Source organism: Pseudomonas sp. S5D5 (assembly GCF_003013355.1).
Taxonomy (GTDB): domain Bacteria; phylum Pseudomonadota; class Gammaproteobacteria; order Pseudomonadales; family Pseudomonadaceae; genus Aquipseudomonas; species Aquipseudomonas aylmerensis.
Map to the genome: position 1 here is coordinate 1,342,397 of NZ_PTEO01000001.1, position 222,672 is coordinate 1,565,068.

Below are 222,672 nucleotides of genomic sequence, written 5' to 3' on the forward strand. Positions count from 1 at the left end.
GGCGGTGATCGAGCCGCGTACCCACCTGATTCCCGGCGGCGGTATCAACGGCCACTTCAACGTACTGCGCGGTGTACTCGGCGGCGATATCGGCTACGCCGGCGTCAAGGTGGTGGGCGATTTTGTCGACAACTACCGCAAGGGCCTGCCCTCGGAATTGGCGATCCTCAACCTGCTGGACCCGGCCACCGGCATCCCCAGGGCGATCCTCGACGCTTCGGCGATTACCGACATGCGCACCGGCGCGGTCACCGCCATTGGCGCCAAATACCTGGCCCGGCCCGACAGCAAGGTGCTGGCGCATATCGGTGCGCGCGGCACTGCATACTGGAACGTGCGCCTGCTCGATCACCTGTTCGACTTCGATGAAATCCGCGTGCATTCGCGCCGCAGCGAAAGCCGCGAAGCCTTCGCCGAGCGCCTGCGCCGCGACCTCGGCAAACCGGTGATTGTCGCCGACGACTGGGAGTCCACCGTGCGCGGCGCCGACATCGTGGTCGAAGCCTCGCGCCTGGAGCAACCCGAGCCGTTGCTGCGCACCGACTGGATCAAGCCCGGCGCCTTTGTCGTGCCCTACGGCACCATGAGCGCGGTGGAGCTGTCGCTCACCGACATCATGAGCAAGCTGGTGGTGGATGATTGGGGCCAGTGCAAGGGCGGCATGTTTGGCGCGTTGCGTGCGCATGTGGACGCCGGAAAACTCAGCGCCGAGACCTTGCACGCCGAGTTGGGGCAGATCGTTGCCGGCTTGAAAAGCGGCCGTGACAACCCCGAGGAAACCATCCTGTTCTGGCACCGCGGCTTGAGCCTCAGCGACATCGCCCTGGGCCATGCGTTGCTGGAAAAAGCCAAGCGCCTGGGGATTGGCCAGCAGCTGCGCTGGGCATGATTCACTTCGATCCCCAAGGGTTGGCGCTCGCCGATTTGCTGGCGATTGCCCGGCAGGATGCCCCGGCGGATTTCACCGTCCAGGCGCGACAACGTATCGACGCAGGCCATCGGTTGCTGCTCGAGTTGGCGGCCGCAGGCACACCGATCTATGGCGTGACCACCGGCCTCGGTGCGGCCGTGGATACGCAGGTGGCGCCGCTGCAGGCGAACATTCCCCTGGGGCGTGCGGTGGGCGTCGGACGCCTGGCCAATCGACAGGAAGTGCGCGCGATCACGGCGGCGCGCCTGGCCGGATTGGCTCAGGGCCGCGCGGGGATTTCACCGGCGGCAGCGGACGCCTTGCTGGCGTTGCTCAACTCGGGTGTCGAGCCCGAGGTGCCGCTGCTCGGATCGCTGGGCGAAAGCGACCTGGCGCCCCTGGCACACCTGAGCCTGGCGCTGGACGTGCCGTTGACCGGCAAGGATGGCCTGGCGCTGGTGTCGGCGAATGCGGCGAGTGTCGGGCTGGGCGCCTTGCTGGTCTTCGAGGCGCGGCAGGCGTTGGAGGCCTTGATGGCGGCGCTGGCGTTGGCGTGCGAAGGCTACCGCGCCAACCTCAGCCCGTTCCAGCCGTGGGCGTCACGCCTGCGCCCGGCGCCAGGGCAGACTGAACAGTCGGCCGCGTTGTTGCAGTTGCTGGCCGGCGGCGAGCTGGCAGACCAGCCCCGCCGCCTGCAGGACCCGCTGAGCTTTCGCTGTGCCACGGTGGTCCAGGGCGCGGCGCAGCAGGCGCTGCAGCAATTGCATGCACTGGTCGAACTGGAACTGCGCAGTGGTGCGGATAACCCGGCGTTGATCAGCGAAGACGCGTTGGTCTTGGCCACCGCCAATTTCGACAGCACTCACTTGGCGCTGGCCGCCGAAGGCTTGGGCCTGGCGCTGAGTCGCGTCGCCGCGTGCAGCGCCGAACGGATTGCCAAGCTGCTTTCGCCGACGTCCAGCGATTTACCGCGTTTTCTGATCACCCAGCCTGGGCACGTGGGGATGGCGGCGTTGCAGCGCACCAGCTCGGCACTGGTCGCCGAGATCGGGCATTTGGCCAATCCGTTGCCCGCCGTGAGCGTGCCGGTGGCGGACCGCGTGGAAGACTACGCCGGGCAGGCACTGGCGGTGGTCGACAAGACCCGCCGCCTGACCGAGCGCGTGTTGTGGCTGGCAAGTATCGAGCTGATCGTGGCGGCACAGGCGGTGGACCTGCGCGGCCCCTTGCGACTGGGGCAGGGCGTGCGGCAGATTCATGCCGCGGTGCGCAGCCGCGTGGCGCACCTGGATCAGGATCGCTCGGGCTCGGTGGATGTACTGGCGCTCGCCACTTTCCTCGAATCCAGCCCCTTCCCCCTGTAGGCACCGGCAAGCCGGCGCCTACAGGGTGCGTGTGTGTTTATGGATTTTCGGCGGCCAGGGCGGCAATCACCGCCGGCCGCTCACCCACGCGCTGTTGAAACGCTGTCAGCGCCGGCCACTCGCCCAGGTCGATAGCGTGAAATGCCGCCCAACGCAGCACCACGAACAGGTACGCATCCGCCACCGAGTACTCGCCCAGCAGGTAATCCTTGTGCTCCAAGGTCTTTACCAGCACCGCGAAACGCTTGAACAGGGTGGCCTGGAACAGGCTACGCACCTCGCCCTGGATCGCGCTGTTGAAAAACACCGCCAGCCCGCCATGAATTTCGGTGGCGATAAAATTCAGCCATTCCTGCAGACGCACACGCTCCCAGCTGCCGTTGGCGGGGGCGAGGTGGGCGGCGGGCTTCAGGTCCGCCAGGTACTGCAGGATCGCGCTGGCTTCGGTCAGTACCTGGCCGTTGTCCAACTGCAGCGCGGCGACGTAGCCCTTGGGGTTGATCTGCAGGAAATCCTGACCGTCGGCGGTGATTTTGGCCTGGTTGTCGACCTGCACCAGCTCGAACGGCAGCGCCAATTCGCGCAACACGATATGCGGGGCGAGTGAACAGGCGTTGGGGAAGAAATACAGTTTCATCTGCGGCAGCTCCGTTGAATTTGCGCCAGTCTCACGGGCATGGCACCGTGCGTAAAATTAAACCTTCAGACCCCTGCCATAAGGACAGCTACTGCCATGATGAACCTGATGCACTGGCGCCTGCTGGTGGCCGTGGCTGATCGCGGCAGCATCACCGCCGCCGCCGAAGCGGTGGGCATGACTCAGTCTGCCGCCAGCCAGGCCATGGCCAGCATGGAGGCGACCCTGGGTGCGCAGCTGTTTACCCGTGAACCGCGCAAGACCTTGCCCACTGCTTTGGGCCTGAGTGTGATCGAGCAGGCGCGAGTGATGCTCGGGGCCTTGCAGACGATTCGCAGTACCGTGGATGAAGCACGCCCGATGCTGCGTGGGACGATTCGCATCGCCAGTTTCCCGATGGTGCTCGCGACCTTTCTGACACCGCTGCTGCAACGCTTCGCGCAGTTGTACCCGGGCATCGAGGTCACCACCCTGGATGTCACCGACAACGAAGTGCTGACCCTGCTCGACGCCAACCTGATCGACCTGGGCGTGGTGCTCAACCCCAAGCCCGAGCGCAATGCCACGGTGCTGGGGCGCGATTTGTGGATGGCGGTGCTGCCGGTCAACCATGCACTGGCGCAGCGCCCGGCCGAGGCCAGCGTGTCGCTGGCGGAGCTGCTCGAACAACCGTTCGTGCTCGCCACCGGCGGTTGCACCGCCAACGCCCGCAGCCTGGGGGCCGCCGCGGGGCTGACGGTCAGCGATATCCGCGTGGAAGTGCGCGAATGGAACAGTGCCTTCAGCCTGGTGCGTGAAGGCGTCGGTGTGACGCTGGTGCCGGAAATGGCCCTGCCGGCCCAGCGCACCGGCCTGCGCGTCATGCCGCTGACGGTGCCGCTGCACCGCGAATTCGCGCTGGTGGGTTCCTCTGCCCGTGTGCCTTCGGCCGCTACCAACGCATTGTTGAAAATGCTTGCTGACTAGTGGGCTTGCATAGCGCCAAGCCCTGTCTATGCTCACCCAGAACCGTTGATGACGCTTGGCATATAAAGCGTTTCGGATGGTTATTTCCCCATGAAGGTGTGGCTGCACTGTCCAACAAATGAATGGAATGCGCCTTCGAGGCGCCGGGAATCCAGGGTGATCTGACCATGTTCAACCGCCATCACAAATCCGACCTGCTTGAAATCCAGCGTTTCTCCTGCGCACTCACCGAATCCAACGCCAAACTTGCCGCCATCAGCCGCTCCATGGCGATGATCGAGTTCGACCGCGACGGTGTGATCCTCGATGCCAACGACAACTTCTGCAAAACCATGGGCTACAGCGCCGAGGAAATACGCGGCAAACATCACCGCATCTTTTGCGACGAGGCCTACACCCACACCGACGCCTACGCCAAGCTGTGGCGCGACCTGGCGCGGGGCGAGGCCCTCAGTGGCACCTTCATGCGCTTGAACAAGCATGGCCAGGAGGTGTGGCTGGAAGCCAGCTATATGCCGGTGCTGGGCCCGGACAACCACGTACAGAGCGTGATCAAAGTCGCGTCGGATATTTCCGCGCGGGTGCACCACGAGCATGAAAACCAGAGCCTGATCGACGCCATCGGCCGCTCGATGGCGGTGATCGAGTTCACCCCGCAGGGGCAGATCATCAATGCCAATGAAAACTTCCTGAGGACGGTGCAGTACTCCCTGGATGAGATCGTCGGCCAGCACCACAGCATGTTCTGCCATCGCAGCGAGGTGGAGTCGCCGGCCTACAAGGCGTTCTGGGCTTCGCTCAATCGCGGCGAATACCACTCGCACCGCTTCGAGCGCAGGAATAAATACGGCAAGACGCTGTTCCTGGAGGCGTCCTACAACCCGATCTTCGACGCCAGTGGGCGGCTGTACAAAGTGGTCAAGTTTGCCAGCGACATCACCGACCAGGTCACCACCCTGCGCACCGCCGCCGACTCGGCCCACGCCACTTCGGTACAAAACGACGCCTGCGCACGCAAGGGCTCGGAGGTGGTGCAGCAGACCGTGCAGATCATCGAGGAGATTTCCCACGATCTGAACCAGGCGGCGCAGAGCATCGACGCGGTGAGCAAACAGTCGGACATCATCGGCGCCATCGTGCAGACCATCCGCAGCATTGCCGAGCAGACCAATATGCTTGCGCTGAACGCGGCCATCGAAGCGGCGCGGGCCGGCGAGCATGGGCGCGGTTTTGCGGTGGTGGCCGACGAGGTGCGCAGCCTTGCGGCGCGGACCAGCCAGGCGACGGTGGAGATTGTCGAGGTGGTGCGCAAAAACCACGACCTGTCGCTGAGCGCGGTGTCGAGCATGCAGTCGAGCTTGAGCCGCACAGGGCTGGGGGTGGAATTGGCGAACGAGGCGGGGCAGGTGATCCTGGAGATTCAGGAAGGCTCACGGCATGTGGTGGATGCGATCAGTCAGTTCAATTCGACGTTGCAACTGCAATAACGCATGAAGGAGCCGGCTTGCCGGCGATAGCATCACCTCGGTCTGGATTCACCGAGGCGCCTGCATCGCCGGCAAGCCGGCGCCTACCGTTGATCAGGGTGGCCCGTTAGATGGCGGCCAGGGTCTCTTTCACCGCCTGTGCCTGCGGGTCAGCGGTTTTCGCCGCTACCTGCTGCTCTTGCTGCTGCTTCAGGCGCTCGGCCACTTGCTTGGAAATAGCGTCCTGCTTTTCCTGCGACATGTTCTGCACATCCGCCTCGGTCAAGCCTTGCTCCTTGAGCAGTTGCTCACGGATGCGCTCGGCCGGGGATTTGCTCATGTAGTCAGTGAAATCGGCCCGCGCGGTACTGGTGCTGCTGCCCGCTGCCGGCACATCGGTGGTTGCGGTGGTTGCCGCCGTGGTGGCCTGCAACTGCACGCGGGTCTTGGCAAAGGCTTCGTCGATGCGATCGTTGGCCTTGTCCAGTTCCTTCTGCGCGGCCGGTACGGTCACGCTTTGCTGCGCCGCTTGCACGGCACCGCTGTACAGCGCGCTGGCGGCAGCATTGGCGGGGTCCATGTCGGGCCGCTTGATCTGTTGAATGGTCGACACCGCTTGGGTGTTGTTGTTAACCAGCATGATCGGTCACCTGGGAAAATGGTCGGTGCCAGTGCTGGAGCAATTAGCATGCCGGGTCGCATCACCCCGGTTTTATTGGGGATGGCCTGGCCGCCGCGGCAAACATTGTCCCGCCGGCGGCCAACCGTTGCCGTCAGTGGGCGATGTTTTCCAGCGCCAGGTTGCGCGTGCGCGGGCCGAACCAACTGATGGTGATCATCACGATCAGCATACTGCTGGCAATAAACGCGAGGACGCCCGGCGTGCCCAGGTGCTCGAGGATAAACCCGATCAACAGGCTGCTGAACACCGTGGACAAGCGGCTGAACGAGTAGCAGAACCCGACCGCCCGCGCGCGGATGTTGGTGGGGAACAGTTCGCTCTGGTACGAGTGATAACTGAAGCTCAGCCAGGCGTTGCAGAAGGTGATCATCACCCCGCAGATCACCAGCCCCACCGCCGTGGTTTGCAGGGCGAACAGGCTGCCGAAGATCATCGCGCCCATGGCCGAGCCGACGATCTGCCACTTGTTTTCAAAGCGGTTGGCCACCTTCACAAACAGCAACGGCCCCAACGGGTAGGCGAGCGTGATGATAAAGGCGTACAGCAAGCTGTGGGTCACGCTCACGCCCTGGCCCGACAACAGCGCCGGCAACCAATTGCCGAAGCCGAAAAAGCCGATGGCCTGGAACACGTGGAACACAATCAGCATCAACGCGCGGCGCCGGTACGGCGGTTGCCAGATATCCGCAAATCGGCCGTTGCCCTGCACGCTGACGGCTTCGGGTTCCGGTGCATCCAGCGGTTTGCCGTGATCCTTCTGGCAGCGCGCCTCCAGGCTGTCCATGATCTGGCCGGCTTCATCAAAGCGGCCTTTTTGCGCGAGCCAGCGCGGTGACTCCGGCAAGCGCTTGCGCAGTTGCCAGATAAACAGCGCAAACACTGCACTGCTCAGCACCACCCAACGCCAGCCCGAGACCCCGAACGGCGCCTGGGGCACCAGCCACCACGACATCAGCGCCACTGCTGGCACCGACAGGAACTGAATAAAAAACGCAAAGGCGAACGCCGAGCTGCGCATGCGCTTGGGCACCAGTTCCGAGAGGTAGGCGTCGATCGTCACCAGCTCGATGCCCAGGCCGATGCCGACCAGAAAGCGCATGCAGATGATGCCCAGGGCTGAGGTCTGGATGCCCATCAGCACGGTGGCCACGGTGTACCAGATCAACGCAAAGGTGAAGATCGCCCGGCGCCCGAAACGGTCGGCGATGGGGCTGAGCAGGCTGGCGCCCAGGAACAGCCCGAGGAAGGTCGCCGAGGCGAACGCCGCCTGGTCCGAGAAGCCAAACACGCCCTCGCTGCCGATGTGGAAAATCCCGTCCGTGATCAGGCCGGGGCTGATGTAGGCGGTCTGGAACAGGTCATACAGCTCGAAAAAGCCGCCGATAGACAGCAACGCCACCAGGCGCCAGACGGTAGCGACGGCGGGCAGGCGGTCAATACGCGCGCTGATGTGGGCGGCGCGGACTGGGTCGATGCCGTCTGTAGCGGGGAGTGCAGGCATGGTGCGGGAAACTCAGTAAGTGATCGGAATCTCGAAATTTTCCTGGAAGGCATCATCGACCGGATGGTAACCCAACACCCGTGTGGTTTCGCTCAGGTCCAGGCGCTTGAAACGGTTATTGGAGATGCCGTGGGCGATCAGGTGCTTGACGCCCTCGGCCTCCACCGACCGTTGCAGCAGTTGCACCGCGTCACGTGGGCTGAGCCAGGCGCTGAGGTCGCGCGCGTTGTTCAGGTCGTGGGTCGCGGGGAACTCGAAGGCGCCGATGCGCAGGGCAATCGTCGACAGGGGCGTCTTGGCCGCGTAATAGCCACAGAGTGCCTCGCCGTAGCATTTGCTCACGCCGTACAGGTTGGCGGGCATGACTTGCATGCCGGGCGTGATCTGGCGATCCACCGGGTAGCCTTCGATAGTTTGCGCGCTGCTGGCGAACACCAGGCGCTGCACACCGGCGGCAACGGCGGCTTCGAACAGGTGGGTGGTGGCGAGGATGTTGTTGGGCAGCAATTCGTCGAACGTGGCGCTGGCATGGGGGATGCCGGAAAGGTGCACGATCACGTCGATGCCGTCGAGCAGGGCGGCGAGGCTGGATTTGTCGCTGAGGTCGGCCTGCACGAAGCGGTGCTCGCCGAGGTTGAAGTCCGGGGCGATACGGTCGGTGAGGGTGAAGCGGTAGCGGTCTTTCGAGGCTTCGAAAAACGTTTTGCCGATGCGACCGCAGGCGCCGGTGAGCAGTACATTGATTCCTTTCATGTGCAATTCCTTAGTTGTGACCGGCAAGGGCAAAGGTCTGGAAGCCCTGATGCTGGCCGAGGCGTTGATAGTAAGCGGCAATAGCGGGGTAGGGCGGCCGCGTCATGGGGGTCATCTGCCAGCGGTGCACCGAGAGGCCGATGAGGATATCGGCGAGGGTGAATTCGTCCCCGGCCACGTAGGCATTGGTGCGAGCAAGTTGTTGTTCGAGGAGGCCCATCTTGTCGTTCCAGCGCTGCACGGCGGCGGCAATCTGCGCGGCGTCGAGGCCGTCCGGGTTGTTGCGCACCAGCGCGGTGAAGGCATCGCCCCAGGCGCGGTTGAGTTCGATGGCTTGCCAGTCGATCCACTGCTCGACACGCGCCCGCGGCGCAGGCTCGGCGGGCAGCAGGTCGGTGCGTTGGTAGAGGCTGACGAGGTAGCGACAGATGGTGTTGGATTCCCACAACACACCGTGATCGTCAATCAGCACCGGCACCTGGGCGTTGGGGTTCAGCTCAAGGAATTCGGCGGACTGGGTCGGCTTGAAGCCGATGCCCCAGTCTTCGCGCACGTAGTCGATGCCCAGTTCCTGGCAGGTCCACAGTACTTTTCGCACGTTGATGGAAGACGTGCGACCCAAGATTTTCAGTGAGTGTCCCATGGTGCTTCCCTGGCAGTGGAGAGCAGCCAATCTAGCAGGGGACGCCGAGGACAGCGAGTGCCTGGCGCGACCACCGATGATTTCGGGCTCAGGTACTCTCGCGCACCTGCAGCTCAAACCCCATGTCCACCACGGGTTTGGCGATCTTGTTGCCGGCCATGATCGTCAGCAAATGCTCCGCCGCCCGCCTGCCGATGGCTTCACGCGGTGTGCTGATGCTGCTCAGGCGCGGCACCATGAAGGAGGAGGCCGGCAAGTCGTTGAAGCCCAGCACCGCGACGCGCTCGGGTACTTTGATGCCATGGCGCATGGCCTCCAGCAGCGCGCCCTGGGCCAGGTCGTCGTTGCCGAAGAAGATCGCGTCCACCTCCGGATGGGCCGCCAGCAATTGCAGGAACAGCTCGCCACCCAGGCCGACCGAGGACGGGCGTGGCGTCAACAGTTCCAGCGCGGGGTCGTACATCCCCGCCTGTTGCAGCGCACGGCGGAAACCTTCGCCGCGCAGCAAGGTGCGTTGGTCCAGTTGCGCGCCGATATAGGCCAGTCGCTTGCGCCCACGGGACAGCAAGTGCGCGGCAGCGGTTTCGCCGGCCGCTACCTGCGAGAAGCCCACGCAGTTGACGCCGGCGTTGGGGTCCAGGTCCATCATGTAGACGCACGGCACGTTGCTGGCCTCGACCATCCGTCGGGCGCTTTCGGTGCGGTCGAAGCCGGTCAGCAGCAAACCCCGCGGCTGGTAGGCCATGTAGTTGCGCAGCAGGTTTTCTTCTTCATCGCGCGAATAATGCGAGTTGCCGATCAGTACTTCAAAGCCCTTGGGCCGCAGCACCTGGTGGATGGCTTCGAGGGTTTCGATAAATAAAAGGTTGGACAGCGACGGCACCAGCACCACCACCGAATGGCTCTGCGCAGAGGCCAGCGCACGGGCGGCAGGGTTGACCACGTAGTTGAGTTCGGCGGCGGCGTGCTGCACTTTTTCCACCAGTTCGGTGGCAACTGTGCTGATGCCACGCAGGGCGCGGGACGCGGTAATGGGGCTGACGCCGGCCAGGCGGGCGACTTCGTTGAGGGTAGGGCGGCCCGTCGTGCGGGTATTTTTATCGTTCTTGGAGGTCATCAGGCGGCTTGCCAAACAAAAATCGAGGCACTAAGGTAGCGCTGTCTCCAAAGGCCTGCAAATTCTTGAAGAAAGGGTTGCCTGATCCTGTTCAAAACCATTGGAGCGGATGCACGCGTCACTCCATAAAAAAAGACAAGACGGCGCGGGAAAAGCCTGTTTTTGCACTAGCCTTACAGCGTGCAAAGGTAGCGCTATCTGCGTCCTGAGGTGTTTCATGAGTCAACCTGTTACCGCCCTGGTCATCATGGGTGTTTCCGGCTGTGGCAAGTCCAGCGTCAGCGAGGCCCTGTGCCGCCTGAACGGTGCCACCGCCATCGAAGGCGACAGCTTTCACCCCGCCGCGAACATCGAGAAGATGAGCGCCGGCCACCCCCTCAACGACGACGACCGTGCCGGCTGGCTCGACATCCTGTGCGATGAGCTGCGCCGTTCGCTCAAGGCCGGTGAGCATCCGGTGCTGACGTGTTCGGCGCTGAAAAAGAAATACCGCGACCACCTGCGCGAAGCCGCGCCGGGCCTGGGGTTTGTCTTTCTGGAGCTGACCCGTGCCGTGGCCGCCGACCGCGTGTCCCATCGCCCCGGCCATTTCATGCCGGCAAGCCTGATCGACAGCCAGTTCGCCACCCTCGAATCGCCCGTCGGCGAACCGCTGACCCTGGCCCTCAATGCCAGCGAAGACAGCGTCGAGGCATTGGCCGAACAAACCAATGCCTGGTGGCTGAAACACGGTTTTGAACCATCCAAATAATTTTTTGCCGGAAAAGATAGCGCTATCCCCGGCGACAAATTGAATACCGGCTTTAATAACAACAACAAACAGGAGAGACCCCCCCATGTTTGGCATGTCCCACGAGTCCTACCTGCTGCTTGATGCAGTGGTCACTATCATCGGTCTGATCTTTCTGATCACCAAGTTCAAGGTGCACCCGTTCATTGCACTGATCATCGCGGCCGGCTTCCTTGGCCTGACCTCGGGCATGCCCGTGGACAAGATCATCAAGGCATTCCAGGACGGCTTCGGCGGGGTGCTCGGCTTTGTCGGCATCATCCTTGCGCTGGGCACCATGCTCGGCAAGATGATGGCCGAATCCGGCGGCGCCGATCAGATCGCCCAGACCCTGATCCGCGCCTTCGGCAAGGAAAAGGTCCAGTGGGCGATGATGTTCGCCGCGTTCCTGGTGGGCATCCCGCTGTTCTTCGAGATTGGTTTTGTATTGCTGATCCCGCTGGTGTTCATCGTCGCGCGCCGCACCGGCGTGTCGCTGATCAAGATCGGCATCCCGCTGCTGGCCGGCCTCTCGGCGGTGCACGGGCTGGTGCCACCGCACCCGGGCCCGCTGCTGGCCATCGGCGTGTTTGGCGCGGACATCGGCAAGACCATCCTGTATGGCCTGATCGTCGCACTGCCGACCGCCATCATTGCCGGCCCGATCTTCGGTACGTTTATCGCCAAGTACATCCCGGGTAACCCGTCCCAGGAGTTGGTGGACCAACTGGCCCGCGAACCTGAGTCGAAAACCCTGCCGAGCTTCAGCATCACCCTGATCACTGTGCTGCTGCCGGTGTTCCTGATGCTGCTGAAAACCTTCGCCGACATCGCATTGGTCGAAGGCCACGTGGTGCGCAACTGGATGGACATGATCGGCCACCCGATCACTGCGCTGCTGCTGGCATTGCTGCTGTCGTTGTACACCTTTGGCCATCGCCAGGGCATCCATTCCAAGCAGATCCTCAAGCTGCTCGACGCCAGCCTTGCGCCGACCGCCGCGATCATCCTGATCATCGGCGCCGGTGGCGGTTTCAAGCAGATGCTGGTGACCAGCGGCGTGGGTGACGTGATCGGCCACATGGCGGTGAACGCGCAGATCAACCCGATCCTGCTGGCCTGGCTGGTGGCGGCGGTGATTCGTGTGGCAACCGGTTCGGCGACCGTGGCGACCATTACCGGCGCCGGCATCGTGGTACCGGTGGTGGGCATGATTCCAGGGGTCAACCGTGAGTTGCTGGTGTTGGCGACGGGCGCAGGTTCGTTGATCCTGTCGCACGTCAATGATGCGGGGTTCTGGCTGGTGAAGCAGTACTTCAACATGACCGTTGCCGAGACCTTCAAGACCTGGACGGCGATGGAGACCATCCTGTCGGTGGTGGCGCTGATCTTTATCATGCTGCTGTCGTTGGTGGTCTGACAGGCAGGCCATGATGCCGGGGTGAAAACCCCCTCCAAATACGGGAGCGGGCTTGCCCGCGAGTGCGCTAGATCAGTCGCCAGATACATGACTGATACTGCGCATTCGCGAGCAAGCCCGCTCCCACATTTTTGACCGCGTTGCGGGATCAGGCCTTGGTGATCAAGCCATCCGCCCGGAACATCCCGCGAATGCCGCGCACCGCCTGGCGAATCCGGTCCTGGTTTTCGATCAGCGCAAAGCGCACGTGATCGTCGCCGTACTCACCAAAACCGATCCCCGGTGATACACACACCTTGGCTTCGAGCAGCAGCTTCTTGGCAAATTCCAGCGAGCCCATGGCGGCATACGCCTCGGGAATCTTCGCCCAGACGTACATCGACGCCTTCGGGTTTTCCACCATCCAGCCCAACTCATGCAGACCCTTGACCAGCACATTGCGGCGCTGGCGGTACTGTTCGGCGATGTCTTTGACGCACTGTTGGTCGCCTTCCAGCGCAGCGATCGCCGCCACCTGCAGCGGGGTGAAGGTGCCGTAGTCGTGGTAGCTCTTGATACGGGCCAGGGCGTTGACCAGTTCCGGGTTGCCGACCATGAAGCCGATGCGCCAGCCGGCCATGTTGTAGCTTTTGGACAGGGTGAAAAACTCCACCGCAATGTCCTTGGCGCCCGGCACCTGCATGATCGACGGGGCTTTCCAGCCGTCGTAGACGATGTCGGCGTAGGCCAGGTCATGTACCACCAGCACGTCGTACTGCTTGGCCAGCGCAATCACGCGCTCGAAGAAATCCAGCTCCACGCACTGCGCGGTCGGGTTGGACGGGAAACCGAGGATCATCATCTTCGGCTTGGGAATCGAGCCGCGAATCGCGCGTTCCAGCTCGGCGAAGAAGTCCACGCCAGGCACCAGCGGTACCGAACGCACCTGGGCGCCGGCAATCACGGCACCGTAGATGTGAATCGGGTAGCTGGGGTTCGGCACCAGCACGGTATCGCCCTGGTCCAGGGTGGCCAGCATCAAGTGCGCCAGGCCTTCCTTGGAACCGATGGTCACGATGGCTTCCGACTCGGGGTCGATGTCCACTTCATAGCGGTCCTTGTACCAGCGCGAAATGGCGCGGCGCAGGCGCGGAATGCCCTTGGAAGTGGAGTAGCCGTGGGTGTCTTCGCGCTGGGCGACGGTGACCATCTTCTCCACGATATGTGGTGGCGTGGCGCCGTCAGGGTTACCCATGCTCAAGTCGATGATGTCTTCGCCGCGCCGACGCGCAGCCATCTTCAGCTCGGCAGTGATATTGAAAACATACGGGGGGAGTCGATCAATGCGCGCAAAGCGGCGCGGCGAACCTTGGTCTGCCATTGTTGCCTCGAGAGTACGTAAGCGCCCGGAACCGTCCGAGCGACGTCGGCCACTGCGGTGGCCTGCGGGGCAGACAATACGGTCGATGATGGCCAGTTGTCCAGATGCGTAGGAAAATTTTCTGCATGGAGTCCAGCGCGGATATGCCCCTATACTCGATGCGGGTTTGTTCCCTCATAAGAAGGAGACTGTTCGTATGGATCAGCAGACAAGACAACCGTTGGAGCCACGCATGGAAGCCGGTAAAGCCCTGGTGATCGCCGGGGTGCAAGGGCGTTATTCGAAGGCCACCGTGGGCGATATCCCCAAGCTGTGGGAGTTGTTCGATACCTGCGTCAAGGACATCAAGAAGCGCGTTGGCGGCGTGACCTATGGGGTGTGCCACAACCCCAAACATGACGAATTCGACTACATGGCCGGGGTTGAAGTCCCCACCAAGGGCGATGTACCGAGCAACTTCGAGTCCATCGAAATTCCGCCGCTCAACTACGCCGTGTTCCCGCACTACGGCCCGGTGCAGGCGCTGGAGCAGACCTACGAACGCATCATGTTCGAATGGTTGCCGCACTCGGGCTACAAGGTGATGGGCGCGGATTTCGAGCGTTACAGCGCGGATTTTGATGCGCGCAAGGGCATCGGGACGGTGGAGATCTGGCTGCCGGTTCAAGCCAAGGCCTGAAGCAACGCGATTGAGCTGCCTGGGCAGCTCAATCGATACCGTCACTCGCTGAGCAGGCGCCCGATGAAGGACTCACGACCCGCGTGAATGCCGCTGCTCTGCAGTGTGCTGTTGAACGTTACCCACTCCACCAGGCTGACTTGGCCGTGCTCGGGACGTCCGTTGGGGTCTCGCCATGCATTGGCGATGCCGTCCACACCAAAGGTGGCGTCCGGTTGACTGTCCGGGTTGAACCGGAGCAACTGGATGACGCTGCCATTGCCATTGCGGGCCAGTGCCACAATTTTCTGATCAGGCTGGACCACCACGCTGGTAAAACGGAAACCGTCGGCGTTTTTTTCCAGCGGCTTGCCGGCATTAAAGGCGGGATCGGGTTGGCCGTTGGCCAGCAGGATGGCCACGAAGTTCTTGTCCCCCGGGGTGGTATAGCTACTTCCGGCAATCGCTATTCTGCCTTCCGGGCCCTTGGCCAGTGCAGTGACTTGTCTGTTTTGCTTATTGTCGAAGGGCAATACGGCGAAGCCATTTGTACCGAAGCTGCCGTCAAGTTCACCATTATCCGTCAGGCCGACGATGTAGGCCTCGCGTTTGTCGCCCAGCTTGGTCGTGCCGGCAACTACGAAGCCTTTTTGAGTGATCAACACACTGTCGAGTTGGGAATTAACCAACGTATTCGGTCTGTCGTTTCCGAAGTTGATGACCTCGCCGTTGACTCCGAGTTGGTAGATAAAGGTGTCAGTGCCGTCACTGAATACGGCGACAATCTTGTTGTCGGCCTGCCCGGCCTTGTTGTCAGTCTGCACGGCCTTGTCGCCGGCCTGCACGGCTAAACCGCCTTTGATGCTCACGGGAAAGACCGCTTTATCCAGTTCCCTTATGCCGTTTACGCCAAACTGCAGGTCCGCGTTGCCATCCTCCGCATTGAATCGAGTAATAAATGCGCGATGCGCATTTCCCAGTGCAGCCAGCAAAACGGGCTTTCCATTAGGTTGAATGATCAGGTCCATGAGGACGGCGGATTCTGCAAGGCGCGTGTATCCGGTCCCGAATTGGGTGTCAGGCTCACCCGCAGGCGTATGTTTGGTGACGGCTAATCGATTTATGCCGCCTTCTCTCGTCAATCCCACCGTCAGGGTGGAACCGTCACTGAGCACGCGTGACAGGCCTGCGGAGGATGAGGCGATGACCGTGCCGTCCTTTGGGGATTGGTTCCCGAAGGACAGGTCCGGGCTGCCGGCGGTGTTTGCCGTAGTGTGATTCGACGGAATACTCATGAGTGTTCTCCGGATGGGACGTTGAGAGTTTCCACGCCTGCTCGTTCCAAACCTTGAGCGACAACTTCGGGCATTCCAGTACAAAGCATAGGGCGACCGCTGTATAGCTGTGAAATCTGACAGTAGACACGACCGTTCAGAGGGGCCGGTCAAACACCCAGCTCAACCGGCGCTCATACCCAATGCGGCCCCTGTAGGCCTCCCCGCTGTCCACCCAGCCGGCGCTCAGGTACATCGTCATCGCCGCCACATTGTCCGCGTCCACGGACAACTCCAGGCCCTTGATCTGCGACCACGCCTGCAGTGCCGCTGCGGGCAGCGCCTGTAGACACGCCTTGCCGAACCCGCGCCCTTGCTGCTGGCGATCCACCTGCAGCGCGTGCAGCGTCGCGCTGTGCTCGTCGGCCCAGTGGGGCAGGCAGGGTGGGCGTTTGAGCAGCAGGAAAGCCACGGGATGCTCGTCGGCAAGCAGGGCGAAGCCTTTGATCGCAGCGGGGTTGGGATTGACCAGCAGGCTGTTCAGCGCGCAGTCGATATCGCCGGAATACGCCAGTTGCTCGGGATGCACTTGCAGGGTGTTGAGCTGCTGTTTCTGCACAAGGCTCAGCGTCTCATAGGGGACGAGGCGGGTTTCCATCAGGGACGCATCCGAATTCCTACAAAGAACCGTGGATTCTAGCGGGTTTGCCGGGGGTGAAATTATTTTTCAAGCGGCTGTCGATTCGGCGTCGGCGCGTTCGACTAAGGGTGTCTTCCGTGAATTACATCCCGCAGGAGTATCGCCATGAGCACCACCATCAATCGCCTCATCGATGCCTGGAAACACGCCGTCGTCGCCCGGGATATCGACAAGATTGTCAGCTTTTACGCCGACGATATCGTCGCGTTCGACGCCGTGACCGCGTTGCAATTCAAGGGCAAGGCCGCCTATCGCGCGCACTGGGAGGAATGCATGAAGCACTGCCCCGGCCCGGGGATTTTCGAGTTCCACGAACTGCGCATCGTCGAGTCCCAGGACAGCGCATTTGCCCACTGGCTGGCCCATTGCGGCGGCGCCGGGCCGGACGGTGAGTTCAAGGCCTGCTGGATGCGCGTGACTGCCGGCTATCAACAGATCAATGGCCAATGGCGCGTGGTGCATGAGCACTGGTCGGCGCCGTTCGACATGGACAGCGGCACCGCACTGTTCGACCTGAAACCTTGAGCGCCGCGAACTATAGTCAGTAGTCCGAAAACGGAGACGCACATGAAATACCTCTGCCTGATCTACAGCAACGAACAGGTCCTGCACACCTCGCCCGACAGCCCCGCAGACCCGGAGTGTCTTGCCTATGCGCAGTCCATCGAGGCCAGCGGCCGCATGCTCGCTGCCGAACCGCTGGAATCGGTAAGCACCGCCACCACCGTGCGCATGCGCAACGGCAAGCTGTCGATCACCGATGGGCCGTTTGCCGAAACCAAGGAGCAGCTCGCCGGATTTTACCTGATCGAGGCCCGCGACTTGAATGAGGCGATCCAGGTGGCCGGTGGCATTCCGGCCGCCCGGGTCGGCAGTGTGGAAGTGCGCCCCGTGCGCGAGTTGAATCTCTGAACACAACAATCACAAGACTTGAGGAGGTTTACCCATGACAACCCAACCCGCCGAATTCGAACTGTCCATCAGCCGCTTGATCGACGCGCCGCGCAGCAAAGTCTTTCGCGCCTGGACCACGCCCGCCCTGTTGCAGCAATGGTGGGGCCCCCACGGCATGACCACCCCCGAGTGCGAAATGGACCTGTGGGTCGGTGGCCTGTTTCGCACCCTGATGCGTGCGCCGGACGGCAGCGAGTACCCGACCCAGGGCGTGTTCCTGGAGATTGAGGCGCCCAGTCGCCTGGTGTTTACCGACGCCTTCAAGCCGGGTTGGATCCCCTCGGGAAAACCGTTCATGAGCGCCGAAGTGACCTTCGAAGATGTCGACGGCAAGACCCGCTACACCGCCCGCGCGATGCACTGGAGCGCTGAAGACAAACAGGCCCACGAAGCCATGGGCTTTCACGACGGCTGGGGCCAGAGCCTGGACCGGCTGGTGACATTGGTGACCCAGGGCATGCCCGATTGACGCCGGCGATCGAGGCGATCTACCGCAGCGAATCGCGGCGCGTCCTCGCTACCCTGATCCGCCTGTTGGGGGATTTCGACCTCGCCGAAGAAGCCTTGCACGAGGCGTTCTTCGTCGCGGTCGAGCGCTGGCCGCAGGACGGTGTGCCACAAAATCCCAGGGCGTGGCTGGTCTCCACCGGTCGCTTCAAAGCCATCGACCGCTTGCGCCGCCAGGCGCGGTTCACCCCGTTGCTGCAGGCCCAGGCCGACGCGCTGCAAGCGCAGGACTGGAGCGAGGAAGACGTGGAAGATGACCGCCTGCGCCTGATTTTTACCTGCTGTCACCCGGCACTGGCACCTGACGCACAGGCGGCGCTGACCCTGCGTGAGATCTGTGACCTCACCACCGAGGAAATCGCCCGCGCCTTCCTGGCCACGCCGACCACCATTGCCCAGCGCATCGTGCGCGCCAAGGGCAAGATCCGCGAAGCGAAAATCCCTTATCAGGTGCCGTCGCTGGCCGAGCTGCCCGAGCGCCTCGACAGCGTGCTGCGCGTGGTTTACCTGGTGTTCAACGAAGGCTATTCGGCCTCCATGGGCGCCGACCTCACCCGGGAGGAACTGACCCGCGAAGCCATTCGTCTCGGTCGCCTGTTGCTGGAATTGCTGCCGGAGCCGGAAGTGATGGGCTTGCTGGCGCTGATGCTGTTGCACGAATCCCGCCGTGCAGCAAGGACCTCGGCCAGTGGCGAACTGGTGCTGTTGAATGAACAGGACCGTGCGCTGTGGGATGCGTCCTTGATGGCCGAAGGCTGCGCCTTGGTGGAACGCGCACTGGCCTTGCGCGGCTACGGGCCCTATTGCCTGCAGGCGGCGATAGCCGCGGTGCATGCCGAAGCACCGGGCGCGGGGCAAACCGACTGGCTGCAGATCGTCGGACTCTACGATGTATTGCTCAGGCAGGTGCCATCGCCGGTGATCGAGCTGAACCGCGCCGTGGCGGTGGCCATGTGGCAAGGCCCGCTGGCGGGCCTTGATCTGGTGGAAGGCATTTTGCAACGAGGCGACTTGCTCGATTACCACTTGGCGTATTCAGCGCGCGGGGAGTTTTGCCGGCAATTGGGGCGGGTAGAAGCGGCTCGTACAGCTTATGAAAAAGCCCTGTCGCTGACCCAGCAAGCGCCTGAAAAGCGCTTCCTCGAGCAGCGCCTGGCCGAACTCAAGCACTAGGAGCTGGCTCCTGAAAGGGGCCGCTCAGGGCTGCTGGCGAGTCGCGGCCAACACGATCTCGCGGATGCACACATGCTGCGGTTGCTGGTAGGCATAGGCAATCGCCGAGGCCACATCGTCGGCACTCAGCACGGTGCCGCCCATGTCCTGTTTCCAGGCTTGGTAGCCGCTCTTGATCGCCTCATCGGTGGTGTGGCTGAGCAGCTCGGTTTCCACTGCGCCCGGAGCGATGGTGATCACGCGTACATTGCTCGGCGACAATTCCTCGCGCAGGTTCTCTGAAATCCCATGCACGGCAAACTTGGTGCCGACGTACGCCACGTGGTTCGGGAAGGTCTTGCGCCCGGCCACCGAGCTGACGTTGATGATCGTGCCGCGCTTGCGCGCGACCATGCTCGCGGCCACCGCATGAATGCCATTCAGCAGGCCCTTCACGTTGACGTCGAGCATCTGCTCCCACTGCGCCGGGTCTTGCTCGCTGACTGCGCCCAGCAGCATCACCCCGGCATTGTTGATCAACGCATCGGCCGGGCCGAATTGCGCTTCAGCTTCCTTCACGGCAGCGACCAGGGCGGCGCGGTCGGTGATGTCGACCCCACGGTTCAGGGTGTTCGGCAGATTGAGGTCGTTGAGGCGATCAATACGGCGTGCCAGCAGCAACAGCGGGTGACCGGCGGCGGACAATCGGCGGGCGGTAGCTTCGCCGATACCCGAACTGGCGCCGGTGATGATGATCAGTGGCTGGCTCATGTGTGCACTCCTGGAATAAGAAAAATCGATAACTGAAACGTGGAGGAAGTATATTTACCCGGTTAAAGGCTGAAAAATGCCTTATTTCTCTGTCTGTCATCGGATCTGACTATGGATGTACGTCACCTCAAGGCGTTTCTCGCGGTGTTTGAAGAACGCAATATCACCGCTGCAGCGCAGCGTTTATTCATCAGTCAGCCGACGTTGTCGGTGACCATCAAGCAGTTGGAAGATGAGCTGGGCGTGGCGCTGTTCGTGCGTCAGCCTCGCGGGGTCGAGGTCAGTGCCGAAGCACGGGTGCTGTATCCCCAGGCGCGGCGCATGGTGGCCGAAGCGGAGGCGCTGAGCCGGTTGTTCCGCGGCCGCGAGAATCGCATTGCGCTGGACTTGGGGGTCGAGGGCGATATTGCCGACAGCCAGATCGAAACCTTCCTGCGCATGGCACACCAGGGTCTGCCCGGTTTGCTGCTGACCCTGCAGGAAGGCTGTGAAGGGGAAGGGCGCCTGGCGGTCGAGGAAATGTGCTGCGAGGACGAACTGTTCCTGCCGATCTGGGAAGAGTCCTACGTGATGGCGTTACCGGCCGCACATCCCATGGCGCAGGCTGGCACAGAGCAGGCCTGGGCGCCAATCGAGGACTGGATCACCTGCCCGCAACACGATTCCCATCAGCGCCTGATGGCCTTGTATGGGCGCTCGCCGCAGGCGGTGGCCGGGCATGCCGGCTCATTGACCCAGGCCCTGCATATGGTGGCCGCCGGTGTAGGCGTGGCGATGTTGCCGCAGTCGCTGGCGGCCGAGCGCGCCGGGGTGGTGAGCCGTGAATGGCACCTGCCGGCGCCGACGCGGCGGGTCGGGCTGTGCTTCGCCGCGCAAGCGTTGGAATCACCCGCGCTGCGCGCCCTGCACGAGTATTTCCAGAACAACCGACCGCCGCAACACTAGGCGTCAATCGACCATCAGCCCCAGCATCCAACTCCCCGCCGGCCCTGGCGGGTACTGCCGCGACCACAGCGCATCCACGGCCACCGAGCGCGGCCAACTGCGTACCTTGAGTTCGACCAGCCCGGCATTGCCGAAGCGTTCCACCAGCCAGCGAGGCAGCTCGGCCCAGCCGAAACCGAGCTGGGCCATTTCCATCAGCATCAGAAAACTCGGCGCCGACCACACGCGGCCCGTGGGGCGTGTTTCATTCGGGTTGATGATGCTCGCCAGGCGCAGTTCACGGTGTTGCTGCAGGGCTTGCAGGTCGATGGTGTCCAGGCTCGCCAAGGGATGATCCGGGGCGACGAACAGCGCGATTTCCGTGCGTTCCTCCACCGGGGCGCGGCTCAGGTCGGGCGGATACACCGCCTGGGCCTCGACGAACGCAATCTGCGCCCGGCCGCTTTGCACCAGGGCGATCAGGTCTTCGCACTCGGCGATCAGCCATTCCAGTTCCAGGTCCGGGTAACGTTGCTCGAATGCCTTGAGCGCCAGTTCGAAGCGCTCCGACTGGTAGGTGTCGGACATGGCGATGGTCACTTTCGGCTCCAGGCCCTGGGCCAACTGGCTCGCCGCCAGCTCCAGACGGCTGCTGGCCTCCAATACCTGCTCGGCGCGTTGCAGCAACACATGGCCGGCCGGTGTGAGCGTCGGCTTGCGGCTGCTGCGATCGAACAGCACCACGTCGAGATCAATCTCCAGGCTGGCCACCGCTGCGCTGACGGTGGACTGGCTCTTGCCCAGCTTGCGTGCCGCCGCCGAAAACGAACCCTGGGTGGCGGCCTGGACAAACGCCTGCAGCACTTCATGAGAGGCCATGACTATCGCCTTGATCGATGGTTATTAGTTATGAAGTATCGACTTGAAGGGTAATGATAGCAACCATCGTCACTCACGGAGCCGGGTCATGCACCCTACCAAGTCGATTACTGAACGCGTTTGCCAAGCCCTGGGTTTTGAAGGCCTGGCCTTATTGATCTGTACCCCGTTGCTGGTCTGGATCACTGGCCGGCCGGCCCTGGAGATGGGCGCGGTAACCCTGGGCCTCAGCGTGCTGGCGCTGACCTGGAACATCATTTTCAACAGCCTGTTCGACCGCCTCAAGGTGCGCCTGCAGCTCGCCGGTGGCGTGTGGACGCGCATGCTGCATGCCGTGCTGTTCGAGGGAGGGCTGATCATCGTGGCAGTCCCGCTGATTGCCGCGTGGCTGAAGATCAGCCTGGTGCAGGCGTTTTGGCTGGACATCGGCGTGCTGCTGTTTTTCCTGCCGTACACCTATGTGTATCACTGGGGGTATGACGTGTTGCGGGAAAGATTCGTACGCCAGCGCGTGCCTAGTCGGGCTTGAGCGTCGCGACAAAATCCAGGAACGCCCGCACCTTGGCCGCCGGCAAATGCCGCGAGGGGTAGTAGGCGTACAGCGGAAAACGCTCGTCCGGCCAGTCCGGGAACAACTCCACCAGGCTGCCGGCCTTGAGCGCTGGCGCCAGGCCCAGGTCGAGCATCTGCGCCACCGCATGGCCGTGCTCGCACACGCTGTACAGGGTGCTGGCATCGTTGACCACCAGGCGGCCGTCGGTGCGCACGATCAATTGCTCACCGGGGCGGTGAAATTCCCAGGCAAACGGACGACCGGTTTGCGAGTCGCGGAAATCCAGGCACATGTGCCCGTTTTCCAGGTCCTGCGGGGTGGCCGGTCGGCCATGGCGTTCCAGGTAGGCGGGGGAGGCCAGGGTAAGCACGCGCACTTGCATCAACTTGCGCGCGATCAGTGAAGAGGATTGCGGGATGCCAAAGCGGATCGCCAGGTCGAAGCCATCGGCGACCAGGTCGCCCAGTTGGTCGCGGGTATGCAGGTCCAACTGCAATTGCGGGTAGCGGCGCATGAAATCGCCTAGTACCGGGCCGAGGACCAGCCGCGAGAAGTACGGGTCGATATTCACCCGCAGGCGCCCGCGTACGGTGTGAGCGCTGTCGGCCGCCGAGTTGGCTGCCTCTTCGAGACCGGCCAGCAATGGGGCAATTTCCTGATAGAAACGCCGCCCCTCGTCGGTCAGTTGCACCGAGCGCGTGGTGCGGTCGAACAGGCGAATCCCCAAGCGTTTTTCCAGGCGTGAAATCGCCCGGCTGACGCCCGAAGGCGTCATCTCCAGGCTGACGGCGGCGCGGGCAAAACTGCCGCTGTCGACCACGGCCGCCAATACGCCCATGCCGCCGGCCAAGCCTGGATCAAAACTCATCGGTGATTGCCTGTCAGTGATTTGAAGGCATTGATGCTAGCGCAGAACGTCTACAGAAACATGCCGCCCGAGGCCTCGATGCGCTGCCCGGTGATCCAGTGGCTGCCGTCGGCCAGCAGCGTCGAGATCGCCCCGCCGATATCTTCCGGCAATCCTGCGCGGCCGAGGGCGGTATTGTTGGCGACCATCGCGTTCACGTTGGGGTTATCGCGCACCGCGCCGCCGCTGAAGTCGGTGGCTATCGCGCCGGGAGCCAGGGTGTTCACGCTGATTCCGCGCGGGCCCAGCTCCTTGGCCTGATAGCGCGACAACACTTCCACCGCACCTTTCATCGACGCATACGCCGAGTACCCCGGCAGGCTGAACCGCGCCAGGCCGCTGGAGATGTTAATGATGCGCCCGCCATCGCTGATCAGCGGCAGTAGTTTTTGCGTGAGGAAAAACGGTGCCTTGAAGTGGATTGCCACCAGGCGGTCGAACTGTTCTTCAGTGGTTTCGGCAAACGCGGCGTTGACGCCAATGCCGGCGTTGTTGATCAGGAAATTGAACTGCTGCTGGGCGAAAACCTCCTTGAGCACGCCGCCGACCTGGTTCACGAAGTCGTTGAAGGACGCGCTCTGGCTCACATCCAGTTGCAGCATGGCGGCGCGGCCACCCAGGGCTTCTATCTGTGCCACTACCGCCTGGGCTTCGTCGGCGGCGCTGTGGTAGGTGCCGATGATGTCGACGCCCTGTGCCGCCAAGTGCAGCGCGGTGCTTTTGCCCAGGCCGCGGCTGGCGCCGGTGATCAATGCGATTTTACGGGTCATGGTGCAGTCCTCTCAGGTGGTCAGTGGGACTGAGTGTATTTGTCCGGCTGTAACGTGATAAACAGGGGTATATCGGAATCACTGGCCGGATAAGGCGAACAATCCCATGAACAAGCTGGAACTGCTGCGCACCTTTGTGCGCGTCACCGAACTGTCGAGTTTCACCGGCGCCGGCGAGAGCCTGGGCCTGCCGCGCTCCAGCGTGTCCGAGCATGTCCAGGCGCTGGAAGAGCTGCTCGGCACACGCCTGCTGCAGCGCACCACGCGCAAGGTGCAGGCGACCCAGGACGGGCGTGTGCTGTATGAGCGCAGCAAGGATCTGCTGGCCCACATGGACGAGCTCGAAGGCCTGTTTCGCCAGGATGAGGCGCAACTCAGCGGGCGTATCCGCGTGGACTTGCCCAACGTGATGGCGCGGGACCTGATCCTGCCGCGCCTGCCCGAGTTCATGGACGCCCACCCCTTGATCGAGCTGGAAATCAGCACCACCGACCGCCAGGTCGACCTGCTGGCCGAAGGGTTCGACTGTGTGCTGCGGGTCGGCGCACAGCCCGACCAGACGGTGGTCGCGCGGTGGTTGTGCAGCATGCCGATGATCAACTGTGTCAGTGCCGGCTACCGCCAGCGCCATGGCGTACCCGAGACCCTCGAGGACCTGGCGCACCATCAACTGGTGCATTACGTGCGCCCCTTGGGATCACGTTCGACGGGGTTCGAATACCAGCAGGGCGACAAAGTGCACCGCGTACCGATGGCCGGGAGGGTCACGGTCAACAGCACCGATGCGTACAAATCCGCCTGCCTGGGCGGCTTCGGCATCACTCAGGTGCCGGTCCTGGGCATCCGCGATCTGCTCGCCAGTGGCGAGCTGGTTGCCGTGCTGCCCGACTACCCGGCGCCGGCGCTCGATGTGTCGCTGCTCTACGCCGGGCAACGGCATTTGCCACAGCGTGTGCGGGTGTTCATGGACTGGCTGGCCGCGACGCTGCAAGCCCGACTCTAACGGCGAGCCGACAACTGCTGCGGCGCCAGGAAGGCGTCGTGGAAATAATCGCGCACGGCCTGCATCGCCGGGGTAAACGCACGCTCGCGGTGCCAGGCCAGCCCGACACTCATGGGCGTGACCGGGTCGGTCACGGTGAGGGTTTCGATGCGCTTGCCTTCCAGTGACCAGGGCCGATGCACCAGGTCCGACAGGATCGCCACGCCGCTGCCATTGGCGACCATGCTGCGTACTGCTTCCACCGAGCTGGTGCGCAGCCGCACCTGGGGCGTTTGCCCGGCCTGTTCCCAATAGCGCATGGCGCTGTGTTCGGCTTCATCGACGGTGAGCAGGATGTACGGTTCGCGGGCCACATCCGCCAGGCTCACGGCGCCGCGTTCGCACAACGGGTGATGGCTGGGCAGCCACAGGCGGCGTTCGGAGTTGAACAGGATTTCGGAGACGATATCCGCATGAGTCAGGTTGGCGGTGAGCACTACTGCCATGTCGAATTGGCCGTCGAGCAGGCCTTGTTCGATGGCCTGGCGCTCCTGCTCGAACACTTCGATGGTCACATCCGGGTGCCAGTGTTCCATGCGCTGCAAGTGGTGCGGCAGGAAGTAACCGAGCACCGTGTAGCTGGCGGCCAGGCGCAGCACGCCACTGGCGCGGTAGTCGGGCAATGGGCTGTTGAGGGCGTCGTCGACGCTGCGCACAATCACATAGGCACGGTTGAGAAAATGCCGGCCGGCGTCGGTCAGGTTCATGCCCTGGGCCGAACGCACGAACAACTGCACGCCGAGCATCGCCTCCAGTTCCTTGATCGCCGTGGTCACCGCCGACTGGGAAATGTTGAGGTGGATGGCGGCCTGGGAAATCTGGCCGATTTCGGCGGTGGCGACGAAATAACGCACTTGGCGCAAGGTCAATGACACGCTGCATTCCTCGTAGGGGCCCGGCCTATCTGATTTTCAGAAGATGGGCTATCTGATAATAGATCTTCCCAAGGGGTCAAGACGCGGCCTACTTTTCCGCCATCACCTTTGCGGAGCGACCTCGATGCAGGCAGTGGATTTCAACTCGGACATGGGCGAAGGCTTCGGCCCCTGGACCATCGGCGATGGCGTCGACGCGCAGCTGATGGCCTATATCAGCTCGGCCAACATCGCCACCGGCTTCCACGCCGGCGACCCCGGCACCATGCGTCGCACCGTCGAGCGCGCCAAGCAACTGGGGGTGGCCATCGGTGCACATCCGGGGTTTCGCGACCTGGTCGGCTTCGGGCGTCGGCATATCAACGCCCCGGCCCAGGAGCTGGTCGACGACATTCTCTACCAGCTCGGCGCCCTGCGCGAAATCGCCCGCGCCCAAGGCGTGACGCTGCAACATATCAAGCCCCACGGCGCGCTCTACATGCATTTGGCCCGCGACGAAGAAGCCGCGCGGCTGCTGGTGCAGAACCTGCAGGTCATCGAACCGACACTGCTGTTGTACTGCATGCCCAACTCGGTGATCTGGCGCGTGGCCAAGGAACTCGGGCAACCGGTGGTGCGTGAGTTCTACGCCGACCGTGAGTACGATCTGAGCGGCTCCATCGTGTTTACCCGCACAGTGCGCACGCTGGATCCTGCCACCGTAGCGGCGCGGGTCCTACGCGCCTGTCAGACCGGGTTGGTGCGCACGGTGGAAGGCGAAGACCTGTTTATCGAATTCGATTCCATCTGCCTGCACAGCGACACACCCGGCGCCCTGGAATTGGTGGAAGCCACCCGCGAAGCCCTGGACCAGGCAGGAATCGTGGTGGCCAATGGGCTGCCTGCGGCCAACGGGGCTTGATGTGGCAAGCGGGCTTCCTGTGGCAAGCGGACTTTATGTGGTGAGCAGAATTCCTGTGGTGAGCGCGCTTTATGTGGTGAGCGGGCTTGCCCCGCGTTGGGGCGCGTAGCGGCCCTAAAATCAGACGGCCGAGTTCTACCTGGAAGTACACAGGGGGCTTACTGGGGCTGCTGCGCAGCCCAACGCGGGGCAAGCCCGCTCACCACATAAAGCGCGCTAGCCAAAGGAAGCCTGCTAGGCACAGGAAGCTTGCTAGCCAAAGGAAGCCTGCTAGGCACAGGAAGCTTGCTAGCCAAAGGAAGCCTGCTAGGCACAGGAAGCTTGCTAGCCAAAGGAAGCCTGCTAGGCACAGGAAGCTTGCTAGCCAAAGGAAGCCTGCTAGGCACAGGAAGCCTGCTAGGCACAGGAAGCTTGCTAGCCAAAGGAAGCCTGCTAGGCACAGGAAGCTTGCTAGCCAAAGGAAGCCTGCTAGGCACAGGAAGCTTGCTAGCCAAAGGAAGCCTGCTAGCCACAGGACGCCCGCTCACCACACAAAGGTTGCTTGCCACAGAAATCCCATAGGCCACAAAAAAAACCGCTCAGCACAATAAATCCACTCACCCCTATTCATTTTTTGCCTGCCTTTCTATAACGATTCCAAGAGGAACAGACATGGCTCAAACACCCCCCATCCGCTACAGCTTCGGCGGTGATGAACACCTGTTTGCCGAGGTCAGCGAGAGCATGTCGCTGGAGGCCTTTTTCACGGGCATGGCCGTGACCCGGGCCGTAGAGCGCCTGGCCCTGGAAGGTGTGCTGGATGTGTGCCTGGCCAACGCGTCGTTCCAGATTCGCTTCGACCCCGACCGCATCGCGCCACACGTGCTGCTCGACGCGGTGCAGACCGCCGAAGCCCAGGCCGTGGCCGAACGCACCCTGCACACGCGCATCATCGAAATCCCGGTGCTCTACAACGACCCCTGGACCCATGAAACGCTGATGCGTTTTCGCGACCGCCACCAGGACCCCAGCGCGACCGACCTGGAATACGCCGCGCGCATCAACGGCCTGGCCGATGTCGACGCGTTTATCGCCGCCCACAGTGGCGCGCCGTGGTTTGTGTCGATGGTCGGCTTTGTCGCGGGCCTGCCGTTCATGTTCCAGATGGTCGAGCGCGAGCGGCAGCTGCAGGTGCCCAAGTACCTGCGCCCGCGTACCGACACCCCCAAGTTGACCCTCGGCCATGGCGGCTGCTTCGGCTGCATCTACTCGGTGCGCGGGGCCGGCGGTTACCAGATGTTCGGCGTGACCCCGGCGCCGATCTACGACCCGGCGCAGCAATTGGCCTACCTCAAGGACCACATGGTGTTCTTCCGGCCCGGTGACATCGTGCAATTCAAACCCATCGACCGCGACGCCTACGACCAGGCCGTTGCCGAAGTGGACGCAGGACGTTTCGACCTGCGCATCCGTACGGTGGAATTTTCCCTCGATGCGTTTCTCGCCGACCCCATCGGCTACCCGAAAACCCTGCAGGAGGCGCTGGCATGATCAAGGTCCTCAAACCCGGCCTCGCCACCTCCGTGCAAGACCTTGGCCGCGAAGGCTATTACCACCTGGGCATTCCGCCCTCGGGGGCGTTGGACCAGTACGCCTTGAGCGCGGCCAACCACCTGGTGGGCAATCCCATCGGCGCAGCGGGCCTGGAATGCACGTTGATTGGCCCCGAGCTGGCGTTTCAACAGGACGCCCTGGTGGCCCTCAGCGGCGCGTTGATGTCACCGCGCCTGGACGGTGAAGTGGTGCACCAGGACACCGCCTTCCACGTGCGTGCCGGGCAGGTGCTGCGCTTCGAGTTTCCCAAGGCGGGCGCGCGCACTTATCTTGCGGTCGCCGGTGGCATCGACGTGCCCTTGGTGCTCGGCAGTCGTTCCACTTACACCCTCGGTGCGCTCGGTGGTTTTCACGGGCGACGCTTGCAGGCGGGGGATGAGCTGCCCATCGGTACCGCAAGCGGACAGGGGCGCGCGGGCAACAGCCTGCCGATGGCGCTGCGCCGGTCGGTCGGTGGCGATGTGACGTTGCGCGTGGTGCCGGGGCTGTACTACGAGCGCTTGACGGCGGGTGCCAAGAGCAGCTTTTTTGCCGAACCCTGGACCGTCGGCTCCGAGGCCGACCGCATCGGCTATCGCTTCAAGGGCGGCAGCGCGCTGAGCTTCCAGCCACGCGAGCAGCCGTTCGGCGCGGGCTCGGATCCGTCGAATATCGTCGACAGTTGCTACCCCATCGGTTCGATCCAGGTACCGGCCGGGCTGGAGCCGATCGTGCTGCATCGGGATGCGGTGTCGGGCGGCGGCTACGCGATGATTGGCACGGTGATCAGTGCCGACCTGGACCTGATCGGGCAGATGCAGCCGAACCAGCGCGCGGGGTTTGTGGCGGTGACGCTGGAAGAGGCGCTGGAGGCGCGGCGGGTATACAAAAAACGCCTGAAAATAATGGGCGGGTTATTCAATAGCTGAAAACCCATAGAACCAATGTAGAGCCGGCTTGCTCACGCCTGCGGTGTGTCAGTCGCCAGGTGCCCTGACTGACAGACGGCTTTCGCGAGCAAGCCCGCTCCCTCACGGTTAAACGGTGCTGTGTCAGAACAATTGGGTGAACAGCCAGTAGAGGCTGCCTGACAGCAGAATCGCCGCCGGCAGCGTCAGCACCCACGCCATCAGCAGATTGCGGATGGTCTTCATCTGCAAGCCACCGCCATTGGCGACCATGGTCCCCGCCACGCCCGACGACAACACATGGGTGGTCGACACCGGCAAGCCATACATATCCGCCGCGCCGATGGTCAGCATGGCCACCATTTCGGCCGATGCGCCCTGGGCGTAAGTCAGGTGGGTCTTGCCGATCTTCTCGCCGACGGTCACCACGATGCGTTTCCAGCCGACCATAGTCCCCAGGCCCAAGGCGATGGCCACGGCGATCTTCACCCACAGCGGGATAAAGCGCGTGGAGTTGTCGATCTGATCCTTGAACAGCTTGAGCTTGCCCTGGGTGTCGGCGTCGAAATTGCCGACCTTGCCCTTGTCCATCAGGCGAATGGTTTCGCTGGTCAGGTACATGTCGTTGCGCACGTTGCCTACGGCTTCGGCGGGGACTTTGGCCAGCGAGCCGTAGCCTTTGACTTCATCACCGATCTGGCCGGCGAGGGCGGCAAGCGCCGGTACCAGTTCCGGCGTGGCTTCCTTGGTGCGCACATAGGTCGACAGGATCGGCCGCGGGTCGCCCGTCAGCGCCTGCGGTGCGCTTTTCACCAGGGCCACCTGGGTCACTTCAGCCACGGCGGCGAACTGCAGCGATTGCTCGGCCGGCATGGTGCGGTTCAGCGCGTAGGCCATCGGCAGGGTGCCCACCAGGATCAGCATGATCAGGCCCATGCCCTTCTGGCCATCGTTGGAACCGTGGGCAAACGACACGCCGGTGCAAGTGGCGATCAGCATGCCGCGAATCCACCACGGCGGCGGGGTGTCGCCCTTGGGCGCCTTGTACAGCGCGCGGTTTTTGACAAACGCGCGCAGCGCCAGCAACAGCAGGGCGGCGAAGGCGAAGCCGATCAATGGCGACAGCAGCAGCGCATAGCCGATCTTGATCGCCTGGCTCCAATCCACCCCGCTGGTGCCGTCACGCCCGTGCATCAGCGCATTGGCCACGCCGACGCCGATGATCGAACCAATCAGCGTGTGCGAAGAAGACGCCGGCAACCCCAGCCACCAAGTGCCGAGGTTCCACAGGATCGCAGCGATCAGCAGGGCGAAGATCATCGCGAAACCGGCCGAGGAACCGACCTGCAAAATCAGCTCGACTGGCAGCAGGGCAATGATGCCGAAGGCCACGGCACCGCTGGAAAGCAGCACCCCGAGGAAGTTGAAAAACCCCGACCACACCACCGCAAAATGCGGCGGCAGCGAGTTGGTGTAGATCACCGTCGCGACCGCGTTGGCGGTGTCGTGGAAGCCGTTGACGAACTCGAAACCCAGGGCGATCAATAGCGCCACGCCCAGCAGCAGGAACGGCGTCCAGGTGGTGACCACCGCGCCCATTTCGTGCATGTCGTGCATCAGGCTGTAGGCGGTGAACAACAGGCCCATGGCGAGCACGGCGAAGAAAATGATTACCGTCACCAGGCCGGGTTTCTTGTCCAGCCTGGGTTTGGGCTCGCTGTGCGAGGAGCGGGTGGAGGCAGTCAGGGAAGGGGTGGCCATGCCGGAGCATCCAGTGTGGGGAGGATGGCATCCATATTCATTGCAGAATGTTACAGAGATACTGCGGCAGGTCAGTGTTTAATCAATCGGCCATGCCGCCGGTCTATAACTGCCCCTTGGTAGGCGCCGGCAAGCCGGCTCCCACCGTCGAGGGCATTTCAAGTCGAGCGTGCGCTTCAGTAATCCTTGCGCTTGCGAAAGGCCCAGCGCCCGGCAATCAAGGTGAACGTCGCCACCAACGCCACCAGGATCCAGAAGCCTTCCGGGTCCTGGGAAAGCGGTACACCGCCCACGTTCATGCCGAAGAAGCCGGCAATGATATTGATCGGCAGTGCCAGCACCGTCACCACGGTGAGGGTGAACAGCGTGCGGTTGCTTTGCTCGTTGAGGTTGGCGGCGATTTCTTCCTGTAACAACTTGATCCGCTCACCGAGGGCCATCAGGTCATTGATGATCAGCGCAAACTCCTCGGTGGATTTGCGCAGCTCCTTCACGTCTTCCTTCTGCAGCCATTGCGGCGGGCGGTTGAGCAGACGCAGCAGCGAGCCGGGTTCCAGCGCGAGCAGGCGTTGCAGGCGCACCAGCACCCGGCGCGCCGCCCCCAGTTCCGCCCGGTTGGTGGACAGGCGCGAGGACAGCAACTGGTCTTCGATATGGTCGACGCTGATGCTGGTCTTGCGCACGATCTGGGTCAGGACTTCGCCCTGGTCGCGCAGCAGGTGCACCAGCAGCTCCAGCGGCGAGCGAAAGGTTTCACCGGCTTTCACCGACGAGCGCAGCTTGTCCACCGAGTGCAGCGGTTGCAGGCGCGCGCTGATCAGCAAGCGGCTGCGCGCGCACACCCACAGCGTGGAAATATCCGACGAGACCATGCTGCTGAAGTTGAATACCACGTCGTTGACCACCGCGAGCAAGGCCGAGTCGACATGTTCGATGCGCGTGGAGCGCGAGCCTTCATGCAGGGCCTCGAAGAATTCCTCGGGCAAATCCAGGTGCGCCTGCATCCAGCGCTCGCACGCGGCGTGGGCCAGGTTAAGGTGCAGCCAGAGGAATTCTTCGGGGTCGCCGGGTTGCTGCAAGGCCTGCAGGGCGGTGGCCGAGTCAATCTGCTCAGCCTTTTCACCAGGGCGAAAACGGAAACCGTAAAGCAAGCCGAACAGGTCGGAATCCTGATGGCTGTAGTCGAGGCTGTGGTTCATGGAGGCTCGCAGAGAAAGCGCCTGTAGGACGTTTCACAGGTTCGCGTGAGCGATCATTGCAAGGGGATTTGACAGTTTTGTGACGGTTCGCGACTTATTGCGTTGCGATGACACTTTATTGACCGCCTGTCAGCAACCGTTCAAGAAGCCTCTCTCACCAGGCATCAAGAACCGCTGCTGACAGGGACGCTTTGGCCCCTGATCAGGGGGTGGGCAGGCTGAACGTGAACACGGTGCCGTGCTCGGCGGTGGTCGACACGTTCAGCTCGCCGCCATGCGCTTCGGCGATCTGCTTGACGATATACAACCCCAGACCCAGGCCGGCCTGGGGGGTATCGGTGGTCGGACGCGAGTAGGGCTGGAACAACCGGGGCAAGGCTTGCGCACTGATCTGCCCGGGGTTCTTGACGGTCAGGTTGAAATGGCCTTGCTCGATCTTTGCCGTGACCTCCACCGGTCCCTCGTGGCTGCCATGGTGAATGGCATTGGCCACCAGGTTGGAGAGCAGCTGCGCGAGGCGATCGCGGTCGCCACTCACGCCTTGCAGGTCGTCGATATTCGCCTGGATCACGCGCTGCGGGTGCACGCTCTGCACTTCCGACACCACATGTTGCAGCGCCTCCTGCAGACCCTGGCAATCGCCGATGTTCAACGGAATGCCATTGCCCAGGCGGCCACGGGCGAAGTCCAGCACGTCTTCGACCAACTGCGCGGCGCGGCGGCCGCTGGTGAGGATATGTCGCAGCAACGTGTCCGTGGCCGGATCCGGGTGCTTGCGCAGCAGCCGTTCAGCAGCGAAGTTGATCGCGAACAGCGGGTTGCGCAGATCATGACCAAGCACGGCGATGAATTGCTCACGCAGTTCGGCGGTATCGCGTTCTTCCTGCAATTGCGCGTGGGTGAACTGCGCGGCTTCTTCAGCTTCGATTTGCAGCGACAGCACCCGGGCGAATGACTCCATGGTCGACTGGATCGTGCTGCTGCGCAGCTCTGCAGGGTTAGGGTCGAGGGCGCAGATGGTGCCGAAGAAGTGCCCGTCGGTGCGAAACACCGGCACTGAGATGTAGCTTTCGAAGTGGTACAGGCGCGGCGTGTGGTGGTCGTGGTAGAGCGGGTCTTCGCTGGCTTTGTCGATGACCACGGACACGTGGGAGCCGCGAATCTCGTGGCAAATCGTGGTCGTCAGGTCCAGTTCGCCGCCGACGCCAAGGCCGAAGTCCAACTGATCGAGCACGGCGCACGCGGTCCAGGTGTCATCGGTCACCCGCGCGACCGCTGCGAAGCGCAGGCCGGTCATGTCGCTGATGACTTTGAGCATCGCGGGGACGGCACTGATGCGGCCAATGGTGGCGATGTCGGCGGCTTTTTGCCCCATGCAGCAATCTCTATCCCAACGTGCTGAGCGTTATGCCCCGGCCAATGGGTGGGATTTTAGCGACCTTGTGCCATGTGGGTGTAATTTCATTCGCAAAATCGAGGATTTTCTTACGCCCGCTGACGCGCGGACATAAAAAAACCGCGCCACCCGGAGGTGGCGCGGTTGCTTGAGGGGGCGACTCAAGTGTCTTGCTTGTTTTCCAGCACGGCGCCGGTCTTGGCGTCGAGCTTCACTTCAAAGCGTTTGCCGGCTGTGTCGGTCAGGTCGACTTCGTAGACCAGCACGCCGTTTTTGTGGTCCAGCTCGGTGTCGGTGATGCTGGCACCGGCGTGGGTGGCGACGGCAGCGGCGTTGAGTTTGTCGAACGGCATCACGGCGCCGGACTTGACCAGGCCTTCAATGTGATCCGGGCGAACATCGGCCTGGGCCAGGCCGGCAGTCAGGGTCAGGGCGGTGGCGGCGAACAGTGCGGTCAGGGTTTTCATGGTGTGTGTCCTTCTTCGGTGAGCTGTTTGAGTGGGATCAGGTTATCCAGCGCAACTTAATTCACGCTTAATTATTTCAAGCGGTTGCGCAGTTTGTTCAATCCGCCAAGGGCGCGGGATTTCATGCTGAGGGCTCACTTAAAGGGAGACTCGGATGAAACGGTTGGTCAGTTGGCTTTATGCGCCTGTCTTTTTTGCAGGGTTTATCGGGTGGGCACTCGCGTATGTGCAGGCCAGGCAACCGCAAGGGTTGCTGCTGGTGTTTGCAAGCGCGGTGGCGGTGTCATTTCTGGTCGAGCAATGGCTGCCCTATGAGCGGCAATGGAACCGCAGCCTGGGTGATCGTCGACGCGACACCTTGCATGCGTTGGTCAATGAAAGCCTGAATGCCGCGGGGTTGCTGATCCTGCCCGGACTGACCGCGCTGTTGGCGTTCGAAGGCCTCTGGCCACGAGGCTGGCCGTTGTGGGAGCAATTGTTGCTGGCCATTGTCGTGGCCGACGCCGGGATTACCTTGATGCATTACGCCAGCCACCGTGTTGCGCCGTTGTGGCGCCTGCATGCGGTGCATCACAGCGTGCAGCGGCTCTATGGCTTCAATGGCTTGATGAAGCACCCCTTGCACCAGATGCTCGAAGCGACGGCAGGCCTGCTGCCGCTGATCCTTTTGGGCATACCGCTGGACGTGGCGCAGTTGCTGGCATTGGCCATCGCCGTTCAATTGCTACTGCAACACTCGAATGTGGCCATGCGCCTGGGGCCGTTGCGCTGGGTGTTCGCCTGGGCGCCGGTGCATCGGTTTCACCACATGAAATACGGGCGTGCGGGGGATGTGAATTTCGGGCTGTTTTTCAATCTGTGGGACTGGCTGCTGGGCACTGCGTTTGATCGCCCGCGCTATCGCATGGGGCCGGGGGACCTGGGGATTGGCAGTCGGCCGGATTTTCCGCGGGATTATGTGGCGCAGTTGTGTGACCCGTTCGCGGCGGTGAAGTCGGGCAAGGAGCCGCCGTTGCCGCAGGATTTACGTTAGGAACTGCACCTCCAGCTGGCGCAGGGACGCCCCGGCGGTGACGCCGAACAATTGCTTCATGGTCCGCGAGAAATGCGCCGAATCGGCAAAGCCCGCGCCGTGGGCGGCCTCGGTCAGCGTGCCGCCCGCGAGGGCCAGTTGCAGGGCCACACGCAACCGTCGCCACAGCACCAGGCGGCGCACCGGCACACCGAGCTGATCGCTGAACAGGCGCTCCAGTTGGCTGAGTGAAAGGTGCGCCGCCTCGGCCAGGGCCAGGGCCGACACTTTGCCGCCCAGATGTTGATCGAGGCTGGCGAGTGCGCGCTCGATGCGTGGATCGTCGAGGCGCCGCCGGGGCAACTGGTGCAGCGTCTCGATAAACCCTGCGCCGCCCAGCAGCAGGGCCTGCAACGGCTCGGCAGCAAAGACGATGGGTTCGGCATACAGCACCTGCACCTCACCCTCGGCCTGGAGGATGGCGTGGCGGTGTCGCGAAGGAATGAACAGGCGATCGGCCGTGATCACGCGGCCTTCAAGGCTGACCGTGATGGGCCGGCCTGGGGAGAACATCAATTGATGGGCGTAGTGCGCATGGGGCGCGGTGCGCCCCAGCTCGCCGTGGATCAGGCCGTAATCACGGCCCAACCACAGGCGACCCGACCATTCGGGCTTCACTCAGTACTTATAGTCGTTCAGCAGGTCCTGCACGCTGGACGACGGCCAGCGCTTGTAGAACTTCAGCAGTTCGGCGGCACGGTTGGTGAAGATGCCGTCGACACCGGCCTTCATCACCTTGTCGAAATCCACCGGCTCATCGACGGTATAGACGTGCACCAGCAGGCCTTTGTCGTGGGTCAGCTGGTTCATTTCCGGCTTCACCAGGTCGGTGTAGCTCTGGTCGCCATGGGCGGTCAGCTCGGCCGAAGGGCCGGTGCCGATGGCGCCGAGGCTCTTGGCTTCGTCGACCCATTTTTCGAACTCGGCGGCGTCTTTCGGCTCTTGCTTGGCGTAGTAGGCGGCCTTGGTGGTTTCGCCGGACTCAGCGAAGGTCTGTGTCGATTTCGGCTCGATGCTGCCAGGGCCGACCCACAGCAGCAGGATCTTCGGCGTGTTCGGCATTTCTTTCTGCAGTTCTTTCAGGCTGGCCGTCTCGAAGGTTTGCAGGACCACGCGCCCCTTGCCCTGGCCGACACCGGTGTTGCTCTTGCCCAGCTTGGAGCCGGCAGAGCTCAGCCAGCCTTTATCCAGCAACTTGTTTTTCAGGTCGGCTTCGATGCCCGGGAACTGCTTGGGCTCCTTGGTCTCGATGTACAGGCCGGGTTTGTGCTGCGGGTTGCCTTCGGCGATCTTGATGATGTCGTCCAGGCTCTGGATTTTCAGGCCGACGAAGCCCGGACGTGCGCGGTCGGGGTAGGCGGTGTTGAACCAGCTGCCGGCGTCGAGGGTTTGCAGTTCTTTCCAGGTGAATTCGTTGGCCGGGGCGTCCTTGCGCTCGGGGAACTTGGTGGCCACGTCGGTGGTGCGCTGCAGGTTGTTGTCGTGGAGGGCGAACAGTACGCCGTCCTTGCTGCGCTGCAGGTCCATCTCCAGGTAGTCGGCACCCAGGTCGCGGGCGACCTTGTAGGCGGCGGCGGTGGATTCCGGGGCATCGTAGGACGCGCCACGGTGAGCGATCACGGCAGGGTAGGGAATGCCTTCGTTTGTCGCCAATTCAGCCGGGCTGATCGGGTCGGCAGCCTGTGCCTGGCCGAGGCCAAGCGCCAGGGCGAGCAGCAGGGCGCTCTTGGAAAACGTGACAGGCATATGCGAAGTCCTTTCGTGGAGGTAGCTTTGAGAAGGCCTCCTTTTTAACAATTGATTGCGAAAGGCGCTATCACCAAACCGACATTAACGTGCGCACCCGCCAATTTTCTCGGTTTTTTTGCCGTGCATTGCAGTACTCTTGCCCGAAGCTGCTCCGTTAGAGGGCAGTACTTTCTGCCACGCGTGTAAACCATCTTTCCAGTCCCTGTGGGACTTTTCAGTGAGGTTTACCATGCGCATCACTTCCGAGCTTATCTGCCAGGCCGCCGACCAACTCCGTGGTTTTGTCGGCCTCAACCGCAAGACCGGCCAGTACATCGTGCGTTTCAGCGAAGACGCCTTCGGCATGGACGTGGCTGATGACGGCATCATTCCCACCGCCGAATTCGTCTGGCTGCCCGCCGCCGAGCAGACCATGACCCTGTCGCGCGAACGAATCCAACTGCTGCTCGACCAGAACATCGACGACCGCATCAACATCACCGAGCCATTGCGGGCGTACATGCGCCGGGTGGATATTCCGCAGATCAGTGCGTTGCGTAGCCTGGTGAGCTAGGTCGGCAGGTTTTCAGTCTTATGAAGAGCAACATGTGGGAGCTGTGCCTGGCACAGGATCAAGGCCTACCACTGATAAATGTGGGAGCAGGCTTGCCTGCGAAGGCGGTGGGTCAGCTGGCTTAGCTTTGACTGATACACCGCTTTCGCGGGCAAGCCCGCTCCCACATTGGGGCTGTGTTGGACTCGGGATTCAGGGCTGGCACAAACAAGATTGGGGAGCTGTGCCTGGCACATAATCAAGGCCTACCACTGATAAATGTGGGAGCTGGCTTGCCTGCGAAGGCGGTGGGTCAGTTGGCTTAGCTTTTACTGATACACCGCTTTCGCGAGCAAGCCCGCTCCCACATTGGTGCGGTGTCGGGCTCGGGATTTAGGGCTGGCATAAATAAGATTGGGAGCTGTGTCGGGCTCGGGATTCAGGGCTGGCACAAACAAGATTGGGAGCTGTGCCTGGCACAGGATCAAGGCTTACCACATGATAAATGTGGGAGCTGGCTTGCCTGCGAAGGCGGTGGGTCAGCTGGCTTAGCTTCTACTGATACACCGCTTTCGCGAGCAAGCCCGCTCCCACATTGGAGCTGTGCCTGGCACAGGATTCAGGGCTGGCCCAAACAAGATTGGGAGCTGTGGCTGGCACATAATCAAGGCCTACCACTGATAAATGTGGGAGCTGGCTTGCCTGCGAAGGCGGTGGGTCAGCTGGCTTAGCTTTTACTGATACACCGCCTTCGCGAGCAAGCCCGCTCCCACATTGGTGCGGTGTCGGGCTCGGGATTCAGGGCTGGCATAAATAAGATTGGGGGCTGTGGCTGGCACATAATCAAGGCCAACCACTGATAAATGTGGGAGCTGGCTTGCCTGCGAAGGCGGTGGTTCAGCCACTGCATGAATTGGCTGAAAAAATGCCATCGCAGGCAAGCCAGCCCCCACCGTCACACCGCTCCAAAGGCGTAGGCCCGCTCCACCTTGCACACCCGCGTCTGAAACGCCGAGTACCAGGTGGAGCGCCCTTGCTCACGTACCGCGCGATGTTCTGCCTGCTGCTTCCAGGCCAGGATCGCCGCCTCGCTGCTCCAGTACGAGACGGTAATCCCCAGGCCATTTTCACGCGCTGATTCCACGCCGAGAAACCCCGGTTGTTCGCGTGCCAGTTCCAGCATGCGGTTGGCGGCCTCGCCGTAGCCGTGATCACCTTCGGTGCGCAGTGAGCTGAAAATCACTGCGTAATACGGCGGGGGCGGTGTGGTCGCGATCATGCCACTGTCTCCTGGCATGCCTTGAGCAGGGCGATCGCCAACGGTGGCGTGATGCCCCTGAGGGCGGCGCGCTCCGGCTGAAACAACGTAGCGACAAAGAACGGATGATCGAGCAACTCCACGGCGCGCAGGTCGCCCGCCGAGTCGTGCCCGCTGGGAATCAACTCGCGTTCCAGCAACGCCTGGGCAAATTCGGGGTTCATGCCGTAGCGGCAGCGATAGCCTTCCTCGATGTCGAGGGTGCCATAAGCGTCGGCGATGCGCGTGTAGGGGGTCAAACGCACGGTGTCAGTGGCCTCTACCAGCGAGCAGCTCAGCGGTGCGATCACCGCGCGTTGTGCCTGTGGCGCCAGTTCACCATGTTCCGCGTCGGCCCAGCCCAGTACGTTGCGGGCATATTCCAGCACCGCATGTTGAAAGCCGCCGCAGGTGCCGAGGAAAGGTCGCCGTTGTTCGCGGGCAAACCGGATGGCGCGCAGGGCACCGTCAGTGTCGCGGTAAGGGCTGGCAGGCACGCACCAGAAACCGTCGAAACCGTGCAATGGGGTGGCGGGCGTGAGCGTGTCGGTGTCGATCCATTGCAGGTGAACCTTCAGCCCAAGGCTGTCGGCGGCCAGCTGCAACGCGACGGGAATGGCCTGGTGCGCGGGGACATCGGGGTTGTAGTCGCCGATCAGGGCGAGGTGCAGAGCAGTAGCTTTCATCGTGTGCGTCCCATGGCTTGTGGTGTCCTGGTGCGCACTATAGATTGGCGTTCACGCAATCAATATTGGCGTTTATCCACATGCTCATTGCAGCTACGCACTATCAAATTGACTACGCCGACTTGTCATTGATCCTCGCCCTGGTGCGCGGCGGCAGTCTGGCCCGGGCGGCGGCGTTGTTGCGGGTGGATGTGTCCACGGTGTTTCGCGCGGTGCGCCGGCTGGAGGCCGCGTTAGGCCAGACGCTGTTTGAAAAGAGCCGCGCCGGTTACCTGCCCACCAGCTTGGCGAGCAACCTGGCGCAACAGGCCGAGCGCGCCGAGCAAGCGCTGGAGGCAGCGCGGGTTGGCGTGGAGCAGGGCGGTGAAGTGATCAGTGGCACGGTGCGCCTCACCTGCACTGACTCGGTACTGCAAGGCCTGTTGCTGCCGGCGCTGGCGCAGTTCATGCCGCAGTTCCCGGCGCTGACCCTGGAGCTGAGTACCTCGAATGACTTTGCCAACCTCAGTCGCCGCGATGCCGACATCGCCCTGCGCCTGACCAGGACGCCACCTGAGCATCTGGTTGGTCGATGCCTGGGCACCGTGGCTTATCAGGTGTGCGCCAGCGCAGCCTACGCGCGCCAGCATCAAGGCCGGGCGCTGGCCGACCTGGCATGGATCGCGCCGGATGATTTCCTGCCCGACCATCCCACCGTGGTCTGGCGTCGCGAACATTTGCCGGGTGTACGCCCCAGTTATCGCTGCAACAGCATGTTGTCGGTCACCGAGCTGGTACGGGCGGGGCTGGGTGTGGCGGCGTTGCCGGATTTCCTCCTGGATGATGCCCTGCACCCGCTGGGCCCGGCATTGGCAGGGCACGACACGGCGCTATGGCTGCTGACACGTCCCGATTGCCGCGCCTTGCGCTCAGTGGTGACGCTGTTTGATGAGTTGGGACGACATGTGCAGGTCAAGCCGTCCCACACTGCATAGGCGCGGTTACTTGGGTTTTCGCACAAACTGCTCATGCATTTCGCACGTCAGTGTTTCGATTCGCTCAGTCAGCTGTTTGGTCATTTCTGTCAGCCGGGTGTTCTGCTCCAGCAGTTCCAGCAACTGCTTGGTGGTCTGCGCGGCCTGGGCCTGGCGTTCGGTATTGGCCACGGCCAGCGCTTCACGGTGCTGCGCATCGGCGTCCGACTGGGCTTTGTCGCGGGCGGCCTGGCGTGTCTGGGCCAGCAGGATCAACGGCGCGGCGTAGGCAGACTGCAAGCTGAAGGCCAGGTTGAGCAGGATGAACGGGTACACGTCGAAGTGGGTGATGCCGGTGATGTTCAGCACCACCCACAGGATCACGATCGCGGTTTGCGCGCCGAGAAAGGTCGGCGTACCGAAGAAGCGCGCAAACGCCTCGGCCTTGAGCGCGAAGGTGTCGTTGCCGAAGGTCGGCGCCAGGTGGGCGTGGACACGGTGGAAACGCAGGTGGTCGACGGGGGCGGTTGCAGGCTTGTCTGGGGTCATGGCGGGCTCGAATCTTCTGCTTGGAGACAATCAAGCACTATAGACCGAGCCCTCGGCCGCACACATGAAGATCGGGTCAGCCGTTGCCACGCTCATTGGCAAACGCACTGACAGCCTGCACCGCCTCGCTGGTGCCTTCACGAATCTGCAGGATCACCGTGCCGGCCTGATTGGCCAATTCCACGCCCTGGGCGGCGCGGTCGCGGGTGGCGTCCATGCTGTCGATGGCCTGGCGGGTTTCTGCCTGAATCATCGCGATCATGCTGGATATTTCCGTGGTCGAGCCGCTGGTGCGCGCCGCCAACTGGCGCACTTCATCGGCCACCACGGCAAACCCCCGGCCCTGTTCACCGGCGCGCGCGGCTTCGATGGCGGCGTTGAGGGCGAGCAGGTTGGTCTGGTCGGCGATGCCACGGATGGTGTTGACGATGGTGGTGATCTGCTGCGAGCGCTCACCGAGCTTGGCGATCAGTTGCGACGAGTCGTCGATATCTGCAGAAATATCACGCATGCCAGCGGCAGTTTTCTGAATCACTTCAGCGCCTTTTTCTGCCATGTCCTGGGTATGCAGGGACAAGTGATAGGCCTGGGCTGCACTCTGTGCATCGGCAGCATGTTGCTGCACGCGTGCGGTGACATCCGAAGCGAACTTCACCACTTTGCACAGGCGCCCGCTGGCGTCGTACACCGGGTTGTAGTTGGCTTCAAGCCAGACGGGCTGGCCATTTTTATCCACGCGCTCGAACTGGCCGCTGAACATTTCGCCCTGGTTCAGGCGTCGCCAGAAATCACTGTATTGCGAGCTGGCGGCGGTCTGGGGTGTGCAAAACAGGCGGTGATGCTTGCCCTGGATCTGCGCCAGGCTGTAGCCCATGCGCTGCAGGAAATTGGCATTGGCGGTGAGGATGGTGCCGTCGAGGTTGAACTCGATCACGGCCATCGCCCGGCCGATGGCGTCCAGCTTGGCATTGGCTTCACTTTCAGCCTGCAGGCGCGGCGTGACGTCCATGGCGTACTTGACCACGCGAACCACTTGGCCGGCGTCATCGCGCACGGGGTTGTAGCTGGCCTCCAGCCACACCGACTGACCGTTGCCGGCTACCCGTTCGAAGGTGCCGGACTGGAATTGACCACTGCGCAGGTTCGACCACCACTGGCCATACTCGGCGCTGCGGGCGAAGTCGGGGGTGCAGAACATGCGGTGGGGCTGGCCCTCGACCTGCTCGGCGCGGTAGCCCATGGTCTTGAGGAAATTGTCATTGGCACGCAGCACGTTGCCGTGCAGGTCGAATTCGATCACGGCCATGGAGCGCTCGATGGCGTCCAGCAGGCTGGCCTGGTGGGCGACGGTGTGCTGCAGGGTACTGATGGTTTTCTTGTGGGCGTTAAATAGCATGTTCGGGGGCTCGGGCAAGCAAGCTGCAGGGAGTATCCATGTATATGCGCCTGCCCCCGTAAGGCCTATGCCGTACGGTTGACGTGCTCATTGTCAGCCTCCTTGTGCTGACAGCGGGGGTGGAACAACGGGTTAAGAGTGACCAGCCTGACAAGAAGTTCGCCCGATGGGCAGGACCTTTCTTGGGTAGTCGACGAGTGGTGGCATTATGATTTCATTTGCGCTGTTACGCGGAAGATTCAGACGAGGTGTCGTAGGACAACTTCAGGCGGAATGGGCGATCTTTTCCTCGCTGATGTTGACCCGGTTGCGCCCGGTGTCCTTGGCGGCATACAGCGCGCGGTCCGCGGCATTCAGCCACATGGCTGCATCGGTGAAGTACGGCTGGAAATCCGCCAGGCCGATACTCAGGCTCACACGCAGTTCGGGGATTTGCGGGTTGCGGTAATTACTGAAGGTTTCGCGCATGCGTTCCATCAGTTGCGCGGCTTGTTCCAGGGGCATTTGCGGAAGAATCACACAGAACTCATCGCCCCCGTAACGTCCGGCCAGGTCGTTTTCCCGCAGGTTACGCCGCAGCTCGACGCTCAGTTGGCGCAATACTGCATCGCCGATGATATGGCCGTGGCTGTCGTTGATCTGCTTGAAGTGGTCGATATCGATCAAGGCGATGGTGGCGTGGCTTTGTTGTTGCTGGCACTTGTGAAACTTGAGGTGGAGCAGGTCTTTCCAGGAACCGTGATTGAGCAGGCCGGTGAGACTGTCGGTGCGGCTCAGGGCACTGAGGGCGCGTTTGTGTTCCGATAGCTTGATTGCCAACTGGTAGCAGACCATGCCGATGGCCATCGGATAGAGGGTCAGCATGGGCAGGCAGGTATAGACCTGCAGCAGGCTGACGTCAGGATTGAATTGGAAGCCGAACAGCGTCCCTGCCACGCCGATCCCGAGGGCTTGTGCGAGCAGGCCACGCAGGAACAGGCGCTTGCCGCCGGCGGCGACGTTGTTCATGGTCATCATCGACAGGATGGTCACGGCCGTCAGCGGGGTGAACTGCGTGGCGGCGGCCCAGAAACCGCCGAACAACGAGTCGTACAGCAGGTTGCGCTGCTCGGCCTTGTAGGGATACTGCGAGCGAGTCGACAGCTGATACGCCACGTGCGCCCACGCGAACCCATTGAACAACAGCAACGCCCAGACCCAGCCGGGCATCGCGAGCGGGTAGAGGGCACCGATGACACTGATGCAGCCAATGCCCAGGCCGATGATCCTTGGCTTGTAGATACGTTTGGCAAATGAAAGCCCTTTGCCTTGTCTGTTTTCCATAAATTCCCGGATCAACTCTGTTGCAGATACGACGACACACGTTCGCAGGATTAACCGTTGATCGGATAATGCCTGTGAATATTGTCAGTTATTCCCGTGGGAATAATCAGTGTCCTTCCAGGCCATTTGCGCAAAACAGAGGGCTAATACGTCAAAAACGACCTGGAATGTCGCACACGCAACAGGTTTTACGGCTGGCGGGGCGCAGTGACTTCATAGCCGGCCAGGAACAGATCAATGGCGGACTCGATGACGCTGGCCTGGTTGGCCGCATCCAGGGTGGGTTGGCCAAGGGTGATCTGTGGCCAGAAGGCGAAGGCCTTGAGCAGGCTCTGGATCTGGTGGGCGGCAAAGGCCGGGTCGCTGCAATTGAGCCGTCCGTCTTCCTGCGCGGCGCGTACCCATTGGGTAAAGCCTTCTTCACGCTTGCTCAGACGGTTGACCATGTCTTGCGCGCGTTCCGGCGAATGAATGGTGGCGGCGATCGCCACGCGGGCCAGGTCGAGGAAGTTGGCGTCCGACATCATTTTCATCTTCGCCTCCAGCAACCCACGCAATTGTTCGCGCAATGGGCGGTCACTGGTATAGCTGACGTCGAGCTGGGCGACGCTGCTGGCCCAGAGTTGGTGGAGAATTTCGGCGAACAGCTCTTCCTTGCTGGGGAAGTGGTTGTACACCGTGCGCTTGGATACGCCGGCGGTGGCGGCGATCTTGTCCATGCTGGTGACCTCGAATCCGTTGGCGCGAAACTCGGCAATAGCCGCAGCCACGATGGCTTCGCGTTTACGGTCAGTGAGGCGTAGAGGGGCAGTCATGGGCGGCGCTCGGCTCGTCAGGGTAAATTACACTCAGTAGTTTACTTGCTCGGGGTTTTGTTGCAATCTAGAAACTACACTGTGCAGTGTAATTTTATGCGCGATCGGTAGGAGTCTCTCAGTTATGGCCACGATTTCAAGCCGTCTCAAGCCTTCGCCTGCGGCGCCCAAGCCTGCCGAGCAGGACCAGGGGCATTTCAGCAACGACGCCCCGGTGCAGCACGGCGGCTTTGGCAAAACCTTGCGTATCTTTTGGAACATGCTGTTCAACAAACCGCGCAGCACGCGGCCGGTGGGGCAGATCCCGGTGCAGCCGCTGACCCGCGAGCAGTTGCTGGCGGCGCCGGATCACAGCGTGTACCGCCTGGGGCATTCCACGGTGCTGCTGAAAATGCGCGGCAAATTCTGGCTGACCGACCCGGTGTTCGCCGAGCGTGCCTCGCCGTTCAGTTGGGCCGGCCCCAAGCGTTTTCATCAGCCGCCCATCACCCTTGAAGAGTTGCCGCCGCTTGAGGCAGTGATTCTTTCCCACAACCACTACGACCATCTTGACCACAAGGCTGTCATCCAATTGGCCGACAAGACCCGGCACTTTCTTGCGCCGCTGGGCGTGGGCGATCTGCTGATCAAGTGGGGCGTGGATGCCAGCAAGGTGCGGCAACTGGATTGGTGGCAAGGCACTGAGGTGGATGGCCTGCGTTTTGTCGCCACGCCGGCGCAGCACTTTTCCGGACGCGGCCTGTTCGATGCCAACCAGACCTTGTGGTGTTCCTGGGTGATGATCGACGGCGCACGGCGGATCTTTTTCAGCGGTGACACCGGCTACTTCGATGGCTTCAAGCGCATCGGCGAGCAGTACGGTCCGTTTGACCTGACGTTGATGGAAACCGGCGCTTACAACGTCGACTGGCCGCATGTGCATATGCAGCCGGAGCAAACCCTGCAAGCGCATATCGATCTCAAGGGCCGTTGGTTGCTGCCGATCCACAACGGCACTTTCGACCTGGCATTCCATGCCTGGCACGAACCGTTCGATCGCATCATGGCCCTGGCCTGGGAACGCAATGTCTCGATTACAACGCCGGCGATGGGGCAGGCGTTCAGTTTGAACCAGCCGGAACGTGGCAACGCGTGGTGGCTGGATGTGGAAACCCAAGGTGCCCAGGAGCGCCTGTTGAGCTGAGCTGTGGGAAAAGGAGTTTTCAAGCTGTTTCAGGGCTGCGACAGACGCCAGCCAAGGGTGCGATGATCCCCGGAAGTCGGTTTTTCGGGGGTACTTCTTATGGAAGGCAAAGGTAGGACATCTTGGCATGGGGGCACGTGCCCGACCGGGCACGCGGTGTCAGCGCTACTCGAGTCGGCAGTCTCGGCGCCCCTCCTCAAACAGTTGCTTAACGAACCGGCGAGTGCGCACGGTATCGCTTTTGGCAGCGACCCGCAGTCTCATGCCCACCCTGAAGGTCGCATTCCGATCCCTGGCTACACCTCTCCGGCTCTTCCGCTGAAACCGGTGCGTGATCCGTCGTTATCGTTGATTGCCTTGAGCGGCGTTGACCCTTCGGGGCCGGTCATGGTGGAGGTGCCCCTGGTGCAGAACAACAACGTCTTGGCGGTCAGCCAGGCATTGGCGGGCAGGCGCATCGGCTTCGCCGAGCGGTTTGTGCAGGGCGAGCCGCTGGAGCACACCACCGCCTTCTTGAACGCGCTGGACGTGCTTCGCCGGGCCGGGGCGCAACTGGTGCCAGTGCTTGCACAGCGTAGCGATGACAGCCTGCTGTTCGACCTGCAGACCCGCAACGAAATCGACGCGCATGTGAGTGAAAATCGACTGGATGCGTTGGTGTCGGACAGCCGCAGCGCGGCGTTTCATGCGGCCTGCTGGACCGGCTACCCGGTGCATGGCGAGCCGCTCGAAGAGGGCGCGACGGTGTGGTTCTACGGTGCGCGTTGGTCGAAGGATGCGCTGCAGGCGCTGGTTCAGGAATACCGCAGCGCGCAAGGCCTGATGCCGGCACCGGTGCAATTACAGTGACCGGTTGTGTTGACTAATCCTACGCCGTGAACGCCTTGGGTCGGGCTGCCTGGGGCGCGAGGCCTTCTTAGACTGGTGATGGATCAACGTCGATCCCTCGTCATTTCTTAATCCTGAAGAGGTCTTATGATCGGTCTTGCATACGGTGTAGGGGCTGTCGTTCGGCAAGTCGCGCAGTCCTGGGTCGCCGACCCTGTGCCCGCAGTTTCAAAATCCGTAGCCCCAGGTACCGAGTACCTCAGTGTCAGCGAGCTCAGCGCGCAGATGGCCAGGCCCGGCGGACTCACATCGGTGAGCCTGGTCAACTACCTGCAACAGCGCATTCTCAAGCTCGACCCGCAATTGAACGCCGTGATTGAGCTTAATCCGGATGCGCTGCGCACTGCTCGCGAGTTGGATCAGGAGCGCGCCAGTGGCAAGGTGCGCGGGCCGCTGCATGGTATTCCCATCCTGCTCAAGGACACCCTCGAAACCACCGGCATGCAAACCAGTGCGGGAGCATTCGGCCTGGTGGGTGCGGCCGTCGGCAAGAACGCCCCGCTGGTCGATAACCTGATCAAACAGGGCGTGGTGATCCTGGGGAAAACCAATATGACGGAGCTGGCGGGCTTTCGTGGCGCGCCCGATGGCTGGAGCAGCAGGGGCGGGCAAACGCGTAACCCACATCAGGCAGATGCTGACGTGGGGGGCTCCAGTTCCGGTTCGGCGGCCGCGGTCGCCGCCGGGCTGGCCCCCTTGGCAGTTGGGGCGGAGACGAATGGTTCGATCATCGTACCGGCGGCACTCAACGGCGTGGTCGGGCTCAAGCCCAGTGTCGGTTTGCTGGACCGTAACGGCATCATTCCGGCCAGCCGGCGACAGGACACGCCGGGCCCGATGGCACGCTCGGTGTATGACGTGGCGCTGATGCTCAATGCCATGTCAGGCCGCGACCTTGATGACCCGCAAAGCGTGGGCGCTCCCGAGGGCGTGGACTACACGCGGCTGCTGGTACCCGGCGCGTTGACGGGCAAGCGCATTGGTTATCCGACGACGTTCAGTGCAAACGGCGAAATCCTGCCTGTGGTCAACAGTGCGTCATTCACGCGGACACTTGAGGTGCTGCGTGATCAAGGCGCGGTTCTTGTGCCCGTCGACATGCGTCTGGCGGACGCATCACACTATGAGGAGTTGCTGCTCTCGGATGTGAAGGAGGAAATGAATGCTTACCTGGCCAAACGCCGCGGATTGCCAGTCAAGTCGTTGACGGAGCTGATCAAGTTCAATGAAGACCGCGACGGCACCGAGACCGATCACCAGCCGATGCTCAAGGAAATAGCTGCCTCCACTTTGACGCCGGACCAACGAGAACCGCTGTGGGACGAACTGATCGAGGATTTTCGCAGCACGGTGGGTGATCCGATCAAGGCAGAAAACCTTGATGCCATGGTGACCGACTTCGAGACCAACGCTTATTTCGGCGTGGCCGCTGCGGGTTACCCGGGGATCACGGTGCCTTCCGGAACGAACGAGGACGGCCTGCCCACCAGTGCCTACTTTTTCGGCACCCGCTGGGCTGAACCGACCTTGCTGGCGGTGGCCCATGGGTATGAGCAGGCGGCCCAGGCGATGGTCAACCCCAGGCTCTGAAGCTACACACTGCCGCGCGCGGCCGGGTTGTGGTGGTCCGGCTGGACCCTACGCGCCATTCGGTTGGGGCGTGGCTGAGTCAATGGATGCCGCAGTTGAGCCCATCAGCCGCGAAAGGATGGTGGGTGCTGCGGGCTCGGTCGGGAGGGTATCGAACCTGCGCACGCTCATGCCCCACCCCGGCGCAAACCCCGGGAAAAACACCAGCCCTTCGGCCTCCAGGCGGAACGCCACGGCCAGGCGGGTTTCATCACCCACGTCGCCCAGGCTTTCGAATTGTTGGATGGCCTCCACCGTCACATCGGCCTGGCGCGCCAGGTCTTCGCGGCTCCAGCCCAGCATCGCGCGGGCCTGTACGCTGTGTTTGGCGGTGAATTGATGCAGGACGATCTGCTGATCGACGAAAGAGCGCATTGCCAGAGAGGACATGGAATTTCTCCAGGGTTCGACGGGGAAGACAAACTATACTGTGTTTTTGTACAGTTGTTTTGACCGCTCATCAACTGGATTTTTTTGATGGCTTTCAGCCCCCGGTTATTCCAGTCCCGGCGCCTCGCGAATAAGCAGGTGATCGAGGTTTTCGATATTCGCGCTGAACACCCCGAAGGTCTGCTCGGGGTTTTTCTTGCTCGGTACCTGTTTCAGCTCCGGCGTCACGCCGTAGAAGAAGCAGTACAACGCCCGGTCACTGTCTGCCGCCGCCCTGATCTGCTCCAGGAACACTGAGCGTTTGCGGTAGTTCTCGATGAGCTTTTTGCTCAGGTAGACGTTGACTGAATAGGGCTTCTTGTCGAGCCACACCTTCTTGTCGAAGTCGATGCGAAAGCTGCTGGTGTAGTCCTTGATCGCCTTGATCTTGCCCCAGTAGATCAGGCCCTTGTTGTCCTGCAGGTATTCGATCTTCTTGAAGAACGTCGAGTAGGTCGCGGTGTGGTCGCCGATCTTCAGCGGCATGCTTTTGAGCTTGTCCTTGTCGTCGATATTCGACACGAAGCATTCCACCGGGTGGGCAAACACGCTGGTTTTGTCCGGGGTGGTGTCGTGGGAACTGCCGGACGGGCTGGTGCGGCTTGACGGCGTTTTCTCAGGGCCCTGTGGGAGTTGTCCTTGAGGGCTGGTAACCGGGGTTTTAGCCGCGTACGTACGCCGTGTCAGGACAAATTCCGATGGGAAGTTTTCCTCGCGCTCGTCGTCATTTTCGCCGGTCGCGGTTTTGTGGGTACTGGCGTAACGGCAGCCGTCGATATGCCGGGTGCTCGGGGTGTTCTTGAAGTGCGGGGTGCGCAGGTAGTTGACGTTCTTTGCGTTGAATGTGCTCAACACATTGCCTGCCTCGAAGGCTGCACGGCAGTCATCGTTGGGGCAGAGGAAACTGTCCTGGTCGGAATCGAAGGCGACGGTTTCGTCGAAATTCAGGTCACGTACGTCGTAGATCGACAGCTTGTCATCGAGACTCAGGCTGTAGGCCGTGTCGAATTTCATGGGGCTCGGGTCCGTGAGAAGTTTCGCTATTAATAGCCGGATCCCGCGTAAATATCAGCAAGAAACTGCGACCCGCCGCCCGCTCAAGAAGCACAGCGTGCCGCCCATGGCCGTCAGTGCTCCCAGCGCATAAAACATGCTGGTCGGCGCTGCATTGATCAGCAGGTAGCCGCAAATCACCGGGCTCATCGCGCCGCCAAATGCCGCCAGGTTCTGCGCGCCGTAGTAACTGCCGCGCAGTGCATCCGGGGCGATGGTGTCGATGAACAGGAATTCCGACGGGTAGATGATCATCTCGCCCAGGGTGAACACAAACATCGCCAGGCACCAGGTGAGCAGGCTGTCGGCCAGGCTGAAACCGATCAACCCGAGGATGAACAGCAAGGTGCCGAGCACGATCCAGTAGCGCAGTTGTTCACGCTTGAGAAAACGCCCGATCTGGTACTGCATCAAAATCACGGTAATGGCGTTGCAGGCCAGCACCGCCGACAAAATCTTCAGCGCCTCGGCAGGCTTGTAGGCAACCAGCAGAAATTGCGACAGATAAAGCGTATAGCGCCCGTGGACAATGGTGCTCAGCAGGCTGCCGCTGGTAAACAGGATCAACGTGCGATCACTGCGCAAGGTGCGCAGGGTGCTGAGGAAACTCAGGGGTTTGTTGCTGTCGTCGCGCTGGGTCGGCGGGATGCCGATCATCAGGAATACGCTGCCAAACGCGATGGCGCTGGCGATCAGGAACGGCGCCAGCTGCATGTGTCCGGCGATCACCACGCCGACCATCGGGCCGGTGGCGTAGCCGACGTTGGTCAGGGTGTAGCGCAGGGAAAACACCTTGGCGCGGTCGCCCACCGGCAGGTTCTCGCTGATGATCGCCTTGGAGCCGATCAGGAACAGCGCCGACGCGGCTTCGGTGATCACCAGGGTCAGGGTGGTGAGGTAGAGGTTGCTGGCAAAGGTCAGCAACAGAAAACCGATGGCGCTGGAGAGCATGGCCAGGATCAGCAGCTTGCGCTTTTCCAGGCGGTCGATGATGTAGCCGCCATACAGGCCCAGCAGGGTCGCGATGAAGACGGCAATCCCCATCAGCAGGCCGATGTCCTGTTGGTTGAGGCCCAGGCGGGTGCTCAACAGCAGGGCCAGCAAGGGGCTGGTCATGGCGCGGCTGACCACGATGGTCACCGAGCAGATCATCAGGCGGCGGATTACCAGGGAGTAGGTGGCCACGGTGGGGCGGATGTCCTTATTCTTGAGGCAGGTTACGATCTTTCATACACAACAGATCCCTTGTGGGAGCGGGCTTGCTCGCGAATGCGGCGGGTCAGTCGGTACATTCGTCGCTGACACACTGCATTCGCGAGCAAGCCCGCTCCCACATTTGGATCGAGTTACTGGCCGGAATTGATGGTGATCTTCTCGACCGCACCTTGCTCCAGATCCCACTTCTTGAGGATCTTGCCGTAGGTCCCATCATCGAGCATGCCCTGCAACGCCTCACTGATCGCGCTGACCAACTCGGTATTGCTCTTCTCGATCCCCAGCCCGGTGAACTGCTTGGAAATCGCCAGGCCTACCGGCTTGTACTTGCCCTTGTCCAACGACATCAAATAAGGAATCGTCTCGCTGCCCTGCATCGCCGCATCCAAACGGTTCTGCTGCAACTGGGCACGCGCGTCCGCCGAGCCTTCAGTGCCGATCACCACGATCGCTGGCTTACCTGCTGCTTCGCAGTTTTCCTTGCTCCACGCGGCAATTTCCGACGGCCAGGTCGTACGGCGGCTGGTGCCGACTTTTTTACCGCACAGGTCAGTCAATTCCTTGAGGTCTTCGCGCTTGGCCAGGGTGTACAGCTGTGGGCCACTGGTGAAGTAGTCGATAAACGTCACGGCTTTCTGGCGCTCGGCGGTGTCGCTCATACCGGACAGCACGATGTCGACGCGCTTGGTGGTCAGCCCGCTGAGCATCTGCTCGAAGCCGGTTTCCTGCCATTTGATCTTCACGCCCAGGCGCTCGGCGAGGGCGTTGCCCAGGTCGAAGTCCAGGCCCGTGAGCTTGTTGGTGGCGGTGTCCTTGAAGTCCATCGGCGGGTAGTTCGGCACGATGGCCGCACTGATTTCACCCTTGTCCTTGATTGCCGCCGGCAATGCCGCGAATACACACGAGGAGGCCATCAGGCCTGCGAGCAACGTTGGGATAAACAATGTTTTCATGGGGGCGTTCTCGTTAGTTTTTTAGTTAAGTGCGAACGGCAGAAATAAAGCTTTGGGTACGCGGGTTTTGTGGGCTTATTAGAATTTCTTCCGGGCTGCCGGCTTCCACAATCTGGCCGGCGTCCATAAACACCATGCGGTTGGAGACTTCACGGGCGAAGCCCAACTCATGGGTGACCACGATCATGGTCATGCCGGTGGTGGCCAAATCGCGCATCACCGACAGCACTTCTCCTACCAGCTCCGGGTCGAGGGCTGACGTGGGTTCGTCAAACAACATCAGCTTGGGGCGCATCGCCAGCGCGCGGGCAATCGCCACACGCTGTTGCTGGCCACCGGACAATTCCACCGGGTAGGCATTGCGCTTGTCCGCCAGGCCGACGCGGGCCAGCAATTCCAGCGCGTCCTCGGTCGCTTCCTTGGGCGAGCGCTTGAGCACCTGGCACGGGCCTTCGATGATGTTCTGCAGCACGGTCATGTGCGGGAACAAATTGAAGCGCTGGAACACCATGCCGGTGGCCAGGCGCTGGCGCGCGATCTGCGATTCATTCATCTCGTGCAACTTGTTGCCGACGACGCGGTAACCCACCAGTTCGCCGTCGACCCAGAGGCCGCCCTTGTCGATTTTTTCCAGCTGGTTGACGCAGCGCAGCAGCGTGCTTTTACCCGAGCCGGACGGGCCGATGATGCACATGACTTCGCCTTGCTCGACCTCGATATTGATGTCGCGCAGCGCGTGATACTGGTCGTAATACTTGTTCAGGTTGACGGCCTTGACGATGCTTCTCATGGGGCAAATCTCCTCAACCCAGACTTACGAACGCTTGCCGGCGCCGCGGGCAAAACGACGCTCGAGGCGGCTTTGACCAAATGAAAGAACAGTCACCACCGCCAGGTACCAGATGCCGGCAACAATCAGCAGCTCCATGACCCGCGCGTTGGCGTAGTAGATGTTTTGCGCGTTGTGCAGCAGCTCCGAATACTGGATCACGCTGGCCAGGCTGGTCATTTTCACCATGCTGATGAACTCGTTGCCTACAGGCGGAATGATCACTCGCATCGCCTGCGGCAGAATTACCCTACGCAGCGCTTGCAGGCTCGGCATGCCGATGGACTTGGCGGCTTCGTACTGGCCGGTGTCCACCGACAGCAGGCCGGCGCGCACCACTTCAGCGGTGTAGGCGCCCTGGTTGATACTCAGGCCGAGCAGGGCGGCCACGAATGGTGTCATCAGGTCGACGGTGTCGATGCTGAACAGGCCGGGGATCGCGATCACCGGGAAAATCAGCGCCAGGTTGAACCACAGCAGCAGTTGCAGAATCAGCGGCGTGCCGCGAAACAGCCAGGTATAGGTGATGGCCACGTAACGCAGGATCGGGTTGGCCGACATGCGCATGATCGCCGTGATGACCCCGATCACCACCCCCAGCGCCATTGCCAGGATCGACATGACGATGGTGTTGACCAGGCCCCAGAGGATGGCCTCAGACGTGAGGAACTGACCGATGTAGGACCATTCGATCTGGCCATTGGCGAAGGCACGCAACAGCGCGGCCAATGCGATCACGATCAACGTGGCGAAAAACATCCGTCCGTAATAACGACGCGGCACGTGCTCGTACTGCGTGATATCGAACTGGTTCTCGGACAACTTGCGCTCGGCTTCCAAGCGCTCCGCCGGGGTTTGGTTCATGGTGCTACTCCACTGCTGTACTCGATCCAACGGTTAAAACACGGTCCAAATGTGGGAGCTGGCTTGCCTGCGAAAGCGCCAGCAAACTCACCACAAAGGCCCAGGTTTAAATCCGAAACCCCTGATAACTTTCAGCCCACTGCTGCTGAGCCGCCAACGCCACCTTCAACCGCCCAATCTGCTCCCGAACCCGCTCCGGCGCCGTCCCGCCCCAGCCACTGCGCGCCGCAATCGCCGCCTCCAGGGTCAAGCAGTCGCGCACTTCCGGCAGCAACCGAGCATCCACCTCCGCCAACATCGCCGGCGAGGCTTCCCACAATTCAATCTCATGCTTCTCACAGGCCTGCACCAAGGCGCCGGTAATCTCATGCGCCTCCTTGAACGGCACACCGCGCGTTGCCAGCCAATCCGCCACCTCAGTCGCCAGGGTGAAGCCCATCGGCGCCTGACGCCGTAGCTCTTGCACCTGCACTTTCATGGTCGCAACCATCCCGGCCATCGCCGGCAGCACCAGCAGCAAGGTGTCCACGCTGTCCAGCACGCTGTGCTTGTCTTCACTCAAATCGCGGTTGTACGACAGCGGCAGCGACTTGAGTGTCGACATCAACCCGGTCAGGTTGCCGATCAAGCGCCCAGCCTTGCCCCGGGCCAATTCGGCAATGTCTGGGTTCTTCTTCTGCGGCATGATCGAGCTGCCGGTGGCGTAGGCATCGTCCAGCACCACCCAGCGAAATTGGCGCGAAGACCACAGGCAAAACTCTTCCGACAGGCGCGAAATATTCACCCCGAGCATGCCGGCCACGAACAGGAATTCCGCCACATGGTCACGGCTGGCGACCGCATCAATGGAGTTTTCGCACGGTCCGGTGTAGCCCATTTCCTTGGCCGAATGCTCCGGCTGGCGCGCAATCGCCGACCCGGCCATGGCGGCCGCGCCCAACGGCGACAACGCCGTACGCGCATCCCAATCGACCAGACGCTGCACATCGCGCAGCATCGACTGCGCATGCGCCAACAGGTGATGGGCAAACACAATCGGTTGCGCCTGCTGCAAGTGGGTAAAGCCCGGGCAGATGCTCTCCACATGCTGCTCAGCCTGCTCCACCAACGCCTGCTGCAACGCGAGTACCTCGGTGGTGATGGTGCGTGCATGGTCGCGTAGGAAAAGGCGCAGGTCGTTGGCCGTCTGGTCGTTACGCGAACGCCCGGCGCGCAACTTGCCGCCCAGGGCGCCCAGGCGCTCGGTCAATACGCGTTCGATGAAGGTGTGCACATCCTCGTCATCCAGCGTCGGATGCAGGCGGCCGGCGGCGAAGTCCTCGCCGATCCGGTCCAGGGCCTCCAGGGTGCGCAGGGTCTCCGACTCATCCAGCAAACCGGCGCGCTGCAACTCACGGGCATGGGCACGGGAGCCGGCCAGGTCGTAGGGCGTCAGGCGGAAATAGCGCTCAGGGCAACGTGACAACGCGGCCAATGCTGCAGACGGACCGGTCTTGAAACGAGCGCCCCAAAGGCGGTCGGTGGGCTGGGACATGGGTATTCCTCACGCTTGTTTTTAGAAGAGTCGGAGGCAGTAAAAATAAGTTTTCAACTAGACTGAATCAGCGTCTGACGCGCCGTATTCAAGGTTGCCAAGGGCGGATGTTTATGTTCATTATCGCCGCCTGGCTGTGTTCAAGGACTGGGTCAAAGCCTGTTGAATATGGCACTTGAGGTCAACGCGTATTATGGAAACTCCACTTTCCACTTCTGGAAACCTGCCACCCAAACCCGGCACAAGACCGCCCCTGCAATTGAGCGGACTGGACTTCAAATTGCTCCGGGTATTTATGGCTGTGGTCGAGGCCGGCGGCTTCAGCGCTGCACAAAACGAGCTGAACGTGGGCCTGGCAGCGATCAGCAAACAGATCTCCGACCTGGAAATCCGCATCGGTATGCGCCTGTGTACGCGGGGCCGGGAGGGCTTTGGGCTGACCGAAGAAGGCAAGTTGGTGTATCAGGCGTCCATCGAGTTATTTACCTCGGTCGACAGTTTTCGCGACAAGCTTAGTTCGGCTCAGAATGAACTGATCGGCGACCTTAGTGTGGGCGTTATTGATACTACCGTCTCCGATATCAACTCGCCGCTCATTGCCGCGTTAAGGACGTTACACAGCGAATCGCCAAAAATAAGATTGCGCCTACAGGCCTCGCAACTTGACGAAGTTGAGCGTGGCGTCGTGGAAGGGCGGCTGATTGTCGGCATCGTGCCGGTGTACCAGCGCCGTGAGGAATTCGACTATTTCCCGCTGTATGAAGAAAAAGCCCACGCTTACTGCGCCGTAGGACATCCACTGTTCAATGCGAGCGACATCACACCGGAGGTGTTGCGCCAATACGAAGTGGTCAACCACCGGTACGCGATCCACCGCGACAAGGCCAACTTCGTCACCTACGACAGCCAGTCCGCCTCGGCCTCACAAGTCGAAGCCGTCGCCATCCTGATCCTGACCGGCCGCTTCCTGGGCTTCCTGCCAGAACACTACGCCGCGCCGCTGGTAAGGGAAGGGCGCCTACGCGCACTGTGCCCGGACCACGTGCACCTGAGCACCGCCGTTAACCTGATCCTGCGCCACAACGCCCCGCGCAGCCCCATGGTAAAAGCCTTCGCCACCGCCCTGGGCGTAGACCTCAAAGCCGCAACATAACGCTAACGCCAAGCGCCGATCCCAGCACGACATCAATCAAATGTGGGAGTTGTCGAGCCCCAGCGAGGCTACGAAGGGATCACCTCGGTCCACCCGCCGACCCCACCCACCCGCATCACCGCTGCAACTTGCCCTGCTTCTTCTTCGAATGAAAATGCCGAAAATGCGCATCCTGCGCCGCCGCCAGCAACTCCCGATCCCCGCGCGTATCGCCCCAGGCCCGCAGCCGATACTCCCCCAGGTCCCCATACACCGCTTCAAGGCGCAGCACCTTGTTCTCACAGCGGCAATTATTCCCGGTGAGCTTGCCGGTCAACACCCCATCCACCACTTCAAGCTCAGTGCCAATCAACTTGATCCCGAGCCGATCAGCAAACGGCTGCAACACCAACGCCGGCGACGCCGAACACAGCGTCACCACCGCCCCCGAGCCCAACTCCTGCTCCACTGACAGCACACCCGCCGGGCGCATCAACCGCGCCCAATTGCGCTGGCAATACTCCTCGGCCTTCTGCTGCACCCACGACTTCTCGACCCCGGTCATAAAGGTGCGAATCAACTGCGCCTTCAACTCATCCCGGCTGATCTGCCGCAGCAAAAAGCGCAGCCCAGGCACCGCCAGCTTGACCATCCGGCCATAGAACTCGCCAGGGCCAAAGGCAAACTTGAGGAACGGCACAAAACTATCGTGATGGGTCAGGGTGCCGTCGAAGTCAAAGACGGAGAGTACTTTGGCATCCACAGGGCCGGCTTCGAGCATGTCTGGGTTCACGGGTTGGCCTCGGTCCTATCTAGTGTTTTTTGAGTGTGCATCAGGTGTGACAGCAGGAATCTACTCCCGTGCCAATCTTCCAACTTTGCTGTAAAGCGCCGCAGTGAAAGCATTCCGATCACTCGACCGGTGACAACGCTGATGGCAATTGGGGCACAAGGCTACAGCATTAGTGATGCGATCCGAACCCTTCTGGGCGAGGTGGCCGGCCTGATGTGCTTCAAGAAGTAGCAATTCACTGGGCATAAAAAAGCCCTGAACATGTCAGGGCTTCATGGGGTTGCTTGGCTAAGGAATCAATCCCAGCTCAACGCACCGCCAGTCTGGTACTCGATCACACGGGTCTCGAAGAAGTTCTTCTCTTTCTTCAAGTCCATGATCTCGCTCATCCACGGGAACGGGTTAGTCGTGCCTGGATACTCTTCCTTCAAGCCAATCTGCGACAGGCGACGGTTAGCGATGAACTTCAGATAGTCCTCCATCATCGCCGCGTTCATGCCCAACACGCCGCGCGGCATGGTGTCACGCGCGTATTCGATTTCCAGCTGAGTCCCCTGCAGGATCATCTGGGTCGCTTCTTCCTTCATCTCGGCATCCCACAAGTGTGGGTTTTCGATTTTGATCTGGTTGATCACGTCGATACCGAAGTTCAGGTGCATCGACTCGTCACGCAGGATGTACTGGAACTGCTCAGCGACGCCGGTCATTTTGTTGCGGCGGCCCATCGACAGGATCTGGGTGAAGCCGCAGTAGAAGAAGATGCCTTCCAGGACGCAGTAGTAGGCGACCAGGTTGCGCAGCAGCTCTTTGTCGGTCTCGACGGTGCCGGTTTCGAACTTCGGATCGGAGATCGAACGGGTGTATTTCAGGCCCCAGGCGGCTTTTTTCGCGACCGATGGGATCTCGTGGTACATGTTGAAGATTTCGCCTTCATCCATGGCCAGCGATTCGATGCAGTACTGGTAGGCGTGGGTGTGGATCGCTTCCTCGAAGGCCTGGCGCAGGATGTACTGGCGGCACTCCGGGTTGGTGATCAGGCGGTACACGGCCAGGACCAGGTTGTTGGCAACCAGCGAGTCGGCGGTGGAGAAGAAGCCGAGGTTGCGCATGACGATGCGACGTTCGTCGTCGGTCAGGCCTTCGGGGTTTTTCCACAGGGCGATGTCGGCGGTCATGTTGACCTCTTGCGGCATCCAGTGGTTGGCGCAGCCGTCGAGGTACTTCTGCCAGGCCCAGTCGTACTTGAAGGGCACGAGTTGGTTGAGGTCGGCGCGGCAGTTGATCATGCGCTTTTCGTCAACGGCGACGCGGGCGGCGGAGCCTTCCAGCTCGGCGAGGCCTTCGGCGACGTCGAGTTTGTCGAGGGCGGCCTTGGCGCGCACGATGGCGGCGGAGTCACTGGCGGTGACGGCGCGCGCTTCGATGGCGGCAGCGGCGCCGGCACCGTCGAGGCGGTCCATGTTGGCTTCGGTGGCGTGGCCGGCGTTGGCGCCTTTAGCGGCTACTTCGCCTTCTTCTTCTTTGTCGAATTCGTCCCAGCTCAGCATGACGTGTCGTCTCCTGCGTGAGGGCGCAAAGGGGCCCGTGTGAAACCGGATGGTTGGGTGTTCACACGGCCCTGAGGCCGCGGTGGATCTTAAGGAATCGTTTGTTGCAGCTAGCGCACGCATTAAACGGAATAGGCTAACGGGTGCTCTGCGTGAGGCTTGAGGGGCGGAGCGACAGGTACATGCTCCAGCGCAGGCTCAAGGTCTGGCTCTTCATCCCGGTGTAAAGGGATATTGCAGGCCCGATTTACCCGCGCATTATAGGGAAAAATTCGGCTTTGTGTTGCGGCGGATGGCCTCAGCGGTCGGCCAAAATGCGTGGGGTTACGGCCAGAGTGTTGGTTTGTAAGGGTTTGCTGCTTGAGGATTTTTTTAGCGGCGAGTGGTGGTGTCCAATCGTCGGAAATCGCCTTGTGGCTTGTATGCGGCTGTTGTGGTGAGCGGGCTTGCCCCGCGTTGGGCAGCGAAGCGGCCCCAGTCAAGGCGCTGAGGTTTTCCTGATAGAACTCAGCGCCTGATTTTCGGGCCGCTTCGCTGCCCAACGCGGCAAGCCCGCTCGCCACGGGGGAGTGTGGCGGCCTTAAAGGTTGTTTAGATCGCGGATTACTGGGCCGCCGCTTTAATGCTGGCGAACATCTGCTTGCCCGCCTTGGCCGGGTCCGCATCTTTATTGCTCATGAAGTTGCTCACCACATCAAACACCGCGCCCTGCACGGCTTGGGACGTTGACATGTTGAACGCCATGCTCGGCGCCAGCGTGCCGGCCTTTTCCGCCTCGGCGAAATCCTTGGCGGAAGCTTGGGCGCAGCTGTCGAATGGGCTCATGTCGAGGCCCTTGATGACCGGGATCGAGCCTTTGTTCTGGTTGAACACCGTTTGGAATTGCGGCTCCAGGGCGATCTTGGCCAGGTCGTCGCGGGCGGCGTTGTTACCGGGCGTGTCGTTTTTGCTCGACAGCTTGAACATCGCCAGTGAGTCGATGGTGTAGCTATAGATGCCTTGAGTGCCGGGGAAGGGCGCGCATTCATAGTCGACGCCGGCCTTTTTGCCGACGGCGCTCCATTCGCTTTTGGCCCAGTCGCCCATGAGTTGCATGCCAGCCTGGCCGTTGATGACCTTGGCGGTTTCCATGTTCCAGTCCTGGCCGGCGCCGTTGGGGTCCATGTAGGTCTTCAGTTTGCGCAGGGCGACGAATACTTCGGTCATTTTCGGACCGGTGAAGGTGGCTTCGTCGTTGTCGATAAAGGCCTTTTTGAAGCCATCGGCGCCGAGGATGCTCAGTACCAGGCCTTCGAATACGGTGGTGTCCTGCCATGGCTGGCCGCCGTGGGCGATCGCGATAAAACCGGCGGCCTTGAGCTTGTCGCCGGCGGCGTAGAGTTCCTCCAGAGTGGTCGGGGCATGGGCGACCCCGGCTTTGCGCAGCACGTCGGGGTTGGTCCAGAGCCAGTTGATGCGGTGGATATTCAGCGGCACGGCCACGTAGTGGCCGTCGAACTTCATCAGCTCGGCGATGCTCGGCGGCAGCAGGGTGTCCCAGTGGTTGACCTGGGCGACGTTGTCGATGCTGGTCAGCAGGCCCAGCTTGCCCCATTCCTGGATGTCCGGCCCTTTGATCTGCGCGGCGGAGGGCGGGTTACCGGACACTGCGCGAGTCTTGAGCACGGTCATGGCCGCCGCGCCACCGCCACCGGCGACGGCGCTGTTTTGCCAGGTGAAGCCGTCTTTTTCGATCAGTTGCTTGAGCACGTCGGCTGATTTGGCTTCGCCGCCCGACGTCCAGTAGTGGACGACTTCGACACTGCCTTTGCTCTCAGCCGCCTGGGCGGTGAGCGTACAGAGGCTGGCGAAAGAGACTGCAAGGGCAAGGCGATTGACGAGATTCATAGGGGATACCTTTTTTTGTTGTTATGGACGGCGGTGTTTATTCCAATCCCAGGCCTTTGCGGCCCAGGCTGTTGAGTTGTCGAGGGGTGAAGCGGTCTTGCCACTGTTGCTCGTAGTCTTCCCGGGGGAAGTCGTCCGGCGAGACACCTTGCTCGAATGCCCTGAACACGTCCTTGGCGTAACGCAGATTTTTCGGACACATGGGCGCGGCGGGGACGTACATCACATTGCCCCAGCCCTGCTGGTTTTCCACCGGGGCGACGCTGTGGATTACGTCGCAGTGCCACCACACCGAGTCGCCGGCGTGCACGTCCGGAATGGGTGTCATGCCCTGTACCAGCAACGGGTGCCATTTCTCTGAGATGGGCAGCACTTTGCCGGGCGCCACGCCGCACAATTCATCCTCGGGCACGTCGTCCAGCAGCGGGCGCAGCAGCATATAAGCCATGGCCTTGGGGATCGGCAGCGTATGCAGCACACCCTGGTCGGCACGCATATCGCACAGTGCCGTCCAGCCCTGGAAGGTGCGGAAGGCCGAGCATTTCACCGTGTCCTTGTAGGCATATTCGTCGACCTCGGTCCGATGCGCGGCATCCCATGGGTCGTACGCCTGGAAGTCATTGCGGTAGATCTTGTCGAAGACCTTCAGGTAGGCCGGATGCAGCCAGCGTTCCAGCGCCCCGGAGTCGGTATGCGGGCCAAGGCCTTTGGATGTGGTGCCCGGTGGGCGCCGGCGGACGCGGTCCGGGTACAGCGCGTTGATGTCCGGATCGAACCATTGCTGGCCTTGGGAATGGGTGGTCCACAACCGGTTGAGGAAGGATTGCGCAGCGCCCATGCGCGGGTGCTGACGCACTTGCATCTGGGCGTCGGACCAGTAGATCGGAAATATCTCCGGGCGGGAGGCGTCGAGGTTGCCGAAAAAGGTGTCAGCCGGGCCGCGATACACCGTGTCGAAATGGTTGTTGTCGAGGTAGTCCAGCAGGCTCTTGTCCCACCCCAGCACTTGCTCGCGCGCGAAGTGATTGCGGATCACCAGGCAGCCCCTGCGCTTGATCAGGGCGCGTTGCGCGTCCGTCACCTGGCCGTTGGCGATCGTGTCGAAATCCAGTTCCGGCCAAGCCGAACCGCTCAGCGCCTGCTGGGCTTTGATCGAGGCGATTTCATCGGCAATGAAAGCGCTGACCTCGGTAAACAAAGCGTTCACATCGCCGATCTGCGCACGCAGGGTTTTCTTCATGTCGACGATGTTGCGCCGGTAGTCGTCCGGCAACTCGGCACTTTCGAAGGCGTGATAATTACTCATGGGGTGACCTGTATTGTTGTTATGCATACAGGTATGGAATCACCGGGGCTGCCTGGGCAGCAGTCCGGTTAGGCGCGTTGAGCAGTACGATTGTGGCGTTTGTTGCGTCGAGAATGGAAGAATCGGCTTGGTTACTGGAAGTGATGCCCGTGTTGGGCGCGAAATTGCGAAGGCGTGAGGCCTTTTAGCGCTTTGAACTGGCGATTGAACAACGCCTGGGAGACATAGCCGACCTGCTCGGCGATGGCACTGACCGCCAGGTTGCCCTGCATCAGCAGTGCACAGGCATGTCCGATGCGCAGGCGCACGATGTAGTCCAACGCCGTGCAGCGTGTGTATTTGCGAAACATGCGATGGAGGGCCGACACGCTGACGCATGCCATCTGCGCCAATTGCGGAATGCCCACGGGCTGGGCGTAGTGGGCATGCAGATAATCCAGCACGCGACGTATGCGCGGGTCTTCGATTACCTGAGGCGCGGCGTTTTCCACCGCAATACGCTGCGCGGCGACGTCTCGTGACAACAGGTTGAGCACGGTCAGCAAAGAGATCAGCCGCTGCGATGCATCCTGCTCGACCATGGCTTCGATCACCGGGCGCAGGACCCTTGAGGTGCTATCACTGAAACTCAGCGCCTGCTGGGCTGCCGCCAGTAACGCGCGGGTCGGGGCCATTTCGGGAAACAGGCGCACCAGCGATTCCGCCCAGGCTTCGGAAAACCAGATGACCAGGGCGACGTGCGGTTGGGTCGGGTCAATGCGTTCGGCGGACGACCAGCTGTGTGGCACGTTCGGACCCACCAGAACCAGGTCGCCGTCGTCGTAGAGCGCCACATCGTTGCTGATATAGCGATGCCCGCGGCTATTGAGGGTGAGGGTCAGTTCGTATTCGGGATGGTGATGCCACTCAAACGGGATCGCCTCCGGCAACCTGCGGTTCAGCAGGGTCCAGGAGGTATTGGCCTCGGTGGGGATCTTCTCGAAACTGGCTCGCATGAATGTATCCTGCCGTACAGGGAAGGCGGCGACGCCACAATCGTAGCATTCGATTCAAGCGAGGGGGAGGGGGCCTCGCCGCAAGAACGATTTCTTGCGGCAAATAAGATCACGCGCAGATCACACTAACTAAGTTGTTATCCGTTCGAACAGCCATTGCCCATTACATGGTAGTTAAGAATATGACGCTGACCCTGTGAGTCTTCATATTCCATCTTGACCGGCACAACTTCGCAAACTTCCGGGATTGTGCTCATGGACAATACTTTGGCCACATCCAGCTTGGTGCTATAGGTGTAGTCTTCGACAATCGGGGCGTTCTGGCCGGCCAGCTCGGTCGGGGCCTCATCGGCCAGGGCGGCGGTGGCGCACAAGCTGCTGAGGGCCATAACTACGAGAGCTTTCATTACTGTATTTACCTTCTTTAGGTCGAATGGGGTCACGGGGCCCTTGTGAGGCCACGTGTGTAACTTAAGAGTTGGGAAGTTCGGATTAACGTTGCCTTCGTGGGGGCTGTTACGGTGTTAATCACAGTGCCGTGTTGGCGGAGTTGATTTTAGGCCTGCGCGTTATATTCATATACCCGTACTTTTGATAAACACTATTGGCGGTTTTTGTAACAATCGTGTGGTAAAGGTTTTTTCATACAGCTGCAAAGCCCCGCAGGCCACGGGCCAGAGCGGCAAACGGGGATAGCAGGGCAATTTGTAGGGGCTTGTTACTACCATCGTCGAATGGTTCTATGGGGCAGCCCCGGCTACAACAGGGGCCATACAACAACAACTATGTCACCGAGGTAAGAAAGATGAGTGCGGCTTCCCTGTACCCCGTTCGCCCCGAAGTAGCAGCCAACACGCTGACCGACGAGGCGACCTACAAGGCCATGTACCAGCAGTCGGTGGTCAACCCCGATGGCTTCTGGCGCGAGCAAGCCAAGCGCCTCGACTGGATCAAGCCTTTCACCACGGTGAAGCAGACCTCGTTCGACGATCACCATGTCGACATCAAGTGGTTCGCCGATGGCACCCTGAACGTTTCCTACAACTGCCTGGACCGTCACCTCGCCGAGCGCGGTGACCAGGCGGCGATCATCTGGGAGGGCGATGACCCTGCCGAGAGCCGCACCATCACCTACCGCGAGCTGCATGAAGAAGTCTGCAAGTTCGCCAACGCCCTGCGTGGCCAGGACGTACACCGCGGCGACGTGGTGACTATCTATATGCCGATGATCCCCGAAGCCGTGGTCGCCATGCTGGCGTGTACCCGCATCGGTGCGATTCACTCGGTGGTGTTTGGCGGTTTTTCCCCGGAAGCCCTGGCCGGTCGCATCATCGACTGTAAGTCGAAGGTAGTGATCACCGCCGACGAAGGCATCCGTGCCGGTAAGAAAATTCCGTTGAAGGCCAACGTCGACGACGCCCTGACCAACCCGGAAACCAGCAGCATCCAGAAAGTCATTGTGTGCAAGCGCACCAATGGCAACATCAAGTGGAACCAGCATCGCGACATCTGGTACGAAGACCTGATGAAAGTGGCGGGCACCGTGTGTGCGCCAAAAGAGATGGGCGCCGAAGAGGCGCTGTTTATCCTCTACACCTCCGGTTCCACCGGCAAGCCCAAGGGCGTGCAGCACACCACCGGCGGCTACCTGTTGTACGCGGCCCTGACCCATGAGCGCGTGTTCGATTACCGCCCGGGTGAAATCTACTGGTGCACCGCCGACGTCGGCTGGGTCACCGGCCACACCTATATCGTCTATGGCCCGCTGGCCAATGGCGCCACCACCTTGCTGTTCGAAGGCGTGCCGAACTACCCGGACATCACGCGGGTGGCGAAGATCGTCGACAAGCACAAGGTCAATATCCTCTACACCGCACCGACCGCGATCCGCGCGATGATGGCCTCGGGCACCGCCGCCTGCGAAGGTGCCGATGGCAGCAGCCTGCGCCTGCTCGGTTCGGTGGGCGAGCCGATCAACCCGGAAGCCTGGGATTGGTACTACAAGAACGTCGGCCAATCGCGTTGCCCGATTGTCGACACCTGGTGGCAGACCGAAACCGGCGGCAACATGATGAGCCCGCTGCCGGGCGCCCATGCGCTCAAGCCGGGTTCGGCGGCACGCCCGTTCTTTGGCGTGGTGCCGGCGCTGGTGGATAACCTCGGCAACCTGATCGAGGGGGCCGCCGAAGGCAACCTGGTGATCCTCGATTCGTGGCCGGGCCAGGCGCGCACGCTGTACGGCGACCATGACCGTTTCGTCGACACCTACTTCAAGACCTTCCGTGGCATGTACTTCACCGGTGACGGTGCGCGTCGTGACGAGGACGGCTACTACTGGATCACCGGCCGCGTGGACGACGTGTTGAACGTGTCCGGCCACCGCATGGGCACCGCCGAGATTGAAAGCGCCATGGTCGCCCACCCGAAAGTCGCCGAAGCGGCGGTGGTCGGTGTACCGCATGACATCAAGGGCCAGGGCATCTATGTCTACGTGACGCTGAAGAACGGCGAGGAGCCGAACGAAGCGCTGCGCCTGGAACTGAAAAACTGGGTGCGCAAGGAGATCGGGCCGATCGCTTCGCCGGACGTGATCCAGTGGGCGCCAGGCTTGCCGAAGACGCGTTCGGGCAAGATCATGCGGCGTATCCTGCGCAAGATTGCCACGGCTGAGTATGACGGGCTGGGGGATATCTCCACCCTGGCGGACCCGGGTGTGGTGGCGCATTTGATCGAGACGCACAAGACCATGAACGTCGCGTAAGGCGGGGCAGGTGGGACAGGGCCCCATTTGGCGTGAGCTGGATGGGGCTTTTTTGTTGACTGGCTATTACTGGCGAAACCAGCTCCCACATTTGGAATGTATTTCATGCCGGGAGTGCTGATCGTTCCCACGCTCCGCGTGGGAATGCCGCCCTGGACGCTCCGCGTCTGCTCTTGAGGCGTGACGCAGAGCGTCACAGGGTGTATTCCCACGCAGAGCGTGGGAACGATCTATGCGCAGGCCAATAAATATCGACTTCGTGCGTAGGACGTTTCTGAATGTTACCGAGAGCCCTAAATGTGTAACCCATCGCCCAAACCTGAGGCAAAGTGCTACAACATTGCCCCGAAAAAGCGCGTTTTAGACACCCCAAGAAATAAGATTAAACGCCAGACTTGCCGTGCTAGAAGGGTTTGCGAATAATAGGCCCGCAATTTGCAGCATCAACAGGTTTAATATCTTTTGTCTCTGCATAAAATTCAGAGGCTGTCAATGTGCTGGAACGGCTTTCTCGGTGCTTCTGTAAATTGTTGTCGCATTGAGGAAATATCGGCTTCCGGCCTGTCGTTAGAATGCCGATCACTCGCTCGTCGTCGCAGGTCGTCACCTGTGTAGGACGCAGCACCGCAATTCGGTTTCCCTTAAGTCGCATCGTGGGCCATGGCTCATACTGCTGTTTTGCCCTATACCGATGGAGTCCCAAGATGAAGAAACTCGTGCTGTTGGGCGCCCTGGCGCTGTCCGTGCTGTCCATGCAGGCTTTCGCTGAAGGCAAGCCACTGAAGATTGGTATCGAAGCGGCTTACCCTCCGTTTGCCTCCAAAGCTCCCGATGGCAGCATCGTCGGTTTTGACTACGACATCGGCAACGCGCTGTGCAAGCAGATGGACGTCAAGTGCACGTGGGTCGAGCAGGAATTCGATGGCCTGATCCCTGCGCTCAAAGTACGCAAGATCGACGCGATCCTGTCGTCGATGTCCATCACTGAAGACCGCAAGAAGTCCGTGGACTTCACCAACCGCTACTACCTGAGCCCAGCGCAACTGGTGATGAAGGAAGGCACCAAGGTCAGCGACAGCCTGGATGAATTGAAAGGCAAGAAAATCGGTGTGCAGCGCGGTTCGATCCACGATCGCTTCGCCAAGGAAGTCCTGGCCCCTAAAGGCGCCACGGTTGTGCCTTACAGCTCGCAGAACGAAATCTACCTGGACGTGGAAGCCGGTCGCCTCGATGGCACCGTGGCTGACGCTACCCTGCTGCAGGACGGTTTCCTGAAGACTCCAGCCGGCAAAGGCTACGCGTTCGTCGGCCCACAGTTCACCGACGCCAAATACTTCGGCGACGGCATCGGCATTGCCGTCCGTAAAGGCGACAAGGAAAACCTGGACCGCATCAACGCTGCCATTGCCGCGATCCGTGCCAACGGCGAGTACAAGAAAATCCAGGACAAGTACTTCGACTTCGATATTTACGGCGCTGACCCTAAGTAACTCGTCGCAGCTGTCTGTCCAGAATGGCGCAAGCAACAGAATTCCTGAGGTTTGCGCCATTTTTTCATCCCCCTTTTCGAGGACCTGAATCATGTTGAAAGGCTACGGGGCCGTCATCCTCGATGGCGCATGGTTGACGCTTCAGCTCGCCTTGTCGTCCATGGCCTTGGCCATTGTTCTGGGTCTGATCGGGGTCGCGTTACGCCTGTCGCCGGTGCGCTGGTTGGCCTGGCTGGGTGACTTGTACTCCACGGTGATCCGCGGGATCCCCGACCTGGTGCTGATCCTGCTGATTTTCTACGGCGGCCAGGACCTGCTGAACCGCGTCGCGCCGATGCTCGGCTATGACGACTATATCGACTTGAACCCCTTGGCCGCCGGTATCGGCACCCTGGGTTTCATCTTTGGCGCCTACCTCTCGGAGACATTCCGGGGCGCCTTCATGGCCATTCCCAAGGGCCAGGCCGAGGCCGGCCTTGCGTATGGCATGAGCAGTTTCCAAGTGTTTTTCCGGGTGATGGTGCCGCAGATGATTCGGCTGGCGATCCCCGGGTTCACCAACAACTGGCTGGTACTGACCAAGGCCACCGCGCTGATTTCGGTGGTGGGCCTGCAAGACATGATGTTCAAGGCCAAGCAGGCGGCAGATGCCACCCGCGAGCCTTTTACCTTCTTCCTCGCAGTGGCGGCGATGTACCTGGTGATCACCAGCGTATCGTTGCTGGCCTTGCGTTATCTTGAGAAGCGCTACTCGGTAGGCGTAAGGGCGGCTGATCTATGATCTTCGACTACAACGTCATCTGGGACGCCATGCCGCTGTACCTCGGCGGCTTGGTGACCACCTTGAAACTGCTGGCCATTTCGCTGTTCTTCGGCCTGCTTGCCGCCTTGCCCCTGGGCTTGATGCGTGTGTCCAAGCAGCCGATCGTCAATGGCGCAGCCTGGCTCTACACCTACGTGATCCGTGGCACGCCGATGCTGGTGCAGCTGTTCCTGATCTACTACGGCCTGGCCCAGTTCGATGCGGTGCGCGAGAGCTTCCTGTGGCCGCTGCTGTCCAGCGCCACGTTCTGTGCGTGCCTGGCCTTTGCGATCAACACCAGTGCCTACACCGCTGAAATCATTGCCGGCAGCCTCAAGGCCACCCCCAATGGCGAGATCGAAGCGGCCAAGGCCATGGGCATGTCGCGCTACAAGCTGTATCGCCGCATCCTGCTGCCGTCGGCCCTGCGCCGCGCGCTGCCGCAGTACAGCAACGAAGTGATCATGATGCTGCAGACCACCAGCCTGGCGTCCATTGTCACCCTGATCGACATCACCGGTGCCGCACGCACGGTGAACGCCCAGTTCTACCTGCCGTTCGAAGCCTATATCACCGCCGGCGCGTTCTACCTGTGCCTGACCTTCATCCTGGTGCGCCTGTTCAAGTTGGCCGAGCGCCGCTGGCTGAGCTACCTGGCTCCACGGAAGCACTGATATGGAACGTATTGATCACCGGCTGCCCTGGGGTCACCTGGGGTGCGAGCGGCAGTTGAGCGTGTTCCGATTCGGCAAAGGCGAGCGCAAGGCCTATATCCAGGCCAGCCTGCACGCCGACGAATTGCCCGGCATGCGCGCCGCCTGGGAGCTGAAGAAACGCCTCACCGAGCTGGAACAGCAAGGCGCGCTCAATGGCGTGATCGAACTGGTGCCCGTGGCCAACCCGATGGGCCTGGGCCAACTGCTGCAAGGCAGTCACCAGGGGCGATTCGAAATCGGCAGCGGCAAGAACTTCAACCGCGATTTCGTCGAGTTGAGCGCGCCGGTGGCCGAGTTGCTCCAGGGCAAGTTGGGTGATGACCCTCACGCCAACGTGCGCATGATCCGCCAGGCGATGACCGATACGCTGAACGCACTGCCGGCGCCGAGCAGCCAGTTGCAAGGCATGCAGCGCCTGTTGCTGAGCCATGCCTGCACTGCCGACATCGTCCTCGATCTGCATTGCGATGCCGAGGCCGCGTTGCATATGTACGCGCTGCCCCAGCACTGGCCGCAGTGGCGCTCATTGTCGGCGCACTTGAATGTGAAGGTCGGCCTGCTGGCGGAAGACTCCGGTGGCAGCTCGTTCGATGAAGCCTGTTCATTGCCATGGTTGCGCTTGTCCCAGGCGTTCCCCGAGGCCCAGGTGCCGCTGGCATGCCTTGCGACCACCCTGGAACTGGGCGGCCAGGCCGACACCGGCCGCGACGAGGCGATCTTCCATGCCGAAGGTATCCTCGCGTTTCTGGCCGAGCAGGGCCTGATCAAGGGCGAATGGCCGGCGCCGCAGTACGAGCCGTGTGAAGGCCTGCCTTTTGAAGGCACCGAATTGCTCTTCGCGCCCCACGCCGGGGTGATCAGTTACCTGCGTAAGGCCGGTGACTGGGTCGAGAAGGGCGAACCGATTTTTGAAGTGATTGACCCCCTGGAAGACCGCGTCAGCACGCTCTGCGCGGGCACCTCGGGGGTGCTGTTTGCCGTTGAACGGCTACGTTATGCCCAAGCGGGTTTCTGGCTGGCCAAGGTGGCGGGGCGCGAAGCGCTGCGTCACGGGCGCTTGCTCAACGACTGACCACCTGTTTTTGTGAGAACCGACCGCATGTACAAACTTGAAGTCCAAGACCTGCATAAACGCTATGGCAGTCATGAAGTACTCAAAGGTGTGTCCCTGGCCGCCGCGGCCGGTGATGTGATCAGCATCATCGGCTCCAGTGGTTCGGGCAAAAGTACCTTCTTGCGCTGCATCAACCTGCTTGAGCAACCCCACGCCGGCAAGATTCTGCTCAACAACGAAGAGCTGAAACTGGTGGCCAACAAGGACGGCGCCATGAAGGCCGCCGACCCTAAACAACTGCAGCGCATGCGCTCGCGCCTGTCGATGGTGTTCCAGCATTTCAACTTGTGGTCGCACATGACCGCGATTGAAAACGTAATGGAAGCGCCGGTGCATGTGCTGGGCGTGTCGAAGAAAGAAGCGCGTGAAAAGGCCGAGCACTACCTGGCCAAGGTCGGCGTGGGCCATCGCAAGGATGCGTTCCCCGGCCATATGTCCGGTGGCGAGCAGCAGCGCGTGGCGATTGCCCGTGCCCTGGCGATGGAGCCTGAGGTGATGCTGTTCGACGAGCCGACCTCGGCGCTGGACCCGGAGCTGGTCGGCGAAGTGCTCAAGGTCATGCAGGACCTGGCCCAGGAAGGCCGCACCATGGTGGTGGTGACCCACGAAATGGGCTTTGCCCGTGAAGTGTCGAACCAGTTGGTGTTCTTGCACAAAGGCATTGTCGAAGAACGCGGCAACCCGCGCGAAGTGCTGGTGAACCCGCAGTCCGAGCGTTTGCAGCAGTTCCTCTCCGGTAGCTTGAAATAGTCAAGACTGCTTTTGTGCACCGGTTTAGTGCATGCTTCGCAGTCTTGAGATTTGGCCTCAATCCCCTGTGGGAGCTGGCTTGCCTGCGATAGCGGTGTATCAGAAATAGATGTGCTCACTGACCCACCGCCATCGCAGGCAAGCCAGCTCCCACATTGGAACTCCATATGTTTTGAGATTTGTGTTGGTTTCCGGGCTAGCATTGGCCCTTGTCTTCATTACTGTTACTCGCTTCGGATAGCCCTCCATGACCGCCCATCGAATTGGTTTCCTGATTTGGCCCAGCACGAAAGCACTGACGCTTGCGCTGGCTGAGGAGGCCTTGCGCGTTGCTCAGCGGGTGCATCCGGATGTGGTGTATGAGCTGTCGTTCCTGCTCGCCGAGCCTGCGACCGATGGCGCCTGGCAGCTGCCGGGCGAGCCGTGGGCGGGCAAGCTCGAAGGCTTCCAGAAGCTGTTCCTGCTGGCGGACGAGCCGCCGACCGTGATCGCTTCCCAACTGAGCACCGCGCTCAAGCAACTGGTGCGCGCCGGGTGCGTGATCGGTGGCCTGTCGGCGGGTGTCTACCCGTTGGCCCAGCTCGGCCTGCTCGACGGCTACCGCGCCGCCGTGCACTGGCGCTGGCAGGATGATTTTGCCGAGCGCTTCCCCAAGGTCATCGCTACCAGCCACCTGTTCGACTGGGACCGTGATCGCCTGACCGCCTGCGGTGGCATGTCGGTGCTCGACCTGCTGCTGGCGGTACTGGCCCGTGACCACGGCGCCGAACTGGCCGGTGCAGTCTCCGAGGAACTGGTGGTTGAGCGCATCCGCGAAGGCGGCGAGCGCCAGCGTATTCCTTTGCAAAACCGCCTGGGTTCCAGCCATCCGAAGCTGACCCAGGCGGTGTTGCTGATGGAGGCCAACATCGAAGAGCCGTTGACCACCGACGAAATCGCCCAGCACGTGTGCGTGTCGCGACGACAGCTCGAAAGGATCTTCAAGCAATACCTCAACCGCGTTCCCAGTCAGTACTACCTCGAGTTGCGCCTGAACAAGGCGCGCCAGATGCTCATGCAAACCAGCAAGTCGATCATCCAGATCGGCCTGTCCTGCGGCTTCTCCTCGGGGCCGCACTTCTCCAGCGCCTACCGCAACTTCTTTGGCGCCACCCCGCGCGAAGACCGCAACCAGCGGCGCAGCAGCAGCCCGTTCGAGCTGTCGTCGGTACCGTCCGAACGCGGCTGAGGGTTACTCCTCCATGTCTACCGGGGTGTCAGGTGGCGCCAGCGGGAACCCCTGTTCGTCCTCCATGGCTTCTTCCACGCCCAGTTCGTAGCCCGTCTGTTGATAATAGCGGCGCAACAACGCAAGGCTCTGCGCCGACAGCGGGTTGTCACTCAGGTCGGAGTCGTCGTTGAGTGGCAGGGGCATTTCCAGCAAGTCACTGGGCAGGTGCTGGATCAGGTTGCTGCTCAGGTCGAGCGCTTGCAGGCGCCCCAGCCCGAAAACGCTCTCGGGCACTTCACTCAGCCCGCAGTTGTGCAGGTACAGCGCCTTCAAGCGCGACAGGTTGCGTACATCCGGCGTCATGCCGAGCATGTTGTCGCTCATGTCCAGATGCTCCAGTCCCCCCATGCCCGCCAGTAGCGCCTTGCTGCGAGGGGTCAGTTGTATGCGGTTGTCGGAGAGCGAAAGTTGGCGCAGGTGCTGCAGGCTGAAGATGGGCTCCGGAATATCCCCCAGGGCATAACGCTCGACGGTCAGGTGCGTGAGGTTGGGCAGGCACCTCAGCAGCTCGTCAATGCTCTGGTTGGACCGCTCGCCGATCAGCTCCAGCAGTGTAACGTGAGGCAGCTGCGCATTCAGTTGCGGCAGATCCCCCAGCAACTGGGCATGAAAAACCAGCTTGTAGCTGTGTCGAGGCGGGAGTTCGCCGCCTTCGTCCAGCTCGGTTTCCCGGCGCCAGCAACGTTCCAGCAGGTCCTTGAAGTGGGCGCGTCGCAACTGCTCCTCGGCGCGGGTGCCCATGTCCAGCACGGTATCCAGAATCGGATCACGCTCGGGGACATTGAGCACCCATTCCTGAAGCCGGGTACTCATCTGGTGGTATTCGGCCTTCAGTCGTGCCATGGCCGGTAGCGCCGCGTCGATATCGCCTGGCAGTTGAAAGAAGATGCGCCCCAGCTCGGTATCCGTGAGGCTGGGGTAAAGCGTCTTGAGTTGACGCAATACGGTGTAGGGCGGGCTGATTTTCCAGGCGTTATCGGTGCCCTGGAAGTGGATTTTGACCTGTTGCAGGGTTTGGGCTGACAACGGGTTATTGGACAGGTCGAAGGCGGCCGACAGGTCGGCGCGCAACGTGAACAGCTGCGCCGGCACTTGGGTGATCTGGTTGTGGCTCAAGTCGATAGCCGTCCTCGGCGTGGCGGGCGATAGCAGGCTCGCCGGGATGTGGGTCAGCCCTGTGTTGCTCAAGGACACCTGGCCGAGCCTGTTCAAGCGGCGCACATCCGGCACCTCGCCGAGTGGGTTGTGGCTCAAGTCGAGGGATTCCAGCTGGCTCATCGCAGCCAGTGCATTGGCGGTGGTGGGTGACAGCCGTAGGCCGTTGCGGCGCAGGCGCAGGTAGGTGAGCTGGCGCAGTGACGCGATGCCGAGGGGAAACTCTGCCAGCGCATAACGATCGAGGGTCAGGCGTTTCAGGCCGGGAAATGCCTGCAGGAATGACCCCGGTTGCAGGGGCGCGCCACTGCCCTCCAGCACCAGCGCCGTCACATGTGGAAGTGTTATGCGCAGCGTTGCAAGCGTGCCGCTGACGGGCATGGCGAGGGTCAATGCATAACCAGGGGCAATCCCGTGATGCTGGGGATCCAGCGGCACTTCCCGGCGCCACCCCGCTTCAATGGCCTCGATGAAGCGCGCGCGGTTGATGCGTTCTGCATGACTGGCCAGGGGGTCGTTTGCCCAGGGCGTCATATCGGTGCGAATGGCCTGGTACTCGATTTGGAAGCGCATCAAGGCGAGCCTGCCGGCCTCCAGGTCACCTGGCAGGGCAAACACGAAATGATTGATTTCGTCGTTGCTGAAGCTTGGGTAGAGCTGTTTAGCCAGCGCGAGGTCGGCCAGGGGCGCGTCGATTTCCCAGCGTTTGCCAGTGCGATGGTAATAGGCTTTGACGCGCTCCATCGATGCCTGTGTCAGCGGATTAGCAGACAGGTCGAATTTATCGCTGCTGGCGGCCGGCAGGTTGAACAGCGCGTCTGGCAGTTCGCGCAGCTGATTCTGCGAGAGCAGGGCCAGCTCCAGGCTCGGACGGTTGAGGAGGCCGCGCGGCAGTGCGCTGATGCCGGTCCTGCTCAGGTCCAGGTAGCGCAGATCCGGCATGCGCTCGACGCTGGGGACCTGATTCAAGGGGTTTTTGTACAGGTCCAGCGTGACCAGGCGGCTCATGGCGCTGAGTGCCGTCTGCTGTTCGGCGGTCAGGGTCAGCTGGCAGTCGCTGAGGATCAGCTCGTTCAAGTGGGGCATCGAAAACACGGGGGCGGGAAGCTGCTCCAGCCCGACGTGGCGGATCGTCAAGTGACGCAGCCTGGGGAACAAACGCAGAAAACCTTCGACCTGCTGCGTGCTGTGGTTGCCTTGCAACTCCAGCAGAGAAACATGGCTGAACCGCGCGCGCAGTTGCGGCAGCGGGCCCTGCAGCGGGACCGGCAGGCTGAGCCGATGGCCATTGCGCGCGGGCGTTTCGAAGTGATCGTCGATCTCGGTTTCGCGGCGCCAGGCCCGCTGGATTTCGTGGGCCCACAGACGGCGATCACGTCGTGCGTAGTCGTACTCCTCGGCACTCAGCGGGGCGCCTGTCTGTGGGTGCAGACGAGGTGTACTTCCCACCCAGCGCGCCAGGTCGTGGGTCATCCTCAGGTATTCGGTTTGCAGCGAAAGCAAGGTGGCCAACGCGCCACCGGGTTGGCTTTCGAGGCTTTGCACCAGCTCGCGGATCTGCGCGGTGGACAGCGCCGGCAGCAGGTCATGGGCAAGCTCTTCAGCGGACACCACGCGGTTTTCGTCCAGCCCCAGAGGCGCGACCGCGCGGTAACCCGCATCGCCGCCACGCAGGCGCATGAACTTTGGGTCGTATTCAGGTTTTTGCGCGGGGTCGGTGTCGAGTAGTCGACGCAGGGCGTCGCGCCCCAATGCATGTTCGGCGAGTGTCTGTTTGAGCCGCTCGCCTTGGCCGATATGGAGGTTCAGTGCAGTGCGCCGGCTGTCTGGCAGGGCCTGGAGAATCGCGGTGTAAACGTCGCTTTGGCCAAACAGTTCGGTCTGGTCCGCATACGGGATGTATTGGCCGTCCGCCGTGACGACCAAGGTCCGGCTGATTTGCGCGTCAGGCGGGCCGATGGCGTCCAGCAAGGCGCCATCGATCCGGTATTGGCGGACTTCAAGGCGCGTGCCCGGCTGCCATCCCGGTAGATTTTCCAGTGAGTGCAGGGCCAGCGTGGCGGTGTCCGGGCTTTCGACGGTCTCCAGGTACAAACCTTCATACGCGCGGGTGGTCCTGACCTCCTGTTGGCCCCAGTGCGCCAGGTCGCGCAGGCGCTTGGGGAGTGTTCCGGCATCGATTGCCCGCAGTTCCTCGCCACTGGCACTGGCGAGGATTTCTTCGCCGACGCTGGTAGGCAGCCCGGCCTCGGGCGCCGCGTCGAGGATCTTTTGCACGCGGGCATGGCGGGCGCGATCTTCACCGCGATAGCGCGAATCGAACAGCGAGAAGCGCTTGTCGTAAGCCAGGCGCGCGAGCTTTTTGCGTAACACCTTTGCCCGGGTTTGCGCCGAGGCGGGCGGTGTGCCGAAAGGCTCTTCCAGCAGGGTCTTGCGCTCCTGTTCATCCAGGCTTTCCAGAAGGATCTGCAGCAAGTCGCCGTTTTTCATCTGGGCCTGGTGGACTTGCACCACGCTGGCCCCGTCGGCCCTGGCGAATTCCCAAAGTGTGTGGCCCTGGGCGTCGAGGAAACGCAGGGTTTTGGTCTGCGGCCATAACCCATAGCTGACCAGCAGTTGTAGCTGGGTTTGCGCGTCGGCCTGGTGAGAAATGGCCGGGTCGTCGCTGTTCATCTGCGTAATGAAATCCTGCAGGTCCTGGTCGATCCTGAAACGCTTGAGGGTGTCGGCCAGCAGCGGTGGCGCCGGCTGCTGGTTGAGGTGCAGGTGGCGCAAGCCGTTGTCGTGGGTGTCGCTGACCCGGCGCGCCTGTTGCAGGCGGCTGTCACTGAGGCCTTCGGTCCGGTAGCCGAGGCGGCGCATCAGGGTGGGGCTGTCCCAGCTCAATGGGCGTTCAAGCTCCGTTACCCAGGCGCCTTCGCCGTTGGTCATGACCCGTGGGCGGTAGGCGCTGGCGCGCTGGGGGTGCTTGAGGGTATAGCGGGCAGATTCGGCCTCATGGTGCACTGCATAGTGCTCCTCGCCCAGGCGCAGGATTGATTCGCCGTGGTGCTGATACAGCCCCTGCTCATCGGGGCGCGCGCCCTTGGGCAGTTTTATTGCCCTGCGATAGGGGGCAAGATCCGGCTGCCACAGGCGCGCTGAGCCATCGGGCCGCGTCACGGGTTTCAGGCGCTCGAAAAATCTGCTCAGTTCGGCAGGTAGCGCGGCGCGAAGCAGGTCCTGGGCGATGGGTATGCCGATGGCAAACATCCCCAGTTGCACCAGTTGCTCAACCAGCGCCAGGGTATGCGCCAGGGCTTCGCGCTGCAGGCCTTCGACCCAGTCGAAGGCACCTTCGAAGGCATCGTCCAGCACCTGGTAGGCGGTGTAGCCGAGCATCAGCGCGCCCAGTGGCGGCACGAACGGCACGGCGATAAAGGCGATGATCTGCAACAGCGTGCTGCCGACTTTTTCAATCAAGGCCCAGCGTTCCCAGCGGGCTTTGCGGTCGGTGCTGGCGGTGGAGACGGCGCGGCTGCGGGCGTCATCGAGCAGTTTGCTGAGTTTCATCTGGTAGAGGTGTTCAAACAGGTCACGCTCGATCTTTGCCGCGCGAAATTGCAGGTTGGGTCCGGCTACCGGGGTCTGGCGCCAGCTGGGCAGCGGGTCGCCGGGGATATGGGCATGCCATGTCACCTGGGTGAGGCGCTGATTGAGGTCGGCGAAAAACAGGCTCAGGTCTGCGGCGCCGATAAAACGACTGAAGAAGCGCTGGTAGTCGGGCGTGCGCAGCTTTTCGCAGAGGGCGAGCATCAAGGCGCGGGTGCTGGGGTACTGCTTGATCGGGTGTTCGGGGTCGTCCGGGATCCAGGCGATGACCGGCACCACCTGCCGGCTGGCGTCCAGGTCTTCGGCAAACAGCACGATGCCGGTGAGGCGCGTCGACATGATCACCAACTCGTAACACAGCAGGGGCTTGCAGCCGTTGGCACTGCTCGGCTGGCCCTGCAGCAGGCCCATAAGTGTGTCGTGGCTGGCCTGGGGCAGGTCTTGTTTAAGCACGGCCATGTACAGCGCCAGTTCGAGGCTCGCCAGGTGGCTGCGCTTGATCGTGTGCTGCAGGCTGGCCTGGGCTACCGGGTTGTCCAGCCCGAGGTAGTCGCTGAGATAGCGCTGGTAGCGCTCGCCGATGTCCAATGTCCTGCAGAGGGTGGTGAACTGCGCAATCGAGAGTTTCGCGCCGATGGCCGGCAGTGGCTGGAACTGCCCGCCAGCGCCAGGACGCGTGGTGAAACCGGAGTTGGCGTCATAGCCGTCGACCGCCGTTTCGGACTCTTCGAAGTTATGCAGGGCGGCATCCAGCAGCGACACGCTCCAGGTACGCGCGGCCCCGGGTTTGAGCGTAAACCCGGCGAGCGTCAGGGGAATGTAGAGCTGCAGGTAGGTGTTGCGCACGTCTGGCTCAAGGCCGTACTGATCCTTGAGTGCCGTTTGCAGGATTTCGGCGGCAAAAACCTCGGGGCTTTTGAGGCGCTCCATGGCCTGGTCCACACGGTTTTGTGCGCTCCAGGCCTGGCTGTTGAGGCGTTTAAGTGCCTGGTGCTGTTGCTCACTGGCATTTTTTAAGCCGGCGGCGAGGATCAACGCCGGCTGGGCCAGGGCATTGCGTTTAAGGGCCGAGGCGGCGCCCAGCCAGTCGGGCAGGGCATGTTTGAGGATTTCGTAATGCGGTACGGTGCTGCTGGGCTGTTCGGCCATGGGTCGTTCCTTGACGATCGCTGGGAGGTTGCAGCAAAACAGCTGGCAGGGTGGGCAGGGTGGTAGACAGTTAGCGCCGCAGGGATTTGCACGCATCCACCGATCAGCCTGCCCACGGAGGGCGTGCACGGTTTAAACTGCGCCATTGCGACGCTATTTGTCGCATTGGCGTAAACCCACATAAAACCGGGGTTGGCGCTATAAGAAGTTGTCGCTTGGCGACAAGGTCGCGCTGAAAACTGTCCTTACAATCCCTGCATCGCCCGCCAGTTCCAGGCAGGCGTTCCTCTTCAGGAGACTCCGATGTCCGTTGAGCAAGCCCCGGTGCAACGTGCCGATTTCGACCAGGTCATGGTTCCCAACTATGCACCTGCTGCCTTTATTCCCGTGCGTGGCGAAGGCTCCCGCGTCTGGGACCAGGCGGGTCGCGAGCTGATCGATTTTGCCGGCGGCATCGCGGTCAACGTATTGGGCCACGCCCACCCGGCGCTGGTCGGTGCACTGACCGAGCAGGCCAGCAAGTTGTGGCATGTCTCCAACGTCTTCACCAACGAGCCGGCCCTGCGCCTGGCCCACAAGCTGATCGACGCCACCTTTGCCGAGCGCGTGTTCTTCTGCAACTCCGGCGCCGAAGCCAACGAGGCCGCCTTCAAGCTGGCCCGTCGCGTCGCGTTCGACCGTTTCGGCACTGAGAAGTACGAGATCATCGCCGCACTGAACAGCTTCCACGGCCGTACCCTGTTTACCGTCAACGTCGGTGGCCAGTCGAAGTATTCCGATGGGTTCGGTCCGAAGATCACCGGCATCACCCACGTGCCTTACAACGACCTGGACGCGCTGAAAGCGGCTGTCTCGGACAAGACCTGCGCCGTGGTGCTGGAACCGATCCAGGGCGAAGGCGGCGTACTGCCGGCCGAACTGGCCTACCTGCAAGGCGCCCGCGAGTTGTGCGACGCCAACAACGCGCTGCTGGTGTTCGACGAAGTGCAAACCGGCATGGGCCGCAGCGGCCACCTGTTCGCCTACCAGCACTACGGTGTGGTGCCGGACATCCTCACCAGCGCCAAGAGCCTGGGCGGCGGCTTCCCGATTGCGGCGATGCTCACCCGTGAAGACCTCGCCAAGCACCTGGTGGTCGGCACCCACGGCACCACTTACGGCGGCAACCCGCTGGCCTGCGCGGTCGCCGAGGCGGTGATCGATGTGATCAACACGCCCGAGGTGCTGGCCGGCGTCAACGCCAAGCACGACCTGTTCAAGGCGCGCCTGGAGCAGATCGGCAAGCAGTACGGCATCTTCACCGAAGTGCGCGGCATGGGCCTGCTGATCGGTTGTGTGCTGAGCGATGCCTTCAAAGGCAAGGCCAAGGACGTGTTCAACGCCGCCGAGAAAGAAAACCTGATGATCCTGCAAGCCGGCCCCGACGTGGTGCGTTTCGCCCCGAGCCTGGTGGTGGAAGACGCGGACATCCAGGAAGGCCTGGACCGTTTTGAACGTGCCGTGAAGACGCTGACACACGCTTGATGGACCGTTCGGTGCCCAAACGATTGGGCATCGAACCTAAATTTTTGTGCCGGGCCTCTTAACTGGAGCTGTGAAGATCCAATGTGGGAGCGGGCTTGTTCGCGAAAGCGGTGGTTCAGTCACCTGAAATGCTGAATGACACACCGCTTTCGCGAGCAGGCCCGCTCCCACACTTGACCTCACTGGTTTCAAGACCGTGCCTGGCATTTTTTCCTGTGAGTTTTTCGAGTTAAGGAGTGACACCATGCTGGTGATGCGCCCCGCGCAAATGGCTGATCTGGGCGAGGTACAGCGTCTGGCTGCGGACAGCCCGATTGGTGTCACCTCCTTGCCGGATGATGTCGAACGCCTCAGCGACAAGATCGCCGCCAGCGAAGCGTCCTTCGCTGCCGAGGTGAGTTTCAACGGTGAAGAAAGCTATTTCTTCGTGCTTGAAGACACCGAGACCGGCAAGCTCGCCGGCTGCTCGGCCATCGTCGCCTCGGCCGGTTACTCGGAGCCGTTCTACAGCTTCCGTAACGAAACCTTCGTGCACGCTTCCCGCGAGTTGAAGATCCACAACAAGATCCACGTGCTTTCCCAATGCCACGACCTCACCGGCAACAGCCTGCTCACCAGTTTCTACGTGGTGCCGGAACTGGTCGGTTCGCCGTGGTCGGAACTCAATTCCCGTGGCCGCCTGTTGTTCGTCGCCAGCCACCCCGAGCGCTTTGCCGATTCGGTGGTGACCGAGATTGTCGGCTACAGCGACGAGAACGGTGATTCGCCGTTCTGGGACGCCATCGGCCGCAACTTCTTCGACCTCAACTACGCCGCCGCCGAGCGCCTGTGCGGGCTGAAAAGCCGCACCTTCCTCGCCGAGCTGATGCCGCATTACCCGATCTATGTGCCGCTGTTGCCGGACGAAGCCCAGGAAGCCATGGGCCAGGTCCACCCGCGAGCGCAGATCACCTTCGACATCCTGATGCGCGAAGGCTTCGAGACCGACCACTACATCGACATCTTCGACGGCGGCCCGACGCTGCACGCGCGGGTGTCGGGGATTCGCTCGATTGCCCAGAGCCGCGTAGTGCCGGTGAAGATCGGTGAGATGGTCAAGGGCGTCGGTCGCCAGTACCTGGTGAGCAACGCGCAATTGCAGGATTACCGCGCGGTGTTGCTGGAGCTGGACTACGCGCCCGGCAAACCGGTGACCCTGGACCTGGCAGCGGCCGAAGCCCTGGGCGTCGGCGAAGGCGCGAGCGTGCGCCTGGTAGCGGTTTAAATAGAGTTTCGCGGGTGGCTGACAACAGCGGCCCGTTCGAGGAGATAGCATGATCGTTCGTCCCGTACGCAGCAGCGATTTACCGGCCCTGATTGATCTGGCGCGCAGCACCGGCACCGGCCTCACCACCTTGCCGGCCAACGAAGAGCGCCTGACCCACCGGGTTGGCTGGGCGGAAAAAACCTTTCGCGGCGACGCCGGGCGCGGCGATGCCGACTACCTGTTCGTGCTCGAAAACGACGAAGGCCGCGTGGTGGGCATTTCCGCCATCGCCGGCGCGGTCGGCCTGCGCGAGCCCTGGTACAACTTCCGGGTCGGCCTGACCGTCAGTGCATCCCAGGAACTGAATATCTACCGTGAGATTCCGACGCTGTTTCTGGCCAACGACCTCACCGGCAACTCCGAGCTGTGCTCGTTGTTCCTGCACGCCGATTACCGCAACGGCCTCAACGGCCGCATGCTGGCCAAGGCGCGCCTGCTGTTTATCGCCGAATTCCCACAGCTGTTCGGCAACAAGATCATTGCCGAGATGCGCGGCGTGTCCAACGATGCCGGGCGTTCGCCGTTCTGGGAGAGCCTGGGCCGGCACTTCTTCAAGATGGAATTCAGCCAGGCCGACTACCTCACCGGTGTGGGCAACAAGGCCTTTATCGCCGAGCTGATGCCGAAGTTTCCTCTGTACAGCTGCTTCCTTTCCGAGGACGCACGCAATGTGATCGGTAAGGTTCACCCCGATACCGAACCGGCGTTGAGCATGCTCAAGAGCGAGGGCTTCAGCTACCAGGGCTATGTCGATATCTTCGACGCCGGCCCGGCGGTGGAGTGTGAGACCACCAAGATCCGTGCCGTGCGCGACAGCCAGTCGCTGGTGTTGGCCATCGGCACGCCGGGTGACGACGCCACGCCGTTCCTGATTCATAACCGCAAGCGCGAGGAGTGCCGTATCACCGCCGCTCCGGCCCGTCTGGCGGCGGGTACGTTGGTGGTCGATCCGCAGACCGCCAAGCGCCTGCAACTGGTGGTGGGTGATCAAGTGCGTGCTGTTCCGTTGTCTGCTGCCCGGGAGTCCAAGTAATGAATTCGCTGTATATCGCAGGTAGCTGGCTGGCCGGCCAGGGTGAACTGTTTGAATCGCGCAACCCGGTGACCCAGCAAGTGCTGTGGGCCGGCAATGGCGCCACCGCCGAGCAGGTCGAGTCTGCCGTGCAGGCTGCGCGCCAGGCATTTCCGGGCTGGGCCCGGCGTCCGCTGGAAGAACGCATCAGCGTGCTCGAGGCCTTCGCCGCGACCCTGAAAAGCCGCGCCGATGAAATCGCCCGCTGTATCGGTGAGGAAACCGGCAAGCCGTTGTGGGAATCGGCCACTGAAGTCACCAGCATGGCCAACAAGATCGCAATCTCGGTGCAAAGCTACCGCGAGCGTACCGGCGAGAAGAGCGGCCCGCTGGGCGACGCCACCGCTGTGCTGCGACACAAGCCGCATGGCGTGGTGGCGGTGTTCGGCCCCTACAACTTTCCGGGGCACTTGCCGAACGGGCATATCGTCCCGGCGCTGCTGGCGGGCAATACCGTGCTGTTCAAGCCGAGCGAGCTGACCCCGAAAGTCGCCGAGCTGACGGTGCAGTGCTGGATCGACGCCGGCCTGCCGGCAGGCGTGTTGAACCTGCTGCAGGGCGCACGCGAAACCGGGATCGCCCTGGCGGCCAATCCGGGGATTGACGGCCTGTTCTTTACCGGTTCCAGTCGCACCGGCAATCACCTGCACCAGCAGTTCTCCGGGCGCCCGGACAAGATCCTGGCGCTGGAAATGGGCGGCAACAACCCGCTGGTGGTCGACGAAGTGGCCGACGTCGATGCGGCGGTCTACACCATTATCCAGTCGGCGTTCATCTCGGCCGGCCAGCGCTGCACCTGTGCGCGTCGCCTGCTGGTGCCGGAAGGTGCCTGGGGCGATGCCCTGTTGGCACGGTTGGTGGCCGTCAGCTCGACGATTGCGGTCGGCGCGTTCGACCAGCAGCCGGCGCCGTTCATGGGCTCGGTCATCTCCCTGGGCGCAGCGAAAGCCTTGATGGACGCCCAGGAACTGATGTTGGCCAATGGCGCCGTGGCGCTGCTGGAAATGACTCAGCCCCAGGATCAGGCTGCACTGCTGACGCCGGGCATCATCGACGTGACAGGCGTGACCGAACGCGAGGATGAAGAACTGTTCGGCCCGCTGTTGCAGGTGATCCGCTACGCTGATTTTGCTGGCGCGATTGCCGAGGCCAACAACACCCAGTACGGCCTGGCCGCTGGTCTGTTGTCGGATTCCGAAGCGCGCTACCAGCAGTTCTGGCTGGAAAGCCGCGCCGGTATCGTCAACTGGAACAAACAACTGACCGGCGCCGCCAGCACCGCGCCGTTCGGCGGGGTAGGGGCGTCGGGCAACCACCGCGCCAGTGCGTATTACGCGGCAGACTATTGCGCGTACCCGGTGGCCTCCCTTGAGACCCCGAGCCTGGTGTTGCCTGCGTCGCTGACCCCAGGCGTAACGCTTAAGTGAAAGTGACACCGATCTAATGTGGGAGCTGGCTTGCCTGCGAAGGCATCACCTCGGTGTATCTGCATGACCGAGTTGCCCGCATCGCAGGCAAGCCAGCTCCCACACTTGATCGGGTTAACAGATACAGATCTGCACTTGATGCCTATAAAAATACAGATGTTCGTGGAGCCTCGCCGATGAAATCCTATGAAGTCAATTTTGACGGTCTAGTGGGGCCGACCCATAACTACGGCGGTTTGTCCTACGGCAACGTCGCGTCCCAGAGCAATAGCCAGCAGTCTTCGAACCCGAAGGAAGCGGCGTTGCAGGGCCTGCAGAAAATGAAGGCCCTGATGGACATGGGCTTTGTGCAAGGGGTGCTGGCGCCGCAAGAACGTCCTGACGTGGCCGCCTTGCGCAACCTGGGGTTCAGCGGCACCGACGCCCAGGTTATCCAGCAGGCCGCCAAGCACGCGATGCCGCTGCTGGTCGCCAGTTGCTCGGCGTCGAGCATGTGGGTGGCCAACGCCGCCACCGTCAGCCCGAGCGCCGACACGGCGGATGGCCGCGTGCATTTCACCGCCGCCAACCTCAACTGTAAGTACCACCGCAGCATCGAACACCCGACCACCAGCCGCGTGCTGGGGGCGATGTTTGCCGATGCGCAACACTTCGCCCATCACGCCGCGCTGCCGGCGGTGGCGCAGTTCGGCGACGAAGGCGCGGCCAACCACACGCGTTTCTGCCGTGAGTATGGCGAAGCCGGCGTGGAGTTTTTCGTGTTCGGCCGCAGTGCATTCGACACCCGTTACCCGGCCCCGCAGAAGTACCCGGCGCGCCAGACCCTCGAAGCCTCCCAGGCGGTTGCACGCCTGCACGGCCTGAAGGATGAAGGCGTGGTCTACGCCCAGCAGAACCCGGCGGTGATCGATGCCGGCGTGTTCCACAACGACGTGATCGCGGTGGGTAACGGCGAGGTGCTGTTCTATCACGAGGATGCCTTCCTCAATACCGAGCAGATGCTTGGCGAACTGCAAGGCAAGTTGGGCAAATTGGGCGGCAACTTCCAGTCGGTCTGCGTGCCGCGCGCCCAGGTCAGCGTCGAGGACGCGGTGCGTTCCTACCTGTTCAACAGCCAGTTGCTGACCCGCGCCGATGGTTCGATGCTGCTGATCGTGCCGGAAGAGTGCCGTGCCAACGAACGCGTGTGGCAGTACCTGCAAAACCTCACGGCGTCAGGCGGGCTGATTCGCGAAGTGAAGGTCTTCGACCTCAAGCAGAGCATGCAGAACGGCGGTGGCCCGGCCTGCCTGCGCTTGCGCGTGGCGTTGAACGAAACCGAGCTGGCGGCGGTGAACCCAGGCGTTATCATGACCGCGCCGTTGTACGACACCCTGACCCAATGGGTGAACAAGCACTACCGCGACAGCCTGCGCGAAACCGACCTGGCTGACCCGCAATTGTTGCTGGAGTGCCGGACGGCATTGGATGAACTGACGCAAATCCTTAAACTGGGCGCGGTTTATCCTTTCCAGATCAATTAACGCCACCTTCTTTTACGCCCAATGCCGAGAGCTACTTTATGACCACCGACACCCTGAAACTGATTCTTGAAGACACCGACGGCACCCAGCTGGAAACCTCCTGCACCCGCGTCGCCGTGGTCTGGCAGGGCAAGGAAATCTGGATCCAGCACGACGGCCGTGGCCAACTGCTGATCGGTGTGGACGTGGAAGAAGGCGACGCCGAGTACGCCAACCTGCTGATGCGTCCGCTGGCCACCAACCTGATGAGCCTGCAACTGGAAATGGAACCGGCCGACGTTGAAGGTGATGACGACGATCACGTCCACGGTCCTGGCTGCAACCACTAAGGAAGCTGCGTATGCTCGCCCTCGGCAAACTGCTTGAACTGACCCTCGCCGGTCGTGAACCGGCGCAAAAAATTCAACTGACTGTCGACGGCGTGCAGATGCGCTGGCTCAGCGAGGGCGCGCTCGAAGTGCGCCCACCGCAAGCGAAGGACAACGGCAGCGACCTGCTGCTGTCGTCCGGCATCCATGGCAACGAAACCGCGCCGATCGAACTGCTCGACCGCCTGTTGCATGGCATAGCCCGTGGGGAGATCAAGCCCCGCACCCGTATTCTGTTCCTGTTCGGCAACCCCGAGGCCATGCGTCGCGGTGAGCGTTACCTCGAACTGGACGTCAACCGGCTGTTCAACGGCCGCCATGAGCAAAACATCGGCCCGGAAGCCATGCGTGCTGCCGAGCTTGAGCAACTGGCCCGCAGCTTCTTCAACCAGCCCGGTCGTTCGCGCCTGCATTACGACCTGCACACCGCCATTCGCGGCTCGAAGATCGAGCAGTTTGCCCTGTACCCGTGGAAGGACGGGCGCCAGCATTCACGTCATGAGCTGGCGCGCCTTAACGCTGCCGGCATGCAGGCGGTGCTGCTGCAGAACAAGACTTCGATCACTTTCACCGCATTTACCTACGAGCAACTGGACGCCGAAGCCTTCACCCTGGAATTGGGCAAGGCGCGGCCGTTCGGGCAGAACCAGGGCGTGGACGTGTCCCGCCTGGAGACGCGCCTGAAGCAGATCATCGAGGGCGATGAGCCCGAGACCGACAGCCTCGACGGCCTGCAGCTGTTCGCGGTGTCGCGCGAAGTGATCAAGCACAGCGATGCCTTCCTGCTGCACTTGCCGGCGGACGTTGAGAACTTTTCGCCGTTGGCGAAGGGGTATCTGCTGGCCGAGGACGTGGCCAAGACTCGTTGGGTCATCGAGGAGGAGGGCGCGCGTATCATCTTCCCCAATCCGAAGGTGAAGAATGGTTTGCGGGCAGGGATATTGATTGTGCCGACCACGGATGCGGGCCTGGCCTGAATCCCGAGGCTTGCCGGGATCCAAATGCAGGAGCTGGCTTGCCTGCGATCGGGTTGACTCGGTCCAACTGTTAGACCGAGTTGATCCTATCGCAGGCAAGCCAGCTCCCACACAAGCCCAGCGCTGAGGCTGGGCTGGGGTGTGGCTTAGACGGCTACGGCACGCGGCTCGCTGCGACGGATCGCGCGTACTTTGTGCAGGGTGTCGGCGCAGGTACGTGCGGCTTCCTGGCCCTTGTGCACGAAGTGCTCGTAGAAGAAGGTGTGGTGCTCGCTGCCCGCGTGGAAGTGGTGCGGGGTCAGGGATACCGAGAACACTGGCACTTCGGTTTCCAGCTGCACTTGCATCAGGCCGCTGACCACTGACTGGGCGACGAACTCGTGACGGTAGATGCCGCCGTCCACCACCAGCGCAGCGGCAACGATACCGGCGTAGCGGCCGGTCTTGGCCAGCAGCTTGGCGTGCAGGGGCATTTCAAAGGCGCCGCCGACTTCGAAGAAATCGATATCCGATTCCTGGTAGCCCTGGGCGATCATTTCGGCGAGGAAGCCTTTGCGCGATTGGTCGACAATATCCTTGTGCCAGCAGGCCTGGATAAACGCGACGCGCTCGCCGTGATGGTTTTTGCTTTTGCTGTCGATTGCGGTGGGTTGCATGTTCTGACTCCTGTTTAAGAAAAAAACAGGGCGTTATGAATCGAATGGGATTTAAGGGTACGCACGGCTGTGGCATGCAAGCATGCGGTCAGCGTTCGGCCCTCAGGTGCCAATCCCGTTCTCTCTTCATCCGGACTATGACCGTCGGCCCCGGGATCACACCGGGTCTGCTGACCTTGTCGCCGTCCTGCGTGAGCAGTTCGAGGCGCCAAGCGCTCGCGGGCTATGCACATTGCGTGCAATTACCGCCGGTGGGGAATTGCACCCCGCCCTGAGAACGTTGCCGCCAGAACCCTGGCGGCGGAGAGTTTTTAACATGGTTTTTCAGAAACTGCACGATTGCCGTGTCGATAAGCTATATCGGTTTGTTTGGTTGGTATTCGATTGAAGACGCATGGGGCTTGATATTCCGCGGCTTTGCCCGCAGTAATCATCCACAAAAGGAACTTACTCAACCCTTGAGAGGCGTGCTTCATGTCTGTGATCGACCTGCGCAGCGACACCGTGACCCAACCCACCCCCGGCATGCTCGACGCGATGGCCCATGCCGTCAGTGGCGACGACGTCTACGGTGAAGACCCCAGCGTCAATCGCCTGGAAGCCGAACTGGCCAAGCGCCTGGGGTTTGCCGCCGCGTTGTTCGTGCCCACCGGCACCATGAGCAACCTGCTGGCGTTGATGGCCCACTGTGAACGCGGCGAGGAATACATCGTCGGTCAGCAGGCCCACACCTACAAATACGAGGGCGGTGGCGCCGCCGTGCTCGGTTCGATCCAGCCACAGCCGCTGGAAGTGCAGGCGGACGGCTCGCTGGACCTTGCCCAGGTGCTGGAAGCGATCAAGCCCGACGATTTCCACTTCGCGCGCACCCGGCTGTTGGCGTTGGAAAACACCATGCAAGGCAAGGTGCTGCCGCTGGCGTACCTCGCGAAAGCGCGTGCGTTTACCCGCGAACACGGCCTGGCGCTGCATCTGGACGGCGCGCGCCTGTACAACGCGGCCGTCAAGCTTGGGGTGGATGCGCGCGAGATCGCCCAGCATTTCGATTCGGTGTCGGTGTGCCTGTCCAAGGGCCTTGGCGCGCCGATCGGCTCGGTGTTGTGCGGTTCCACGGCGCTGATCGCCAAGGCCCGGCGCCTGCGCAAGATGGTCGGCGGCGGCATGCGCCAGGCCGGCTCACTGGCGGCGGCAGGGCTGTATGCCCTGGATCACCAGGTAGAACGCCTGGCCGACGACCACGCCAATGCCCAGTGGCTGGGAGAGGCGTTGCGCAACGCCGGTTACGCAGTGGAGCCGGTGCAGACCAACATGGTCTACGTGCAGATCGGCGATCGCGCCCAGGCCTTGAAGGCGTTTGCCGCCGAGCGCGGGATCAAATTGAGCGCCGCACCGCGCTTGCGCATGGTCACGCACCTGGACGTCAGCCGGGCGCAGATCGAGCAAGTGCTGGAGACATTCGTCGAATTCTCACGCAAATGACCGTGCAGACCGTCTAATTGAGCCGCTCTATCGCATAAACACGCTGTACCACCGGCAAAGGGCCGATATAATGCGGCCCTTTGCCGTCGCTTCGTCTGATGATGTTGCGCACTGGCCTTTGGCCGCAGCCTCCGTGGAAGAACCTAATGAAAAGCGCAGAAATCCGTGAAGCCTTCCTTCGCTTCTTCGAAGAGCAAGGTCACACCCGTGTCGCCTCCAGCTCCTTGATCCCAGGCAATGACCCCACCCTGCTGTTCACTAACGCGGGGATGAACCAGTTCAAGGACTGCTTCCTGGGCCAGGAAAAGCGCGCCTACACCCGCGCCGTCAGCAGCCAGAAGTGCGTGCGCGCCGGTGGTAAGCACAACGACCTGGAAAACGTCGGCTACACCGCCCGTCACCACACCTTTTTCGAAATGCTCGGCAACTTCAGCTTTGGCGATTATTTCAAGCAGGACGCGATCAACTTCGCCTGGACCTTCCTCACCGGCGTACTGAAACTGCCGAAGGAAAAGCTCTGGGTCACCGTCTACGCCAGCGATGACGAAGCCTACGACATCTGGACCAAGGAAGTCGGCGTGCCGCCCGAGCGCATGGTGCGTATCGGCGACAACAAAGGCGCACCGTACGCCTCCGACAACTTCTGGACCATGGGCGATACCGGCCCATGCGGCCCCTGCACCGAGATCTTCTACGACCACGGCGCCGACATCTGGGGTGGCCCACCGGGCTCGCCAGAAGAAGATGGCGACCGTTACATCGAGATCTGGAACAACGTGTTCATGCAGTTCAACCGCACCGCCGACGGCGTGTTGCATCCGCTGCCAGCGCCGTCGGTAGACACCGGCATGGGCCTGGAGCGGATCAGTGCGGTGATGCAGCACGTTCATTCCAACTACGAAATCGACCTGTTCCAGAGCCTGCTGGCGGCTGCCGCCAAGGCGATCGGTTGCGCCAATGAAGAGCAGGCATCGCTCAAAGTGGTGGCTGACCATATCCGTTCCTGCGGCTTCCTGATTGCCGACGGCGTGCTGCCGTCCAACGAAGGCCGTGGCTACGTGCTGCGTCGCATCATTCGTCGCGCCTGCCGTCACGGCAACAAGTTGGGCGCCAGCGGCAGCTTCTTCTATCAGATCGTCGCGGCCCTGGTCGCCGAGATGGGCGATGCGTTCCCGGAACTCAAGCAGAACCAGGCGCACATCGAGCGCGTGCTCAAGGCCGAAGAAGAGCAATTCGCCAAGACCCTGGAGCAGGGCCTGAAAATCCTCGAGCAAGACCTCGCCAACCTGCAGGGCAGCGTGGTGCCGGGCGACGTGGTGTTCAAGCTCTACGACACCTACGGTTTCCCGATGGACCTGACCGGCGACATCGCCCGTGAGCGCAACCTGACCCTCGACGAGGCAGGTTTCGAGCGCGAGATGGAAGCCCAGCGTGTGCGTGCACGTTCCGCCAGCTCGTTCGGCATGGACTACAACAGCCTGGTCAAGGTTGACGTGGCCACCGAATTCACCGGCTACAAGGCCACCAGTGGCGCGGCCAAAGTGGTTGCCCTGTATAAGGAAGGCCAGTCGGTCGACGTGTTGAATGAAGGTGACGAGGGCGTGGTCGTGCTCGACCAGACGCCGTTCTACGCCGAATCCGGCGGCCAGATTGGCGACTGCGGTTTCCTCAACGCTGCGAACGGCCGTTTTGACGTGCGTGACACCACCAAGACTGGCGGCGCCTTCCTGCACCACGGTGTGCTGGCCTCGGGCAACCTGACCGTCGGTGCGCCGGTGGAGACCCAGGTGGACGCCGACGTGCGCCACGCGACCTCGTTGAACCACTCGGCGACCCACCTGCTGCACGCCGCGCTGCGCCAGGTATTGGGCGAGCACGTTCAGCAGAAGGGTTCGCTGGTCGACAGTCAGCGCCTGCGCTTCGACTTCAGCCACTTTGAAGCGATCAAGCCTGAGCAGATCAAGGCCCTGGAAGACATCGTCAACGCCGAGATTCGCAAGAACAGCCCTGTGGAAACCGAAGAAACCGACATCGAGACCGCCAAGGCCAAGGGCGCCATGGCGCTGTTTGGCGAGAAGTACGGCGACAACGTGCGCGTGCTGAGCATGGGCGGCAGTTTCTCGGTGGAACTGTGTGGCGGTATCCACGCCAACCGTACCGGCGACATCGGCCTGCTGAAAATCATCAGCGAAGGCGGCGTGGCCTCGGGCGTGCGCCGCATCGAGGCGGTAACCGGTGCTGCGGCCCTGGCCTACCTCAATGCCGCTGAAGAACAACTCAAGGAAGCGGCCACCCTGGTCAAGGGCAGCCGCGACAACCTGATCGACAAGCTGTCCGCCGTGCTGGAGCGCAACCGTGCGCTGGAGAAACAGCTGGAGCAGTTGCAGGCCAAGGCCGCCAGTGCCGCGGGCGACGATCTGTCAGCCGCCGCCGTGGACGTCAAGGATGTGAAAGTGCTGGCCGCACGCCTGGACGGTCAGGACGGCAAGGCGCTGTTGGCGCTGGTCGATCAGTTGAAGAACAAGCTCGGCCGCGCAGTGATCCTGCTCGGCAGTGTCCATGAGGATAAGGTCGTTCTGGTTGCCGGTGTAACCAAGGACCTGACTGGCCAACTCAAGGCCGGTGATTTGATGAAGCAAGCCGCCGCGGCAGTGGGCGGGAAGGGCGGTGGTCGTCCGGACATGGCGCAAGGCGGTGGTGTAGACGCCGGTGCCCTGGACGCGGCCCTGGCCCTGACCGTGCCGTTTGTCGAGGCAGGTATTTAAGGCGCTGTTAACCCGCCCGTGGTCTAGTCGCGGGCGGGTGCAGTGCGGATGGATTGGATAATAGGCGCCCCTTTACGGGCTGAGGCGGCTTGGAAATGGCTTTGATCGTACAGAAATTTGGAGGCACCTCGGTCGGCTCTGTCGAAAGAATCGAGCAGGTGGCCGACAAGGTTAAGAAATTCCGCGACGCCGGCGATGACCTGGTGGTGGTGCTGTCGGCCATGAGCGGCGAGACCAATCGCCTGATCGATCTGGCCAAGGCAATCAGCGGCGACCAGCAACCGCTGCCGCGTGAGCTGGATGTGATCGTGTCCACCGGCGAGCAGGTGACCATTGCCCTGTTGGCCATGGCGCTGAACAAGCGTGGCGTGCCAGCGGTGTCCTACACGGGCAGCCAGGTGCGCATCCTCACCGACAGCGCGCACACCAAGGCGCGCATCCTGCAGATTGACGATCAGAAAATCCGCAGTGATCTGAAAGCCGGCCGCGTGGTAGTTGTAGCGGGCTTCCAGGGTGTGGACGAGCAGGGCAACATCACCACCCTCGGGCGTGGCGGTTCGGACACCACTGGCGTGGCGCTGGCAGCGGCCCTGAAGGCCGATGAGTGCCAGATCTACACCGATGTGGATGGCGTCTATACCACCGACCCGCGTGTGGTGTCCGTGGCCCAGCGCCTGGACAAGATTACCTTCGAAGAGATGCTGGAAATGGCCAGCCTCGGTTCCAAGGTGCTGCAGATCCGTGCGGTGGAATTCGCCGGCAAGTACAACGTTCCGCTGCGCGTATTGCACAGCTTCAAAGAGGGTCCGGGCACCCTCATTACTATTGATGAAGAGGAATCCATGGAACAGCCGATCATTTCCGGCATCGCTTTCAACCGCGATGAAGCCAAGCTGACGATCCGTGGCGTGCCAGACACCCCGGGCGTGGCATTCAAGATCCTGGGCCCTATCAGCGGCGCGAACATTGAAGTCGACATGATCGTGCAGAACGTTTCGCACGATAACACCACCGATTTCACGTTCACCGTGCACCGCAACGAGTACGATGCGGCGGAGCGGATCCTGCAGAACACGGCCAAAGAGATTGGCGCTCGCGAAGTGGTTGGCGATACCAAGATTGCCAAGGTGTCGATCGTGGGCGTGGGCATGCGTTCCCATGCCGGCGTTGCCAGCCGCATGTTCGAGGCCCTGGCCAAGGAAAGCATCAACATCCAGATGATCTCCACCTCGGAAATCAAAGTCTCGGTGGTGATCGAAGAGAAGTACCTGGAACTGGCTGTACGCGCGCTGCACACCGCTTTTGAGCTGGACGCTCCGGCCCGACAGGGCGAGTGATGCACTGCCAGGAAGGCGCGGTTACCGCGCCTTTCATTTTTTTGTAGGGCGCATGGTCTTTTGTGTGCGCTCGACAATACTTAGGTCGTTAGGGCTATGACTGTCAGGTCGTAGGTCGAACGCCTTTTTTTTGCAGACTGTTGTTCCTGAACTGAAATGCGTGAGGAGAAAGGTATGCTGATTCTGACTCGTCGGTGCGCAGAAAGCCTGATTATCGGTGATGGCGAAATCACCGTGACCGTGCTCGGCGTCAAAGGCAATCAAGTGCGTATCGGGGTTAACGCTCCGAAAGAGGTAGCGGTACACCGCGAGGAAATTTACCTGCGGATCAAGAAAGAGAAGGACGAAGAACCAAGCCTTTAATTTTTATCGTTTTTTATGTTTGCAAACGGGGATGAACGTGGTTAATATACGCCCCGTGTTGCGGAGAGCTGGCCGAGTGGCCGAAGGCGCTCCCCTGCTAAGGGAGTACACCTCAAAAGGGTGTCGGGGGTTCGAATCCCCCGTTCTCCGCCATTATTTGCTTAGTACGTTGCAATCTGGTTTTTTCGCTAAGTTGTTGAAACTAAACGAAAAAATAGCTTTACATAGAGATTGAACGGCCTATAATGCGCGGCAACAAATGCACTCGTAGCTCAGCTGGATAGAGTACTCGGCTACGAACCGAGCGGTCACAGGTTCGAATCCTGTCGAGTGCACCATTTAAGAGTTAGTTGCAGCAATGCAGGTAGCTCGGCTTCAACCAGTTGTGATCTGGTCTAAAAACACAATCTGCACTCGTAGCTCAGCTGGATAGAGTACTCGGCTACGAACCGAGCGGTCACAGGTTCGAATCCTGTCGAGTGCACCATACAAACAAAAAGCCCGCCTAGTGCGGGCTTTTTGCCGTCTGGGATTTGTGTCGGATTTTATCTTTTTCTGCTGCTTCCTGTGTTTTCCTTCCGGGCTGCGTCGTCGCAGTTCATAGATGCGGCCAATGCTCAGCTTTGGCTCGCAAGCGCTTGTTCTTTCCAGTTTTTTAACGTTAAAAGCGAGCGCACGGTGTATCATTGCGCCCGTCAGCCCCGCCGGGGCTTGTGGAATACCTCCATGGACTTACCCAGTAGTTACTCAGTACCCCGTTTTACCAATCATGAATTGACTGATTGATCCTTCCGGCGTGCCCCGCTGCTGGGAGTGGAGTTCGCCTATGACCGAAGTAGAAGTAAAGAAAACTCAAGAAAGCCTGCAGGATCGCCTGGCTCAAGTCATCGAGCTGCTGCAGCGCCAGCGTGTGGTCGAAGAACTCACGCACCGCCAGGATGGCCCTAACCGCGACCGCGTTGAAAACCTCGTCCACCGGCAAAACCTCGTCGAGCTGCAACGCAAGCTCGATGACCTGCACTCCGCCGACGTCGCCTATATTCTCGAAGCCTTGCCGCTGGATGATCGACTGACCCTCTGGCAGTTGGTCAAGGCCGACCGTGACGGCGACATCCTGCTTGAAGTCTCCGACTCGGTCCGTGAAACCCTGATCGCCGACATGGACGATCACGAGCTCCTGGCCGCGGCCAAGGAGATGGACGCTGATGAGTTGGCCGACCTGGCCCCTGAGCTGCCCCGTGATGTTGTCCATGAGCTGATGGAAGCCCTCGATGGCCAGCAGCGTGAGCGCGTGCGCTCCGCGTTGTCCTATGACGAGGATCAGGTCGGCGCCCTGATGGACTTCGAGATGGTCACCATCCGCGAAGACGTCAGCCTGGAAGTGGTCCTGCGCTACCTGCGCCGGTTGAAAGAGTTGCCCGGCCATACCGACAAATTGTTTGTGGTCGACTACGAAGGCATCCTCAAGGGCGTGTTGCCGATCAAGCGCCTGCTGGTCAACGACCCCGAGAAGAAAGTTGCCGATGTGATGGCCAGCGACCCGGTGAGCTTTCACCCGGACGAAGACGCCTATGACGCCGCGCAGGCGTTCGAGCGTTATGACTTGATCTCCGCTCCAGTGGTCGACAAGAACGGCAAGCTGATCGGCCGTCTGACCATCGATGAAATGGTCGACCTGATTCGTGAAGAGAGCGAAACCGAAGTCCTCAACATGGCGGGTCTGCGTGAAGAGGAAGATATTTTTGCGTCAGTCTGGCGTTCGTTGCGCAACCGCTGGGCCTGGCTGGCCGTCAACCTGATCACGGCCTTCATCGCGTCGCGGGTGATCGGGCTGTTTGAGGGCTCTATCGAGAAGCTGGTGGCTTTGGCGGCATTGATGCCGATCGTGGCGGGGATTGGTGGCAACTCCGGCAACCAGACCATCACCATGATCGTACGCGCCATGGCGCTCGACCAGGTCAATACCGGTAACACCTCGCGGCTGATGCGCAAGGAGCTGGCCGTGGCGCTGATCAACGGCGTGGTGTGGGGCGGCGTGATCGGTATTGTCGCTTACTTGCTGTATGGCAGTTGGTCACTGGGCGTGGTGATGACCGCAGCCATGACCCTCAACCTGCTGCTGGCTGCGTTGATGGGGGTGTTGATCCCCATGACCCTGGCGCGCCTGGGGCGCGACCCTGCGATGGGTGCCAGCGTGATGATTACCGCCATGACCGACAGTGGTGGCTTCTTCATCTTCCTGGGCCTGGCAACCATCTTCCTGCTCTGATCCTCCAAGGCACGCCGGCTCCCCTGTAGGAGCTGGCTTGCCAGCGATTGCCTTCACGGGCCGCATCGCCTGAATCGCCACCAAGCGCGCTCCTGCACAAATTCCAGGCAAAAAAAAGCCAGCACATGGCTGGCTTCGGCTTTCATTTGTAACTTAATTGGCTTCTGCGGCCGCCTCAACGTCGTGCGCGATAAGCGAGACGAGAGCATTTTGCTGGCGGTGGGAGAGCTGACGAAAACGCTGCAGCAGTTCGCGTTCGTGCAGCGACAGCTCGGGGCTGTCCAGGCGCATGCTCAACTCGTCGCCCAACGCACCTTCCTGAATGAGGCTCTGTTCCAGGCGCGCGATGATTTCGGAGTTCATGCTGCGGTGATGATTGCGAGCCACCTCGGCAATGCGTTCCCGCATTCCGTCTGGCAGACGTACGACGAACTTGTCAGCCGTACGGCTGGAATAAATTGCCTGTTTCAATGGGCGCATATATTTAACCGGTTAGTTCAGGGGAGCGGTTTTTGGAATTGGCCGCAAGATGAGTGTTAAGACAAGACTCACGACCAAAGTTCAACCCTAATTGCAAAGAGGCCGCATCATGCCTCAGATTTGACATTTCCTTGGCGTCAATTCTGTGACAAATATTGAACTGCCTAAAGGCTTTATGCCAGCACTCATTTGCATTTTTGCGGACTGGTTGGAAAACTTCTGCACGAGTGATCCCGCCAGGGAACTTCCCGTAAGTCCAGGCCACCACAGGGTTTAAGGCCGCACATCGTATAGCAAAGTGGCCTTTTGCCCTTATCTTTAAGACTAGTGGCAATTTGCCGATTTACTAGGACGAGGCGACATAAGGTAGGCGGGGGGTGATGCGAGAGGGGGTCAGCGTAGAACCGGGTCAAACTTGATTTTGCGGCCGACGATGAGCGTCAGCAGCAGCAGGCTTGCGCAGATGCCAGCCGCAACAAAGGCGGTGGTTTGCCCGTCCTGGGACTCGGCACCCAGACCCAGGATGCCAGTGGCGACGGTCAAGCAAAGGAACAGCCAGGCAGATTTGGTCATCAGTTGTTTCCTTAGAAAACCCAGTGTTCGGAGGCAGGCGCCGCTTGGGTGCCTTGGGTCAGGCGCACTGGCGATTGCGCGTTGGGTGTCATCACCGCCAATTGCGGACGTTGCTGCAGATGGTGTGGCACCGCCTGGTTGATCTGGGCCGGGTCGTTGCTGCCGGTCGATTGGAAATGAAACATCACCAGTGCAGCCAGGGCTACGGTGTTGAGGGCTAACAGAAGGGCACTGTTCATGGTCATGTTCTCCGCTTAACGCCGTGGCTGAAGGGGTTTATAGGAGAAGTATTGCAGGTCTCGTGCCAATCTATTATTTCAATAAAATCAATGGCTTGAGTCTACTTTAAAACGCTGGAAGGTTGCAATTTGCAATGCTGGCATTTTGAGGGAGTGCATTTTGCACGATGGCGCCCAAGTGCCCGTGTTTACGGGCCGAAACTGCATTGCGCCAGGCAAGGATTGGCCTACATTCAAAAAGCCAACGGACGACATGACAAAACCTACCTCGGCCGTTAACATGCACGCCGTCCGTCGCAGCGCCCCTGGCCTGATGGATGTCATTGGTCCCAGTAGCTCAATTGGATAGAGCATCCCCCTCCTAAGGGGAAGGTTGGCCGTTCGAACCGGCCCTGGGACACCATATTCGCAGTTCACAAACAAGCCCCGTACAGCACCTGCTGGCGGGGCTTTTTTGTGCGCGCCGGGGCTTTTCACACTTGAGTCGAACCTTGCCGCCGATCGAGGTTCACAGCAGGTGCCGCCGGCTATTTTTCGCAACGCTGTACCTTGCATACCCTCCGGCAGCGTCTGAACCGTGAAGCAAAATAATCCCCGGAAACAGCGCCTTTCGCCTGTCCGGAACCTGCAACCCCGGACTATCATGCCGATAGCCCTGTCTCTTACCGCAAGGAGCCGCTCGGAACGCCGATGCGCCAGATCTGGAAATCTTTTCGAGCCCTTTATTTCGCCTCCTTGATGATGCTGATCGGCTCCGGCCTGCTCAGTACTTACCTGGCCCTGCGCCTGGCGGCCGACCATGTCGACAGCCTGTGGGTGGGTGCGTTGATGGCAGCCAACTACTTTGGCCTGGTGCTGGGCGGCAAGATCGGGCATCGCCTGATTGGCCGGGTCGGGCATATCCGTGCCTATGCCACCTGTGCCGGGATCGTTGGGGCGGCGGTGCTGGGCCATGGCTTGATCGATTGGCTGCCGGCCTGGATCGTGCTGCGTACGATCGTGGGCCTGGGGATGATGTGCCAGTACATGGTCATCGAGAGCTGGCTCAACGAGCAGGCGGACGCCAAGCAGCGTGGCGTGGTGTTCAGCGGCTATATGATCGCGTCGTATCTGGGGCTGGTCCTCGGTCAACTGATCCTGGTCATGCACCCGCAGCTCGGCCTCGAATTGCTGATGCTGGTCGCGCTGTGTTTTGCCTTGTGCCTGGTGCCGGTGGCCATGACTCGCCGCATTCACCCGGCGCCCCTGCATCCGGCGCCGATGGAGCCGCGCTTCTTTATCAAGCGCGTGCCGCAGTCGCTGAGTACCGTGCTCGGCGCCGGGTTGATCGTCGGTTCGTTCTACGGCCTGGCGCCGCTCTATGCCTCTCAGCAAGGGCTGACGACAGAGCAGGTGGGCCTGTTCATGGGTAGCTGCATTTTTGCCGGCCTGGTGGTGCAGTGGCCGCTGGGTTGGCTGTCGGACCGCTACGACCGCGCGCTGTTGATCCGTTGCTTTGCGTTGTGCCTGGCGGTGGCGGCGTTGCCCTTGGCGGTAATGACCCAGGTGCCGCTGGAAGTGCTGTTCGTGGCAGGCTTCGTGTGTTCCCTGGTGCAGTTCTGCCTGTACCCGCTGGCCGTGGCGTTCTCCAATGACCATGTGGAAGGCGATCGTCGCGTGTCGCTCACCGCCATGTTGCTGGTGACCTACGGCGTCGGCGCCAGTGTCGGGCCGCTGCTGGCGGGTGTGGTGATGAAGATGTTCGGCAGCCACATGCTGTACGCGTTTTTCAGCCTGTGTGCGCTGATCCTGGTATGGCGTATCCGGCCGAAAGCCGTGACCAACCTGCACCAGGTGGACGACGCACCCTTGCACCACGTGGCGATGCCCGACAGCATGTCCAGCTCGCCATTGGTGGCTGCCCTTGATCCGCGGGTGGATGAGCAAGTGGTGCAGGAGCAGATGCAGGTATCCGTACCTGAACCAGAGCCTGAAATCGAGCCCGAGTCTCCCGCTGATGAGCCGGTGGTCGAGGCGCCAGTCGATCCGCTCGACCCGGACGAGCATCCCCATGATTTGAGCAGGGCACGCCCCTGAAAACAAAAAACGGGCAGATCCCCTCAGGATCTGCCCGTTTTTTATGACGCCAAGCTTTAAAAGTCGTCGTCTTTGTCGAAGCGGCGTGCTTCGCGTTGCAGTTGGTAGACGAAACGCTCGACCTGGCGCTGCACCAAGCCACTCATGTTGTGAAAACGCACGCCGGCGAAGGTGGTGTTGATCTTCTCTTCGAAGTGCAGGTAACGCAGCTCGACCGAGGTGGTCATGCTGCCAAAGGGCAGGGCGGCGATGAAGCGGTCGTAGACCTGGCCCAGTTGCAGGCGCTCGGAAATATCGCCTTCAAAGCGCAGTTTGCAGCCGGTGGCGGAAATATCCAGCAATTTGCCACTGATCGGCGCCTTGAGTTTCTCCCCGCCCAGTTCGATGTTGACCAGTTGGGCCAGCTTCAAGGCGGCCCGGAAAGCATTGCGACGCTGATGGTAAACCACCTCGTCGGGCAAGCTGCCGGTGTAGATGCGGTGGCCGTCCTTTTCGCTGATGCTCATGGCGCCGTTGCTTTCCCACGCAACGCGCACGCCGTCGTGGAAGCCTTCGATGCGGAACGGCTCACCGTTTTCCAGGTGGCGTTCGCCGTCACGCGGGATCATTTCATCCAGGGCCAGGGTGCCGCCCTCGCGGTCGACATCCACCAGGTAACTCTGGAAGCGTTGGCTGCGTTCGTGGAAGGTGATGATCAGCGGGTCATGGCTTTCTTGCAGCATCCGCAAGGTGCCGGCGATTTCCAGAGGCGTGGTGAGGACCTTGGGTGGCTGCGGGGCATCTTCCGCATTAAGGGCGTTGAACACGGTTCTTCCATCTCCAGACAAAATACGACTACACGCAAGAGCAGGCATTTTGCCAGTATGTGGCGCGACTTGGATAGGCCGCGCGGTAAACGGGCATCAGGCTTGGCTGCGGGTGCTTGGCTTGACCAGGCGCGAGGTGGATCCCTGAGCGTTGTAAAGCGCCGGAGGCTCACCGCCGTGAAGTATACGCAACTGGTTGGCGGTCGTAGCTTGCTGAAGCTGGATCGACTGACCGTTGAGCAGGTTGGCTTCCTGGCACTGGGCGAGCAATTGATTGAGTTCTTTGCTCTGGGCCAGCAATTGATCGCCGACCGAGGAGTGGCTGGCCAATTGTGCCAGGCCATCATGGTCTGCCGGCAGGCCGAGGCTGATGAGGATTTCGCTGCGTTTTTTGCCGTGCTGTTCCAGCAGGACAATCAGCGATTGTTTGCGCGCCAGAATTTCTTCCAGCAAGGGCATGTCCCGGCCGAAGAGTGCCAGGGATTCTTCTTTCAGCAGCTCGAGCAAGTGTTGCGTCGGCGCTAGATCATCAATGATCAGTTGAAGCAAATGTTCGTCGTGATGCATGGCTGGCCTTGGGGTTTAAGCGTCCAAAAGCCCGGCGCAGGCCTGTGCCTAGCGCTCGGCTTCGAAATTAAGCAGCTTGCTGGCTACACGGTTGCTGTCGACTTTATAGCTGCCATCGGCGATTGCCTGTTTCAATTCGGCCACACGGGCTTTATTGACTACCGGTTGATCGCGCAGCGAGTCAGTGACCTTCTGCAACTGTTGAGCCTCATTGCTCAGGTGTACGGATTCCCCGCTCTGGCTGGCGCTCGCCTGCTCTGCCTTCGCGGGCAGTGGCTGGGCCTTGGCTTCTACGCTGTCCTTGGTACCGCTGGTACGCGTAGGGCCTGACGTTGCCGGGGTGTTATTCAAACGACTGAAATCGATGACCATGATAAAAAACCTCTGGGTATTTGGACGCTTGCCATGTTTTCGGCCATACCCGGACAAACTTTAGGCGCAATTGACAATAAACTGCACAGGCCGGCACCCAACCCACAGTGTAGGAAAAGCCGGCGTCCGATACCAGCGGTCTATAAAGCCACCTCCACTTGGCCTGGTGCCGTCACCCGCGCCTTGATCACCCGGTTCGAGTTGAGGTTCTTCACCCGGATCTGCTCGCTCATGCCGCCATTGGACAGCGCCTCGCCTGGCATCTTTACCTGCAGCGCGCCGCTGCTGGCGGAAATTACCACCTGATCGCCCTTGCGGATCACCTCCGCCTGCTCCAGGTGCACCAGGGTAATGACCTGGTCGGTGACCACTGGTCGGGTCAATTTCTGTCCGACGGCCTGGTCGAGGGAGGTCAGGTAGCCCTGATTGATCATGCTGATGTCGCGTTCGCGCAGGACAACGTCCTCGAAACCGATGATGCCGGTGCGTTTCAGCGGGCGGGCCACCACCACCACATCGCGGAACAATTTGACCTGCGCCGGCACGAACACGGTCCAGGGCGAGGCGCCTTCGCAGCGAACTTTCACCGTCACGCGGCCGATGGGCTGGGCGGGACTTTCCAGGGTGGCTGTCAATTCCTTGTCGCACATTGGCATGCGCAGGCGTGGATCGAGCTGGCTGACCTGGATTTCATAACGCCCGGGTGTCTGGGTGGTCGCCAGATAATCTTCTACAGTGAACTCAAGAAAGCCCTGAGTGACGCCGATAAGTAGATCAGGCAAGGTGACGTTATCGGCGCGGGCCGTGGTTCCCAGGCTCAAGGCGAGCAATGCCATCGAGACGCAGAGCAATCTGCAGTACCGTGGGAAGCCGGGGCGTCGGGAAACTGTCGTTTTAATATCCATGATCTGTAAATTGCAAAGCCCGTGCCGTTTAGTGTTGGGTGCGCGTCTGCCCTTTAGGGAACAGGCCAAAGGTTTTAGCGTAGGAGTAAAGGCATGGCAGGAGTAATGGATTCAGTAAACCAGCGGACACAGCTGGTGGGGCAGAATCGCCTGGAGTTGTTGCTTTTTCGCCTGGATGGCAAACAGTTGTATGGCATCAACGTGTTCAAGGTGCGCGAAGTGTTGCAGTGCCCCAAGCTGACGATCATGCCCAAGTCCAGTCCCGTGGTGTGCGGCGTCGCCAACATCCGCGGCGCGACCATCCCGATTCTCGACCTGGCGCTGGCCACCGGTTCGCCGGCCCTGCAGGACCGCGAGAATCCGTTCGTGATCATTACCGAGTACAACACCAAGACCCAGGGTTTCCTGGTGCGCTCGGTGGAGCGCATCGTCAATATGAACTGGGAAGAGATCCATCCGCCGCCCAAGGGCACTGGCCGGGATCACTACCTCACGGCGGTGACGCGGGTCGATAACCAGTTGGTGGAAATCATCGACGTGGAGAAGATCCTCGCCGAAGTGGCGCCGACCTCGGAATCGATTTCCGTGGGCGTGGTGGACGCCGAGACGGCACACAAGGCGATTTCCTTGCGTGTGCTGACGGTGGACGACTCCTCGGTGGCGCGCAAGCAGGTGACCCGTTGCCTGCAGACCGTCGGTGTGGAAGTGGTGGCGCTCAATGATGGTCGCCAGGCGCTGGATTACCTGCGCAAGCTGGTGGACGAAGGCAAGAAGCCGGAAGAAGAATTCTTGATGATGATCTCTGACATCGAGATGCCGGAAATGGACGGCTACACCCTCACGGCCGAGATACGCAATGACCCACGCATGCAAAAATTGCATATCATCCTGCATACTTCGTTGTCGGGTGTATTCAATCAGGCGATGGTCAAGAAGGTCGGTGCCGATGACTTCCTGGCCAAATTCCGCCCTGATGACCTGGCAGCCCGGGTAGTCGACCGGATCAAGGCAGCAGATCACGGCTAGGGGATGTCCCCTGGCGGTCACACGATTTAAGAGGCGGTATCATTGTCTACGGGTAATTTGGATTTCGAACAGTTCCGGGTCTTCCTGGAAAAAGCCTGTGGCATATTGCTCGGTGAGAACAAGCAGTACCTGGTATCCAGCCGTCTCAACAAACTGATGGAACAGCAGGGCATCAAGTCGCTGGGCGAGTTGGTCCAGCGCATCCAGGGCCAGCCGCGCAGCGGGCTCAAGGAAATGGTGGTCGATGCCATGACCACCAACGAAACCTTGTGGTTTCGCGACACCTATCCGTTTGAAGTGCTCAAGAGCAAGGTGCTGCCGGAAGCCATCAAGGCCAGCCCGGGCCAGCGCCTGCGCATCTGGTCGGCGGCCTGCTCCTCGGGGCAGGAACCGTACTCGATCTCGATGTCCATCGATGAGTTCGAGCGGACAAACATGGGCCAGCTCAAGGCCGGTGCGCAAATTGTCGCCACTGATCTGTCCGGCACCATGCTCACCAACTGCAAGACCGGCGAGTACGACAGCCTGGCCCTGGGCCGTGGCTTGTCCCAGGAGCGCCTGCAACGTTACTTCGACCCGAAAGGGGCCGGGCGTTGGGCGGTCAAGGCACCGATCAAGAGCCGCGTGGAGTTTCGCTCGTTCAACCTGCTCGACAGCTACGCCAGCCTGGGCAAGTTCGACATGGTGTTCTGCCGCAACGTGCTGATCTACTTCTCGGCCGAAGTGAAGAAAGACATCCTGTTGCGCATCCACGGCACGCTCAAGCGCGGTGGCTATCTGTTCCTCGGCGCATCCGAAGCGCTGAACGGCCTGCCCGATCATTACCAGATGGTGCAGTGCAGTCCTGGGATCATCTACCAGGCCAAGTGACGGCTTGAAGTGTGCTTCGACAAAAAAGGGAGCCCCGCAAAGGGCTCTCTTTTTTTGTGCGCCAAGTCTGAATACCCGGGTGAGCGTAAGCCTTCCGGAACTCATGTTTCGCCATTTTCCACGAACCTGTGGAAGGGGGTGAAGTGCCTACGCCTCCAAAACTTCAGATGTGCGAGTGGGATTGAATATTCCTCTTCGGCTCATAGTAGAGGGAAGGTCTATGGACAATATTTGGGTGGAGTCTCGCGTTGCGGCACGGTCTGGTTTTGATCCTGCTGTTCAACAACAGCCTTCCGCTGCGCGTGTAGCGCGTTCAGCAACACAACAAACTGGTTCGGGGCCTGTGTTTGGCGTTCAGGACGCCAGGCCGCCAGTCATCAATTTTTCCCCAAGCGAATATGGTTCATCTCAGCAGCCCTATAGCTACGGGGCCTATTTGTCTAACGGCCTATCCTCTTCAATTGCTGACGCGCCCGCGGCTATCCTCCCTGGTAAAGCGCGTGGGGGAATCTGGAACAAGGCAAAGGATATTTTTGGAGGGTTTTTTCAGAGCCAAAATGGCAACTGCGCCACTATCTCAGGCATTAAGGCATTGAGCGCGCGTTATGGTTCGAAACCAACTGACCTCTTTTCGAAGGTGGAAGATCTCGGCGACAGGTATCGCGTTACCAAGCGCGATGGGAAGGTCGTGGAGTTTACCCACGAGGAGTATATGCAGGTTAGGAAGGACGCGGGGATTGACGGCAGTGACCCTATTGCGCGCGATAACGCGGCCTTTGCGTATGCAGTCGCTGCCAAGCAGGCTGAGTACGATAATCACGAAGGCTCGAAAGGAAACTTCACCAAAGCCCTGGCGTCTCTGAAAAACGGCGAATATACCAAGGATCTTTTCGACCGACTGGGCTTCAAGGGGCTTTACAGGAAAGGAACCGTTGAGGAATTGAGAAATGGCAGCGTGGGCATTATAGAAAAAGATGTTGGGGGAGCAGGTACGGGGCATTCGATGGCCGTGATTGCGGGCGTCGAAGAGCGCTGGGGAAAAAGGGGGAATCTTGTTACACACGGAAAAATCACAGACACCAACGGCAACCAGTGGTCGGACAATGTACTGGTTTTGACTTGATCACTGCTTGCCGCATTGCGCGCGCGGGGTATCTCCAAGCCTCGCAGACACGCAGTGCACGGGCGGCTTTTTGACCGCCCGGCTGTTCGGCCCTGCAAAAACGGCAATGCTCATTGCCGCTTTCCTGACGCTTCGCGGAAATCCATTGCCGCTTTTGCGCTGTTGCCACCGGCAACCTTCCTCTAAACCCTTGATTTAAGGGGCTTTCAATTATTGGCATGAGCCTTGCTATAACCCTGTTAACGAACAGCAGGTCAGCCTAAAGGTTTCCGCCATGAGCATCAGCTTCGATAAAGCGCTCGGTATCCACGAACAAGCCCTGGGCTTCCGCGCCCAGCGTGCCGAAGTCCTGGCCAACAACATTGCCAACGCCGACACCCCGAACTACAAGGCTCGGGACCTGGACTTCTCCGCCGTGCTCGCCGCACAGCAGGACAAGACCAAGAACGGCACCTTCGCCTTGAATATGACCAACAGCCGTCATATCGAAGCGCAAGGCCTGGGCAATGGTGACGAGTCGCTGCTGTATCGCACGCCGATGCAGCCATCGATCGACCAGAACACCGTCGACGCCCAGCTGGAGCAATCGGCCTACGCCGAGAACTCGGTGAACTTCCAGGCCAGCTTCACCCTGCTCAACAGTAAATTCAAAGGGCTGATGTCAGCCCTGCGTGGAGAGTAAGCCATGTCCCTGTCCAGTGTTTTCAATATTGCCGGCAGTGGCATGAGCGCGCAGACCACGCGTTTGAACACCGTCGCCAGTAACATCGCCAACGCCGAGACCGTGTCGTCGAGCATTGACCAGACCTACCGCGCCCGTCACCCGGTGTTCGCCACCATGTTCCAGGGCGGCCAGAGCGGCGGCAGCGATTCGCTGTTCCAGGACCAGGGCGCTGCAGGTTCCGGCGTGCAGGTGCTCGGTGTGGTGGAAGACCAGAGCAACCTGGAGGCCCGCTACGAGCCGAATCACCCGGCGGCGAACGAAAAAGGCTACGTCTACTACCCGAACGTCAATGTGGTCGAGGAAATGGCAGACATGATCTCCGCCAGCCGCTCGTTCCAGACCAACGCGGAAATGATGAACACCGCCAAAACCATGATGCAGAAGGTCCTGACCCTGGGTCAGTGATAAGGGGCGCCACTAATGGCCATCGTTGATACGACAAACAACACGGCAGTCCAGGACCTTTTCAACTCCAAGGTCAAGACCGCCACAGATAACAGCAGCGTCGGTGACGCCTCCAAGGCGGCGACGGGCAACCAGTCGCTGGGCAAGGATGCATTCCTGCAACTGCTGGTGACCCAGCTGAAAAACCAGAACCCGCTGTCGCCCCAGGACAACGGCGCGTTCGTGGCCCAGCTGGCGCAGTTCAGCAGCCTGGAAGGCATCAACACCCTGAACGACTCGGTGAATGCGATCTCGAGCAACTTCAGCTCCTCGCAAGCGCTGCAGGCATCGTCGCTGGTCGGGCGCTCGATCATCACCCAGACCGACAAGGCCCTGGTGGACACAAGCAAGAGCATGACCGGTTCGGTCGCGGTGACCTCTGCGGTGGGTAACGTCTCCATCAAGATCACTGACAAAGATGGCAACGTGGTGCGCACCATCGACATGGGCGCCCAGAGCGCGGGTAACTCCGACTTCATCTGGGACGGCAAGAACGACAAAGGTGAAGTGGCCCCCGCAGGTACCTACACCTTCGCGGCCACCACCAAAAATGACAAGGGCGACTCGGTAGCCCTGGCGACCTCGCTGCCCGCGACGGTGACCAGCGTGACGTTGAGCAAGACCGGCGGCGAAATGCTGTTGAACCTTGCAGGTGGCATGGGCAGCGTCAAGCTGTCGCAAATTCAGACTATCGGTACATAGAGCCGGCTAAATACGGCAGAGGGAGAGAAACATGTCTTTTAATATCGGCCTTAGCGGCCTCTATGCGGCCAACAAACAACTGGACGTGACCGGCAACAACATCGCCAACGTCGCGACCACTGGCTTCAAGTCGTCCCGTGCGGAATTCGCGGACATCTACGCCGCCTCCAAACTGGGCACCGGCCAGAACAGCATCGGCAACGGTGTGAACCTGGCGGCTGTGTCGCAGCAGTTCACCCAGGGTGACGTCAACAACAGCGGCGGTATCCTGGACATGGCGATCCAGGGTGGCGGCTTCTTCGTGCAGAAGGGCAGCGACGGCTCGCTGGAATACACCCGCAGCGGTGCGTTCCGTGCCGACAAAGATGGCTACATCACTAACAACACCGGTACTTCGCGCCTGCAAGGCTACGCAGCGGACGCCGATGGCAAAATCGTCAAGGGTGGCCTGGTCGACCTGCAACTGAACCTGGCGAACCTGCCGCCGAAGGCGTCCACCAAAGTGGACTCCACCAGTAACCTGAACTCTTCGGACCTGCCGATCAATCAGACGGACCACCCGTTCGATCCGACCAAGACCGACAGCTTCAACACCCAGTACTCCACCACGCTCTACGATACCCAGGGCAACGCCCACTCGATGGTGCAGTACATGGTTAAAACCGATGGCAACGTCTGGCAGTCCTACACGCTGATTGACGGCCGTAACCCGGATGGCACGCCGATCAGCGGTAGCGGTGCCGTTGCCCCAGTGCCGTCTACGCTGACCTTTGATACCTCTGGCAAGCTCGAAAAAATTGTCGGCGCCAACGTCAAGGACACTACCATGACCATTGACGACTGGAAGCCGGGCGGCCTGGTCGATGGCGTTTGGAAGGACAACGGTGCTGCTGCCAACACCGGCGGTATTGCCGTCAACATGGGTAACATCACCCAGTACAACTCCGCCAGCTACCGCAACCCGCCGGTCACCGATGGCTACGCCACCGGCCAGATCACCGGCCTGAAAATCGACGGCAGCGGTGTACTGTTCGCCACGTTCAGCAACCAGCAGAGCAAGGCTATCGGCCAGATCTCCCTGGCCAGCTTCAACAACGAACAGGGCCTGCAGCCCTCTGGCGGCACCACCTGGAGAGAGACCTTCGCCTCGGGCCAGCCGGGTTATGACAGCCCGCAAGCCGGGACCTTGGGTTCGATCGTGGCCAACTCGCTGGAGAACTCCAACGTCAACCTGACCAACGAGCTGGTGGACCTGATCAAGGCCCAGAGCAACTACCAGGCGAACGCCAAGACCATCTCCACCCAGAGCACCATCATGCAGACCATCATTCAGATGACCTGATGCAAAAGCGCTCGACAAGAAGCCCCTCGTAAGAGGGGCTTTTTTGTGGGCGTAGGAAAATAACCCATGACACTACAGGTTACGCGTTGAATTTCTGGGGAAGGAACACTCCATTTCTGTCTTGCCACTGATGGTCAAGAGCCTTGTCGGCTCACCAATCAGTGGGAGTGCCGAAGATGGGAAGTTCAGGAGTATCCGCCTCGGGGGCGCGGCGTACCGCCTCTGTGGCTGGGGTTGCGCGAGGTGATTCGCCGCCCGTTAAACCTGTGGATCACGCATCGACGGTCAAGTCGTTCCTCCAACAGTTGTTCGACGCCGAGAAAGACGGCAAAACCCAGTCGGTCCAGGACTTGCGCAACAAATTGAGTGAACTGCGTGAGAATTTGGGTGATGAAAAATTCAAGGAGATCCTCAAGAAGCTCATCGAAGAATCCGATAGCAAGTACCTTGAGCTTCTCAAGCGGCTGCTGAAGGAGTGGTTTCCCGATACGGATGATGTCCCACCACCGAACACGCCACCGCCGGGAGGTGGCGGAGGGGGGGTAGGGGCGGCGGTAGAGTGGACCCTGCGGGGTTTGGTCCTGCCGAGCAAATGGGCAATCGGCCTTACACAAAAGGGCAGAATTATTTCAACTACAAGCCTGATAACAGTAACCCCGGGCAAAAGCCGGGAACTGGAAAAGAACAGGGCAATATCTGGACGGGTTTCAAGCAAGGGCCTGACGGCAATTGTGTGACGGTTTCCGCAATTAAGGCCGCCATGATGCGGTATGGCAAGGAGCCTACAGATGTATTCAAGGAGGTAAAAGAGGCGGGCGATGGCTATGACGTGACGATGCGCGATGGATACAAGGTTCATTTTTCCAAGGAAGAATTCAAGTTGGCGGCAAAGGAGGCCCGATTCGAGGGCGATGATCCTTCGATGATAACGTCTGCCAACTTCATGTTTGCCGCGAGTGCCAAGCGGGCCCAGATGGAAAACAACGACGGCACGGCAGGGGGCAGTTTCATGGCTGCCATGAAGAGCCTCAACGATGGGGAGTACTCCCGGGAAGGCTTGGACCGCTTGGGATTGAAGGGACTTTACAGGCCGGCGACCGATGCCGACTTGAGAAACAGCAAAGTCGGGACAGTGGAGTACAACGGTCATTCGATGGCGGTGATTAACGGTCGCATTGAGTTGTGGGGGCAGCGGGGCGGCGTGCCTGCATCGGGTATAGCTACCGTGTTGATCTAGTCTCGTACGGGGTTTTTACCGGGCAAAAGAAAGCCCCCGATACACGTTAAGTGTATCGGGGGCTTTTCAGCCTTGGGGGTTAGCCCCAGGGCGGGCTCAGCTTATTGGCAAGCTTCGCAATCCGGCTCGTCAATCGCGCAGGCCTTTGGCACTGGCGCCGGGCCGGCCGGGGCGGCGAGCACCGAATCATCACCGTGGTTACCGCTGGACACAGCGTTCAGCTTGCCGGTGTTGATGGTCGACTTCTCGGTGCTGGTCGCGGCCAGGGCACGGAGGTAGTAAGTGGTTTTCAGGCCACGGTACCAAGCCATGCGGTAGGTCACGTCGAGCTTCTTGCCCGATGCTCCGGCGATGTACAGGTTCAGCGACTGAGCCTGGTCGATCCACTTCTGGCGACGGCTGGCGGCATCCACGATCCACTTGGTGTCCACTTCGAAGGCAGTCGCGTAGAGCTCTTTGAGTTCTTGCGGGATGCGCTCGATCTGCTGCACCGAACCGTCGTAGTACTTCAGGTCGTTGATCATGACCGAGTCCCACAGGCCGCGGGCCTTGAGGTCGCGAACCAGGTACGGGTTGATCACGGTGAATTCGCCCGACAGGTTCGATTTCACATACAGGTTCTGGTAGGTCGGTTCGATCGACTGCGATACGCCGGTGATGTTGGCGATGGTCGCGGTCGGCGCGATGGCCATGATGTTGGAGTTACGAATGCCTTTCTGCACACGGGCACGTACCGGCGCCCAGTCCAGGGATTCGTTCAGGTCGACATCGATGTACTTCTGGCCACGGGCTTCGATCAGGATCTGTTGCGAGTCCAGCGGCAGGATGCCTTTGGACCACAGCGAACCCTGGAATGTCTCGTAGGCACCGCGCTCGTCGGCCAGGTCGCAGGAGGCCTGGATCGCGTAGTAGCTGACCGCTTCCATGGACTTGTCGGCGAACTCGACCGCAGCATCCGAACCGTAAGGAATGTGCTGCAGGTACAGCGCATCCTGGAAGCCCATGATGCCCAGGCCAACCGGACGGTGCTTGAAGTTGGAGTTCTGCGCCTGTGGCACCGAGTAGTAGTTGATGTCGATCACGTTATCGAGCATGCGTACAGCGGTGTTGACGGTGCGTTCCAGCTTGGCGGTGTCCAGCTTGCCGTTGACGATGTGGTTCGGCAGGTTGATCGAGCCCAGGTTGCAAACGGCGATCTCGTCCTTGTTGGTGTTCAAGGTGATCTCGGTGCACAGGTTCGAGCTGTGGACCACGCCGACGTGCTGCTGCGGGCTGCGCAGGTTGCACGGGTCTTTGAAGGTCAGCCATGGGTGGCCGGTTTCAAACAGCATGGAGAGCATTTTGCGCCACAGGTCTTTGGCCTGGATGGTCTTGAACAGCTTGACCTTGCCTGGGTACTCGGTGAGGGCTTCGTAGTACTCGTAGCGCTCTTCGAAGGCCTTGCCGGTCAGGTCGTGCAGGTCCGGAACTTCGGAGGGCGAGAACAGGGTCCACTTGCCGTCATCGAAGACGCGCTTCATGAACAGGTCAGGGATCCAGTTGGCGGTGTTCATGTCGTGGGTACGACGACGGTCATCACCGGTGTTCTTGCGCAGCTCGATGAACTCTTCAATGTCCATGTGCCAGGTTTCCAGGTAGGCACACACAGCGCCTTTGCGCTTGCCACCCTGGTTCACGGCGACGGCGGTGTCGTTCACCACTTTCAGGAACGGTACAACGCCCTGGGACTTGCCGTTGGTGCCCTTGATGTACGAACCCAGTGCGCGCACCGGGGTCCAGTCGTTGCCCAGGCCGCCGGCGAATTTGGACAACATGGCGTTGTCGTGGATCGCGTGGTAGATGCCCGACAGGTCATCCGGCACGGTGGTCAGGTAGCAGCTGGACAGCTGTGGACGCAGGGTACCGGCGTTGAACAGGGTCGGGGTCGACGACATGTAGTCGAAGGACGACAGCAGGTTGTAGAACTCGATGGCGCGGTCTTCTTTCTGCTTCTCTTCAATCGCCAGGCCCATGGCCACGCGCATGAAGAACACTTGCGGCAGTTCGAAGCGGATACCGTCCTTGTGGATGAAGTAACGGTCGTACAGGGTTTGCAGGCCCAGGTAGGTGAACTGCTGGTCGCGCTCGTGGTTGATCGCCTTGCCGAGTTTTTCCAGGTCGAAGGTGGCCAGGACCGGGTTCAGCAATTCGAATTCGATACCCTTGGCGATGTAGGCCGGCAGGGCCTTGGCGTACAGGTCGGCCATCTCGTGGTGGGTGGCGCTGTCGGCGACTTTCAGGAAGCCCAGGCCTTCGGCACGCAGGGTGTCCATCAGCAGGCGCGCGGTCACGAACGAGTAGTTCGGCTCGCGTTCAACCAGGGTACGGGCGGTCATCACCAGGGCGGTGTTGACGTCGGTCAGGGCCACGCCGTCGTACAGGTTCTTCAGGGTCTCGCGCTGGATCAGGTCACCGTCGACTTCTTCCAGGCCTTCGCAGGCCTCGGTGATGATGGTGTTCAGGCGGCCCAGGTCGAGTGGGGCAAAGCTGCCGTCGGCCAGGGTGATGCGGATCGACGGGTGCGCTTGCACGGCAGCTTCTTCAGCCGGGGAACGTACGGCACGTTCCTTGGCGCGCGAGTCACGGTAGATCACGTAGTCGCGGGCGACTTTCTGCTCGCCGGCACGCATCAGGGCCAGTTCGACCTGGTCCTGGATTTCTTCGATGTGGATGGTGCCGCCCGATGGCATGCGACGCTTGAAGGTCGCGGTGACTTGTTCGGTCAGGCGGGCAACGGTGTCGTGGATGCGCGACGAAGCGGCAGCGGTGCCGCCTTCAACTGCAAGAAACGCTTTGGTGATGGCGACGGTGATTTTGTCATCGGTGTAAGGAACGACAGTGCCGTTACGCTTGATCACACGCAATTGGCCGGGCGCGGTGGCGGACAGATCCAGGTTCGAATCAGCGGCCTGCGGCACGGAGCCTTGCGGGTTCTCGCGAGTTGTGTCGGTTTGCATGGGGGGTTGTCTCCACATTCTATATTTATTTGGGCACCATCTCGGTGCCCACCGTTCCGTCCTGAAGCACTTACAACAGGCCTGTGGCCTGGCATAACAACTTCGGGACAGGAGGAAGGGAGCTATTCGCGCCGCTTCCATGCCGAAGTCTTCGGTTCAAGGCGTAAAAGCCTCTGGCCGTATTCCTGTTGGGTGACAGTCGCCCGGTTCAAGCGCTGCAACACCCGTACCGTTTTGCGCTGTTGAAGCGTGAAACGGTTGCCATCCGCGTGCGCGGTGTGGGCTTTCAAAAAATGCTTTGGTTAGACCAAACAGGAGCAAGAAAGGGCTTGAGTTTCTTGTCTGATTTGTGTTGGGTCTTTTCGCTCAAAACCCTACATGTAGGGTTTTTTTAGCGCCGAGCTACAAGATAATGCGTTTTGGGGGGCTTAGCAACGCACTACCTGTGGATAACGCTGTGGGTAAAATGTGTATGAAACGTGGAACAGCCGTGTAGGCCGCAGTACTGCTGGATTCAGCCGTTTGTCACCGAATATTCCAAGATAAAAACAGCCGATTGGATTTTTGAGGGCGCGAACCCTATCACAAAAAAATGCGATCACCGAATGGATTTCCCGGCTTGTGCTTGAGGGTTGGGGCATGGCTACAATCGGGGTTTGTTATGCCCTCAAAACATTACAAATAAGGTATGCCGGGCGAAGATCAAACAGGTGGAGCGGGCAATCTCGCTCCCCCCTTTGACCGCACTGGCTGACGAATCCCTTGATAAAAACGAGGATCACGCATGGAGCAGGAAGCCTGGCAGGTATTGATTGTCGAGGATGACGAGCGATTGGCCGAGTTGACCCGTGATTACCTGGAGAGCAATGGCCTGCGGGTTTCGGTCGAGAGTGACGGCGCCCTGGCGGCGGCACGCATCATCGCCGAACAACCCGACCTGGTGATCCTCGACCTGATGTTGCCTGGGGAAGACGGCCTGAGCATCTGCCGCAAGGTCCGTGAGCGCTACGATGGCGTGATCCTGATGCTCACCGCGCGTACCGACGACATGGACCAGGTGCTCGGCCTGGACATGGGCGCCGACGACTATGTGTGCAAACCGGTGCGGCCGCGCCTGTTGCTGGCCCGCATCCAGGCCCTGCTGCGGCGCAGCGAACCGGCGGAGCCTGCCGCCGTGGAGAACCAGCGCCGCCTGCAGTTCGGCCCGCTGGTGGTCGATAACGCCCTGCGCGAAGCCTGGTTGCACGCGGGGGAAATCGAACTGACCAGCGCCGAATTCGACCTGCTGTGGCTGTTGGTGGCGAATGCCGGGCGCATCCTGTCCCGCGAAGAAATCTTTATCGCCTTGCGCGGCATCGGCTATGACGGCCAGGACCGCTCCATCGACGTGCGCATCTCGCGGATCCGCCCGAAAATCGGCGACGATCCGATCCACCCGCGCCTGATCAAGACCATTCGCAGCAAAGGCTACCTGTTCGTCCCCGAAGCCGCCGCTGATCTGCCGCTGTGAACTCGATCTTCCTGCGCATCTATGGCGGCATGTGTGCGGCGCTGATCCTGGTGGCGTTGCTCGGCGTGCTGGCCTTGCACCTGCTCAACGAGGTGCGCAGCGGCCAATACCGCGAGCGCCTGGCCCATGGCACCTTCGCGCTGATGGGCGACAACCTGCAGCCGATGAGCGCCATCGAGCGTCAGCGCGCCCTGGCGGTGTGGGAGCGCCTGCTCGGTATCCCGCTGCAATTGCGCACCCTCAGCGACGCCCAGTTGGACCTCAGCCAGCGCAATCGCCTGCAACGCGGTCAGGTCCTGGTAGAACAGACCGGCCCCCATGCGGCACGCGTGCTGCGCCTGGTCAGTGAGCGGGAGCAACTGGTGTTGACCGGCGAAGTGCAGCAGATCAGCGAACAACTGGCCCGTGCGACGATTTACCTGCTGGCCGATGAACTGGTGCGCTTCCCGGTGGCCGAACAGCCGCAACGCCTGGCCGCTATAAAAGAAGCCAAGGGTTTTGGCTTCGAGATGCACCTGATGGCCCTCGACCAGGCCGACATGGACGAAGACCAGCGTCGCCGCGTGTCGGAAGGCGATACGGTGATGGCCCTGGGCAAGGGCGGCGATTCGATCCGCGTCTTCGCCGGCATGGTCGGCACGCCCTGGGTGCTGGAAATCGGCCCACTGTTTCAAATGAATCCTTACCCGGCGCAATGGCTGATCCTGATCGCCTTGATCGGCCTGAGCCTGATTGGCCTGATCGTCTATCTATTGGTGCGTCAGCTGGAGCGGCGCCTCAAAGGCCTGGAAGCGGCCGCGACGCGTATCGCCAAGGGCAACCTGGAGGTGCGCGTGCCAGCCCGGGGGGCTGACTCGGTAGGGCGCCTGGCCGCGGCGTTCAATGGCATGGCCGAGCACTTGCAGCAATTGCTCGCCATCCAGCGCGAACTGGTGCGCGCGGTGTCCCACGAGCTGCGCACCCCGGTGGCGCGCCTGCGCTTTGGCCTGGAGATGCTCGGCGACGCGACCACCGCTGACGCCCGGCGCAAATACCTGGAAGGCATGGACAGCGATATCCAGGACCTCGATGGCCTGGTGGATGAGATGCTCACGTATGCGCGCCTGGAACAGGGCGCGCCGGAGCTGAATTTCCAACGGGTCGACCTCGATGCGCTGCTCGATCAGGTCATCGGCGAATTATCGCCACTGCGCCCTCAAGTCGCGGTGAGTCGGGGCATTTGCCTGTCTTCGGCGCATTGGGATGACGCCTGGGTCGACGCCGAACCGCGCTATCTGCACCGCGCCCTGCAAAACCTGGTGAGCAATGCCATGCGCCACGCCCAGGGCCAGGTCTTAATCAGTTACCAGGTGGGGCAGGTGCGCTGCCGTATCGATGTGGAAGATGATGGCCCCGGTGTGCCGGAGAGTGCCTGGGAGCGCATTTTCACGCCGTTCCTGCGCCTGGATGACAGCCGCACCCGCGCCTCTGGCGGGCATGGGTTGGGGTTGTCGATTGTGCGGCGGATCATTTATTGGCACGGCGGGCGGGCGTTGATCAGCAAGAGCAACAACTTGGGTGGGGCTTGCTTTAGCCTGAGTTGGCCGCGAGACCAGGATAAGCCTTGATAGTGCTATCGCCCTATCAGGCGCCTACCGCCACCAGGCTCAACAGCTGTCCGTCATCCAGCGCAAACTGCCCCGTCAATTCCTTGCCATGGCACCACTCTTCGGACAAATCCGTCAGCAGCCGCAGCCGCAGGTGACCGGCCTCTGACCACTCCACCACCTCGGCATGCTCGAAATAGAAGCGCTTCTGCACGATCGGATAAAGCGCCTTGAACAGACTCTCCTTGGCCGAAAACGTCAGCGTCACCAGCAAGGCGACCTGTTCGCGAGGGAGGGCGGCCATGCGCTGCAGTTCATCGGCGGTCAGGATTTCCCCGGCCAGGCGTTCCGCGCGCTCCAGGCTCAGGATGTTTTCCAGATCCATGCCCAGCCCGCGCCATTGCGCCTTGTGCCCGACAATCGCGGCGGCATGCCCGGTGCTGTGGGTGATCGAGCCACTGATATGCGCCGGCCACACCGGTGCGCGGTCGTCGCCAATCGCCGGCACACAATCCAGGTGATCCAGCCTTTGCAGGGCGGCGCGTGCACACAGTCGACCGGCAAGAAACTCGGCCTGGCGCTTGGCCACCGAGCGCTGGATGCTCGGCGGTGGCGGCACGGCGCTGCGCTGGAAATCCCCGTCCGCCAGCAAGGCCGGGTCAAACCGGGTGCTGAGAAATACCGTGCCCGGCAAGGGGGCGGGCAGCGGCCAGTGGGCATCGAGTGGGGTGCAGCAAGCGGGTAGGGGATTCATGGGCGGTATTTTGCCGAGTTGCTGCGCCGCCGGATAGCCCGCAACGGTTCAGGCGAGGTTCAGAGCCTGTTCAGGGGGAGTTCAGGGGCGTTTGCGTAGGCTGGTCTCAACACACCACAGCCCTGCGCGTATGAGGTAACACCATGACTGCGATCAAAAAGCTGATGTTGGCGTTGACCATGCTGAGTGCCACTGCCGGGGTCCAGGCCTCCGATGGCGCCTTTGCAGGATTCGGTCGTGAGAAAACCAAGAAAACCAGCACGCTGATCCAGCGTGTGAGTTTCGAAGAGGCGGGCAGCCAGCCCACGCCCTGGGGCCAGTCCCTGGGCCTTGCGGCCCCGCAGCAGGGCTATCGCGCCGGTTATCAACACCTGACCGGCCAGTACAATGGCATTAAAATGCGCCAGCAAGACTTGCAGGGCCGCTATGATATCCCCCTGTCGGACAGTTGATTTGCTTTGGAGAGCCTTATGAAATTGCTGGTGGTGGAAGATGAGGCGCTGCTGCGTCATCACCTGTTTACCCGCCTGACCGACAGTGGGCATGTGGTCGAGGCCGTGGCCAACGCCGAAGAGGCCCTGTACCAGACCGGCCAATTCAATCATGACCTGGCGATCATTGACCTCGGCCTGCCCGGCATGGGCGGCCTGGACCTGATCCGCCAATTGCGCGCCCAGGCCAAGACCTTCCCGATTCTGATCCTCACCGCGCGCGGCAACTGGCAGGACAAGGTCGAAGGCCTGGCGGCGGGCGCCGACGACTACGTGGTCAAGCCGTTCCAGTTCGAAGAGTTGGAGGCGCGGATGAATGCCTTGTTGCGCCGCTCCAGCGGCTTTACCCAATCGACCATCGTCGCCGGGCCGTTGCTGCTGGACCTCAATCGCAAGCAGGCGTCCCTTGACGAACAGCCGCTGGCACTGACCGCCTACGAATACCGGATCCTCGAATACCTGATGCGCCATCACCAGCAAGTGGTGGCCAAGGACCGTTTGATGGAGCAGCTCTACCCCGATGACGACGAGCGCGATCCAAACGTGATCGAAGTGCTGGTCGGCCGCCTGCGCCGCAAACTCGAAGGCCCGGCGGGGTTCAAGCCGATCGACACCGTGCGCGGCCTGGGCTACCTGTTCAATGAGCGCTGCCGTTGATTCGCTCGCTACGCGTGCGCTTGATGCTGGCAGCCGCCACCCTGGCCGTGCTGTTCATGCTGGGTTTGTTGCCGGCCATGCAGGGGGCGTTCAGCCTGGCGTTGCAGGATTCCATCGAGCAGCGCCTGGCGTCGGATGTCACTACCCTGATTTCGGCGGCACGCGTCGAAAACAACCGGCTGCTGATGCCGGCGCAGTTGCCCGACGAACGTTTCAACCTGACTGACAGCCGCCTGTTGGGCTACATCTACGACCGTGAGGGCCACCTGGTGTGGCGCTCGCGGGCGACCAAAGAAGAAAACATCAACTACAAGCCGCGCTATGACGGACGCGGCAATGAATTTGCGCGGATTCGCGAAGCCAACGGCCAGGAATTCTTCGTCTATGACGTCGAGGTCAAGCTGCTCGGCGGCAAGAGCGCGGCGTTCAGTATCGTCGCCCTGCAACCGGTGCGCGAATACCAGTTGACCCTCGAAGGCCTGCGCGAAAACCTGTACCTGGGCTTCGGCGCAGCGTTGCTGGTGCTGCTGACGTTGCTATGGCTGGGCCTGACCTGGGGCCTGCAAGCCTTGCGGCGCCTGAGCCAGGAACTCGACCAGATCGAAGGCGGCACCCGCGAAAGCCTCAGCGAAGAACATCCCCGCGAACTGCTGCGCCTGACCGGCTCGCTCAACCGTTTGCTGCACAGCGAGCGCGAGCAGCGGGCACGCTATCGCGACTCCCTCGACGACCTGGCCCACAGCCTGAAAACCCCGCTGGCAGTATTGCAGGGCGTAAGCGAGGACATGGCCCAGCGTCCGGAAGACCGCGACCAGGCCTGGGTCCTGCAATCGCAGATCGAGCGCATGAGCCAGCAGATCAGCTACCAGTTGCAGCGCGCGAGCCTGCGCAAAAGCGGCCTGGTACGCCACCAGGTGCGCCTGGAACCGGTGCTGCAAAGCCTGTGCGACACGCTGGACAAGGTCTATCGCGACAAACGCGTGACCGTGTCTTTTGATCTGCCGGAAGAGTGCGACGTACCGATCGAGAAAGGCGCCTTGCTCGAATTGCTCGGTAACCTGCTGGAAAACGCCTACCGGCTGTGCCTGAGCGAAGTGCGCATCAGCCTGGTGGAAAGCCTGGAAGGCACCGAGCTGTGCATTGAAGACGACGGGCCCGGGGTGCCACCGGATCAGCGTGCACGGATCCTGCAGCGGGGCGAGCGGCTGGACCGCCAGCATCCGGGGCAGGGCATTGGCCTGGCGGTGGTCAAGGACATCATTGAAAGCTACAGCGCGCGCCTGACCCTGGGTGATTCACCATTGGGTGGGGCGGCGTTCAAGATTCACTTTCCAGCGGTGTGAGCTTTATCGGCGGTGATGGCTTCATCGCCGGCAACACACCTCTAACTTTCCTGCGCCCGGTACGCCCCCGGCGTCAGCCCCGTCCACTTCTTGAACGCCCGATGAAACGCCGATGGTTCGGAAAATCCCAACTGCTCGGCGATCTCCTGCAATGACAGATCCGCCCGCCCCAGATGATAGATGGCGATGTCCCGCCGCAGCTCATCCTTGAGAGCCTGGAAGCTGGTGCCTTCCTCTCGCAGATGCCGGCGCAGGGTTTGCGGGCTGATGTGCAGGTGCTGGGCGACGGCTTCGAGGTCCGGCCAAGGCGTGCGGTCGCGGCTCAGCAGGCGCCGCAGTTGGCTACTCAGGCTGTCGCCCTCATCGGGGCGCGACAGCAAATCCGCCGGCGAGCGTTCCAGGAAGTGCTTGAGCGTACGCTCGTCCTGCAGCAGCGGCAGGCTCAGGTAGCGGCTGGGAAATACCAGGCTGCTGCTCGAGGCGCCGAACACCAGGGTGCACGGAAACAGCAGGTCGTATTCAGTGGCATGGGCCGGCATCGGGTAGCTGAACGTGGCCTGGTGCAGCCGAATCCGTTGGCCGATCAGCCAACTGCCCAGGCGATGCCAGATCACCAGCAGGCATTCGCTGAGGAAATGGTCCGGGTCCCACAGTTGCGAGTCGTCGAGGCTCAAGCGGGCCATGTCGCCTTCGCGGGTCAGCTGCCAGCGCGGACCTTGTGGGAATAGGCTATAAAATAATAAGCCGCGTTCCAGCGCTTTCTCCAGGGTGCGGCAGTGGATCAGCGCGTGGCACATCATGGCGAAAGTGCCGCGTTTGCTTGGGCCGTCGGCAAAGCCCAGGTATTCGTCGTCCAGCGCCAGCCAGAGCATTTGCAGCAGTCGGGTAAATTGCTCCGGTGCAATACGGGCGCGAGGTTCGCTCAGTAATTGCGGGGTAATACCGACCTGCAACAACAGGCCCGAATAATCGTAGCCGGCTCGGCGTGCACCGCCGAGGGCCGCCCGGGCGTAATGACTGGCGATGGTACGTTCACGCATGCGAAGGCCTCGTCCATGGAGTGGCCGATGGTAGCCACCCCCTGGGAGAGGGACAAGGCGGATATCCGCCAAATTGTAGGACGGGATTGGGCGAGTGGGCGGAAATCCGCCACCTGTTTGCCTGCGTTAGAAGGGGCCGGAAATCCCCCAGCCCTGATGTCTAAAGGCCTGTAGGATTTTTACCAAAGCTGGCACGCCGTTTGCGATACATACAACAGCGCAGGCCTGGTCCTACAAGCCTCGCAAACAACAAATCCCTCCAGTGCAGGAGGGTTCGCAATTCAAGTGTCGTGGGCAATGGCGGATATTTGCCACACGGGACGATTGAGGAACTTTGCAATGACGACTCGTCAGCCAATCTACAAATCCCTGTATTTCCAGGTGATCGTTGCAATCGTTATCGGTATTTTGCTCGGTCACTTCTACCCACAGACCGGCGTGGCCCTCAAGCCACTGGGTGACGGCTTTATCAAGCTGATCAAAATGGTCATCGCCCCGATCATCTTCTGCACCGTTGTCAGCGGTATCGCTGGCATGCAAAGCATGAAATCGGTCGGCAAAACCGGCGGCTACGCGCTGCTGTACTTCGAAATCGTTTCCACCATCGCTCTGCTGATCGGCCTGATCGTCGTCAACGTTGTGCAACCGGGCGCCGGCATGCACATCGACGTGGCGACCCTGGACGCCTCCAAAGTCGCGGCCTACGTGACTGCTGGTGCAGACCAGAGCGTGGTTGGCTTTATCCTCAATGTGATCCCGAACACCATCGTCGGTGCGTTCGCCAACGGCGACATCCTGCAAGTGCTGATGTTCTCGGTGATCTTCGGTTTCGCCCTGCATCGCCTGGGTGCCTACGGCAAGCCGGTCCTGGACTTCATCGATCGCTTCGCGCACGTGATGTTCAACATCATCAACATGATCATGAAGCTCGCCCCAATCGGTGCCCTCGGCGCCATGGCGTTCACCATCGGTGCCTACGGTGTCGGTTCGCTGGTGCAACTGGGCCAGCTGATGATCTGCTTCTACATCACCTGCATCCTGTTCGTGGTCGTGGTGCTGGGCGCCATCTGCCGCGCGCACGGTTTCAGCGTGCTGAAGCTGGTTCGCTACATCCGTGAAGAACTGCTGATCGTGCTGGGTACTTCCTCCTCCGAATCCGCACTGCCACGCATGCTGATCAAGATGGAGCGCCTGGGCGCGAAGAAGTCCGTTGTAGGCCTGGTGATCCCGACTGGCTACTCGTTCAACCTCGACGGTACTTCGATCTACCTGACCATGGCTGCCGTGTTCATCGCCCAGGCGACTGACACCCACATGGACATCACCCACCAGATCACCCTGCTGCTGGTGCTGCTGCTGTCCTCCAAAGGCGCTGCAGGCGTGACCGGTAGCGGCTTCATCGTACTGGCTGCAACCCTGTCGGCCGTCGGCCACCTGCCGGTTGCCGGCCTGGCGCTGATCCTGGGTATCGACCGCTTCATGTCCGAAGCCCGCGCGCTGACCAACCTGGTCGGTAACGCCGTTGCCACCATCGTCGTGGCCAAGTGGGTCAAGGAACTGGACACCGACAAGCTGCACAGCGAGTTGGCTTCCGGCGGTACTGGCATCTCCGACACCCGTGTGGAAGATGACCTGGGCGTCGCCGAAGGTCCTGCTCCTGCTTCGGTGAAGTAAGCGCTTTCTGGTGTGAATTGACACCGACGCTTCGCACAAACGCCCCGACTTGTTCGGGGCGTTTGCGTTTCGGGTGGATCACTTTTTCATTTTTTTGATTTACATTAAGTAAGCACTTCATCAGATTGCATTGAAGCCCGTCTTTATGGGACTGCCGTTCACTCGGGTCGGTCTACGCTGATGAAACTCGCGCAGGGTTGCCCGTTCTAAAATCCATTGGCCAGCCGCTTGGCTGCGCTGCACGCTTGCAGGAGTGTTGATGGACAGTGTGGATCTGAATGTCTTGCGCAGCGTGCTCGAATGGCGTCGCGCCGGTCAGCCGGTGGTGTTGTACAGCGTGGTCCAGACCTGGGGCAGTGCACCACGGCCGCCGGGCGCCATGTTGGCGCTGCGTGGCGATGGCGTGGTGATCGGCTCGGTGTCCGGCGGTTGCATCGAGGATGACCTGATTGCGCGCTTGCAGGACGGCCGCCTGGCCGGTGACGGGCCGCCGGTGCAGTTGGTCACCTACGGCGTCACCCGCGATGAAGCGGCGCGCTTCGGCCTGCCTTGCGGCGGCACGCTGCGCCTGACCGAGGAGCGTGTGCAGGATTGGGACTGGGTCGCGCAATTGCTGGCGCGCTGCGAAGCGCATGAAATTGTCGCCCGCGAGTTGGACCTGGCCACAGGCGCCGTGACCCTGAGCAGCGCGAGCAAGACCGACATCGTCAGCTTTGATGGCGAGCGCCTGCGGGCCATCTACGGCCCGCGCTGGCGCCTGCTGTTGATCGGTGCCGGGCAGCTGTCACGCTACGTGGCGGAAATGGCGCGCTTGCTGGATTTCGAAGTCCTTATCTGCGACCCACGCGACGAATTTGTCTACGGCTGGGAAGAGCAGCATGGGCGCTTTGTGCCGGGCATGCCGGATGAAGCTGTGTTGAATATCCAGACCGATGAGCGCACCGCTATCGTCTGTCTGACCCACGACCCGCGCCTGGACGACATGGCCCTGCTGACGGCGTTGAATTCCAGCGCGTTCTACATCGGCGCGCTGGGGTCACGGGTCAACAGCCAGAAGCGCCGGGAAAACCTCGCGGCGCTGGGCTTGTCTGCCGAGGCAATCGCGCGTTTGCACGGGCCGATTGGTTTGCATATCGGCAGCCATACGCCTTCGGAGATCGCGTTGTCGCTGATGGCGGAAATTGTCGCGATCAAGAATGGCGTAGCGCCAATGCAGAAAAAGCCGCTGCCGGTGGTGGCGGAGTGACAATTGCCGCGATTGTTTTGGCGGCCGGCCAGGGCCGTCGTTTTCGTGCCGAGGCCGGCGCGCATCAAGACAAGTTGCTCGCCGATTGCGTCGGCCTGGATGGCGTGACGCGGCCGGTGATCGAACAGGTGCTTTTGGCGCTGCCGCCGCGGGTGGTAAAACGCTGGGTGGTGACTTCGCCGGAGCGCCTTGAGGTGATTCGCTTGGCGCAAGCTTACGGATGCGAAGTGTTGCTGCTGGATTCAGCTGGGATGGGCGACAGCATTGCGGCGGCCGTCGCGGCCAGTGGCACCGCTGAAGGTTGGCTGGTGGTGCTGGGGGATATGCCGTTTGTGCAGTCGTCGAGCATCGAGCGGGTGATCGCTGCGCTGGAGGAGGGCGGTATCAGCGTGCCGGTGCAGGATGGGCAGTATGGGCATCCCGTGGCGTTTGACCGGGCGCTGGGGCCGGGCCTGATGGCGCTGACCGGTGACCGAGGGGCCAGGCCGCTGTTTGCACAGGCGACCGTCAGCGAGGTGTCGGTAGATGATCCGGGCGTACTCTGGGACGTCGACCTGCCGCAGAGTTTGAATTTCTCCCCCATCCAGCTGTAGGAGCCGGCCAGCCAGCGCCTGCAGGCGAATGTATCCCAGGGATAAAGCTTGGTTTCTTGCGTCAATAAAAAGCCCCGCCTGATCACTCAGGCGGGGCTTTTTAGTGGCGGTTGGAATCAGACGAGAGGTTTAGGCTCGTGCTCTTCTTCCAGGGCCTTTGGGTGGTGCTCTGCCACTTCTTCGACGGCGCGCGGGGCTTCGTCGACGATCGGGGCAGTGTGTTCAACCACGGCTTCAGCGGCCGGGGCCGGTGCTTCGGCGGCAGCAGCTGCTGCAGCGGCGGCTGCCTCGGCTTCTTTGCGACGACGGCGCACTTCACGTGGATCGTTCGGCGCACGACCATTTTCGGTCAGGGCGCTGGCAGGTGCTGCTTCAACCACCGGAGCGGCGACTTCGGCAACCACTGGCGCTTCAACCACTGGCTGAGGCTCGACCACTGGCGCAGGCTCGGCAACCACGGCTTCGACCACTGGCACTGGCGTTTGCTCTACCACAGGGGCAGGTGCTGGCGCTTCAACCGGGGCGGCTGGCTCAGGGGCCGTCCACTGGAAGGCGGTCTGTTCTTCGCGAACTTCACGCACTGCCGGGGCAGCTTCTTCGACAACCGGGGCTTCAGCTGGTGCTTCAACGGCGGCTTCAACCACAGGCTGAGGCTCAACCACCGGTGCTGGCTCGACAGCGGTCACTTCGGCTTCCGGCTGTGCTTCGCGAACTTCGCGAACTTCGCGAACCACTGGGGCCACTTCCACTTCCGGAACCACTGGAGCTTCGATCGGGGTGGTGGCTTCTACGACCGGTGCTTCAACAGCTGGCGCTTCTTCCACTGGGGTGTGCGCGACAGGTGCTTCAACCACAACGGTTTCTTCGACAGCGGCGGTAGCACGTTCAGCTTGCTCGTGCGCCTGGGCTTCAGCGGGGGCGCTGATGACCGAGCTGGCCACGGCAGCGGTAACGGCCAGACCTGCAGCCAGTTCGGCGCCGGTCGGTTCGCTGGTCGCGGCTTCTGCGTTTTCGCCGGCTTCTTCCGAGCCTTCGATCACATTGCCGTTGGCATCACGCTGACGCTCACGACGGTTGCTGCGACGACGCTGGCCACGGGAGCGGCGGCGTGGACGATCGCCTTCGGCGTTGTCCTGACCGTCGTCCTGCAGTTGCTCTTCGCCGGTCAGCACTTCTTCTTCGCTGGCAGCAGCGGCTTGCTCGGCACGTGGCTGGCGCTCTTCACGCGGTGGGCGCGGCTGGCGCTCTTCGCGAGGGGCGCGCTCTTCGCGTGGCTGGCGAGCTGGACGCTCTTCAGCAGCGACAGCGCCGGCAGCAGCGGCAACGGCAGGTGCAGCGTCCAGCGGCTCGCGCAGTTCACGCACGCGTTCTTCACGCTCGCCACGTGGCTTGCGATCTTCACGCGGTGCACGTGGAGTGCGCGGTGCGCGCTCTTCACGCGGTGCACGTTCTTCACGGGCTACGGCTGGCGTGTCTTCACGGGCTTCGCGTGGCGCGCGCTCTTCGCGGGGTGCGCGTTCTTCACGTGGAGCACGTTCTTCGCGAGGCTTGCGCTCTTCGTCACGGCGACCGTTGCGGTTACGGCTTTGCTGGCGACCGTTGCGACGCTCTTCGTTACGGGCTGGACGCTCAGCGGCAGGTTTTTCAACCACCACCGGCGCAGCCGGCTCTTCCTTGGTGGCGAACAGGCTGACCAGCGACTTCACCAGGCCCTTGAACAGGCTTGGCTCAGGCAGGGCGGCCGGCGCGGCAACCGGGGCGGCAACTTCAGTCGGTACCGGTGCGTTGGCACGCGCCGGCGCCGTCTTCACGGCCGCTTCCTGGCGAACCAGGGTGCGGGTCGCAGCGGCTGGCTGGACTTCTTCCACTTCGGCAGCGGCAGCGGCGATTTCGTAGCTGGACTGGCCGCTGTGGGCTTCCGGGCTGTCGTCGCGCAGGCGCTGCACTTCGAAGTGCGGGGTCTCGAGGTGATCGTTCGGCAGGATCACGATACGGGCACGGGTGCGCAGTTCGATCTTGGTGATCGAGTTGCGTTTTTCGTTGAGCAGGAAGGCTGCAACCGGGATCGGCACTTGCGCGCGGACTTCGGCGGTGCGGTCTTTCAGGGCTTCTTCTTCGATCAGGCGCAGGATCGCCAGCGACAGCGATTCAACGTCACGGATGATGCCGGTGCCGTTGCAGCGTGGGCAGACGATGCCGCTGCTCTCGCCCAGGGATGGACGCAGGCGCTGACGGGACATTTCCAGCAGGCCGAAGCGCGAAATGCGGCCAACTTGCACGCGGGCACGGTCGGCTTCCAGGCATTCGCGGACTTTCTCTTCCACGGCGCGCTGGTTCTTGGCGGGGGTCATGTCGATGAAGTCGATCACGATCAGGCCGCCGATGTCACGCAGGCGCAGCTGGCGGGCGATTTCTTCAGCCGCTTCCAGGTTGGTCTGCAGGGCGGTTTCTTCGATGTCGCTACCCTTCGTGGCGCGCGCCGAGTTGATGTCGATGGACACCAGGGCTTCGGTCGGGTCGATCACGATGGAGCCGCCGGAAGGCAGTTCGACGACGCGCTGGAAAGCGGTCTCGATCTGGCTTTCGATCTGGAAACGGTTGAACAGCGGCACGCTGTCTTCGTAGAGCTTGATCTTGCTGGCGTACTGCGGCATTACCTGGCGAATGAAGGTCAGGGCTTCGTCCTGGGCTTCAACGCTGTCGATCAGCACTTCGCCGATGTCCTGGCGCAGGTAATCGCGGATAGCGCGGATGATCACGTTGCTTTCCTGGTAGATCAGGAACGGCGCGGAACGATCCAGGGACGCTTCCTTGATGGCGGTCCACAGCTGCAGCAGGTAGTCGAGGTCCCACTGCATTTCTTCGCTGCTGCGGCCCAGGCCGGCAGTGCGAACGATCAGGCCCATGTCGGCCGGTGCGATCAAACCGTTCAGCGCTTCACGCAGTTCGTTGCGCTCTTCGCCTTCGATGCGGCGGGAAATGCCGCCGGCACGCGGGTTGTTCGGCATCAGTACCAGGTAACGACCGGCCAGGCTGATGAAGGTGGTCAGGGCGGCGCCCTTGTTGCCACGTTCTTCTTTTTCGACCTGGACGATGACTTCCTGGCCTTCGCTCAGGACGTCCTTGATGTTCACGCGGCCTTCAGGGGCTTTCTTGAAGTATTCGCGGGAGATTTCTTTGAGGGGCAGGAAGCCGTGGCGCTCGGAGCCGAAATCGACAAAGGCAGCCTCAAGGCTTGGTTCGATGCGAGTAATACGGCCTTTATAGATGTTGGCCTTCTTTTGCTCGCGTGCACCGGATTCGATGTCCAGGTCGTAGAGGCGTTGGCCATCTACCAGTGCAACACGCAACTCTTCGGGTTGAGTTGCGTTAATCAGCATTCTTTTCATGTTGTACCGTCGGTTTCCGGGCTGCCGGAAACGGCGTTCGGCACACACGACTTCTCACGGTCGGTGTCAGGTGCGTCAAGAGTGGTTGGCCACTCCAGTGTCCAGCAAAACCTGCCAATTGGGCCGGTATCGCGACGGACGCGTCCTGCTTGTTAGCGGTGGTGACAAAGGCACCACTTCAACAAAAGCTAAGGTCAGGAGGAGGAATCAACCGGCGACTGTGGACGAGATGAAGCGTCTAAATATAAGCCTAGTGCTACACGGTCCGACGGTTGTGCATCTCCACCCTACACGTATCCCTGATAATTCGGGTGCTGCCGCGCGCAGAATCCGCAGCGGGTTGGCATTTACCGTGTTCTCCAATGGGGAGTCCACGCTCATGGCTAAACAAGACTAGGTGTGGGCGACTGCGCTCTCACTCAGCTCTTAACAGGCGTTGTTTCCGAAACATTCGCCATGGTCTGGCCCAAGACTGACTGCACTTTGTGAACTGGCCGTAAATATCGGCGCAGAATGCGAGTATTCACTCTGCTTTCTGCACTCGCTTCAGGCCTCATGTCACCTGCGCTTGTTACAATCTCGAGCCTTCCAGGGTGGCGAAAGCCCCGTAGGACGGCCTCGCGTCCTGATGAATTGCGATGGTCAGGGCCGGCAGTTTGCCGCAAGTCCTCTGTCCAGGCCGCTTTTGGCGGCGTTCGCGACTATAGCAGCAATGATTAAGTGCTTCAATTCCATAAAAAATTGTTATCATCGCCGCCATGACGACTACCGCCCCCCAGACCCCCAGCGTCCAGCTGCTCGAGGTCTCGCCGGAATATGCCGGCCAACGCATCGACAATTTTCTCCTGGCCAGGCTCAAAGGCGTGCCCAAGACCTTGATTTACCGCATCTTGCGTAAAGGCGAAGTGCGCGTGAACAAGGGCCGCATCAAGCCCGAGTACAAGTTGCAGGCGGGCGATATCGTCCGTGTGCCACCGGTGCGCGTGCCAGAACGCGACGAGCCTGTACCGTTGGCCCAGGGCCTGTTGCAGCGCCTTGAAGCCTCCATTGTCTTCGAAGATAACAAGCTGATCGTGATCAACAAGCCCTGCGGCATTGCGGTTCACGGCGGCAGCGGCCTGAATTTCGGCGTGATCGAAGCCTTTCGTCAGTTGCGCCCGGATGCCAAGGAGCTGGAACTGGTCCACCGTCTGGACCGTGACACCTCCGGCCTGCTGATGATTGCCAAAAAGCGCAGCATGTTGCGCCACCTGCACACCGCCCTGCGTGGCGATGGCGTGGACAAGCGCTACATGGCGCTGGTGCGCGGCAACTGGGCCAGTTCGATCAAGAGCGTTCGTGCGCCGTTGCAGAAGAGCAACCTGCGTTCCGGCGAGCGCATGGTCGAAGTGGACGAGGAGGGCAAAGAAGCCCTGACCCTGTTCAAAGTGCTGCGCCGTTTCGGCGATTTCGCCACCCTGGTCGAGGCCAAGCCGGTCACCGGGCGTACCCATCAGATTCGCGTCCACACGCTGCACGCAGGCCACTGCATTGCCGGTGACACCAAGTACGGCGATGAGGATTTCTCCAAGGAGATCCGCGACCTGGGCGGCAAGCGCCTGTTCCTGCACGCCTACATGCTCACTGTGCCGCTGCCCGACGGCGGCGAGCTGAAGCTGCAGGCGCCGGTCGATGAGATGTGGGCCAAGACCGTGGAGCGTTTGAGTGTCGCACCTTGATTACAAACTGCTGATTTTCGATTGGGACGGCACTCTGTGTAATTCCATTGGCCGGATTGTCGAGTCGATGCACGCCGCTTCGACCCGTTCCGGCTACGCACTGTGCAGCGACCTGGCGGTCAAGGGCATCATCGGCCTGGGCTTGCCGGAGGCGATTCGCACCCTGTACCCGCAGATCAGCGACGCTGAGCTAGTTGCGTTCCGCGACCATTACGCCGATCACTACATTGCGATGGAGGCCACGCCTTCGCCGTTGTTCGAGGGCGTGATGCAGTCGTTGGAAGCGTTTCGCGCCGAGGGGTATCACCTCGCTGTTGCCACCGGCAAGGCCCGTCGCGGGCTGGATCGGGTGCTCAAGGCGCATGGTTTTGAAGACTTCTTCGATATCACCCGCGCCGCGGATGAAACTGCCAGCAAACCTCACCCTCTGATGCTTGAGCAGATCCTGGCGCATTGTGGTGTAGCGCCGCGCCAGGCACTGATGGTGGGCGATGCTTCTTTCGACCTGATGATGGCGCGCAATGCCGGCATGGACAGCGTGGCGGTCAGCTACGGTGCCCAGGCAGCGGAAGCCTTGCAGCAATACGAGCCCAGGCTGACGATTGATCATTTTTCTGAACTGCAGGCCTGGCTCAGCCAGGCCCGATAAGTCTTTGCTGGGGTTAATGGCATGAGTGACGAGTGGAAAGCGCCCGAAAAGGCCGATAGCAGTGATGACAAGAGCTGGAAGCTGCTGGAGAAAACCCTCCTGGCCAGTGTCCAGGAGCAGCGCCGGGCACGGCGTTGGGGGATTTTCTTCAAGTTGCTGACCTTTGTCTGGCTTATTGCCATGCTCGCGTTGTTCAGTCCGTTGATGGACATGGAAAAAAGCGCAACCCGCGGCGCCAACTACACTGCCCTGATTGAAGTGCGCGGGGTGATTGCCGACAAGGAGTCGGCCAGCGCCGACAATATTGTCAGCAGTCTGCGTGCCGCGTTCGAAGATCCCAAGGTCAAGGGTGTGATCCTGCGCATCAACAGTCCTGGCGGCAGCCCGGTGCAATCGGGTTATGTGTATGACGAGATTCGTCGTCTGCGCGGCCTGCACCCGGATATCAAACTGTACGCGGTGATTTCCGACCTGGGTGCCTCGGGCGCCTATTACATCGCCAGCGCTGCTGACCAGATCTATGCCGACAAGGCCAGCCTGGTCGGTTCCATCGGTGTAACGGCGGCCGGTTACGGCTTTGTCGGCACCATGGAGAAGCTCGGCGTGGAGCGTCGCACCTACACCTCGGGTGAGCACAAGGCCTTCCTCGATCCGTTCCAGCCGCAAAAGGCCGATGAAACCCAGTTCTGGCAGGGCGTGCTCGACACCACCCACCGTCAATTCATCGCCAGCGTGAAGCAGGGGCGCGGTGATCGCCTCAAGGACAAAGACCATCCGGAGCTGTTCTCCGGGCTGGTGTGGTCGGGCGAGCAGGCGTTGCCGCTGGGCTTGATCGATGGCCTGGGCAGTGCCAGCTCGGTGGCGCGCGATGTGATTGGCGAGAAAGAGCTGGTGGATTTCACGGTTGAGGAATCGCCGTTTGATCGCTTCTCCAAGCGGCTGGGTGCCAGCGTGGCCGAGAAGCTGGCGTTCTACATGGGCTTCCAAGGCCCGAGCCTGCGCTGATCCAGCAGGCGCATCGATTCACATGTGGGAGCGGGCTTGCCCGCGATAGCGGTTGGCCAGTCGACATTTATAGTGGCAGGACCACCGCTATCGCAGGCAAGCCAGCTCCCACAGTAGTTTGGTGGTGGGCTTAGGGGATTTGCACGCCTTCGGCCAGCAGCATGTCGACCAGTCGTATCAATGGTAGGCCCACTAAGCTGGTCGAGTCCGGCCCTTCGGTGCTCTGGAGCAGGCTCACACCCAAGCCTTCAGCCTTGAAGCTCCCTGCGCAGTCATACGGCTGCTCGATCCGCAGATAGCGCTCAACACGCTCAGCGTCCAGCTCACGCATGTGCACGGTAAACGGCACACAGTCGACCTGGCAGTGCCCTGTCTCGCTGTTCAGCAGTGCCAGGCCCGTCAGAAAGCTCACACGCTTGCCGCTCGCCGCCAGCAATTGTTCGCGGGCGTTCTCGAAGGTGTGGGGCTTGCCGATGATCCGGCCGTCGAGCGCGGCCACTTGGTCGGAGCCAATGATCAAATGGCCTGGATGACGGGCGGCGAGGGCGCGGGCTTTCTCTTCGGCCAGGCGCTTGACCAGGTCGACGGCGGATTCATTTGCACGGTGGCTTTCGTCGATATCCGGCGAGCTGCAGATGAACGGCACGTGCAGGCGGCTGAGCAATTCCCGGCGATAAACCGAGCTGGATGCGAGTAATAAAGGCAGCATGGGCGTCTCCTCAAGGCAGCCGGGGATTCTAGCGGGGCGACCGGCTGACGCACAGGGCTGAATTTCCTTTGACATGGCCGGGTGCATCCCTATAATGCTGCGCCTATGTTGAATGACCCGATTCCACCTCACGTTGACCCGCGCAAATTGGCTGATCGTGGCACCTCCCTTCAAGGTGAGTTGCTGCTGGCCGATTTGGAGAGACTCTGCGACCCGCTTTCCGACACTGTCGGTACGGTGCAGGCCAAATTCGTTTTTGAACGAGATGAACGTAAATCTGTGGTAATTCACAGCTTTATCGACACCGAAGTCAAAATGGTTTGCCAGCGTTGTCTTGAGCTGGTCACCCTGCCGATCCACAGCGAGTGCAGTTATGCTGTGGTGAAGGAGGGTGCGAATACCCAGTCGTTGCCGAAAGGTTATGACGTGCTGGAACTGGGCGAAGATCCTTTGGATCTGCATGCACTGATCGAGGAGGAGCTTTTGCTCGCCTTGCCCATTGTGCCTGCTCATCATCCGGAAGAATGCCAGCAGCCGGCGGGCCTCGATGACGAGCCCGAACCGAGCGAGGACGAGGTAACGCGGTCCAACCCGTTCAGTGTATTGGCGCAGTTAAAGCGTGACCCAAACGTTTAGGAGTTAATCAATTATGGCTGTTCAGCAGAACAAAAAATCCCGCTCCGCCCGTGACATGCGCCGTTCGCACGACGCTCTCGAGGCTAGCACCCTGTCCGTAGAAAAGACCACCGGTGAAGTTCACCTGCGTCACCACGTATCGCCAGAAGGCGTATACCGTGGCCGTAAAGTGATCGACAAGGGCGCTGACGAGTAATCACTTGTCTGCCCTAGTCATCGCGATTGACGCAATGGGCGGGGACTTCGGTCCCCGCAGCATTGTTCAGGCCTGCATTGCCAGCCTGTCTGCCACACCCTCGCTGCACCTGACCCTTGTCGGTCAACCCTCCCTTCTTGAAGAACTGATTGCCAGCTATCCGGCGGTGGATCGCGCGCGCCTGACGATTACGCCAGCCAGCGAAACCATCAGCATGGATGACAAGCCGGCGGCAGCCCTGCGCGGCAAGCCCGACTCTTCGATGCGGGTGGCCCTTGAGTTGCTGCGTGATGGCAAGGTGCAAGCCTGTGTCAGTGCCGGCAATACCGGGGCGTTGATGGCGCTGTCCCGACACGTGCTCAAGACGCTGCCGGGGATTGACCGGCCGGCGATGGTGGCCGCGATTCCGACGCAGAAAGGCTATTGCCAACTGCTGGACCTGGGGGCAAATGTCGATTGCAGTGCCGAGCACCTGTTCCAGTTCGCAGTGATGGGCTCGGTGGCTGCCGAAGCATTGGGCGTGGCGCGTCCGCGCGTGGCCTTGCTGAATATCGGTACCGAAGACATCAAGGGCAACCAGCAGGTCAAGCTGGCCGCCACCTTGCTGCAGGGTGCGCGGGGTTTGAACTACGTAGGCTTCGTCGAAGGTGATGGCCTGTACCGTGGCGAAGCGGATGTGGTGGTGTGCGACGGGTTTGTCGGCAATATCCTGCTCAAATCCAGCGAAGGCCTGGCGACCATGATTGCTGCGCGTATCGAGGCCTTGTTCAAGCAGAATCTGGCGTCGCGCCTGGTCGGTGCCCTGGCACTGCCACTGATGCGGCGCCTGCAGGCTGACCTGGCGCCGGCGCGGCATAACGGTGCGAGTTTTCTCGGCCTGCAGGGCATTGTGGTGAAGAGCCATGGTTCTGCTGGTGTGGAAGGCTTTCAGAGCGCGATTGCACGGGCCTTGATCGAGATCCAGGAAAACCTGCCGCAACGCTTGCACGGCCGTCTCGAGGACCTGTTGCCTTAGGCGAATCGGCCCGGGAATGCTTAAATGTGACCGGCCAGTTCAATTGACCATCCAATCTGTCAGTTTCGTGCGCTCCCATCGTAGGGGCGTCGATTTCCGACGACCAGATCATTAGGGGCTTGTTACATGTCTACATCCCTCGCATTCGTCTTTCCAGGGCAGGGTTCGCAGTCCCTCGGCATGCTGGCCGAGCTGGGCGCGCAATATCCGCAGGTCCTGGATACCTTCAAGGAAGCTTCCGATGCCCTGGGTTACGACCTGTGGGCACTGACCCAACAGGGGCCGGAAGAGCAACTCAATCAAACCGACAAGACCCAGCCGGCCATCCTGACCGCTTCGATCGCCCTGTGGCGCTTGTGGCTGGCACAAGGTGGCGCGCGTCCGGCATTCGTTGCCGGTCACAGCCTGGGTGAGTACAGCGCCCTGGTGGCGGCGGGCAGCCTGACCCTGGGTGAGGCGGTCAAGCTGGTTGAGCGTCGTGGCCAGTTGATGCAAGAAGCCGTTCCGGCCGGGCAGGGCGGCATGGCCGCTATCCTGGGTCTGGACGATGCCGTGGTGATCGAAGCCTGCGCCGAAGCGGCCCAGGGCGAAGTGGTCAGCGCGGTGAACTTCAACTCCCCTGGCCAGGTGGTGATCGCCGGTGCCAAGGCGGCTGTCGAACGCGCCATTGAAGGCTGCAAGGCACGCGGTGCCAAACGCGCCCTGCCGTTGCCGGTCAGCGTGCCGTCGCACTGTGAGCTGATGCGCCCGGCGGCCGAGCGTTTTGCCGAGTCCATCGCTGCCATCAACTGGCAGGCGCCGCAGATTCCGCTGGTGCAGAACGTCAGCGCAGCCGTGGCTGCAGACCTCGACACCCTCAAGCGCGACCTGCTGGAGCAGCTCTACAAGCCCGTGCGTTGGGTAGAATCGGTGCAGACCCTGGCTGCCAATGGCGCCACTGAACTGGTCGAGTGCGGCCCGGGCAAAGTCCTGGCCGGCCTGAACAAGCGCTGCGCCGACGGCGTGTCGACTGCCAACCTCAATACCCCGGATGCCTTCGCTGCCGCGCTTGCGGCACAGGCCTGAAACCTGATCCCCGAACTTAGGAGAAGCCTGCATGAGTCTGCAAGGTAAAGTTGCACTGGTTACCGGCGCAAGCCGTGGCATTGGCCAGGCGATCGCCCTGGAACTGGGCCGTCAGGGCGCCGTTGTGATCGGCACCGCCACTTCCGCCTCGGGTGCCGAGCGTATCGCCGCGACCTTGAAGGAAAACGGCGTACAGGGCACCGGCCTTGAGCTGAACGTGACCAGCGATGAATCCGTGGCTGCCGTACTGGCCGAGATCACCGCACAGTTCGGCGCGCCGGCGATTCTGGTGAACAATGCCGGTATTACCCGCGATAACCTGATGATGCGCATGAAAGACGACGAGTGGTACGACGTGGTCGATACCAACTTGAACAGTCTGTTTCGCCTGTCCAAGGGTGTTTTGCGCGGCATGACCAAGGCGCGTTGGGGCCGAATTATCAATATTGGCTCCGTAGTGGGTGCCATGGGCAACGCAGGCCAAGTAAACTACGCGTCCGCCAAGGCCGGTCTGGAAGGTTTCAGCCGTGCATTGGCACGTGAAGTCGGTTCGCGGTCGATTACGGTCAACTCGGTGGCCCCAGGGTTCATCGACACCGATATGACCCGCGAGCTGCCGGAAGCACAGCGTGAAGGCTTGCTGACGCAGATTCCGCTGGGCCGTCTGGGCCAGGCTCAAGAGATCGCGAATGTGGTCGCTTTCCTGGCATCCGACGGTGCGGCATACGTGACTGGGGCTACAATCCCGGTGAACGGCGGGATGTACATGAGTTAAATTGTGACGGATCGCTTCAAAAAAATGTCATACGAGCTGTCTAAAATCCGTTATAAAGCTGCAACTTAATTTATAGGCAGGTGGCCGACCGGGTACAGGGTGAAGCTTTCAGTTGAAAAGCTGAAAAGGCTTTCTATACACTTACCCACTGGCCAGCTGCCTGAATTTGTCCATTAGGAGTTAAACAAGGTATGAGCACCATCGAAGAGCGCGTCAAGAAAATCGTCGCCGAGCAACTGGGCGTTAAAGAAGAAGAAGTGGTCAACACTGCTTCCTTCGTAGAAGACCTGGGTGCCGATTCCCTTGACACCGTTGAGCTGGTGATGGCTCTGGAAGAGGAATTCGAGACCGAAATCCCGGACGAAGAAGCTGAAAAAATCACTACTGTTCAAGCTGCTATCGACTACGTTACTAGCCACCAGGCGTAATAGTTTGTAGTCGTCGCTTGCTGTTAGGGAAAAACCGCACTGCTGTAACGGCGTGCGGTTTTTTCTTTAGCCCTGATGAAAAGTGAGCGCCGAAGCAAAGTGTCGTCATCAAGAAAAAGGAGAGTGCTGTGTCGCGTAGACGCGTCGTAGTCACCGGTATGGGTATGTTGTCGCCACTGGGCACGGATGTGCCGAGCAGTTGGCAGGGCATTCTGGCTGGCCACAGTGGTATTGGTCTGATCGAACACACGGACCTTTCTGCCTATTCCACCCGTTTTGGCGGCTCGGTAAAGGGCTTCAATGTCGAGGACTATCTCTCGGTCAAGGAGTCCCGCAAACTCGACCTGTTCATTCAATACGGCCTGGCAGCCGGTTTTCAGGCAGTGCGTAACGCCGGCCTGGAAGTCACCGACGCCAACCGTGACCGCATCGGCGTGGCCATGGGTTCGGGTATTGGCGGTTTGACCAATATCGAAGAAACCAGCCGCACGCTGCATGATTCCGGCCCCCGTCGAATTTCACCGTTCTTCGTCCCGGGCTCGATCATCAATATGATTTCCGGTTTCCTGTCCATCCACCTGGGCGCACAGGGACCTAACTACGCGATCGCCACGGCGTGCACCACCGGTACGCATTGCATCGGCATGGCCGCGCGCAACATCGCCTACGACGAAGCTGACGTGATGATCGCCGGCGGCGCCGAAATGGCCGCCTGTGGCCTCGGTATGGGCGGCTTCGGTGCTTCCCGTGCGCTGTCGACCCGCAACGATGAGCCGACCCGTGCCAGCCGTCCCTGGGACAAGGGCCGCGACGGCTTCGTGCTGTCCGACGGTGCCGGTGCGCTGGTACTCGAAGAGTTGGAGCACGCCAAGGCGCGTGGCGCGACCATCTACGCCGAGCTGATCGGGTTTGGCATGAGTGGCGACGCCTACCACATGACCTCGCCACCGTCCGACGGTGCCGGCGCTGCGCGTTGCATCACCAATGCGCTGCGCGATGCCAAGGTCAATCCGCAGCAGGTGCAGTACATCAACGCCCACGGCACCTCGACCCCGACGGGCGATTTGGCGGAAGCCGAAGCCATCAAGTCGGTGTTCGGCGAGCACGCCTACCAGCTGGCAGTCAGCTCCACCAAGTCCATGACCGGCCACTTGCTGGGCGCGGCGGGCGCGGTCGAGGCGATCTTCAGCGTGATGGCCATCAAGGATCAGGTCGCTCCGCCGACCATCAACCTGGATGAGCCGGACGAAGGCTGCGACCTGAACTTCGTGCCGCACGAAGCGCAGCCGATGCCGATCGACGTGGTGATCTCCAACTCCTTTGGCTTTGGCGGCACCAACGGTTCCCTGGTGTTCCGCCGGTTCGCCGAGTGATGCACAGCTGGGTCGACGGTCAGCCAGCGGACAGCGTGCCCCTGAAAGATCGCGGCCTGGCGTATGGCGATGGTCTGTTCGAGACCCTCGCCGTCAGGGCCGGGCAACCCGTGTTGCTCGACCGCCACTTGCAGCGCCTCGAAGAGGGCTGCAAGCGCCTCGCTTTAGCGGCGGATCACGCGTTGATCCGCAGCGAAGTGCTGGCTTATGCCGCCGCCCTCGGCGACGGTGTCCTCAAGTTGATCCTCACCCGCGGCGACAGCCTGCGCGGTTATGGTCTCAACCCTGGTGCACCGGTGCGCCGTCTCCTGCAGGGCAATGCGCCTGCTCATTATCCCCACGCCCATGGAACCGACGGTATCCGCCTGTTTCCGTGTGCCACCCGCTTGTCCGAGCAGCCCTTGCTGGCCGGTCTCAAGCACCTCAACCGCCTGGAGCAAGTGATTGCCCGTGCCGAGTGGCAAGATGCCGAACATGCCGAAGGCTTGATGCTGGATATGTCCGGGCGGGTCATCGAAGGCGTTTTCAGCAACCTGTTCCTGGTGCGTAATGGCTTGTTACTAACCGCCGATCTGAATCGTTGCGGGGTTGCCGGGGTCATGCGCGCCGAGATCCTGGCCCAGGCACAAGCCCTGGGCGTCCCGGTAGCCGTGGCTGACGTGAGTCTCGAGCAGTTGCAACAGGCTGACGAAGTCTTTGTGTGCAACAGCGTGTATGGCATTTGGCCGGTGCGTGGCTGCGCTGCGATGAGCTGGCCGGTTGGGCCGCTCACCCGTAAACTGCAGGGCATTGTTCGCGCGCTATTGGATGCTTGAGTTGATACGAAAACTGGTTGTACTGCTGCTGATCGGTCTGTTCTCGGCGGCTTTGCTGTTGGGGTTTTCCGCCTGGAAACTCGATTCCACCCTGAAGCAGCCCTTGAACCTGACCCAGGAGCAATTGCTTGATGTGCCGGCCGGGGCGACGCCCACCGGTACGTTCAATCGCCTGGAAGCCGACGGCGTGCTCGACGGCGCCTTCTGGTTGCGCCTGTACTGGCGCTTTAACCTTGATGGTCAGCCCTTGCACAGTGGCGAATACCGCATGACCCCGGGCATGACCGCACAGGGCCTGATCGGCCTGTGGCAGCGTGGCGAAGTCGTGCAGTACAGCCTGACCCTGGTCGAAGGCTGGAATTTCCGTCAGGTACGCCTCGCCCTGGCCAAGCATGAAAAGATCGTGCAGACCCTCGCGGGCCTGACTGACAGTGAAGTGATGGAGAAGCTCGGTCACCCTGGCGTGTTCCCTGAGGGGCGGTTCTTCCCGGACACCTACCGCTTCGTGCGCGGCATGACCGATGTCGAATTCCTGAAAAAAGCCTACAACCGCCTCGACGACGTACTCGCCCAGGAGTGGAGCAAACGCGCCGCCGATGCGCCGTACACTGACCCTTATCAAGCGCTGATCATGGCCTCCCTGGTGGAGAAAGAGACCGGCGTGCCCGAGGAGCGCGGCCAGATTGCCGGCGTGTTCGTGCGGCGGATGAAGATCGGCATGCTGCTGCAGACCGACCCCACCGTGATCTACGGCCTGGGCGAGCGCTACAACGGCAAGTTGACCCGTGCGCACCTCAAGGAAGCCAACCCCTACAACACCTACATGGTGGCTGGCCTGCCGCCGACACCGATCGCCATGGTCGGTCGCGAAGCGATCCATGCGGCGCTGAACCCGGTGCCGGGCAGCAGCCTGTATTTCGTCGCCCGGGGTGATGGCAGTCATATTTTCTCCGACAACCTGGATGCGCATAATGCCGCCGTGCGCGAGTTCCAGCTCAAGCGCCGGGCCGATTACCGCTCCAGCCCCGCGCCGGTCGTGAACCCTGCGCAAGACGCAGCACCATCGGCCGAAGCCCCGGCTGAAAAGCCGGCTGAGCCTGCGCCGGACACCGCCGCACCGCAAAGCCCGCAATGACTCTGACTAAGGACTGCCCGTGACTGGCTTGTTTATTACCCTGGAAGGCCCCGAAGGCGCCGGCAAAAGCACCAACCGCGATTACCTGGCCGAGCGTTTGCGCGCCGAGGGCATCGAGGTAGTGTTGACCCGCGAGCCCGGTGGCACACCGCTGGCAGAGCGCATCCGTGAAGTGTTGCTGGCCCCGGGCGAGGAACAGATGAATGCGGATACCGAGTTGCTGCTGGTGTTTGCCGCGCGCGCGCAGCACCTGTCCGAAGTGATCCGCCCGGCCCTGGCGCGCGGTGCCGTGGTGATTTGCGACCGCTTCACCGACTCCACTTATGCCTACCAGGGCGGTGGTCGCGGCTTGTCCCTGGAGCGCATCGCCACCCTGGAAACCTTCGTTCAAGGCGACTTGCGCCCTGACCTGACGCTGGTCTTCGACCTGCCGGTGGAAGTCGGCCTGGCCCGCGCCAGTGCGCGCGGTCGCCTGGACCGCTTTGAGCTCGAAGGGCAGGCCTTCTTCGACGCCGTGCGCACGGCGTTCCTCAAGCGCGCCAAGGCTGAGCCTGCGCGTTACTACCTGCTGGATGCTGCGCAGCCGCTGGCCCAGGTGCAGCAAGCCATCGATGCCCTGTTGCCGAACCTGCTGGAGCGCGCCCGTGGCTGAAGCCTATCCGTGGCAGGACAGCCTCTGGCAACAACTGGCCGGGCGTGCCCAGCACGCCCACGCCTACCTGCTGCACGGGCCGGCGGGGATCGGTAAGCGTGATTTGGCCGAGCGACTCATGGCCAGCCTGCTGTGCCAGCGTCCGGTCAACCTGCAGGCTTGCGGTGAGTGCAAGTCCTGCCTGTTGCTCAAGGCCGGCAGCCACCCGGATAACTACCTGCTCGAACCCGAGGAAGCCGACAAGGCGATCAAGGTCGACCAGGTGCGTGACCTCGTCAGCTTCGTGGTGCAAACCGCGCAGATGGGCGGGCGCAAGGTGGTGCTGATCGAGCCGGTGGAGGCGATGAACATCAACGCCGCCAACGCCTTGCTCAAGAGCCTCGAAGAGCCGTCCGGCGACACTGTGTTGCTGCTGGTCAGTCACCAGTCCAGCCGCTTGTTGCCGACCATCCGCAGCCGTTGCGTGCAGCAGGCGTGCCCGTTGCCGAGCGAGGCCATGAGCCTGCAGTGGCTGGCCAAGGCGCTGCCGGAGTGCTCCGAGGAGGAGCGGGTCGAATTGCTCACCCTGGCGGCGGGCTCACCGCTGGCGGCTGTGAAGCTGCAGGCCCAGGGCGTGCGTGAGCAACGCGCGCTGGTGGTCGACGGTGTGAAGAAGCTGCTCAAGCAAGAGCTGTCTGCCACGCAGTTGGCCGAAAGCGCCTGGAAGGACATCCCCCTGCTTTTGCTGTTCGACTGGTTCTGCGATTGGTCGAGCCTGATCCTGCGCTACCAGCTGACCCAGGATGAAAGCGGCCTGGGCCTGCCGGACATGCGCAAGGTGGTGCAGTACCTCGCGCAGAAAAGTGCGCAAGACAAGGTGCTGAACATCCAGGATTGGATCCTCGCCCAGCGCCAGAAAGTGCTCGGCAAGGCCAACCTCAACCGTGTCCTGCTGCTCGAAGCGCTGCTGGTGCAGTGGGTCGGCTTGCTGGGCCGGCGTTAATTTCGGTGGCCGACGGGTGTATCGTTGGCCAGACACTTCCCGCGACTCAAGTTGTAGATTCCTATGCTCGTAGACTCCCATTGCCACCTCGATCGCCTCGACCTTGCCCAGCACGGTGGCTCCCTTGATGCTGCGCTTGAAGCGGCTCGCCAGCGTGGGGTAGGGCACTTCCTGTGCATCGGCGTCAGCGCCGAGAATGCCGCCGACGTCAAGGCCCTGGCCGAGCGCTACGCCGATGTGGACTGTTCGGTGGGTATCCACCCGCTGGACCTCAAGCCCGGCGAAGCCCCGGCCCTCGACTGGCTGCTGGGCGAACTCAACCACCCGCGTGTGGTAGCGATTGGCGAAACCGGCCTGGACTACCACTACGAGCCCGAAGCCGCCGACCTGCAGCAGGCCTCCTTTCGCCTGCACCTGCAAGCTGCCCAGCAGACCGGCAAACCGGTAATCGTCCACACGCGTGGCGCGCGTGCCGACACCCTGGCGTTGCTGCGCGAGGCCGCGTTGCCCCAGGCCGGCGTGCTGCATTGCTTTACCGAAGATTGGGACATGGCCAAGGCGGCCCTGGACCTGGGCTTCTACATTTCCCTGTCGGGCATCGTCACTTTCCGCAATGCCGACGCCCTGCGCGACGTGGCACGCCAGGTGCCGGCCGACCGCCTGCTGGTGGAAACCGATTCGCCATACCTGGCGCCCATTCCTCATCGCGGCAAACCGAACCTGCCGGAATACGTACGGGATGTCGCGGATTACCTGGCCATGCTGCGGGGTGAGTCTTACGAGCGCTTTGCACAGCAGACCACCGACAACTTCAAGCGCCTGTTCCCGTTGGCCCACGTCGCCGGCTGACAGGCTCAAATCGCAGGCAAAAAAAACCCGGGTTCTGGGGGGTGAATCCGGGTTAAGACCATTAGGAGTAAAACAAGGGCACACAGTCCGTCGGTACCCAGGTCGACGCGTCACTTGGGGGAGATGTCACGCCGACAGTTCAAGTATTGATCAGTATCCCATTCAGTCCAGTCGCATCTGATCGTTTTTTAAACAGATTTGGAATACGCGCGCTTCGCTTGAGTTCTCATTGGCTGGGTGCACGTGGATAGTTGTTGCGTATTATTTCTGACTGAAATCAAAGGAAACGTTGGCGCGCCGAAACTAAAGTGTGCGGCGGGTTCACATAGACGTTGCCCAACGACCGTTCAGTCGGGATAATCCCTCGCACTGGGTAAATCGTATCGCCGCGTATCCGTGGCCCTGCGCAACCCTCCCTATTCCGACCTCTGCAGACCTCTTCCTCATGCACAAAGAACCCCGTAAGGTCCGAGAGTTTCGCCGCCGTGAGCAGGAAATTCTCGACACCGCACTCAAGTTGTTCCTCGAACAGGGTGAAGACAGCGTCACCGTCGAGATGATCGCGGATGCCGTCGGTATCGGCAAAGGCACGATCTACAAGCACTTCAAGTCCAAGGCCGAGATCTACCTGCGCCTGATGCTCGACTACGAGCGTGATTTGAACGAGCTGCTGCATTCGGCCGATGTCGACAAGGACAAGGAGGCGCTGTCCCGCGCCTACTTCGAGTTCCGCATGCGTGACCCGCAGCGCTACCGCCTGTTTGATCGCCTGGAAGAGAAAGTGGTCAAGGGCCATCAGGTGCCGGAGATGGTCGAGGAACTGCACAAGATCCGCGCCTCGAACTTCGAACGCCTGACCCTGCTGATCAAGGGCCGCATCAGCGAAGGCAAGCTGGAAGACGTACCGCCGTATTTCCACTACTGCGCGGCCTGGGCCCTGGTGCACGGCGCCGTGGCGCTGTATCACTCGCCGTTCTGGAGTAATGTACTGGAAGATCAGGAAGGCTTCTTCCAGTTCCTGATGGACATTGGCGTGCGCATGGGCAACAAACGCAAGCACAGCGCCGAGCTGCCACAGGCGCCTGCCGAAACGCCTGCCACCTGATAGTTGCTGTCGGGCGCAGTACCCCAGGAATATACTCAGGCAAGGACCTTGCTAAAAGCTGATTTATAGGTCAGCTTTTAGCGCGCCCGATTCATCCTCTGCCGGAGTGATCCATGATCGTTGATCGTCAAGGCAGGCGTTTTCGCAATTTGCGGATCAGCCTGACCTCAGCCTGCAATTACGCGTGTACCTACTGCGTGCCAAACGGCAAGCGGCTGGTGGCTGCCCAGGACGAACTCTCGGCCGAGGCCATGGCCCGTGGCGTGGCCTATCTGATCGAAGCGGCGGGGATCGAACGCCTTCGCATCACCGGCGGCGAGCCGTTGGTCAGCCCCAAGCTGGAAGCCTTCATGGGCGCTGTCGGCGGGATGGGGCTCAGTGATATCAGCCTGACCACCAATGGCCAGTTGCTCGCGCGCAAACTGCCGCTGCTGGTGGACGCCGGTATTCGGCGCATCAACGTCTCCCTCGATACCCTGGATGCCGACGCTTTTCGCAGCATCGCGCGTGGTGGTGACCTGGCCACTGTGCTTGATGGCATGGACCAGGCCCGCGCCGCCGGGATCAAGATCAAGGTCAATATGGTGCCCCTGCGCGGCCAGAACCTCGATCAGGTGATGCCGTTGCTCGACTACTGCCTGGAGCGAGGCTACGAGTTGCGCTTTATCGAGTTGATGCGCATGGGCCACCTGGCCAAGGACTCGAATGCATTCCTGCAGCAATTCGTCAGCCTGCAGCAATTGCTCAGCCTGATCGGCGAGCAGTATGAATACCTGCAAGCCAACGCCCCGGTCGATGCCACGGCAGTGCGCTACGAAGTGCCGGGCAAAGGCTTCTTTGGCGTCATCGCGAATGAAAGCGTGCCGTTCTGTCGTACGTGTTCGCGGCTGCGTCTGTCGTCCACTGGCTGGCTGCATGGTTGCCTGTCGTCGAGCAACCGTCACTACGTCGGCGACCTGTTGGATCAACCCCGCCATCAGGCACTGCCGGCCCTGCAGGGCCTGTTGATGAAGGCGTTGGGTGACAAGCAGGAAGTCGCGTTCTCGGGCGGTGCCACCATCATGAAGATCATCGGCGGCTAGCCCAGGCTGGCGCAGAACCCTGTGGGAGCCGGATTGCTCGCGCATATGGTGTGCCGGTCAAAGCAAATACCGACTGATCCGCCGCATTTGCGAGCAAGCCGCTCCCCCATTTGCTTTGCGCCGCTTGCGAGTGGCCTGGATTCTGCATCTCGTGCCCATTCGCCGGTTTTCCGTCACCGGCTTCTGGAGGATTAGGATGCGTAACCTGGTTTTGTTGCTGGCGTCGTTGACGCTGAGTGGTTGCATGACCGTCAGCGATATGGCCGAAGGCACCCGCTATCAGATGAGCGACGCCGGGTTGCTCGACCACAGCGACACCCGCCGGACCGCCTCGGTTCGCATACAGCCGGATTCCTTTGTGTTTATCGCCCAGGGTGCGTTCGTCCCACCGGGCAGCGCGTACCCGCGACCTAACGTGGTCGCCGAGGAAGCCTTCAACGGCTTCGTCGAATACTTCCCCATGGTGCGTCGTGCACGTCAGCCCGAAGGCCTCGAACAAGCCATGGCCGAAGCCCGTGCGGCCGGCGCGCACTACCTGTTGTACTGCCGGTTTGCCGCGGCGGATGACCGTATCGGCAATGCCGATGAATGGACCGACCAGCAGGCCCTCGACCGGGTAGGCTTGGACAGCGGCGTGATCCAGATCATGTTGATCGAGACCAGCACCCAGTATTTGATTGATACTGCACGCATTCGCAGTCGTGGCGGTTTACTGACGTTCCACGACAACAAGCCAGAAGACCTGATTGCCCGCCCCCTGGCGCAGTACGCGCGCGGCCTGCTGGGAATGAGCGATCAGTAAGACCCAGGAGACCCCCATGACCGATTCCGCCAAGGCCAGTGATCTGTTGGCCCAACTGCCCAAGGGCAAGGGACCGGCGCCGGTGCATCTGTGGAACCCGGATTTCTGCGGCGACATCGATATGCGCATCGCCCGCGATGGCACCTGGTTCTACCAGGGCACGCCTATCGGGCGTAAGCCGATGGTCAAGTTGTTCTCCAACATCATCCGCCGCGATGGCGATGATTATTTCCTGGTCACCCCGGTGGAAAAGGTCGGCATCCGTGTCGATGACGCGCCGTTTGTGGCCGTGACCCTGGACGTGCAGGGGCAGGGCGACAGCCAGGTGCTGCGCTTTACTACCAACGTCGATGAACTGATCGACGCCGGGCTTGAGCACCCTCTGCGGGTGGTCATCGACCCCGTCACCCAGGAACCTGCGCCGTATGTGCGTGTGCGCACCAACCTCGAAGCCCTGGTGCATCGCAACGTGTTCTACCAACTGGTGGAGTTGGCGGTGAGCCGTCCGATCAACGGTCAGAACTGGCTGGGCGTGTGGAGCGACGGGGTTTTTTTCCCGATTGGCCTGGAGCCCTGAGGGCGTTTTTTCCTTCTCCCTGAAATAATTCGCTTGCTGTGATCGGGCGGTTTCGGTTATCAATTTGTACATGATTAGACATGTTCGATTTGATAAGAAAAAACGCGTCGTCGACGAGCTCATCCGCCGTATCGAGGGTGGGGTGATGGCCGACGGTTTCCTGCTGCCGGGCGAGCATCAATTGGCCGAGGAGTTTGCGGTCAGCCGAGGCACCCTGCGCGAAGCCCTGGCCGAACTCAAGCGGCGCAATTACATCGCCACCCAGAGCGGCGTCGGCTCCATCGTCACCTTTGACGGCATGGTGCTCGACCAGCGCAGCGGTTGGGCCCAGGCGTTGGCTGACACCGGCGCGCTGGTGACCACCGACATTTTGCGCCTGGAAGCGGTCACCCGCCCGGACCTGCTCAGCCGTTTCGGCACTGACCAATTCATCGCCCTCGACCGCCGTCGGCGTACCACCGATGGCACAGCCGTGTCGCTGGAGCGCTCGCTGATGCCTGCTGCCGGTGGCCTCGACAGCCTGCCGCGTGTGGGGCTGATCGACAACTCCCTGACCATCACCCTGGCCGCCTACGGCTATGTGGGCGCCGAAGGTGACCAGTGGATCGGCGCCGAGCCCTTGAGCGATGAAGACGCCGAGTTGCTCGGCCGTCCAGCCGGCAGCGTGTTTCTCAAGGCCTCGCGTACCACTTATGACCGTCGCGAACGCTTCATGGAGTACGTCGAAAGTTTGCTCGACCCTCTGCACTTTCGCCTGCACCTGCAGTTCGGAGCGTCGAAATGACCCGGCAAAATCGCGCCCTCGGCGCTTTCTACGGCCTGGCGTTGGGCGATGCCCTGGGCATGCCCACCCAATCCTTGAGCCGCGAGCAGGTCCGCGCGCGTTTCGGTGCCATTACCGGCCTGGAAGACGCCGACGCCGATCAGCCCATCGCCCCCAACATGCCGGCCGGCTCCATCACCGATGACACCGAGCAGGCGATCCTGGTCGGCGAGTTGCTGGTCGAAGGGCAGGGCAGCATTAAGCCGACCGTGCTCGCCCAACGCCTGATCGACTGGGAAGCGGTGATGCGTGCCAAGGGTTCGCAGGATCTGCTCGGGCCGTCCACCAAGCGCGCCATCGACATGATCCTCGCCGGCCACACCCCGGAAGAATCCGGGCGCTATGGCACCACCAACGGCGCAGCGATGCGCATCACGCCGGTGGGCATTGCCGCCGACGTCAGTGATCCGCTGCAGTTCATCCAGGCGGTGATCCAGGCTTGCCAGGTGACCCATAACACCACGCTGGGCATCTCCAGCGCGGCGGCAGTCGCGGCGGTAGTCTCGGCAGGCATCAATGGCGTGGACCTCGGTGAAGCGCTGAACATCGGCACGCAGATCGCCCAGCAGGCAGAAAGCCATGGCCACTGGGTGGCTGGCGGACGGATGTCCACGCGCATCAGTTGGGCGCGAACCCTGAGCGTCGGCAGCGGCGACAAGGCCCTGTTTGCCGAGCTGCTGTATGAATTGATCGGCACCTCCGTGGCTTCCCAGGAGTCCGTGGTGGTGTCGTTTGCCCTCGCCCAGCAAGTGGCGGTGGGTGAGTTGGAGGCCTTCGAGGCGCTGTGCCTGGCCGCCAGCCTTGGCGGAGACACCGACACCATCGCCGCAATCCTCGGCGCCATGCTCGGCGCCTGCCTGGGCCTGCAGTGCTGGCCTGAAGCGATGATCGAACAGGTCAAGCAGGTCAATGGCCTGGATTTGCAGCCGTTGGTCGCGGGGCTGCTTACATTGCGCTGAACCCTGTAGGCGTGCCCCCCGGCTCCTACACAGGTCGCGTCGAGTCAGGATGACCGGTTAAAGCTTTGATTCTCTGCCACAACCACAACAATACAGGCACCAGGAGCACCCCTCATGAGCAGCACTTCTTCCGGCCAAAGTGCCGGGCAATTGGAAACACGTGGTATCGAACCGGTCCCTGAAGGCGAGTGCAACGGCCATCCGCTGCAACTGTTCTGGGTGTGGTTTGCGGCCAATATCAGCATCCTCGGCTTGCCGCTGGGCGCGACCCTGGTAGCGTTTCGCGGCCTGGCGATCTGGCAGGCGATCATCGTCGCGATCCTCGGCGCCGCCGGCTCTTTCGCGGTGGTGGGCATCATTTCGATTGCCGGCCGACGTGGCCGTGCGCCGAGCCTGACGCTGTCCCGCGCGATCTTCGGGGTACGCGGCAACATCGGGCCGACGCTGGTCTCGCTGATGTCGCGCCTGGGCTGGGAAACCGTCAACACCACCACCGCCGCCTTCGTGTTGCTGTCGTTGTGTTCGATCCTGTTCGGCTCGCCGGTCGAGGCCAAGAGCGCGCCGCTGCTGACGCTGATCTTCATCGCCATTTTCGTGCTGCTGACCCTGTCCGTTTCCGGCCTCGGCCACGCGACCTTGCTGGTGATCCAGAAGTGGTCGACCTACGTGTTCGGCGCATTGAACGTCCTGGTCGGCGGTTTCCTCTGCGCCACCATCGACTGGAGCGCGGTGTTCAACGCTACCCCGGCGCCGTTGAGCGCGATGATCATCGGTATCGGCACCATGGCGGCGGGTACCGGTATCGGCTGGGCCAACGCCGGTGCCGACATGTCGCGCTACCAGCACCGCAGCGTCAAGGCCGTGCGCCTGGTGGCGTCCGCCGCGTTCGGTGCGGGCATTCCGCTGGTGCTGCTGATCACCCTCGGCGGCCTGCTGTCGGTGGGCAACAACGACCTGGCGTCGGCGACTGACCCGATCATCGCGATCCGCGACATGCTGCCGACCTGGATGGCCGTGCCGTACCTGATCACCGCCTTCGGTGGGCTGCTGCTGTCGAACAACTTGTCGGTGTACTCGGCCGGCCTCACCACCTTGACCCTCGGCTTGAAGGTCAAACGTGTGCACGCGGTGATCGTCGATATCGTGGCAATCTTCGCCGGTTCCATCTACTTCATGCTGATCGCCGACAGTTTCTACGGCCCGTTCATCACCTTCATCTCGTTGCTCGCGGTACCGATCACCGCGTGGGTCGGGATCTTCGTGGTCGACCTGATCCACCGTCACTACTACAGCCCCAAGGACCTGCTCGACGTCAGCCCCAGCAGCGCCTATTGGTACCGTGGCGGGGTTGAGTGGCGCGCGTTTGGCGCCTGGGCCGTGGCGATCGTGCTCGGCTTCAGCTTCACCACCATCGGCACCACTGCCGAAAACATCTGGTTCGCCGGGCCGTTGTCCGACTCCTGGCTGGGCCACAACGGCCTGGGCTGGATCGTCACCTTCCTGGTGGCCGGCGGGATTTATGCGCTGCTGGGCGGCGCGGCTGACCGTCGTCCGGCTTTAGTCGAGAGTCACAATGTCTAGATTGCTGCACACCGGCCAGGTCATCGTTGACCTGGTCATGGCCCTCGACACCCTGCCCGCGACCGGCGGCGACGTGCTGGCGCAGTCGGCCAGCTTCGAAGCCGGCGGCGGTTTCAACGTGATGGCCGCCGCGCGCCGCAATGGGTTGCCGGTGGTGTACCTCGGGCGCCATGGCCGCGGGCGCTTCGGTGACCTGGCCCGTACGGCCATGCAGGCCGAAGGCGTGGAAATCGCCCAGGCGACCAGTGACGGCAAGGACACCGGCCTGTGTGTGTCGCTGACCGAAGCCACCACCGAGCGCACCTTCATTTCCCATATCGGCGCTGAAGGCGACTTGACGGCCGAGGACTTGGCGGGCGTCGTGCCACGGGCAGACGACTATGTGTACGTCAGCGGCTACAGCCTGTTGCTCGAGGGCAAGGCGCAGGCGTTGCTCGATTGGCTGCTGGCGCTGCCGCGCGCTATACCCGTGGTGTTCGACCCGGGCCCCTTGGTCAAGGCGCCGGACTCGGCGTTGATGGTTGCCTTGCTGCCGCGTATCGATATCTGGACCAGCAACGGCCCGGAGGCGCTCGCGTTTACCGGTGCCACGACGCTCGCCGATGCGCTGCTCGCACTCACTCGACATTTGCCTGCCGAGGCCTTGTTGGTGGTGCGCGACGGTCCGCAGGGTTGCTGGGTCAGTCGTCGGGGCAAGGCTGAGCATGTGCCGGGTTTCAAGGTCCAGGCGGTCGACAGCAACGGTGCGGGCGATGCCCATGCCGGGGTGTTCCTGGCCGGTTTGGCCAGCGGCCTGCAACCGGCCCAGGCAGCGCGTCGCGCCAACGCCGCCGCGGCTCTGGCGGTCACGCGCTGGGGCCCGGCGACTTCGCCAGGGGCTGCCGAAGTGGACGCGTTGTTGGCAGAATAGGGGCACTCAGTACGGAGCCGTCCCATGACCCAGAACATCTACGACACGCCGGCCTTCTTCGAGGGCTACAGCAAAATGAGCCGCTCGGTGGAGGGCCTCGCCGGCGCGCCGGAGTGGCCCGCCTTGCAGGCCTTGCTGCCGCCGATGTCCGGTTTGAACGTGGTTGATCTGGGCTGCGGTTATGGCTGGTTCAGTCGCTGGGCCCAGGAGCAGGGCGCCGCTCAGGTGCTTGGCCTGGATGTGTCGCACAAGATGCTGGCGCGGGCCCAGGCGATGACTTCGGCGCCGACCGTCACCTACGCCATCGCCGACCTGGAACAACTCGACCTGCCGGCGGGCACATTCGAGTTGGCCTACAGCTCCTTGGCGTTCCATTACATCGTCGACCTTAAGCGATTGTTCCAGACCCTCCATCAAGCGCTGGTGCCGGGTGGGCGACTGGTGTTTTCCATCGAGCACCCGATCTTCATGGCGCCGCGCAATCCAGGCTGGCAGGTCGATGCTCAGGGTCGCAAAAGCTGGCCGGTGGACAGTTATCAGCTGGAGGGGCCACGGGTGACGAACTGGTTGGCCGAGGGCGTAATCAAGCAGCACCGTACCTTGGGCACGTTGCTCAATCTGCTGATCCAGACGGGGTTTACGCTGAGCCATGTGCAGGAGTGGGGGCCGAGCGAAGCCGACCTCAAGGCCCTGCCAGCGTTGGCAGAAGAGCAAGAGCGTCCGATGATGCTGCTGGTCTCGGCGCACCGCTGATCGGCGACACCGCGAAAAAAATATGTGGGCGAGTGGTGGCGAGGGAGTTTGCTACGGTTCGACAGCGCAGCCGGAGCAAGCTCCTTCACCACAGCCCAGAATGGGTGTTGAAATGTTCGGAAGACTGGCGTCAGCCAGCCTTTCGCAGCGCTTCAATCAGTTGATCCTTGCGCATGTTGGAGCGACCCGGAATGGCCCTGGCCCGCGCTTCCTGCAGCAAGCTCTGCTTGGTTTGCGTCGCCAATGAGGCCCGGCTGTTGCGCGCATGGCCGTCACGGCTGGCCACGGCGCGCTTGGCCGAGTCGCTGCGGGCCTGGGACTTTTCCTGCGGGGCTTTACGCTGACCCGAGCCACCGGCCTTTTCGCCACCGCCAGACTGCTTGTTGACGGTAGCCCAGGCGCGGGCCTCAGCTTCATCCTTAGGTACGCCTTGGTGCTCGTAACTCTGTTCGATACGGGCAGCCTTGCGCTTCTGTGCGGCGGTGTATTTGGCTTTGCTTCCTAGAGGCATTGCGATACTCCCACTGGCCCTGTCGCCAGGGCCAGACCAGACAAAATGGATTACTGAGGGCCTTCACTTTCAAGCTTGCGGGCCTCGTCGACACCGGATGCGGTCAGCTTGATCGGCAGGTTCAACGAGTATTCACCGGCGTCGTCGGTGGTCACATGCCCATCCTTGATCAGCCCGCGGTCCTGGAGGAACGCCAAGACACTGGCCACCACCTTTTCGCCGCGGTAGTTATCCAGCACCTCCTTGCCCAGGCCGTTCGGGTGGGCGTGCAACAGGCGGGTGAGGACTTCTTTTTCAAGGTTTCTATCGACGTTCATGCGTACCTCTTCACTGGGAAATGATCGGGTGTTGGTGTTGCTATCGATCCATCAAGGCGCAGGCTGTTTCGGCGCGCCAGGCACGTTCGAGTCGTCGCCTTTGTTGATGTTGGGTTGATTGATCGCGGGGCCCATCTTGCCATTGCCGACGGCAGCCGGTGCCTGGCGTTGGGTGTCGTTACCCTGGGTGCGCGGGTCTGCGCCTGGCTGGATGATCGCGCCGCCATTGGTGTCCATGCCGGTGCCCATCGAGTCCTGGGATTCCTGGGTGGCAGGGTTTGGCGAGCTGCCGGCCGGGTCAGTCTTGCCGGTGGACGAGGTGGCAGCGAAGGCGCCCAGCGATGTGGCAGACAACAGGCCGGTGAGGGCGAGGGCGGCAAACTTGGAATTCTTCATGAGGGTGTCTCCATATGATTAATGTCCTTACCCTCTATTGGTCCGCCCGGCTTCGGCGTTCGTGCCTTGATGGCGACGAACGGTATTAGCCCACCTGTAAGATTTTGTGTGCCGAAAGCCTGCGCGCGATCAGGCGGGCCACGGTGATCATCCAGTTCAGTGCGGCGATGGCCAGCACGCAGAGCATCAGGGTCGACAGGCCGTACTCGACGATGATCTTGCCCGCCAGCAGCGGAAAGCCAAACACGCCGACAAAGTACCCGAGGCTGAACAACAGCAGGGCCTGGGACGTGGTGCCGGGTGGTGCTTCATTGGCCACCAGCCCGTTGATCACCGAGTACGTCAGGCCGTAACCCACGCCCAACGTGGCAGCCGCGAGCAGGTAGCTGAGGTTGCCGCTCACCCCAAAAGCAAACAGGGCGATCGACCCGAGCATCAACCCGGACAACACGCAGGCGGCACGGTAGGCGTCGCGCTTGACCACGAAGCCGGCGATCAACAGCCGGCTGGTAATGGCGGCACTCAGGAACCCGCCGAAGAACAGCGAATAGTCCAGGCCATGCGCGGCTGCGTAGCTGGTCTGGAACGATGAAAGCCCACCAAATACGCACCCTCCCAAGCCGACCATCAGGATGGCGAACGCCGCCCTGGAAGACAGCACTCTGCGGCTGGCAGCCCAGGAAATACGGGCGGCCGGCACGTTCGCGTGATGCTTGAGCCGAGCGCCCATGCGCCAGAACATCACCACACCGGCGAGGCTGGCCAGCCCGGCAATATAGAACGCGCTGGTCAGGGGCAGGTCCAGCGCGCCGGCGGCCCGCCCGAGCAGGGGGCCGGAGCCGATCCCACTCAGCATGCTGCCCGACAGCAGCGCAAAGTACTTGGCTCGCTGCCGTGGTTCTACCAGCAAGGTCACGATGATCGGCCCCAGTGTGTAGAACACCCCCCAACCCAATCCCAGGGCCAGCCCGCACACCATCAAGCCTTGGCCAAACCCGGGCACCAGGGCAAAACCCAGGCACGCCACCACCAGCAACACGCCCATCCCGGCAATCGCCCGGGCCGCGCCCAGCGCATCGGCCAAATGCCCGGAGAGCACCACGGCCACGAAGGTGCTGAGCATCGCCATGGAAATCACGCTGCCGGCATCATGGTCGTTGCCGCCGCGCGCGTGAATCAGCAGCGACAGCAAAAACGTCGAACCGTAGGACAGGGACAGCAGGAAGCTGGCAAGGCAGAACAGCGCGAAAGTCTTCGCGCCCACCGGCGGAGTGGCGTGCATGGGCAAGTCTCGAATCGTTGGCGTTATGCCGACTGTTTACCATGGGCGGCCACGGCGATTGTTCTGTGGTTGGTGGTGCTCGGATCACTGCGCGACGGAGTAAAGCACCCGCACCCTCTCGAAATTGCACTGCAACTCGTCATGAAAGCGTCTTAGTATGTGTGCTTTGAAATTGCCCAAGGCTCGCCCATGACCATCGAGATTCGCCCCGCCGTGCCCAGCGATGCTGCGCAGATCCTGGCTTTCATCACCGAGCTTGCCGAGTACGAGAAGGCCCGGCATGAAGTGATCGCCAGTGTCGCGGACATCGAGCGCAGCCTGTTCAGCGAGGGCGCGACCGCCCATGGCCTGATCTGTTTGCGGGACGGCTTGCCGATCGGTTTTGCCGTGTTCTTTTTCAGTTACTCCACGTGGCTGGGCAGCAACTGCCTGTACCTCGAAGACCTGTACATCAACCCCGAGCAACGCGGCGGTGGCGCCGGCAAGAAGCTCTTGCGGCATTTGGCCAAGATCGCTTGCGACAACGGCTGCGGCCGTTTCGAGTGGAGCGTGCTGGACTGGAACGAGCCGGCGATTGCCTTCTACAAATCCATCGGCGCCCAGCCGCAGGAAGAGTGGGTTCGCTACCGCATGGAAGGCGATGCGCTGCGCGACTTTGCCCTCGGCTAGTCCCCCAGCCTGTAGGCACTGAAGATCAACAGGTGGGAGCGGGCTTGCTCGCGAATGCGCTGGATCAGTCAACTCATGTGTGACTGGCCACGGCATTCGCAAGCAAGCCTGCTCCCACATTTTTTTGATTTTTGCTCACTATATGGGATGCAAATTTATATATTGAGATATTTCAAAAGATGGGTTTATAGTCGCCTGCATCAGCACTCACTACCAAAAATAAAACAGGTGAAGCGATGCAGCCCCAACCGTTGTCGTTACCCGCTGTGCCCGAGCCCACCTATGGTGAACGGCTGAAGAACAAAGTGGTGATCATCACGGGCGCCGCCCAGGGCATTGGCGAGGCGATCGTCGCCTGTTTCCAGGCCCAGCAGGCACGCCTGGTGATTGCCGATATCCAGGGCGACAAGGTCGAGAAAGTCGCCGCCCATTGGTGCGAACGCGGCGCCGAGATTGTCGCGCACCCCGTCGATATCACCTCCAAGACGCAGTGGCAGGCGTTGGTCAATGTCGCCATCGAACGCTTCGGTCGCGTCGATGTGCTGGTCAACTGCGCCGGGGTCAACGTATTCCGCGACCCGCTGGAGATGACCGACGAGGACTGGCGGCGCTGCTTCGCCATCGACCTCGACGGCGCCTGGTACGGCTGCCGTACGGTGCTGCCGCACATGATCGAGCAGGGCATCGGCAACATCATCAACATCGCCTCCACCCATTCCAGCCACATCATTCCCGGTTGCTTCCCATACCCGGTGGCCAAGCATGGCCTGCTCGGCCTCACCCGCGCGCTCGGCATCGAATACGCGCCCAAGGGCATCCGCGTGAATGCCATCGCGCCGGGCTACATCGAAACCCAGCTCAACGTCGACTACTGGAACGGTTTCCCCGACCCCCACGCCGAACGCCAGCGTGCGTTCGACCTGCACCCGCCCAAGCGCATCGGCCAGCCGATCGAAGTGGCGATGACCGCATTGTTCCTGGCGACTGACGAGGCGCCTTTCATCAATGCGACCTGCCTGATGATCGATGGCGGGCGGTCCGTGATGTACCACGACTAGAACTTGTAACACTCAATAACAACAAGAGGTGGCTCATGTTCAAGAAGACACTAGGCACTCTGGCGCTCGCGATGGCGTTCAGCAGCGTGGCACTCGCCGAAGAAGTGAAGATCGGCTTCCTGGTCAAGCAGGCCGAAGAACCCTGGTTCCAGACCGAATGGGCCTTCGCCGAAAAGGCCGGCAAGGACCAGGGTTTCACCGTGATCAAGATCGCGGTGCCCGACGGTGAGAAGACCCTGTCGGCCATCGACACCCTCGCGGCCAACGGCGCCAAGGGCTTTGTGATCTGCCCGCCGGACGTGTCCCTTGGCCCGGCGATCATGGCCAAGGCCAAGCTCAATAACCTCAAGGTGCTGGCGGTCGACGACCGTTTCGTCGACGCCAAGGGCAAGCCTATGGAAGACGTGCCCTACGTCGGTCTGGACGCTTACAAGATCGGCCAGAAACAAGGCGAAGCCATGGCCGCCGAAGCGAAAAAACGCGGTTGGGACTGGAAAGAAACCTACGCCGTGATCAACACCTTCGACGAGCTGGAAACCGGCAAGAAACGCACCGACGGCTCGGTGGAAGGCCTCAAGGCGGCGGGCCTGCCGGCTGACCATATCCTCTTCAGCGCGCAGAAAACCCTCGACGTCCCCGGCAGCATGGACGCCACCAACTCGGCGCTGGTGAAGCTGCCCAGTGGTGCGAAAAACCTGCTGATCGGCGGCATGAACGACAGCACCGTGCTGGGCGGCGTACGCGCCACGGAAAGCGCCGGCTTCAAGGCGGCCAACGTGATCGGTGTCGGCATCAACGGTACCGATGCAATCGAGGAATTGAAGAAATCCAATACCGGTTTCTACGGCTCGATGCTGCTGAGCCCGGATGCCTCGGGCTACAAAACCGCCAGCGCGATGTTCGAGTGGGTCACCAAAGGCACCGAGCCTGCGAAGTTCACCGCCCTGGACAATGTCACCCTGATCACCCGCGACAATTTCAAGCAAGAGTTGAGCAAAATCGGGCTGTGGAAATGAGCGGCGCGGCCCTGCGTTTCAATGGCATCGGCAAGGAGTTTCCCGGTGTGAAAGCCCTGGCGCAGATCAGCTTTGAAGCGCGGCCGCATTCGGTACATGCGCTGATGGGCGAGAACGGCGCCGGCAAGTCGACCCTGCTGAAGATTCTCGGCGGCGCCTACCTGCCGAGCAGCGGCACGCTGCAGATCGGCGAGCAGACCATGGACTTCAAATCCGCCGCCGACAGCATCGCCAACGGCGTCGCGGTGATCCACCAGGAGTTGCACCTGGTGCCGGAAATGACGGTGGCGGAGAACCTGTTCCTCGGGCATTTGCCGACGCGTTTTGGCGTGGTCAATCGCGGGCTGTTGCGCCAGCAGGCGCTGGCCTGCCTCAAGGGCCTGGCCGATGAGATCGACCCCGACGAAAAGCTCGGGCGGCTGTCCCTCGGGCAGCGCCAACTGGTGGAAATCGCCAAGGCGCTGTCGCGGGGTGCGCATGTGATTGCTTTCGACGAGCCGACCAGCAGCCTGTCCGCCCGCGAGATCGACCGCTTGATGGCGATCATCACGCGGCTGCGCGACGAGGGCAAAGTGGTGCTCTACGTGTCCCATCGCATGGAAGAAGTGTTCCGCATCTGCAACGCCGTCACGGTGTTCAAGGATGGTCGCTACGTGCGCACCTTCGAGGACATGAGCACGCTGACCCACGACCAACTGGTGACCTGCATGGTCGGCCGCGACATCCAGGACATCTATGACTATCGCCCGCGCGAGCAGGGCGAGGTGGCGCTGAAGGTCGAGGGGCTGCTCGGCCCGGGCCTGCGTGAGGCGGTCAGCCTGCAAGTGCACAAGGGCGAGATCCTCGGGCTGTTTGGCCTGGTCGGTGCCGGGCGGACCGAGCTGTTCCGGTTGCTCAGCGGGTTGGAGCGCGCGACCGCCGGCCACCTGGAATTGAACGGGCAGGCGCTGCCCTTGCGCTCGCCCCGCGATGCCATCGCCGCTGGCGTGTTGCTGTGCCCGGAGGACCGCAAGAAGGAGGGCATCATTCCGCTGTCCAGCGTCGCCGAGAACATCAACATCAGTGCGCGTGGTGCGCATGCCACGTTTGGCTGGCTGCTGCGCGACGGCTGGGAGAAGGGCAACGCCGACAAGCAGATCAAGGCGATGAAGGTCAAGACGCCGAACGCCGAGCAGAAAATCATGTACCTGTCGGGGGGCAACCAGCAGAAGGCCATTCTCGGCCGCTGGCTGTCGATGCCGATGAAAGTACTGCTGCTGGACGAGCCGACGCGTGGCATCGATATCGGCGCCAAGTCGGAGATCTACCAGATCATCCACAACCTCGCCGCCAGCGGCATCGCGGTGATCGTGGTGTCCAGCGACCTGATGGAAGTGATGGGCATCTCCGACCGCATCCTGGTGATGAGCGAAGGCGCCCTGACCGGCGAACTGACCCGCGATCAAGCGGATGAAGCACGGCTGCTGCAACTGGCGCTCCCGCGTTCGCGGGCTTGAAGAATAAGAGGGTTTGGCTATGTCTCAGGTAAAAACTGCAAAGGGCTTCTGGCCGGGTTTCAACCAGCGCAAGTTTCTCGATGACTGGGTGATGCTGCTGGCGGCACTCAGCATCTTTGTGCTCAGCGCGTTGTTTATCGACAACTTCCTCTCGCCGCTGAACATGCGCGGCCTGGGCCTGGCGATTTCCACCGTGGGCATCGCGGCGTGCACCATGTTGTTCTGCCTGGCGTCGGGGCACTTCGACTTGTCGGTGGGCTCGGTGATCGCCTGCGCCGGCGTGGTGGCGGGGATCGTGATCCGCGACACCGACAGCGTGGTGCTCGGGGTGTCCGCCGCCTTGGCCATGGGCCTGGTGGTGGGGCTGATCAACGGTATCGTCATCGCCAAGCTGCGCATCAACGCGTTGATCGCGACCCTGGCGACCATGCAGATTGTGCGCGGCCTGGCCTACATCTTCTCCAACGGCAAGGCCGTCGGGGTGATGGACGAAGGCTTCTTCGTGTTCGGCAACGGCCAACTGATGGGCGTGCCGGTGCCGATCATCATCACCGTGCTGTGCTTTGTGTTCTTCGGCTGGTTGCTCAACTACACCACCTACGGGCGCAACACCATGGCGATTGGCGGCAACCAGGAAGCGGCGCTGCTGGCCGGGGTGAACGTCGACCGCACCAAGATCATCATCTTTGCCGTGCACGGTTTGATCGGCGCGCTGGCCGGGGTGATCCTGGCCTCGCGCATGACCTCGGGCCAACCGATGATCGGCCAGGGTTTCGAGCTGACGGTGATCTCGGCCTGCGTCCTGGGCGGGGTCTCGTTGAGCGGTGGTATCGGCATGATCCGTCATGTGATTGCCGGGGTGCTGATCCTGGCGATCATCGAGAACGCGATGAACCTGAAGAACATCGACACCTTCTACCAGTATGTGATCCGTGGTTCGATCCTGTTGCTGGCGGTGATTATCGACCGCATGAAGCAACGCTAAAGTCGTGCCCTGTGAAGATCAAAATGTGGGAGCTGGCTTGCCTGTGATAGCGGTGTGTCAGCCTGCACATTTACTGGCTGACACGCCCTCATCGCAGGCAAGCCAGCTCCCACAGTGGATCTCCTCTGTTCAGGAGGGCTGCATTTGCCATAATGGCGCCGTTTTCGTACCACCACATAGGCCCGATATGCAGGAAAACGCCCACACTCCCGTCAAAGACGCTGCGCCTACCGGCACCCAGACCCTGCTGCGTGGCCTGGGCGTGGTACAGGCGGTGGCGGCCGGTGCGCGGGATCTGAAAGAGATCGCCAAGCGCATCGGCACCACCCGCAGTACCACGCACCGCCTGGCCAGTTGCCTGGTGGAAGAGCGCTACCTGCGCGTGGTGCCGCAGGTCGGTTACCTGCTGGGGCCGAAGTTGATCGAGCTGGGGTTCCAGGCCCGCGAAGAGTTGCCGCTGGTGACCTTGGCCATCCCGTATCTGGATGAACTGTCGGCGCTGACCGGCGACACCATCCACCTGGCCATTCGCGAATACGATGACGTGCTTTACCTGCACAAGAATCCAGGCCGCAACGGTCCGGAAATGCGCTCGCGGGTGGGCCATCGCATGCCATTGGCGCGTACCGGTGTGGGCAAGGCGATGCTGCTGGATGACACCGCGCAGGAATGGCAGCGGCTGTACGAAGCCAGCCTGCCGGCGGGAGGCAAGAGCCTGCAATGGCCGCAGCACCCGGAACAGACCTGGGCGCAGTTCGAGCAGCGCATGCATGAATACGTGGTTGGGGGCTACGCGTTCGATCTGGAAGACAACGAACCGTCGATCCGTTGCGTGGCGGCACCGGTGCGCGATGCCAGCCGGCGAATCGTCGCCGGCATCAGCATCGCCAGTACCGTGCCCTACATGCCGCTGGAGAAAATGGCCGAGCTGATCCCTGTGATCAAACAGGTCGCGGCCCGGCTTTCCGCGGAGTTGGGCGCGAAGGCCTGATCAGGCCTTCAGGGTCGCCATGTCGATGACAAAGCGGTACTTCACATCACCGGCGATCATGCGGGCGTAAGCTTCGTTGATCTGGCGGATGTCGAGCATTTCGATGTCGCAGGTGATGCCATGCTCGGCACAGAAATCCAGGACTTCCTGGGTTTCGGCAATGCCACCAATCAACGAACCGGCCAGCACTTTACGCCCCAGCACCAGCTTGGCCGCATTCACCGGCGGGTCTACCGGCTCGATCAGGCCGACCAGGATGTGCACGCCGTCAAAGCGCAGTACATCGAGGTAGGGGTTGAGGTCGTGTTGTACCGGGATGGTGTCCAGCAGGAAGTCGAAGCTGCCGGCGGCGGCCTTCATCTGCTCGGCATCGGTGGACACGATCACGTGATCGGCGCCCTGGCGACGGCCTTCTTCAGCCTTGCTCGCCGAACGGGTGAACAAGGTCACTTCCGCGCCCATGGCCTTGGCAAACTTGATGCCCATATGGCCCAGGCCACCCATGCCCAGCACGCCGACTTTATCGCCGGCCTTGACGCCGTAGTGCTTGAGCGGCGAGTAGGTGGTGATGCCGGCGCAGAGGATCGGCGCGGCGCTGGCGAGGTCGAGCTTGGCTGGAATCTTGACCACGAAGTGCTCGCTGACCACGATGCTGTCGGAGTAGCCGCCCATGGTGTTGCTGCCGTCGACGCGGTCGGGGGTGGCGTAGGTCATGGTCGGGCCTTCGAGGCAATATTGCTCCAGGTCCGATTTGCACGCGTCGCAGTGGCGGCAGGAGTCGACCATGCAGCCTACGCCGACCAGGTCGCCGACTTTGTGCGCGGTGACGCTGGCGCCGACGGCAGTGACTTTGCCGACGATCTCGTGGCCCGGCATCAGTGGGTACACGGCGATGCCCCACTCGTTGCGTGCCTGGTGGATGTCGGAGTGGCAGACGCCGCAGTAGAGAATCTCGATGGCCACGTCATCGGCACGTGGGCTGCGACGTTCAAACGACATGGGGGCGAGGGGAGTGGTGGCCGACTGGGCGGCATAACCGATAGCGGTGTACATGGATAAACCTCGCAAAAGCTTGGACTGGGGAGGTGGCGCATTCTGCGCGCCGACCCCGGGTGCGACCATGGCAAATGCTCCGAGTCTCATGCCTAAAGCTCCGGAGGAGCAGCTAAAAGCGGCAAGCTGCAAGCGGCACGCTATAAACTGCGGACATTCTTGCAGCCTGTGGCTTGAAGCCAGCTGGCCTGCACCAAGACGTATCTTTGCGAGAGCTGCTTTTATGTTGTTGACCCGCCATCTCGATGCCAACGCCACGCTGGTTTCCTTGATTGAGGGGCTCACGCCCTGCGACGGTTTCTCCCCGACCCACTTGCCCGGCGTGCAGGTCTTGCGCGCCAGTTGCGACGTGGCGCGCGGGCCGCAGATCTATGAGCCGAGCCTGATGTTCGTGGCGCAGGGCAGCAAGGTCGCCTACCTGGGCCCGCGCACGCTGGAGTACGGCGCCGGTCACTACCTGATCCAGGCGATGCCGGTACCGTTCGAATGCGAGACCTTTGCCATGGCGCCCGACGCCCCGTTGTACGGGGTGACAGTGGGCATCGATCGGGTGGTATTGGGTGAGTTGGTCATGGCCATGGGCATGCAGGCCGGGCCGCCGCCGACGGCGCAGACCCTGGAATCGATGAGCTCGGTGGTGCTCGACGATGCGATGCGCGGCTGCGTCGAGCGGCTGTTGCAGTGCCTGCACGATCCGCTGGAAAGCCGGATCATGGGCCCGGCGCGGGTGCGCGAATTGTTGTTCACCGCCTTGCGCGGGCCCCAGGCCGATGTACTGCGCGCACTGGTGGAACAGCAGGGGCAGTTTTCGCGGATCGCTACCTCGTTGAATCACCTGCATGCCCATTACGCCGAGCCGCTGAATATCGAGACATTGGCGGGGTATGCGCACATGAGTGCGTCGACGTTCCATGAGCATTTCAAGCGCTGTACCTTGCTGTCGCCGGTGCAATATCTGAAACGGCTGCGTCTGCTCAAGGCCCAGCAGTTGCTGCTGGTCGAAGGCATGGGCGTGGCGCAGGCGGCGCATAACGTGGGATACCAGAGCACGTCGCAGTTCAGTCGCGAGTACAAGCGCTACTTTTTGCGCAACCCCGGTGAGGAGCGGGCTGCCTGATCACACCTCGCTCAATGTGGGAGCTGGCTTGCCTGCGATGGCGATGGGTCAGCTAAAGATGGGTTGACTGAGACTCCGCTATCGCAGGCAAGCCAGCTCCCACAGTTGATATATGTTGCCCATAAAAAAGGCTCCCGATTGGGAGCCTTTTTGTTCGAGCGACGGACTTACATGTTCGGGTAAGTCGGCCCGCCTGCGCCTTCCGGCGTGACCCAGGTGATGTTCTGCGAAGGATCCTTGATGTCACAGGTCTTGCAGTGCACGCAGTTCTGGGCGTTGATCTGGAAGCGTTTTTCGCCGTCTTCCTTGGTCACTACTTCATACACGCCGGCCGGGCAGTAACGCTGTGCCGGTTCATCGTAGAGCGGCAGGTTGGTGCCGATCGGGATGCTCGCGTCTTTGAGCTTCAAGTGGCACGGCTGTTCTTCTTCGTGGTTGGTCCCGGAGATGAACACCGAGCTCAACTTGTCGAAGCTCAGCTTGCCGTCGGGTTTCGGGTAGTCGATCTTCTTGCTGTCCTTCGCGAGCTTGAGGCAGGCGTAGTCCGGCTTGGTGTCGTGCAGGGTGAACGGCATCTTGCCGCCGAGGATGTTCTGGTCGAACCAGTTGAAGCCGGCGCCGATGATCGGACCGAACTTGTGCATCGCCGGGCCGAAATTGCGGCTGGCGAACAGCTCTTCGTAGAGCCAGCTGGACTTGAAGCTGTCGACGTAGGCGGTCAGTTCATCACCGCCTTCGGACTCGGCAAACAGGCGGTCGGCCACGGCGTCGGCGGCGAGCATGCCGGACTTCATCGCCGTGTGGCTGCCTTTGATCTTGGCGAAGTTCAGGGTGCCGAGGTCGCAACCGATCAGCGCGCCACCTTTGAAGACCATCTTCGGCAGCGAGTTCAGGCCGCCTTTGCAGATGGCGCGGGCGCCGTAGCTGATGCGCTTGCCGCCTTCCAGGTACTGCGCCAGCACCGGGTGATGCTTGAGGCGCTGGAACTCGTCGAACGGCGACAGGAAGGTGTTGCTGTAGGACAGGTCGACGATCAGGCCGACGACCACCTGGTTGTTTTCCAGGTGATAAAGGAACGAGCCACCGGTGTTCTCGGCGCTCATGATGTCCAGCGGCCAACCGGCGGTGTGCACCACCAGGCCTGGCTGATGCTTGGCCGGGTCGATTTCCCAGATTTCCTTCAGGCCGATGCCGTAGTGCTGGGCGTCGGCGTCGCTGTCCAGGTTGAAACGCTGGATCAGTTGCTTGCCGATGTGGCCACGGCAACCTTCGGCGAACAGCGTGTACTTGCCACGCAGTTCCATGCCGGGGGTGTACAGGCCTTCTTTCGGATTGCCTTCGCGGTCGACGCCGAGGTCACCGGTGATGATCCCGCGGACCACGCCGTTTTCGTCGAACAGTGCTTCCTGGGCGGCGAAGCCTGGGTAGATTTCCACGCCCAGGTTCTCGGCCTGCTGGGCCAGCCAGCGGCACAGGTTGCCCAGGGAGATGATGTAGTTGCCTTCGTTGTGCATGGTCTTGGGCACGAAGAAGTCAGGCACCTTGGTGGAGGCGTCGGGGCTGCGCAGTACATAGATGTCATCGCGCACTACCGGGGTGTTGAGCGGGGCGCCGAGGGCTTTCCAGTCCGGGAACAGTTCGTTCAGGGCGCGGGGTTCAAACACGGCACCGGAGAGGATGTGGGCGCCGACTTCGGAGCCTTTCTCGACCACGCAGACGCTGATTTCCTTACCGGCTTCGGCGGCCTTCTGCTTCAGTCGGCAGGCGGCAGACAGTCCCGCCGGGCCAGCGCCGACGATGACCACGTCGAATTCCATGTATTCGCGTTCCACAGGCTATCTCCTACTCAAGGCTCAACAGGCTTTTTTTTCTAATGGGTGGAGGTTCGGTGTCGTATCCATCATCACTGTGCCAAATGGCAGGGGATGACCCACCTTTCTCTCTAGGTGGCGCATTATATCTACACCACTGTCAGCGTCCAATACAAACGTTTGTTTGAATTGCCCGCAGGCTAGGTAAATCAAAGAGGCGCGGCTTATGACTGGCTATTTTGCCGTATTGACCAGAATAGGTGTTCCGGTCAATATACGGTCGGTTTTGCGCTTACCGTAGGCAGACTGCAGGTTTCAAGAGCACGTCCAAAAGCAAGACAGGTGACGCGCGTCCAAACAATGGCGCGCAGTTTACACGCTGCGATAAAGAATGACCTCTCAGTCACCACTGACGAACGGTCGTCACTTCCCGTGAGCAAGGTCACTCGCCGAGGTTTTTGGAGGTGCCCTTGTGTGCCGATGAGCATCAACCGCCAGGTTCGCCTAGGCGACTTTCTTTTCACCGGAGAGTAACGAGGAATCCATGAAGGTTCTTGTAGCTGTCAAACGCGTTGTCGATTACAACGTGAAAGTTCGCGTCAAGGCGGACAATTCCGGCGTCGACCTCGCTAACGTCAAGATGTCGATGAACCCTTTCTGCGAAATCGCCGTGGAAGAAGCCGTACGCCTGAAAGAGAAAGGCGTGGCGACTGAAATCGTCGTGGTTTCCATCGGCCCTACCACTGCTCAAGAGCAGCTGCGTACCGCACTGGCACTGGGCGCCGACCGCGCCATCCTGGTGGAATCCGCTGAAGAGCTGACCTCCCTGGCCGTGGCCAAGTTGCTCAAAGCCGTTGTCGACAAGGAACAGCCTCAGCTGGTGATCCTTGGCAAACAGGCCATCGACAGCGACAACAACCAGACTGGCCAGATGCTGGCTGCACTGACCGGTTACGGCCAGGGCACCTTCGCCTCCAAAGTCGAAGTGAGCGGCGACAGCGTGGCTGTGACCCGTGAAATCGACGGCGGCGCACAGACCGTTTCGTTGAAACTGCCGGCCATCGTCACCACTGACCTGCGTTTGAACGAGCCGCGCTACGCGTCCCTGCCAAACATCATGAAAGCCAAGAAGAAGCCGCTTGAGTCGGTGACTCCAGACGCTTTGGGCGTTTCCACCGCCTCCACCAACAAGACCGTCAAAGTCGAAGCGCCTGCTGCACGCAGCGCGGGTATCAAGGTCAAGTCGGTGGCTGAACTGGTCGAGAAACTGAAAAACGAAGCGAAGGTAATCTAAACATGACTATCTTGGTAATCGCTGAACACGACAACAAGGTGCTGGCCCCGGCTACCCTGAACACTGTGGCGGCCGCTGCGAAAATCGGTGGCGACATTCACGTATTGGTAGCAGGTCAAGGCGCTGGCGCCGTGGCTGACGCCGCTGCGAAAGTGGCTGGCGTGAGCAAAGTACTGCTGGCCGACAACGCCGCCTACGCGCATCAACTGCCGGAAAACGTTGCCCCGCTGGTCGCGGAACTGGGTGCTGGCTACAGCCACATCCTGGCTGCGGCTACGTCCAACGGCAAAAACATCCTGCCACGCGTTGCTGCGCAGCTGGACGTTGACCAGATCTCCGAGATCATCTCGGTAGAAAGCGCTGATACCTTCAAGCGCCCGATCTACGCCGGTAACGCCATTGCCACCGTGCAATCGACCGCTGCCATTAAAGTGATCACCGTACGCGCCACCGGTTTCGATCCGGTTGCTGCTGAAGGGGGTTCGGCTGCGGTTGAAGCTGTTGCTGCTGCCCACGACGCTGGCACTTCCAGCTTCGTTGGCGAAGAGCTGGCCAAGTCCGATCGTCCTGAGCTGACCGCTGCCAAGATCGTCGTTTCCGGCGGCCGTGGCATGCAGAACGGTGACAACTTCAAACACCTGTACGCCCTGGCCGACAAGCTGGGCGCTGCGGTCGGCGCTTCCCGCGCGGCCGTCGACGCAGGTTTCGTACCCAACGACATGCAGGTCGGCCAGACCGGCAAGATCGTTGCTCCACAGCTGTACATCGCGGTCGGTATCTCCGGCGCGATCCAGCACTTGGCCGGTATGAAAGACTCCAAAGTGATCGTCGCGATCAACAAGGACGAAGAAGCACCGATCTTCCAGGTGGCTGATTACGGCCTGGTGGCGGACTTGTTCGAAGCCGTTCCCGAGTTGGAGAAGCTGGTCTAATCCAGTCGCTTCACTTATAAAGAGCCCGGTCCTTGTGACCGGGTTTTTTTTTGCCTTTGTAGATACCGACTTGCCGGCTCCTACAAGGGATGCGTTTGTGATGGGGAGAGTCTGTGATGGAATTGCGTCGGTGGGTGGTGCTGTTGCTGGGTGTGTCACTGCTTCCGAGCCTGACGCTGGCGGCGGGCAAATGTGAGCGCCTGGTGATCACCGGCAGCCCGGATGCACCGCCGTTGCTCTGGCGTGATCCCCAGGACCCCACGCACCTGATCGGCGCCACCGCCGATGTGTTGCAGCAAGTCGCCAAGGACCTCGGCTTGAAGGTCGACCTGCTCTACGGCGGCAAACGTTCCCTGGCCCTGGACGAAGTGCGCAGCGGGCGCATGGACATCCTCGCCGACGCACCGCTGAACCTGGGCGAGCTGGAAACCCTCGACTACATCCACCCGGCGCTGGTGCAGACCGACTATCTGGTGTGGACACGCAAGGACTCGGCACTGGTCTACAACACGGCCGCCGATTTGCAGGGCCACAAGGGCGCAGTGTCGGAGCGGGCACGCTTGAGCCGTGAGTTCGAAACCCTCGCCGATCAGCAACTCACCCTGCAACGTCTACCGAGCCTGACGCCGGCTTTCCAGAAACTGTTGCTGGGCGAGGTGGATTACGTGCTGGCCGGGCGTTACTCGGGCATGGCCATGGCCCAGACATTGGGCATGAGCAACGACCTGCTCGCCCGCGAAACCCCGATCGATCAGCCCGGCCTGTACCTGGCGATTTCCCACAACTCGGCCTGCAATGATCCGTGGTTGCGCGGACAGCTCGCCAAAAAGATGACAGAATTGCCCGGGTCTGGTGTGGCGGAAGCCGCGCTGCAGCGCAATCTCGAGCGTTGGAAAGCGCAATTGCAACAACCCGTCGGCACCCCAACAAAGTAGGGATTTTCAGTGACTCTTCGACCTCTTTTCGCGGCCCTCGCCGTTGTCGCTCTGGCGGGATGTGCAGCCGATCCTGCGCCGAATGAACAAATACGCCTCACCCAGCAAGCCTTGGAACAAGCCAGCGCCGTAGGCGCCAGTACTGATGACTCGCCCGAATTGAAACTGGCCGAAGACAAGTTTGCGCAGGCCAAGGCCGACATGGCCGATGAATCCTATAAAGACGCGCGCATGCAGGCCGAACAGGCCGAGCTGGATGCGCGCCTGGCTGAAGCCCGGATATTGACCCGCAAGAGTCAGGAACAACTCAACGTGCTCAACACCCGCATCACGCGTCTGCGCAAGCAATTGCAGTTGGGAGAAGCCCAATGAGCCCGATGATCCGTGCCGTGAGCTGTGTGTTGCTGCTGGGCAGCGCCGTGTTGGGCGGTTGTGCCAGCCATCCCAATGGCGAGCAGGCGCTGCAACAGGCCGGCAACGACTTCCAGAAGGTCAAGGAAGACGCCAATGTGCTGCGCTTCGCCCCCAAGGACGTGATCCGCGCCGGTGAGTCCCTCGCGCGTGCCGACCGCTTGTCCAGCTACTGGGGCAGCGGTGCTGACGTGGTGCATTACGCCTACCTGAGCCAGCGCTACAGTGCCATCGCTCGCGAGCACACTGAGCAGGCGCTCAACCAGGAGCGTGGCGCCAAGCTTGAATTGGAGCGCCAGCGCCTGCAGTTGGCCCTGCGTGAAAACAAGCTGATCAGCGTGCAGCAGCAGGGCAAATGGCTCGAAGAGCAGATCGCCAGCCTGGCCACCACCCAGACCGATCGCGGCCTGGTGATGACCCTGGGCGACGTGCTGTTCGATACCGGTGACGCCGAGCTGAAAAACTCGGCCAACCGCACAGTGCTGAAAATCGTGCAGTTCCTGCAACTGAACCCTAAGCGCGTAGTGCGCATCGAGGGCTACGCCGACAACACCGGCGGCGAGCAGGAAAACCTCAAGCTGTCGCGTGACCGTGCGCAATCGGTGGCCGATGTGCTGGTCGACCTCGGCATCGATGAAAAACGTATCCAGGTCGAAGGCTACGGCGACCAGTATCCGGTCGAGGCCAACGCCTCCGAGCGCGGCCGCGCGCAGAACCGTCGAGTGGAAATTGTATTCTCCGACGAAAAGGGCCAACTGGGCGCTGCCCGATAAAACGCTAACGCAGATCAAAATGTGGGAGCGAGCTTGCTCGCGAAGGCGGCGTATCAGTCACCCTTTAAGTGGCTGATGCACCGCCTTCGCGAGCAAGCCCGCTCCCACATTTCGTTTCGGTGCAGAGCTGGAATTCTATTCCCCCACCCCTACAGTTTTTACTGTCACTCCCGCCCGCGCTCGACTATTGTGGCAACTGTCCCCGTACACTTCTAAACTGTGCCGGTATGTTTCACACAAAAATAAAATACCCGTGAAATCGAGTGCTGCGTCATGACCAATCTGTTGCTTTACCAACGTATCGCCCAGCAACTGGCTGAGGACATCCGGCGCGGTGTCTATCAACCGGGTGAGCGCGTGCCTTCGGTGCGCAAGATGAGCTCCCAGCTCAACGTCAGCCATGCCACGGTGTTGCAGGCCTACGCCAACCTGGAAGACCAGGGGCTGATCCGGGCGCGGCCGCAATCGGGCTACTACGTGCACCAGACGCCGGCGCTGACGGCGCCAACGCCGGACATTGCCCGTGTCGAGCGTCCCGGGTTGGTCACCCGCAGCAGCATTATCCAGCAGGTATTGGGCGAGTCGCGCCGTGAAGGGGTGTTCCCGCTGGGCGCCGCCGTGCCGAGTGTCGATTACTTGCCGGTCCGCGCGCTGCACCAGCAGTTGGCCAAAGTCACCCGCTTCCAGAGCCCGCGTGCGTTCAGCTACATGTTCAGCCCGGGTTTCGAGCCGTTGCGCCGCCAAGTGGCGATTCGCATGCGCGACGCCGGCGTGGTGGTGGACCCTTCCGAGGTGGTGATCACCCACGGTTGCGTGGATGCGTTGCAGATGTCGCTGCGCGTGCTCACACGCCCAGGCGACCTGATTGCCGCCGAATCACCGACCTACTATGGCTTGCTGCAACTGGCCGACCTGCTCGGCCTCAAGGTCATCGAGATCCCCAGCGACCCGTCCACCGGCATGAGCCTGGAAGCCCTGCAACTGGCGGCCAACCAATGGTCGATCAAGGCCCTGGTGTTGACCACGCGCCTGAGCAATCCCCTGGGCGGCACCATGCCCGAGGAGCGACAGAAACAATTGCTGCGGCTGGCCTCGGACTTCGATATCCAGATTGTCGAGGACGATATCTACGGCGAGCTGATGTTCGAACTCGGTCGCACCAAGGCCCTCAAGGCCTATGACCGCCTGGACCGGGTCATCTACTGCTCGAGCTTTTCCAAGACGTTGTCGCCGGGGGTGCGCATTGGTTGGATGATCGCCGGCAAGTACCAGCAGGAAATCCAGCGCCTGCAGATGTTCAGTACCCATTCCGCCTGCAGCGTGACCCAGATGGGGGTGGCGGCGTACCTCGAGAACGGTGGCTACGACCGCCACCTGCGCTACATCCGCCAGGAATATCGCAAGAACCTCAGTGCTTTCCAGCTGGCGGTGCAGCAGTATTTCCCGGAAGGCACCCAGATGACCCGCCCGACCGGCGGCTTCATCCTGTGGGTCAGTTTGCCCGGACGGGTCAATACCCAGGAACTGCACGTGCGTGCCCTGCAACAGGGCATCAGCATTGCGCCAGGGTTGATCTTCAGCAATACCGAGCAGTTCAACCACTGCATCCGCCTCAATTGCGGCACGCCGTGGAACCGCGAGGCAGAGCGGGCGCTGATGACATTGGGGATGCTGGCCAGCCAGTTGTGCCAGGAGACGGCAGCGGGCTTTTGAGCGGCGTATCGGGGACAACTCCGATAGCTGGCTAATCACCACGCTTGTCATGCCGCGCACAACAAGCGAGCATATGGCCCTCTGCCGTTAATGCTGTAGGCGATATGACCTCAATTGTTCGTGCTGCTTTGGTGATTGGCCTGTTAAGCCTGTGTAACGTCAGCCCGGTGCTGGCGGCAACGCCTGTGACTGACGCCCAGCCCGCCGCCAGCAACCAGCAGAAAACGCCTGCGAAAAAACCGGCACCGGCGCAAAAAGCCGCCGCGACCAAGAAAAAAGCCGCCGCGGTGAAAAAGCGTGCACCGGTAGCGAGCAAGTCAAAATCGGCCCGCGAAGTGGCCCAGACCCAACTGGCACCGGCACAGTTGGACCTGACACTGCCTACGGACATGGTCCGGCACCTGCAGCCCCTGGGCACCATGCCCAAGCCCAAAAGCGTACCGCTGCTGCCGCCGATGTTTGGTGACAAGCCCACTGACAACAGTGCCTTCCAGATCAACGGGCGCCTGCTCAGCAATGAAATGAAACTGCAACTGCGCAACGAAGAGCGCCGCGATGTTGAAGGCGCGGCGTTGGAGTTCGAGTTCAAGCAATAAACTTTTCGCCTTAACGTGACGTCACCTCTCGACCATCTGTCGCAGACTGGTCAGTCACTTTTGTTTTCTGCGAAAAACCCCTGTTAGACCATTTTAAAACGGCTGTTTAAGGGCGTACTCTAGCCCGGCCATCCACATTGAGTCGTCGAGGACCTTTTGGTCATGAAATGCCGTGAAGGCTGTGGCGCGTGCTGCATCGCCCCCTCCATCAGTTCGCCATTACCGGGCATGCCACACGGCAAACCGGCCGGCGAACGCTGCCTGCACCTGTCTGTCGAACAGCTATGCCAGCTGTTCGGCCGGCCGGAGCGCCCAGCGGTGTGCAGTGATTTCAAGGCCGATATCGAGGTCTGCGGCACCGACCAGGCCGATGCAATCCGGTTGATCGGCTGGTGGGAGCAGATGACGGCGGCTTGATGGGCTTTACTATCGGAACTTCAACAATAAGGAATACAACAATGGGTTCGCTGAAACGAATGGCTGTGTTGTGCGGTTTTACGCTGGTGTTTGCTGCCACTGCCCAGGCTGAGGATTGGCAAGTCGCCAAGGACGAAGACGGTATCAAAGTGTCCCTGAGCGAAATTGCCGGCTCCAAGTACAAGGCCTATCGCGGTGTGACGGTGATCAAGGCGCCCGTGGCCAAAATCGTCGCCCTGCAGGAAGACGTGGCCGGTGCCTGTGCCTGGATCCACGAGTGCAAGTCCCAGAAGCTGGTCGACAAGAAAGGCGATGAGAGCTGGACCTACACCCAATTCAAGGCCCCGTTCCCCGTGACGGACCGGGATTCCTACCTGCATATCACCACGACCAAGGCGGCCGACGGCACGCTGACCCGTAAGCTTGAGGGCGTCCCGACTTACAAGCCTGAAGAAAAAGGCTATGTACGGGTTGCCCAGGTCGATGGCTTCTGGAAGCTCGTGCCAAAAGGCGACAACCAGACCGAAGTCACTTACCAGGTGCACACCGAGCCAGGTGGCAGCGTGCCTTCGTGGTTGGCCAACAAGTTTGTGGTGGACGCGCCGTTCAACACCTTGAAAGCCTTGAAAGAACACGCTGAAAAATAAGCGCAGTTGATCCGGTGCCTCCTGACTTGAGTGGAACGTTTGGCGAACCCTCAAGGTCCAGATAGTGGTAAGCCCACACACGGGTTTTATCGAGGAGGCACCGATGCAAAAGTGGCAGATTACCTTCGTTGATGATCACGGCGTTCAGTCCGTCGAGCAGTTCACCTGCGATCAGAAGCCCAGCCTCGAAGATGCGGCACACATGATTCGCAACAAACTGGTGCCCATCGCCGCTGAACTGGACCTCAATGACCTGGAGGGCCGCAAGCCTGAGCCTACGGTCAAGATCCTCAAAGACCAGAACAGTATCCAGATCCTCGACATCTCTCCCGCCGCCTGAATATTCCCTGTACACACTTAAAGCGCCTCTGGTGGAGGTGATAGCTTCGCGCTACTCTGCAAGTGAGATCAGCGAACGAATCGCTAAGGTCTGGTCTTGTCAGCTACATGCTTGTTTTCCAGCGGTGATGTTTTTGCCGTAGCTCCCACGCCAGTACGGCGTGGGCTTCGGGAAGCACGGAAAGTCTATCCATCAATTCGAGGAGCACTTTTCATGAGCACAGCCTATCAAGAAGACATCAGCACCAACGTTCTGCGCCGCATGAAAGAAGGCGGCTTCGACTTCTCGCGTTTCCACCCCATTGAGTTCTACGCCATATTCCCGGATGAGGAACGGGCGCGCAGGGCTGCGGGTGAATTTCGTGGGGAATCCCTGAATGCCCAGGTCAGCGCGCGCGACGATGGCGCCTGGTACCTGGAACTGAGCAAAATCATGTTTGCAACCTACGACGGCATAGGAGACTTCGAGCAGGACTTCGAGGCGGTGGTCGAGCCTCTGGGCGGCATTATCGAGGGATGGGGCGTCAAGCAGGAGGTGCGTGGGTTACCCATGTAGCAGTATGAGAAACACAGCGTATCGGCTGACCTTCGGGTCGGCCGATTTTGTTTGTGGCCAGCCCTAATCGCTGTCCGGTTCGGCAACCTCACTATCACCCCACCTACACAGCATTTCTCCAGCCAAAAAAAAGCCACCCGAGCAGGGTGGCCTAAAGGGAAGAGCGTTGCGCTGAAGCGGTAGGACGCATCCTGTTCAGCAGATGGTTGCGATTATCCGCAAGCGCGACCGGGCAGTGAAATCAACTCTGACTATGCTGTTGATAGCCAAAGCGCGCATTGCGATGAAGCGTGCGCCTGTGCGCGGGGCATTCTGCGCACCAGGACGGTGCGAGCAGATCCCTTTGGTTATTCAACGCACTGATTTTTAAGTGTTTATGCCGCTGGCACGGGCCTTGCGAAGGTTCAAGCGTCCGGGTGACAAGGAGTTCGGCATGATCCGCACTTATTACGACGAAATGTACGACGGGGCAGGGCAGGTTCGCCCCCATTACCGCGAGTTCGCCCGCTGGTTGGCTGAAACCCCTGTTGAACTGCTGGCCCAACGCCGGCGCGAAGCCGATTTGCTGTTTCACCGCGCCGGGATCACCTTCACCCTGTACGGCGACGAGCAGGGCACCGAGCGCCTGATTCCCTTCGACACCATCCCGCGCAGTATTCCCGCCAGCGAATGGCGGATGGTCGAGCGCGGCTGCATCCAGCGGGTCAAGGCGCTGAACATGTTTCTCGCCGACCTGTACCACGAGCAACGCATCATCAAGGCCGGCATCATCCCTGCCGAGCAGGTGCTGGCCAACGAGCAATATCAACTGGCGATGCAGGGGCTGAACCTGCACCGCGACCTGTATTCCCACATCTCCGGGGTCGACCTCGTACGCGATGGCGACGGCACTTACTACGTTCTCGAAGACAACTTGCGTACACCGAGCGGCGTCAGCTACATGCTCGAAGACCGCAAGATGATGATGCGCCTGTTCCCCGAACTGTTCGCCGCCCAGCGCATCGCGCCCATCGATCATTACCCCAACCTGCTGCTCGATACCCTGAAAAGCTCCAGCCCCCTGGATAACCCCAGTGTGGTGGTGCTGACCCCGGGTCGCTTCAACAGCGCGTTCTTTGAACACGCTTTCCTGGCCCGCGAAATGGGGGTGGAGCTGGTGGAGGGCGCCGACCTGTTCGTGCGTGATGACCGGGTGTTCATGCGCACCACCGACGGCCCCAAGGCCGTCGATGTGATCTATCGCCGCCTCGACGATGCGTTCCTCGACCCGCTGGCGTTCAACCCGGACTCCATGCTCGGCGTGCCCGGCCTGCTCGCCGCGTATCGCTTGGGCAATGTGGTGCTGGCCAACGCGATTGGCACCGGAGTGGCGGATGACAAGTCGGTGTATCCCTTCGTCCCCGAGATGATCCGTTTCTACCTGGATGAGGAACCCATCCTGCAGAACGTGCCTACCTTCCAATGCCGTAAGCCCGACGAATTATCCCACGTGCTGGCCAACCTGCCGGACCTGGTGGTCAAGGAAACCCAAGGTTCCGGCGGCTACGGCATGCTGGTCGGCCCGGCTTCGACGGCGGCTGAAATCGAAGCCTTTCGCGCACGCATCAAGGCCAAGCCCCACGCCTATATCGCCCAGCCGACCCTGTGTTTGTCCACCTGCCCGACCTTCGTCGACAACGGCATCGCCCCGCGTCATATCGACCTGCGCCCATTCGTGCTGTCCGGCAAGGAAACCCGCGTGGTGCCTGGCGGGCTGACCCGCGTGGCGTTGCGCGAAGGGTCGCTGGTGGTCAACTCGTCCCAGGGCGGCGGCACCAAAGACACCTGGGTGGTCGAGGATTGAATTATGTTGAGTAGAACTGCCTCGGATTTGTACTGGATGTCGCGCTACCTGGAGCGTGCGGAAAACCTCGCGCGCATGCTCGATGTCAGCTATTCGCTGTCGTTGATGCCCCAGGATGGGCGCGGCGATGGCCTGCATGAATTGGCCATGCCGCTGTTGATCACCGGCACGCTGGAAGATTACCGCGAGCGTCATGGCGAACTGCACGCCGAACACCTGCTGCATTTCTTCGCCCTCGACGCGGCCAACCCGGCGAGCATCTACAGTTGCCTGGGCGCTGCGCGGGCCAGCGCCCATGCCGTGCGTGGGCGAATTACTGCGGACATGTGGGAAAACATCAACGCGACCTGGCTGGATATTCGCGATATCGCCCAGCAGGGCTTGAGTCGCTACGGCATGAGCCGGTTCTGCGAATGGGTCAAGGAGCGCTCCCACCTGTTTCGCGGGGCGACCTACGGCACCATCATGCGTAACGATGCCTTCCGGTTTATTCGCCTGGGGACGTTTATCGAACGTGCCGACAACACCCTGCGCCTGCTCGATGCACGTTATGAAATGGCCGGCGACCGCGCCGAAGCTGTCACCGACGGCACGGCCCACGCCTACTATCAGTGGAGTGCCTTGCTGCGCGCGTTGTCGTCGTTCGAGGCCTACACCGAGATTTACCGCGACGCCCCCGGCGCGCGACAAGTCGCGGAACTGTTGCTGTTGCGCGCCGATGTCCCGCGTTCGCTGCGCGCCTGCAGCGAAGAGATCGACCAGATCCTCGCCAGCCTGCCCGGCCTCAACGGCCGCCCGGCCCAGCGCCTGGCCGCCGAAATGGACGCGCGCCTGCGCTTTACCGCTATCGATGAGATTCTCGAGGAAGGCCTGCACGCCTGGCTGACTGACTTTATTCCCTTGGTCCGCCAACTCGGCGACGCCATCTACAGTTCCTACCTGGAGGCCGCATGAGACTCTCCATCAGCCACGAAACCACCTACCGCTATGAAGACCAGGTGCGCAACAGCATCCAGTACCTGCGCCTCACGCCCCACGACAGCGAGCGCCAGCATGTGCTCAGTTGGCAGTTGGACCTGCCACGCCCGGTGCGTGCGCAGGTGGACCCGTTCGGCAATATCCTGCATGTGCTGACCCTGGACGAACCCCACGACGCCATCATCATCGGCGCCCGTGGCCAGGTGGATATCGACGAACTGCGCGAGGCCGAACACGAGAGCCAGTCGGCTTTCCCATTCCTGCGTTGCACACGCCTGACCGAGCCCGACGAGGCCTTGCGCGGTTTTGCCCAACAGCATTGCCATCAGCGCCGCGATCGCACGGCGCTGATCGACCTGATGCACGCCCTGCACCAGTCGATGGTCTACACGCCGGGCTCCACCGAAGTCGACACCTGCGCCGCCCAGGCCTTTGCAGGGCATGCGGGTGTGTGCCAGGACCACACCCACGCGTTCCTGGCCTGCGCGCGCAGCCTGGGGATTCCTGCGCGGTATGTGTCGGGATATTTGTACACCGAAGACACCGCGCACCTGGCCAGCCACGCCTGGGCCGAAGCCTGGCTGGATGACGCCTGGTACAGCTTTGATGTGACCAACCAACTGGCCCGGCCGGAGCGGCACTTGAAACTCGCGGTGGGCCTGGACTACCTCGACGCCTGCCCGGTGCGCGGCATGCGCCGTGGCGGCGGGCATGAGCAGATGCATGCCAAGGTGTTCGTTGCGCCGACGCCGGTGATCTCGGTGCAGCAGCAGTAAGCGACTGCACGAAGGTCTGCTGCTGATGTTTGTGGTGAGCGGGCTTGTTGTGGCAGGCGGGCTTGTTGTGGTGAGCGGGCTTGCCCCGCGTTGGGCTGCGCAGCAGCCCTAAAACCCTGCACTGAGGAGTGCCTGACACAGTGCATTCTGCTTTATCAGGGCTGCTGCGCAGCCCAACGCGGGGCAAGCCCGCTCGCCACAACAAGCCCTGTAGACACAACAATCTCAGTTGCCAGAACAAGCCCACCTACCCATCACCCAGCATTCACGGCTGCTGCTTACGCCTCGCCATATGCTTCAAATAACCCACCAATAAATCCAACTCGCTGTCTGGCAACACGCTGGCGGCGAATGCTGGCATCTTTGCCTGCGGCCAATGCCGCAGGCTCTGCGGGTCGCGGATATAACGTTTGAGGAAGTCGGCGCCGAAATACTCGGTGGGGTTGTAGGGAATATTCAGGTCCGGCCCCACCTGCGCATCGCCGGCGCCATTGAGGCGATGGCAGGCCAGGCAGTTTTTCTGGAACAACGCGAAGCCCTGATTGACCGGGTCATTCGCGGCCAGCGCCGGGTCGGGCAACAGCGCGGGGAAGCGTTCGGCCACCGTCTTCAACTGTTTGATCGTGGAGATCTGGAATGGCCACTGCTCAGGGCTGATATGCCCGGCTTGCGGATCGGTCCACACCAGGTAGAACGGCCCCGCACTCGGCTTGCCGTCGGCCAGCGCAGGCCAGGGGTGAGCCGGGTCTTCCACGGCCAGCCAGGCGCGGGCGCCGCGAGTTTGCAGCAACGGCGCCGCCGCCAGTTCGGCGGCAAACCCATCCAGGGCAACGGCTTGCAGATGAGCTTCAGGCGTGAGACCCGGTAGGAGCACGGCCAGCGGTACCGCGCGATAAGTCATATTGCGCTTGTAGGACACGTCGTCGACGATCTGCACGGTCTGCGCGTCCGGATGCTTGAGCAGGTCGGCGGTCTGCCAGGTCTTGCGCGTGTGGTCGAGTTCGATGCTCAACGAGGCTGCCGTAGCAGGTACGGCAATGAACAAGGCGAGAAGGGCGAGGATGAGTTTCAACGGATAAGCCCGATGCGAGGGGACGATGGGGCTCACGATAGCGCAAATTCGCACGCAAAACGGCAGCGCCTGCAACAGGACCGCTATACGCAATGTCCCGGCAGGTGCTGCCAAAAACTGCAGTCCTGGTGCTGTGTGTGCACGGAATGTGGGGAGTGAGTGGTCACCCAATGACCTTGGTCAGGTTGGGCAGGATCAGAATCAGTGTGGTGGCGAAAAGAATGAGTCCCGCCTGACGTACTTTCGAATGTTTGAACATGGCTGACTGCCTTTTGTTGTTATTCCTGAGCGTCAAATGCGTGCCGGTAAAATCTACTATGCCGTTATGACGTGTCGCTTTTCTTACAGTTGCTCCAGCAAAACCCGGCAGCAACTTCCTACTGATTGAACCTTAGAGCCCTCGTTCTGCGTGGCTTAGATCCATTTAATATCAGCTAATCAGGATTTCAGCTTAAAACGCTATGAGGCCTATCGCCATCTTGGCGCCAATGCCTTGGCTAGACAGCTAAAACGATTAATCAAGCAATACGCGCGTAAGCCTACCGTTCGTCCGAGCGTGGTGGTCAAAAGCAATGAGCGCATCCGTCATTGAAACCGTGTCAATCGGGCCTAAGGTAGGGGCACACATGCACAGCGGTTCGAGGATGTCATGACCCAAGCTTTGATCTTTGATGCGATACGCACGCCCCGGGGCAAAGGCAAGGCCGATGGTGCCTTGCACAGTGTCAAACCGGTCGACCTGGTGGCCGGTCTGCTGACAGCGCTGGCGCAACGCAGCGACCTCGACACGCACCAGGTGGATGACATCGTGCTCGGCTGCGTCACGCCCGTGGGGGACCAGGGCGCGGACATCGCCAAGACCGCCGCGCTCGTCGCGGACTGGGCCGTCAGCGTCGCCGGTGTGCAGGTCAACCGCTTCTGCGCCTCGGGCCTGGAAGCGGTCAACCTCGGCGCGATGAAAGTGCGTTCCGGTTTTGAAGACCTGGTGGTGGTCGGCGGCGTCGAGTCCATGTCCCGTGTGCCCATGGGCAGTGATGGCGGCGCCTGGGTACTTGATCCGCACACCAATATGCACAGCCACTTCACGCCCCAGGGCATCGGCGCCGACCTGATCGCTACTCTCGAAGGCTTCACGCGCGAGGACGTCGATACCTTTGCCCTGCAGTCCCAGCAGAAAGCAGCCAGGGCGCGCGCCGACGGTTCCTTCAGCAAGTCGCTGATCGCAGTGCAGGACCAGAACGGCATTGTGCTGCTCGACCAGGATGAATTTATCCGCGGTGACTCCACCCTCGAAGGCCTCGGCAAGCTCAAGCCCAGCTTCGAAATGATGGGCCAGATGGGCTTCGACGCCACCGCGCTGCGGGTCTACAGCCATGTGGAACGCATTCACCATGTACACACGCCGGGCAATAGCTCCGGGATTGTCGACGGCGCTGCGCTGATGTTGATCGGCTCCGAGGCCAAGGGGCGCGAGCTGGGCCTGCAACCGCGGGCGCGAATCGTCGCCACGGCGGTGACCAGCACCGATCCGACCATCATGCTCACCGGCCCGGCGCCGGCTACCCGCAAGGCCCTGGCCAAGGCGGGTTTGCGCGTTGAAGACATCGACCTGTTTGAAGTCAACGAAGCGTTTGCGTCTGTCGTGCTCAAGTTCATCAAGGACATGCGCATCGACCCCGCGCGGGTCAACGTCAACGGCGGCTCCATCGCCATGGGCCATCCGCTGGGCGCCACCGGTTGCGCGATCCTCGGCACCCTGCTCGACGAACTGGAGGCGCGCCAGCAACGTTACGGCCTGGCCACCCTGTGCGTGGGCGGTGGCATGGGCATCGCCACCATTATCGAACGCCTCTGAGCCGAAGGAATTTGTCATGACCGAAGCCATTCGTTACGAAAAAGGCCAGGACCAGATCGTGGTGCTGACCCTCGACATGCCCGGCCAGAGTGCCAACACCATGAACGGCGTGTATCGCGAGGCCATGGCGGCCACCGTCACGCGCCTGGAAGCGGAAAAGGAGCAGATTGCCGGCGTGATCATCACTTCGGCGAAGAAAACCTTTTTTGCCGGCGGCGACCTCAATGAACTGATCAAGGTCGACAAGGCCCACGCCAAGGATTTCTACGACGGCGTGCGGGTGCTGAAGGCGCAACTGCGACGCCTGGAAACCCTGGGCAAACCGCTGGTCGCCGCGATCAATGGCGCCGCGTTGGGCGGCGGCTGGGAGATTTGCCTGGCGTGCCACTACCGCGTCGCGCTGGATGACAAATCGGTGCAGCTCGGCTTGCCGGAAGTGACTCTCGGCCTGCTGCCAGGCGGCGGCGGGGTGGTGCGCATGGTGCGCATGCTCGGCCTGGAAAAAGCCCTGCCGTATCTGCTGGAAGGCAAGAAAGTCCGCCCACAACAGGCGTTGCAGGCTGGTTTGATCGAGGCGCTGGCGTTGAACTGTGATGAGCTGCTGGCCAAATCCCGCGCGTGGATTCTGGCTAATCCAGAGGCCAGGCAGCCGTGGGACACCAAGGGCTATCAGCTTCCAGGCGGCACGCCGTCGAACCCCAAGGTGGCGCAGATGCTGGCAATAGCGCCGTCGATTTTGCGCAGCAAGACCCAGGGCTGCTTCCCGGCGCCGGAGAAAATCCTCTGCGCCGCCGTCGAGGGCGCCCAGGTGGATTTCGACACCGCGCACCTAATCGAAACCCGCTATTTCACCGAGCTGGTCACCGGGCAGGTGGCGAAAAACATGATCGGCACCTTCTGGTTCCAGCTCAATGAGATCAACGCCGGCCGTTCCCGACCCAAGGGCTTGGCGCCTTATGTGACGCGCAAAGTCGGCGTGCTCGGCGCCGGGATGATGGGCGCAGGCATTGCCTATGTCAGTGCCTGCGCCGGCATTGAGGTGGTGCTCAAGGACATCAACCAAGCGGCGGCCGACAAGGGCAAGGCGCACTCGGCGGCGTTATTGGACAAGAAGGTCAGCCGTGGGCAACTGACCCCGGATCAGCGCGAAAGCACCCTCGCGCGCATTCATCCTACGCAGGATGACGCCGACCTGGCCGGTTGCGACCTGATTATCGAAGCCGTGTTCGAAGACCGCGAACTCAAGGCCAGGGTCTCTGCGGCTGCGCAACAGGTGGTCGGTGCCGAAGCGGTGATCGCCTCCAACACCTCGACCTTGCCCATCAGCGGCCTGGCCACGGCGGTGCCCGACCCAGGCAAGTTTGTCGGCCTGCATTTCTTCAGCCCGGTGGACAAGATGCCCCTGGTAGAAATCATCAAGGGCGCGCACACCTCGGACGAAACCCTGGCCCGGGGGTTCGATTTCGTACTGCAGATCAAGAAGACCCCGATTGTGGTCAACGACAGTCGCGGCTTTTTCACCTCGCGGGTGTTCGGCACTTTCACGAATGAAGGCATTGCCATGCTCGGCGAAGGGGTGGCCGCCGCCATGATCGAGACCGAGGCGCGCAAGGCGGGGATGCCGGTGGGGCCGTTGGCGGTATCTGACGAAGTGTCTCTCAGCTTGATGAGCCATATCCGACAGCAGGCGGCCAAGGATCTGCTGGCGGAAGGTAAAAGCGTGCCGAGCCATCCGGCGACGGTGGTGATTGACCTGTTGGTGAACGAGTACAAGCGCGCGGGCAAAGCGGCGGGGGGCGGCTTTTACGAGTACCCGGCGGGCGGGCAGAAGTATCTCTGGCCGGAATTGAAAAGCCGCTTTGAACAGCCCGGGCAACGGATTTCGGCACAGGATGTACGCGACCGTTTGCTGTTTATCCAGGCTATCGAAACCGTGCGTTGCGTGGAGGAGGGCGTGTTGCTGTCCACCGCCGACGCCAACATCGGATCGATTTTCGGCATCGGCTTTGCGGCCTGGAGCGGTGGCGCGTTGCAGTTTATCAACCAGTACGGCCTGAACGACTTTGTCGCCCGCGCCCGTTATCTGGCCGAGCAATATGGCGAGCGGTTCTCGCCGCCGGCGTTGTTGCTGGAGAAAGCGGCACAGAACGCGACGTTCTGACGGTTTTGGGTATGCGCGGGGCTTGCCTTGTCAGGGTATTTCAAGGCAGGCTCTGGGGTGTGCATTATTCCCATCACCGTGTCAGGTATTTTTTATGTCGCTACGCGTCTGTATCCTGGAAACCGATATCCTGCGTCCAGGCTTGATCGATCAATACCAAGGGTACGGGCAGATGTTCAAGCGCCTGTTCTCCAAGCAGCCGATTCCCGCCGAGTTCGTCGTCTACAACGTGGTGCAGGGCGAATACCCCGCGGACGATGAAGTGTTTGACGCCTATCTGGTGACCGGCAGCAAGGCCGACTCCTTCGGTACCGACCCGTGGATCCAGACCCTCAAGACGTACCTGCTCGAACGCTACGAGCGTGGCGACAAGTTGCTCGGCATTTGCTTCGGCCACCAATTGCTGGCGCTGCTGCTGGGCGGCAAGACCGAGCGTGCCGGCCAGGGCTGGGGCATGGGCATCCACGACTACAAACTCGATGCCAAGGCGCCGTGGATGAGCCCTGAAGTGGAAGAGCTGACGCTATTGATCAGTCACCAGGACCAGGTCACCACGTTGCCGGACAACGCCACGGTCATTGCCTCCAGCGATTTTTGCCCGTTTGCCGCGTACCACATCGGCGACCAGGTGCTGTGCTTCCAAGGCCACCCGGAGTTTATCCACGACTATTCCCGCGAACTGCTGGAAATTCTTCAGACGACCCTGGGCGAAAAGGTCTACACCAACGGTGTGTCCAGCCTGGAGCGTGACCACCACGGCGTGACCGTGGCGGAGTGGATGATGCGCTTTGTGGCGCACAAGCCCGAAGCCCGGGTTTAAAGCCAGCCCGAGCGCTTGAAACTGGCCCACAGGCTGGTACAGCCCACCGCGATAAACCCGAGCACGGCAAAATAGCCGTAGTGCCATTGCAGCTCGGGCATGTTCTGGAAGTTCATCCCGTAAATCCCCGCCACCGCGGTGGGGAACGCGAGAATCGCCGCCCACGCGGCGAACTTGCGCTGCACCACGCTCTGGCGCGACGCCTCCAGCAACACCCCGATTTCAATGGTCTGGCTGGCGATGTCGCGCAGGGTGGTGAGATCTTCCATCTGCCGCGTCACGTGGATTTGCACATCACGAAAATACGGGCGCATGTTCTTGTCGATAAACGGGAAGCTCAGCTTCTGCAGCTCCTGGCTGATCTCCACCATCGGCGCCACGTAGCGCTTGAGCCGCAGCACGTCGCGGCGCAGGCCGTGGAGGTTCTGGATATCGACTTCACTGAGGGAGTTGCACAGCACATTGCGCTCCAGCTCATCGATCTCGGCATGGATCGCCTCGCTCACGGGCTGGTAGTTTTCGGTGACGAAATCGAGCAGCGCATAGAGGACGAAATCTTCGCCATGCTCCAGCAACAGCGGCCGCGCCTCACAGCGCTGGCGCACATAGCCGTAGGACGCCGAGTGGCCGTTGCGTGCGGTAATGATGTAGCCGTTGCCGGCAAAAATATGTGTCTCGATAAACTCCAGCTTGCCGTTGTCGCGCACCGGTGAATAAGTGACGATAAACAGCGCATCGCCGAAGGTTTCCAGCTTGGGGCGGCTGTGTTTTTCCAGGGCGTCTTCGATGGCCAATTCATGCAGGTTGAACTGGCGTTGCAGGTTGGCCAGCTCCTGTGCGCTGGGTTCTTCCAGGCCGATCCACACAAAGTGGTCGGGTTTGGCGGCCCAGGCCGCGCCTTCGTCGAGAGTGATGTCAGTGACTTTCTTTCCGGCGCTGTAGACAGCGGCCGCAACAACTCTACCCATGATGCTGATCACTTCTTATTGGGAGGACAGGTGTTGGGCAGCTTAGCCTGAATGGCGTTCCCTTGTGGCCGTTGCCTCAGCGTGCTTTTTTATCCGCAGCATGGGGGGGGCGGGGTGGCCCCACAAAATCACAAAGGCGCGGGTGTCCAGGCGGTTTGCAGTTCGCGGTCCATCCCTGCAATGCATTCATCCATCTGCGCCTGGCAGGCCTGCATCAACTGCGGGATGTCGTCTGCAGTCAGGCCTGTCGTAGGAATTGGCGGCAGCGAGCGTATGAGCACATCACCACTGTTCCAGCGATTGAGCTGCATGTGGGTGACGTAATTGCTCACGCACACCTGCACGATCGGTACACCGGCAGCAATCGCCATATGGAACGCACCTTTCTTGAACGGCAACAGGCCTTTGCCCAGGTTGCGCGTGCCTTCCGGAAACACCCAGATCGACGTGTCCTCATGCTGCAAGGTGTGAGTAGTGGTAAGCATCGCGCGGCGCGCCTTGTGCGCGTTGCCGCGATCAATCAGCACATTGCCCGCCAGCCAGAACAGCTGGCCGAACAGCGGCACCCACTTGAGGCTTTTCTTGGCGATACACACCGTGCGGTGCGGCACCACGGTGCCGAACACAAACAGGTCATAGTTGGACTGGTGGTTGGCAATGATCACGCACGTACCGGGCTTGTTGCGCAGCGAGTCCACGTCGGCCTTCACATTCAGGCGCAGGATCCACATGGCTGGCAGCGCGTAGAGGCGAGCACATAAACGGCTGTTATCCGGGTTGAACGGCCGGCAGACACCGATCAGCACGCCCAGCACGCCGGCGACCATAAAGTGCAGGCCCATCAACAACATACGCAACAGAAAAAGCATCGAAACAGCCCATCGGGACAAAAGGTGGCGCAGTGTACGGTTGTGCACTGTATTCGGCAATTACCCCTGTAGAGGGAGGAGATAGGCGATGTTTAAGTACATGTTTCAACATCTGCTGACATCGGCAGGCTAGAGCGGCTGAGGATGATTCGAATTTATCTGTAAGAAAAAGCCCGACTCAAGGTCGGGCTTTCTTATGCTGCTGCAGGCTTTAGCTGAGGATATGGCCCTGGTCCTGGATGATCGCATCGTCCAGCGCTTCCAGCAGCGCTTTGCGCACCTTTAACTTGGTGTGTTTGTGGGCGTTCATATTCAGCTTCTTCAACTGACGGGCCGCTTCCAGCGCTGCAGCATGCAGCTCTTGCGGTGCGACCACCCTGTCGAGGAAACCTGCGCCCAAGGCGCCTTGCGGGTCGAACATCTCGGCATTGATCACCGAACGGTGAAACGCGGATTTGCGCAGGCGATCCCGCGCCAACTCGATCCCGGCGTGGTGCATGGTCATGCCGATTGCCACTTCATTCAGGCCAATGCTGAAAGGGCCTTCCACACCAATCCGATAATCCGCCGACAACAACAGGAACGCGCCCTTGGCGACTGCATGCCCAGGGCACGCCACAATCACCGGAAACGGGTGCGACAACAGGCGACGCGCCAACGTCGAGCCCGACGTCACCAGGCCGATTGCCTCTTTAGGGCCGGCCGTCATCACTTTCAAATCATAACCACCCGACAAAATCCCCGGCGTCCCGGTGATGATCACCACCGCGCGGTCCTTCTCGGCCTGGTCCAGCGCTGTATTAAACGCACTGACCACATCGGGAGAAATGGCATTCACCTTGCCGTTGCTCAAGGTCAGGGTCGCGATACCGTCTTCGAGGTGGTAAGCAATCAACTCACTCATGACGCGGTTCCTTGTAGGACTTGTTATAGATAGGCTGTTTATAGAAGCGTATGCACAGACGTTACCCACCACGCCCGCCCCGGTAAAGCGCCGTGACTGACTACCCAGTCAGACTTTTCCGGCATGCCGGTCGCCCAATAGCCTAAGGCAGGGCGCAATCGCCGTTCCAGACGCGTGCTGCTCATGCCCAAGAATGGCAGAATCACCACCCCTTGCCGGGCACGTCCCGGTATAGCGGTCTAAGCGCATGAAAATTCTGAAAAAAACCTTTGCCATCAGAAAGGCTTTCGACTACATTAGCGCGCCTCGACAGACTGAACTGGTTTGACGAGATACGGTGAAGTGTCCGAGTGGCTTAAGGAGCACGCCTGGAAAGTGTGTATACAAGAAATTGTATCGAGAGTTCGAATCTCTCCTTCACCGCCACATTCTGAAAACGCAAACCCCTGATTTTCCTAGAGAAAGTCGGGGGTTTGTGGTTTTTGGCATTCTAAAAATGGCTCCATGGGACCACCATGGGACTGGAGCGCTATTTCGGTGCGCAGCGTAGGTCTGTTGAGTGAATGGAGAAGAGGTTCTTCAGCCAGAGAGCTGCATACCCTAAATATGCCTTCCTGGGTTAAACGAATGGCTTCTGGTGGCGTGGTCATTTCTCGGCCACAAGGGCTTCAAGTTTCTCCTTGGTGCTGATGCGCAGCGTTATATGAGGCGGGCACGATCGATGTGTGATCTGTCGGTTCGCCGCATCCTACCCAGTTCAACGTTTTAGCTGTTGAGGAGATGCGGCCTAATACCGAAGAAGCTCGACTACACGGAGATTTTTAATTCGGAGCTTTTTCTGCCTTGATAGCTCTGTTTGTTCCATTTTTTTTTGTCAGTCTATCTATCAGATCTGATGGTGATAAATAAAGCGTTTTTCTACCGTCCTTAGTGTTCATGAATAGCTTTAAGTTACATAGCACATTTAAATGTGTCCTGGCTGTGTTTTCTGATACGTCATAGCTACTGGCCACTTCTTTTACGGTGAATATTCTACCTGGTTCTTTTGCTCCCTTCTTAACAAGATCCTTTTGTATGAAGTTAAGTGTGGAGTTGTATTTGGTGGTTTCTAAAAGTTTGACGACCTGCTGAAACTCATTTGACCGACTCTCTAAGTACGTTTGGAGTTCCTCAAAAGCCTTTAGAATGATCTCCGCCTGAAAGTCAATGAAGTACGTTAAATCGTTTTGGTCCTTTTCGGTGTACAGATACGAAAGCCCATATCCTTTGGGGTCGTCTTTGAGAAGCTTGCTAATTGAAACATATCTAAATAGATCGTAATCGCACTTTAGCATGTACCAATAGAAGAGTGCTCTCGCTGTCCTTCCGTTACCGTCTCTGAACGGGTGTTCGTATCCAATCATAAAGTGGAGTATTATTGCTTTGATCACTGGGTGCAAAAACTCGCACCCGTTATCTCCCGAGTGATCTTCGTTGGCAAATGTGCAAAGTAAATGCAATCTTTTTGGAAGATCAGTAAAGGGTGGAGGTTGATAGGCTATTTCCTCCTCAGTGTCTGAAACATAAATGTCGTCACTTTCCCTGAATTCACCAGGTACTACATTATTTTCAGTTGTGCCCTGAGTTGCTATTCTATGAAAGTCTAAAATAAGATCTAGAGTAAGAGGTTCGTCTCTCGTTAATTCAGCGTGTTTCAAAAGTAGATAATTGTTTAGGATCATCCGCTCATCTTCATTAAGAGGGATTCTTTCCTCTTCTAGCATTTTTTTAGCTACTTCCCTAGTGGTAGAGGCTCCTTCAAGTTGAGCGCTTGATATTGCTTCTTCCATAATTAGCGAAGATACCAAAAACTTACTTTGCAGGCTCTCTGGCGCTTTGCTGCCTGCAATTGCTGCAACACTGCCACCTGCCAATTTTACAATTCTGTGCAGCTTCGAATCCACGGAGTGCGGAATGCAGTACGTGAAAACTTCGCCAGTGCTACCCACTAAAGCCAGTGGTTTCATTTGCATGTATCTTTTGAATTTTACCGCCAGCCAGATATCGGTAGCATCAGCTCTCGGTACTCTCCATTTGAATTTGTCCCAATGGAGATAATTACCTTTTGCGTCTGTTACGTCGTACTTGCCGATGTACTTTCCGACCTTTTGAAAGTCAATTTGGGTCGGATCAAATTTTGGTGCCCTTTCAACCCTTGGCTTTGCCATGGCAATACTCAATTATGAAAATTTGCGTTTGGATGACTGGATACTGTCACATGGTCGAGTAAAGTCAAGGCGGATGCGGCAAGTTTTTCAGTGGAAATACGCTTGTATGGCGGCTTTTTGGTGGGGTTAAGCTCAAAACATTTCCGATGAGGAAGCATGTCCACCCTCAAGCTTAGCGTTTCTACCAACGAATTTTTAAGTCCCAGCGACCTACCGCGTCATCTTCTTGCAAACCTGAATCTGGGGTACTCGCATGGCCAATAGGCGTTTTATACCTTCAGAGCAAGCTGCAGCATTCCTATGACGTCCGGACCATCCTCATTGATCCACGTCCCATAATGCTGGCGGATCATATTGCCGTTGGTATGCCCCATCTGTTCAGCGATCCAATCAATGGAGGCAATGCCCGTGGTCAGCAACTGACTGGCGTAGGTGTGACGGCATTGTCCTGGTCCACGATAGCGAACGCCGGCGGCAAGCAGATGAGCCTTGAAGAACCGGTCGCGCACGACAAAGTCGTTGGCATGCGGCAGGCCAGTCTTGGTGTTCAAAAACACGAAGTGCAGTGTATGCCGGCGCACGGTTTTGTTGTCTCGCTCAACGATCTCCACCGTTTCGGCTTTCCGCTTTCGGGTCAACGCATCGAGCTTGCGCAGCGCCTCCCAGGCGGGGGCCAGCAGGCGAACCTTACGCATTGAGCGCCGCGTTTTAGTGACGCGATAGGCGCCGCGTACCTTCGATCGGCGAAAGGTCACCATCCCTTGTTCCAGGTCAACGTCCTCCCAGGCCAAGGCGATCGTTTCAGATACTCGGGGCCCTGCCCACAACATGAACTGCACCATCAGCAGTTCGAAGGTGCGCGTTGTTGGCGTTTCGAGGATCTGTTTAATTTCGGCCCGGGTGAACGGGTCCGGCGCCTCGGGGTCAGGTAGGCGCACCATCAAACCTTCGGTGGGATCGTGGGCGACTTTCATCCTGGTGCGGTAGAGGCGAAACACTTGGCGCACGTTGCTGATGATGTCGCGGATGGTTTTGTTTTTGAGGGTCTTGGACAGCGTGTCCTGAATCCATACCTGCAGGTCCAGGTGGTCGATTGCGTTGATCTGCACCTTGCCCCAGCGCGGCCGCACATGCACCTCGGCTTTGTTGGCGTAACCTCTATAACTCGACGCCGCCACGCTGTTGGCCTTGATCCGCAACCACAGGTCCAGGTAGTGGCCGAAGGTGTTTTCCACCAACCTGGCCGAGTTCGGGAAGTGGCGTGCGTAATCAAAGGTGCCTGAGTCGATCTCGTACTCAATGATGGCGAGCAAGCGTTTCGCCTGGGCCACCGTGGCCGGCTTGTTTCCTCCTGGTATGGATTCGCGGCATTTTTCGCCGTCGTATTGAAAATAGATTCTCACGGAATTGCCGCGAGTTTCGACCCCACTCATGTAAACCCCTAACGCTGTACTCGTGTATCGACAGTCTGACGATCGGAAACGAAAAGGCCCGTTTCCGGGCCAAGTATCTGGAAGCGCATCTTCTGGTGGACGCGGCTTATGGCTTGGGCTTGCTGTTACGTAGATGCGCGTTCTGCAGCTGGCGCCGTCGGCTGCATTCCACGTGGTTACCCTGGGCACGCCACTTGCCGCACTGTTCGCAGAGGCTGGTGTAGTCAATGTTCCAGGGAAAGCGCCGTGCGGGTAATGCAGTAGGGCGGTTAGACATGACGTGAGGCGCCCCGGGTTGTGGGGTTGGCCAGCAACTGGGCGACGACGGCGGCATCTGTTTCGCTCAGTTCGCCCAGGGTTCTGGCCATCTGGCTAAGGCTTTCGAGGCGGGTGCGTGATTCAGGGGTCTTGTGCACCAGGTAGCCAATGACGGCCGCGCCAATAATCGCGGTGGCCACCAGGTGTCGTGCCGGTGTGGTAGCCTTCGTGCCGCTGCTGCTTTGGGTCTGTGCTTGCATGCTTTAGTCCTCAGTGGTGGTTGGGTGTCGGGGAGCTGCAACTCCTCGACACTGCTTTTTTAAAGGTCAGTCCTTACGCGCCAGGTGGATCACCAGGCCTTCAAAATTCGGCTCATGTTCACTGCATGATTGCCACTCCAATACCCTCAAAATCTGTTGCCGGCTGCAGTCGTCCACCAGAATTTCGCGCTGGCCACCGTCTGCCCTGACTTCCAGAATCTCCAACAAGCCATCCTCCCCATAGGCACCTGCCTGAATGATCGGCGCGCTCACGCCTGCGAAGTCCAGGCGGTCCTGCACGGCCTGCAGCTTGCTGGTATTGCCGTCGCCGGCCCTGCCCATAAACACTTGGATTTGCATCGGTCTCTCTCTCCTTTACGCCTTGAATGTCCAGCACTTCACTGTGGTCGGCCGGGGTTGTGAACACGGGTTGCGGTTGTTGAACGCAGCACGTACAGCGCTGTGAACCGCCTTGTTGCTGTCGACGAACTTGTGGGAACGCGACTCTTTGAGCAGGTCGCGCAAGGTGGCCACGTCGGCTAACTTCTGTTTGTGTTCAGCGGCGCGCTCGCAAAACTCGTTGAGGTTGATGGCGATCACAGCAGGGTCGGTGCTGTGGTCCACCACCGGGTCTTCGCTCAAGGATTCGAGGTAGTCATACACCTCCCAAAACTCGGCCACGGCCGCATGGTCGGAACTGATCGACGCCTGGCGCTCGATGGCCATGCGCACGATCTGGCGCTGGGTGGCAGCGACTTGGGGATCACTTAATTTCAGGACCAGGCGAATGCCGTCCAGCAGCGAGAGCATTTGCGCGTGGTTCTTGCTGATGCGCTCCACGCGGATGTAGCCGCGCAGGTCATAACCGCAGCTGGTGCAATTGCCTTGGTCACTGATGTAGGCCTGGCTGCAGGCGAAGCAATGGGTGTGCAAACGGCGTAACTTCGATTCGTGCTCGGGCATGCGCTGGGCGAACAGCTCAAGCACCACGGATTCTTTGCCCACGGCCCGCAACAGGAAGTGGCTGAGGGTGCCACCGTCCAGGGCGTTGAGCTGATCCGCTGCAGCACGGCTTTCCGGTGTGACGGTCGGGCGCACGAAGTGCAGCTTCACAATGCGCGTCATGATCGCTTCGTGGGCGACCACGGCCGCGTTTTGGCTGATTGCGATCGTCCCCCGGAATGGCGGCTCGTAAGTTTCGTTGCCCGCCGTCTTGACGCCTTTGGTGGCCAGGGTGCCGCCGCCGTAAAAGTCTTTCAGCTCGTCCCATTCGAAGGTTTTGGCGTGTGCCCGATCATCACCGTGGCGATCGGCTTCTAGGAACACCACCGGCATGCCGGATACCTGGCCCATCAGGCGAGAGCGCCCAGCCTTGGTAGATTTCATCGGGTCAAAGCCCTCATAGCCTTCGCGGCCGAGTAGTTTCCAAAGCAGGTTCAGCAGCGTGGTTTTGCCGGCGCCGGCTTCACCGGTGGCTTCCAGGAAAGGGAAGGACTGGTAGCGGGCGCGGATCTGTTCGCAGTACAGCGAACCAAAGAAGAACACCAACGCGACGAAGCCCTGGGCGCCGAAGCAGGTCCACAGCAACTGCACCCACTTTTCGTTGAAGTCCTTGGCTTCACGCTGCAGCTTGATCGGGACACCTTTCTGCAGGGTTTTCAGGCGCAGCTTGCCGAACTCGAAATAGTCTTCACTGTTGACCTTGTAGGTGGTGCCGTCCTTGATCGCGATATCGCCGTAGACGTAGCAGGCGTATTCCTTGCTGTAGCCCACGTAGTCGATCGTGGAAACGGTTTTGATGCCGAACAGCTGATCTTTCATGAGCTTGTCGAGTTGTTGGCCGCTGCCGGTGAACATGGCACCCGCCGCCATACCCAGCAGGCGCTTTTTAAATTCACTTGCGGCCGACAGTTGGCCGCTGGTGAAGGTGTTCTTCACGCTTTCGGAGTCGTGGGGGAAGTCCACGCGCATGTAGTACCAGGACTCGTCTGTGACCTCGTTACGTTGGAAATACAGCGCCTGGGGGTAGCAGTTGGCGATCTCCACGACGCTGCCGGATTGCTGCAACGCTTTTTCACGCTGTTGCGCCTGGTTGAGCAGTTGATCGTCGTGGTTCTCGCTGTCCTCGATGTCGGACATGGCTCGGTTGAATTTCTCCATGTCCAACTTGAACCAGTACAGGCGGCTGCCAAAACCCAAATGAAATTCCCCGCGCTTGTTCCAGTCGTACATGAGCAAGGCTTTTTCCGCCGCGCTCTCGGCCAGTAGCAGGGCGCCCTGGTGGCGGGCTTGCTTGAGGTCAGTCGCCATCTGGTCGGCGCGTTTGCTGTCGTCCTGGATGAAGCTCCAGCGTTGGTGAAGATCGTTCCAGTCGGACTTGCGACCATCGCGCTGGGGGATCTGTGCTGACTCGCAGATGAAGCCCAGGGCACGGGCTTCGCGCACCCATCGGCGGGTGTAGGCGTTTGCGCTCGGCTCGTTATCCAGCGCCCAAACCAGCTTGGGCAGTTTCCCGCCTTCCCGGGTTTTAACCAGTTCCTTTAGGGAGTCGCCGGGGAATGCGTTGGACGACATTGCCGATACGGCTGCAATGTCGTTATGCACCAGGGCGATGGCGTCAAAGATCCCTTCGACAATCCAAATTTCCTTGGCTTCTAGCAGGTCCACGCAGGGCGGGCACCACCAGACGCCGCGATAGCTGTCCTTGGATTTGAAGCGAGCCTTCATCTTGCCGAAGCGGTGCGGCTGATCGATCAGGCGTTCCCACCAGCCACCTTTCTCCAGGGCGAACCGCACCGTAGCGCTGCCGGCGTTGTGTTCAACGGAATAGAACGTTTCCTGAGTGAACCAGCCCTGGATCAGCTCAAATCGAAAGCCTCGGGCAAACTCCAGGTAAGCGCGTGCGGTGGCGTTGGGATGTTGATCTGTTGCCGGCGCGCGTTTGCTCCAGTCTTCAAACAGATCGTCGTACAGCTCTTTCACATGCAGGGTGTGGCCACACTTTTCAGGGCGACCACAAATCACCATCCATGGCGTGTCAAAACGGGAGTACAGCTCTTTCTTTTTGCACTTCGGGCAGGTGCCGCCGCGCATGTAGTCGGTGCCCGTGCGGTGCTTGAGCCCGAAGTCGGACTGCAGGCGTTGCAACACGTCGTGGCGAAGATCTTCTTTCATGGGGTTACTTCACTGCTTTGAGGCTGTGGGACAGGGCTGCCATGAGGCGCTTTTGCGCAGCCATGACCGGGATGTGGGCGAGAATCGCGCCATGGCGCAGACCTGCCTTAACAAGGCGAAATTGGTCTGCGTACCAGTGCTCGTTGAGGCTCAACCGATACTGTTCACGTAGGTTGGCCAGCAACGCCTCGGCCTCAGCCGGTGGCAGTTGGGTGGTAACAATTACGGCGTTTGCCATCGTTAAACCTCGATTTCGGGCGCAGCTCACCCAAACCCACGGGATGTGAGGCCGACGATAGGTTGGGTTAGGTGTTAGGGAGTGACGGAGCGCTGGCGAAACGCGCCTTTGACCAGGTCGGTTTGGGCGAGCGCGGTCAACTTGATTGCAACCGGTTCGGCCACATCGAACTTGTCCACCAGGTAGTTGCTTGTACGATTGAGTAGCACCGGCAGGTCGCCCAGGTGTTCAGCTTGATGGCGCTCAAGGAAGGCGAGTGCAGCGTTTTGCATGCGCTCTTGATAGTCCAAGATATTGGTTTGGGTGCTCATTGAACCTTCCCCGATCGAGCGCGGTAGAGGTCAATGGCCGCATGGACTTCGGCGGTGCGTGCAGCCATGTGCAAGACGTGCGCGTTCAGGATGAGTTCGGCTTCATCCTCAGTGATGACTCCGTCCTCAAGCGCCTTCGCAATGACCTGGTCAACGGTGCCCCGCATAGCAGAAGCCTGCACAGACCGCGTATACATCTCTACGTTGTCGAGGTTTTCAGGGTGGACGACAGGTACGAACATGCCGCCATACATTGCCGCGACGTAGGTGGGTAAGTGCTGACTGCCTGTGACTTGCTCCAGTTGGAAGATCTGCAGGTCTGTCAGTGGGCGGCAGTTATTGTTCTCGTAAGCATGGTTGTCGAACTTTTTGAGAGACAAACCGACGTGAGCGGCAGCGCCTTCGCGACCACCTTCAAAGTTGCAAATTATTGCGCTAACGACTTCACGACGTGTTTTTAGAACCTGACTTTTCATCTTCTGCTGTTCCCTCAGAGACCTGACCATTACTGTGCAATTACGCCGTCTTTGATGCCTAACAGGACGGCAGCACGATGGGCCTCCCCACGACGGCATTGGCTTTGGCCATTTAGCACCGCGTAGACGGTGCTGGGGTTGAGGTTGTGTAGTTCTGCAAAATTTTTCGCAGTCTGGCCACGCTTCTCCAAGGAAGCACGCGCCTGCTGGCGAGCTTGCTCGGCAATGGTTGAGTTGGGCATAGTGCAATTCCTTGCGTTTTCATGTGATGACAAACGCAGGATGTGGCAAAAAACTGCCAATGTAAATATGCGGATGGAAAAATATTGACACTCTCCGAAGAGATTGGCGCAAGGCTGCGCCAACAACGAGCCCAGGCTGGGCTGACGCAAGATCAAATTGCGGAACATCTTGGTGTCTCGAAAAGAACTCAAGGAAACTACGAGTCCGGTGCCAGTGACGCCCCCGCGTCCTACCTGAGCATGGCTGCTAGTTTGCTCGGATTTGACGTGCTCTACATCGTTAGCGGAACTCACACGACTCTGAACGCCGATGCTTTGTCTGAGGTTGAAGACAGCATTGTTCAGCAGTACCGCAGTATCCCGGCGGATGATCAAAGAGCCATTCGGCGCTTTGTAAAGGCCCTGGCAGATGATGCAGTCAAAGGGGTGAACTGACCGCGCTTTTCCTGCCTTACTAATAGCTCGCCCCCATATCACTGCGTCAGCAATGGATTTTATGGAGTGGTAAGCATGTTGGATCGCACAAACGCCGATGCCGGTTATGTTGAATTTGGGGCATCTGCGCAGTATGAGCTTTCGCATATTGAGCACCGTCTGATCGGCTTCTATCGCCAGTTGAGCCAGCGTGACCAGGAGCAATTGCGCAGGCTCACCGAAGCGCTGATAAGCAATCCGGATCAGCTCGACGACGATTGATTCCTGAACCGCCGGCATGTCGTTGTCGGCGGTTTTCATCAAGCGACTGCCTGCGATCCAAGCTTTTCAAATAGCTCTCTTTGTTGCGCCCTGGGCATGTCTCTGAGCCGGTCGATCAGTAGTCTGTCGAACGTTTGTGCAGACGGGCTAAGCGTGTGGGAAAACGTGAGATTTGCTACCCAACTGTGGCCGCACTTTGCATCGAGGCATTGGCAGTATAGTTTTGCGAAGTCAGCAGATAGCACCTCACGCGATGCAATACGGCCTTTGTGCCCACACTTACAAGTCACTCTCATGGTTCCCTCCCCAGGGCGCAGCTAATTGCCACTATGTTCGCATGTGGTGCAGAATATTTCTCTACCTTTGAGTCTTTAGGTAGCGGTTTCGCCTGCGTTATCGAGCTTTCTCCAGTCGATACGCCTGTCCTGTCGAAGAGTGTCATTCAGTTGGTTAAAGAGCTGACAGATCGGCCTGATTTCGTTACTGGTGTACACGCGATCGATTTTCTCGATGTCGCCGAACCCGCCGTTGTTCTCGGGGATGATTCCGGCCAGGGCCGGGTTCATACGCCAGGCGGCGATCACATCGTTGCGGGTGATGTTCTTCACCTTCTCCAGCTCGTCCTTGGCCTGAAAGTCACCCACGGGGATGATTTGAATCGCGTTCTCCTTCCCGTTGGGGATGTTGACGAACATCGAGCGGAAGTTGCCCACACCCTTACTGGCGCTAATCTGTGCGCGCAAGTTGTCTTCGTCTTCCTCGGTCAGATCCGGGTCGTTGGTGTAGAAGATGTAACCCGCGTGCGCGCCGTTGCTGTAGTAGCGCCGGCGGAACAGGGTCGCGGCCTCGTTGAGCAACAGCGCCTGCAGGCCGCCCAGGTAGTCAGGAACCCCATAGATGTTCTGTTCCACGTCGTAGTCAAGGACGTGTTCGATTTCGTCCTGGGAGAAGTCCATGTATTTACTGTCGGGCAGTAGCATCCGGAACCCGCCGTCGACCTTCACCCGCATGTTGATTGCCGGCAGGTGCTGCATCTCCAGCACTTCGCCGAAGGCGTTGGTGTCGCGGTAGAAATACGCCTCGCCAAACACCATGTAGTCGAGGCTAGCCCGGCCCATGGTCTGGGTGCTGCAGCCGTCGGACGGGATGAATTCACGCAGCAGCAGGTTGCGCTTGAACTTCGGAATAGCGCCGTGGTGCGCGTTGGCGCGCAGCAGCTTGGCCAGGCCCGCTCGCGACACTGGCGGCTTGTAGATCTCGCCGTCGTCGCTGAGAAACACCCCCAGGTACTCGCCGATGTTGCCGGACAACACCTGTTCGGGTTCCCCGAAGGTGAACGCCCGCATGGGTTGCGGCTGTCGCGCCTGCTGGGTGGCTTGAGGCTTTTCGTGTCGTGGCTTGGGCATTGGTTCCGCTCGTGACGTAGCGGCTACGGCGCCGCTTGTTGGTGTTGAGGGGCTCATTGAACAGGGCGTGCATGATCGACCAGGCGATATCGGCGTGACCGGTGGCGTCGGTGCGCGAAGCGCTGTAGGTGACTTGGCCGCTGGTGGTGGTGCCGCGTTTGATGGTCAGGAACGCCTGGGCGATGTCGGTCCAGCCGGCGTCCCACTCGATGCGACTGCCCTGGATCGTGTCCTGGGCCTTGAGGACCAGTAGGTTCTTGGTCTCCAGGCTGTAGTGGATCGGCGTGGCTTTGGGGTAGAAGTCGCGCACCAGGTCGAACACGCCATAGCCCACACCGGTGATGTCGATTCCGATGTGTTGCACGTTGAAACGTTCGGTAAGCTTTTTGACCTGGGCTGCCTGGTAGTTGAACGAATGCCCCCGCCAGCTGTGCTTTTCCAGGATGCGGAATTTCGCCCCGTGTTCCAGCGATGGGGCGACCACCACACACGTGGCGTCGTCGCGGGTGCGGCTCGGGTCGTAGCCCAGCCAGACAGGACTGTTGCCGAACGGCCGATCCAGTTCCGGGTCGTAGTCTTTCCACAGCGACAAGTCGGAGTAGCAACGCTCCAGATCCTTGAGGCCGAAGGCGCTCTGGCTGCTGTCGATGAACTTGCAGTAGAACAGCTGCTGGAATTTGTCTTCGTCGTACTCCAGCTGCAGCTGCTTCAGGTCGAACAGATCGCACCCGCCATCGATCGCGTCCTGGATGGTGATGGTCTTGCGCCATTGGCCGTCGGGGCACAGCGCGCCCTGGGTGTAGGACGCCTCGGTGGGCCAGGTGCCGCCAGCTTTCTTGCCGCGTTTGCTGTTGCGGAATTCCTCCCCGGACCAGAACGGGTATGCCTGGTGCGATACCGCGCTGGGCGTCGAGAAGTAGGTTTTGCGCCACTTCTTGTGGGTGCCCATGGCGCTGGCCACGGTGCTGAGCTTTTCGAAGTCGCGGATCCAGAAGTACTCATCCACGTACACATGGCCGTGGTAGCCCTGGGCGGTGCTGCTGTTGGTCGACAGGAAGCGCAGCTCGGCGCCGTTGCTAAGCGTGATCGGGTTGCCGGTCAGCTCGATATCGAACCACTGCTTGGCGAACTGGATGATGTAGCTGCGGAAGATCTCCGACTGCGAGCGGCTGGCCGACAGGAACACCTGGTTGTCGCCAGTGAGTACCGCGTCCATGAACGCTTCGCCGGCGAAGTAGTAGGTCAGACCGACCTGGCGGCTTTTGAGGATGTTGCGGATCCGGCTAGTCAGCGGGTTTTGCTTGGCCGCGAACAGTTCCTGCTGATAGCGGTACATCTTGCTGATGAACTTATCCAGGAAGTCGACTTCGGTCAGCCCGCTGATGTCGTTCTTGGCCTTCTTTTCCTTTTTCCTGTCGCCGCCTTCGCCACGGCTGGAGCGTTCGCCACGCGAGCGTTTGCGTGGTTCCTGGGGCTCGCCCTGGTCGTCGCCGTTCGATGCCACCACCGGTGCTGGCTTGGCCGCTTGTTTCAGCAGTCGTTCGCGAACAACGGTCAGTCGGTCTAGTTCGTTCAGATCGTCTTTGGACAGGCTGCCGACTTTGTCCAGGAGCAGGGTGATCCGCCGGCCGACGGCAGTCAGCGGTTCTTCGTCCGACAGCATGTCTTCCCAACCGCCCTGACGGATCCAGTAGTAGACGATTCGTATGTTGGGCAGGTTGAGCTGCGCCTGAATTTCCTTGGCCTTACAGCGGCGCAGAAACAGGCGTTTGGCGGCTTCTTTAACTTCGGTCGAGTAGTACATGGGCCGCAGTCTATGCGGCGAAAACGCTGGAAACGCGGGGTTAAATTCCGTGATCCGCCTATATCGCGAATATAGGAGAAACGCGCATTTGAACCGTTTGTTTGAGGGCTGACGGCTACCTATCTTGGCGGCTCATTCAGCGATTGAGCGCAGTTAAACCCATGCCCCGTTCCCTTGTTTCGTTCTGGAAACGTGTCGCCACCAGCGGAGCCACCGTTGATGGGCGCGCAATCCTTCCCCAGGAACTGCGCGACATCGCTGAAACCTACAAACCATCCTTCTACACGGCGGTGATCTGGTGCGACCACGAACGTTGGCCAGGCTCCCACGGCACCGTCTACGCGGTGCGTCTGGTGGAAGAAGCCGAAGACCTGGAACCCGGCGAAGTGGCTTTGGAAGCGCAATTGAAGCCCAACGACCGCCTGCTGTATCTGAATGACCAGGGCCAGAAGCTGTTCAGCAGCATCGAAATTACCCCGGACTTCCGTGGCAAGGGCAAAGCCTACCTGACTGGTTTGGGCGTTACCGACCAGCCTGCCAGCGTGGGTACTCAGGAACTCTACTTCTCCCACAAGAACAACCGCGCCTCCTACTACGCCGCGTCGGTCGAACTCGGCCGCCTGCAGGACGACAGCCCAAACACCGCCGAAACCGGCCTGATAGATGCCCTGACCGGCTTTTTCAAGCGTTTCGCTGCAGGTGCGCTGCCCACCGAAACCATTCCACCCAACACAGAGAGCAAACCCCCAATGGATGAAGCTACAGCAACGGCTTTGACGGCCCTGGTGGAGCAGCTGCTGGTTGTCGCTGCCGGCCTTCAAGCCGTCATCGAGCCCGCCGCCGCCGATGCGCCTGAACCCGATCAAGACCTGATCGATGACGTCAGCACGGCCGTGGACGAGATCGTGGCCACCGCCGAGCAAGAGCGCGAATTCCGCCGCCAGAGCAAGGGCAACCAGTCCGTACTTGCCAAGCTGGATGCATTGCAGAAGCAGTTCAGCGCCCTGCAGAACAACTCAACCGGACGCCAGTTGCCGCGCAATCCCGGCCCGGTAACCACCGTCAAAAAGCGGGTGCTCTGACATGGCTTATTCACTGAGCGCCTACGGCGCCAAGATGTACGCCGAACTGCAACTGGCCATCGCTGAAAGCTACGGCGTGGAGTTGGCCAGCAAGCACTTTAGCGTCGACCCGACCATTGCCCAGGAGCTGAACGACGCCATCACGGCTAAGTCGGACTTCCTGGAGCGGATCAACGTCATTCCGGTGACCGAGATCAAAGGCCAGAAGGTCTTCATTGGCGTGTCGGGTCCGGTCACTGGTCGCACGAACACCAAGACCACCGATCGCGAAGCCAAAGATGCGTCGTCGCTGGATCAGGACACCTACGAGCTGTCGTCGACCGAGTCTGATGTTGGCCTGCCTTACGCCAAGATCGATGCCTGGGCCAAGTTCCCGGACTTCCATCAGCGTTACTCCGCAGCTGTGCAGAAACAGATCGCGCTGGACCGCATCATGGTCGGTTTCCATGGCACCCATGCTGCCGTGCAGACCGACATCGAAAAATACCCGATGCTGCAGGACGTCAACAAAGGCTGGCTGCAACAGGCACGTGAACAGATCCCGGCCCAGGTACTCAAGGAAGGCAAGGTCGCCGGCAAGGTAACCCTCGGCGCCGGTGGCGACTATGCCAACCTCGATGCCCTGGTGCACGACACCAAGCAGCTGGTGGACGAGCGTCTGCGCGATGCCGGCGACCTGATCGCGATCATCGGCACCGACCTGCTGGCCGCCGACAAGGCCAAGCTGTATTCGAAGCAGGGCGACACTCCGACCGAAAAAGAGCGCATCGAAGAAGCCCAGGTAATCGCCACCTACGGCGGCCTGCCGAGCTTTAGCGTGCCGTTCTTCCCGGTCAACGGTGTGGTCGTCACCAGTTGGGACAACCTGTCGATTTACTTCCAGGACTCCAGCTGGCGCAAGCAGACCGTCGACAATCCAAAGCGCTCCCGCGTTGAGGACTACAACAGCCGCAATGAAGGTTATGTGATCGAGCAGCTGGAAAAGTTCGCCATGACCGAAAACGTGGAGCTTGTGGCGTGAGTCTGGCCCTTGCGCACAAGCGCCGCACCATCGCGCTGGGAGGCGCCGCCATTACGGCGGCTGCCGTCTCCGCAGCGCTTCCTTACTCGCCGGCGGAAGCCCTGAGCAGCCCCGCCAATGCACGCAAGCACCTGCTGCTGCAGGAAGCGGCATTGGACCAGGACCTGGCGCGCATCAGTGCGATCAATGGCCTGGCCGGACGCCAGGCACTCAAGCGCGACGAGCTGCTGCCCAAGTACCAGGAATACGTACAGCGATATTGCGAGTCGGGTTTGGTCTTCCCAAATCGCGTTGCGGTGCAGGTGTTGGTCTGGCTGTTCGACACCGCCCAGTTCGAAGACGCCCTGGAGCTGGCCGACGTTCTGATCGAGCAGGACCAGCAGATGCCGGAGCGCTTCAAGCGCCGCGACATCAAGACCTTTGTCGCTGACGCCGTGTGCGAGTGGGCCTACGCCGAATACAAAGCCAACCGCAGCCCAGAGCCTTACCTCTCCGACTTGCTGCCCCTGGTTGACGGTGAGTGGCAACTTACGGAGCAGATCCCGAGCAAGTACCACAAGTTGATCGGTATGCGCGCCATGGAGGCCGGGAATTTTGAGGTCGCACTCAAGCACCTGGAGCGCTCAACGGAGCTGTACGCACAGGCCGGCAACGACACCCGCATCGAAAAGGTCCGCAGAGCCTTAGCAAAACAAGCGGCCGCTACCTCGGCCACCGAATAACCGACTACCCCCCCCAGCGGGGACCTGTGGAAGTGAGCCGCCCATTTATGGACCGTCCCACTGAAAACAGGCTCCCCGCCCTATTTGAGCGGTCAGTATGAGCTTTTCAGGTAAACCCACCACCCTGGTGGAACTGGCGATCGAGAACGACGGCTTTTGGCCGAACCTCGATGTGGCCGAGTTTCAGAAGGGCTATCGCCTGCCGGCGGAATACCTGGTGGAACTGCTGACGGCTGAATTGACCACGGCGATGACCGAGGTCAACAGCGACTTGGCCACGTGCAAAGCGCGTTGGCAGAACCAAGGTGTCACCACCTTGGAATCTGCGGCCCCTATGGTGCTGCCGGAGCGCACATTTCAAGCCGCGACGTACAAGCGCGCCGTGTATTGCCGGGCCAAGGCCACCTTGCTGACCCAGTTCGCAACCATCATCCGCCGCGAAAGCGCCGAAAACCTGGGCAAGGAATTGCCCGATCGCCCGGAAACCTTCCTGGCATTCAGCCAACAGGCTGTGCGCTCGCTGCAGGGCCGTGGCCACATCACGGCGGCGTTGCTATGAACAAGCTCCGCGCCCTGACCACCTACCTGATCGGCCTCGACCTGGTGCTGCCCGAGCAGATCGACAGCTGGGCCGAGCAGGTCAACTTGGACCTGATCTGGAAAGACACCACCCAGGGCCTGCACATGGGCGATATGCGTTATCGCGCCGTAGTCGTGATCGAGCGATTCGCCGGCAACCCGGCCTTGTTGATGGCGCTCCTCGGCGGCTGGCTGGAAACCAACGATCCCGATCGGGACGACGACCTGCCGGCGCCGACGTTCGCCGTCGACCAGATCACCCCGGACGAAGCGGATCTGGAACTGACCCTGGAGTTTGTCGAGGCACAGCACCTGGCAGAAGACCCCAACGGCAAGGTCGAGGCCTTCGGCAAAACGTGGGGCCTGGTCGACTTCGACCTGTGGGTTGCTGAGCAAGGCGAGGTCCGCGGCGGTGGCGCGTAGCACTTTCGAGCTGGACGTACGGGGCCACCTGGGCGTTCGCGAGCAGCTGGCGCTATTAAGTCTGCCCCCGCAGCTGCGCCGGCGTTTGCTCAACAACGTCACCAAGCGCGTGCGCACCATGAGCCGTAAGCGGATCCGCGAGCAGCGCAACCTGGACGGCTCGGCCTTCGATGCGCGCAAGGGCGACGGCAAGGGCAAAAAGAAGATGGAAGCCGGCCTTGGCAAGTTGCTCCAGGTCACCAGCGTGAGCGCGGACTCCGCAACCCTGGGATGGCGTAACGGCCTGACCGGCTGGGTCGCTGCGCAGCAACACCACGGCGCGACCGAGCGCCGTACTGCCGCGCAGATGCGCCGGTGGAACAAGGTGCCCGAGGGCCTGGCCGCGACGGACAAACAGGCAAAACGTCTGCGCCGCTTGGGCTTCAAGGTTCGCCAGAAGGGCAAGAAGAGCCTTTCCCGGCCGACCGTGGCATGGATTCAAGAGCACGTGAACTACGCCAAGGCGGGCCTGCTGATACGCATCCTGTCCGACGAAAAGGCCGAGGGCAACGGCGCGCAAAGCTGGGAAATCACCCTGCCGAAACGCCAGTTCCTGGGCGTCAGTACCGACCGGGATACCAGCCTGCTGGTTAACCAGGTGCTGGCACAAATCCTCAACTCCCCCAAATAACGAGGCACTGCATGGCACTTGGCAAAGTCAGCGTTAACAATCTCAACCTCGGCCAGGGTGCCGTGACCGAGATCGAGCGCTATTTCCTGTTTATTGGTCCCGGCGCTAAGAGCGTCGGTAGCCTGATCGCCTTGAACACCGACAGCGACCTGGAAGCGGTCCTGGGCCAGCCCGTCAGCGACCTGAAAACCCAAGTCGCGGCGGCCAAGGCCAATGGCGGCGACCGCTGGGCTTGCCTGGCGGCTCCGATTGCTGCCGATGGTGACTGGCTTGTCGCCCTGGAAAAGGCCCAGCAGCAGGGCTTTTCTGTGGAAGCCGTGGTGATCACCAAACCGGTGGCCGCTGCTGCTGAACTCTCGGCCATGCATGACGCCGCGATCGCCGTCAGCAACACCTACGGGCGTCGTGTGTTTGTGATGGCCAGCACCGTCGGCATCGCTGCAGAACAGACCTGGTCGGAATACCTGGCCCAGCAAAAGGCGATCACCAAAGACCTGGCTGCACCGCGTGTCCTGGTCGTGCCCCAGTTGCACGGCAATGACTTGGGCGTCCTGGCTGGGCGCCTGGCCAATGCAGCGGTCAGCATCGCAGATAGCCCGATGCGCGTGGCCAGCGGCGCCCTTTTGGCCTTGGGCAGCGTTCCCAAAGACAAAGACGGCCTGCCGCTGCCATCGGCCGTCCGATCGGAACTCGACAAGGCGCGCTTCTCTGTCTCGCAAACCTACCCCGACTACCCGGGCGTGTTCTGGGGCGACGGCAACATGCTCGATGCGCCGGCGAGTGACTTCCAGGTGGTCGAGTACCTGCGTTTGGCTGACAAGGCCGCTCGCCAGGTGCGACCGCTGTTGATTCTGCGTGTCGCCGATCGGCGCCTGAACAACACGGCCAACAGCATGGCGGCCGCAATCAGCGCGTTTATGAAGCCGCTGCGCGTGATGGCCAAGTCCACGACCTTCGCCGGGCAGGTGTTCCCGGGCGAGATCGAATCCCCGAAAGACGGCGACATCCAGCTGGTCTGGCACACCAAAACCAAGGTTGAGGTGTACATCAAGATCAAGCCCCTCAATTGCCCGAAAGACCTCACGGCGAACATCGCCCTGGACCTTTCCAACGACGATTCGGAGTAATCCCGTATGTCCCGTATTGGCGGTAAAAACTTCGACATCAACCTGGGCGACCTGCAGATCCATGTTGAAAGCTGCACCCTGGACGTCACCGATAACACCGCCGTGGCGCAATCCCGGGGCGTGCCCAACGGGCACGTCGACGGCGATGTGTCGTGCAGCGGTGAATTCGAATTCGACACCAGCAATTTCAACCTGCTGATCGAGGCCGCTCGCGCTGCCGGCAGCTTCCGACAGTTGGAGCCCTTCGACTCGGTGTTCTTCGCCAAGGCCGGCGACGAAGAGCTGCGCATTGAGGCCTTCGGCTGCAAGTTGAAGGTATCCAGCCTGCTGAGTGTCGACCCCAAGGGCGGCGAGAAGTCCAAGCACAAGGTGCCTTTCGACGTCACCAGCCCGGATTTCATTCGCGTCAACGGCGTGCCGTACCTGGCTGCTGCAGAGATCGAGGGCCTGCGCTGATGGTTTGCCCGTTCGATCGCGCCCAGGCCCTGGAACAACGTCAGCGTGACGCGGCGATCGCGGCCGCACTTGCTGCAGCACGGCCGAGCGGGCCAAGCCTGACCCACTGCGAAGACTGCGATAAGCCTATCCCGGAAAAGCGCCAGGCCCTGGGCGGGATGACTCGCTGTGTTCCATGCCAATCACTTGTTGAGCAAGGACAGCGCCGATGACCGCTCGCGCCAAGCCCAAAGGCACCCTGGAAAGCCGCTTCGCAGTGCTTGAACACCGCGTCAGCGACCTGGAAGAACGTCACGAAACCGTGCCGACCCGTGTCACACGGCTGGAGGGCGAATTCGAACACATGGCGGTACAGCTCTCGGATTTGAACGATGGCCAGCGCGAGCTGACGGCCACCGTGTCCGACATCGGCACCAAGGTCACCCGCATGTTGGCGGTACTGACCGTGCTGGGTGTGGTCGCGCAGATGGTAGGGCCGGCGCTGTTGCGGATCCTGTTCCCATGAGCCTGCGCGGCAAGATCGCCGCCGGTGGCATCACGCTCTGCAGCTCCGCATTGGTCGTGTTCTTGGGCACTTGGGAAGGTAACGGCCAGAACACCGTGTACGCGGACAAGTTGGCTCGTGGCCTGCCGACCGTGTGCAAGGGCATCACCCGTTACACCAGTCCGTACCCGCTGATTGTGGGTGACTACTGGTCGCCGGCGCGCTGCGCTGAGGTGGAGCAGCTGGTGGTCGAGAAAGGCCAACTGGCCCTGGCTGACTGCCTGACCAATCCGGCGATCGGGCAGAAGACCTTCGACGCCCTGAGCAGCCATGGCCACAACTTTGGTACGCCCAGCACCTGCGCCAGTCGCGCCGTGGGCTTGATCAATGCCGGCAAGATTGCAGAAGGCTGCAAGGCGCTGGCCTGGGGCCCCGACGGCCAGAGCCCGGTGTGGTCGTCGGTCACTGACGCCAAGGGCCGCAAGCGCTTTGTTCCGGGGCTGCACGCTCGCCGGCGTGCCGAAGCGGCCATGTGCGCGGAGGGGTTGTGATGCTGCGCGAGATCCTGTTTCCGCTGCTGCTGTGCGTGGTCGCATTTATCGGCTTCGACATCCTGGAGGGGCAACGCGACACCGCCCGCCAGGAGCGTGACAACGTCCTGTTCGAAGTGACGGGCCTACGCGAAGCCGCCCGGATCAGCGGGGAAATGCTGGCCGACCGTGACGCGATCGATCTGAGACGAACCCTGGAGCTGAACCATGAACGCGCTTCAAACCTTCTGCTGCAGCGCTCTGTTGACGATCGCCGTCAGCGGCTGCACGTCAACGCCACTTGCAGTGCCGCCGGCACCGAAAAAGCCAGCGCCGGCGGCGTGGCTGATGCAGCCGCCGCCGAACTCGCAACAGACGCTCGACCGGATTATTTCACCCTCAGAGATCAACTTGCCCTCAGTAAGCAAATGATCCTGGGCCTGCAGGACTACGTGCACCAGGTGTGCCTGCGCTGACCCGAAACCCCTTTAAACCAACCACCACAACGGATACGAACAATGAGCCAGACCCAAGCCCGCGAAATCACCCTGGAAGTAGGCGAAAAGGAATTCACCTTCACCCTGACGCCCCAAGACGTGACCAAGTACTTCAATGCCATGACCGCAAACAACAAGGTCGCACCGTCTTTCAACCTGCTGAGCAGCACCGTGCTGCCGGCTGAAAAGGCCGGTCTGCGCGAGGTGTTGGCCAACCCGGTGATGACCATGCAAATCGCCGGCGCGCTCCTCGAGGAGTACGCGCCTGACGTCGAGATCATCGTAAAAAAGCCCTTGAGCACGCTGACCGCCTGACCGAAGACGGCCTGGGCCAGTTGCTGGCCCTGACCAACCGTTGGCTACCTGGTGCCGAGCCCAGCATCGAGAACATGGGCACGGCCAAGTGGCTGGATGACGAATATTGGAAACGCATGGAATTTGCCGTCGCAAGCGGCATTGCCCGTGCGTTGAACGGATAGGAACCACATGGCCGATCGTAGCGCCCGCCTGGACTTCATCCTGGCCCTGACCGACAAGGTCACCGCGCCCCTGGGCAAGGTGAAGATGGGCTTTTCCGAGCTGACCGAGCAAAGCGAAAAGAACATCAAGACCATGGGCATGGGCCTGGCCGGTGTGACGGGCGCTTTTGTCGGCATCAACGAATCACTGCAGCCCGCGCTGGAGATGAACCGCGCCCTGGGCGAGGTCAAATCCCTGGGTGTGGCCGAAGATGCGCTGACGGCTTTGAATCAGAAGGCCCTGGAGTTCTCGGTGAACTATGGCGAGAACGCCCGGGATTTTGTGGCGTCCGCCTACAGCATTGAGGGCGCTATCAAGGGGCTCACGGGCAGCCAACTGGCGACCTTCACCAACACCAGCAACCTGTTGGCCAAGGCCACCAAATCCGACGCCGAGACCATGGGCGCCTACGTGGGCACCATGTACAACCTGTTCAAAGGCCAGGCTGACACCATGGGCAAGGGCGAATGGGTTGAAAAACTCGGTGGGCAGACTGCCTTGGCCGTGCAGCTGTTCCGCACCGACGGCGCCCAGCTCAAGGACGCTTTCAAGGAAGTGGGCTCGATCGCCACCGCCGCCGGCGTGGATATCGCCGAGCAGTTCGCGGTGATCGGCTCGCTGAGCAGCACCATGGAAGGCGGCGACGCCGGCGGGCGCTTTAAGGCGTTCTTCGAAAACCTGGGTGCTGCGTCCGAGAAAATGGGCCTTAAGTTCACCGACTCCAACGGCAAGGCGCTGCCCATGCTGCAGATCATGGACAAGCTGCAGGGCAAGCTGGGCGACCTGACCAGCGCGTCGGCCAGCGCCAAGCTGATGGAGGCGTTCGGCGGGGAGGGCGCCCAGGTAATCGGCTCCCTGGCCAAGGACACCGACCGCCTACGCAACGGCATGGAAAAGCTGGGTAAGGTGCGCGGCCTTGAAGACGCGCAGAACATGGCCATGGCCATGGTCGACCCGTGGCAGCAGTTCGGCGCAGCGGTCGAAGCGCTGCGCATCGCCTTTGGCCAAGCGCTTATTCCGATCCTGACGCCTTTGATGGCCAAGCTGTCGGGCATCGCCGGCACCATGACCCGCTGGACGCAGATGTTCCCCAACATCACCCGGGTGATCGGCATCGTCACGCTGACGATCCTGGCGTTGATCGCTGTTATGTCCCTGCTGACCTTTGCCGTCGGCGCCGGCCGTATGGCCTGGCTTGCCATGGTCACCGTCTGGAAATTGGTGCAGATGATGAGCCTTCGGACCACCGCCGTGTTCCTGATGCAGAAGCTGATCATGCTGACCTATATCACCGTGGTCTATGGCCTGACCGCCGTTCTGACCCTGATTCGCGGCGCCATGCTCATGTGGCAGGGCGCGATCTGGCTGGTCAACGCGGCGCTGCTGGCCAACCCGGTCGTGTGGATCGTGATCGGGGTTATGGCCTTGGTCGCGGCGGTGATCGCTGCCGTTGTGTACTGGGACGAATGGACGGCTGCGCTGATGAACAGCGAAGCGTTCAAGTGGGTCAGCGACCAACTGACCGCGCTGTCGGACTGGTTTGCATCGATGGGCGGCTGGTCCGGGATGGCCAAGGCTGCGTGGGACGGGATCGTGGCGATCTTTCACACGGCTATCAACGGCCTGATCGAGATGTTGAACAAGATCCCCGGCGTCGACATTGAAACCCGCTTCGGCGCTATGCCCGAGGTGCCCGGTACTGACATCGGCCTCAACACCATGGACAGCGCTGCAGCAGTGCAGCGGGCCCAACAGACCATCAACGCGGCCATTCCAAGCCTGTCGCCAGCGCGGCCCAACGCCGTGCCCCAGGGCGGGCTGCTGACCAGCATCCAGAACAACAGCAGCAGCCAGAACAAAGGCATGCACGTGGAGAAAGTCGAGATCCACAACAGCAAGCCTATGACCTCGCTGGAGATGGAAAACATGGTTGCCATGTCGGTGGGCGGATGAGCGAGTACATCGATCTTCTGATTGTCGGCAATGACCTGGTGCTGGACCTGTCGCGTCAGCCGCTGCTGATCGATGACCGGGCCAGCATCGCCCAGGACATCGCCCACATGATCCGCGACAGCGGCCTGCTGGTCACTCTGGTGGCCGAGCGCGATCGCCTCAAGCAACGCGACTGTATCCAACAACTGGAACTGCTGGTTGAGGCCGACGAGCGCCTGGTGCCAGGTACCGCGCAGATCACCCAGCTGCAGCCGGGCCAGTACCTGGTCACGGCGACAACCCTGAAATTCGGCAATATTGAGGTGGCTTTGTGAGCGACGTAGATTTCAAGCAGGCGCTGGCCGACGCCGGCATTCCCACGACCGAGGCGGGGCTCCTGCAGGCGTGGGAAAAAGAGGTAGCCGCCCAGGGCAGCAAACTGAGCAACACCAGCGCCTATTCGCCGTTCTGGCGCGTGGTGCGCGCCCTGGTGACCAAACCGGTGCTGTGGATCCTTGATTTTTTCGTGGCCACGGTGCTCCCCAACTTTTTCGTCAAGACCGCTGTAGACGCCTGGCTCGACATGCTGGCCTGGGCCGTGAACGTCGAGCGCAAGGGTGCGACCAAGGCCAAGGGCTTTTTGCTGTTCACCCGCGAAGCCGCCGGCGGCGCCCTGGAAGTGCCGGCCGGGACAGTAGTGCAGTCCGCATCGATCAATGGCCATATCTACCAGGTGGTGACCACGGCGGTGGGTATCTTCGCCGATGGGTTGATGCAGCTGCAGATCCCGGTCGAGGCGGTCGACACCGGCGCCGGTTTCAACCTGGCCCCGGGTTATTACGCGATCTTGCCGGTACCGGTACCGGGCATTGCCCAGGTGGTGAACACCGACGGCTGGTTGACCACACCAGGTGCAGATCCTGAGCCCAACGACGAGCTGCGTTTGCGTACCCGCAACCAGTTTTCAGCGGTCAACCAGTGGCACACCGACGCGGTGTATCGCGCCATGATCTCGGCCTTTCCAGGCGTGCGCCCGGATGGCGTGTATTTCCAGCACGGCGCGCCACGTGGCCCGGGCAGCGCAAACGCCTTTGTTCTGTTCGACGCGGACGTGCCGGCAGCGACATACCTGGAGCAAATCAACGCGCATATCCGCGACCAGGGCAACCATGGCCACGGCGATGACCTGTTGGTGATGGTCATGCCTGAAACCCAGCACGCGGTGAAGTTGGAGATCTGGCCGCGCTCGACATTGACCACTGAACAGCGGGCAACCCTTAAAGACAACGCCGCGCTGTTCGTGCGTGCCGCATTCCGTGACAGCACCGCCACGGATTTCCAGCCGACGCTGACCTATCCCCAATCGCGGTTTTCATTCAGCCGCCTGGGCGAAGAGCTTCACCAGCAGTTCGCCGGCATCGAGTCATTGCGCTTTACCAATGCCGACATCATCAGCGAACTGAACATTCCGCGGATCCAGAGCTTGGAGGTGCTGCTGCATGATTAAGCTCGACTTGCCGTTTTGGCTCGATGGGACCGAGCTGGCCAAGCTCAAGGCCGCCGCCCAGTCCTGGTGGGAAAAGGTCGAAGGCTGGTTGCGCTGGCCGCTGCTGCAGATGGATGCGGACACCTGCCATATCACTGTGCTGGACCTGTTGGCCTGGCAGCGGGACATCACCCGCTTCAAGGGCGAGCCCGAGGCCTTGTACCGCCTGCGGGTCAAGTACGCCTTTATCAACGCCGTCGACGCCGGCAGCACCGCCGGCATGAAACGCATCCTGGAGCGCCTGGGCGTCGGTTATGTCGAGATTGAGGAGCGCCAGGCCGCTCGCGACTGGGACGTAGTGCTGCTGCGTTTCTCCGACTCCCAGTTATCGCAGAACCCCGAATTGCTACGCGTGCTGATTCAGCAGTACGGCCGCACCTGCCGGCGTTATGACTTTTCCACCATCACACCGGTGCCGGTGCAGATCGCCCTTGTCCACTTTCACGACGATCAGCAAACGCTGGTCGCCAGCCTTTAGGAGCCCTCATGGGAGCCGTTATTACCCTTGCAGGTGAAAGCCTGATCGCGCAAAAACAAGCCGCCAACGCGGCGTTGAAAGTCAGCCGATTCATTTTTGCCAACGTGCCCGGGTTGAACCCAACCGCACCTGTTGACCGTGCCGCGCCGAAGCCTATGGCGGCGCAGATCGTGTATACGCATCAGATCCCGTCCGAGCATGTTGGCTATGTGAACCCCAACCAGGTCGTGTACAGCGCACAGATTGGTTCGGACGTTGGCGACTGGGACTTCAACTGGATCGGACTGGAGACCGCCGACGGCGTGCTGTTCGCCGTGGCGTATGTACCAATGCAACAGAAGCGCCGCAACATTCCACCGCTGCAGATCGGTAACAACCTCACCCGCAACTTCCTGATGGCGTTTGACGGTGCCCTGGCTCTGACTGGTATCACCATTGACGCCAGCACCTGGCAGCACGACTTCACTGTACGGTTTGCCGGTGTCGATGAGCGCGAGCGCTTGAGCAACCGCGACGTCTATGGGCGCGCCTGCTTCTTTGGCAGTTCGCTGCAGTTGGAAAAGGTCGGTGGCAGTTACCAGCTCAAGCCTGGCACCGCCTACATCGAGGGCATTCGCCTGGTGCAGTCGGCGACCTTGCCAGTTGTGCCGCCGGCGTTGCCCGCAAAGGCCTGGCTGGATGTTGTGCTGCAGCGCGAGCTGAGCGACGTAGTGGCCAGCTGGACGGTGGTGTTCGGTGCTGAAAAAGCGGACTACATCGACGCCTTGGGTGTGAGGCACTACTGCGTAGCCCTCGCGGATCTGACTGACTCCAGCATGACGGATCGTCGTCCCGTGGAGGCCATTGACGGTCCTTTGGTTCAGCAGTTTGCACTGCGAAATGGTGACTACGAGCAACTGCGCGCCCGTGCGACCACTAAGGATGATGTGAAGCTGGGTAACTTGCCTAATGCAATCAGCGATGATCCAGAAAGCAACAGCAGCGTAGTTCTGGCTACCACAAAGGCAGTGAAAGCTTCCGCCGCTTTGATCTGGACGGCTCTTGCCAATGTTGTATCCGGTGCCACTGTCGTGGGCAGGGCGGCGGTATTGGCGACCGCTCGAAAGATCACCTTGGGCGGAGCGTTAACGGGCAACGTCGGTTTCGACGGGAGTGCCGATGTCACCCTTACAGCTACCTTAAACCAGGCTACTGAAGCGGTGGTTGGTGGGGCTAAGGTGGCGACCCAACAGCTAACAAATGTTGGGGCAGACGATACCGTTTACGTCACCCCGAAGAAATTACGATGGGGCTTTCTGCTGAGCTTGACCGCGAACGGCTATGTGGTTTTCCCAACTTGGTTGGGTGGCTTGATCATTCAATGGGCGCGGGGTGTTCACACCAATGTAGGTGACAGTACGCAAACCATCGCGCTCCCATTGGCTTTTCCTTCGACCAACCTTTTTTCATTGTCCGGCACCATTGCAGTGAGCAATGTCACCTCCGACATGTGGTTTCAAACCATGACCGCTAGCAAAGAGTCAGTCGTCGTTGTCGCTCAATGGTCCGGGACAGGTAGCGTCAGTGCCGGTGCTTACCCTCAAGTCCTGGCCATAGGATATTAATCATGCAGCGTTTCTATAGCCCGAGCCTGGGCACCACGTACTTTCCTGCAATGCACGCCAGCATTCCCGATGACGCAGTCCCCATCAGTGAGGTGTTGTACCTGTCGGTGATTGCCAACCCACCGATGGACAAAGTGCGTAGCCACGACGCCAACGGCTTACCTATCCTCATCGATCCTCCGCGACTGCAGCCCGTATACGACGCGCAAACAGCGAGGATCAACGCGGCCTGTGAGTCGGCTATCACCGCAGGGTTTTGGTCGTCGGCCTTAGGCACACGCCATCAGTACAGCAGCGAATTGAACGACCAGCTCAATTTGACCGGCGCCGTGTTGGCTGGACTGGATACGCTCTTCGCCTGCCGTGATGAGGCAGGTGTGAGGGAGTTTCGCCCGCATACCTACGCGCAGATCCGCCAGGTCGGAGAAGACTTCACCCTAATCAAACAGCAGCTACTGCAAAAGGCATACGCTCTCAAGCAGCAGTTGGATGATGCGCTTAGCGCGGGTGACCTTGACGCACTGGAGGCTGTGAAGTGGTAAGCACTCCAAACGCTACCTGGGCGCCCGTGACCATGCGCTGGCCCGAGCAGTCCACCGAGTGGATGGGCCAACTGGCAGCGGCTCAGGATCTCGCCGGCGGCGAGCTGGCCACCACAGCGAAACGCCTGGCGGGTTTGGACGGCATGACCAGCACCAACCCGGGACCGGTGGGCGACGCGGCCAAGGGCGCGATCGAGGCCGGCCGTGCCGCATTGGCCGGACAGATGGGCGAAGCACCGGCGTGTCTTGCCGTGACGCCGTTTCAAAGCGGTGTAGGACAAGGCCGTGGTCACCAGCGTTTTCTGTCCGCACCGAACTTGTTGCAGCAGCTGGCGGCCAAACTGGTCGACGCCAGCGACAACGGCCGGCCCGCTGGCCCTCAATATGCGTTGTCGCTGATGTTCCTGGGCACGCGCCTGGATCAGTTTGCCGAGACCTTAGCGCGCTTCAACGCGCTGTTGCCGATCCCTGACCTGGTGCGCGCCGAACGCCGGGCGCGGAACCTGTCGCGGCTGGAGACTGAAAAATGGGAGATCCCCAGCGCTGGGCCTTTGCCGCGTTGGTCGGCGCTGCCCCTGGAGCGTTGCACGGTGGTCAAGGCTGCCAAGCAATCCATGGCCGGCCAGATCGCTGTCCTGGAGAGCTACGCGGCCGACAGCTCGCCCATGGGGGACTTGGCGGCATTGGCCGGTCGCAAGGCTGCTCAGCAGAAGGGCCGCGACAAACAGTTTAACGACCTGAAAGCCTTGCTGGCCGGCGGCAATGCCGATCACAGCATGCGTGCGCGGATCCTGGGCCCAGGTGACAGCAACGAGTTGCGCCGTGCCTTACTGCAGGGTGATGCACCGGGTCATGAGTGGGTGCTGTGCGCCGGCGTGCTGTTGGTGGGTTCGCGGGACGGCCTGAGCTTTGTCCGGGAGTTGATCGGCCTATGACGCTATTACTCGACGGCCAGCAAATCCTGGGCAAACGCCTGAAAATTACGGCCAACCTGCGTATCGAGAGTGACGATCTTTCGGGGCAAACCAGCAACAGCCAGACCGCGCACAAGGGCTTCAAGCCCAAAACCTTGACGGTCGCGTTGATGATTCCGTTTGTTGACCAGGTGCAACTGCGCAACCTCATGCGCCTGGCCGAGGCCACGGCCGGCGGTGGCCAACTCAAGATGTACCGCATCGTCAACGACACCGCCGCCGCGTTCGGCATCCGGGAAGTGCAATTCTCCGACGGTGTGAGCGCCCGGGAAGACGACTCGCTGAACGCCTGGCTGGTGCAATTCACCCTCTCAGAGAAACTGTCCAACCCAGAGCGGGTGGAGAACCGCCGCGCCGGCAACGGCGTCACGTCGCAATCCGGCCCGGGTTCGGCGGTTGGCGGTGCATCTGGTGGTGACGGCACCGGCGCCCCTGGGGAACTGAGTGGCTTTGAACGGACCTTGAAAAAGGTCGATGACTGGCTGGCCCCGACACCATGAAACTGCACAAGGTACTGACGATTGGCGGCACGCCGTATCCGCTGGTTAAGGATGAAGTTCGGCTGGACATCAAAAGCCCCGGCCGGGCGACCTTCACCATCCAGGCAGGCGCCCCGGTCAAAGGCCTGGTGATGCTCGATGTCGGCTACAACGACGGCCCACTGCAGCGCCACTTCATTGGCTTTGTTGAACGCTCTACGGCGATCAACAGCGTGCAGCAGATCCTGGTCTGCCGTGAACTGGCGGCGATCCTGTCGCAGCCTATGCCGTTGAACCTGCGACACGTCGACCTACAGGGCGTGCTGGCCGAGGTCAGCGACAAGGCCGGCCTGCGCTTCCGCGTGCCGGACAAGGCCTATGCCAAGGTCAAAGCCCCGTTTTTCTACAGCCTGGCTGCCGGTTACCTGGCCATGGACAGCCTGGCGAGCGTCTTCAACATCCCCGACTTCATCTGGCAGCAGCAGGGCGACGGCGAAGTGTTTGTGGGCAGTTGGGCCGACAGTTTCTTCGGGATCCGCCCACCGCTGCAGCTGCCGGTCGAACTGTTCGACGGCTATCAGGGCAACCAGAGCGCAATGATCGCGGCCCTTCCAGGACTTCGACCAGGTGCAACCATCAACCAGGGCGAGAGGATCACCAGCGTGACCCTTGCCGGCAATCAAATGGCGATCAAATGGATGACGCAATCCGTCGCTGTGTAGAGCGGCAATTCCCCGAACTGACCGGCGGCTACCACCTGCCACGCTTTGGCCGCGTGGTGGCCGTGCCCGATGCACCGGCCGCACCTGGTCTGTGCGACGACTTCCGGCCACGCTTCGGCGTCGACGTGGAAGTGCTGCTGCCCGATGGCGAGCCAGATCCCGCGCTGCCGATCCTGACCGGCTTGCCGCTGCCGGCACCGATGGGCGGGCAAGAGGCTGGCATGTTTGGTTTTCCGGAAGAGGGCACCACCGTGGTGGTCAGCTTTGCCTACGGCCTGCCGCATAAGCCCTTTATCACTCAGATCCTGCCCCACGGTCTGAGCCTGCCCCGGGTGCCGAAGGGTGACCAGGTGTGGCAGCACAGCGAGGCCTGCCAACAGCGCGTCGACGCCGACGGCAATTGGCTGCGCCAAACCGACGGCAAGATCCAGGACAAGGCGATCGAACGGGAAGTGGAGGCGATGCAGAACACTGAGAGCTTCCAGAGCCACACCAGGACGGTGGATGACCATTCAACAGAGTCTGTGGGGGGTATCAAGAAGATCGAGGCGCTGGGCGCGCTCAAGTTGTTGTCGGGTGGATCTGCGAGCCTGGCGGCGGTGGATGATCTGCACCAAGCGACCGGGCGGGATTTGAACCTGGTGGTGGGGCAGAAGCTCAACGCCACGGTGGGTGGGGATATGGAGGAAAGGATTCAGGGGCTGCGTAGAAGCGTTGCGGCGGTCAGCCAAAGGATGGTTGCGCCGAAAACTTGGATAGGTTCCGAGGAGGTGAACGTTCTGCAGGTGCTGTGCGATCTGCTTGACCTAGTGCAGCAGATGAATGCACAGATGGCTGTGCATACCCATATATCAGGCCCTGTCCCGAGTTCAGGTGATACGAGCGAATTTATGTTGAAAGCCAATGTTGCTGGGGGCCTTGCAGCGACGGTAAAAAATATCAAGCTTTAAAGTTGAAGCTTAACTCACGCCTTTTCCTTCGTCTTGTCGAGCGAACTGCGCAACGTCTCAACGTAGGGTGAGCTTATTTTTAGTTTGTCGGATAGCTCAATTATTGCGAGTTTGTTGTGTTTGAATTTCGCACCTTCAATTAGGTCTAGTATCCTATGGCAATGAATTGTTGCACTGATAATGTTCAGAGAGGTTAGCGCACTTCCTGAAAAGTTTGAAGGGTTTCTCAGTGCGTGAAATTCCTGAAGTTGTTGGTTTACTTCTTTTATAATTTCGGATAGCTGGATGATGTGGCTCCTTTGTTCAATAGAGTATTTGTGTGCAATGCTTGTAAAATGCTCGGATACAAAAGGGAGCGAAATTTCCAGTCGAAGTTGGTGTCCAGGAATTATGTGCTCTTTCACTGAATCATCATGAATTCGGATAGCTTCCTTGAATATATGTTCAAGATTATCTTTTGTTCTATTTAGCTCCTCTGTGATGCACATTTTTTTGTTTTTTAACGTGCTTTTCTCCTTATTTTTTTCGCGTAGCATCGTAATGGAAGCGCCTGCGATTACTCCTACTAATGAGCTAAGTCCTGGAATTAGAAGTTCTACAGTTGTTTTTTTGTTTTGTGCTAAGCCTAAGTAGTTTAGGCACTGTGCGAATGTGTCGATTTCCATAAGAGAAGGGCTCTGTATGTTTAGGGGGCTATAGCATTGGTACAGGCATGCCGATTAAGTTTTCAGCATGAGGTTTTCGTTTTTCTGCGTGATGAATTCCAAGTGCTAAGTAAATAATTGCGTGTCGAGCTGATTTCATCAGTCTGACTGTTTGCTCTCTGAGTTCAATGTCTGTGATTATGAAAGGGTAGCCCCTTAAGTTTTCTTCTTCTTTAAGTAACGCTTGCAGGTGATCTAATGACTCTTTGTTGTTGCAGGTGTCTTCGTCTGAGGTCGATGCAGAAATAGTAGCTTGCAATTCTTCGATTTTTTGAAGGATTTCGTTTTTGATGGCTGAAGTATCTTTAGTGTGCAGTTTGTTGATTTTATGCAGTGAGTCGATGGTTACTCGAAAACCTTGGTGTTCCATTTTGTTACGTATGTCAGCAAGTTTAAGGGCGTTCGAGTCCATCCAGTAGTTATGGTTTATATCTTCGTCGTCATTGATATCTCTGGAAAGCCAGTAAAGCGCTAATAAAAATGTGTTGTTGGAATTAATGAAATAGTCTCTCGTTTTCACTCTTTCAGTATCAGTAAACCAAACACGACTAAAAGTTACATTTTTGTCTTTGATGTCGAGTGATAAGTATTTCTTCATGAGTATGGAGATTTTGTCGAAGCAGGAATAGAGAAGTCTGAAAGAGACTTTCACCATTTCTATATCTCGGCGGTATAAGCAATAATCCAGGGAGTTGGTCAGGTGCAAACGTTTGTCTGAAAAGTGCTCAATTTCTTTAGTTGCGCTTATGCTGGTTATTGCGTCGAAGTAGTTGAATCTTGCAAATGCATATTGATGCTTTATTTCTGAAAATGCAGCGTTAAGAGCGAGAGTGTCCGATGTTGTTATTAGCGGGTTCACAAGATGCGCAAGGTCGGGTAGTGTGATTATATCCTCTTCTGCACATCGGTTGTTCAGTATCTCGTTTAGGTCGTTTATGTAAAGGGAGTTTTTGATACACCAATTGTTATAGGCCTCTTCTTTTTTTGTTGACTTTTTTCTCGGTTTTTCTTCTGGGTAGGGAGAGTCTTTTAAGTATTCAATGTTTTCGTCGTACCACTTTAGGAATGAAGTGGTGCAAGAGTCACGTTCCAAGTCGGCGATATGGTCGGGCTCGAATAATTTCTGCCTGTTGTCGTAAATATCTTTTAATATTTTATGCGCTTCGTATTGATAGTATATTTGGTGGCTATCATAGAATACTTCATCTGAAAGATGCAGTAAGGTAGTTCCTTTTTTTAGAAGTGCAATCGGGTTTCTGTTTATTCTTATCGCTTTGTTGAATTCCGCTATGGCTTCAAACTTTCGTCCTTGTCTTAGTAGTGCTGCTCCAAAGTTTGTAATTATTCTGCTTTGGATTTTTGAGGGGAGTTTTTTGAAGCCGTCTTCATACATTGCCTTACGGAAGTATTTTACTGCTTTTCCAGCGGTGTCTTTCTTCCATGAGGTTTTGAAACTTTCCCTAAAACTCAAATGTCCAGTTCCTAGTGAGTAGTAGAAGTGTGCTTGGTCCCTAGAGTTGTGGAATTTGCTGTCTTCGACTTTTTCGAGATACGCTTCTAACTCTATATGCTTTCTAGAATCTATGAATAGGTCAATTTTCTCGCATATCTCATTAAGCGCCTTCTGCGTCAACATCTGCCCACCCCTTTGAATTCTAGGCCTGCACGGCTCTCTCAAGATTACAACTGCCCTTGATAGCACGCTAGTGGCCATGACTCTTGCTAAAGAGCTTCAGAGCCAAGAATGTTGACTGGATAAAAATTTCTCTCAGAAAAGCACTTATCCCCCTCCCGCCGACCGGGTTTGCGTCGGTTTTTTGTGCAAAGGTTAGGGTGGCGCAATCAGCAGCGCAGCCCAGACCCGCTGCGGGGGCCGTAGGGCGAATGGCCATTTCACAAAGTGCAAAGTTTTGCGAAGGAGTGCAGCCAGGTTTCAAAACGAATAGCAGAGATGCTGGCGGGAGAGGGATGAGGAATCCCAAGGTTTATTGATCAAAAAGTAGGAACTCAGCTGTTTTTCGAATCGAGAAACATCATTTTGCAGACGATACTCTCTGTCGTGGATCTGACGTAAAATCTGCCCCAGGCCAGGGGAAACAAGGTCTCCGCTGTGATAGGGGCATTTCACTCGATGGCTTTCTTTGCTAAGCCGCGCCAGACCCTTTGAGGCGGGCCAAACCTTGCTTGATGTGGCCGGCATTCTCGCCGATCGTTTCTAGCGCACCTCTCACGTTATCGCCCACTTCCACCGAGCCTTGTTCCTCGAGGCGGAGAGTAAGCTCCATCACTGCGGCCTCAAGGGCTAGCTGATTTTCATACATCCTTTCAAGCACATCTCCGAGTGAATATTGATTGGACATGGTTCAACCCCTACTTTGGTATTCGAGTCGTTGTTAAACTTATACAGTTGACTATTGGCGAGTTAGCAGTGGGGGCAGACTCGGTAGCTAACAGATTAGGTTGCCTTCGTGGGTTCTATTTTATGAAAGAACCCATTAACGCTGCTAGTTGTGATATTGGGTAATATGCTAACTCTACCAGAGCTAAGAGAGTTTTTTTCATCCCGAAAATAGATTCGATTACGGTTACTGTCGTGAGCGTCAGTATCAAGGTGTTCGTTTTTTCTTGGGTTACTTCAAGTTCACCTTGAACATATATAAGATTTCCCCATCTGCCATTGTCATATGCTTCATCTTTTTTATGTAGCGAATCATGTTGAAAGGTAGTGATCCTAAGTTCTGGGTTGACTGGTGATACGTCAATTTTTGCCCAGGCTCCTCCTTTAAACGCAATCGTCATTTTGTCTAAAGTTATTCCTATTGTCTCATTAGGGTTTAGTTGTTTTATTAGAATTGTATTTTTCGAATCGATAAATGTGCTATCTGATTTTGAGTGGAGTTTAAAGTTAGATATCGTGAACTCGGGTGTGGGTGCGCTACCGATATTAGTCACTCTAAAATATATATCATAAGGTTCTCCTTGAATGAACCTTTTTTGAAGTTTTTGCCATGGGGTTTTGCTGTTTGATCTTTTTGGGCAGAGCTCGATTCTTATTTTGTGGTTTACGGCATTAACTTCCATGATTTACCTTGGTTTCCATTTTTAAAGTGGAATTATGGTTTAAAAGATTGTTTATAGGTGGCTGAAAAGCTTGATGTGTTAAGAATGCAGGCGATTGGCTATCCTCTGCAACTGTATGAATAAACAGTTTTGAAGGATTTTCGCGAAGAGGCACTAGCAACGCTGGCTCCGCTTTTTGAGCCAAGGGGCGGCAAAAGGGTAATTTTGGTAAGGAACGTTGTCTTCTGCGCTACAGCCCTTATGGTTCGGGGAGGAGACGCATTACCTTCAGGGGTAATATTTGGTAATGGCAAAGGTAATATTCTCCCAAGTGATTGTTTTTGCTGGATATTTAGGGTGCTAGAAATTACTAGATGAAAAGGTAATGACCTAACCTAAAAATTACCAAACTATTACCTTTCCAAATACCACCAAGCCATTGAAATTAAAGAGGTTTATCTCTGATTCACAAGCGTATTACCAATATTACCTTTTTCCCATGCCTCAACACAAAACGGCCCGAATGCTGTTTTTTACCCCTGCTTGACCCTGGCGCACTACTAAGGTGCGAATTCCATGGGACTACGATGGGACTGAGAATCTCGATTTTTTGGAGAGACAGCATCGCTACAGTCCTTGTAATTCGGGTACTTGCATAATGGAAGTCACCTTGCGGGTAGTTTCGAATCTCTCCTTCACCGCCACATTAAGTAAACACAAACCCCCGGTTTTCCCAGAGAAAACCGGGGGTTTGTGGTTTCTGGCGTCTGAAAATCACCTCGCTTTCGAAATCACGCCACTCATGTACTGATTCAAATCACGCAGATCCTGGATGCTCCAGGCGTGCGGCGCCAGCTTTACGCCGTTCTCTCGTAACGTTCTCGGGATCAAGTCGCCGTTAGGGCGAAGTATTATCGAAGAAACGATAACGCCCGGATAATCACTCAGGCGCTTCTTGAAAGCGGCGGTCGTGAGGTCAGGTGTGGGAGGCGTGCTTTTATGCGCCAGCGGGCCTGTTGCCTTGATGTCTGCGCCGTGACACATCGCGCATCGTTGCAGGTAGAGGTTTTTTCCGTTGCTGTTTTCCGCGACGGCCAGGGGTGTTTGAGCCAGCGATAAGATCCCCAGCGAAGCGATGACCAAGATTTTCATTTTTATCAGGCCTTATTGCATGAAAAAGCCGCTTTCTCCTGGAGAGATAAGCGGCTTTTTTACGTCGTGCGCTTACTGTGCGGTTTTCAGCTTGATCACATCACCGGAAATCTTGGTGGTGTAACCGCTCAGTACCCAAGCCCAGAACCAGTTTTCCTGGACTTGGGTGTTGATCAGCGCGTCGCCGCCTTTTGCCTTGATTGCGGCATCCTGGGCGCGGACGAAGCGGCTGTTCTGGCCGATCGGGATGACGCCGAAGAGCATGATGCCGGTGGCGCTGGCTTCGCTGTGACCGAGAACGGTGTATTGGCTGCTGTCGTATTGCGGGGATTTGATGGCGGTGCCGGTGCAGCCTGCGAGGGTGAAACCGAGAACAGCTGCTGCAACCACTTTACTGACGTACTTCACTGGGTAACTCCATGGGCTAAAAATCGAGATTCAATTCTCGAAGGCGCGCCACTCTAATCTCCGGCCTGTGAGATTGAAATCATTTACCGGAAATTTCATCTTCAGGCTTGTACATACACCCATGCCGTCAGGCCTGACGCCAGCGCCACCGACACACGCTTGTAGTCCGCCACTTCATACGCATCGGCGGCGGCCAATTCCTGCTCGGTAATCTGAAACACACTGCCCTCGACTTGGGCGTCTGGCTCTTTGGTCGGCGCCACGATCGGGTGATGGGTCTTGCCACTGCTTGCCAGCACCTCTGGGTCGGTGATCTCGACCCAGCTTTGCGAATAGCCGAGCATGGCGTCCTGCTGGCCTGTCAGCTCGCGGCCGAAGTTGGCCAGTTGCACGGCTTTGTCTTGCAAAGTGCCGTAGGAAAACAGCAGCACGGGGTGTTCGGTGGAGCGGTCCATGAATGTTCCTTAAAGGGTCAGGCGAGTAAGTCTTCGTAGAAGGCGCCATACGGCTTGGTTGGGTGGGCGATCTGGATTTCCAGGATCCACAACCCGGCGTTCGGGTAGTGTTCGAAGTCGCCCAGGTCTCCGCCGCGATGGACGGCGTGGGGGAAATCGCTGACGCGGTGGCCCTTGATGTCGAGGTTGAGTCGCCAGCCCATGGCCTGGGCTTGTTCTTCGGCGTAGCGGTACAGCTCGAGGCCGACGACCTTGGCGTTTTTCCAGCGGGCCTGCACGCGGTCGAACAGCTCTTTGGCGGCGCTGGCGCAGGCGAGCATTTGCGGATCGTTGCCGGTGGCGAAGGTCGCGCCGGCATCACCTTCGTGGCCTTGCCACACGGCGCCCATGTCGATGAAGAAGATATCGTTTTCGCCCAGCACTGGGTCGCCGTCGGAGCGTTGGTTGAAGGCCTTCAGGGTATTGGCGCCGAAGCGCACCAGCAGCGGGTGCCAGATGCGTTGCATGTCGAGGTCGGCGAGCACCTGCTTGCCCAGCTCGCGAGCTTCGGACTCCAGCATGCCGGGGCGGATGCGCTGGGAAAGCTGTTCGATGGCTTGCCAGGTCATGGCCTGGGCAAAACGCATGGAGTCGATACTGTAGGCGGCGCCCACGGCTTCTTTGGGTTGTGTGGACACCGGCTTTTCCTCGCGTTGAGCAGCATCAGGCGCTGTGCATTTTACTATATAGCGATAGAGCGGAGCAGCCAAAGTGCAAACGCGCTGTGTGCCGACATTTTCTGTCGACAGCACACTGCTTGCGCCTGCAGGTTCAGACGTGCAGCCACGCCAGGCCGCCCAATACCAAGGCGATGCCGCCGGCCGTGTAGGACATCCGTTTAAGCCACTCCTTGCGCGTCAGCAAGGTGATCGCCGCCAGCGAAATCGCGATCTGGATCGCGGTCATCGCTTGGGCCCAGCGGTGATGCTGGTGCAGCGCCTGTTCGGATTTCTCGTCCCATTCCTTCGAGGTGGCTTCAAGTTTCTCCGCCTGCTTGCGCACGTCTTCCTTCTGGCTTTTGTAGCGCTCGATTTCATCCTTGTAATGCGCAGCGTCCACACCGGGGATATGCGTGGCCAGTTCCGCCAGGTTTTGTCGGCTGGATTTGGCCTGGTAGTAGTTCCATTGGTTGGCCGCTTCGGTCTTGATGATGGCGGCGTTGTTCTTGTCCATCGCCGCTTCGCTTTCGGTGGAACCGGCCTGGTAGCTGAGCATGGCACCGAGGGTGGCCATGAGCGCGGTCATCACGGCGATGCGGCTGGCGAAATTATCCCCGCGGCCGTGGGCATGTTCGGTGGTGTGTTCGAGGTGTTTTTCGTGGGGGCTGGGGACTTCGAAGGCTTCGGACATGGGGGCGTCTACGAACGGAATGAGGGAGTCTGATTCTTCACCACGCCAGCTGTCTCAATCCTGTACGTAACGCTGCAAATTTCCTACCTGCGCCTGATCAAGCGCACATACACCGCCGCGTTGATCAGCAGCACCAGCGCGCCCAGCCCCAGCTGGATCTGTGGCGTCAACCCGGCCGGGTAGATCAGCGTGAGGATGTAGTGCTCGATGAATCCGCCGGCATAGCCGTCCTGTCCGGCGAGGTGGCGAAACAGGTTTTCCCAGCGGGTCAGCGGGCAGGGCAGGTGGAACACCTCCACCGCCACGCCCCACGCGGCGGCGGGCAGGTGCAGCCACATCACGGGCCGCCACTTGAGGGCCAGTAGCCCGCCGAACAGCACGAACAGGATGAAGCACAGGTGAAACAGCACGAGGCCGTCGGCGATTACGCGATAGAGCATGATGGGTTCGCTTTTAAGGGGGCCTGGGTCATTCGCCGAGTTGTTGTTGCAGGTAGTCGATAAACACCCGCAGTTTCTTTGGCGTGTTGCTGCGGTTGAAGTAGTACAAATACAACGCGCTGTGGGTAATCCAGTCGCCGAGGACTTCCACCAACTCGCCGCTGTGCAAATACGCCTCGACACTGGAGCGCGCCACGTAGGCAAAGCCGAAGCCGTCGAGTGCGCCCCTGATCATCAGTTCGATGTCATTGGTCGCCAGTCGGCCCTTGACCGTGACCCGCAGCGGTTTGCCGTCTTTTTCGAAATCCCAGCGGTGCATCAGGCCGGTTTGTGCGCTGCGGTAGTTGACGCATTCATGCTCGAGCAAATCGTGAGGATGGGTCGGCACGTTGCGCCCCTGCAAGTAGCCGGGAGTGGCGACAATCACAAAGCGCAGTTGCCGGGCCACCGGGATCACCACCATGTCCTCGGCCAGCACGTGGTCGTAGCGGATTCCCGCGTCGAAGCCCTGGGCGACGATATCGACCAACGCGTTATCCACGGCCACTTCCAGATTGATCCCCGGGTGTTTGTGCAGGAAACCCTGCAACAGCGGTTGCAGCACCATGCGGCTGGCGGTGGAGGGGATGTTGAGGCGCAAGGTGCCGCTGGCCTCGACGGTAGCGGCGGCGACACTGTGCAAACTGGTTTCCAGCTCTTCGAGCAGCGGCGTGATTTTTTCCAGCAGCTGTGTGCCGGCCTCGGTCAGGCTGACGCTGCGGGTGGTGCGATTGAGCAGGCGCACACCCAGCTGTTTTTCCAGGGCGCCGACGCGCTGGCTGACGGTCGACACCGACAGGCTGACGGCATCCGCCGCCTGGGTGAAGCTTTTGGTGCGCGCGACCTGTAGGAACAGGCGCAATTGCTGGAAATCCGGCGCGTCCATTGTGTGGTTTTTCCGAAAGGGGCTTGCGGATTATGCATCTTTTTAACAAGAACACCCGAGCGCATACTTTTTTCCTCACCTCACGAGGAATGCCCTTCATGACCGATTCAACTGCAAAACCTGTCTGGTTTATCACCGGTTGCTCCACCGGTTTCGGCCGTCAATTGGCGTTGCACACCTTGAGCCTCGGCTACCCGACGGTGGTGACCGCGCGCAATCCGCAACAGGTGCAGGACATCGTTGCCGGTCACGAAGACCACGCATTGGTGCTGGCCCTGGACGTGACGGAACAGGCCCAGGTCGAGGCGGCGGTGCAGGCGGCGCACGCGCACTTCGGGCATATCGATGTGCTGGTCAACAATGCCGGGATCGGCTACTTCGGCGCGTTCGAAGAAAGCCAGCTGGACGAAGTGCGCCGCATGTTCGAAATCAACGTGTGGGGCCTCAGCGCCATGACCCGCGCGGTATTGCCCGGCATGCGTGCGCGGCGCTCGGGCACGGTGGTGAATATTTCTTCGGTGGGCGGTATTGCTGCGTTCCCTTCCCTGAGTTTCTACAACGCCACCAAGTTTGCCGTGGAGGGTTTGTCCGAAGCGCTGTCCCAGGAAGTCGCGCCGCTGGGGATCAAGGTCCTGCTGGTGGAGCCGGGGCCGTTCCGTACCGACTGGGCTGGACGTTCGGCCAACGAGGCCGCGCCCGCCATCGACGACTACCGCGATACCGCGGCGGCCCGTGCCAGCACCGTGCGCAATTACAGCGGCAAGCAACCGGGTGATCCGGTGCGCGCGGCGATTGCCATCGTCAAGGCAGTGGAGGCCGAGCAGCCGCCCCTGCGCTTGCTGTTGGGCAAGGCTGCACTGGGCTTTGCACGCTCCAAGGTCAAGGCATTGAGTGCCGACTTTGAAGCGTGGGCGGACGTGACGCAGGGGGCGGATTTTCCTGAGTGAGCCTTGGGGGGGGACGAAGGTAATCGTGGCCGCGGTGGTTGCTTGCAGGCAACCCGGGCCGCTATTGTGCTGAATCCTTTTAGTCCTTCCCCAGGGTGTTTTACTGATGAATGCACCGCGTACTGCAGTCGGTCCGATCAAGGCCGTGATTTTTGATATGGACGGATTGTTGCTGGACACGGAAGGCATCTACACCGAAGTCACGCAGATCATCGCCGAACGCTACGGGCGTACCTACGACTGGGGCATCAAGCAGCACATCATCGGGCGCGGTGCCCAGGACCTGGCCGATTATGTGGTCAAGGCGCTGGACTTGCCGATCACCCCGGCCGAGTTTCTCGAGATCCGCGAACCGCTGATGAGCGAGCGCTTTCCCAAGGCCCTCGGCATGCCTGGCGCCGAAGCGCTGGTGCGGCACTTGAAGGCGCACAACATCCCGATTGCCGTGGGCACCAGTTCGTCGCGTAATTCGTTTGGCCACAAAACTACGTTGCACCGCGAGTGGTTCGGGTTGTTCGACACCATTGTGACGGCTGACGACCCGGAAGTCGGTGCCGCCAAGCCTGCGCCGGATATCTTCCTCACCGCCGCGCGCCGACTCGGCGTGGCGCCTGAAGATTGTCTGGTGTTCGAGGATTCGCCGTTCGGTGTGACCGCCGCGAAGGCCGCCCACATGACCGCCATTGCGGTGCCCGACGAAGCCATGGCCGACAGCAAGTACCACCACGCCGACCAGATCATCCGCAAACTCGCGGAGTTTGACCTGGCTGCGTATGGCCTGCCGCCGTTCAATTAAATCCCACAATCAACTGTAGGAGCCCGGCTTGCCAGCGATGGCGTCCTCAAGATCGCCATCGCCGGCACGCCGGGCTCCTGCAAGGGTTATGCGCTGAAACCGCCATCAATGGTCAGGCTTGCCCCGGTGATGTAACCGGCCTCAGGCCCGGCGAGATACGCGACGAAACTCGCAATCTCTTCGACATGCCCGTAACGGCCCACGGCCATCAAGCCGATCAGGCTTTCGGCGAAGTCACTGTCTGCAGGGTTCATGTCGGTGTCCACCGGACCCGGCTGCACGTTGTTGATGGTAATGCCCCGTGGCCCCAGGTCGCGCGCCAGGCCTTTGGTCAGTCCCACCAGCGCCGCCTTGCTCATCGCGTACGGGCCACCGCCGCCAAACGGCATGCGCTCGGCATTGGTGCTGCCGATATTGATCACCCGGCCGCCTTCGCCCATGTGCCTGGCCGCTTCCTGGGTCGCGATAAATACACTGCGCACGTTGATCGCCAGGGTCTGGTCGAAATCTTCCAAGGTGAAATCTTCCAGCGGCGCGATGGCCAGTACGCCGGCGTTGTTCACCAGGATATCCAGGCGCCCGAAGGCTTCGACGGTGGCATTGACGGCGTTGCGAATCGCTGTGGCATCGGCGCTGTCGGCGTGAATCGCCAGGGCCTTGCCGCCTTCGCTGATTACGCTGTCCTGCAGGGCTTGCGCCTTGGCGGCCGAGCTGACGTAGGTAAAGGCGACCGCTGCGCCTTGTGCGGCCAGGCGCTTGACGATGGCGGCGCCGATGCCGCGAGAACCGCCTTGGATCAAGGCGACTTTGCCGGTGAGGTTTTGTGTGGTCATGTCGATCTCCGAGTAGTTGATGAGGCGAGTATCGACCTCACCCTGGCCACCCGGTAGACCGTGATTGCTATAATCTGTGTAAACCAAAAGTTTTGAATGGGTTGATATGGAAAGCTTTGGCAGTATCGAATGCTTCGTGCGCAGCGCCGAGGGCGGCAGTTTTGCCGAGGCGGCGCGACACCTGAGCCTGACCCCGGCAGCGGTCGGCAAAAGCGTCGCCAAGCTGGAAGCGCGCCTCGGCGTGCGCCTGTTCCAGCGCAGCACCCGGCGCCTGACCCTGACCGAAGCCGGCAAACTGTTCCTCGAAGAAGTCAGCGCCAGCCTCACCACCATCCAGAATGCCGTGGCCAACCTGGCCAGCGCCGAAGGGCGGCCGGTGGGCACGCTCAAGGTCAGCATGGGCACGGTGTTCGGCAATCGGTATGTGGTGCCGCTGCTGGGAGAGTTCATGCGGCGCTTTCCGGACATCAGCCCGGACTGGCATTTCGATAACCGCCAGGTCGACCTGATCGGCCAAGGCTTTGATGCCGCGATCGGCGGTGGTTTCGAGCTGCCGCAAGGGGTGGTCGC

General features: G+C 60.6%; 224 protein-coding genes, 5 tRNA genes, 4 pseudogenes and 1 riboswitch (2 of these 234 only partly in view). Of the genes and pseudogenes, 144 read left to right on the forward strand and 89 right to left on the reverse strand.

Features of this window, described 5'->3' with window-relative positions; all coding sequences use genetic code 11:
- Together C9990_RS06400 and C9990_RS06405 are read left to right on the forward strand one after the other, a co-directional pair.
- Positions 1-889: the 3' portion of an ornithine cyclodeaminase family protein gene (locus C9990_RS06400; protein WP_106802795.1), read on the forward strand. 116 nt of this gene lie to the left of the window's left edge; 889 of the gene's 1,005 nt are visible here — the last part of the coding sequence; its start codon lies beyond the left edge, outside the window; its stop codon occupies positions 887-889.
- Entirely contained in the window at positions 886-2,274 is a 1,389-nt protein-coding gene (locus tag C9990_RS06405; protein ID WP_106802796.1) for an aromatic amino acid lyase, read from the forward strand. Before C9990_RS06400 ends, C9990_RS06405 begins: the two co-directional genes overlap by 4 nt.
- A gap of 37 nt (positions 2,275-2,311) precedes the next feature.
- Here C9990_RS06405 and gstA read toward each other — a convergent pair whose 3' ends face one another.
- A complete protein-coding gene (gstA, locus tag C9990_RS06410; RefSeq protein WP_106802797.1) occupies positions 2,312-2,911 on the reverse strand; it encodes a glutathione transferase GstA in 600 nt (199 codons plus the stop codon).
- Between the two features lie 96 nt (positions 2,912-3,007).
- Between gstA and C9990_RS06415 the strand changes: the two genes are divergently transcribed.
- The 3 genes and pseudogenes from C9990_RS06415 to C9990_RS33015 all read left to right on the forward strand — a co-directional run.
- A complete protein-coding gene (locus C9990_RS06415; protein WP_106802798.1) occupies positions 3,008-3,877 on the forward strand; it encodes a LysR family transcriptional regulator in 870 nt (289 codons plus the stop codon).
- Between the two features lie 167 nt (positions 3,878-4,044).
- Positions 4,045-4,821: pseudogene (locus C9990_RS33010) on the forward strand (PAS domain-containing protein); the annotation flags it as partial.
- A gap of 126 nt (positions 4,822-4,947) precedes the next feature.
- Positions 4,948-5,364: pseudogene (locus C9990_RS33015) on the forward strand (methyl-accepting chemotaxis protein); the annotation flags it as partial.
- Between the two features lie 106 nt (positions 5,365-5,470).
- Here the strand turns inward: C9990_RS33015 and C9990_RS06425 are convergent.
- From C9990_RS06425 to C9990_RS06445, 5 genes are all read right to left on the reverse strand, one after another.
- Positions 5,471-5,983 (reverse strand): hypothetical protein, encoded by a 513-nt coding sequence (locus C9990_RS06425; protein ID WP_065909064.1) that lies wholly within the window; start codon positions 5,981-5,983, stop codon positions 5,471-5,473.
- Between the two features lie 133 nt (positions 5,984-6,116).
- Positions 6,117-7,526: an MFS transporter gene (locus C9990_RS06430; protein WP_065909065.1), complete on the reverse strand. Its 1,410-nt coding sequence runs from the start codon at positions 7,524-7,526 to the stop codon at positions 6,117-6,119.
- Between the two features lie 12 nt (positions 7,527-7,538).
- Positions 7,539-8,279 carry an NAD(P)-dependent oxidoreductase gene (locus C9990_RS06435; protein ID WP_065909068.1) on the reverse strand — a complete coding sequence of 247 codons (741 nt, stop codon included), beginning with the start codon at positions 8,277-8,279 and terminating at the stop codon, positions 7,539-7,541.
- A gap of 10 nt (positions 8,280-8,289) precedes the next feature.
- The gene (locus C9990_RS06440; protein ID WP_065909071.1) at positions 8,290-8,922 is read right to left on the reverse strand and encodes a glutathione S-transferase family protein; all 633 of its coding nucleotides are present in this window, start codon (positions 8,920-8,922) and stop codon (positions 8,290-8,292) included.
- Between the two features lie 88 nt (positions 8,923-9,010).
- Positions 9,011-10,042, reverse strand: coding sequence for a LacI family DNA-binding transcriptional regulator (locus tag C9990_RS06445; protein WP_162946162.1), 1,032 nt, complete (start codon positions 10,040-10,042; stop codon positions 9,011-9,013).
- Between the two features lie 214 nt (positions 10,043-10,256).
- On the opposite strand from C9990_RS06445, the gene C9990_RS06450 reads away from it, so the two are divergent.
- A complete protein-coding gene (locus C9990_RS06450) occupies positions 10,257-10,790 on the forward strand; it encodes a gluconokinase (RefSeq protein ID WP_065909076.1) in 534 nt (177 codons plus the stop codon).
- A gap of 85 nt (positions 10,791-10,875) precedes the next feature.
- Positions 10,876-12,228, forward strand: coding sequence for a GntP family permease (locus C9990_RS06455; RefSeq protein ID WP_065909078.1), 1,353 nt, complete (start codon positions 10,876-10,878; stop codon positions 12,226-12,228).
- Between the two features lie 148 nt (positions 12,229-12,376).
- Here C9990_RS06455 and alaC read toward each other — a convergent pair whose 3' ends face one another.
- A complete protein-coding gene (alaC, locus tag C9990_RS06460) occupies positions 12,377-13,588 on the reverse strand; it encodes an alanine transaminase (RefSeq protein ID WP_065909081.1) in 1,212 nt (403 codons plus the stop codon).
- Between the two features lie 196 nt (positions 13,589-13,784).
- On the opposite strand from alaC, the gene C9990_RS06465 reads away from it, so the two are divergent.
- A complete protein-coding gene (locus C9990_RS06465) occupies positions 13,785-14,267 on the forward strand; it encodes a GyrI-like domain-containing protein (protein WP_106802799.1) in 483 nt (160 codons plus the stop codon).
- Positions 14,268-14,308: 41 nt separating this feature from the next.
- Here the strand turns inward: C9990_RS06465 and C9990_RS06470 are convergent, their stop codons facing one another.
- Positions 14,309-15,541, reverse strand: coding sequence for a hypothetical protein (locus C9990_RS06470; RefSeq protein ID WP_106802800.1), 1,233 nt, complete (start codon positions 15,539-15,541; stop codon positions 14,309-14,311).
- A 136-nt stretch (positions 15,542-15,677) separates the two neighbouring features.
- On the reverse strand, positions 15,678-16,178 hold the full coding sequence (locus tag C9990_RS06475) for a GNAT family N-acetyltransferase (protein ID WP_106802801.1): 501 nt from the start codon (positions 16,176-16,178) through the stop codon (positions 15,678-15,680).
- A gap of 147 nt (positions 16,179-16,325) precedes the next feature.
- Here C9990_RS06475 and C9990_RS06480 point away from each other — a divergent pair, with 147 nt between their 5' ends.
- The 4 genes from C9990_RS06480 to C9990_RS06495 are packed head-to-tail and all read left to right on the forward strand — an operon-like array spanning position 16,326 to position 18,854.
- Positions 16,326-16,745: a nuclear transport factor 2 family protein gene (locus tag C9990_RS06480; RefSeq protein WP_106802802.1), complete on the forward strand. Its 420-nt coding sequence runs from the start codon at positions 16,326-16,328 to the stop codon at positions 16,743-16,745.
- Positions 16,746-16,787: 42 nt separating this feature from the next.
- Positions 16,788-17,132 carry a YciI family protein gene (locus C9990_RS06485; protein WP_065909096.1) on the forward strand — a complete coding sequence of 115 codons (345 nt, stop codon included), beginning with the start codon at positions 16,788-16,790 and terminating at the stop codon, positions 17,130-17,132.
- Between the two features lie 34 nt (positions 17,133-17,166).
- Complete coding sequence (locus tag C9990_RS06490; RefSeq protein ID WP_106802803.1) at positions 17,167-17,643, forward strand: SRPBCC family protein; 477 nt, start codon at positions 17,167-17,169, stop codon at positions 17,641-17,643.
- Positions 17,640-18,854 carry an RNA polymerase sigma factor gene (locus C9990_RS06495; RefSeq protein ID WP_106802804.1) on the forward strand — a complete coding sequence of 405 codons (1,215 nt, stop codon included), beginning with the start codon at positions 17,640-17,642 and terminating at the stop codon, positions 18,852-18,854. The genes C9990_RS06490 and C9990_RS06495 overlap by 4 nt, the downstream gene beginning before the upstream one ends.
- A 24-nt stretch (positions 18,855-18,878) precedes the next feature.
- Here the strand turns inward: C9990_RS06495 and C9990_RS06500 are convergent, their stop codons facing one another.
- The gene (locus tag C9990_RS06500; protein WP_065909105.1) at positions 18,879-19,604 is read right to left on the reverse strand and encodes an SDR family oxidoreductase; all 726 of its coding nucleotides are present in this window, start codon (positions 19,602-19,604) and stop codon (positions 18,879-18,881) included.
- Between the two features lie 111 nt (positions 19,605-19,715).
- Between C9990_RS06500 and C9990_RS06505 the strand changes: the two genes are divergently transcribed.
- Complete coding sequence (locus C9990_RS06505; RefSeq protein WP_106802805.1) at positions 19,716-20,549, forward strand: LysR family transcriptional regulator; 834 nt, start codon at positions 19,716-19,718, stop codon at positions 20,547-20,549.
- A gap of 3 nt (positions 20,550-20,552) precedes the next feature.
- On the opposite strand, the gene C9990_RS06510 is transcribed toward C9990_RS06505, so the two are convergent.
- The gene (locus C9990_RS06510; RefSeq protein ID WP_106802806.1) at positions 20,553-21,407 is read right to left on the reverse strand and encodes a LysR family transcriptional regulator; all 855 of its coding nucleotides are present in this window, start codon (positions 21,405-21,407) and stop codon (positions 20,553-20,555) included.
- Positions 21,408-21,495: 88 nt separating this feature from the next.
- Between C9990_RS06510 and C9990_RS06515 the strand changes: the two genes are divergently transcribed.
- On the forward strand, positions 21,496-21,936 hold the full coding sequence (locus C9990_RS06515) for a multidrug/biocide efflux PACE transporter (protein WP_065909121.1): 441 nt from the start codon (positions 21,496-21,498) through the stop codon (positions 21,934-21,936).
- On the opposite strand, the gene C9990_RS06520 is transcribed toward C9990_RS06515, so the two are convergent.
- Both C9990_RS06520 and C9990_RS06525 read right to left on the reverse strand, forming a co-directional pair.
- Positions 21,923-22,828, reverse strand: coding sequence for a LysR family transcriptional regulator (locus C9990_RS06520; RefSeq protein ID WP_065909124.1), 906 nt, complete (start codon positions 22,826-22,828; stop codon positions 21,923-21,925). The genes C9990_RS06515 and C9990_RS06520 overlap by 14 nt on opposite strands.
- Before the next feature lie 50 nt (positions 22,829-22,878).
- Positions 22,879-23,637, reverse strand: coding sequence for an SDR family NAD(P)-dependent oxidoreductase (locus C9990_RS06525; RefSeq protein WP_106802807.1), 759 nt, complete (start codon positions 23,635-23,637; stop codon positions 22,879-22,881).
- Positions 23,638-23,743: 106 nt separating this feature from the next.
- Between C9990_RS06525 and C9990_RS06530 the strand changes: the two genes are divergently transcribed.
- Positions 23,744-24,640: a LysR family transcriptional regulator gene (locus C9990_RS06530; RefSeq protein WP_065909129.1), complete on the forward strand. Its 897-nt coding sequence runs from the start codon at positions 23,744-23,746 to the stop codon at positions 24,638-24,640.
- Here C9990_RS06530 and C9990_RS06535 read toward each other — a convergent pair.
- Complete coding sequence (locus tag C9990_RS06535) at positions 24,637-25,554, reverse strand: LysR family transcriptional regulator (RefSeq protein WP_065909132.1); 918 nt, start codon at positions 25,552-25,554, stop codon at positions 24,637-24,639. The genes C9990_RS06530 and C9990_RS06535 overlap by 4 nt on opposite strands.
- Positions 25,555-25,678: 124 nt before the next feature.
- Here C9990_RS06535 and C9990_RS06540 point away from each other — a divergent pair, with 124 nt between their 5' ends.
- The 3 genes from C9990_RS06540 (at position 25,679) to C9990_RS06550 (ending at position 28,956) form a co-directional block, all read left to right on the forward strand.
- Positions 25,679-26,455, forward strand: coding sequence for a 5-oxoprolinase subunit PxpA (locus C9990_RS06540; protein ID WP_106802808.1), 777 nt, complete (start codon positions 25,679-25,681; stop codon positions 26,453-26,455).
- Between the two features lie 651 nt (positions 26,456-27,106).
- Positions 27,107-27,985 (forward strand): allophanate hydrolase subunit 1, encoded by an 879-nt coding sequence (locus C9990_RS06545; protein WP_106802809.1) that lies wholly within the window; start codon positions 27,107-27,109, stop codon positions 27,983-27,985.
- Positions 27,982-28,956, forward strand: a complete 975-nt coding sequence (locus C9990_RS06550) for a biotin-dependent carboxyltransferase family protein (protein ID WP_106802810.1) — start codon at positions 27,982-27,984, stop codon at positions 28,954-28,956. Before C9990_RS06545 ends, C9990_RS06550 begins: the two co-directional genes overlap by 4 nt.
- Positions 28,957-29,079: 123 nt before the next feature.
- Here the strand turns inward: C9990_RS06550 and C9990_RS06555 are convergent, their stop codons facing one another.
- The 4 genes from C9990_RS06555 to C9990_RS06570 form a co-directional block, all read right to left on the reverse strand.
- Positions 29,080-30,696, reverse strand: a complete 1,617-nt coding sequence (locus C9990_RS06555; protein ID WP_106802811.1) for an inorganic phosphate transporter — start codon at positions 30,694-30,696, stop codon at positions 29,080-29,082.
- A gap of 176 nt (positions 30,697-30,872) precedes the next feature.
- On the reverse strand, positions 30,873-31,895 hold the full coding sequence (locus tag C9990_RS06560; protein ID WP_065909143.1) for a transporter: 1,023 nt from the start codon (positions 31,893-31,895) through the stop codon (positions 30,873-30,875).
- Between the two features lie 202 nt (positions 31,896-32,097).
- The gene (locus tag C9990_RS06565) at positions 32,098-33,270 is read right to left on the reverse strand and encodes a GAF domain-containing sensor histidine kinase (RefSeq protein WP_106802812.1); all 1,173 of its coding nucleotides are present in this window, start codon (positions 33,268-33,270) and stop codon (positions 32,098-32,100) included.
- A gap of 182 nt (positions 33,271-33,452) precedes the next feature.
- The gene (locus tag C9990_RS06570) at positions 33,453-33,758 is read right to left on the reverse strand and encodes a PepSY domain-containing protein (protein WP_106802813.1); all 306 of its coding nucleotides are present in this window, start codon (positions 33,756-33,758) and stop codon (positions 33,453-33,455) included.
- Positions 33,759-33,912: 154 nt separating this feature from the next.
- Here C9990_RS06570 and C9990_RS06575 point away from each other — a divergent pair, with 154 nt between their 5' ends.
- Positions 33,913-34,791 (forward strand): sterol desaturase family protein, encoded by an 879-nt coding sequence (locus tag C9990_RS06575; RefSeq protein ID WP_106802814.1) that lies wholly within the window; start codon positions 33,913-33,915, stop codon positions 34,789-34,791.
- On the opposite strand, the gene C9990_RS06580 is transcribed toward C9990_RS06575, so the two are convergent.
- A complete protein-coding gene (locus tag C9990_RS06580) occupies positions 34,783-35,448 on the reverse strand; it encodes an AraC family transcriptional regulator (protein WP_106802815.1) in 666 nt (221 codons plus the stop codon). The genes C9990_RS06575 and C9990_RS06580 overlap by 9 nt on opposite strands.
- Positions 35,449-36,576 (reverse strand): glycerophosphodiester phosphodiesterase family protein, encoded by a 1,128-nt coding sequence (locus C9990_RS06585; protein WP_106802816.1) that lies wholly within the window; start codon positions 36,574-36,576, stop codon positions 35,449-35,451.
- Between the two features lie 232 nt (positions 36,577-36,808).
- Here C9990_RS06585 and C9990_RS06590 point away from each other — a divergent pair, with 232 nt between their 5' ends.
- The gene (locus C9990_RS06590; RefSeq protein ID WP_106802817.1) at positions 36,809-37,132 is read left to right on the forward strand and encodes a DUF2025 family protein; all 324 of its coding nucleotides are present in this window, start codon (positions 36,809-36,811) and stop codon (positions 37,130-37,132) included.
- 934 nt (positions 37,133-38,066) lie between these two features.
- On the opposite strand, the gene C9990_RS06595 is transcribed toward C9990_RS06590, so the two are convergent.
- Both C9990_RS06595 and C9990_RS06600 read right to left on the reverse strand, forming a co-directional pair.
- Positions 38,067-38,390 carry an antibiotic biosynthesis monooxygenase gene (locus C9990_RS06595; protein WP_106802818.1) on the reverse strand — a complete coding sequence of 108 codons (324 nt, stop codon included), beginning with the start codon at positions 38,388-38,390 and terminating at the stop codon, positions 38,067-38,069.
- Entirely contained in the window at positions 38,387-39,094 is a 708-nt protein-coding gene (locus C9990_RS06600) for a CTP synthase (RefSeq protein ID WP_106802819.1), read from the reverse strand. Before C9990_RS06600 ends, C9990_RS06595 begins: the two co-directional genes overlap by 4 nt.
- Before the next feature lie 80 nt (positions 39,095-39,174).
- On the opposite strand from C9990_RS06600, the gene C9990_RS06605 reads away from it, so the two are divergent.
- Complete coding sequence (locus tag C9990_RS06605) at positions 39,175-40,068, forward strand: LysR family transcriptional regulator (protein ID WP_106802820.1); 894 nt, start codon at positions 39,175-39,177, stop codon at positions 40,066-40,068.
- Positions 40,069-40,074: 6 nt separating this feature from the next.
- Here the strand turns inward: C9990_RS06605 and C9990_RS06610 are convergent, their stop codons facing one another.
- The 5 genes and pseudogenes from C9990_RS06610 to C9990_RS06625 form a co-directional block, all read right to left on the reverse strand.
- A complete protein-coding gene (locus tag C9990_RS06610) occupies positions 40,075-40,596 on the reverse strand; it encodes a DUF1003 domain-containing protein (protein ID WP_065909162.1) in 522 nt (173 codons plus the stop codon).
- Positions 40,597-40,672: 76 nt separating this feature from the next.
- Entirely contained in the window at positions 40,673-41,152 is a 480-nt protein-coding gene (locus tag C9990_RS33020; RefSeq protein WP_371920691.1) for a methyl-accepting chemotaxis protein, read from the reverse strand.
- A gap of 69 nt (positions 41,153-41,221) precedes the next feature.
- A pseudogene (locus tag C9990_RS33025) lies at positions 41,222-41,992 on the reverse strand (PAS domain-containing protein); the annotation flags it as partial.
- Positions 41,993-42,256: 264 nt separating this feature from the next.
- Positions 42,257-43,315, reverse strand: coding sequence for a diguanylate cyclase (locus tag C9990_RS06620; RefSeq protein ID WP_106802822.1), 1,059 nt, complete (start codon positions 43,313-43,315; stop codon positions 42,257-42,259).
- A 188-nt stretch (positions 43,316-43,503) separates the two neighbouring features.
- Positions 43,504-44,130, reverse strand: coding sequence for a TetR/AcrR family transcriptional regulator (locus C9990_RS06625; RefSeq protein WP_106802823.1), 627 nt, complete (start codon positions 44,128-44,130; stop codon positions 43,504-43,506).
- Positions 44,131-44,254: 124 nt separating this feature from the next.
- Here C9990_RS06625 and C9990_RS06630 point away from each other — a divergent pair, with 124 nt between their 5' ends.
- The 3 genes from C9990_RS06630 to C9990_RS06640 all read left to right on the forward strand — a co-directional run bounded on the left by C9990_RS06630 (position 44,255) and on the right by C9990_RS06640 (position 47,791).
- Positions 44,255-45,313 (forward strand): MBL fold metallo-hydrolase, encoded by a 1,059-nt coding sequence (locus C9990_RS06630; RefSeq protein WP_106802824.1) that lies wholly within the window; start codon positions 44,255-44,257, stop codon positions 45,311-45,313.
- Positions 45,314-45,469: 156 nt separating this feature from the next.
- Positions 45,470-46,162 carry a hypothetical protein gene (locus C9990_RS06635; RefSeq protein ID WP_256595063.1) on the forward strand — a complete coding sequence of 231 codons (693 nt, stop codon included), beginning with the start codon at positions 45,470-45,472 and terminating at the stop codon, positions 46,160-46,162.
- 126 nt (positions 46,163-46,288) lie between these two features.
- A complete protein-coding gene (locus tag C9990_RS06640) occupies positions 46,289-47,791 on the forward strand; it encodes an amidase family protein (RefSeq protein ID WP_106802826.1) in 1,503 nt (500 codons plus the stop codon).
- Positions 47,792-47,839: 48 nt separating this feature from the next.
- On the opposite strand, the gene C9990_RS06645 is transcribed toward C9990_RS06640, so the two are convergent.
- From C9990_RS06645 to argH, 7 genes are all read right to left on the reverse strand, one after another.
- Positions 47,840-48,220: a helix-turn-helix transcriptional regulator gene (locus C9990_RS06645; protein ID WP_106802827.1), complete on the reverse strand. Its 381-nt coding sequence runs from the start codon at positions 48,218-48,220 to the stop codon at positions 47,840-47,842.
- Positions 48,221-48,325: 105 nt separating this feature from the next.
- Positions 48,326-49,273 carry a hypothetical protein gene (locus C9990_RS06650; RefSeq protein ID WP_106802828.1) on the reverse strand — a complete coding sequence of 316 codons (948 nt, stop codon included), beginning with the start codon at positions 49,271-49,273 and terminating at the stop codon, positions 48,326-48,328.
- Between the two features lie 54 nt (positions 49,274-49,327).
- Positions 49,328-50,497, reverse strand: coding sequence for an MFS transporter (locus tag C9990_RS06655; RefSeq protein ID WP_106802829.1), 1,170 nt, complete (start codon positions 50,495-50,497; stop codon positions 49,328-49,330).
- A 161-nt stretch (positions 50,498-50,658) separates the two neighbouring features.
- Positions 50,659-51,480, reverse strand: a complete 822-nt coding sequence (locus tag C9990_RS06660; protein ID WP_065909178.1) for an ABC transporter substrate-binding protein — start codon at positions 51,478-51,480, stop codon at positions 50,659-50,661.
- 25 nt (positions 51,481-51,505) lie between these two features.
- Complete coding sequence (locus C9990_RS06665) at positions 51,506-52,270, reverse strand: amino acid ABC transporter ATP-binding protein (RefSeq protein WP_016974699.1); 765 nt, start codon at positions 52,268-52,270, stop codon at positions 51,506-51,508.
- 24 nt (positions 52,271-52,294) lie between these two features.
- A complete protein-coding gene (locus C9990_RS06670) occupies positions 52,295-53,173 on the reverse strand; it encodes an amino acid ABC transporter permease (protein ID WP_017134649.1) in 879 nt (292 codons plus the stop codon).
- Positions 53,174-53,279: 106 nt separating this feature from the next.
- Entirely contained in the window at positions 53,280-54,707 is a 1,428-nt protein-coding gene (gene argH, locus C9990_RS06675; protein WP_106802830.1) for an argininosuccinate lyase, read from the reverse strand.
- 193 nt (positions 54,708-54,900) lie between these two features.
- Between argH and C9990_RS06680 the strand changes: the two genes are divergently transcribed.
- Positions 54,901-55,860, forward strand: coding sequence for a LysR family transcriptional regulator (locus tag C9990_RS06680; RefSeq protein ID WP_106802831.1), 960 nt, complete (start codon positions 54,901-54,903; stop codon positions 55,858-55,860).
- Positions 55,861-55,975: 115 nt separating this feature from the next.
- Here C9990_RS06680 and C9990_RS06685 read toward each other — a convergent pair whose 3' ends face one another.
- From C9990_RS06685 to C9990_RS06715, 7 genes and pseudogenes are all read right to left on the reverse strand, one after another.
- Positions 55,976-56,620, reverse strand: a complete 645-nt coding sequence (locus C9990_RS06685) for an HAD-IB family hydrolase (protein WP_106802832.1) — start codon at positions 56,618-56,620, stop codon at positions 55,976-55,978.
- Positions 56,621-56,692: 72 nt separating this feature from the next.
- Positions 56,693-56,866, reverse strand: a pseudogene (locus C9990_RS06690) (HNH endonuclease); the annotation flags it as partial.
- Between the two features lie 62 nt (positions 56,867-56,928).
- On the reverse strand, positions 56,929-58,179 hold the full coding sequence (locus C9990_RS06695; protein ID WP_032879817.1) for a ribonucleotide-diphosphate reductase subunit beta: 1,251 nt from the start codon (positions 58,177-58,179) through the stop codon (positions 56,929-56,931).
- Between the two features lie 603 nt (positions 58,180-58,782).
- Positions 58,783-60,066 carry an ABC transporter substrate-binding protein gene (locus tag C9990_RS06700; protein ID WP_106802833.1) on the reverse strand — a complete coding sequence of 428 codons (1,284 nt, stop codon included), beginning with the start codon at positions 60,064-60,066 and terminating at the stop codon, positions 58,783-58,785.
- Positions 60,067-60,103: 37 nt separating this feature from the next.
- Positions 60,104-61,372 (reverse strand): DUF1479 domain-containing protein, encoded by a 1,269-nt coding sequence (locus C9990_RS06705; protein WP_106802834.1) that lies wholly within the window; start codon positions 61,370-61,372, stop codon positions 60,104-60,106.
- 131 nt (positions 61,373-61,503) lie between these two features.
- Positions 61,504-62,367, reverse strand: coding sequence for an AraC family transcriptional regulator (locus tag C9990_RS06710; RefSeq protein ID WP_106802835.1), 864 nt, complete (start codon positions 62,365-62,367; stop codon positions 61,504-61,506).
- 137 nt (positions 62,368-62,504) lie between these two features.
- Entirely contained in the window at positions 62,505-62,774 is a 270-nt protein-coding gene (locus C9990_RS06715; RefSeq protein WP_027607759.1) for a DUF2790 domain-containing protein, read from the reverse strand.
- A 398-nt stretch (positions 62,775-63,172) separates the two neighbouring features.
- Between C9990_RS06715 and acs the strand changes: the two genes are divergently transcribed.
- From acs to argR, 7 genes are all read left to right on the forward strand, one after another.
- Positions 63,173-65,128 (forward strand): acetate--CoA ligase, encoded by a 1,956-nt coding sequence (acs, locus tag C9990_RS06720; protein ID WP_065909200.1) that lies wholly within the window; start codon positions 63,173-63,175, stop codon positions 65,126-65,128.
- Positions 65,129-65,832: 704 nt separating this feature from the next.
- Positions 65,833-66,618, forward strand: coding sequence for an ABC transporter substrate-binding protein (locus tag C9990_RS06725; protein WP_065909201.1), 786 nt, complete (start codon positions 65,833-65,835; stop codon positions 66,616-66,618).
- Between the two features lie 91 nt (positions 66,619-66,709).
- Entirely contained in the window at positions 66,710-67,399 is a 690-nt protein-coding gene (locus C9990_RS06730; protein WP_032886746.1) for an ABC transporter permease, read from the forward strand.
- A complete protein-coding gene (locus tag C9990_RS06735; RefSeq protein WP_106802836.1) occupies positions 67,396-68,094 on the forward strand; it encodes an ABC transporter permease in 699 nt (232 codons plus the stop codon). Before C9990_RS06730 ends, C9990_RS06735 begins: the two co-directional genes overlap by 4 nt.
- A 1-nt stretch (position 68,095) precedes the next feature.
- Positions 68,096-69,208, forward strand: a complete 1,113-nt coding sequence (locus tag C9990_RS06740) for a succinylglutamate desuccinylase/aspartoacylase family protein (RefSeq protein WP_065909205.1) — start codon at positions 68,096-68,098, stop codon at positions 69,206-69,208.
- A gap of 27 nt (positions 69,209-69,235) precedes the next feature.
- The gene (locus tag C9990_RS06745) at positions 69,236-70,000 is read left to right on the forward strand and encodes an ABC transporter ATP-binding protein (protein WP_010208310.1); all 765 of its coding nucleotides are present in this window, start codon (positions 69,236-69,238) and stop codon (positions 69,998-70,000) included.
- Between the two features lie 247 nt (positions 70,001-70,247).
- A complete protein-coding gene (argR, locus tag C9990_RS06750) occupies positions 70,248-71,228 on the forward strand; it encodes a transcriptional regulator ArgR (RefSeq protein WP_065909207.1) in 981 nt (326 codons plus the stop codon).
- Between the two features lie 3 nt (positions 71,229-71,231).
- Here the strand turns inward: argR and C9990_RS06755 are convergent, their stop codons facing one another.
- Positions 71,232-77,165, reverse strand: coding sequence for a dermonecrotic toxin domain-containing protein (locus tag C9990_RS06755; protein ID WP_106802837.1), 5,934 nt, complete (start codon positions 77,163-77,165; stop codon positions 71,232-71,234).
- Between the two features lie 303 nt (positions 77,166-77,468).
- On the opposite strand from C9990_RS06755, the gene C9990_RS06760 reads away from it, so the two are divergent.
- The 7 genes from C9990_RS06760 (at position 77,469) to astE (ending at position 85,362) form a co-directional block, all read left to right on the forward strand.
- The gene (locus C9990_RS06760; RefSeq protein WP_106802838.1) at positions 77,469-78,689 is read left to right on the forward strand and encodes an aspartate aminotransferase family protein; all 1,221 of its coding nucleotides are present in this window, start codon (positions 77,469-77,471) and stop codon (positions 78,687-78,689) included.
- A 244-nt stretch (positions 78,690-78,933) separates the two neighbouring features.
- Entirely contained in the window at positions 78,934-79,953 is a 1,020-nt protein-coding gene (gene aruF, locus C9990_RS06765; protein WP_106802839.1) for an arginine/ornithine succinyltransferase subunit alpha, read from the forward strand.
- A gap of 49 nt (positions 79,954-80,002) precedes the next feature.
- On the forward strand, positions 80,003-81,028 hold the full coding sequence (gene astA, locus C9990_RS06770) for an arginine N-succinyltransferase (protein ID WP_065909213.1): 1,026 nt from the start codon (positions 80,003-80,005) through the stop codon (positions 81,026-81,028).
- Positions 81,028-82,494, forward strand: a complete 1,467-nt coding sequence (gene astD / locus C9990_RS06775; RefSeq protein ID WP_065909214.1) for a succinylglutamate-semialdehyde dehydrogenase — start codon at positions 81,028-81,030, stop codon at positions 82,492-82,494. Before astA ends, astD begins: the two co-directional genes overlap by 1 nt.
- A 176-nt stretch (positions 82,495-82,670) precedes the next feature.
- Positions 82,671-84,017: an N-succinylarginine dihydrolase gene (astB, locus tag C9990_RS06780; protein ID WP_065909216.1), complete on the forward strand. Its 1,347-nt coding sequence runs from the start codon at positions 82,671-82,673 to the stop codon at positions 84,015-84,017.
- A gap of 38 nt (positions 84,018-84,055) precedes the next feature.
- On the forward strand, positions 84,056-84,346 hold the full coding sequence (locus tag C9990_RS06785) for a hypothetical protein (RefSeq protein ID WP_003214319.1): 291 nt from the start codon (positions 84,056-84,058) through the stop codon (positions 84,344-84,346).
- An 11-nt stretch (positions 84,347-84,357) separates the two neighbouring features.
- The gene (astE, locus tag C9990_RS06790; protein WP_106802840.1) at positions 84,358-85,362 is read left to right on the forward strand and encodes a succinylglutamate desuccinylase; all 1,005 of its coding nucleotides are present in this window, start codon (positions 84,358-84,360) and stop codon (positions 85,360-85,362) included.
- 146 nt (positions 85,363-85,508) lie between these two features.
- On the opposite strand, the gene C9990_RS06795 is transcribed toward astE, so the two are convergent.
- Entirely contained in the window at positions 85,509-86,018 is a 510-nt protein-coding gene (locus tag C9990_RS06795; protein ID WP_003233516.1) for a 6,7-dimethyl-8-ribityllumazine synthase, read from the reverse strand.
- 113 nt (positions 86,019-86,131) lie between these two features.
- Positions 86,132-86,301: riboswitch (FMN riboswitch) on the reverse strand.
- A gap of 191 nt (positions 86,302-86,492) precedes the next feature.
- On the opposite strand from C9990_RS06795, the gene ltaE reads away from it, so the two are divergent.
- The 8 genes from ltaE to mgtE all read left to right on the forward strand — a co-directional run bounded on the left by ltaE (position 86,493) and on the right by mgtE (position 94,231).
- On the forward strand, positions 86,493-87,497 hold the full coding sequence (ltaE, locus tag C9990_RS06800; RefSeq protein ID WP_106802841.1) for a low-specificity L-threonine aldolase: 1,005 nt from the start codon (positions 86,493-86,495) through the stop codon (positions 87,495-87,497).
- A gap of 146 nt (positions 87,498-87,643) precedes the next feature.
- Positions 87,644-90,262 carry an alanine--tRNA ligase gene (gene alaS, locus C9990_RS06805; protein ID WP_106802842.1) on the forward strand — a complete coding sequence of 873 codons (2,619 nt, stop codon included), beginning with the start codon at positions 87,644-87,646 and terminating at the stop codon, positions 90,260-90,262.
- Between the two features lie 95 nt (positions 90,263-90,357).
- Positions 90,358-91,599, forward strand: a complete 1,242-nt coding sequence (locus tag C9990_RS06810; RefSeq protein ID WP_065909223.1) for an aspartate kinase — start codon at positions 90,358-90,360, stop codon at positions 91,597-91,599.
- A 174-nt stretch (positions 91,600-91,773) separates the two neighbouring features.
- A complete protein-coding gene (csrA, locus tag C9990_RS06815; protein WP_003175645.1) occupies positions 91,774-91,962 on the forward strand; it encodes a carbon storage regulator CsrA in 189 nt (62 codons plus the stop codon).
- A 62-nt stretch (positions 91,963-92,024) separates the two neighbouring features.
- A tRNA-Ser gene (locus tag C9990_RS06820) sits at positions 92,025-92,115 on the forward strand.
- A gap of 108 nt (positions 92,116-92,223) precedes the next feature.
- Positions 92,224-92,300: transfer RNA gene (locus tag C9990_RS06825), tRNA-Arg, on the forward strand.
- A 72-nt stretch (positions 92,301-92,372) separates the two neighbouring features.
- A tRNA-Arg gene (locus C9990_RS06830) sits at positions 92,373-92,449 on the forward strand.
- A gap of 339 nt (positions 92,450-92,788) precedes the next feature.
- Positions 92,789-94,231, forward strand: a complete 1,443-nt coding sequence (gene mgtE, locus C9990_RS06835; RefSeq protein ID WP_106802843.1) for a magnesium transporter — start codon at positions 92,789-92,791, stop codon at positions 94,229-94,231.
- 153 nt (positions 94,232-94,384) lie between these two features.
- Here mgtE and C9990_RS06840 read toward each other — a convergent pair whose 3' ends face one another.
- The 3 genes from C9990_RS06840 to C9990_RS06850 form a co-directional block, all read right to left on the reverse strand.
- Positions 94,385-94,711, reverse strand: a complete 327-nt coding sequence (locus C9990_RS06840; RefSeq protein ID WP_003175643.1) for an Arc family DNA-binding protein — start codon at positions 94,709-94,711, stop codon at positions 94,385-94,387.
- Positions 94,712-95,104: 393 nt separating this feature from the next.
- Positions 95,105-95,284 (reverse strand): PA3371 family protein, encoded by a 180-nt coding sequence (locus C9990_RS06845; RefSeq protein ID WP_106802844.1) that lies wholly within the window; start codon positions 95,282-95,284, stop codon positions 95,105-95,107.
- 11 nt (positions 95,285-95,295) lie between these two features.
- Positions 95,296-95,523: a hypothetical protein gene (locus tag C9990_RS06850; RefSeq protein WP_106802845.1), complete on the reverse strand. Its 228-nt coding sequence runs from the start codon at positions 95,521-95,523 to the stop codon at positions 95,296-95,298.
- Between the two features lie 326 nt (positions 95,524-95,849).
- Between C9990_RS06850 and C9990_RS06860 the strand changes: the two genes are divergently transcribed.
- Together C9990_RS06860 and C9990_RS06865 are read left to right on the forward strand one after the other, a co-directional pair.
- Positions 95,850-95,926: transfer RNA gene (locus C9990_RS06860), tRNA-Arg, on the forward strand.
- Positions 95,927-96,213: 287 nt separating this feature from the next.
- Positions 96,214-97,599 (forward strand): MFS transporter, encoded by a 1,386-nt coding sequence (locus tag C9990_RS06865; protein WP_106802847.1) that lies wholly within the window; start codon positions 96,214-96,216, stop codon positions 97,597-97,599.
- A gap of 56 nt (positions 97,600-97,655) precedes the next feature.
- Here the strand turns inward: C9990_RS06865 and C9990_RS06870 are convergent, their stop codons facing one another.
- The 4 genes from C9990_RS06870 to flgA form a co-directional block, all read right to left on the reverse strand.
- Positions 97,656-98,405 (reverse strand): flagellar brake protein, encoded by a 750-nt coding sequence (locus C9990_RS06870; RefSeq protein WP_106802848.1) that lies wholly within the window; start codon positions 98,403-98,405, stop codon positions 97,656-97,658.
- Positions 98,406-98,501: 96 nt separating this feature from the next.
- Positions 98,502-98,972, reverse strand: coding sequence for a flagella synthesis protein FlgN (locus tag C9990_RS06875; RefSeq protein ID WP_065909236.1), 471 nt, complete (start codon positions 98,970-98,972; stop codon positions 98,502-98,504).
- 48 nt (positions 98,973-99,020) lie between these two features.
- Entirely contained in the window at positions 99,021-99,344 is a 324-nt protein-coding gene (gene flgM, locus C9990_RS06880) for a flagellar biosynthesis anti-sigma factor FlgM (RefSeq protein WP_065909237.1), read from the reverse strand.
- A 140-nt stretch (positions 99,345-99,484) separates the two neighbouring features.
- The gene (gene flgA, locus C9990_RS06885; RefSeq protein WP_065909238.1) at positions 99,485-100,249 is read right to left on the reverse strand and encodes a flagellar basal body P-ring formation chaperone FlgA; all 765 of its coding nucleotides are present in this window, start codon (positions 100,247-100,249) and stop codon (positions 99,485-99,487) included.
- A 93-nt stretch (positions 100,250-100,342) separates the two neighbouring features.
- Here flgA and C9990_RS06890 point away from each other — a divergent pair, with 93 nt between their 5' ends.
- The 9 genes from C9990_RS06890 to C9990_RS33035 all read left to right on the forward strand — a co-directional run bounded on the left by C9990_RS06890 (position 100,343) and on the right by C9990_RS33035 (position 107,717).
- The gene (locus tag C9990_RS06890; RefSeq protein ID WP_106802849.1) at positions 100,343-101,275 is read left to right on the forward strand and encodes a chemotaxis protein CheV; all 933 of its coding nucleotides are present in this window, start codon (positions 100,343-100,345) and stop codon (positions 101,273-101,275) included.
- Positions 101,276-101,317: 42 nt separating this feature from the next.
- A complete protein-coding gene (cheR, locus tag C9990_RS06895) occupies positions 101,318-102,145 on the forward strand; it encodes a protein-glutamate O-methyltransferase CheR (protein WP_016979774.1) in 828 nt (275 codons plus the stop codon).
- A gap of 220 nt (positions 102,146-102,365) precedes the next feature.
- The gene (locus C9990_RS32225; protein WP_157955047.1) at positions 102,366-103,268 is read left to right on the forward strand and encodes a hypothetical protein; all 903 of its coding nucleotides are present in this window, start codon (positions 102,366-102,368) and stop codon (positions 103,266-103,268) included.
- A 274-nt stretch (positions 103,269-103,542) separates the two neighbouring features.
- Positions 103,543-103,950, forward strand: a complete 408-nt coding sequence (flgB, locus tag C9990_RS06905; protein ID WP_003214246.1) for a flagellar basal body rod protein FlgB — start codon at positions 103,543-103,545, stop codon at positions 103,948-103,950.
- A 3-nt stretch (positions 103,951-103,953) separates the two neighbouring features.
- Positions 103,954-104,397 (forward strand): flagellar basal body rod protein FlgC, encoded by a 444-nt coding sequence (gene flgC, locus C9990_RS06910; RefSeq protein WP_015885456.1) that lies wholly within the window; start codon positions 103,954-103,956, stop codon positions 104,395-104,397.
- Positions 104,398-104,412: 15 nt separating this feature from the next.
- A complete protein-coding gene (gene flgD, locus C9990_RS06915) occupies positions 104,413-105,138 on the forward strand; it encodes a flagellar hook assembly protein FlgD (protein WP_065909244.1) in 726 nt (241 codons plus the stop codon).
- Positions 105,139-105,169: 31 nt separating this feature from the next.
- The gene (gene flgE / locus C9990_RS06920; protein ID WP_106802851.1) at positions 105,170-106,480 is read left to right on the forward strand and encodes a flagellar hook protein FlgE; all 1,311 of its coding nucleotides are present in this window, start codon (positions 105,170-105,172) and stop codon (positions 106,478-106,480) included.
- A gap of 266 nt (positions 106,481-106,746) precedes the next feature.
- Positions 106,747-107,217, forward strand: coding sequence for a hypothetical protein (locus tag C9990_RS33030; RefSeq protein WP_371920618.1), 471 nt, complete (start codon positions 106,747-106,749; stop codon positions 107,215-107,217).
- Positions 107,214-107,717, forward strand: a complete 504-nt coding sequence (locus tag C9990_RS33035; protein ID WP_371920619.1) for a hypothetical protein — start codon at positions 107,214-107,216, stop codon at positions 107,715-107,717. Before C9990_RS33030 ends, C9990_RS33035 begins: the two co-directional genes overlap by 4 nt.
- A 101-nt stretch (positions 107,718-107,818) precedes the next feature.
- Here the strand turns inward: C9990_RS33035 and C9990_RS06930 are convergent, their stop codons facing one another.
- Complete coding sequence (locus tag C9990_RS06930; RefSeq protein ID WP_065909250.1) at positions 107,819-110,713, reverse strand: ribonucleoside-diphosphate reductase subunit alpha; 2,895 nt, start codon at positions 110,711-110,713, stop codon at positions 107,819-107,821.
- 784 nt (positions 110,714-111,497) lie between these two features.
- Between C9990_RS06930 and C9990_RS06935 the strand changes: the two genes are divergently transcribed.
- Positions 111,498-112,223 carry a response regulator gene (locus tag C9990_RS06935; RefSeq protein ID WP_106802852.1) on the forward strand — a complete coding sequence of 242 codons (726 nt, stop codon included), beginning with the start codon at positions 111,498-111,500 and terminating at the stop codon, positions 112,221-112,223.
- Complete coding sequence (locus C9990_RS06940; protein WP_106802853.1) at positions 112,220-113,830, forward strand: ATP-binding protein; 1,611 nt, start codon at positions 112,220-112,222, stop codon at positions 113,828-113,830. The genes C9990_RS06935 and C9990_RS06940 overlap by 4 nt, the downstream gene beginning before the upstream one ends.
- A 16-nt stretch (positions 113,831-113,846) precedes the next feature.
- Here C9990_RS06940 and C9990_RS06945 read toward each other — a convergent pair whose 3' ends face one another.
- Positions 113,847-114,563, reverse strand: coding sequence for a 4'-phosphopantetheinyl transferase (locus C9990_RS06945; RefSeq protein ID WP_106802854.1), 717 nt, complete (start codon positions 114,561-114,563; stop codon positions 113,847-113,849).
- A gap of 143 nt (positions 114,564-114,706) precedes the next feature.
- Here C9990_RS06945 and C9990_RS06950 point away from each other — a divergent pair, with 143 nt between their 5' ends.
- Genes C9990_RS06950 through C9990_RS06960 form a run of 3 tightly spaced genes read left to right on the forward strand, consistent with a single transcriptional unit; the run spans position 114,707 to position 117,054 of the window.
- Positions 114,707-115,015 carry a hypothetical protein gene (locus tag C9990_RS06950; protein ID WP_106802855.1) on the forward strand — a complete coding sequence of 103 codons (309 nt, stop codon included), beginning with the start codon at positions 114,707-114,709 and terminating at the stop codon, positions 115,013-115,015.
- Between the two features lie 18 nt (positions 115,016-115,033).
- On the forward strand, positions 115,034-115,711 hold the full coding sequence (locus tag C9990_RS06955) for a response regulator (protein ID WP_065909260.1): 678 nt from the start codon (positions 115,034-115,036) through the stop codon (positions 115,709-115,711).
- Positions 115,708-117,054: an ATP-binding protein gene (locus tag C9990_RS06960; RefSeq protein ID WP_065909262.1), complete on the forward strand. Its 1,347-nt coding sequence runs from the start codon at positions 115,708-115,710 to the stop codon at positions 117,052-117,054. Before C9990_RS06955 ends, C9990_RS06960 begins: the two co-directional genes overlap by 4 nt.
- Positions 117,055-117,095: 41 nt before the next feature.
- Here C9990_RS06960 and C9990_RS06965 read toward each other — a convergent pair whose 3' ends face one another.
- A complete protein-coding gene (locus C9990_RS06965; RefSeq protein ID WP_065909264.1) occupies positions 117,096-118,094 on the reverse strand; it encodes an AraC family transcriptional regulator in 999 nt (332 codons plus the stop codon).
- Positions 118,095-118,433: 339 nt separating this feature from the next.
- Here C9990_RS06965 and C9990_RS06970 point away from each other — a divergent pair, with 339 nt between their 5' ends.
- From C9990_RS06970 to C9990_RS06980, 3 genes are all read left to right on the forward strand, one after another.
- Complete coding sequence (locus tag C9990_RS06970) at positions 118,434-119,768, forward strand: dicarboxylate/amino acid:cation symporter (protein WP_065909268.1); 1,335 nt, start codon at positions 118,434-118,436, stop codon at positions 119,766-119,768.
- A gap of 259 nt (positions 119,769-120,027) precedes the next feature.
- Positions 120,028-121,014, forward strand: coding sequence for an XdhC family protein (locus C9990_RS06975; RefSeq protein WP_065909273.1), 987 nt, complete (start codon positions 120,028-120,030; stop codon positions 121,012-121,014).
- A complete protein-coding gene (locus C9990_RS06980; RefSeq protein WP_106802856.1) occupies positions 121,011-121,607 on the forward strand; it encodes an NTP transferase domain-containing protein in 597 nt (198 codons plus the stop codon). The genes C9990_RS06975 and C9990_RS06980 overlap by 4 nt, the downstream gene beginning before the upstream one ends.
- A gap of 116 nt (positions 121,608-121,723) precedes the next feature.
- On the opposite strand, the gene rne is transcribed toward C9990_RS06980, so the two are convergent.
- Positions 121,724-124,987: a ribonuclease E gene (rne, locus tag C9990_RS06985; RefSeq protein WP_106802857.1), complete on the reverse strand. Its 3,264-nt coding sequence runs from the start codon at positions 124,985-124,987 to the stop codon at positions 121,724-121,726.
- A gap of 767 nt (positions 124,988-125,754) precedes the next feature.
- Between rne and rluC the strand changes: the two genes are divergently transcribed.
- Genes rluC through C9990_RS07005 form a run of 3 tightly spaced genes read left to right on the forward strand, consistent with a single transcriptional unit; the run spans position 125,755 to position 128,368 of the window.
- On the forward strand, positions 125,755-126,714 hold the full coding sequence (gene rluC, locus C9990_RS06995) for a 23S rRNA pseudouridine(955/2504/2580) synthase RluC (RefSeq protein ID WP_028617584.1): 960 nt from the start codon (positions 125,755-125,757) through the stop codon (positions 126,712-126,714).
- Positions 126,701-127,363, forward strand: a complete 663-nt coding sequence (locus tag C9990_RS07000; RefSeq protein WP_106802858.1) for an HAD-IA family hydrolase — start codon at positions 126,701-126,703, stop codon at positions 127,361-127,363. Before rluC ends, C9990_RS07000 begins: the two co-directional genes overlap by 14 nt.
- Before the next feature lie 21 nt (positions 127,364-127,384).
- Positions 127,385-128,368: a S49 family peptidase gene (locus C9990_RS07005; RefSeq protein ID WP_065909277.1), complete on the forward strand. Its 984-nt coding sequence runs from the start codon at positions 127,385-127,387 to the stop codon at positions 128,366-128,368.
- 130 nt (positions 128,369-128,498) lie between these two features.
- On the opposite strand, the gene C9990_RS07010 is transcribed toward C9990_RS07005, so the two are convergent.
- Entirely contained in the window at positions 128,499-129,077 is a 579-nt protein-coding gene (locus C9990_RS07010) for a nucleoside triphosphate pyrophosphatase (RefSeq protein WP_106802859.1), read from the reverse strand.
- A gap of 105 nt (positions 129,078-129,182) precedes the next feature.
- Between C9990_RS07010 and C9990_RS07015 the strand changes: the two genes are divergently transcribed.
- The 21 genes from C9990_RS07015 to C9990_RS07115 all read left to right on the forward strand — a co-directional run bounded on the left by C9990_RS07015 (position 129,183) and on the right by C9990_RS07115 (position 147,590).
- On the forward strand, positions 129,183-129,713 hold the full coding sequence (locus C9990_RS07015) for a YceD family protein (RefSeq protein WP_010566563.1): 531 nt from the start codon (positions 129,183-129,185) through the stop codon (positions 129,711-129,713).
- 13 nt (positions 129,714-129,726) lie between these two features.
- The gene (gene rpmF / locus C9990_RS07020) at positions 129,727-129,909 is read left to right on the forward strand and encodes a 50S ribosomal protein L32 (RefSeq protein WP_003179396.1); all 183 of its coding nucleotides are present in this window, start codon (positions 129,727-129,729) and stop codon (positions 129,907-129,909) included.
- Positions 129,910-129,913: 4 nt separating this feature from the next.
- Positions 129,914-130,924, forward strand: coding sequence for a phosphate acyltransferase PlsX (gene plsX / locus C9990_RS07025; RefSeq protein WP_106802860.1), 1,011 nt, complete (start codon positions 129,914-129,916; stop codon positions 130,922-130,924).
- 126 nt (positions 130,925-131,050) lie between these two features.
- A complete protein-coding gene (gene fabD, locus C9990_RS07030; protein WP_106802861.1) occupies positions 131,051-131,989 on the forward strand; it encodes an ACP S-malonyltransferase in 939 nt (312 codons plus the stop codon).
- Positions 131,990-132,020: 31 nt separating this feature from the next.
- Complete coding sequence (gene fabG, locus C9990_RS07035; protein ID WP_065909285.1) at positions 132,021-132,764, forward strand: 3-oxoacyl-ACP reductase FabG; 744 nt, start codon at positions 132,021-132,023, stop codon at positions 132,762-132,764.
- 191 nt (positions 132,765-132,955) lie between these two features.
- Complete coding sequence (acpP, locus tag C9990_RS07040) at positions 132,956-133,192, forward strand: acyl carrier protein (protein ID WP_003175607.1); 237 nt, start codon at positions 132,956-132,958, stop codon at positions 133,190-133,192.
- 128 nt (positions 133,193-133,320) lie between these two features.
- Positions 133,321-134,565, forward strand: coding sequence for a beta-ketoacyl-ACP synthase II (fabF, locus tag C9990_RS07045; RefSeq protein ID WP_065909287.1), 1,245 nt, complete (start codon positions 133,321-133,323; stop codon positions 134,563-134,565).
- Complete coding sequence (gene pabC / locus C9990_RS07050) at positions 134,565-135,380, forward strand: aminodeoxychorismate lyase (protein ID WP_106802862.1); 816 nt, start codon at positions 134,565-134,567, stop codon at positions 135,378-135,380. Before fabF ends, pabC begins: the two co-directional genes overlap by 1 nt.
- Before the next feature lies 1 nt (position 135,381).
- Positions 135,382-136,515 (forward strand): endolytic transglycosylase MltG, encoded by a 1,134-nt coding sequence (gene mltG, locus C9990_RS07055; RefSeq protein ID WP_106802863.1) that lies wholly within the window; start codon positions 135,382-135,384, stop codon positions 136,513-136,515.
- Between the two features lie 19 nt (positions 136,516-136,534).
- Positions 136,535-137,167 (forward strand): dTMP kinase, encoded by a 633-nt coding sequence (gene tmk, locus C9990_RS07060; protein ID WP_065909293.1) that lies wholly within the window; start codon positions 136,535-136,537, stop codon positions 137,165-137,167.
- On the forward strand, positions 137,160-138,149 hold the full coding sequence (locus C9990_RS07065; protein ID WP_065909296.1) for a DNA polymerase III subunit delta': 990 nt from the start codon (positions 137,160-137,162) through the stop codon (positions 138,147-138,149). The genes tmk and C9990_RS07065 overlap by 8 nt, the downstream gene beginning before the upstream one ends.
- 63 nt (positions 138,150-138,212) lie before the next feature.
- Positions 138,213-138,998 (forward strand): TatD family hydrolase, encoded by a 786-nt coding sequence (locus C9990_RS07070; RefSeq protein WP_065909298.1) that lies wholly within the window; start codon positions 138,213-138,215, stop codon positions 138,996-138,998.
- 445 nt (positions 138,999-139,443) lie between these two features.
- The gene (locus C9990_RS07075) at positions 139,444-140,103 is read left to right on the forward strand and encodes a TetR/AcrR family transcriptional regulator (protein WP_065909300.1); all 660 of its coding nucleotides are present in this window, start codon (positions 139,444-139,446) and stop codon (positions 140,101-140,103) included.
- Positions 140,104-140,216: 113 nt separating this feature from the next.
- The gene (locus C9990_RS07080) at positions 140,217-141,185 is read left to right on the forward strand and encodes a GTP 3',8-cyclase MoaA (protein ID WP_065909301.1); all 969 of its coding nucleotides are present in this window, start codon (positions 140,217-140,219) and stop codon (positions 141,183-141,185) included.
- A gap of 196 nt (positions 141,186-141,381) precedes the next feature.
- Positions 141,382-141,987: a DUF4823 domain-containing protein gene (locus tag C9990_RS07085; protein ID WP_065909302.1), complete on the forward strand. Its 606-nt coding sequence runs from the start codon at positions 141,382-141,384 to the stop codon at positions 141,985-141,987.
- Positions 141,988-142,003: 16 nt separating this feature from the next.
- Positions 142,004-142,564: a DUF1285 domain-containing protein gene (locus C9990_RS07090; protein WP_106802864.1), complete on the forward strand. Its 561-nt coding sequence runs from the start codon at positions 142,004-142,006 to the stop codon at positions 142,562-142,564.
- A gap of 70 nt (positions 142,565-142,634) precedes the next feature.
- The gene (locus C9990_RS07095) at positions 142,635-143,348 is read left to right on the forward strand and encodes a GntR family transcriptional regulator (protein ID WP_106802865.1); all 714 of its coding nucleotides are present in this window, start codon (positions 142,635-142,637) and stop codon (positions 143,346-143,348) included.
- A complete protein-coding gene (locus C9990_RS07100) occupies positions 143,345-144,346 on the forward strand; it encodes an ADP-ribosylglycohydrolase family protein (protein WP_106802866.1) in 1,002 nt (333 codons plus the stop codon). Before C9990_RS07095 ends, C9990_RS07100 begins: the two co-directional genes overlap by 4 nt.
- Before the next feature lie 114 nt (positions 144,347-144,460).
- On the forward strand, positions 144,461-145,927 hold the full coding sequence (locus C9990_RS07105) for a cytosine permease (RefSeq protein ID WP_106802867.1): 1,467 nt from the start codon (positions 144,461-144,463) through the stop codon (positions 145,925-145,927).
- Positions 145,920-146,837, forward strand: a complete 918-nt coding sequence (locus tag C9990_RS07110) for a PfkB family carbohydrate kinase (RefSeq protein ID WP_106802868.1) — start codon at positions 145,920-145,922, stop codon at positions 146,835-146,837. The genes C9990_RS07105 and C9990_RS07110 overlap by 8 nt, the downstream gene beginning before the upstream one ends.
- 24 nt (positions 146,838-146,861) lie before the next feature.
- The gene (locus C9990_RS07115; protein ID WP_106802869.1) at positions 146,862-147,590 is read left to right on the forward strand and encodes a bifunctional 2-polyprenyl-6-hydroxyphenol methylase/3-demethylubiquinol 3-O-methyltransferase UbiG; all 729 of its coding nucleotides are present in this window, start codon (positions 146,862-146,864) and stop codon (positions 147,588-147,590) included.
- 130 nt (positions 147,591-147,720) lie between these two features.
- Here C9990_RS07115 and C9990_RS07120 read toward each other — a convergent pair whose 3' ends face one another.
- The 4 genes from C9990_RS07120 to C9990_RS07135 all read right to left on the reverse strand — a co-directional run bounded on the left by C9990_RS07120 (position 147,721) and on the right by C9990_RS07135 (position 150,096).
- The gene (locus C9990_RS07120) at positions 147,721-148,101 is read right to left on the reverse strand and encodes a termination factor Rho (RefSeq protein WP_065909320.1); all 381 of its coding nucleotides are present in this window, start codon (positions 148,099-148,101) and stop codon (positions 147,721-147,723) included.
- Positions 148,102-148,151: 50 nt separating this feature from the next.
- The gene (locus C9990_RS07125; protein ID WP_106802870.1) at positions 148,152-148,418 is read right to left on the reverse strand and encodes a hypothetical protein; all 267 of its coding nucleotides are present in this window, start codon (positions 148,416-148,418) and stop codon (positions 148,152-148,154) included.
- A gap of 51 nt (positions 148,419-148,469) precedes the next feature.
- Positions 148,470-148,814, reverse strand: coding sequence for a hypothetical protein (locus C9990_RS07130; RefSeq protein ID WP_065909324.1), 345 nt, complete (start codon positions 148,812-148,814; stop codon positions 148,470-148,472).
- A gap of 85 nt (positions 148,815-148,899) precedes the next feature.
- Positions 148,900-150,096: an MFS transporter gene (locus tag C9990_RS07135; RefSeq protein WP_106802871.1), complete on the reverse strand. Its 1,197-nt coding sequence runs from the start codon at positions 150,094-150,096 to the stop codon at positions 148,900-148,902.
- A gap of 189 nt (positions 150,097-150,285) precedes the next feature.
- Between C9990_RS07135 and C9990_RS07140 the strand changes: the two genes are divergently transcribed.
- The 6 genes from C9990_RS07140 to C9990_RS07165 all read left to right on the forward strand — a co-directional run bounded on the left by C9990_RS07140 (position 150,286) and on the right by C9990_RS07165 (position 156,311).
- The gene (locus C9990_RS07140) at positions 150,286-150,765 is read left to right on the forward strand and encodes a GNAT family N-acetyltransferase (RefSeq protein ID WP_106802872.1); all 480 of its coding nucleotides are present in this window, start codon (positions 150,286-150,288) and stop codon (positions 150,763-150,765) included.
- A 236-nt stretch (positions 150,766-151,001) separates the two neighbouring features.
- Positions 151,002-151,823: an SDR family oxidoreductase gene (locus C9990_RS07145; RefSeq protein ID WP_106802873.1), complete on the forward strand. Its 822-nt coding sequence runs from the start codon at positions 151,002-151,004 to the stop codon at positions 151,821-151,823.
- A 35-nt stretch (positions 151,824-151,858) separates the two neighbouring features.
- Positions 151,859-152,839: a substrate-binding domain-containing protein gene (locus C9990_RS07150; RefSeq protein ID WP_106802874.1), complete on the forward strand. Its 981-nt coding sequence runs from the start codon at positions 151,859-151,861 to the stop codon at positions 152,837-152,839.
- Positions 152,836-154,335 (forward strand): L-arabinose ABC transporter ATP-binding protein AraG, encoded by a 1,500-nt coding sequence (gene araG, locus C9990_RS07155; RefSeq protein ID WP_106802875.1) that lies wholly within the window; start codon positions 152,836-152,838, stop codon positions 154,333-154,335. Before C9990_RS07150 ends, araG begins: the two co-directional genes overlap by 4 nt.
- 19 nt (positions 154,336-154,354) lie before the next feature.
- Positions 154,355-155,320, forward strand: coding sequence for an L-arabinose ABC transporter permease AraH (araH, locus tag C9990_RS07160; protein ID WP_025854166.1), 966 nt, complete (start codon positions 154,355-154,357; stop codon positions 155,318-155,320).
- Positions 155,321-155,507: 187 nt separating this feature from the next.
- Positions 155,508-156,311 (forward strand): IclR family transcriptional regulator, encoded by an 804-nt coding sequence (locus tag C9990_RS07165; protein WP_065909342.1) that lies wholly within the window; start codon positions 155,508-155,510, stop codon positions 156,309-156,311.
- Here the strand turns inward: C9990_RS07165 and C9990_RS07170 are convergent, their stop codons facing one another.
- The gene (locus tag C9990_RS07170; protein WP_106802876.1) at positions 156,312-157,364 is read right to left on the reverse strand and encodes an NAD(P)-dependent alcohol dehydrogenase; all 1,053 of its coding nucleotides are present in this window, start codon (positions 157,362-157,364) and stop codon (positions 156,312-156,314) included.
- A gap of 223 nt (positions 157,365-157,587) precedes the next feature.
- On the opposite strand from C9990_RS07170, the gene C9990_RS07175 reads away from it, so the two are divergent.
- Entirely contained in the window at positions 157,588-158,481 is an 894-nt protein-coding gene (locus C9990_RS07175) for an AraC family transcriptional regulator (protein WP_065909348.1), read from the forward strand.
- Positions 158,482-158,648: 167 nt separating this feature from the next.
- Here C9990_RS07175 and C9990_RS07180 read toward each other — a convergent pair whose 3' ends face one another.
- Complete coding sequence (locus C9990_RS07180; protein ID WP_065909350.1) at positions 158,649-160,313, reverse strand: electron transfer flavoprotein-ubiquinone oxidoreductase; 1,665 nt, start codon at positions 160,311-160,313, stop codon at positions 158,649-158,651.
- Between the two features lie 523 nt (positions 160,314-160,836).
- Here C9990_RS07180 and C9990_RS07185 point away from each other — a divergent pair.
- The 14 genes from C9990_RS07185 (at position 160,837) to C9990_RS07250 (ending at position 172,502) form a co-directional block, all read left to right on the forward strand.
- Complete coding sequence (locus C9990_RS07185) at positions 160,837-161,586, forward strand: electron transfer flavoprotein subunit beta/FixA family protein (protein WP_016973648.1); 750 nt, start codon at positions 160,837-160,839, stop codon at positions 161,584-161,586.
- 2 nt (positions 161,587-161,588) lie between these two features.
- Positions 161,589-162,518, forward strand: coding sequence for an electron transfer flavoprotein subunit alpha/FixB family protein (locus tag C9990_RS07190; protein ID WP_065909352.1), 930 nt, complete (start codon positions 161,589-161,591; stop codon positions 162,516-162,518).
- A 116-nt stretch (positions 162,519-162,634) separates the two neighbouring features.
- A complete protein-coding gene (locus tag C9990_RS07195) occupies positions 162,635-163,453 on the forward strand; it encodes an ABC transporter substrate-binding protein (protein ID WP_106802877.1) in 819 nt (272 codons plus the stop codon).
- A 9-nt stretch (positions 163,454-163,462) separates the two neighbouring features.
- Entirely contained in the window at positions 163,463-163,825 is a 363-nt protein-coding gene (locus C9990_RS07200) for a DUF4398 domain-containing protein (protein ID WP_065909356.1), read from the forward strand.
- On the forward strand, positions 163,822-164,637 hold the full coding sequence (locus C9990_RS07205) for an OmpA family protein (protein ID WP_065909360.1): 816 nt from the start codon (positions 163,822-163,824) through the stop codon (positions 164,635-164,637). The genes C9990_RS07200 and C9990_RS07205 overlap by 4 nt, the downstream gene beginning before the upstream one ends.
- 273 nt (positions 164,638-164,910) lie before the next feature.
- Positions 164,911-166,350: a PLP-dependent aminotransferase family protein gene (locus C9990_RS07210; RefSeq protein WP_017527404.1), complete on the forward strand. Its 1,440-nt coding sequence runs from the start codon at positions 164,911-164,913 to the stop codon at positions 166,348-166,350.
- Positions 166,351-166,454: 104 nt separating this feature from the next.
- Positions 166,455-166,946, forward strand: coding sequence for a translation initiation factor 2 (locus C9990_RS07215; RefSeq protein ID WP_106802878.1), 492 nt, complete (start codon positions 166,455-166,457; stop codon positions 166,944-166,946).
- Between the two features lie 162 nt (positions 166,947-167,108).
- Complete coding sequence (locus C9990_RS07220) at positions 167,109-167,363, forward strand: YkgJ family cysteine cluster protein (RefSeq protein ID WP_065909363.1); 255 nt, start codon at positions 167,109-167,111, stop codon at positions 167,361-167,363.
- A gap of 41 nt (positions 167,364-167,404) precedes the next feature.
- The gene (locus C9990_RS07225) at positions 167,405-168,010 is read left to right on the forward strand and encodes an START domain-containing protein (protein WP_065909364.1); all 606 of its coding nucleotides are present in this window, start codon (positions 167,405-167,407) and stop codon (positions 168,008-168,010) included.
- Between the two features lie 103 nt (positions 168,011-168,113).
- Positions 168,114-168,350, forward strand: coding sequence for a hypothetical protein (locus C9990_RS07230; protein WP_065909365.1), 237 nt, complete (start codon positions 168,114-168,116; stop codon positions 168,348-168,350).
- A gap of 213 nt (positions 168,351-168,563) precedes the next feature.
- The gene (locus C9990_RS07235) at positions 168,564-168,905 is read left to right on the forward strand and encodes a ribonuclease E inhibitor RraB (RefSeq protein ID WP_015885395.1); all 342 of its coding nucleotides are present in this window, start codon (positions 168,564-168,566) and stop codon (positions 168,903-168,905) included.
- A 433-nt stretch (positions 168,906-169,338) separates the two neighbouring features.
- Complete coding sequence (locus C9990_RS07240; RefSeq protein WP_065909367.1) at positions 169,339-170,748, forward strand: circularly permuted type 2 ATP-grasp protein; 1,410 nt, start codon at positions 169,339-169,341, stop codon at positions 170,746-170,748.
- Between the two features lie 3 nt (positions 170,749-170,751).
- Complete coding sequence (locus C9990_RS07245; RefSeq protein ID WP_065909369.1) at positions 170,752-171,702, forward strand: alpha-E domain-containing protein; 951 nt, start codon at positions 170,752-170,754, stop codon at positions 171,700-171,702.
- A complete protein-coding gene (locus C9990_RS07250; RefSeq protein ID WP_065909371.1) occupies positions 171,699-172,502 on the forward strand; it encodes a transglutaminase family protein in 804 nt (267 codons plus the stop codon). The genes C9990_RS07245 and C9990_RS07250 overlap by 4 nt, the downstream gene beginning before the upstream one ends.
- 265 nt (positions 172,503-172,767) lie before the next feature.
- Here the strand turns inward: C9990_RS07250 and C9990_RS07255 are convergent, their stop codons facing one another.
- Positions 172,768-173,574 carry a cytochrome c gene (locus C9990_RS07255; RefSeq protein WP_106802879.1) on the reverse strand — a complete coding sequence of 269 codons (807 nt, stop codon included), beginning with the start codon at positions 173,572-173,574 and terminating at the stop codon, positions 172,768-172,770.
- A gap of 649 nt (positions 173,575-174,223) precedes the next feature.
- On the opposite strand from C9990_RS07255, the gene C9990_RS07260 reads away from it, so the two are divergent.
- From C9990_RS07260 to C9990_RS07270, 3 genes are all read left to right on the forward strand, one after another.
- Positions 174,224-175,429 carry an acetyl-CoA C-acetyltransferase gene (locus C9990_RS07260; protein WP_106802880.1) on the forward strand — a complete coding sequence of 402 codons (1,206 nt, stop codon included), beginning with the start codon at positions 174,224-174,226 and terminating at the stop codon, positions 175,427-175,429.
- Positions 175,430-175,445: 16 nt separating this feature from the next.
- A complete protein-coding gene (locus tag C9990_RS07265; RefSeq protein ID WP_106802881.1) occupies positions 175,446-177,590 on the forward strand; it encodes a 3-hydroxyacyl-CoA dehydrogenase NAD-binding domain-containing protein in 2,145 nt (714 codons plus the stop codon).
- A gap of 94 nt (positions 177,591-177,684) precedes the next feature.
- Positions 177,685-178,410, forward strand: coding sequence for an amidotransferase (locus C9990_RS07270; RefSeq protein ID WP_065909379.1), 726 nt, complete (start codon positions 177,685-177,687; stop codon positions 178,408-178,410).
- On the opposite strand, the gene C9990_RS07275 is transcribed toward C9990_RS07270, so the two are convergent.
- From C9990_RS07275 to C9990_RS07285, 3 genes are all read right to left on the reverse strand, one after another.
- The gene (locus tag C9990_RS07275) at positions 178,407-179,378 is read right to left on the reverse strand and encodes a magnesium and cobalt transport protein CorA (protein ID WP_065909380.1); all 972 of its coding nucleotides are present in this window, start codon (positions 179,376-179,378) and stop codon (positions 178,407-178,409) included. The two genes, C9990_RS07270 and C9990_RS07275, sit on opposite strands and share 4 nt — an antisense overlap.
- A 128-nt stretch (positions 179,379-179,506) precedes the next feature.
- A complete protein-coding gene (locus C9990_RS07280) occupies positions 179,507-180,247 on the reverse strand; it encodes a 1-acyl-sn-glycerol-3-phosphate acyltransferase (protein WP_106802882.1) in 741 nt (246 codons plus the stop codon).
- Positions 180,248-180,458: 211 nt separating this feature from the next.
- On the reverse strand, positions 180,459-181,151 hold the full coding sequence (locus C9990_RS07285; RefSeq protein ID WP_106802883.1) for a crotonase/enoyl-CoA hydratase family protein: 693 nt from the start codon (positions 181,149-181,151) through the stop codon (positions 180,459-180,461).
- Between the two features lie 336 nt (positions 181,152-181,487).
- Here C9990_RS07285 and C9990_RS07290 point away from each other — a divergent pair.
- Positions 181,488-181,577: transfer RNA gene (locus C9990_RS07290), tRNA-Ser, on the forward strand.
- Positions 181,578-181,972: 395 nt separating this feature from the next.
- On the opposite strand, the gene C9990_RS07295 is transcribed toward C9990_RS07290, so the two are convergent.
- The 9 genes from C9990_RS07295 to C9990_RS07335 all read right to left on the reverse strand — a co-directional run bounded on the left by C9990_RS07295 (position 181,973) and on the right by C9990_RS07335 (position 189,750).
- Complete coding sequence (locus tag C9990_RS07295; protein ID WP_106802884.1) at positions 181,973-183,358, reverse strand: Fic family protein; 1,386 nt, start codon at positions 183,356-183,358, stop codon at positions 181,973-181,975.
- A gap of 269 nt (positions 183,359-183,627) precedes the next feature.
- Complete coding sequence (locus C9990_RS07300) at positions 183,628-184,791, reverse strand: Arm DNA-binding domain-containing protein (protein WP_106802885.1); 1,164 nt, start codon at positions 184,789-184,791, stop codon at positions 183,628-183,630.
- A gap of 269 nt (positions 184,792-185,060) precedes the next feature.
- Positions 185,061-185,309, reverse strand: a complete 249-nt coding sequence (locus C9990_RS07305) for a hypothetical protein (RefSeq protein WP_106802886.1) — start codon at positions 185,307-185,309, stop codon at positions 185,061-185,063.
- Between the two features lie 66 nt (positions 185,310-185,375).
- Positions 185,376-185,669: a hypothetical protein gene (locus C9990_RS07310; protein ID WP_106802887.1), complete on the reverse strand. Its 294-nt coding sequence runs from the start codon at positions 185,667-185,669 to the stop codon at positions 185,376-185,378.
- A gap of 15 nt (positions 185,670-185,684) precedes the next feature.
- On the reverse strand, positions 185,685-188,483 hold the full coding sequence (locus C9990_RS07315; protein WP_106802888.1) for a toprim domain-containing protein: 2,799 nt from the start codon (positions 188,481-188,483) through the stop codon (positions 185,685-185,687).
- 4 nt (positions 188,484-188,487) lie between these two features.
- A complete protein-coding gene (locus C9990_RS07320) occupies positions 188,488-188,721 on the reverse strand; it encodes a hypothetical protein (RefSeq protein WP_106802889.1) in 234 nt (77 codons plus the stop codon).
- Positions 188,722-188,795: 74 nt separating this feature from the next.
- On the reverse strand, positions 188,796-189,032 hold the full coding sequence (locus C9990_RS07325; protein WP_106802890.1) for a hypothetical protein: 237 nt from the start codon (positions 189,030-189,032) through the stop codon (positions 188,796-188,798).
- Positions 189,029-189,508, reverse strand: a complete 480-nt coding sequence (locus C9990_RS07330; protein WP_305887957.1) for a YmfL family putative regulatory protein — start codon at positions 189,506-189,508, stop codon at positions 189,029-189,031. Before C9990_RS07330 ends, C9990_RS07325 begins: the two co-directional genes overlap by 4 nt.
- A 29-nt stretch (positions 189,509-189,537) precedes the next feature.
- Complete coding sequence (locus tag C9990_RS07335; protein WP_106802892.1) at positions 189,538-189,750, reverse strand: DNA-binding protein; 213 nt, start codon at positions 189,748-189,750, stop codon at positions 189,538-189,540.
- A 42-nt stretch (positions 189,751-189,792) separates the two neighbouring features.
- On the opposite strand from C9990_RS07335, the gene C9990_RS07340 reads away from it, so the two are divergent.
- Positions 189,793-190,185 carry a helix-turn-helix domain-containing protein gene (locus C9990_RS07340; RefSeq protein WP_256595064.1) on the forward strand — a complete coding sequence of 131 codons (393 nt, stop codon included), beginning with the start codon at positions 189,793-189,795 and terminating at the stop codon, positions 190,183-190,185.
- Positions 190,186-190,260: 75 nt separating this feature from the next.
- Positions 190,261-190,446 carry a hypothetical protein gene (locus C9990_RS07345; RefSeq protein WP_106802894.1) on the forward strand — a complete coding sequence of 62 codons (186 nt, stop codon included), beginning with the start codon at positions 190,261-190,263 and terminating at the stop codon, positions 190,444-190,446.
- A 38-nt stretch (positions 190,447-190,484) separates the two neighbouring features.
- On the opposite strand, the gene C9990_RS07350 is transcribed toward C9990_RS07345, so the two are convergent.
- From C9990_RS07350 to C9990_RS32685, 3 genes are all read right to left on the reverse strand, one after another.
- Positions 190,485-190,742: an ogr/Delta-like zinc finger family protein gene (locus C9990_RS07350; RefSeq protein WP_083221499.1), complete on the reverse strand. Its 258-nt coding sequence runs from the start codon at positions 190,740-190,742 to the stop codon at positions 190,485-190,487.
- A 75-nt stretch (positions 190,743-190,817) separates the two neighbouring features.
- Positions 190,818-191,687, reverse strand: coding sequence for a phage portal protein (locus C9990_RS07355; RefSeq protein WP_256595151.1), 870 nt, complete (start codon positions 191,685-191,687; stop codon positions 190,818-190,820).
- A complete protein-coding gene (locus C9990_RS32685; RefSeq protein ID WP_106802896.1) occupies positions 191,599-193,656 on the reverse strand; it encodes a terminase large subunit domain-containing protein in 2,058 nt (685 codons plus the stop codon). The genes C9990_RS07355 and C9990_RS32685 overlap by 89 nt, the downstream gene beginning before the upstream one ends.
- Before the next feature lie 161 nt (positions 193,657-193,817).
- On the opposite strand from C9990_RS32685, the gene C9990_RS07365 reads away from it, so the two are divergent.
- The 24 genes from C9990_RS07365 (at position 193,818) to C9990_RS07475 (ending at position 210,993) form a co-directional block, all read left to right on the forward strand.
- Entirely contained in the window at positions 193,818-194,738 is a 921-nt protein-coding gene (locus C9990_RS07365; RefSeq protein WP_106802897.1) for a GPO family capsid scaffolding protein, read from the forward strand.
- Position 194,739: 1 nt separating this feature from the next.
- On the forward strand, positions 194,740-195,759 hold the full coding sequence (locus C9990_RS07370; protein WP_078834482.1) for a phage major capsid protein, P2 family: 1,020 nt from the start codon (positions 194,740-194,742) through the stop codon (positions 195,757-195,759).
- Complete coding sequence (gene gpM / locus C9990_RS07375) at positions 195,756-196,481, forward strand: phage terminase small subunit (protein WP_106802898.1); 726 nt, start codon at positions 195,756-195,758, stop codon at positions 196,479-196,481. The genes C9990_RS07370 and gpM overlap by 4 nt, the downstream gene beginning before the upstream one ends.
- A 97-nt stretch (positions 196,482-196,578) precedes the next feature.
- Complete coding sequence (locus C9990_RS07380) at positions 196,579-197,040, forward strand: head completion/stabilization protein (RefSeq protein ID WP_106802899.1); 462 nt, start codon at positions 196,579-196,581, stop codon at positions 197,038-197,040.
- On the forward strand, positions 197,037-197,483 hold the full coding sequence (locus C9990_RS07385; protein WP_106802900.1) for a phage tail protein: 447 nt from the start codon (positions 197,037-197,039) through the stop codon (positions 197,481-197,483). The genes C9990_RS07380 and C9990_RS07385 overlap by 4 nt, the downstream gene beginning before the upstream one ends.
- Positions 197,473-198,153 (forward strand): virion morphogenesis protein, encoded by a 681-nt coding sequence (locus C9990_RS07390; protein ID WP_106802901.1) that lies wholly within the window; start codon positions 197,473-197,475, stop codon positions 198,151-198,153. The genes C9990_RS07385 and C9990_RS07390 overlap by 11 nt, the downstream gene beginning before the upstream one ends.
- A gap of 11 nt (positions 198,154-198,164) precedes the next feature.
- The gene (locus C9990_RS07395; RefSeq protein WP_106802902.1) at positions 198,165-199,280 is read left to right on the forward strand and encodes a DUF2586 domain-containing protein; all 1,116 of its coding nucleotides are present in this window, start codon (positions 198,165-198,167) and stop codon (positions 199,278-199,280) included.
- A gap of 6 nt (positions 199,281-199,286) precedes the next feature.
- Entirely contained in the window at positions 199,287-199,736 is a 450-nt protein-coding gene (locus C9990_RS07400; RefSeq protein WP_106802903.1) for a phage protein, read from the forward strand.
- A complete protein-coding gene (locus C9990_RS07405; protein WP_106802904.1) occupies positions 199,736-199,948 on the forward strand; it encodes a TraR/DksA C4-type zinc finger protein in 213 nt (70 codons plus the stop codon). Before C9990_RS07400 ends, C9990_RS07405 begins: the two co-directional genes overlap by 1 nt.
- Entirely contained in the window at positions 199,945-200,241 is a 297-nt protein-coding gene (locus C9990_RS07410; RefSeq protein ID WP_065909425.1) for a hypothetical protein, read from the forward strand. The genes C9990_RS07405 and C9990_RS07410 overlap by 4 nt, the downstream gene beginning before the upstream one ends.
- Entirely contained in the window at positions 200,238-200,771 is a 534-nt protein-coding gene (locus tag C9990_RS07415) for a lysozyme (protein ID WP_106802905.1), read from the forward strand. The genes C9990_RS07410 and C9990_RS07415 overlap by 4 nt, the downstream gene beginning before the upstream one ends.
- A complete protein-coding gene (locus tag C9990_RS07420; RefSeq protein ID WP_106802906.1) occupies positions 200,771-201,226 on the forward strand; it encodes a lysis system i-spanin subunit Rz in 456 nt (151 codons plus the stop codon). Before C9990_RS07415 ends, C9990_RS07420 begins: the two co-directional genes overlap by 1 nt.
- Positions 201,227-201,268: 42 nt before the next feature.
- Positions 201,269-201,562, forward strand: a complete 294-nt coding sequence (locus tag C9990_RS07425; RefSeq protein WP_078834472.1) for a putative phage tail assembly chaperone — start codon at positions 201,269-201,271, stop codon at positions 201,560-201,562.
- Between the two features lie 20 nt (positions 201,563-201,582).
- On the forward strand, positions 201,583-201,726 hold the full coding sequence (locus C9990_RS33040) for a hypothetical protein (RefSeq protein ID WP_157955048.1): 144 nt from the start codon (positions 201,583-201,585) through the stop codon (positions 201,724-201,726).
- Positions 201,727-201,733: 7 nt separating this feature from the next.
- Entirely contained in the window at positions 201,734-203,719 is a 1,986-nt protein-coding gene (locus C9990_RS07430) for a phage tail tape measure protein (RefSeq protein WP_106802907.1), read from the forward strand.
- Complete coding sequence (locus C9990_RS07435; protein ID WP_106802908.1) at positions 203,716-204,033, forward strand: DUF2590 family protein; 318 nt, start codon at positions 203,716-203,718, stop codon at positions 204,031-204,033. The genes C9990_RS07430 and C9990_RS07435 overlap by 4 nt, the downstream gene beginning before the upstream one ends.
- Positions 204,030-205,205, forward strand: a complete 1,176-nt coding sequence (locus tag C9990_RS07440; RefSeq protein WP_106802909.1) for a baseplate J/gp47 family protein — start codon at positions 204,030-204,032, stop codon at positions 205,203-205,205. Before C9990_RS07435 ends, C9990_RS07440 begins: the two co-directional genes overlap by 4 nt.
- A complete protein-coding gene (locus C9990_RS07445) occupies positions 205,198-205,722 on the forward strand; it encodes a phage tail protein (RefSeq protein ID WP_106802910.1) in 525 nt (174 codons plus the stop codon). Before C9990_RS07440 ends, C9990_RS07445 begins: the two co-directional genes overlap by 8 nt.
- An 8-nt stretch (positions 205,723-205,730) precedes the next feature.
- Positions 205,731-207,326 (forward strand): phage tail protein, encoded by a 1,596-nt coding sequence (locus tag C9990_RS07450; protein WP_106802911.1) that lies wholly within the window; start codon positions 205,731-205,733, stop codon positions 207,324-207,326.
- Positions 207,327-207,328: 2 nt separating this feature from the next.
- Positions 207,329-207,868, forward strand: a complete 540-nt coding sequence (locus C9990_RS32425; RefSeq protein ID WP_177410325.1) for a hypothetical protein — start codon at positions 207,329-207,331, stop codon at positions 207,866-207,868.
- A gap of 32 nt (positions 207,869-207,900) precedes the next feature.
- Positions 207,901-208,803 carry a hypothetical protein gene (locus C9990_RS07460; protein ID WP_106802912.1) on the forward strand — a complete coding sequence of 301 codons (903 nt, stop codon included), beginning with the start codon at positions 207,901-207,903 and terminating at the stop codon, positions 208,801-208,803.
- Positions 208,800-209,342, forward strand: a complete 543-nt coding sequence (locus C9990_RS07465) for a DNA-binding protein (RefSeq protein ID WP_106802913.1) — start codon at positions 208,800-208,802, stop codon at positions 209,340-209,342. Before C9990_RS07460 ends, C9990_RS07465 begins: the two co-directional genes overlap by 4 nt.
- Positions 209,339-210,043, forward strand: coding sequence for a hypothetical protein (locus C9990_RS07470; protein ID WP_106802914.1), 705 nt, complete (start codon positions 209,339-209,341; stop codon positions 210,041-210,043). Before C9990_RS07465 ends, C9990_RS07470 begins: the two co-directional genes overlap by 4 nt.
- Positions 210,016-210,993: a hypothetical protein gene (locus C9990_RS07475; RefSeq protein WP_106802915.1), complete on the forward strand. Its 978-nt coding sequence runs from the start codon at positions 210,016-210,018 to the stop codon at positions 210,991-210,993. Before C9990_RS07470 ends, C9990_RS07475 begins: the two co-directional genes overlap by 28 nt.
- Before the next feature lie 14 nt (positions 210,994-211,007).
- Here C9990_RS07475 and C9990_RS07480 read toward each other — a convergent pair whose 3' ends face one another.
- The 11 genes from C9990_RS07480 to C9990_RS07525 form a co-directional block, all read right to left on the reverse strand.
- On the reverse strand, positions 211,008-211,658 hold the full coding sequence (locus C9990_RS07480) for a hypothetical protein (protein ID WP_157955049.1): 651 nt from the start codon (positions 211,656-211,658) through the stop codon (positions 211,008-211,010).
- 28 nt (positions 211,659-211,686) lie between these two features.
- A complete protein-coding gene (locus tag C9990_RS07485; protein WP_157955050.1) occupies positions 211,687-213,411 on the reverse strand; it encodes an LA2681 family HEPN domain-containing protein in 1,725 nt (574 codons plus the stop codon).
- Positions 213,412-213,841: 430 nt separating this feature from the next.
- The gene (locus tag C9990_RS07490) at positions 213,842-214,057 is read right to left on the reverse strand and encodes a hypothetical protein (protein ID WP_106802918.1); all 216 of its coding nucleotides are present in this window, start codon (positions 214,055-214,057) and stop codon (positions 213,842-213,844) included.
- A gap of 115 nt (positions 214,058-214,172) precedes the next feature.
- Positions 214,173-214,778 (reverse strand): hypothetical protein, encoded by a 606-nt coding sequence (locus tag C9990_RS32235; protein ID WP_157955051.1) that lies wholly within the window; start codon positions 214,776-214,778, stop codon positions 214,173-214,175.
- A 753-nt stretch (positions 214,779-215,531) separates the two neighbouring features.
- Positions 215,532-215,909 carry a c-type cytochrome gene (locus tag C9990_RS07495; protein ID WP_106802919.1) on the reverse strand — a complete coding sequence of 126 codons (378 nt, stop codon included), beginning with the start codon at positions 215,907-215,909 and terminating at the stop codon, positions 215,532-215,534.
- A gap of 72 nt (positions 215,910-215,981) precedes the next feature.
- Complete coding sequence (locus tag C9990_RS07500; protein ID WP_065909457.1) at positions 215,982-216,317, reverse strand: hypothetical protein; 336 nt, start codon at positions 216,315-216,317, stop codon at positions 215,982-215,984.
- Between the two features lie 101 nt (positions 216,318-216,418).
- Positions 216,419-216,772 carry a gamma-glutamylcyclotransferase family protein gene (locus C9990_RS07505; RefSeq protein ID WP_106802920.1) on the reverse strand — a complete coding sequence of 118 codons (354 nt, stop codon included), beginning with the start codon at positions 216,770-216,772 and terminating at the stop codon, positions 216,419-216,421.
- A 17-nt stretch (positions 216,773-216,789) separates the two neighbouring features.
- Positions 216,790-217,449 (reverse strand): M24 family metallopeptidase, encoded by a 660-nt coding sequence (locus tag C9990_RS07510; RefSeq protein WP_106802921.1) that lies wholly within the window; start codon positions 217,447-217,449, stop codon positions 216,790-216,792.
- A 133-nt stretch (positions 217,450-217,582) separates the two neighbouring features.
- The gene (locus C9990_RS07515; protein ID WP_065909463.1) at positions 217,583-218,161 is read right to left on the reverse strand and encodes a DUF4337 domain-containing protein; all 579 of its coding nucleotides are present in this window, start codon (positions 218,159-218,161) and stop codon (positions 217,583-217,585) included.
- A gap of 83 nt (positions 218,162-218,244) precedes the next feature.
- Positions 218,245-218,601 (reverse strand): DUF2784 domain-containing protein, encoded by a 357-nt coding sequence (locus C9990_RS07520; protein ID WP_106802922.1) that lies wholly within the window; start codon positions 218,599-218,601, stop codon positions 218,245-218,247.
- Between the two features lie 28 nt (positions 218,602-218,629).
- A complete protein-coding gene (locus tag C9990_RS07525) occupies positions 218,630-219,526 on the reverse strand; it encodes a LysR family transcriptional regulator (RefSeq protein WP_106802923.1) in 897 nt (298 codons plus the stop codon).
- Positions 219,527-219,624: 98 nt separating this feature from the next.
- On the opposite strand from C9990_RS07525, the gene C9990_RS07530 reads away from it, so the two are divergent.
- Positions 219,625-220,473, forward strand: a complete 849-nt coding sequence (locus C9990_RS07530; RefSeq protein ID WP_106802924.1) for an oxidoreductase — start codon at positions 219,625-219,627, stop codon at positions 220,471-220,473.
- 106 nt (positions 220,474-220,579) lie between these two features.
- Entirely contained in the window at positions 220,580-221,269 is a 690-nt protein-coding gene (locus C9990_RS07535; protein ID WP_106802925.1) for an HAD-IA family hydrolase, read from the forward strand.
- 86 nt (positions 221,270-221,355) lie between these two features.
- Here the strand turns inward: C9990_RS07535 and C9990_RS07540 are convergent, their stop codons facing one another.
- A complete protein-coding gene (locus C9990_RS07540) occupies positions 221,356-222,102 on the reverse strand; it encodes a 3-oxoacyl-ACP reductase family protein (RefSeq protein ID WP_106802926.1) in 747 nt (248 codons plus the stop codon).
- 106 nt (positions 222,103-222,208) lie between these two features.
- Here C9990_RS07540 and C9990_RS07545 point away from each other — a divergent pair, with 106 nt between their 5' ends.
- Positions 222,209-222,672, forward strand: partial view of a LysR family transcriptional regulator gene (locus C9990_RS07545; protein ID WP_106802927.1) — the 5' portion only. The gene runs 460 nt beyond the window's last position; 464 of the gene's 924 nt are visible here — the first part of the coding sequence; its start codon is at positions 222,209-222,211; its stop codon lies beyond the right edge, outside the window.

What these genes read in the sequence shown, in the direction of transcription:
- C9990_RS06405 (WP_106802796.1), top strand. Translation starts at nt 886, where the DNA reads ATGATTCACTTCGATCCCCAAGGGTTGGCGCTCGCCGATTTGCTGGCG.
- gstA (WP_106802797.1), bottom strand. Translation starts at nt 2,911, where the DNA reads ATGAAACTGTATTTCTTCCCCAACGCCTGTTCACTCGCCCCGCATATC.
- C9990_RS06415 (WP_106802798.1), top strand. Translation starts at nt 3,008, where the DNA reads ATGATGAACCTGATGCACTGGCGCCTGCTGGTGGCCGTGGCTGATCGC.
- C9990_RS06425 (WP_065909064.1), bottom strand. Translation starts at nt 5,983, where the DNA reads ATGCTGGTTAACAACAACACCCAAGCGGTGTCGACCATTCAACAGATC.
- C9990_RS06430 (WP_065909065.1), bottom strand. Translation starts at nt 7,526, where the DNA reads ATGCCTGCACTCCCCGCTACAGACGGCATCGACCCAGTCCGCGCCGCC.
- C9990_RS06435 (WP_065909068.1), bottom strand. Translation starts at nt 8,279, where the DNA reads ATGAAAGGAATCAATGTACTGCTCACCGGCGCCTGCGGTCGCATCGGC.
- C9990_RS06440 (WP_065909071.1), bottom strand. Translation starts at nt 8,922, where the DNA reads ATGGGACACTCACTGAAAATCTTGGGTCGCACGTCTTCCATCAACGTG.
- C9990_RS06450 (WP_065909076.1), top strand. Translation starts at nt 10,257, where the DNA reads ATGAGTCAACCTGTTACCGCCCTGGTCATCATGGGTGTTTCCGGCTGT.
- C9990_RS06455 (WP_065909078.1), top strand. Translation starts at nt 10,876, where the DNA reads ATGTTTGGCATGTCCCACGAGTCCTACCTGCTGCTTGATGCAGTGGTC.
- alaC (WP_065909081.1), bottom strand. Translation starts at nt 13,588, where the DNA reads ATGGCAGACCAAGGTTCGCCGCGCCGCTTTGCGCGCATTGATCGACTC.
- C9990_RS06465 (WP_106802799.1), top strand. Translation starts at nt 13,785, where the DNA reads ATGGATCAGCAGACAAGACAACCGTTGGAGCCACGCATGGAAGCCGGT.
- C9990_RS06470 (WP_106802800.1), bottom strand. Translation starts at nt 15,541, where the DNA reads ATGAGTATTCCGTCGAATCACACTACGGCAAACACCGCCGGCAGCCCG.
- C9990_RS06475 (WP_106802801.1), bottom strand. Translation starts at nt 16,178, where the DNA reads ATGGAAACCCGCCTCGTCCCCTATGAGACGCTGAGCCTTGTGCAGAAA.
- C9990_RS06480 (WP_106802802.1), top strand. Translation starts at nt 16,326, where the DNA reads ATGAGCACCACCATCAATCGCCTCATCGATGCCTGGAAACACGCCGTC.
- C9990_RS06485 (WP_065909096.1), top strand. Translation starts at nt 16,788, where the DNA reads ATGAAATACCTCTGCCTGATCTACAGCAACGAACAGGTCCTGCACACC.
- C9990_RS06490 (WP_106802803.1), top strand. Translation starts at nt 17,167, where the DNA reads ATGACAACCCAACCCGCCGAATTCGAACTGTCCATCAGCCGCTTGATC.
- C9990_RS06500 (WP_065909105.1), bottom strand. Translation starts at nt 19,604, where the DNA reads ATGAGCCAGCCACTGATCATCATCACCGGCGCCAGTTCGGGTATCGGC.
- C9990_RS06505 (WP_106802805.1), top strand. Translation starts at nt 19,716, where the DNA reads ATGGATGTACGTCACCTCAAGGCGTTTCTCGCGGTGTTTGAAGAACGC.
- C9990_RS06510 (WP_106802806.1), bottom strand. Translation starts at nt 21,407, where the DNA reads ATGGCCTCTCATGAAGTGCTGCAGGCGTTTGTCCAGGCCGCCACCCAG.
- C9990_RS06515 (WP_065909121.1), top strand. Translation starts at nt 21,496, where the DNA reads ATGCACCCTACCAAGTCGATTACTGAACGCGTTTGCCAAGCCCTGGGT.
- C9990_RS06520 (WP_065909124.1), bottom strand. Translation starts at nt 22,828, where the DNA reads ATGAGTTTTGATCCAGGCTTGGCCGGCGGCATGGGCGTATTGGCGGCC.
- C9990_RS06525 (WP_106802807.1), bottom strand. Translation starts at nt 23,637, where the DNA reads ATGACCCGTAAAATCGCATTGATCACCGGCGCCAGCCGCGGCCTGGGC.
- C9990_RS06530 (WP_065909129.1), top strand. Translation starts at nt 23,744, where the DNA reads ATGAACAAGCTGGAACTGCTGCGCACCTTTGTGCGCGTCACCGAACTG.
- C9990_RS06540 (WP_106802808.1), top strand. Translation starts at nt 25,679, where the DNA reads ATGCAGGCAGTGGATTTCAACTCGGACATGGGCGAAGGCTTCGGCCCC.
- C9990_RS06545 (WP_106802809.1), top strand. Translation starts at nt 27,107, where the DNA reads ATGGCTCAAACACCCCCCATCCGCTACAGCTTCGGCGGTGATGAACAC.
- C9990_RS06550 (WP_106802810.1), top strand. Translation starts at nt 27,982, where the DNA reads ATGATCAAGGTCCTCAAACCCGGCCTCGCCACCTCCGTGCAAGACCTT.
- C9990_RS06555 (WP_106802811.1), bottom strand. Translation starts at nt 30,696, where the DNA reads ATGGCCACCCCTTCCCTGACTGCCTCCACCCGCTCCTCGCACAGCGAG.
- C9990_RS06560 (WP_065909143.1), bottom strand. Translation starts at nt 31,895, where the DNA reads ATGAACCACAGCCTCGACTACAGCCATCAGGATTCCGACCTGTTCGGC.
- C9990_RS06565 (WP_106802812.1), bottom strand. Translation starts at nt 33,270, where the DNA reads ATGGGGCAAAAAGCCGCCGACATCGCCACCATTGGCCGCATCAGTGCC.
- C9990_RS06570 (WP_106802813.1), bottom strand. Translation starts at nt 33,758, where the DNA reads ATGAAAACCCTGACCGCACTGTTCGCCGCCACCGCCCTGACCCTGACT.
- C9990_RS06575 (WP_106802814.1), top strand. Translation starts at nt 33,913, where the DNA reads ATGAAACGGTTGGTCAGTTGGCTTTATGCGCCTGTCTTTTTTGCAGGG.
- C9990_RS06585 (WP_106802816.1), bottom strand. Translation starts at nt 36,576, where the DNA reads ATGCCTGTCACGTTTTCCAAGAGCGCCCTGCTGCTCGCCCTGGCGCTT.
- C9990_RS06590 (WP_106802817.1), top strand. Translation starts at nt 36,809, where the DNA reads ATGCGCATCACTTCCGAGCTTATCTGCCAGGCCGCCGACCAACTCCGT.
- C9990_RS06595 (WP_106802818.1), bottom strand. Translation starts at nt 38,390, where the DNA reads ATGATCGCGACCACACCGCCCCCGCCGTATTACGCAGTGATTTTCAGC.
- C9990_RS06600 (WP_106802819.1), bottom strand. Translation starts at nt 39,094, where the DNA reads ATGAAAGCTACTGCTCTGCACCTCGCCCTGATCGGCGACTACAACCCC.
- C9990_RS06605 (WP_106802820.1), top strand. Translation starts at nt 39,175, where the DNA reads ATGCTCATTGCAGCTACGCACTATCAAATTGACTACGCCGACTTGTCA.
- C9990_RS06610 (WP_065909162.1), bottom strand. Translation starts at nt 40,596, where the DNA reads ATGACCCCAGACAAGCCTGCAACCGCCCCCGTCGACCACCTGCGTTTC.
- C9990_RS33020 (WP_371920691.1), bottom strand. Translation starts at nt 41,152, where the DNA reads ATGGCAGAAAAAGGCGCTGAAGTGATTCAGAAAACTGCCGCTGGCATG.
- C9990_RS06620 (WP_106802822.1), bottom strand. Translation starts at nt 43,315, where the DNA reads ATGGAAAACAGACAAGGCAAAGGGCTTTCATTTGCCAAACGTATCTAC.
- C9990_RS06625 (WP_106802823.1), bottom strand. Translation starts at nt 44,130, where the DNA reads ATGACTGCCCCTCTACGCCTCACTGACCGTAAACGCGAAGCCATCGTG.
- C9990_RS06630 (WP_106802824.1), top strand. Translation starts at nt 44,255, where the DNA reads ATGGCCACGATTTCAAGCCGTCTCAAGCCTTCGCCTGCGGCGCCCAAG.
- C9990_RS06640 (WP_106802826.1), top strand. Translation starts at nt 46,289, where the DNA reads ATGATCGGTCTTGCATACGGTGTAGGGGCTGTCGTTCGGCAAGTCGCG.
- C9990_RS06645 (WP_106802827.1), bottom strand. Translation starts at nt 48,220, where the DNA reads ATGTCCTCTCTGGCAATGCGCTCTTTCGTCGATCAGCAGATCGTCCTG.
- C9990_RS06650 (WP_106802828.1), bottom strand. Translation starts at nt 49,273, where the DNA reads ATGAAATTCGACACGGCCTACAGCCTGAGTCTCGATGACAAGCTGTCG.
- C9990_RS06660 (WP_065909178.1), bottom strand. Translation starts at nt 51,480, where the DNA reads ATGAAAACATTGTTTATCCCAACGTTGCTCGCAGGCCTGATGGCCTCC.
- C9990_RS06665 (WP_016974699.1), bottom strand. Translation starts at nt 52,270, where the DNA reads ATGAGAAGCATCGTCAAGGCCGTCAACCTGAACAAGTATTACGACCAG.
- C9990_RS06670 (WP_017134649.1), bottom strand. Translation starts at nt 53,173, where the DNA reads ATGAACCAAACCCCGGCGGAGCGCTTGGAAGCCGAGCGCAAGTTGTCC.
- argH (WP_106802830.1), bottom strand. Translation starts at nt 54,707, where the DNA reads ATGTCCCAGCCCACCGACCGCCTTTGGGGCGCTCGTTTCAAGACCGGT.
- C9990_RS06680 (WP_106802831.1), top strand. Translation starts at nt 54,901, where the DNA reads ATGGAAACTCCACTTTCCACTTCTGGAAACCTGCCACCCAAACCCGGC.
- C9990_RS06685 (WP_106802832.1), bottom strand. Translation starts at nt 56,620, where the DNA reads ATGCTCGAAGCCGGCCCTGTGGATGCCAAAGTACTCTCCGTCTTTGAC.
- C9990_RS06695 (WP_032879817.1), bottom strand. Translation starts at nt 58,179, where the DNA reads ATGCTGAGCTGGGACGAATTCGACAAAGAAGAAGAAGGCGAAGTAGCC.
- C9990_RS06700 (WP_106802833.1), bottom strand. Translation starts at nt 60,066, where the DNA reads ATGAATCTCGTCAATCGCCTTGCCCTTGCAGTCTCTTTCGCCAGCCTC.
- C9990_RS06705 (WP_106802834.1), bottom strand. Translation starts at nt 61,372, where the DNA reads ATGAGTAATTATCACGCCTTCGAAAGTGCCGAGTTGCCGGACGACTAC.
- C9990_RS06710 (WP_106802835.1), bottom strand. Translation starts at nt 62,367, where the DNA reads ATGCGAGCCAGTTTCGAGAAGATCCCCACCGAGGCCAATACCTCCTGG.
- C9990_RS06715 (WP_027607759.1), bottom strand. Translation starts at nt 62,774, where the DNA reads ATGAAAGCTCTCGTAGTTATGGCCCTCAGCAGCTTGTGCGCCACCGCC.
- acs (WP_065909200.1), top strand. Translation starts at nt 63,173, where the DNA reads ATGAGTGCGGCTTCCCTGTACCCCGTTCGCCCCGAAGTAGCAGCCAAC.
- C9990_RS06725 (WP_065909201.1), top strand. Translation starts at nt 65,833, where the DNA reads ATGAAGAAACTCGTGCTGTTGGGCGCCCTGGCGCTGTCCGTGCTGTCC.
- C9990_RS06730 (WP_032886746.1), top strand. Translation starts at nt 66,710, where the DNA reads ATGTTGAAAGGCTACGGGGCCGTCATCCTCGATGGCGCATGGTTGACG.
- C9990_RS06735 (WP_106802836.1), top strand. Translation starts at nt 67,396, where the DNA reads ATGATCTTCGACTACAACGTCATCTGGGACGCCATGCCGCTGTACCTC.
- C9990_RS06740 (WP_065909205.1), top strand. Translation starts at nt 68,096, where the DNA reads ATGGAACGTATTGATCACCGGCTGCCCTGGGGTCACCTGGGGTGCGAG.
- C9990_RS06745 (WP_010208310.1), top strand. Translation starts at nt 69,236, where the DNA reads ATGTACAAACTTGAAGTCCAAGACCTGCATAAACGCTATGGCAGTCAT.
- argR (WP_065909207.1), top strand. Translation starts at nt 70,248, where the DNA reads ATGACCGCCCATCGAATTGGTTTCCTGATTTGGCCCAGCACGAAAGCA.
- C9990_RS06755 (WP_106802837.1), bottom strand. Translation starts at nt 77,165, where the DNA reads ATGGCCGAACAGCCCAGCAGCACCGTACCGCATTACGAAATCCTCAAA.
- C9990_RS06760 (WP_106802838.1), top strand. Translation starts at nt 77,469, where the DNA reads ATGTCCGTTGAGCAAGCCCCGGTGCAACGTGCCGATTTCGACCAGGTC.
- aruF (WP_106802839.1), top strand. Translation starts at nt 78,934, where the DNA reads ATGCTGGTGATGCGCCCCGCGCAAATGGCTGATCTGGGCGAGGTACAG.
- astA (WP_065909213.1), top strand. Translation starts at nt 80,003, where the DNA reads ATGATCGTTCGTCCCGTACGCAGCAGCGATTTACCGGCCCTGATTGAT.
- astD (WP_065909214.1), top strand. Translation starts at nt 81,028, where the DNA reads ATGAATTCGCTGTATATCGCAGGTAGCTGGCTGGCCGGCCAGGGTGAA.
- astB (WP_065909216.1), top strand. Translation starts at nt 82,671, where the DNA reads ATGAAATCCTATGAAGTCAATTTTGACGGTCTAGTGGGGCCGACCCAT.
- C9990_RS06785 (WP_003214319.1), top strand. Translation starts at nt 84,056, where the DNA reads ATGACCACCGACACCCTGAAACTGATTCTTGAAGACACCGACGGCACC.
- astE (WP_106802840.1), top strand. Translation starts at nt 84,358, where the DNA reads ATGCTCGCCCTCGGCAAACTGCTTGAACTGACCCTCGCCGGTCGTGAA.
- C9990_RS06795 (WP_003233516.1), bottom strand. Translation starts at nt 86,018, where the DNA reads ATGCAACCCACCGCAATCGACAGCAAAAGCAAAAACCATCACGGCGAG.
- ltaE (WP_106802841.1), top strand. Translation starts at nt 86,493, where the DNA reads ATGTCTGTGATCGACCTGCGCAGCGACACCGTGACCCAACCCACCCCC.
- alaS (WP_106802842.1), top strand. Translation starts at nt 87,644, where the DNA reads ATGAAAAGCGCAGAAATCCGTGAAGCCTTCCTTCGCTTCTTCGAAGAG.
- C9990_RS06810 (WP_065909223.1), top strand. Translation starts at nt 90,358, where the DNA reads ATGGCTTTGATCGTACAGAAATTTGGAGGCACCTCGGTCGGCTCTGTC.
- csrA (WP_003175645.1), top strand. Translation starts at nt 91,774, where the DNA reads ATGCTGATTCTGACTCGTCGGTGCGCAGAAAGCCTGATTATCGGTGAT.
- mgtE (WP_106802843.1), top strand. Translation starts at nt 92,789, where the DNA reads ATGACCGAAGTAGAAGTAAAGAAAACTCAAGAAAGCCTGCAGGATCGC.
- C9990_RS06840 (WP_003175643.1), bottom strand. Translation starts at nt 94,711, where the DNA reads ATGCGCCCATTGAAACAGGCAATTTATTCCAGCCGTACGGCTGACAAG.
- C9990_RS06845 (WP_106802844.1), bottom strand. Translation starts at nt 95,284, where the DNA reads ATGACCAAATCTGCCTGGCTGTTCCTTTGCTTGACCGTCGCCACTGGC.
- C9990_RS06850 (WP_106802845.1), bottom strand. Translation starts at nt 95,523, where the DNA reads ATGAACAGTGCCCTTCTGTTAGCCCTCAACACCGTAGCCCTGGCTGCA.
- C9990_RS06865 (WP_106802847.1), top strand. Translation starts at nt 96,214, where the DNA reads ATGCGCCAGATCTGGAAATCTTTTCGAGCCCTTTATTTCGCCTCCTTG.
- C9990_RS06875 (WP_065909236.1), bottom strand. Translation starts at nt 98,972, where the DNA reads ATGCATCACGACGAACATTTGCTTCAACTGATCATTGATGATCTAGCG.
- flgM (WP_065909237.1), bottom strand. Translation starts at nt 99,344, where the DNA reads ATGGTCATCGATTTCAGTCGTTTGAATAACACCCCGGCAACGTCAGGC.
- flgA (WP_065909238.1), bottom strand. Translation starts at nt 100,249, where the DNA reads ATGGATATTAAAACGACAGTTTCCCGACGCCCCGGCTTCCCACGGTAC.
- C9990_RS06890 (WP_106802849.1), top strand. Translation starts at nt 100,343, where the DNA reads ATGGCAGGAGTAATGGATTCAGTAAACCAGCGGACACAGCTGGTGGGG.
- C9990_RS32225 (WP_157955047.1), top strand. Translation starts at nt 102,366, where the DNA reads ATGGACAATATTTGGGTGGAGTCTCGCGTTGCGGCACGGTCTGGTTTT.
- flgB (WP_003214246.1), top strand. Translation starts at nt 103,543, where the DNA reads ATGAGCATCAGCTTCGATAAAGCGCTCGGTATCCACGAACAAGCCCTG.
- flgC (WP_015885456.1), top strand. Translation starts at nt 103,954, where the DNA reads ATGTCCCTGTCCAGTGTTTTCAATATTGCCGGCAGTGGCATGAGCGCG.
- flgD (WP_065909244.1), top strand. Translation starts at nt 104,413, where the DNA reads ATGGCCATCGTTGATACGACAAACAACACGGCAGTCCAGGACCTTTTC.
- flgE (WP_106802851.1), top strand. Translation starts at nt 105,170, where the DNA reads ATGTCTTTTAATATCGGCCTTAGCGGCCTCTATGCGGCCAACAAACAA.
- C9990_RS06930 (WP_065909250.1), bottom strand. Translation starts at nt 110,713, where the DNA reads ATGCAAACCGACACAACTCGCGAGAACCCGCAAGGCTCCGTGCCGCAG.
- C9990_RS06935 (WP_106802852.1), top strand. Translation starts at nt 111,498, where the DNA reads ATGGAGCAGGAAGCCTGGCAGGTATTGATTGTCGAGGATGACGAGCGA.
- C9990_RS06945 (WP_106802854.1), bottom strand. Translation starts at nt 114,563, where the DNA reads ATGAATCCCCTACCCGCTTGCTGCACCCCACTCGATGCCCACTGGCCG.
- C9990_RS06950 (WP_106802855.1), top strand. Translation starts at nt 114,707, where the DNA reads ATGACTGCGATCAAAAAGCTGATGTTGGCGTTGACCATGCTGAGTGCC.
- C9990_RS06955 (WP_065909260.1), top strand. Translation starts at nt 115,034, where the DNA reads ATGAAATTGCTGGTGGTGGAAGATGAGGCGCTGCTGCGTCATCACCTG.
- C9990_RS06965 (WP_065909264.1), bottom strand. Translation starts at nt 118,094, where the DNA reads ATGCGTGAACGTACCATCGCCAGTCATTACGCCCGGGCGGCCCTCGGC.
- C9990_RS06970 (WP_065909268.1), top strand. Translation starts at nt 118,434, where the DNA reads ATGACGACTCGTCAGCCAATCTACAAATCCCTGTATTTCCAGGTGATC.
- C9990_RS06975 (WP_065909273.1), top strand. Translation starts at nt 120,028, where the DNA reads ATGGACAGTGTGGATCTGAATGTCTTGCGCAGCGTGCTCGAATGGCGT.
- rne (WP_106802857.1), bottom strand. Translation starts at nt 124,987, where the DNA reads ATGCTGATTAACGCAACTCAACCCGAAGAGTTGCGTGTTGCACTGGTA.
- rluC (WP_028617584.1), top strand. Translation starts at nt 125,755, where the DNA reads ATGACGACTACCGCCCCCCAGACCCCCAGCGTCCAGCTGCTCGAGGTC.
- C9990_RS07005 (WP_065909277.1), top strand. Translation starts at nt 127,385, where the DNA reads ATGAGTGACGAGTGGAAAGCGCCCGAAAAGGCCGATAGCAGTGATGAC.
- C9990_RS07010 (WP_106802859.1), bottom strand. Translation starts at nt 129,077, where the DNA reads ATGCTGCCTTTATTACTCGCATCCAGCTCGGTTTATCGCCGGGAATTG.
- C9990_RS07015 (WP_010566563.1), top strand. Translation starts at nt 129,183, where the DNA reads ATGTTGAATGACCCGATTCCACCTCACGTTGACCCGCGCAAATTGGCT.
- rpmF (WP_003179396.1), top strand. Translation starts at nt 129,727, where the DNA reads ATGGCTGTTCAGCAGAACAAAAAATCCCGCTCCGCCCGTGACATGCGC.
- fabD (WP_106802861.1), top strand. Translation starts at nt 131,051, where the DNA reads ATGTCTACATCCCTCGCATTCGTCTTTCCAGGGCAGGGTTCGCAGTCC.
- fabG (WP_065909285.1), top strand. Translation starts at nt 132,021, where the DNA reads ATGAGTCTGCAAGGTAAAGTTGCACTGGTTACCGGCGCAAGCCGTGGC.
- acpP (WP_003175607.1), top strand. Translation starts at nt 132,956, where the DNA reads ATGAGCACCATCGAAGAGCGCGTCAAGAAAATCGTCGCCGAGCAACTG.
- pabC (WP_106802862.1), top strand. Translation starts at nt 134,565, where the DNA reads ATGCACAGCTGGGTCGACGGTCAGCCAGCGGACAGCGTGCCCCTGAAA.
- C9990_RS07070 (WP_065909298.1), top strand. Translation starts at nt 138,213, where the DNA reads ATGCTCGTAGACTCCCATTGCCACCTCGATCGCCTCGACCTTGCCCAG.
- C9990_RS07075 (WP_065909300.1), top strand. Translation starts at nt 139,444, where the DNA reads ATGCACAAAGAACCCCGTAAGGTCCGAGAGTTTCGCCGCCGTGAGCAG.
- C9990_RS07080 (WP_065909301.1), top strand. Translation starts at nt 140,217, where the DNA reads ATGATCGTTGATCGTCAAGGCAGGCGTTTTCGCAATTTGCGGATCAGC.
- C9990_RS07085 (WP_065909302.1), top strand. Translation starts at nt 141,382, where the DNA reads ATGCGTAACCTGGTTTTGTTGCTGGCGTCGTTGACGCTGAGTGGTTGC.
- C9990_RS07090 (WP_106802864.1), top strand. Translation starts at nt 142,004, where the DNA reads ATGACCGATTCCGCCAAGGCCAGTGATCTGTTGGCCCAACTGCCCAAG.
- C9990_RS07095 (WP_106802865.1), top strand. Translation starts at nt 142,635, where the DNA reads ATGATTAGACATGTTCGATTTGATAAGAAAAAACGCGTCGTCGACGAG.
- C9990_RS07100 (WP_106802866.1), top strand. Translation starts at nt 143,345, where the DNA reads ATGACCCGGCAAAATCGCGCCCTCGGCGCTTTCTACGGCCTGGCGTTG.
- C9990_RS07105 (WP_106802867.1), top strand. Translation starts at nt 144,461, where the DNA reads ATGAGCAGCACTTCTTCCGGCCAAAGTGCCGGGCAATTGGAAACACGT.
- C9990_RS07110 (WP_106802868.1), top strand. Translation starts at nt 145,920, where the DNA reads ATGTCTAGATTGCTGCACACCGGCCAGGTCATCGTTGACCTGGTCATG.
- C9990_RS07115 (WP_106802869.1), top strand. Translation starts at nt 146,862, where the DNA reads ATGACCCAGAACATCTACGACACGCCGGCCTTCTTCGAGGGCTACAGC.
- C9990_RS07120 (WP_065909320.1), bottom strand. Translation starts at nt 148,101, where the DNA reads ATGCCTCTAGGAAGCAAAGCCAAATACACCGCCGCACAGAAGCGCAAG.
- C9990_RS07125 (WP_106802870.1), bottom strand. Translation starts at nt 148,418, where the DNA reads ATGAACGTCGATAGAAACCTTGAAAAAGAAGTCCTCACCCGCCTGTTG.
- C9990_RS07130 (WP_065909324.1), bottom strand. Translation starts at nt 148,814, where the DNA reads ATGAAGAATTCCAAGTTTGCCGCCCTCGCCCTCACCGGCCTGTTGTCT.
- C9990_RS07135 (WP_106802871.1), bottom strand. Translation starts at nt 150,096, where the DNA reads ATGCACGCCACTCCGCCGGTGGGCGCGAAGACTTTCGCGCTGTTCTGC.
- C9990_RS07140 (WP_106802872.1), top strand. Translation starts at nt 150,286, where the DNA reads ATGACCATCGAGATTCGCCCCGCCGTGCCCAGCGATGCTGCGCAGATC.
- C9990_RS07145 (WP_106802873.1), top strand. Translation starts at nt 151,002, where the DNA reads ATGCAGCCCCAACCGTTGTCGTTACCCGCTGTGCCCGAGCCCACCTAT.
- C9990_RS07150 (WP_106802874.1), top strand. Translation starts at nt 151,859, where the DNA reads ATGTTCAAGAAGACACTAGGCACTCTGGCGCTCGCGATGGCGTTCAGC.
- araG (WP_106802875.1), top strand. Translation starts at nt 152,836, where the DNA reads ATGAGCGGCGCGGCCCTGCGTTTCAATGGCATCGGCAAGGAGTTTCCC.
- araH (WP_025854166.1), top strand. Translation starts at nt 154,355, where the DNA reads ATGTCTCAGGTAAAAACTGCAAAGGGCTTCTGGCCGGGTTTCAACCAG.
- C9990_RS07165 (WP_065909342.1), top strand. Translation starts at nt 155,508, where the DNA reads ATGCAGGAAAACGCCCACACTCCCGTCAAAGACGCTGCGCCTACCGGC.
- C9990_RS07170 (WP_106802876.1), bottom strand. Translation starts at nt 157,364, where the DNA reads ATGTACACCGCTATCGGTTATGCCGCCCAGTCGGCCACCACTCCCCTC.
- C9990_RS07175 (WP_065909348.1), top strand. Translation starts at nt 157,588, where the DNA reads ATGTTGTTGACCCGCCATCTCGATGCCAACGCCACGCTGGTTTCCTTG.
- C9990_RS07185 (WP_016973648.1), top strand. Translation starts at nt 160,837, where the DNA reads ATGAAGGTTCTTGTAGCTGTCAAACGCGTTGTCGATTACAACGTGAAA.
- C9990_RS07190 (WP_065909352.1), top strand. Translation starts at nt 161,589, where the DNA reads ATGACTATCTTGGTAATCGCTGAACACGACAACAAGGTGCTGGCCCCG.
- C9990_RS07195 (WP_106802877.1), top strand. Translation starts at nt 162,635, where the DNA reads ATGGAATTGCGTCGGTGGGTGGTGCTGTTGCTGGGTGTGTCACTGCTT.
- C9990_RS07205 (WP_065909360.1), top strand. Translation starts at nt 163,822, where the DNA reads ATGAGCCCGATGATCCGTGCCGTGAGCTGTGTGTTGCTGCTGGGCAGC.
- C9990_RS07210 (WP_017527404.1), top strand. Translation starts at nt 164,911, where the DNA reads ATGACCAATCTGTTGCTTTACCAACGTATCGCCCAGCAACTGGCTGAG.
- C9990_RS07215 (WP_106802878.1), top strand. Translation starts at nt 166,455, where the DNA reads ATGACCTCAATTGTTCGTGCTGCTTTGGTGATTGGCCTGTTAAGCCTG.
- C9990_RS07220 (WP_065909363.1), top strand. Translation starts at nt 167,109, where the DNA reads ATGAAATGCCGTGAAGGCTGTGGCGCGTGCTGCATCGCCCCCTCCATC.
- C9990_RS07225 (WP_065909364.1), top strand. Translation starts at nt 167,405, where the DNA reads ATGGGTTCGCTGAAACGAATGGCTGTGTTGTGCGGTTTTACGCTGGTG.
- C9990_RS07230 (WP_065909365.1), top strand. Translation starts at nt 168,114, where the DNA reads ATGCAAAAGTGGCAGATTACCTTCGTTGATGATCACGGCGTTCAGTCC.
- C9990_RS07235 (WP_015885395.1), top strand. Translation starts at nt 168,564, where the DNA reads ATGAGCACAGCCTATCAAGAAGACATCAGCACCAACGTTCTGCGCCGC.
- C9990_RS07240 (WP_065909367.1), top strand. Translation starts at nt 169,339, where the DNA reads ATGATCCGCACTTATTACGACGAAATGTACGACGGGGCAGGGCAGGTT.
- C9990_RS07245 (WP_065909369.1), top strand. Translation starts at nt 170,752, where the DNA reads ATGTTGAGTAGAACTGCCTCGGATTTGTACTGGATGTCGCGCTACCTG.
- C9990_RS07250 (WP_065909371.1), top strand. Translation starts at nt 171,699, where the DNA reads ATGAGACTCTCCATCAGCCACGAAACCACCTACCGCTATGAAGACCAG.
- C9990_RS07260 (WP_106802880.1), top strand. Translation starts at nt 174,224, where the DNA reads ATGACCCAAGCTTTGATCTTTGATGCGATACGCACGCCCCGGGGCAAA.
- C9990_RS07265 (WP_106802881.1), top strand. Translation starts at nt 175,446, where the DNA reads ATGACCGAAGCCATTCGTTACGAAAAAGGCCAGGACCAGATCGTGGTG.
- C9990_RS07270 (WP_065909379.1), top strand. Translation starts at nt 177,685, where the DNA reads ATGTCGCTACGCGTCTGTATCCTGGAAACCGATATCCTGCGTCCAGGC.
- C9990_RS07275 (WP_065909380.1), bottom strand. Translation starts at nt 179,378, where the DNA reads ATGGGTAGAGTTGTTGCGGCCGCTGTCTACAGCGCCGGAAAGAAAGTC.
- C9990_RS07280 (WP_106802882.1), bottom strand. Translation starts at nt 180,247, where the DNA reads ATGCTTTTTCTGTTGCGTATGTTGTTGATGGGCCTGCACTTTATGGTC.
- C9990_RS07285 (WP_106802883.1), bottom strand. Translation starts at nt 181,151, where the DNA reads ATGAGTGAGTTGATTGCTTACCACCTCGAAGACGGTATCGCGACCCTG.
- C9990_RS07295 (WP_106802884.1), bottom strand. Translation starts at nt 183,358, where the DNA reads ATGGCAAAGCCAAGGGTTGAAAGGGCACCAAAATTTGATCCGACCCAA.
- C9990_RS07300 (WP_106802885.1), bottom strand. Translation starts at nt 184,791, where the DNA reads ATGAGTGGGGTCGAAACTCGCGGCAATTCCGTGAGAATCTATTTTCAA.
- C9990_RS07305 (WP_106802886.1), bottom strand. Translation starts at nt 185,309, where the DNA reads ATGCAAGCACAGACCCAAAGCAGCAGCGGCACGAAGGCTACCACACCG.
- C9990_RS07310 (WP_106802887.1), bottom strand. Translation starts at nt 185,669, where the DNA reads ATGCAAATCCAAGTGTTTATGGGCAGGGCCGGCGACGGCAATACCAGC.
- C9990_RS07315 (WP_106802888.1), bottom strand. Translation starts at nt 188,483, where the DNA reads ATGAAAGAAGATCTTCGCCACGACGTGTTGCAACGCCTGCAGTCCGAC.
- C9990_RS07320 (WP_106802889.1), bottom strand. Translation starts at nt 188,721, where the DNA reads ATGGCAAACGCCGTAATTGTTACCACCCAACTGCCACCGGCTGAGGCC.
- C9990_RS07325 (WP_106802890.1), bottom strand. Translation starts at nt 189,032, where the DNA reads ATGAGCACCCAAACCAATATCTTGGACTATCAAGAGCGCATGCAAAAC.
- C9990_RS07330 (WP_305887957.1), bottom strand. Translation starts at nt 189,508, where the DNA reads ATGAAAAGTCAGGTTCTAAAAACACGTCGTGAAGTCGTTAGCGCAATA.
- C9990_RS07335 (WP_106802892.1), bottom strand. Translation starts at nt 189,750, where the DNA reads ATGCCCAACTCAACCATTGCCGAGCAAGCTCGCCAGCAGGCGCGTGCT.
- C9990_RS07345 (WP_106802894.1), top strand. Translation starts at nt 190,261, where the DNA reads ATGTTGGATCGCACAAACGCCGATGCCGGTTATGTTGAATTTGGGGCA.
- C9990_RS07350 (WP_083221499.1), bottom strand. Translation starts at nt 190,742, where the DNA reads ATGAGAGTGACTTGTAAGTGTGGGCACAAAGGCCGTATTGCATCGCGT.
- C9990_RS32685 (WP_106802896.1), bottom strand. Translation starts at nt 193,656, where the DNA reads ATGTACTACTCGACCGAAGTTAAAGAAGCCGCCAAACGCCTGTTTCTG.
- C9990_RS07365 (WP_106802897.1), top strand. Translation starts at nt 193,818, where the DNA reads ATGCCCCGTTCCCTTGTTTCGTTCTGGAAACGTGTCGCCACCAGCGGA.
- C9990_RS07370 (WP_078834482.1), top strand. Translation starts at nt 194,740, where the DNA reads ATGGCTTATTCACTGAGCGCCTACGGCGCCAAGATGTACGCCGAACTG.
- C9990_RS07380 (WP_106802899.1), top strand. Translation starts at nt 196,579, where the DNA reads ATGAGCTTTTCAGGTAAACCCACCACCCTGGTGGAACTGGCGATCGAG.
- C9990_RS07385 (WP_106802900.1), top strand. Translation starts at nt 197,037, where the DNA reads ATGAACAAGCTCCGCGCCCTGACCACCTACCTGATCGGCCTCGACCTG.
- C9990_RS07395 (WP_106802902.1), top strand. Translation starts at nt 198,165, where the DNA reads ATGGCACTTGGCAAAGTCAGCGTTAACAATCTCAACCTCGGCCAGGGT.
- C9990_RS07400 (WP_106802903.1), top strand. Translation starts at nt 199,287, where the DNA reads ATGTCCCGTATTGGCGGTAAAAACTTCGACATCAACCTGGGCGACCTG.
- C9990_RS07405 (WP_106802904.1), top strand. Translation starts at nt 199,736, where the DNA reads ATGGTTTGCCCGTTCGATCGCGCCCAGGCCCTGGAACAACGTCAGCGT.
- C9990_RS07410 (WP_065909425.1), top strand. Translation starts at nt 199,945, where the DNA reads ATGACCGCTCGCGCCAAGCCCAAAGGCACCCTGGAAAGCCGCTTCGCA.
- C9990_RS07415 (WP_106802905.1), top strand. Translation starts at nt 200,238, where the DNA reads ATGAGCCTGCGCGGCAAGATCGCCGCCGGTGGCATCACGCTCTGCAGC.
- C9990_RS07420 (WP_106802906.1), top strand. Translation starts at nt 200,771, where the DNA reads ATGCTGCGCGAGATCCTGTTTCCGCTGCTGCTGTGCGTGGTCGCATTT.
- C9990_RS07425 (WP_078834472.1), top strand. Translation starts at nt 201,269, where the DNA reads ATGAGCCAGACCCAAGCCCGCGAAATCACCCTGGAAGTAGGCGAAAAG.
- C9990_RS07430 (WP_106802907.1), top strand. Translation starts at nt 201,734, where the DNA reads ATGGCCGATCGTAGCGCCCGCCTGGACTTCATCCTGGCCCTGACCGAC.
- C9990_RS07435 (WP_106802908.1), top strand. Translation starts at nt 203,716, where the DNA reads ATGAGCGAGTACATCGATCTTCTGATTGTCGGCAATGACCTGGTGCTG.
- C9990_RS07445 (WP_106802910.1), top strand. Translation starts at nt 205,198, where the DNA reads ATGATTAAGCTCGACTTGCCGTTTTGGCTCGATGGGACCGAGCTGGCC.
- C9990_RS07450 (WP_106802911.1), top strand. Translation starts at nt 205,731, where the DNA reads ATGGGAGCCGTTATTACCCTTGCAGGTGAAAGCCTGATCGCGCAAAAA.
- C9990_RS32425 (WP_177410325.1), top strand. Translation starts at nt 207,329, where the DNA reads ATGCAGCGTTTCTATAGCCCGAGCCTGGGCACCACGTACTTTCCTGCA.
- C9990_RS07460 (WP_106802912.1), top strand. Translation starts at nt 207,901, where the DNA reads ATGCGCTGGCCCGAGCAGTCCACCGAGTGGATGGGCCAACTGGCAGCG.
- C9990_RS07465 (WP_106802913.1), top strand. Translation starts at nt 208,800, where the DNA reads ATGACGCTATTACTCGACGGCCAGCAAATCCTGGGCAAACGCCTGAAA.
- C9990_RS07470 (WP_106802914.1), top strand. Translation starts at nt 209,339, where the DNA reads ATGAAACTGCACAAGGTACTGACGATTGGCGGCACGCCGTATCCGCTG.
- C9990_RS07475 (WP_106802915.1), top strand. Translation starts at nt 210,016, where the DNA reads ATGGATGACGCAATCCGTCGCTGTGTAGAGCGGCAATTCCCCGAACTG.
- C9990_RS07480 (WP_157955049.1), bottom strand. Translation starts at nt 211,658, where the DNA reads ATGGAAATCGACACATTCGCACAGTGCCTAAACTACTTAGGCTTAGCA.
- C9990_RS07485 (WP_157955050.1), bottom strand. Translation starts at nt 213,411, where the DNA reads ATGGCCACTAGCGTGCTATCAAGGGCAGTTGTAATCTTGAGAGAGCCG.
- C9990_RS07490 (WP_106802918.1), bottom strand. Translation starts at nt 214,057, where the DNA reads ATGTCCAATCAATATTCACTCGGAGATGTGCTTGAAAGGATGTATGAA.
- C9990_RS32235 (WP_157955051.1), bottom strand. Translation starts at nt 214,778, where the DNA reads ATGGAAGTTAATGCCGTAAACCACAAAATAAGAATCGAGCTCTGCCCA.
- C9990_RS07495 (WP_106802919.1), bottom strand. Translation starts at nt 215,909, where the DNA reads ATGAAAATCTTGGTCATCGCTTCGCTGGGGATCTTATCGCTGGCTCAA.
- C9990_RS07505 (WP_106802920.1), bottom strand. Translation starts at nt 216,772, where the DNA reads ATGGACCGCTCCACCGAACACCCCGTGCTGCTGTTTTCCTACGGCACT.
- C9990_RS07515 (WP_065909463.1), bottom strand. Translation starts at nt 218,161, where the DNA reads ATGTCCGAAGCCTTCGAAGTCCCCAGCCCCCACGAAAAACACCTCGAA.
- C9990_RS07520 (WP_106802922.1), bottom strand. Translation starts at nt 218,601, where the DNA reads ATGCTCTATCGCGTAATCGCCGACGGCCTCGTGCTGTTTCACCTGTGC.
- C9990_RS07525 (WP_106802923.1), bottom strand. Translation starts at nt 219,526, where the DNA reads ATGGACGCGCCGGATTTCCAGCAATTGCGCCTGTTCCTACAGGTCGCG.
- C9990_RS07530 (WP_106802924.1), top strand. Translation starts at nt 219,625, where the DNA reads ATGACCGATTCAACTGCAAAACCTGTCTGGTTTATCACCGGTTGCTCC.
- C9990_RS07535 (WP_106802925.1), top strand. Translation starts at nt 220,580, where the DNA reads ATGAATGCACCGCGTACTGCAGTCGGTCCGATCAAGGCCGTGATTTTT.
- C9990_RS07540 (WP_106802926.1), bottom strand. Translation starts at nt 222,102, where the DNA reads ATGACCACACAAAACCTCACCGGCAAAGTCGCCTTGATCCAAGGCGGT.